The sequence below is a fragment of the Streptomyces sp. NPDC027663 genome, assembly GCF_055566415.1.
In genome coordinates, this window is record NZ_JBVHSK010000004.1 from 1 (window position 1) to 230,686 (window position 230,686).

Sequence of the window (230,686 nt, forward strand, 5' to 3'; positions counted from 1 at the left end):
CCGCATCAGCGTCCTGTTCGCCATGCTCCGCGACGGCACCTTCTACGAACCCAAAACCCCACGCCTCGCTTGACGAAAGACATAGAGGCACCCCCCTCCCGCATGTGCGCGGGGCGGCGGCCAGCGGGTTTTCTGCGACCTGGCTGTCCGCGCCGCAGCGCAACACCGGCGAACGATGCATCAACCGCCTCGAGCAGTGGCGCGGCCTGGCCACGCGAACCGACGAACTCACCATCGCCTACCAGGCCGCACTGCGCCTCGCCGCCATCCTCGTCTGGACACGGCGCTGACCAAAGAGACAGAACCAGCCGGTCGGCCAACGGGCGCGCTCAGTGCTGTACTGCGAGTCCGGGGCGGTGACGCCGCATCGCGTCCAGGACCGCCTCAGGCGGCACCGGCAAGGTGTTTGTGGCCATGTCGGCCGGACCGAAGCCGAGTCGTGCGTTCATGGACGCGGTGCTGCGGACGAGTTTGGGTGCTCGAGCCAGATAGGCGTCCGGGTCGTGCAGCACCAGCTCGATGAACCGCTGCGAGGTGTTGCGTACCCGCTGTTCACGGATCCGCACGGCGGCTATCTCGTCCCAGCCGAACCGGCCCAGCCTCACGTGGTCCACTCCCCCGTCGTCCAGCACCAGCTCCGGTCGGTCGCGGAGCAGGCGCTGGATGATGAGCACCGAGCAGAACCCGAAGAAGGGCACGGCCAGCACCCCCGCGACAGTCATCTTCACAGTGCTGTGGGCGACCAGGAAGACAATGCCCAGAGCGACGAAGACCAGAGCGCCGGCCAGCATGGCCCACACACGTCCCTTGGCGAGGGGGTAGACCGTCGGAGGCAGTGGGACACCGTTTCTGATCACGGGCTCAGACGATAGGACCCGAGCCTCGTCAGCGGAAGCCTTTCGCAGACCGCCCGGTGCCGTGGCCGCCCTGTCTGCCGCCGTCCCACACGATGGCGGAACGGGTCTGCTCGGCTGCGCCTTGCACGTCGGCGGGCGCGACGGCAGATCCTGATGGGGACCCTTGGGAACGGCTTTGGCCGCAGTTCCGTGAACCACAGCATCTGGTGCAGTACGACGGCGCTGCTCGGTCTCGAACCCTCCCTCTGGTGCGCGGCGAGGCATGCACGAGCGGTGGGCGGCCGCCGTCCTGGGCACTCGGAAGTGCATCGCGGTGAGGGCGCAGAACATGGCATGGGTCGTCCGGAGGGGAACCCCGAAGCCCGAATGGACACTTTCAGTCAATTTCTGTCACTGCCATTGATCGTGTTCGTATGCCGGACGCCTGATGGCTGCATTGATCGTCGCGCCAATCGAAGCTGCCTCTCCTTCAATTCGAAGATCCACCTGCTACGGTCGGTAAGGGTAGACGGCTGGCCTGCGGGGGCATGCAGTGACAGGGGGGCGTCATGACTGACATTCGCGAGTTCTTCAACGGGTTAGCCGGCTCACCGAAACGCAATGAGAACCGCAGGAAAGTACTGCTTGCCATCGCGATCAAGGCCGACACCCAAGTCGGTATCGCCCGCCGCACCCTGCTTTCTCAGGCAACAGTGTCCACCGCGGTCCGGGAACTCGAGAAGGAAGGCATGGTGACCAGCGCCCGAGCGGACAGCGGGCGCGCCGGCAAAGTGTGCCTCATACCCACGGAGCTGGTCGGCGTGGGCGTACACCTCGGGTTCAACCACGTCACGGTAGTCACGCGCCGGCTCGACAAGGATTTCGACGCAGTGTCTGTCCGCGTCAACTCGGAAGGGGTGGCGCGGGGCTGGGACCGTGCCAGGCCCGCCGTGCAGGACCTGATCCGGGACGCGGTCAGGGACACCGGCTGCACGCTGCGTGATGTCTTCTCGCTGGGCATTGCCGTGCCTCGTATGATCGATCCTCGCACGAACGAGTTCACGCTGCCCATCCTCCACCCCTGGCGCCCCCGCGACAGTCCTGCGCGAGATCTGGGGAGTTGGCTGGGCGTCCCCGCATCCATCGACAACGACGCCAACCTCGGTGCGCTTGCCGAGCAGACCTACAGCCAGCGGGAGCACGCCGAGACTGTGGTCTACGTGAAGGTGTCCACCGGCGTCGGAGCCGGAATCATCATCCATAACAGCCTGCTTCGCGGGCGCGGCGGGATGGCCGGGGAGATCGGCCACCTCACTCTGGAACCGGATGGTGCGATGTGCCAGTGCGGCGGGCGCGGCTGTCTGGAGACCGTGATCGGCGCTGAAGCGCTGGTGCAGCGGGTACGGCAGGCTCGGCCCAGGGCGGGCGCCGTGGACTTCGAGCATCTGGAGGATGTCATCCGCGCCGCCAGGGAGCACGATCCCGTCTGCATGCGGGTGATCAGGGATGCGGGGCGGACACTCGGCTCCTTCATCGCCCAGCTGTGCAATCTATTCAACCCCGATGTAGTGGTCCTCGGTGGCCAGCTGACGGAATGCGACCTTCTCCTGGAAGGCTGTAGGGAGTCGTTGCACCGCTTCGCGCTCCCTGGTGCAGTGGCCGAGAGTTCCGGCTTCGTCCTGGAACTGAGCGAGCTGAAGACGAGGGCCGAAGCGCAGGGAGCCCTCGTCCTTGGACTGCGCGGTCAGGAGAGCCCGAGGACTACCGGTGACCCGGCCCAGGCGGGCCGCACGGGCGCGAGCTTCGGTACGCCGTAGGAGCGCCGACTGCACCTCTTGCGGCGGGTGAGGCGCGGCAATCGAACCCGGTGGGGTACCTTCCGAGGCTCTCTCCTTCAATTTCAAAGACCGACGGTTCGTGCGCCGTAATACCTGCTTCAAATGTGTGAGCCGAAGTCATCGAACTGCACAACGAGCACGACGCGGACTGGGGAACTGAGGCGCACGTACGCCGCTCGCCAGCCTGGCTGGTGAGGGAAAAGTGCCTGCTCAGCCAATGTGGCGACCGGTTTCCGGATCTCGGCTGCATCACACGGACGCACGGCTACACTGCAGGGCGTACTGCAGTGGCCGAAAAGGCCGCTTCCGATGTTCCGTTCCTCTTGACCAGGCAGCCGTGCCCTTGACCCGAGGCGGCCCGATGACCCATGACGCGTTTTCCGCGGATCTGTACGACTGTACGGCCGATGAAGGAAAGGGAACGCTTCCGGACGGGCCACCCCTGAGCGAGGACATGCCTTATGTGTCCCCGGTTCTCATTGATCTTGGACACGTCCGCGAGGTTACGTTGGGCAGTTCCCCCAACGGCAATGCCGATGCCAATTCCCAGTATTACTGGTAGGAGTCGTCGTGGTCGTCAATCATGGCGCGGCCAACTCGACACCGGACACCGGCGAGCTCACGATCCGCCTCCCGTCCGGCCCAACCATTGCCGGAATCCTGCCGCCGGGCCCCCGGCTACCGCTCCCGGCGACACAGGTATGGCCCACCGACCCTCGGCTGTGGTTGTGGGGACCGTGGCACGCCGGTGAGGTGCGCACCGCGGCTCATGCGCAGACCCGGATTGTTGCGGTCGGCCAGTGCCTCGCCGGCTCCGCGCGGATGCGGGACGACCTGGCGCGCTCGGCACGCGACGGCGACTGGGAAAGGCTGACCCGATGGCCGGGGGCCTATCTGCTGCTGGTGCTGGAACAGGGCGGGTCCTTCACCGCCTATGCCGACCCGGCCGGTCAGTTTCCGCTCTACTACGCGCGATATGACGACCGGACAGTGGTCTCCACACATGCCACAACCGTGGCCGTCATGACGGAGCGGGAAGAGACCCCGGACACCCTGGCGCTCGCAGCGCACATCGTCTGTCCCGGAGTGCCCGAACTTGTCGGGCCACGGACGAGCTTCGCGGGCGTGCACCAGCTTGGCCCCGGGGAATCGCTGCGCGTCGACCGTGCCACGAACACCCTCACCCGGTCGGCCTATGTGTCACCCACACCCGACAGTGACGCCTCCATGAAGGACATCGCTGCCCGCCTGCGCAGCTCCCTGAAGCAAGCCGTCGCCCTGCGCGCCCACAACGCCACGCGGATCACCTGCGACTTCAGCGGGGGTATGGACTCCACCTCGCTGGCCTTCCTCGCTGCGGACGTGATGGAGCAGTTGGATGCCTTCGTCTATCACCATCCCGCAGCCCCGGCGGGCGACCTGGGACACGCTCAGCGCTACGCACGCGAAACGACCGCCATCCGGCTCCGCCTCACCCAGGGCGGTCACGCATCACTGCCGTACGCCAACCTGAGCGCGCGCGGTCCGGCCGACCAGCCCGATCCATCCACCGCGGTCATCGCCCGGCTCCGGTTGCGTCTCGGCCACATCGCGAGGCGCGGTGGAAGGGTCCACCTGACAGGCGAGGGCGGCGACGCCCTGCTGACCGCGCCGCCCGCGTACCTCGGCGAAGTGGCGTCGTGCCGGACAGCCGGCCGGCTCACCCAGGACGCCCTCGCCTTGGGCAGACTGCGCCGTGTGTCTCCCGCCAGGGTCGCTCAGCGGGCCCTGCGTTTGGCCCATACCCCACTCGACCGGGCGCTGCAGGATCTGGCGACCCGTCTGGAACGACCGCTCCCGCATCCTCCACAGTGGCTGGACGCCATCGCCTGGTGGCCGCCCCCCGGTCCCGAGGCCTCGTGGCTGACCCCAGGGGTCCGACGCGACCTCGCCGAACTGGCTGCCGAGCGCGCCCGGCAAGTACGCTCCGACGAGCCGGGACCTGGTCCTGGTACGCGCGCAGCCCTGTGCGAGCTGCGTAGCTCAGCGACGCTGCACAATCAACTCGTCGCTGTGGCAAGACCCTTCGGGGTCTGGCCGCAAGCACCTTTCCTGGACGGCGACGTCGTCCGGGCCTGTATGAGCCTGCCGACGCCCTCAAAGGCCAATCCCTTCACGGCCAAGCCGCTGCTCAAGGCCGCACTCGCCGGTGCGGTGCCCGACGCCGTTCTGAGCCGACGAACCAAGGGCACCTACGCGGCTGAGGACTACCTGGGCGTCCGCCGAGCCGCAGCAGACATCCGTCAACGCCTCGCCCAGTCGCCACTCGCCGACCTGGGCATCGTGGAGCCTGCGCGAGTCGTCGCCGCTCTCGACGGTGCTGTGCACGGCCTCGCCGCTCCCTTCCCCGCGCTCAACCGCCTGTTGGGGGTGGATGTGTGGCTGGGTGAACATTGCGCGTCCGGGGAGGCACGATGACCCGGGTCCAGGTGCCCGACTACGTCCACGAGAGTCCGGGTGCCCACGGCGGCACAGTGTTGCTGGACGCCCGCTCGGGTCGCTGTTTCGCCATGAACCCTGTGGCAGGCCTGCTGTGGCAGGAGTGGCGTCGCAGCCGGGATCTCGAGACCGGAGTACGCGTGACGGCACGTCGCTTCCCCGATCCTTACCAAGACCGGATCCGGCGAGACGCGCGGCAGCTCGCCGACCTCCTCCTCGACCGCGGCCTCCTCGCCACCGCTCCCCCGGGCACGCCGCCGGGCCCGGCTGCCGGTGACGGGTCCGCCGCTGCCCCGGGGCACGGGCCGGCCTTCGACCGGGGCACGGCCGTGACAGCGTGCGGCCCTGTGGACGGCAGGCGCACTCCTGTCGGTGACAGGCGTAGTGCGGGCGGCGCGGAGGTGACCATGGCGGCCGATCCCGCGGTGGACGCTTTCCGGGCGAGCCGTTTGCCCACGCGACGCGCCCTGCCCGTGGGGCTGCTCGGCCTCCTGATCGCCCTGGTACTCATCCGGCTGCCCTTCCGCACCCTCCTGCGGATCGTGCACTGGACCTCGCACCGCTGGTGTCGGCAGGAGGCCACCGCGACACAGGGGACGGCGGCGCTGAACGCGGTCCGGCATGCCGCCGCCCGCTACCCCGGACGCGCCGCCTGCCTTGAGATCTCCCTGGCCTCGCTGATGTTGCTGGCCCTGAGCAGACGCCGGGTGAGGTGGTGCATCGGCACGGCCGTCGACCCATGTCGATTTCACGCCTGGATCGAGGTCCAGGGAATCCCGATCACGCCAGCCGACGAGCACGGCATCGAGGCTTTCCGCTGCATTATGAGTGTCTGACTTCTTCGAATCTCGACTTCTCCAACCACAGTGGCGGGCTTTACCGGCCAGTTTCAAGGGCGATTGCCAAGCTGCTGCGGGTGAAGCTTCACCTGCCGTCGATCCTGCGCTGGCTCGGCACGGCCCAAGGGCGGCCGCCTGCTTCGGCAACCGCCCTCCGGGAGGGATCGTCACATCCCTCAGACGCGCCCCAACAGCGCGTCTACCGGTGTCGTACCCCCATGCACCTGCGCCAGCACGCTCCAGAGCACGAGGACGACGACGATGATGACCATCCGCACCTGCTCCTGCTGCAGGGAGACCGAGCAGCGGGTGGTCATCGTCATCTTGGCACCCATGATTCACCTCCTTTCCGCTGACTTCGGCACTTGCGCAATCCAGTGTTCTCGGCAAGCTGTATGAAATCAATCGCCACTCTCTGAGGGGCATGACTGATTTACAGACGCCTGCCATCACCACATTGTTGAGACTGAGAATTCAATTTGCAGGGTCCGTATGGCGCTGCCACTCGCGAAGTATCGAACTGACCCGAGCAGACGGCTTGCAGGTGAGCGCCGTCCCTGACGGTCCCGTAGACGGCCGGAGGAACACCGGCAGGGCACACCCGCGGCGGCGTGCCGTCGTCACCGGCGGAGCCTGGGCGCGCCGCGGGCGCCAAATCGAAGGCGGGGCGCTGCCCGACGCCCCTCCTGGAGCCCGAACAGACCGCCATGCGGTCCCGTTGAGATGGATACGATCACTTTTGCCCACCACCCATAAGCAAATGTGAGTCTGGTCACATTTCACGGATCGGCTTACCAGTGACGTAGGGGAGATGCGACCTCGGCTCAACGACTGCTTCGACGGCCCGTTCTTCAGGTGGACGAGGCCGTACTAGATCCGAATGCCCCTTTGGCCCACTTTGCGAGTGATTGATGGTGGCGTACATGTGACTTGGCGTCGAGTGGACAAGGCGAAGTGCTGATCTCTGGCCTTCGCGGCACCACGCTGTCCCCCCATGAGACACGTGAACAACAGGTGGCGCCCCGGGGTCCACCTCCCTCTGTCGCGGCATGCAGCAGCGACGGCCGCCCTCGTGGCGCTCCTGGCCGGTCTGACGGCCATCCCCGGTGCCGCTCAGGACCTCGGCTCGGACGCCGGGCGGACGGTCGCCGCCGCGCGCGCCGGGACGGCCCGCGCCGCGATGATCTCCCGGCACCAGGTCACCCTGATCACGGGCGACCGCGTCACGCTGGAGACGGACACCTCGGGCAAGCAGAGTGTCTCGGTCAAGGCTGCCGAAGGCCGGGAGCGGCTCACTTTCATCAAGCGACAGGACGGCGGGGACTGGACGGTCATACCCGTCGACGCTCTCCCCCTCCTCTCGACGGGCCGTCTCGACAAGGCGCTGTTCAATGTCTCCGCCCTGGTCCGAGGGAAGTACGCCGGGCGGTCGAGTCTGCCGCTGATCGTCCAGTACGCGGGTGACGCGGGCACGGCCGAGCGTCGGCTCACCGCCGCCGGGGCCGACAAGGTCCGCCCCATCTCCGGGACCCCCTTCGCGGCCGTTGACGAACACCGCGAGGACGCCGCGGGATTCTGGCAGGGCATCGCCCCCGGCCGGGCGGGTGCCACGTCCTTCGGCGCGGGTGTGCGCCGGGTCTGGCTGGACGGCCGCGCCAAGGTCAAGCTCGACAAGACGGTGCCGCGCATCGGAGCCCCCCACGCCTGGGAGAAGGGCTACACCGGTGCCGGCGTCAAGGTGGCTGTGCTCGACACCGGTTACGACCCGAACCACCCGGACCTGAAGGGTCTCGTCGCCGAATCCGCGAACTTCACCACCGAGCCGAACACCGACGACCTGAACGGCCACGGCACGCATGTGACCTCGACCGTCGCCGGTTCCGGCGCTGCCTCCGGCGGCCGGTACAAGGGCGTCGCGCCCGGTGCGCGGATCCTGTCCGGAAAGGTCTGCACCGCGGACGGCAACTGCGACGACTCCGACATCATCGAGGGCATGGGGTGGGCCGCCCAGCACGGCGCCAAGGTGATCAACCTCAGCCTGGGCGACACCGACACGCCGGAGACGGACGCCGTCGAGGCCATGGTCGACACCGTCACCCGCGACTACGGCGCCCTGGTCGTGGCCGCGGCCGGCAACAGCGGCCCGGGCAAGGTCTCCTCGCCCGCCTCCGCCGACCGGGCGCTGGCTGTCGGCGCTGCCGAAGCCGACGACGACCTGGCCGTCTTCAGCTCGGTCGGCCCCCGGGTGGGCGACTCCGGCCTCAAGCCGGACCTCATCGCCCCCGGAGTGAACGTCGTCGCCGCCATGGCGGGCGGCACCACCGCCGACGACGGCTATGTCGGGATGAGCGGCACGTCCATGGCCACGCCGCACGTGGCCGGAGCCGCCGCCATCCTGTTCCAGGAGCACCCCGACTGGACCGCCGATCAGGTCAAGCGCCAGCTGATGCAGTCGGCGACCGGCGCCAAGGAGCACGGCGCGTACTACCAGGGCTCCGGGCGCGTCGACGTCGCCCGGGCGGTCGACCAGGAGGTCACCGCCGAGCCCGCCGGACTGGACTTCGGGCTCGCCCGCTGGACGGACGGCGAGCGGCCGCCGGTGAGCAAGACGATCACGTACCGCAACTCGGGCCGTGAGCCTGTCACCCTTCACCTGACGCACCACGCGAGCAGCGGCAAGAAGGATGTGCCCGCCCCCGAGGGCCTGTTCCGTCTCAGCGCCGACACGGTCACCGTGCCCGCGCACGGAACAGCGGACGTCACCCTCACTGCGGCCCCGGCAGCCGCCACGACCTACGCCGCGTACAGCGGCGTGGTGACCGCGGCCACCGGGGACGACCGGGTGTCGGTGCGCGTGCCGTTCGGCATGGACGTCGAGCAGCCGTCGTACGACCTGCGCATCGACATGAAGAGCCGCACGGGTACGGCTCCCGACAACGCCTACCTGCTGGTCGAATCGGCCGACGGCAAGGCCTACGAGGTGGAAGCGCTCGGCAAGAGCAGCACCGTGGTGCGGGTGGCCAAGGACACCTACTCGGTGAGCGGCTTCTTCTTCGACGCGTCGTTCACCGAGGGTGTCATCGTCGGCGTGCCGAAGGTCGTGATGAGCGCCGACCGGCAGGTCACCATCGACGCCCGGAAGGCGAAGCCCGTCACGGTCTCGGCGCCGAGCCGCTCGGCGCGCATCATCTCGGCCGAGATCGGCACCGTCAGCCTGGCCGACGAGCTGCTCTCCGTGACCATGAACAACGCGGTCGGCGACGACCACATCGAGGGCGTGTACGCGACGCCGACGGCGCAGTACGAGGACTCGAAGTTCACCTACCTCGTCAGCACCGTCTGGGGTGACCCCGCCGGCACGGACGGGAATCCCTCGTCGGTCTACTATCTGACGCGGCCCGTGCACGGCGCCATCCCGGCCGATCCCGCCTACAACCCCCACAAGTCGGAGCTGGCCCAGGTGACCACCACCTTCGCCGCCACCACACCGGGGACCACCGCTACCCGCATCGTCTGGACGTATGTCGACAACATCCGCTTCGGCGGAGTGTCGATGGCAGGGCTTCCGGTCCCGACCCGGCGCGTCGACTACTTCTCGGCGGCCGAGGGCCTGCGCCGGCAGACGGCCTTCGACCAGAACAACTTCTTCGACCCGGAAAGCCGCGGACAGAGCTACCTCAGTACCCTCCACGGCTACAAGGCCGGGACGAAGGTCGAGGAGCGGTGGAACGGCGGGATCCAGGCCATTGGCCTCTCGCCCGAAATGGCTGCCTTCCGCGAGGGCGACACCATGTACCGCCCGTTCCAGTCGGCCGCGAACGGAAACGTCGACCTGGTGGCCGACACGACGGCCGGCCTGCCCGAGGTGGAGCTGCGGCGCAACGGCGAACTGGTCTCCAGGGACTGGAGCATGAGCGACGTACCGGCCGACGCCACCGCCGCCGACTACCGTCTGACGGTCGAGCACGACCGCGACCTCGCCCCCAGCGCCGTCAGCACGCATCTGCAGGCCGAATGGCGGTTCCGGTCGCAGACCACGGCGACACGCCAGGCCCTGCCGCTGTACGCGGTGCGCATGTCGCCGGAACTGGACGAGTGGAACCGTGCCGAGGCCGGACGCGCCCTCGACATCCCGGTGCTGGTCCAGCGCACGGTCGGCGCCGTCGAGTCGCCGATCAGCACCCTCACCGTCGAGGTCTCCTACGACGAGGGAAGGACGTGGCAGTCGGCCGAGGTCACGGGGTCCGGCCTGCACCGCACCGTGACCGTGGACAGCCCGCGACGTGCCGCGGGCGGCTCGGTCAGCCTGCGTACCTACGTCAAGGACGCGGCGGGCAACTCCTTCGAGCAGACAGTGATCAAGGCCTACCTCCTCAAGTAGGCGAGGCCGGCAGACGGGCTCGTCGGATCCGTCCGGCGGGCCCGTCCGCGTCGCCGCCCATCGGCAGCCGTACTCAGAGCCAGGTGAGCAGGTCCAGGGAGGGGACGAGCATCAGCACGCGGCCCGAGCGGAGCGGGTGGGGGGCCGCCCGTGGACAGCGCGCCGCCGTCGTGCGAGGGGGCGTCGGTACCTGTTGCCCCGACCCGGCCCGGGCGCAATGTGGCGTTCGCCGGCCAGGTCAGTGAATGCCTCCTGGCCCAGCGGATCACGTGGAGAGCCGGGTGCTCGGCCGCGGGGCCCGGCCGGGTCGGCGGGCGGGGACGGAAAACCGGCACCGGAAACGGTGCACGGCGTCCGTCCCCCGCCCCACCTGCCTGGGGGCGCGGCCCCCCTTGCCCCCCGCCTCCCATGTAGTACGGTATTCAACCGTCGAAGCGCAGAATCCGGGGAGGACGCCCGTGGTGCTGGAGGTCGCCGGTGTCTCGCAGGAGGAGGAGACCGTCTACCGGCTGCTCGTCACGTCCGGCCGGGCCACCACGACGGACATGGCCCAGCGCGCCCGTCTGCCCGTCACGGACGCCACGCGGATCCTCGACTCGCTGGTCGCCAAGGGCCTCGCAAGTCACACCGACGGCACGCCCCGGGTGTTCCGCGCCGCTCCCCCGGACGTGGCTCTGCTGCCCCGGCTCAAGCGCAGCACGGACGCGCTGGAGCTGGCCCGTCTCGAGGCCGCCCGCCTGATCGAGTCCTACCGGGACACGATGCGCCGGCACGACGCCGGCCAGTTGCTCGAGGTCATCACCGGGGCGGAGGCCCTGCGTCAGCAGCTGAGGCAGATCCAGGCCGGCGCACAGGACGAGATGCTCTGGTTCTGCAAGGCCCAGTACGTGGCCATGCCGTCGGGCAGCAACGCCGAGGAGTTCCAGGCGCTGGCCCGGGGAGTGCGCTACCGGGTGCTGTACGAGAAGGCGTTCTTCGACGACGAAGGAGCCGTGGACAACGTGGTTGCGGGCGTGCGAGCCGGGGAGGTCGCCCGGGCCGTGCCGCACCTGCCGCTGCGCCTCGCGGTCGCCGACCGATGCGTCGCCGTCTTCCCCCTCGTGGCGGGCGGGCCGCACGGCAGCCCGGAAGAGCCCACCACCGCACTGGTCAGGGACAGCAATCTGCTCGCGGCCCTGATCGCCCTGTTCGAACGTTACTGGGAGGACGCCGTACCCCTGGACGTCGACGGCTCCGGCGCCTTCTCGGGGGCGGACGGAGCCGGGCCGTCCGACGCGCTCTCCCCCACCGACCGCAAGCTGTTGTCCCTGCTGGTGGCGGGAGTCGCCGACAAGGCGATCGCCTCGCAGATGGAGCTGAGCCGACGGACCGTCCAGCGCCGCATCCAGGCCATGATGGAGCGCGCCGGCGCGGCGACCCGCATGCAACTCGCCTGGCAGGCCGCGCGTCGTGGATGGCTGTGAGGCTGCCCGTTGCCTGGCGCGTGTCACTGCTCGGCACCGGCGGGGCTTGCCGGCCATAGCGCGAGGGGTGCCGGTGGTGCGTCCCCGCCCGCCGTCGGACAGGTACTGAAGTCCTTCTCCCCCGTGTCTTCCATGTGGCCGTGACGGGCCGCGGTCACCGCCGTCTGCCGGCCCGGCGCGCCCTGTCGGCCGGCCACACCCGCACCCCGGTCTCCCGTCGTTGCCCCGGCCCGCCGGCTGCGCAGTTGTGCCATGGCGCAGGTGCGCCACGGCACACCCCTTTGCCGGAGGCGGTGGGTGGCTCCAAGATCCGAGCCATCTCCCGTACTTCTTTCAATTCAGGGGTTCTCCTTGCCCAAAAGGCGTTTTCCCAGACCGGGTTTGCCGGCCGTCGGCGTGATCGCCGCCCTGTGGCTCGGGGCCGTACCGGCCACAGCCGCTGCGCCCGCAGAGCCGAGCGTGTCCGTGCCGGCCGAAGCCGCACCGCGGTCGTCCGGCGGCGACATGCACACCGTCACCCTGATCACCGGTGACAAGGTCGTCATCGGTACCGGCGCCGACGGCACCGTCGTCCGGTCCTTCCAGGCCGCGGGCGGCGCCACCGCGGGCTTCCACCGCGCCGTCATCGACGGTGCGACGTACGTGTATCCGGACGCCGTCCTGCCTTACGTCGGCGCCGGAAAGCTGGACAAGCAGTTGTTCAACGTGACCCGGCTGATCGCCGACGGCTACGACGACGCGCACGCCCCCCGGCTGCCGCTCATCGTGAGCTACACCGACGCCGCCGCCAGGTCCCGGACCCGGCCGAAGGTGGCCGGTTCGAACGTCGTCCGCCGGCTGGACAGCATCCAGGGTGCCGCCCTCGCGCAGAACCGCAAGCAGGCCCCGGCGTTCTGGTCCGCGCTCACCCGTGGTTCCGGGGCGGCGGCCCGGTCGCCGAAGCCGGCCTTCGCGGGCGGCATCGGCAGGATCTGGCTCGATGCCAAGGTGAAGACCGAGCTGGCCGACTCGACCGCCCAGATCGGCGCGCAGCAGGTCTGGGCCGAGGGAAACTCCGGCAAGGGCGTGAAGGTCGCGGTGCTCGACAGCGGCGCGGACGGCGAACACCCGGACCTGGCCGGGCAGATCGACACCAGTGCCAGCTTCGTCCCGTCCGAGACGGATGCCACCGCCGACTTCAACGGTCACGGCACACACGTCGCCTCGACCATCGCCGGCACCGGCAGCGCCTCCGACGGCAAGGAGCGGGGCGTGGCCCCCGGCGCCCGTCTGGCCGTCGGCAAGGTGTTGGACGCCGACGGCCGAGGGCAGGAGTCCTGGATCATCGCGGGCATGGAGTGGGCCGCCCAGGACCAGAAGGCCAGGATCATCAGCATGAGCCTCGGCGGTGGCGGTGACGCCACGGACCCGATGAGCCAGACCGTCGACCGGCTCAGCCGCGAGACCGGCGCCCTGTTCGTCGTCGCGGCGGGCAACGGCGGCCCGCACGCCATCAGCAGCCCCGGTGCTGCGGACGCCGCGCTCACGGTCGGCGCCGTCGACTCCGCGGACCGTCTCGCCGACTTCTCCAGCCAGGGCCCGCGGGACGGCGACGCCGGGCTGAAGCCGGAGATCACCGCACCCGGCGTCGACGTCCTCGCCGCCCGCTCCCACTACCGGCGGGGCGCCGGCTACTACACCACGATGAGCGGCACGTCGATGGCGACGCCGCACGTCGCGGGCGCCGCCGCGCTGCTCGCCGCCGAGCACCCCGACTGGACCGGCTCGCAGCTGAAGGAAGCACTCGTCAGCAGCGCCCGGGCGACCCCGTCGTACACGCCGTACCAGGCCGGCGCAGGCCGGCTCGACGCACTGGCGGCGGTGCACGCGTCGGTCTTCGCGACCGCCGGCACCTACTCCGGCTTCCACACGTGGCCGCCGAAGCCGGGCGAGACCGAAGTCCGGAAGGTGACGTACACCAATGCCGGCGACACCCCGGTCGGCCTCGGCCTGGCGGTAGACGGCGTCGTCCCGGCGGGGCTGTTCACCCTCTCCGAGGACCGGATCACCGTCCCCGCGCACGGCACCGCCTCGGTCGACCTGACCACGCGCCTGGACCGGCTGACGCCCGACCATCCGATCAGCGCCATGATCACCGGTACCGATGACGCCGGAACGGTACGGGCCCGGACCCTGATCGGCGGCGCCCGCGAGGGTCAGCGCCAGAACCTGACCGTCGTGGCGAAGGACCGGTCGGGCGATCCGCTCGCGGGCAGGGTCGTCCTCACCGCTGATCACCTCTTCACGGTGATCGACCTCGACGAGTCCGGCACCGGTACGGCGCGGCTACCCGTCGGCAGCTACAGCGGCTGGCTCACCGCCGACGTGCGCGGGGCGGGCGGACCGCACTCGCGGGGCATGGCCCTGCTCGCCTTCAACGACGTGCAGCTGGACCAGGACCGCACCGTCACCCTGGACGGCCGCAGGACCCGGCAGATCCTGGCCCGCGTACCGAAGCAGACCACCGCTGTCGCACCGCGCCTGGACGTCCACCGGTCGTTCACCGACAGCCTGGTCGAGTCCTCCATGCTGCCCGACGAGTCCTACGACAGCATCTGGGCGCTGCCGACCGGCAAAAAGGTCACCACGGGCGAGTTCGAGTTCGGTGCCCGCTTCCGCCTCGAGCAGCCGGCGCTGACCCTGGGCACGACGTCGAAGACCTACGCCGACCCGCTCGTCAAGCGCGCTGCCGAGCCGCTGCCGGCCGGCACCCGGACGCTCACGGCGGTCTACGCCGGCGCAGGCGCGGCGAAGGAGTCGGCCCGCCGGGACATGCACGACAAGGCCGTGGTGGTCCGGGGCAGCACCCCGTCCGGGATCAAGGCTCAGGCGGAGGCCGCCGCGGCCTCGGGCGCCCAGCTGCTCGTGGTCGTCAACGACGGCGTCGGCCGGCTGAAGCCCTGGGACGAGAATCCCTGGAGCCCCGAGAGCCCGGCCCCGCTGACCGTGGCAACCCTCGACGCCGACCAGGGCGCCGACCTGATCGGCGCCCTCGAGCACCGAGTGGTCAAGCTCAAGGTGACCTCTCACCCCACCACCGACTATCTCTACGACGTGGTGCACCACTGGTCCGGCGCCGTCCCGGCGGACCCGACCTGGCGGGAAGAGCCCAAGGACCTCGGCAAGGTGGACGTCTCGTTCCGCAACTACCGGCAGGGCAAGGCGATGGAGTTCCGTCCCGACGTCTGGCGGGGCTGGGCCGTCGGCAACCAGCTCACCGCTCCCGCCCAGGGCAGGCGGACCGACTGGGTCACCTCCGGCGCCACCTGGCTGGACGACGCCTTCATCCAGGGCGAGACCGGGCAGCACTCCATCGGCGTACTCCACTACCCGGCGCACAAGACCGGCGAGGTCAGCTGGTTCGGTCCGGTCCAACGGCCGCGGATGGGGCCGATGGGCTACCAGCCGGTGCGCTACCTCGACACCATGTACATCACCGCACCCGGCTGGGGCGACTCCGGAGCCGGACACGTCGGTGAAGCCCGCGCCAACTTCGACGTCAAGGACTGGATGGCGCTCTACCAGGGCGACCAGCAGCTCGACTGGGGCAACGCCGAATGGCTGCAGGTCCCCGCGCTCGCCCCGGAGCGGCTGCCCTACCGGCTGGTGCTGGACAACGACCGGGGTTCCTGGACCAACCCGTACTCGACGCACACCCTGACCGAGTGGAACTTCACGTCCGCGGCAACAGGGGCCGAATCGACCCAGTCCCTGCCGCTGATCCAACTCGACTACGGTGTGGACACCGACACAGCCGGCCGAGCCGACCGGCGCGCCGCGCTGACGGTCACCGCCTCGCACCTGCCCGGCACCACCGCCGCCATCGGCAAGCCCTCCCTGGAGGTCTCCTACGACGACGGCAGGACCTGGCACCCGAGCGACCTGACCCGCACCGGTGAGGGATGGCGGACCGAGCTGAGCGCGCCGAAGTCGGCGGACTTCGCCACCCTCCGGGTCACCGCCCGGGACAACGCCCGGAACACCGTCTCCCAGACGATCACGCGAGCCTTCGGACTGCGCTGACCTCACCGACGGCATGATCGACCGGGCGGGGCCGTCGACCGACGGCCCCGCCCGGCAGCGCCGGCAGGTCCTGTGCGCGGCGATCGTCCACCGTGCGGCCGGTGTCAGCAACGGGACGGGTGGTCGACGGTTTTGCTGCCCGTCTGACCGTGACGGGGCAAGCTGGAAATCCGCGCGCAGGCCCGCGCGAGTGGTGCCGCCGTCACGGAAATGGGGCTCGGTCAGGGGCAGGCCGACGCGCCGCTGTACCTGGCCTGGCTGGTCGAAGTCGCCTTACAGGAGCGGGCGCCGCTGCGCGGTGGCCGCCGGTGGTGCTGCTGCCGTCGGCAGTCGTGGTGTTCTGCGTCGCAGCCGGCTGGACCTCATGGGCACGCGTGGTGGCGCGCTCCGGCTTTCCCCACCAGGAACTCGGACAGCCGGCCTCGCCTGAGGACGATGCGACGACGCATCAGCCGTAGCTCGCGGCGCTCTCGTCGTGTGCACTTCTGCTGGAACCACAGCGCGGGGATCGCCATCGTCTCGCGACGGGCGGGGCGTTCCGGGAACAAGCGCCGCCCGTGAAGGGGACACGCGCCTGCGGTCTTCATCGCTGAGCCCGTGAGAATCCCCCGCTTGTTCACTTAGTGGAAGAAATACCGTTTCTGCAGCAATTCTACTCACCCGTCAGCCAGGAACTGTTGGTCCAAAGGCGGCTTACCCTCCCCGGTCACGGGCCCTAGGGTCCCCGGTGACCAGTCGGCGGCGCTCAACAACGTCATCGTTCACCCCTTCCATGCTGAAGGAGTAGCTGTGGAACGTCGCAACTTCCTGCGTGGTGCCGTGCTCGGTACCTCGGCCGCCGTATTCGGCGGCACCCTCATGCGAGGCGCCGCCTACGCGGCGCCCGCCCAGAACGGCACCAGCCCGTACGGTGGCCTGCTGCCCGCCGACGCCAACGGCATCATGCTGCCCAGTGGCTTCAGCAGCAGAGTCATCGCCCGCTCCAGCCAGACCGTCACCGGCACTTCGTACACCTGGCACAGTGCCCCCGACGGCGGCGCCTGCTTCGCCGACGGCACCGGCTGGATCTACGTCTCCAACTCCGAGGTGTCCACCGGTGGCGGCGCGGGCGCCGTCAAGTTCAACTCCTCGGGTTCCATCACGGGCGCCTACCGCATCCTGTCGAACACCCGGAACAACTGTGCGGGCGGCGCGACCCCGTGGAACACGTGGCTGTCCTGTGAGGAAGTGAGCCGCGGCTACGTCTATGAAACCGATCCGTGGGGCACGAACGCCGCCGTCCGCCGCGCCGCGATGGGCCAGTTCAAGCACGAAGCGGCCGCCGCCGACCCGGTGCGCAAGGTCGTCTACCTGACGGAGGACGAGCCGGACGGCTGCTTCTACCGGTTCGTTCCCACCAGCTGGGGCAACCTGTCCTCCGGCACCCTCCAGGTGCTGGTCGCCGGCACCGGGACCTCCGGCTCCTTCACGTGGACGAACGTGCCCGACCCGGACGGCTCCCCCACGGCCACCCGCGACCAGGTCTCCGGTGCCAAGCTCTTCAACGGCGGTGAGGGCTGCCACTACGCCAACGACACCGTGTGGTTCACCACCAAGGGTGACAACCGCGTCTGGCAGCTCAACCTGCTCAACAGCACCTACGAACTGGCCTACGACGACAGCCTGGTCACCAACGGCACCGCACCACTGACCGGCGTCGACAACGTCACCGGCAGCTCCTCGGGGGACCTCTTCGTTGCCGAGGACGGCGGCAACATGGAGATCTGCATCATCACCCCCGACGACATCGTCGCTCCCTTCCTTCGGATCACCGGCCAGTCCAGCTCGGAGATCACCGGCCCGGCGTTCTCCCCCAACGGCCGGCGGCTGTACTTCTCCAGCCAGCGCGGCACGTCCGGCAGCTCCTCCGGCGGCATCACCTACGAGGTGACCGGCCCGTTCCGCGCCACCGCCTGACGGCAGTCCGCCGACGGTTGGGTCGGGGCGGCAACGCACCGGCCCAACCGTCAACCGGCCCGTCATAGCGACATTCGTCCCCAGCGAACCCTCGGCCACCCTCTGCATCCCCCTGCGGGCTGCAAGGTAGGACCGTGCCCTGCCGGTGGCCCGCTGGTCGCGACGACGGTGGAGTCCCTCGTCAGCCGCAGGCCCGTGATCCTGCTGATCGTCTTCTGGTGTGGGACCACTGGGCGGGTGCACGCCACCGCCTGACGAACGCGAGGGCGCCATCGGCAGTAAGCGGTCCGCTCCCCGCCGGTGACCGTCACCCGGCGATCTTCGTCACTGCCATGCCCTGTGCCGACAGCAGCACCGTCTGGGACCGCCGCCACGTCACGACCGAGCCGGTGCCTCTGCCGATGATCCGCAGCAACCTCCGGCCTTCATCGTCATCGGCCTTACGAACCCGCACACGTTCTGCCACCCGGACGGACTCATGGTGAGGCACCGCCTGCGCCAGCACCCGAGCGGCGCGTCACCCCACAACAGGGCAGGCGTTGCCGGATACGGCACCGAATGCCCGGCGGTGAGATGGTGCGATGCGGTCTCGATGCCGCTGGCTTCCGGATTGTGGCGGCCGCCTACGGGAGGCAGGGTGGTCTCGAGACCGTTCGGGCGAGGCAGAAGGCACACGGCCTGTCACGGATGCGGGCTGTGGCTCGCCTCATCGCCTAGCGAGCTGTGTGGGCTGGGAACCGGCGAACTTGGTCACCGCCGAACGAGTGGGTCGGTACACCGGTCCGGAATGCGGTGGCCAACGCAGATCGTCCACCCCGGGACAGGCTTACGGAGGTGTAGTACATGCCCGACAAGAACCCTGAGCACGGGACCGCCCACGAGGTCTCCTTGCCATCCGAAGTCAAGTTGCTGCAGGAAGTCACTCCGCCTTTCTTTCCCGAAGGTGGTTCGGGAATGACCATCCTCGTGGAGTGGCCTCCCGGTCACCCCGGGCTCCCTCCGCATCGCCACTCGGGCCCGTCGTTCGGCTACGTGATGGAGGGCGCGCTCCGGTTCGAGCTCGAGGGTGAGCCAGAGCGTGTGGTCGAGGCCGGTGGGACGTTCTGGGAGCCAGGCGGTGATGTGATCCACTACCAGGACGGCAACGCCCTGTCGGACGCACCGACCAAGTTCGTGGTGACCATGTTGTGCGCGCCGGGGCAGCCGATGCTCACGGTGGTCGACACGGAGGAACTGAAGGAACGGGCGCACCTGCGCGCCCCGCGTCCCTCCGAAGGCTGACCCGCGGGATCGACACGGGTGCGGAGCCCGGAACACCGATCCCAGTGCCTGGCTTTGCAACAGCCTCCGGCCTTAGTCGTCCAGCGATCTCACGGACCCGAACACGTTGTGCCACCCGGTCGGACTCATGGTGCCGCACCGCCTGCGCCGGCGCAGCGGCCACGTGCCGATCCCCATCCGCGACGCGTACGCCCATGCCACCGGTAGGCGCTCGAGCTGAGGCCGGAACGGATCACTGAGCCCTTCCATCCTCAGTGCGCTTGCCAGGTGCCGGGCGAGGACGGCTTGGACGAGGCCGGGGGACGTCTGCCCCAGCAAGCGCGTGGAGGACGCCGTGTTCGCGGGCCGCGCGGACGTCGTGGACGCGGGCCGCGCGGACGTCGTGGGCGGCGCCGGGCAGGGCCGGCGACGCCCGCAGCAGACGGCCGAGCGGATCAGCGACGGCTTGCACATTCATGCCGCGCTTCTTGGGCTTTCCGTGATGGTCGGGGTTCCTCTGCTCAGCCCTCTTCGAAGACGAGGTCCTCGGGCGGGTGGGTCATCTTCACCTTGGTGCCGTTCACCTCGACCACGGTGTCGAGGCCGGTCGGGGACTGACCGGTGGACAAGATCCAGTACTTGTCCGCGGCCGCGTCGAGGAAGGCAGCGAAGCCGGCCATGTCCGGATTGCCAAGGTTGAGGTACTCGACGAGTCTGCGGAACAGCTTGGGCAGGATCACGGCCCCGTGCTCGGGGTGGGTGAGCGACTCCATGCCGGTCACGGTCGCCCCCGACATGGTGACGTCCTCGGCCCACAGGCCCTTCTTCACGGGCGTCTGTGCCGCATGCGAGGCGGCGGTCAGCTCGTCCCGCAGGTCCGCGAAGAGGTTGCGGTAGAAGGTGGGGTAGACGAGGCCGGCCGCGATCATGTGGTGGTTGAGGGTGGTCTGCAGCAGCGGCACGTCGACAACGATCATGGTGCCGCTCGTGCCGGGCGGCGTGCCCTTGCCGGCCAGGGCGATGCAGCGCTTGTCCTGGGTCGCGCCGCTGGTGAGGATCCAGCCGGGCACGCTCTCGGGGGTCGCCGCGGTGACCGTGTCGTCCTCGGCCCGCTCCACGCTGGTGAATCCGATCCACGCCACCAGTTCGTCCCGGGCCTGGCGCGCGAACTTCAGCGGCTGGCTCACCTCGGGGCCGCCGCGCTGGAAATGCGTCTCCAGGGCGTCGATCGCGTCCAGCCGCAGCTTGGCCCGCCCGGCACTGTTGTGCTTTACCTTGTGCGGCCCGGGGACGAGCTCCCACTCGGAGGGCGTGTCGGGGGTGAAGTGCACGGTATCCCCGTCCGAACGGCCCCCGATGATCTGGTACTTGCCCTTGATCAGCAGCATTGGCATGGCGACTCCCTGCTAGGGGATCCGGGCAGGACGAGGCCGGCGAAGCAGCCACGACCCAGTGGGATCGGCATGGCGGTGGGCACCGCCATCCCTACAACCCGCCCCCGGCCCGCCGCACGGCACCGCGCCCGAATCACTTCGAACGCGGCACGAATCCCGCCATGTGCCGTAAGCCATCGCCGCCCAGCTCACCCATCCGGCGCCGACGCCTGAGGGCGCACATCTGCTCGTTTTCCGTGGGTCTGACCGCTGCTCCCATGGCGGCCGGCGCCGGGCGGATGGCCGCGCCACGGCAAGGGTCCTGCGGGCTGGTCACGAGCTGTGCACCGTAGTTTCGCATGCGTGGCATGCTCCAGGTGCCGGCGTCTGGTCAGAGCCCTTTGCAGCGCTCCATCCGTCGGGCACAGCGGAAGCCGGGGGCCCTGCATCAGCCCAGTCCGACCAATTCGGCGATCGTCCCGCCGAGCACCCGGTCACGCACCTCGCCCGAGCTGGTGACCCGCTCCACCATCGCCCGAGCGAGGACCGGGTCACCGTACGGCGCGTCCGATCCGAACAGGGTCCGGTCCGGGATCTCCTTGATGGCCAGCCGGACCGCGAAGACGATGTTGGCCGTGGACAGCTCCAGGTACATGTTCGGGGTGTCCCTCACCAGCTCGACGGCCTGCATCCAGTTCAGCCCGCCCAGCTGGCTGACCACAAGCGGAACCGTCGGATACCGGCCGGCGAGCACCGACATCCTCGTCAGATCGTCCGCCGTGGTCGGGGCGGATCCGTGCACGACCACGGGCATCCCCCCGTGGTCGGCCGCAGCCTGGAGCACTGGTTCGATCACCTCTGCCCGTCCCGGCGGCGGTGTCAGCTCGCCGATTCCGTGCAGCCCACGCCCGACGACCTCGCGTTCCACCATTGCGGCGGTCTGCCCCGGCTCGAGTCCCAGCGGCACGGACAGGAAGCCGATGAACCGCCGCGGCTGCGCGGCGAGCGCGGCGTCCAACTCCTTCCACGCTCCGCGATACCCGTCGACGGTGCCGGCACGGCCGCCGATGGCTTCGTCCAGGATCGCCATCTCCCGGCGCAGCGAGGCAAGGTCACCGGCCCGCTCCGGGTGTGGGCGGGTGGCGAACAGTACAGCGCGGTCCACCCCGGCCTCGTCCAGCAGCTCGACGTGTGCCGCGACGGGGTCATGGACGTGGCTGTGCGCATCGATGATCAAAGGCTCACTCCCTCCTTGGCTGCCGGCCCGGAATGCGGCCGGCCAGTGCACTGTTGCTCCCTGACACCATGGGAAGGTCAAGTCGGAGGGAACTGGTCGGTGCTGATCGGGGAGCTGTCGCGTCGTACGGGAGTCAGCGAGCGCCTGCTGCGCTACTACGAGCGGATGGAGCTGATCAGCTCAGAGCGCCGCGCCAACGGCTATCGCGAGTACGACGACCGGACAGTGGAGACAGTGCGGCGCATTCGCGCTCTGCTGGCCGCCGGCTTGCCCACCCGCATCATCCGCCAGGTTCTGCCCTGCACCTTCGACGAGGCGTCACTGCATCCCTGTCCGGGCGTCCTCACCAGTCTCCGCACCCAGCTGAACGCCCTCGACCAGCGTGCCGCCGACCTGGACACCGCGCGCCGCCTTCTGCGCCAGACGATCGCCGCCACCGAGAACGCGGCAGGCTGAGCCTGGCGTCGGGCGTCGAAGTCCCGCACCGCGCAGTTCGATCACCCTCCGTCCGGACTCCGTTGTTGCCTACGTGAGTATCAACACGGACGGTCCGACCGCAGCCGATCCCAAGGTCCTGAACTCTGTCACCCGCATGTTCGCCCAGCGCATCCGGCAGGCACACATGGGCAGCCGCCATCGGCACGAGCAACATGAAGCGGGCAAGCGCCTGGCTCTTCGCATTCGCTGCACGGAAGCTGCGCCAGAACCCGAGTCCCCGACAGCGCGGTCCGGTCCTAGAGTGATCCGCGTGCCGATACCCGTACATGCCCTCGCCCACCGCCCATTGACCGCTTCGGCAGTCGCCGAGCTCGTCGCACTGCCAACCTCGCCTTATGTCCCTGAAGATGTCGACGCTGTCGACGCGGAGGTACAGCGACGCGGGTGGAGCTGGGAACACGAACTGGTCTGCGACTCGTTCCGCACCGGATACGGACATGTGCTGTGCACCGACGGCATCAGCCCGTTCGGGCGCTCAGACGCCCGGCACTTCCTGGTCTTCGGCCAGCTCTACCCCGTCGACCCCGAAGACGACGATATGACCAACGGCCCATGGCTGTACGGCCTCATGGACGACTGGCAGCAGCAGTCCGGCTGGAGTGGCCGGCGACCGGGTACCGACCAGGACTGCGAGACCGTGCTCGCACAGGCGGCGCAGGCAGTGACGGAGCACCTCGGCACAGCCCCTGAGCGGACGACTCTGTCATCCGAAGTGCTGGTCACAGGCCCCGCGCTGACGCACCGCATCTGGCGCACACCCACCCATGCCCTGGTCCTCGGACCAGCGGCCGACAACGGCCCCTACGGCTACCTCAACCACCTGCAGTTGTCCTATACGCCACTCGCGTGCGGTCCCGACCTGCCGCCCGCGGACGACGAAGACAGCCTGACGAGATGGATCGCCGCGCACGTCGACTGGTGACCCGGCCCCCACACAGACGTCCGGCAGGTACGCCGCATACCGCGTGCTGTCCGTTCTCGCGAGCATCGAGCACGGCAGAGACTGAGTCCCACTCCCAGCGCGAAAAAAGCAGCCGCTACCGGAAGTCGTGAACAAGCTACTGGCCTTATGGCCTGTTAGTCCGTCCGGCGCCTCGTAGGCCTGGATGGTCAGGGCGCCGCCAGGTTTCCAGCAGGGCGTGGGACATCAGCGGCAGGGCACGACCTCGGTCCTCCCACCCCGCGGCCGGCCTGCGCAGAGCCGCCATCCCGGCCATGACTCCCCACCATGGTCCGGAGGAGCAGGAGGTGAGCTGCGACAATCAGAAGATGACCAGCCAGGAGATCCGACAATGGTGCGGTGCATGCACGTCCTGAGTGAAGCGATCAGCGCTGACGGCACGTGATTCATCCCATCAGCGCAGCACGGGAAGGAAGGGCCATGTTTGACCACGTCATCGGACTGCGCCCGGAAGAGGCCGCACGCTGGGTCGCGCTGGTCGAGCAGTCCCGACCAATCCTCGAAAGTGACGGAATGGAAGCTGTCCAGGGCTTCCTGGCCGAGCGCGGTGTGAGCATCATCCCGGCGATCGCAATCACCCGGGCGCTGCTTGGGAATGCGGAGACACCGCTTCAAGTGGCCATCGACATCGTGGGTACGAGTACGGCTCGGCAGTAAGTTCAGAGAAGCCTGCATCGGCATGACCTTGCCCATTGTCCGCGACGAACGCGCGACAGTGGTGCCCGCTTCCTGGCCGAAGATTCTGATGCTCGCCGGACTGCCGACTCCCCCGTCGCCTCTAGTTGTTGCGGGTCAGGACGTTGTCGACAGGCGAGCCGTTCTCTTCGCGATCTGCATCTGCGCGCTCGCGGGCGTCGATGAGTTCGTCCCAGTGTTCGGCGGTCCAGGCGTAGACGTTCAAGAGGACGGCGAGGAGGCTGTGGCCGAGGGGGGTGAGGCTGTAGCCCGGGGAGTCCGAGTCGGCGTCACGGGTGATGAATCCGTCGCGTTCGAGGGAGCGCAGTGCTCGGGTCAGCTCTTTGGGGCTCGTTCTCGGCAGTGCCTTGCGCAACTCGCCGAACGGCTGGCCCCCTCGCCGAGCAGCACGCCGCGGCCAAACTCGCCGAGGTCGATGCGAAGATCGCCGATCTGACCGCCATCCGCGCCACCCTGGTCACCGCCGTCGACGCCGGGTGTGACGATCTGACCGAGTGTGCATCGAGCCCCCGCTGCCCCCTGCCGTTCACCGACCTCGCCCAGGAGAACCGCCATGCCGCCCCCTGCTGCTGACCCGACCGCGCGCCGCACCCCCACAGGCGGCTTCCGCCCCGACAGCTGGGACGGCACCGGCGTCCTGTTCTGCCTCGCGCATCGGCTGCACGAGGCGGAGCCCGCCGCAGGGGGAGGAGGATGACCGGCATGCGCATCCGCATCGAAGCCGACCAGTTGCCCGGCCTCAGCTGCGCCCCCGACCAGGGCAACGACCAGCCGTACCGCAACATCCACGTCGCCGTGCAACGCCGCGGCCGTCCCGCCGAACTCCTCGGTCGCCAGCCGGGCAACGCCTCCTCGGCGAGCTGGACCCTGGAGTGCACCACGACCACGTCATCGACCGGCACCGACGTGAAAGGTCCACACGTGCAGGGCCGCCCGGGCGAACGGTTCATCTATCTGTCATGGGGCACCGTCGACGATGCGGGTACCTTCACGATGTTCCGCCGCGCCAAGCTCATGCTCGACGCCATCCCCGCTGAAACGCTTGCTGCGGCCAGCCGCACGGGCCTGCTCGTCGCACGCCTCGGCCTGACCGACGCATGCGGCAACCCCTTGTGCGCACGGGTCGTGCCCCCGGCCATCACTTGGATCGCCGTGGCCGACGACTAGAAGCGCGTGCTGTCACGGCCGCCTGCGAGGCCGGCGTCATACGATCTGTTGCTCTTTGGTCATCCGGCCGGGCATGAAGATGAGGGCTACCAGGGCCAGCCCGACCCCGGCGCCGACGAGCTGCATGCCGATGAAGCCGGCGAGCGAGCCGGGGGCGATGCCCGCGAAGGTGTCGGTGAAGGCTCGGCCGATCGTCACCGCAGGGTTGGCGAAGGACGTGGACGAGGTGAACCAGTAGGCGGCGCCGATGTAGGAGGCGACTGCGACGGGGGCGAAGCGCAGCCGGTCGGTGCGGGCGAGTCCGAAGATCAGCAGGATCAGGCCGGCCGTGGCGACGACCTCGCCGAGCAGCAGGTGTCCGGCGGAGCGGTCGTGGGTGGACCACTTCACCAGGGGCTCGCCGAACATCGCATCGGCCAGGACCGAGCCCGCGATCGCGCCGGCGATCTGCGCGGGGACGTAGACGCCCATCTCACGCAGGCTCACACCGGCGCCGCCCCGCCGCGCGGTCCACCACTCGGCCAGCGTGACGGCCGGGTTGAAGTGCGCACCGGAGACCGGGCCGAACAGGGCGATCAGGACGCCGAGACCGAAGACGGTGGCCGTGGAGTTGGCCAGCAGCTGCAGGCCCACGTCCTTCGTCAGTCCGGTGGCCTGGATGCCGGAGCCGACCACGACCGCGACGAGCGCCGCCGTGCCGACCAGCTCAGCGGCGGCCTTGGCGATCAGCGGAGGGGCTTGCGGCGGGGGCCCCGGGGCGGGCTGCGGCTCGGCGTCCACCGCTATGGCGGATTCCTCGGCTCTGTCGTGCTCGGTGGCCTCGGTGGCGCTCAACGGGGGCTCCTCGGTGCGTTCGAAAAGGCGACAGGACGCGGCGACGGACGGGCGCCGGAAGATCAGGGACAGGACCGCTTGACGTTGCCCTCTGCGGTGGCGCGCGCGGTCTCCGCGAGGTCGGCGAACTGTCCGGCAAGCAAGGCGATGACGTCAGCCTTGAGCCGGTAGTAGGTGAACCGGCCGCAGGGCTCCGTCTCCACGATCCCCGCCTCGCGCAGCACCTTCAGATGGTTGGAGAGGTTGGTCTGCTTGGCCCCCGTCTCCTCGATCAGGTGCGTGCTGCAGAGCGTCTCCTTGGCCAGCAAGGTGACGATCCGGAGGCGGAGCGGGTCGGCCAGAACCCGCAACAGATCAGTGTCGACTGATGTCAGCATGGACTGATACTCTCACATCACTCATGGCTGATACCAGCCTGGGCTGATCCTCGGGGCCCCCGCGTCCCAGCATGAGTGGGGACCCATGCGCCGAAGGGATTCCCATGACCGCGTCCCCGCCCCCGTCCTGCCCGACGCACGCCTCGCGACCGGTGTCGCCGGACTCTGGGTGCGCTACTGCGGCGCTTCGCCCCGGAGACCATCCAGCGCCTGATCATCGACCCCTACGCGCGCCTCGCCGAGCACGCCCGCGTCTGCGTCCGCACACACCTCGTCGCGCTGAACCCGACCCCCGTACCCCTGTTGATTCACTCACGAAGGAAGAACCGATGTCCTCCAGCCCGCTCGCCTCCGTGCTGTTCGTCTGTGTCCACAACGCCGGGCGTTCGCAGATGGCCGCCGGCTTCCTCTCCCACCTCGCGGGAGACCGGATCGAGGTCCGCTCCGCCGGCTCCGTGCCGGGCGACCAGGTCAACCCCGCCGCTGTCGAGGCCATGGAGGAGATCGGCGTCGACATCTCCGAGGCCAAGCCGAAGATCCTGACCACCGAGGCCGTCCAGGCGTCCGACTACGTCATCACCATGGGCTGCGGCGACGCCTGCCCGATCTTCCCCGGCAAGAAGTACCTCGACTGGGCCCTGGAAGACCCCGCCGGCAAGGGCGTCGATGCCGTCCGCCCCATCCGCGACGAGATCAAGACCCGCGTCGAGGCCCTGATCGCCGAGATCGACGCCCAGCAGAAGCCGTGACACAGGACAGGGTTCCGTCCCGGGTCTCGAGTCCCCTGCAGGCGCCTCGCGCGCGCCTCCTGCCCCGCCCGTGTCCGGGTAAGCCCCGCCCAGAACATGACGTAAGCTGGGCTCACCGACGCGGGGTGGAGCAGCTCGGTAGCTCGCTGGGCTCATAACCCAGAGGTCGCAGGTTCAAATCCTGTCCCCGCTACCAACGCACCGGCCCCCTCGACACAAACGTCGAGGGGGCCGGAAGCATCTGAGGCCACGTGGGACGGCTTGACGTCAGGAGAGCGGTGGGGGACCACCCTTGCCTGGAATGCGGCGGTACGACTTCCGAGAGTGATCGCCTGCGGGTTGTGCCGTAACCGATCTCCGTGCCTTCCGTGCCGGTAGCCCTGCCTGCTGGTCCTGATGTGCCGCAGGCTGGACACAGCAACTGCCGGATGCCGGGTTCGAACCCAACGACGTGGCGATGACGGTCTGGGCCGAGTTCGGCGGGCTGACGATTGCTGGTTCCTCGGCCCGCGTCCCCGGCTCTTCACTGCACTTGGACCCCGTTGACGCCTGTATCGACGCCGCCGAGGATGCATCCACGCTGAGGCGACGGTGCAGAGAGAACTACAGCCCTCTGGGCATGTGGTCGGTCCAGTTCAGGTCGTACATCGCGGCCAGCGGTCGCGTCGTCGCCGTAGGGCCGAACTGGCTGTGGCCGCTGGGTTCGACCTTCGTAGCGGCGTTGGCGCATGTGGTGGATGGCGATGGCGGCGTCAATCGTCAGGAACAGGCAGACTGGCTCGCCAACTGCCTCCCACCTCGCTGTTAGCCTTTGCGGGTTCAAACGACTAGGGGGAAGTCCATGCTCACGTCGGTTGCCACAGAGTGGCCGTGGCTGCTGGCCATCACAGCCCTTGTGATCCACTGCTCCGCCATGGCGAAATGGATTCCGATCCAGAGAGTCTGGACGGTGTACCCCTTCATCTGGGTGGTATGCGGCACCGGCGCGGTGGCGTACGGATCGTGGCGCGGCTTCGCTCTGGAAGACATGCTCGCCGTGTGCTCGTTCGCGCTCATCGGGCTGACGATCGGCGTATATCCGACGCGCAAGCTGTTCACGGAGTGGGCCCACGAGATCAACCGCGGCGTGACACGCGAGCAGTACGACTATCCGCGCTCACACCTCGCATTCTGCGGCGCCTCCGTACTCGTCATGGTGGCCGTCGCGATCCTGCTGGCGCGCTGACAAGCCACAAGCGGCGGACCAGTCGTTTCCTGGCCCTCGCCAGGGGCGACGCCCTGGACAGCGGCCGAGTTGCCTGCCGGCCACCACGGACTGGGTACGGCCACTCATGACGAACTCACGGCAAGGTCTGAGCGAGCACGACGAAGGTGTTCGCGGATGCGCGCGACGTCAGAATGCTGTCGCGGTGCCCTGGATCCTCCTGATACGACATGGGGATGGTGACTGAAGCACTGGATCCCACAGACCGGCTGTTCGCCGAGCGGGCTTGCGAACGCCTCATCATCGAGTTCGTCCACAAGCTCGACCTCGGTGACCCGGGCGACGTGGCCGATCTGTTCACGGAGGGCGGGCTTTGGGAGTGGGCGGAAGGCGACCGTCGGATCCAGGGCCGTGACGCACTTCGGTCGTATTTCAGCGGCCGGCCCACGGACCGGCTCTCACGCCGGATATGTACGAACATTCTGGTCACCGTCACATCCGAGGCAACAGCCACCGCGACCACCTACTTCACGACGTACCGTGTCGACGGACATACCGGTGGTTTCGTGCCTCCGCGGGCTCCTACGCAGGTCGGTCACTACGAGGACACGTTCCTCAAGGCCGAAGGCCGTTGGCTTCTCAGATCTCGTTCCTTGCATCTGGCCTTTGCCGGCCCGACCGAGCGGCTCGAAGGAGCAGCCGAGGAGTGAGCCCGCTCGGGCCTCAGACACGGGTGAGCGACGTAGTCGGGGACTGTCCTGTCGGTGCCGCGGCCGGGAGGTGGTGCCGGCCGGCCGCGGCTACGGCCAGGACCAGTACCGTCGGCTGGTGTGGGATCTTGGCGTGAAGCCGCCGATCGCCTGCCGCGGCACCGAGCACGGCTCCGGCCCGGGCGCCCGGCGTCGGGGCGCGGGGCGCGCGTTCGCTCACCTGCGCTCGTTCCGCCGCCTTCGGATCCGCAGGGAGATGCGCGACGACATCCAGGAAGCGTTCCTCGGTCCGGGCTGCGCACTGATCTGCCGGCGACGCCTGGGCTCAGCTCTGGCCCGCTAGTTCTTCTGCAGGGTGCGGGTGACACCCGCGATGACGGCGGTCGTCAGCACCCAGCCGAAGGCGATCAGCAGGTAGGCCAGCCACTGGAGACTGTCGTTCGACCAGTACCAGGTCGTGCGCTGCCCCAGACCCCCGATGGGGATCAGGAGGTCGAGTGTGTAGACGAGGGGCCGGAACGGGGCGCCTTCGCCTGGTTTGACCGGGTGGGGGGAGTCAGTGCCGAAGGACACTGTGCCCAGCAGGATCAGCGCAAGGAGCCAGACGCCGGCCAGCCAGGGGCGGTAGCCGTAGCCGACGGTCACGTCGAGGAGATGGCCCCATGCGCGGGCTGCCGGGGACAGTGCGCGGCGCCGGTGGCGCTGCTTGGCGAGGAGGACGCGGCGGGCGTCGTCGTCGTGCCCGGCCTTGCGGTACCAGGCCGCCAACTGCTCGTACGGTTGTGGGTTGTAGCCCGGGCTGCTGCGTATCCATGCCACGCGTCGGGCCACCGACTCCCGGTCGCCCACGGCCTCGTGGCGCTCGTCGTTCGCGTCCGCCGACTTGATGGAGCCGTAGACGAAGCCGTCCAGCTCCACCCTCTCCGGCCAGCTGTGCTCGTTCTCGTGGAGGTACGACACCTGGACGCCCCGCAGGTCGAGGGTGCCGGACGGGCGTCGGGCGAGGGTGAGATCGAGGTCGACGGCGTGCAGGTGCATGGCGATCAGGGCTGGGCTGTTTCCGTCGTCGGTGGGCGGGCCGTTCAGGACGGCTCCGTCGAAGGTCACGTTGTCCCCGACCTGGGTGCCGCGCAGCCGTACCGTGCCGTTAGCGGTGAATCCCTCGGAAAACTTGAGCGACGAGGCCACGGCGTTGTCGAGGGTGAGGGCCACACCGCGTGGGCCGGGTCCTTCCAGGCGGGCGCCCTGCATGGCCAGGCTGCCCGGCAACCGCGCCCCCATCAGCCGGACTTCCCCGTGTGCGACGAATCCGTTTCGGCAGAAGACGCCCCCTTCCATGGCCAGGCCGCCGGCCGACAGGGCCCACCCGTCGGGTGCGATCAGCTCGGCCCCGTTGAGGAGCAGGGCGCCGCTCACACGAGCGTCGGTGAGCGACAGGGCGGTGCTCACACGGTTGAAGGGTGTGGGGGCGCCGCCTTCCACCACGGAGCGCCGCAGGGAGAAGTTGCCTTCGACACGGGCCGAATCGGCCTCGATGCCGGGTATCCGGCTGTCGGTGAACACAAGGGTCTGCGTCGACGCGCCGAGGAGACTTACCGCCTCCTCGAACCAGCATGCCTCCAGCCAGAGGGCATGGACGAGCTGCGCGCCGGCCAGGTCCAGGCGTCCGGAGATCCGTGCCCCGGTGAGCCTGAGACGCGCCACCGCCCCCGGTTGCCCGGCGTTCGCGCCCAGCAACAACGCCGCGATCACCGTCGCCCGCACCGTCCGCTCGGGTCCCCACCGTCCGCCGTCGGCGACCCGGTCCCCCTCCGGCGTACCCGTACGCAGGTCCACCCTGCGCCCCTCGGGGAACGCGTCCCACAGCTCACGCTCAGGTGAAGTCAACTCGTCGTAGGAAAGCACTCGTGCAGAGTAGTGATCCTCTCGGCCCGCACCGAGCGCCGGACCATCGGTCTGCGCCGGCCGGTCAACTCGTAGTCATGGGTGTGTGTTGCCGGCATCTGATCGTCGGTGTGCTCGTCGGTGCCTGCGCCGGGGCACCGACAAGTGCCTCAGCGGCCGGCTTCCCCTTTGCCGCTCGGTGAGCCACTGCTGGTAGGAGTGGCGCTGACGCTGCCAGAAGGACTGGCAGAGGGCCGCGTGGAGGGGGTTGCCGTCCGCGAGGGCGCGCTCGGGCGGCTGCTGCCGGAGGGTCGAGGGGTCGGCCTCTCCTTCACCGGTGGCGGCGCACTGGTGGTGACGGCGGAGGGCCGTGAGGCCGCCGGTGACTTGCTGCGAGGTGCCGTCGGCCGAGGGCGCCGGTTCCCGTCGCTGTTCCGGTCCCGGACGCCGTTGCGCGCTGGGTGCGTGGGCACTCGCTTTGCCGAAGCCGCTGGACCGGGCGAATCGGTGACGCTGGTCTCGGGCTCTACGAGGGACGGCTCCGGGGCCGAAACTGCTCGTGGAGCTGTCGACTGGAGCAGCACCGATGCGGTGGCCAGGCCTCCGATGGCGGCGAAAGCGGCTGCGGCGAGAGATCCGACGGCATACTTCTTCAGCCGCGACGGACGGTCGTACCGGTCTGCCGGCAGGTCTTGTGAAGGAGTCGGCGGCCCGGGGAGGGAGGGCTCGGAGGAGCCCGGTCCCCCGTCGAAGCGGGCCTCCGGCATCGCCGCGTCGACGGCTGGGGCACCGTCTCTGCGTTCGCTCAGCTGTGTCATGCCGGAGTCGTACGCCCCGCACTCGGGGCAGGTCACGGCGCCGTTGAGCGTGCGGTTGCACGGAGTGCAGTAGTCCATGAAGCGGCCGTTCTCAATCCTTGAGTCGACGGGGTGAGGCTGAATGTGTGCGAACCTCACCTACCGGTCTGCGGTGCGTGACCGGTTATCGGGGTCAACGGAACGGATCGGACGAGTACTCAATCGCCGGCCGGCATGTGGGGTATGTAACCCGGCGCCGGCGAGCGCGGTGCGGAGACCGAAGGCGTTGCCCGGGGCGCGGGACAGTCCCGGAGGCACGACGGGCAGCCGCGGCCCCGCCGGCAACGGCGGCGCGCTGGTGCTCCTGGCCTGGCACGATGCCTGACACGACGGCGGCTTCGTTCGCGTTGTGCGGGTGATGGCCGGGACGGCGTGTTGACCGCCTTTGCGGGGCTCTGCGGGACGGGATGCGTCCTGAACCGTGGACGTGGCTTCGCATGAGGCGTGGGTTACATACCGGCCGCGGGATGAAGACAAAGCCGCGGGCCTGCGTATTGCCTTCCGGAGAAGGAAGAAGGGGAATCCGAACCCGTCGCCGGGCGCCCTGCGCAGCAGCCTCGCGGTGATCAGAACTTGACACCCGGAACTGGCCGCCGCGGAGGAGGAAGTGGCCCGTCGGAAACCAGACAAGCCGAGGAGGAACCGGTGGGTCGCGACGACGCCAGCCCGGAGCGGAATCCCGCCTCAGGCCCTGACATCGTGCAAGAGACCAGGGACCGCTTCCAAGCAGTGCTGAATGCTCTGGATGCCGCACGCGCCGACCTTCTGCGCGACGCGCAACAGGAATTCGTGGAGGACCCGTCTCGGTCCCATGGCCGGCACGGTCGCCCGACCGGGAATGACCGCCTTCACCAGCCGGCCCCGAATTCCTCCCCAGCCCCGCCTCCCTCCCCGGCCCCGCCTCCCTCCAGGGTCCCGTCTCCCTCCCCAGCCCCGGATTCCGCCCGATCCGGCGGGGCACTGCCGGTAAGGCGAGTGCCCTCAACTCCGCAACCAGAGCGTCCCGGGCCCCACCGGCCAATTGCCGCTGAGTCACTGCAGACCGGCGGCCCGCGCCAAGCCGATGCCCCGGAGACCTTCGTGGCGGAGCCACCGGGGTTGCCCGGAGAGCTGCAGGCCGTCCCGCCCCCGTCGGTGGGAAAGCCGCCGACAGTGAGCGGAACAGGTCCGGAGGCTGTGGCGCCGACCGTGGCTTTTGCCACTCCGGCTCCTCGGCGGGAGAGCGGGCGGAGCAGCAGCCCCCGGCCGGGCACCGCTCGGTCGGACATCCCCCACCATCCGGCCGTCCCGTTCGAGCAGTTCGCCCCTGCGACCTCAGAGGGATCTGCTCCGTCCGTCCACGCTCACAGGAGGAAGAGCAGTCGCCGACAGCGGCGACTGACCAGCCGCAGGGACCTGCGGATCGCCGGAATCTTCGGGCTGGGCGCAGCGAGCGGATTGGTACTCGCCACGTGGCTGCTGATCCACCACGACGCCGATCCGGCGGCCTCCTCTCCGCCTTCCGGGCACGTGGAAGCCCCACTGCCGGCGAGTCCCGCGCCGAACAACCCCTCTCCCCCGATTCCAGGGCAGCCGAACCGGCCTCAGCCCGGCGCATCGGATCCGCCGCTCCCCGAAATCCCGGGCACCGGCGATCTGCGCCAGGGCGACAGCGGCCATGGAGTCTACGAGCTGCAAGTGCGTCTCCAGCAGATACCGGACATCTACGACGGCGGCGCGATAGACGGCCGCTACGACGCGGAAGTCCGAGCGGCCGTGACCCGCTTCCAGAAGCGGTACGGGGTCCGCGGCGACGAAAGCGGGGTATACGGCGCCAAGACACGTCTTGCCCTCATGCTGCGGACAAAGTAACCGGCGGCAGTGGCCAGGTAGCCCGGAATCCACGGCGGCGCCAGGCGTGGCATGACGACCCGCACCGACGACACGCTCACGAAGGACAACCTCTGGCGCGGTGCCGACGTCAACCGGGCCACCATCGAGGGCTGTGTCTCGGTGAGCGGGAGGGCTGCCCTCCCCTCTCGCGAATGGTTGGCGATGTACTGCGGGCGGGGCCGGATCTCGGCCCAACGGGTCGGCGTGAGGCCGGGACCGTCGTCGTGGCACGACGGCGGCCGTTGCCGCCGCATCGCCGGGACGAGCCGGGATATCGGCACCCGTCGAGCGACGTTCTGGACGGTTGGTATCCGGCCAGTACGCGGGTGGTATCGCTCCCCGACAAGCTCTTGGTCAGCACCGCACGAGGCGCTGCGCCACAGGGATCCCGAGGTGTCGGACGGCACCTCAGGCAGCGGACACAGTCCGTTCGGCGCGGAGTCTTTGTCCACGTAGTCGCGACGTCGAATCTTTCAGCGTCATACCAGCACAAGGAACAGAACCAGATGACCACCGCTCAGATATCCGTGCCCGAGACCATCGCCGCTGTAGGCCCCGACCTGCGCGAGGAGCTGCGCGACAAGCGCTACGCCCTAGTGCCGGCCTCCGACCTGACGCTGAGCCCCGAGCTCGCCGCCGCCTTCGACGACCTCCAGGCGTCCTGGGGCCGGCTCACCCCGGACGAGCACTTCGGAGGTGAGGACCGTGCGGTGCGCACGCGCCGGTACAGCGACTTCACCTATGTGCCCGCCACCGGCGAGCTGTCGCCGCTCGGCCATGTCGCGTACCTCCAGAGCAAGGAGATGAACTCCTTCGTCGGCGGGATCGAGCGCCACTTCGGCGACGTGGAGGAGCAGACGTTCCTCAATCCGCTCTTCCGGGCCCTCGTGCGCTACGACTTCGACAACCTCCCCATCGAGGACGAGTACCGCGACCGCCCCTGGCAGTGCCAGGTCCACCAGATCCGCATCGAGATCAACCCGGGCAAGTACAACGAGCTGGTGCCCGAGGGCATCCACTCCGACGGCTACCCGTGGGCCGGACTGCACCTGATCTCCCGCGTGAACGTCGAAGGCGGCCACAGCACCGTCTTCACCTGGGAGGAGGAGCCGCTGGCCAAGGCCACGTTCCTGAACCCGCTGGACTCGCTCCTCTTCGAGGACCGCCGGATGAAGCACCACGTGACCGGGCTCAGCGCCGCCGAGGACCGCGGCGGCTACCGGGACGTCCTGGCGATCTCCTTCTCGCTGCCCGGCTCCCCGTACGAGACGCTCGTCTGATGGGTGCCGCCGCTCCCGCGCTCATCACGCGAGCCCAGTCCGAGGCCGCCTGGCGGCCCGTGTCTTCGGCCCCCATGACGACGGCAGACGTGGGGCAGGTGATCGAGCTGCTCAGGGCCGCCCCGCAGACGGCCTACTGCGAATGGGAGGACGCGGCTCTGCTGCGCGGCCACCTCTCGCACTCTGCCGACCTGTGCCGAGTGGTCCATGACGGTTCGGGCCGCGTGGTGGCCGCGCTGATCGCCGGCTCCTTCGGTGTGCGCGGCAGCATCAGCCACGCTGTGGTCGCGCCGGGCTACCGGCGCAGCGGCCTGGCCCGTGTCATGGCAACCGACGCACTTGCGGCCTTCCGCCGCAGGGGGGTGCGGCGCGTCGCCCTGGCCGTCCTCGACGGCAACACCGCTGCTGCCGCCCTGTGGGCGAGCGCGGGCTTCAGCCCTGCCCACGGTGAGAGGTCCTACGAATGCGATCTGTAGCAGCTGCCTCCCAAGAGCGGTCGGCTTGTTCAGCCGACCTGCCGGCGCCGCAGAAGTCGACCGCACAGGCGCCTTGGGCGGTCGGTATCGGTCTCGCACTGCCGGTGATGCTGGGATATGTGCCGGTCGCCTTCGCGTTCGGCGTACTCGGGCACACCGCGGGGCTGCCGGGGTGGGCCACGGCGGCCATGTCCCTGTTCGTTTACGGAGGTTCGTCTCAGTTCGCAGCTCTCCAGCTCATCACCGTGGGCGCGGCGCCCTACGCCGTGATCCTCACCACCTTCGTCGTCAATCTCCGTCATCTGCTGTTCTCAGCCTCTGTCGCACCGCGTCTGGGGGGTTGGAGCCGCGTCGAACAGGCGGCGTTCGCTTATGAGTTGACGGACGAGGCGTTCGCCGTGCACTCCGCGCAGTACGCCGAGCGCGCGAACCGCCCCAGGACCGAGGTCTTCGCCTTCAACACCGTTGTGCACGCGTCCTGGGTGGCAGGGACCGTGCTCGGCACGCTGGCCGGCGACCTGGTGCACAACGTGGAGGCGCTTGGCCTCGACTACGCTCTGCCCGCCATGTTCATGGCTCTGCTGGCCACCAGCATCGTCGCAGACCTGCGAGGCCTCGCAGTCGCCGTGGTCGCCGGCGCCGGCGCCGTGCTCCTGACCCTGCTCGGCTTCGAGTACTGGTCGGTCGTGCTGGCCGCCGCAGCGGCAGCAACCTTCGGCCTGGCCATCGCGCCACGCGGCACGCAGGACGCCGATGAACCTGCAGTCGCCCTGAACGCTCCGGCCCTCCCGGCCGAGACCCCCTTGGAAGGACACAACGGACGATGAGCGATCCGGCCCTCGCCCTGACCATCGTCGGCATGGCCGCCGTGACCTTCGGGCCACGGCTGCTGCCCACACTCTTCCTCGCGGCGGCTGAACTGCCCCGGCCCGTCGTGACCTGGCTTCGGCAGGTCCCGCCCGCAGTGATCGCTGCGCTGCTCACCCCGCCTCTCCTGGTCCCTTCTGGTCACTTGGACCTCAGCCCCGACAACTATGCGCTCTGGCTGGCCGTGCCGACCCTCTTCCTGGCCTGGCGCACCCGGAGCTTCTACCTCACGATCGCGTTCGGTATCGGATCACTCGCCCTGCTCCGTCTGCTCATGGGCTGACAACCGCGTCCAGGACCGGACCTACACCACGACCTGACGGCAACCCCGCCCACTGACACATCCACCACCCTGCCGCCCGTCTCGACCGTCGGGGTGTCAGAGCCAGCCGTTGCGGCGGAAGGCCCGGTACAGCAGTCCCGCCCCGAGGGCCATCGCGGCCATCGCGCACGGATAGCCGTAGCGCCAGTCCAGCTCGGGCATGTGGGCGAAGTTCATGCCGTAGATGCCGGCGACCATGGTGGGGATGGCCAGGATGGCAGCCCAGGCGCTGATGCGGCGCATGTCGTCGTTCTGCCACGTGCCCACCTTCGCCAGATGGGCGTCGAGGACGGAGCCGAGCAGGTCGTCCAGAGCGCGCACTTCGGTGTCGGTGCGGGTGAGGTGGTCGGCGACGTCGCGGAAGTACGGCACCACCTGCCGCGGCCAGTCGTCATGGGGCGCGGTGAAGTGCTGTACGACCGGGACCAGAGGCTGGACGGCGTCGCGGAACTCCACGACCTCCCGCTTGAGGGAGTAGATCTGCTCTGTCAGGTCGTCGCGGGCGGGTGAGAACACGCACCGTTCCAGATCGGTGAGGTCCGCGCGGACCTGGGCCGCGGCCTGTGCGTAGTCGTCGACGATCACGTCAGTGACGGCGTGCAGGACACTCACCGGTCCGAGTCGTGCCATCTGCGGGGCGCGTTCCAGCCGACGGGCCGCCTCCGCTGCCGGGTCGGCGGCACCGTGCCGGACGGTCAGCGCGAACGACGGACCGAGGAAGACCATGACTTCGCCGGTTTCCACGTCCCCGGTCTGCTCGACGAACCACAGCGTCTTCACGGCGACCGCCAACACGTCTCCGTAGCGTTCTTGCTTCGGCCGCTGGTGTGCCTGGACGGCGTCCTCGATCGCCAGAGGATGCAGCTTCAGGTACTCGCCCAGCCGCTGCACTTCGTCCTCGTGGGGGTCGTCCATCCGGATCCAGGCGAACTCGTCCGGCTTGAGCACCGCCAAGCGGTCGAGGGTGCCTCGGCATCCTCCGTCTTCCTGCCGGACTTCGATCGTCTCGCACTCGCCTGTCTGTTCTCGATAGATCGCACACTCCATGCCTTCTCGGATGCTTCCGCCACCGCGTTCCATGCGCGGGCAGCCGACAGACCCGCCGACCGAACGTCGTCTTCACCCTGTGGCCACCGGACCTTCACATGGTTCGGTTGGGGCCGAGCTCGGCCGGAACCCGGCCGGTGTCGCCCACCAGGAGGGAACTGGGCTGTGATCGCTGTTGCTGTCTTGCTGCCCGCCCAGGGTGCGCAGCTGTACGCCTGTGCCCCGGACCGCTTCGAAGACCGGTTGTCGGCCGGGCCTCCGGCGGCCCGCCACGGCTGGTGACGTCACCTGCGACTGGTCCACGACGCCGGCTCGTCCGCCACCGAGCGCGGTCCGGCCGGGCAGACCGCGTGGCACATCGAGGCAGCGGGACGCTGCCGCATGGCAGGTCCCATCTGGGTTACCCGCCTCAGCGTGGGGTTCGGAAGCCAGCCCCTGTCGAGCTCTCCGGCACCCGCTGCGGGGAGCTCGGCCCTATTCCAGGCATTCAGCGCGTCGCTTCTGAGGTGAAGGGATACCGGTAGGGGGCCGGGCAGGCACGACGGACTGATCCTGGACAGTCGAACTGCCTACAAAGCAGGAGTTGGGGATATCCGCAGTTCATGAGGTTGCTGACGGGTTTGCAAGAGGCTGATCGGGTTCTGACGCAGCGGGCGGCTTCCCGCATCCCGCCGGGAGTGGCCAAGGTGCTGTCGGCGGTGGAGGAGTCCGCGGAGAGTACGAAGCTGTGGTGCGGGGCCGCGGCCGCCATGGCGTGGCTGGGCGGGTGGCGGGGCCGCAGGGCGGCGGCCGCCGGGCTGGGGGCCCTGGTCGTGGCGCAGCTGGCGTCGAACGGCTTGTGCAAGCAGCTCGCCGGCCGGCCCAGGCCGCCCGAGGAATGGATTCCGCACGACGAGGTCGCAGACCGCCCCGACTCGTCCTCGTTCCCCTCCGGGCACACCGCGGCCGCGATCGCCTTCACCGCAGCCGTCGCCCCCGCCTGGCCGGCCGCGGGCGCGCTGTGCGCGGTGCCGGCGGCGATGGTGGCCCTCGAGCGGGTGCAGTCGGGCGCCCACTATCCCAGCGATGTCGCTGCCGGCGCCGCCATCGGCCTGGCCAGCGCCTGGCTCACCCGCCATGCCCCGGCCCTCATCCTGCGCCACTGGCCATGACCCGAGACCGAGCAGTCCGACGCGAGCGTGCTTGGCCTCGCCGGTCTTGTTGCCGTCGGCGTCGTGGACCGGGTGATCGAGCACGGTCGGGGCTGCTCACAGCTGCGGCTGCGGCTGCGGCTGCGGCTGCGGCTGCGGTTGCCGGAGCATGCCCCGCGCCTTGCAGTAATCGGGGCGTGGAGAACGCATACGCACGCCAGGGCGAGGACCCCGTCCGACGGTGGTTGCCGACGCGCCGTGCGCCCCCATCGTGCTGCCCCCTGACAGACAAGTCCCGCTCCTACTGCGCCACCTGCCTGCCCTGAACTGGGGGGTTCGGGGTACTCGCGCGCCGTGAAGGGGTCGGACTGTCCGGCCCGCAGGAACGAGATGGACGGGAGGTGACCGCCGTGTCGAGCACGCAGCCGTACTCGCCCGGGCCCGACCACAGCCCGCACCCCTCCGGCCAGGAGCCGGTGAGCGAGCTGGTGCAGAGGGCTTCGCAGCAGCTCACAGAGCTGGTGCGCGGTGAAATGCATCTGGCGCAGGCTGAGATGAGGGAGAAGGGCAAGCGCTACGGCAAGGGGGGTGGCCTGTTCGGCGGAGCCGGGTTGGTCGGCTTCCTCATGCTGCAGGCTCTGGTGGCGACTGTGATCGCCGCGCTGTCGCTTCTGCTGCCGGTGTGGGCCGCGGCACTGATCATCACAGCGGTGCTGGGCATGATCGCCGCGGTGTTGGCCATGAGCGGTAAGAAGCAGGTTGACCAAGCCGCACCGCCCACACCGCAACAGACGGTCGAAAACGTGAAGGCCGATGTGGCCGAGATCAAGGAGAGTGCGCACCGATGACCCAGCCGCCCCACGACGAGCCCACCGCCGACAGCCCCGAGGAGCTGCGCGAGCAGGTCGAGCAGACCCGCGAGGAGCTCGGCCGGACGGTCGAGGCCCTCGCGGCCAAGACCGACGTCAAGGCCCGCGCCCAGGAGAAGGCGACAGAGGTCAAGGAACAAGTCGCCGCCAGGGCAGGTGAGCTGAAGGAGCAGGCAGCGGCCAAGGCCGGAGAGCTGAAGGACAAGGCAGCGCAGGCTGCCCATCAACTTGAGGACAAGCTGCCCGATCCGGTCAAGGACAAGGCCGTCCAGGCCACCGGGCAGGCCCGTGCGAAGGCCGCCCAGGCCGGCCGGCTGTGGCAGGACAAGGCACCCGAACCGGTACAGGAGAAGACCGCCCAGGGTGCACGGATGGCGCGGGACAACCGCAACCTGCTGCTGGCGGCCGCTGGTGTGGCCGGCGTGGCGTGGATGGTCTACCGCCGTCGCAAGGGGTGAGCTTCAGAATCCTCGAAGATTGCGGCTCACAAGCCGGTCGGGTTGCCCTTGGGCGCCGTCAGCGGCGTGATCGCCGGAGCGGGGTTCAAGCAGGCGTGGATGGTGCTCGGCCAGGATGACGTCGCGCCGGACGCCACCGACAGGGACCGTACCTGGGGCGAGGTCCTGCTCGTCGCCGCCCAGCGGGGCGCCGTCTTCGTCGGGGTCAAGGCCGCCGTATCAAGGACGTCGCATCAGGGGCGCCGTACAGGGGCGCCGTAGACCGCGGCGGGGCCGCAGCCACCGGGCTTCTGACCGGCACCGGTCCGGCTGACGCAACCATGCGGGGGTGCCGGTACGCGCATACCGGCACCCCCGCGTGCACCGCCGCCACGAGCAGGTCACGAGCCGCGACGCTCGGCCACGACATCGGTGGGGTCGGACAGCTTGCTGCCCGCGCACCGGACGACGGCCGCACTGACCAAGAACAACACCAGCAGCGCCGGCGAACGCAAAGATCCCATGCGGCGGCATGTACACATGCCAGCCCGCTGTCCGGCCCCCGCCGACCAGCCCTCATCGCCTCGGCGTCACAGTGCGGACGACCCGCTACCGCCCTCGGCACACCACGTGTCCTCTGTCGGCTTCCCCACGTCAGGGCATCACCCGTACCGGGCGGGGAGCCCTCCCGGGCGAAGGTCTCGGTGTGCCACTATCACCGACATGACTGAGGGACGCATGTCGGACATCGAAAGAGCTGAGCTTGGTCAGCAGCCCGGCGAGTTGTCGATCCTTTCCGGCACCACGGACGGTATCCGTGTGCTGACTCTGGGCGGAGAGATCGACCATCACACCGGTGACCCACTCCGGCAAGCCCTGGACGTCCCCGGAACCGCCCGCCCTCGCATCGTGGTCGACCTCTCGCGGGTTACCTTTCTGGACTCCAGCGGCATCAACATCTTCATCGGCGCCCACCGCGCCGCCACCGAGGCAGGCGGCTGGCTGCGTCTGGCCGCACCGACCGAATCCGTGCTGCGTACCTTGCAGATCGTCGGCGTCGACGCCGTGATCGACTGCCGCGAAACGCTTCGCGAAGCCCTGAGGAACTGATCTGTGGCAGATCCTCGCGTCCGGCATCGGCGATCCCACGCCGTGCCCGGGCGCTGACGCACGTTCGCAGCCTGACACCCGCTTGGGCCGCGGAACGGGGCCGAAGCCCTCGCAGGTGGTGCGGTGCGCGGGGACGCCCGCTCAGCGCATGCCGGCCCAGCGCACGGTGAGCGTGAAGCGAATGACGCCACCCAGGTGATCGTCGATGTCTGCCGGCAGAACCACCTCACCACACTCGTACAAATGTTTGCCCACAGAGGTGAGGGCTACTCGCCATGAAGGTTTGCGCCGCGGTGAGGGACAGCGCCGACCGGACCGCGCAGGAACAGATGACAAGGGGTTGGTCGCGATGACCGTGGCTACGCAGCAGGGCGGCGGGGGCGGTTCCAGTGGCCTCTACGACGTTCTGGAACTCATTCTCGACCGCGGACTGGTGATCGACGCGTTCGTGCGGGTCTCCCTCGTCGGTATCGAGATACTCAAGATCGACATACGGATCGTGGTCGCCAGCGTCGACACCTACCTTCGCTTCGCCGAGGCGTGCAACCGCCTCGACCTGGAAGCGGGGCCGCGCAAGCCGGCCGGGCTCACGGAGCTCACGGGACACCTCACGGAGTCCGGCGCCCGTGGCAAGACCAAGGGAGCTCTGTCCGGCGCGGCGGAGACGATCTCCGATGCCTTCCAGCAGGCACGTGACGAGGGCCGCGAGCGGCAGGGCGACCGGGCCGTGCGCAGAAGAGGGGAATGAGAGAGGAGTACCTGACGTCTCCCCTCGTTGTTCATGGTCCGGGGGGCTCGGGGAAATCAGGCGGTGGCAGGCATGTTGGCTGCCCGTCAGAGACGACCCGCCTCATCTGCTGGAGGCCGGCGGGACCAGTCCGGGCGGCGCACGGGCGAGGATGGCGACGGAGGTGTGCGCCGACCCGGTCCGTGTTTCACGAAATCCTGCCGACGCCCGATGACGTCCTGCAAGCCCTGATCAGGAAGTGAAGCACCATGCTCGCAGCTCTCCGACGCATCTTCTCGTTCACCCCCGCCTGGAACTGGTCCAGCTCGGAGGGTGACTGGGAGTGACTCCGGCTGCCCCGGGGGGCCTGCACAACGAGAACGCGTGCAGGCCCCCTTTGGCGCTTGTCGGAAAGACCGGCCCTCTCCATAAGGCGTACCCCCATCCTGACGAGCGAGGAGACCCGGTCCACGCGGGAAGGCCGGCCTCGAACGTCAGGGCTGGTAACCGTTGGCCTGGACGGTGAAGAGCCGGGCGTACGTACCGTCCTCGTCGAGCAGTTCGGCGTGGGTGCCTTCCTCGGTGATCCGGCCGTCGCACAGGACGACGATCCGGTCCGCATCCCTGACCGCCCCGAGCCGGTGCGAGATCAGCAGACTGGTGCGGTCCGCCCGGTATCGCCGGAGCCGCAGGTGGATGTCGTACTCGGCCTCCGCGTCCAGACCCGAACTCGGCTCGTCCAGGATGAGCAAGTCCGGGTTCGTCCGCAGAAAGGCCCGGGCAAGGGCGAGGCGTTGCCACTGGCCCCCGGAGAGCAGTGCCCCGGTGTCGTCATCGGTGTCGTCAGCGGCGAACACGCGGCTCAGCATGGTGTCGTAGCCGTGTGGCAGCTTCGCCACCACCTCATGCACACCGGCCTCCCGCGCGGCGGTGGTCAGCTTCGCCGGATCTCCGAGCGTCCGGACGTCGCCGACGGCGATGTTCTCGCCGGCGGTGAGGTCGTAGTTCATGTAGTCCTGGAACACCGCCCCGAGACGACGACGCAGTTCGTGGACCGGCACCCGGCGGATGTCGACCCCGTCCCACATGATCTGACCCCGGGTCGGGTCGTAGAACCGGCACAGCAGCTTGACCAGCGTGCTCTTGCCGGCACCGTTGTGACCAACGAGGGCGACGGCCGTGCCGCGCGGGAGGAACAGGTTCACTCCGCGAAGGACCCACGGATGGTCGTCGCCGTACCGGAACCAGACGTCGCGCAGCTCGATGCCCCTGCGCAGTGCGGGGAGCGTGCCAAGGCGGACGAGATCTGCCGGTGGTCGGAGATCCGGTCCAGCCTGCAGAACCGATGTGTAGTGGTTCATCAGCAGGAGCTGGTGGTGCCCGTCGGCGAGGGAGCCGACAAGACCGGACATCGCGCCCTGCACGCCCACGACCGCGGCCACGAACATGGAGACGTCACCGACCGTCAGCCGTCCCTGCCGCGCAGCGAGCACCGCCCAGAGCAGTCCGCCTCCGGAGACGAACGCGCTGAGCAGGGCGAGGCCGGACTGGGTGACGAATTCCCTGCGCTCCACCCGTCGGCTCTCGGCGTCTGCGGCGCGCCGTTCGTCGAGCATTCGGTCCTTGAAGAAGTCACCGGCCGCGAACAGCCGGATCTCCTTGGCCGCGTCCAGACCCGACAGCAGGGACTGGTAGAAGAACTCCCTCCGCTGCGCCGAGCTGATGCGCCAGGCGCTCTTGGCCCGCAGTCGGGACAGCCGGAGCTCGGCCACCAGCGCGGGTGCGGCTGCCGAGACGACGAGCCCGGTCATCACCGGGCTGATGACGAAGAGCGCGACGACGAAACCGACGACGCTCAGGACGCCTCCGGCAATGCGCAGCCCGGTCTCCACTATGCGGCCGACGGTCTGGCTGCCCGCGGACTGAGCCATACGCAGACGGTCCTGGAAGCGGGGGTCTTCGAATCTGGCGAGCCCGCCGAAGGAGTTGACAGCTGTGAAGAGCCGGTTCACCGCCCGCGTCCCCGCCGCCCGGTTGAGCCGTGCGCTCAGGTACTGGCTGAGGTGTGGCAGCAGTGCCGCCACCAGCCCAAGTGCTCCGACTCCCAGAGTCAGCCCCAGCAGAGCCGCATTACTCACGCCGGTCAGCCGGTCCAGGACGAGCCGGGTGAGCCAGGCCACTCCCACGGGTACCCCGGCGGTGGCGACGGCGACGGCCACCAGGCCCGTCAGATGTGCCGGCGCCGACCGCCGGGCGAGCGAGACGGCACTGCAGGCCGCCGCGAACGCGTCGCGCGGCGCGAGCTGCTCGTTCCTGCCGCCCGAACGGCGGCCCGGATCCTTGCTCGTGTTCCCGCTCATGCACCGGCCTTGGTGGGGTGCGGGACGCGTAGCAGGGCGCGGCCGCTGGCCGCGATCCGGCCCTGGGGGCCCATGCGGACACCGGTCGGCATGCCCTGAATCCGGAAGGCCCCGATCAGCTCGCCCTTGAGGCGTGTTACGGCGACCGTGGCGAATGGGGAGAGCGCGGCGACGAAGGCAGCGGGGTCCGCTCCTTTGTCCTCGTCCACCACCACGACGGCCAGGACCTCGCCGGGTCCTGCCGCACGGGCCAATTCCCTCACGCCGGGGAGGAGTTCCTCGCAGGGGAGGCAGCCCGGGGAGAGGAAGGCCACCAGCATTCCCTCGCGCAGGCTGTCACGGGTCAACGGCCTGTCCTCGGTGTCGCGCACGGAGAAGCTGCCGACGGATTCTCCGACGGAGAGCGCCGAGCCCAGGAACGGGTCACCCTTGGCGGCGGGCGAGGACCCGTGCCCCTGGGTGCGCAGCCGTCGGACGACCCCGAACGTCAGTGTCACGTTGACGATGCTCAGTAGGCCGAACAGCGTCACGACGGCGATCAGGTACGCCATGATGAGTTGCTCCTTCCTGGGACGGCCTGGCCGTCGTGGCCGGGTGACGGAGGGAAACGACGATCAACGGCCGTCGGGCGTGGGAGCCGGCGGACGACGACGCCCAGAAGTTGGCCGGAGGTGAAGTAGCCGCAATGGCGCGAGTCCAGGCTCCGCCGCGGGTTGTCCCCGAGCAGCACGAACCGCCCGTCCGGCACGCGCTCCTCGGCCAGCGCCCGCAGTGCGGGTCCCGCATCCTTCGGAACGCGGTCCCCCGGAACGGCGACGGCGCGCTTGATCAGCCACGCGGGCAGCGGGAGCCGGTCCCAGCGCTCACCGGCAGGCGGCCCGGACACCACGAGCTGGCCACTGCGCACCGCGGCGAGCCCGGTGCGGCGGACCACGACCCGGTCACCCTCGACGAGGGTAGGAGTCATGCTCTCGCCCTCCACGGTGACGACGACGTACCGGCAGCGGAGCAGGGCCACCGCGGTGGCCAGGGCACAGACTGTGCCGAGTGCGGTGAGAGCGGCGGTGTCCCGCGTCATGCCCCGGCCTCCTCGCTGTTCACCGGGCCGAACAGGTGAGCCAGCTCGTCGAGGGTCACCGTGAACAGTGCGAGGAGCGCCCCGACGCCGACGGCCACGAGCAGTCCCGGCGGTGAGCCGGCCGCATCGGCCGCGGTGGGCCGTCCCAGCAGTCCGGTGAGGGCCACGCCGATCAGCAGCACATTGCGCACGACATGCCGCGGAGCAACGGGTTCCGAGCCGCCGAAGCAGTGGCAGGCGGCGTTCTCCTTGCGGCGCAAGGCCCCGGTCAGGGCCAGGGCGAACCCTATGAGCAGGAGCGCGGCCGCCGCGAAGCCCACGGTCACGGACGCGGGGACGACGAGCGCCATGAGCACGGCCGCCTCTGCAGTGATCACCAAGGGCGCCACGGCCTTCGTCCTGCGCCGTAGCGGCGGGACGAGTTGCGCCACCGAGAGCCGGAAGGCCCGGTACGCGTCCCCGGAGCGGATCTTCCCGGCGACCGAGCACAGGAAGACGAGGCCGAGCAGCACCCGGCCGCTGACGAGCACGTAGTTCATCGAAGCGAAAACCCTCCCGCCGGCGAAGCGCCCGGCGCTGGAGACCGGTCATCGAAGAACCGGCTCCGCCTGGCAGGGCCGGGGCGGAGCCGGTGCCTTGCAGATGAGATGAGGTGGTCGCAGGGGCGACGCCCGTTACATGCTGCAGCCGCAGTAGCCGGGCTTCTGCAAGTCCTTGCACATCTCGTACCACATCAGCTGGGTGGTGCGTCCCAGGCAGGAGCGGTAGATGCACTCGCTCTGCCAGCAGCCGGTCGCCGACGCGCTCGTCTTCGCGGCCACCTTCTCGAGCAGACGGTCCGGGATCGTACGCAGTCCTACACGCATGCGCTTCCTCCAGTTTCTTCGTGTGCTGTGGGATCACCCGGCTCGGTTCCGGTCCGCGTACGGCGCGGCCCCGGTCGGTGTGCGGACCCTGTTCGGTCTCGCCCAGCGGGCTGATCCGAGACTGGGGGCACGCAGTGGGCCGCGGCAACAGCAAGTTCTGTCTCGGACAAGCCGCTCCTTGTCCGGACTGGTCAGACGCCTGTCCGGATCCTGTCCGGACAGGCACCGGAGGCCTCAAGGGAGCGTCGACGGCGAGCGGCGGGGCGTCGGCGGTGCATGCCGGCGGACCAGGACGTCGGTGGGGTGGCCGGCGCGGTCGAGGAGTCGGGTCGCGCCGGTGGGCAGGACGCCGAGTGTCGTGTTGGCAGATGACCAGCAGTTATGCAAAATCACAGTCTCGTGCCGACCGAGCCCCCCGCCGCAACCCGTCGCACTCGCCGGACGTTGACCTCCGTGTGCATGACGAAACCAGTACCACCGGCGCCGCCCGCCTCCTGGGCTCCTACTGGCTGGACCCCCCGCACGGGCAGCCCGAGAAGCCCTGCTGCTGTTTCAGCCCGACCCCGCCACGGCGTGTGCGCGGCGCGCGGATCGCCCGGGCCGTCCTGACCTTGGCTGCCTACGCCCTCATCCTCACCGCACTCGCCCTCACCGCCACCGGCTAGGTGTATGAGCAGCAGCGTTGCTTGCACGACTGATGGGTGGGTGAACGCGCTCGGTGCAGCAGGACCTGCCGCCCTTTCCTTCTTACGCGCCCCGGGCAGGTGCCGGAAACAAGAGTTCCTCAGATGTTTGTTCGATTTACCGGGCGAGCCGGGGACACGGCGACCGAAGCGGTCCGGGAGGCTTCGCCAGAGCGCTATGCCCTCATTACGTAGATATCCTGTGGAATGTGATCGAGTCTGGAGGGCCGCGGCTCCGTCGCCACCACGGCCTGGCGCGGTTTGTGCGGCTGTCGCCGGTCATCCTGACCGTCGTCATCGCCAGCCTGGCCTACGCCACTCCCCCGGACGTGGCCTTCAGCCGCCTCCTGCCGGCGGCGCCCGCCCTCGCTGCCTCGATGTGGCCGGTACTCCCCACCATCCTGCTGGGGACGGTCTGTCTCCTTCTGATGATCGGCCTCAGCATCGTGTTCCCCGGCCTGGGCACGTGGTGGACGGCTGCAGGGATCGTCGCGGTCACCGTGGCGGCCGCGTACGGAAGTCATGTCCGGCTCCAGCGGGAGCGGACCCTCTTTCAGGTGCGCCTGGTCGCCGAAGCGGCGCAGCAGGTGGTGCTGAGTCCCATGCCGCGCCGCTTCGGGAGCGTCGAGATCGAGTCGCTGTATCTCGCGGCTGCGGCGGAGGCCAGTATCGGCGGGGACTTCTACGAGGTCGTCGAGACGCGATACGGGGTCAGGCTGCTCATCGGTGACGTGCGGGGAAAGGGCCTGCCGGCGGTAGGGGCGGCCGCGGCGATCGTCAACGCCTTCCGGGAGGCGGCCTACGGCGAGGCCAACATGGTCGGCGTGGCGCGCCGGCTGGACGCCAGCAGCACGCGTTACAACGCCGCGTTTCCCCCGGAGGGTCCGATGGAGCGCTTCGCCACCGCCCTTCTCGTGGAGATCCCGCAGGGGGGCAGGCGTATCGAGATCCTCAACTGCGGACATCCCTCGCCGCTGCTCCTGCACCGGGGGGAGCTCCGTTCACTGGAACCCACCAGCCCCTCGCCACTGCTCAACCTCGCGGAACTGATAGGCGATCACTACAGCGTCGACACCTTCGACTTCGCCCCCGGCGACCTCCTGCTTCTCTATACCGACGGGGTCGCCGAGGCCCGCGCCGGCGACGGTGAGTTCTTCCCGCTGATGGACTGGATGCGCCAACAGCCTTCGACGCCGCCCCACGAGCTGCTCACGGCTCTTCACCGCGACCTCCTCCGCTACAGCAGAGGACGCCTCGACGACGACATCGCCGCACTCGCGGTGCGCCTGTGTGAACCCTCGGGGTAGGCCTGGCCCGGATCACCGGAGGGCGAGCCCGGGCCTACCGCAGCCGGAGGCCCGGGCGACGAGGTGTCAGGTGCTGAGCAGCCGGTTGAAGAAGGACCTGTAGCGGCGCAGGGCCCCGCGCAGTTCCTCCGTGTCCACCGCCTCACCCTCGCCCCACTGGCCTTCGAGGTCCTTCTTGTGCTGGGCGAAGGTGGTGGCCAGGGTCTGCATGACTTCCGCCACCAGGGTGTCGGCGTCGTGCACGGCCTCACGGGGGTCGTCCACGAACTTGTTCTGGATCGTCTGCCAGCGGTCGCGGAAGCCGTGCTCGTCGTCGTCCGTCAGCAGTTGCGGCAGCTCCTCGTCCGATGGGCCTGCGGCCCCCGGGGCCCTCGACCCGTTGGTGGACGCGGCGTCGGACACACCTGCGGTGGACGCCGCTTCGGACACGTCCGTGGTGGACGCCGCTTCGGACACGTCCGTGGTGGACTCGCTGGTGCCGCTCTCGGTTCCGGTCGCAGAGGTGGCCGTGGCCTCTCCTGGATAGGTCGGGGCCTGCGTGGACTCCGTTCCCGCGGCGCTGCCCGCTCCGCCACCAGTCGGCTGTGCGAGATCGTCGGTGGAAAGGTCGCCCGTGCTGCGGCCCATGTCGTCGTTGCGGTGCATGGTTCTCCTCCACGCGGGATCGTCGTTGGGTCAGGACCGGGCGGGCTGGGCCCGGCCACCACCGTCGGCAAGCAGCTCGTCGAACAGGGCGCGGTAGTGCACCATGGCGCCCCGCAACTGCTCGGTGGTCGCCTGATGCTGCGTACTGAGGGACTCCACCTCGTGAGCGGCGCGGTAGTGCTCCAGGGTGCGGCCATGCTCCACCGACAGGTCCTTCATCTGCTGCTCGAACCCCTCGGTCGGGTAACCACGTTCGTGCATCAGGGAAGTCACGAGCCGGTCCGCGTCGTGCACCGCGTCCTCCGGCCGATCCACGAACTCCTGCTGAACGCTGGTCCAATCACGCGAGTAGCGGTCCCGCGAGACGGACGGCAGCGGTTTGATGTCCAGCGAGTCGTGCCGCCTCTCGCGCTGCCTCAGCTCCCGCTCAGCAGCCATCCGGCTGTCGGCGTCCTGGACCGTCCGCTCATATTCCGGGCCGAAACGCTCACGGAGACGACGGCGCCGCATGATCGCCGAGACCGCCACGGCAGCCAGCGCGACCACCACCACGATCGGGATGATGATCGCCAGAAGCGTTCCTGTGGACATGGCCACACGCTCCTCGGGGAGTAGTGATGTGCGCCCCACGAGTTCCCATTCGCACCTTTTTCACCCCTATGCAGCGTCCACTTCTCGACGGCAAGGCAGGTCATGTGGCGTTCGTTCGGCGGAGACGGTACCCGGCGTACAGGAAGGCAGCGTGGCGTGCCACCTTGCCGAGCCCCGATCACGTGACGGCAGCCGGCAGGCACAGTGACAAGATCGTCGCTGCGGAGCACAGGATGTCATGTACATGCAGGCCACACCCACAGCGTGAGGGCCATGCCGCTTGGAGCCCCCTGCACCCCGAACACGGCCTATGAGGGGTGTGACACTGGAAGCGGAGGGCTGAGCCCCTCGACGCGAGAAGGGAGTTCGACATGAGGCAGATCAGGTCGAGTCCGTCGGATCTTCCTCAGCTGTTGCGGGCCGCCGGGTCTGGGCTCCGCCGCTTGCCCGGGGCCGAGCAGGTGAGCAAAGTCGCCGATGGCGCACTGGACTGGATCGGAATCGTTTCTCCGCGTGACCGCCGGATGGCGATCTACGCCGGAGCCGGAGTCCTCGGCGTGGCAGGGGTGGTGGAATGGCCAGTTGCTCTTACGGGTGCGGCCATCGCCTGGGTCACTCAGCCGCGTCCTGAACAAAGAGGGCCGCAGGAGACAGCGCAAGGCGGCAGGCACCATGACGGACAGGCCGACGCACCGCACACCGACATGCGGCCCGCTGAGACCGCCCCCGGCCCTGCCCCCCCGTCGGCCTCCGATGCCGTGTCGCAACCCTACGGTGCCGGCGGAAAACTAGCGCCCGCACACTTCCACCACGAACACCGCGCACACGAACAGCCCGCCAAAGTGGGTGACCCTGCCACCGCGTCGGCGCTCAAGAAGGTCGCAGAAGCCTCCGCACACCACCACACACCCGGTTGAGCGCACCGCCGGCGATGCGGTCGCGCTTCACCGCTGGCCACCTCCCGCAGCTGATGCACCCGCCTGCCGCACCCGATACGAAAGTGCACGTCAGACGCCTCGACCGCATCGTTCGTGATCACGAATTCGGAACCCACCGGCACGCCGTGACAGCCGTCTTTCCATAAGAACGGACACAACGGGTAGGCGAAAGCAGTCCGATCAAGACAACGGGTAGTCGAAGACACAGCCAACCGCAGGAAAAGATCATGGTCATCCCGCTTAGGAATCAGGCGACGGATGAGCGGCACCAGACGGAAGCCTGGCGCTACGGCGCCGTCTGGGACGCTCGCGGCCCATCCATCGCCGGCGCACGGCGCGCAGTACGCACCCTGCTCGCACAGGCGGGACACCCGCCGCACCGCCAGGCCAGCCAGGATGCCCAGATCGTCGTCAGCGAACTGGTCACCAACGCACTGCGCCACGCCCCCGGCCCCGGCGGACTCCTGCTGGAGCTGAGTCGGGATCCCGCCGCTCTGCTGCAGATCACCGTGCGGGACAGCTCACCCGCACCACCGGAGCCCCTGCCCCGCGATCCGCACCGCATCGGTGGACACGGCCTGCACCTGATCACACGGCTCTGCGACCGGTTCCACACCGTCCTGGTGGACCGCGGCAAGAACGTCGTCGCCGAACTCAGCCTGCACGGGGCCACCCCCTGACCCGCCGGTCCGCGTGCCCCCGGTTTCCACGCCGAGTGGGCCACCGCGCTCTGACCTCGGCACACTGTTTGTATGTACGGGCCGACCGCAGGCGCGGGCACGGAGCGTGAGGACCTGCTCGCGGCCACCATCGTGGGGGCCGTCCAGACGACGACGGCGTATGCGGGGAGCATCTTCCTGCGCTCCCACGACCGCCGGTCGATCGTGCTCGCCGCGACCTGCGGGGTGCCGCCCTCTCAGCTGGGTGGCTGGCATCTCGTCGCGGCGAGCAGTCCCATCCCGGTCGCCGTGGCGTACAGATCCGGGCGCACGATCCATCTGGCGAACGCCGAGGAGACGATGCGACGGTATCCGCAGCTGGCGATGGCGTTGCCGTATGCCTTCGGATCCTGCTCGGTACCTGTGCGCTCCAGCGGGGAGTCGTTCGGATCCTTGGCGGTCGTGTGGCCGGCTCCACCGGGGAGCGAGGGGCTGTCCAAGGCAGAGCGTCGCCATCTGCGTGTCATCGCCGGCCGGCTCGGTGATTGCCTGGTCGAACTACGTGCCCGTACCGGTAACGCTGTGGAATGCGAACCGGGGACAGCCCCGGTCGAGACTCCCGCATACTCGGCAGGGGGCGTGCGGGTGGGCATGTTCGACCTGGACCTCGGCTCCGGTACGTTCCGCGTGGACGACGCGCTCTTCGGAATCCTCGGTCTTGACTCCGGTGCTTTCGACGGACGAGCCGAGACGCTTGCGTCGTGCCTGCACCCGGGTGATCGTGTCGCCTTCCGGGCCTGTATGCGCGAGGCAGCCGGCGAGGGCCGCATCACGGCGCAGCGCCTGCGTGTACGGGATCGTGGCGACGACGGCGAGCAATACCGCGCCGTCGAACTGTGGGGTCGCGCGCCGGTGGCCGACGGGGCGCGCGCGGCGACGCATCTGGTCGGTGCCGTCGTGGACGCCCAGACAGCCGATGCGGCTGTCGCAGCGGCTGAGCGTCTGCCGGACGGACTGCTCTCCCTCGCCGCCGACGGACGAGTCACCTACGCCAACCGCGGCGCCCTGCATCTGCTGGACGTTTCCGCCGATGAGCTGTTGGGCCGGTGCCTCTGGGATGTACTGCCCTGGCTGTCCGACCCCGGCATCGAGTACCGGCACCGATCCGCGATGATCTCCCAGACGTCGTCCTCTTTCCTCGTCAGCCGGCCGCCCGACCAGTGGCTCGCCCTCTCCCTCCACCCACGGCCTGACGGTGTCACCGGCCGAGTCGTCCCCACCACCCGTCCGTCCTCGGACGTCACAGCCGCCGCGCCCCCGCCTGCGGCGCCACCCGCCGCCGCACCGGCACGGCTGGGCGTCATGTACCACGTCCTGCAGCTCAGCAGCGCGCTGACCGAGGCGGTCACCACACGCCAGGTCTGCGACATCGTCTCCGACCAGCTCCTGCCCGCGTTTGCCGGCCAGCAAATTGCGATCTACCGGGTCCGCAACGGGAAGATGCATCTGCTCCATCACACCGGCCACCACGAGACATTCCTCGACTGGCTGCAGGGCGCCCCCGTGCATGCCCGCCTGCCCGGGACGGAAACCCTCACCTCCGGCACCCCGCTCTTCATCGAGTCACAGCAGGACCTCGCCCGGGGCTACCCGGGCATCCCGACGCAACAGGTCAGCTCCTGGGTGTATTTGCCGCTGATCGCCTCCGGCCGCCCGATCGGCACCTGCATCCTCGGTTACGACAAGAGGCATCACTTCACCGAGAAGGACCGGGGTGTGCTGACCGCGCTGGCCGGACTGATCGCCCAGGCGCTGGAGCGAGCGCGGCTGTACGACTCGGAGTTCGCCATCGCGCACGGTCTGCAACAGGCGCTCCTGCCACACCGTCTGCCGAGGATCCCGGGCATCCGGAGCGTTGCACGGTATCTGCCCGCCACCAGCGGTATGGACATCGGAGGCGACTGGTACGACGTCATCCCCACCGACGACGGTGCCCATCTCGTCATCGGTGACGTGGAGGGGCACAGCATTGCCGCGGCAGCCACCATGGCCCAGTTGCGCAGTGCGGTGCGCGCCTTCACGGCGGTCGGCCATGAACCCGGCGACGTGATGGCCGGCGTGAACCGCACTCTGATCGACCTGGACTGCAATCTGCTGGCCAGTTGCTGCTGCATCCATGTCGAAGCCCGCGGCGGACAGGCCGACGTGGTGACCGCCGGCCATCCCCCACCTCTGCTCCGTCTCCCCGACGGCACGACGGACGTGCTGGACTTGGAGGTCGGAACACTCCTCGGTGTCGACCACGCGAGCACGTACACCCAGACCCGTATCGCCGTGCCACCGGGATCCGTCCTCGCCCTCTACACCGACGGCCTGGTGGAAAGACCCGGAACCGACATCGGTATCGGTATCGACCACCTGCGAGCATCACTGGCCCACCCCCGCGCGGGTTCGCTGGACGAACTCGCCGACCGGCTGCTGAACCACGCCAGCGACTCGTCCCACCGTGCCGACGACATCGCCCTGCTCCTCGTCGAACACGATTAGGCAGTTTGGTTCGGACGAGCCGGTCGGTGGTCCAGGTGTGCCCTTGACCGCCGCCGAGTGGGCACGGGTCGATCCATCGCCGCGCTGCCGCCCTCGGTTGCCTGCGAGGGTGAGGGCGGGTCGGGTCGTTCGCAGACCCGCCCCCGGAAACCTCTCAGACGCCGACGGGCTTGGCCGGGCCGGGGACGTTGCGGAAGCGGAACGGCTCCGGTTCGCGGCCGGCCTGGACGAACCAGCACTCCCCGCTGCCATCGCCGGTGACGATCCGCAGCACGGTGTCCGCGACGGCCTCGGCCGGGATGACCGGCAGTCCCTGCTCGGAGAGCATGCCGCGCAGGTGGTCGATGATCCGCGACTCGGCGAACCCGGGACAGACCGCGTTGAAGCGCACGTTCTCCGGCGCGAGAGCCGGCCCCAGGGAACGTGCGAGTCCCACCACCGCGTGCTTGTTGGCCGCGTACAGCGGGTCGAGCGGCACTGCCGCCAGGCCTGCCAGGGAAGCGGTCGCCACGATCGATCCGCCGCCGCGAGCCCGCAGCGCGGGCAGTACCGCGTGGGTGCCGAAGACCACGCCGTCGAGGTTCGCGCCCATCGCCCGGCGGTAGCGCGCCGGGTCGAAGTCCTCGCCGACGCCGCATCCGGTCGCCACCCCCGCGTTGAGCAGGGCGATGTCCACACCGCCGTACCGTTCCTGGGTGAACTCCACCAGGCCCCGGTTGGCGTCGAGGTCGGAGACGTCACAGGCGCGGAAGTGACCGTCGATCATGTCGGCCACCTCTCGGCCGCCCTGTGCGTCGAGATCGGCGACGACCACGCGCGCGCCCGCCCTCGCCAGCGCCAGCGCCGAGGCCCGGCCCAGTCCGCTGGCGGCGCCGGTGACGATCGCCACCTTCCCCTGGAGCGAGACGGTGTCCCTGTGCTCTTCCTGCGGCGCCGCGGTCCCGCTCTCACCGGCGGTCATGCCAGCTCCAGCACGAGCTTGCCGACGTTCTCGCCGCGGAAGAGCATCTGCAGGGTCTCGGGGAAGTCGTCGACGGTGCCCCTCACCACATGTTCCTTGACCTTGATGCGGCCGGCGCCGATCCAGGCGGAGATATCCTGCGCGGCCTCCGCGTAGCGCTTGGCGTAGTCGAAGACGACGAAGCCCTCCATACGGGCGCGGCGCACGAGCAGCGAGAGGTAGTTGGAGGGGCCCTTGACCGGCGTGGTGTTGTTGTACTGGCTGATCGCGCCGCAGATCACGACGCGCGCGTGCATCGCCAGCCGGGTCAGGGCGGTGTCGAGAATGTCCCCTCCGACGTTGTCGAAGTAGACGTCGATGCCGTCAGGGGCATGCTCACGCAGCGCCTTCTTGACGTCTTCGGCCCGGTAGTCGATCGCCGCGTCGAATCCCAGTTCACCGGTGAGCAGGGCGCACTTCTCCGGCCCTCCGGCGATGCCCACGACGCGGCAGCCTTTGGCCTTCGCGATCTGCCCCGCGATGGTGCCGACCGCGCCGGCCGCTCCGGACACCACGACGGTCTCGCCGTCCCGCAGCGCCCCGACGTCCAACAGGCCGAAGTAGGCGGTCATGCCGGGCATGCCCAGCGCTCCCAGATACGTGGACGGCGGAGCGAGAGAGGTGTCGATCTTCATGGCGCCCCGGCCGTCGGAGACCACGTACTCCTGGACTCCGAATGTGCCGACCACGTGGTCGCCGGGCTGGAAGTCGGGGTGGTTCGATGCGGTGACCTCGACGACCGATCCGGCGCGCATCACCTCTCCGATGCCCACGGGCGGCAGGTAGGAGGGACGGTCGTCCAGCCAGCCCCGCATGGCCGGGTCCAGCGAGATGGCGCGCGTCCGGCCCGCGAACCGGCCCGGACCCGGTTCCTCGAGCGCTGCGGAACGGTGCTCCCAGTCCCCGGGTTTCACGTCGCCCACGGGGCGGGCTGCCAGACGGATCTGGCGGTTGGTCGTGGACATCATGTCTCCTGTCGTTCGGCTCCCCCAGACCATACCGACCAGTAGGTACGTCGGTGGGCGTGATATTCCCCACAGATCATGCATGCGTCCGGGGACCTAGGGTCCGGGCGTCGGCCATCGGCGGATCGCCGTCGACCGGATGCCGCATCGAGCCGAAAACGTGACTCTCGGCAGGCTTATCACGCATTCCAACCAGTCGGTATCGTGCGCCGTCGCACCGATGCCTCACCGCCACCTCCCACGGATCCGAGCCGCACCGGAAGGCCATGCGATGACACACCCTTACGACAACCGGTACCCGCCGCCGACATCACCGGGATGGACGCAGCCGCGGACCGAGCCCCACGGCAACGGCCCTCGCCGCGAGTCGTACGGACGGGATCCATGGCAGGAGTCGTACGGCCACGACGTCCCGCAGGACACCTCGTACGGCTCCTCCAGATCCGACACCCCTTCGTACGACTCCTTCCGGCAGGCCCCGCAGCGCCCACCGCACGCGCACGAGCCCACTGCGCACGGCGCCGATCTCGCCGACCTCCGCTCGGCCTACCGGGTGCTCCGCCGGGTCTCCACGCTCACCGCACTCGGCTCCTTCGTGGTGTACGTGGTGCTGTCCTGCTGTGCGCCGGACCTGATGGGCTCCGAGATCGCCGGTGAGCTGAGCCTGGGAATGGGGCTGGGGATCCTCCAGCTCCTCGTCACCTTCGCGGCCGTCTTCTGGTACGGACGCAGCGCACAGCGCTCCGTGGACCCGCTGGCGCGGGCCGTCAGGGAGAGAAGGGCCGGGCAGGGCCGGGACGTCGGGGTGGCGGGATGAACGACTACGGCTCAGGGACGCACGCGGTCGTCCTGGTCCTTTTCAGCACCCTGGTGACCCTCACGCTCCTGATGTGTGTGATGGCGGGGCCGGACCGCGACGACCTGACGAACTTCTACACCGGCTACCGCTCGCTCACGCCCCTCAAGAACGGCCTGGCGATCGCGGGCGACTACATCTCCGCGGCCACGGTGCTGAGCACCACCGGCATCATCGCGCTGGCCGGATACGACGGTTACGTCCTCGCGGTCAGCACCGCCCTGTCGCTGGTGCTGCTGATGTTCCTGCTGGCCGAGCCTCTGCGCAACGCCGGCAGCTTCACCATGGGCGACGTCCTGGCCCGTAACATGCCAGGACGGGCCGTCCGCATCGCCTCCTGCGTGGTGACGCTCTCGGCAACCCTCCCCTTCCTGGTCGTCCAGCTCTCGGGGGCCGGGTCGCTGCTCACCTTCATCCTGGGCATGTCGCACGAAGCCGGCGCCAAGACGGCATGCATCGTCCTCGTCGGCAGCCTGATGATCATCTATGCGGCGATCGGCGGCATGCGGGGCACCGCACTCGTCCAGATGATCAAGATCGTGCTCCTGCTCGGGACCAGCATCACCGTCGCCGCCCTGGTACTCAACCGCTTCGACTGGAGCCCCGGCGAGATGCTCCGGGCCGCCGAGCGCGGTAGCGGAACGGGCCCGGCCTTCCTCCAGCAGGGCCTCCAGCTGGGCACCTCGGCGGCTCAACGCCTGGACTTCGCCAGTCTTCAGATCACCGTGATCCTCGGCGCGGCCTGCCTGCCGCACATCACGATGCGCCTGTACTCCGCGCGGGACGTGCCCGCCGTGCGCCGCTCCATGTCGTGGGCGGTCGGTACGGTCACCACCTTCTGCCTGACAGTGATCATCATGGGTACGGGCGCGGCGGCCCTGGTGGGGTCGCAGTACATCACCGCGGCCGACCCGCACGGCAGAACGTCGGTGCTCATGCTGTCCCGGGCGCTCAGCGGCGATGCGAGCTCCGTGGGCACGACGGTTCTCTACGCAGCCATGGCGGGCACGGTGTTCATCACCCTGCTGTCCTCGGTCGCCGGGATGACCCTGGCCGCGGCCTCCTCGCTCGCCCACGACCTGTTCGCCCACGCGCTGCGGCGGGAACGGGCGGCGGCGCGTACGGAGATGACGGTGGCGGCGTGGACGAGCGTGGCCGTAGGGAGCGTCGCCATCCTGCTCTCGGCCCTGGTGCAGAACTGGGACGTCGGCGTCCTGACCACGCTGGCGATCTGCATCGGGGCATCGGCCGTCGCCCCCGCGTTGACCTACTCCCTCTTCTGGCGAGGATTCACGCGCACCGGCCTGCTCGCCAGCCTCTACGGGGGCACGGCCTGCGCGCTGGTGCTGATGGTCTTCTCCAAGGCGGTCTCGGGCACGCCGTCCGCCGTTTTCCCGGACGCGGACTTCGACTGGTTCCCCATGCAGTCCACCGGCATGGTCTCCATCCCGTTCGGCTATCTCGCGGGTTGGCTGGGCAGCCGTCTGGACCACCGGCGCCGCGCCGCCGAGAGCCGCGAGAACCGGCGGCTGTACGAAGAGAGCGAGGCACGGCTGCTCGCCGCGGCCGAATGAACACGGCAACTGGGCGGGCTACGCGAGCGGCCATGGCGCCGCGGCCGTGGTCCGCCCAGGGTCCCGGGGGTGACATCGGTGAACTGAGCCCGGAGCGCCAACTCATTTGCCTCACCTGCACCGAAACCCTCTTCGGCGACCCCATCCGGGCCGACGTCTCCTGACCAACCGGCACATCAGCCGAGTCCGTTCGAGACGTCCACCGAATCACGCAGGTCTCCCGTGCAACGAAGGCCCGCACACGAGGGAAGTCCCGGTTCGCCGCCCGAAGGGGGACCGGGACGGTCTCTCGGTTCGGGGCCGGGCCCGGTCACCGCGGCCGGTCCGGAAGCCCCGCACAGTCACCGGACCCCAACGGCCTCGGCGCGTCGACCGTGCCGATCACGGGACACCTCCTTCCGACCCCGGTACCTGTACCGGCTGGGAGGGGATCCGATGGGGCATCGGGTCCCCTCCTCGAGGGACAGGGCGTGCGCGAGGACGTTGTGCGTCTCCGCGTCCGACTGTCCGGCAAAAAAGGCTTGTGCCGCGATGCAACCTGCCTGCGGGGCCGTGCGTATATGAGGCGATGCTGCACCTCACTCGGGGATGACATGGATGTGGATTCTTCGGCCGGTTGGACCGCCGGCCGTTACGGCGCTGTTGGCGTGGCCTGTGCGGCCTTGGCCCCGGCCCTCGGTCGTTCGGCGGACGCGGGGACCGGCGTCAGGGTGGCCGTTGGCACACCGCGTGCACGGGCCTCCGCCACGGCGGCCGCGAGGGCGAAGAGCACGACAAGGTGACCGAGGACGAGTTCGACCTCTTCTACACGGCTGCCTGCCCACGTCTGGTCGGCCAGCTCTACGCCCTGACGGGCGACTACGCCGAGGCCCAGGACGTGGTTCAGGAGGCGTTCGCACGCGCCTGGGAGCGGCGCTCGTCCGTCCTGACCGGCGACCGGGATCCCGAGGCGTGGATACGCACGGTGGCACACCGTTTGGCGATGAGCCGCTGGCGACGGGCGCGCCACTGGTGGGAGCTGGTCCGAGGTGCGTCCGCGCCGCGGCCGGTGCCCGAACCGAGCCCGGACCACGTGGCGTTGGTCTCCGCCTTGCGGCGACTGCCGGAGGCCCAGCGGATCGCGATCGTGCTGCATCACCTGTGTGATCTGAGCCTGGAGCAGATAGCCACCGAGACCGGGGCGGCCGTCGGCACCGTCAAGGCACGCCTGTCACGCGGCCGTACGGCACTCGCCGCTCACCTGGTGAGCGAGGAAAACCACTCCACGGAGGAAGCCTGTGTCTGACCAGCCGCCCCCGCATCCCCTGTCCGAGGCGGAGCTGTCGGCCCGTCTCCATGGCCTGGCCGCGCGGTCCGCGGCACCGGCCACGGGGGCACAGGCGAGGACTCGGGCGCGACGTCGAAGCCGCGGCCGACGCGTTCTGCTCTCCACCACCGCGCTCGGAGCGGCGGCCCTCACCGCCGTCGTCTCCGGCACTCTCGGCTCCACCACCGAGGCGGCCGTACCACCTGCGGCGTCCGTGTCCCACACCCCCACGTCCACCCCGTCCCCGGTGTCCGTCCAGCGGCTGACGATCGACCTGGACGCCTACACACTGACCGTGGAGGGCAGGAAGTTCCCCATCAGCGGACTGCAGGACAACTGCCCGATCGGCGAAACGGCGGTCACGGTCACCGCGAAGTACCCCACCCTGACGATGCCCCCCAACCAGTACAGCGCGATGAGCAAGTCCGTGGACGTCAGGCAGTGGGCCGTCACCTTCACCGACCGCAGTCACCACCAGCGGCTGCTGATGAACGCGCTGGACCCCGCCGCCGGTCTCAACAGCATCGGCCATGACGCGGGCCCCGGCTCCATCGCCCTCTCACCCCGCGACGGGAAGTGGGTCTACGACGCCATCAAGCCCGGTGCGCGCGTGGAGATCAAGGGCCGGCAGGGAGCGAGCGCGGACCCGGACTCCGTGTGCTACGACCGCCGGCCCGTCACCGGCGACCGGTGAAAGCCGAGCAAGTTCCCTGTGTCAAGCGTCGGTTCATCCCCTTTCCTGTCCCTGCCCGGCTGTCCGCTCAACCGTCACATCCGCCCTTTGCCCAGCCGACGACCGGCCGAAGGTCCAGGTCGGTTGCCCGTACAGGCAGACGTGATGATCTCCGAGTCGGTAGGTGCGTGATGGCTGACGCAGCCCGTTTGCATTGCTTCTGTCCAAGTCCCCACTCCTGAAGGCTGCGCACTCCGATGACCGAAAAAGCTGCCGAGACACCCGAGAACACGTTCCTCCCGGGTGGCCGGCGCCGGCACCGCAAGCCCAGACAGAACGACACGGGAACCGGCCTGCGCCGGACCCTTGTCCTCGCCGTGGCCGTGCCCGTGGCGTCCGCCGCCCTGGCCGGTCCGTCCGCCTTCGCCGCCCAGAAGGGTGTCGGCACGACGGCCGGGACCCACGGCCTGAAGAGCGACGACCAGCAGGTGGCCAAGAGGCTGGAGACCCGGGTACTCGATCAGCGGCTGGGCTCGAACGTGAGCGGCGTGGTCCTCGACGCGGGCTCGAACACCACCGTCTGGGGTCACAACGCCTCCACCGCGCTGATGCCGGCGTCCAACGTCAAGCTCGCCACATCGACCGCTGCCCTGACCGTGCTCGGCCCGCAGCACCGGTTCACCACGAGGGTCGTCTACGGCCATGGCACCCTGACCCTCGTCGGGGGCGGCGACCGCACCCTGACCACCTCCGACCTCGCGCAGTTGGCGAAGACCGCGATCGCCGGGCTCAAGGCAGCGGGCCGGACCACCGTGAAGGTCACCGTCGATGACAGCCTGTTCCCGGAGCCGACCCTGGCCAAGGGCTGGAACGACGGCTACTACCCCGACACCGTCGCGCCGGTCCGTGCGTTGGTCGTCGACGGGCACGGCGTCCAGGACACCTCCATCAACGCCGGTCAGGTCTTCGCCGAGCAACTTGCCGCGGGCGGCGTCACTGTCACCGGTGACGTCACCCGTGCCACCGCACGCCCGACGGACGTTCCGGTGGCCCAGCACACGTCGGCGCCGTTGTCGGACATCGTCCGCACGATGCTCAAGCGCAGCGACAACGACATCGCCGAGACCCTGTTGCGGATGACCGCCCTCGGCGCCGGCCGCCCGGCCACCTTCGAGGGCGGCACCGAGGTCGTGCGTCAGGTGCTGCGGCGGGTGTACGGCGTCTCGCTCGAACACGTCGAACTGTACGACGGCAGCGGTCTGTCCCGGGCCGACCGCATTCCGGCCGCCACCCTCGCGCAGATCCTCGAACTGCTGACGCAGCCCCGCTACGCGCCCACCCTCGGTTCCGTCCGCGACGGTCTGCCCGTCTCCGGCGAGGCCGGCAGCACGCTCGGCCCGGAGTACGGCCGGTTCGACGACGTCCACTCCAAGTGCGCGGTGGGCAAGGTGCACGCGAAGACCGGCACCCTCACCGGCGCCATCGCGCTGAGCGGTCTGACTCAGGGCAAGGACGGCAAGTGGAAGGTGTTCTCCTTCGTCGAGAACGGCGCCACGGCCGACCCGAACGCCGTCAAGGACGCCATGGACGGCCTCGCCGCGACCGTCAACGGCTGTTACACGTAAGGCATTCGGTCTCGGCACCGGTGGGCCCGGGTGTTCATCCGTCGCCGGATCGACGTGAACCAAGCCCGCCGGTGACCGTTTGCGAACCGCGGCGGCGCAACGGTACGGCCTTCCCGGCCGGATGCCGGGCGGATTCGCGGCCGGCATCACCGTCCACGTCGTCGCCGTCGTCATGGGTGCGGTTGTTGCCGACCGGGCACGACACCGAGCGCAGACAGCCGGGCGCAGGAGCGGACGGTGCGAGTCGCTCCAGGGCGAGGTGTGCTCGGGATCCGGGTGGCCGGGAGGAGGCGACAGGTGATGTCCCGGCCCACGGCCGACTCGGCAGCGGAGAGCTGCGGTGCGAAGCTGGAGCTGATCACGAGCGCCCCGCTCCTGCGCAGTCGCCCGGAGAACGGTGAGTACAGATGACTTCGAAGTCCGCCGGTGTCCCCGATCCCGGTTCAGCCGCTGCCGGCAACGGGCCCGCCGTCTCCCGCCGGGGGTTCGACGCGCTCTTCGAGGCGGTCCGCACCTGGGGGCGCTGGAGCCCGGCCGACCGCGGTGCCTGGAACCGTGTGACCGCGGACCATGTGCGGCGGGCCACGGCCACGGTGCGGTCCGGGGTGGTCGTTCCATTGGCGCTGCCCTGGAACACCCGGCCCGGCCCTGACAACCGCAGGCCCGCGCTGCACCACATGACGGATCTCGGTGACGTGGAGGGCCCGGAACCCTCCACCCACAAGGACTTCCTCGCCGCCGACTACCACGGCAAGGGCGTCACGCACCTCGACGCCCTGTGCCACATCGCCTACCAAGGACAGCTCTACGACGGCCGGACGGCCGGCGACGTCGTCGGCTCCGCAGGCGCCCGTTTCGGAGCGGTGTCGGCACTCGGGCCCCTCGTCACCAGAGGTGTGCTCCTCGACCTTCCCGCCGTCCTCGGGATCCCCTGGCTGGAGCCGGGACGAGCGGTGCATGCGGAGGACATCACCGCCGCGGAGAGGGTGCTCGATGTGACGGTCGGCGAGGGTGACGCGGTGCTCCTGCGGTCCGGGCACGTGCGCCGCCGCACACAGCTGGGCGCCTGGGACCCCGACACGGCGAGCGCGGGCTTCCACGTGGACGCCGTACCGCTGCTGGCCGAGCGTGGCATTGCGCTGCTCGGCGGTGACGGCGACAGTGATGTGCGGCCCTCGCCCGTGGCGGGCGTGCACTCGCCGGTCCATGCCCTGGCCGTGGCCGCGATGGGGGTCCCGCTCCTGGACAACCTCGATCTGGAGGCTCTCTCCGCCGCAGCCGCGGAGGCCGGTCGGTATGAGTTCCTGCTGGTCGTGGCGCCGCTGAACGTACCGGGCGGGACGGGATCGCCCGTCAACCCGGTGGCGGTCCTGTGACAGCGCCCGGCCGGTCATGCGCATGAGAAGCATTCGACCGAGACCGATGCCCCTTATGTACGTATTCTCATCTGTATCGGAATGTTTTCGAGCGGCGGACTCTCGCGAGTGAGGCGTGGCGTGGTTCGGTTCGGCGCGGCATCGACGCCGGCGGGGCGTGCGACGGACGGCACGGAACCCGTCCGTTCGCGTGAGCGTTTTCTGCAGGGCGGGCCGGTCGAGGCGGGAGTGCGACCGCCCATCTCCGGTTCGTGGCAGCGCTGCCGGTCCCTGGGGCTCTCGCCGGACGGGGCCGACCTCCCCTTCCGGGAGGATTTCGATACGGAAGCACGGATCATCCGCGCGGCCATACCTGTGCTCGACCGGCTGCAGGACAGGTTCGCCGGCAGTGAGATGAACATCAGTGTCGCCGATGCGAGTGGAACGGTCCTCCTGCGCCGTTTCGGAGAGGCGTCCCTGGCCAGCGGCCTCCCGGCGATCCAGCGCGTGCCGGGATTCGTGTTCGCCGAGCAGTTCGCGGGGACGAACGGCATCGGTCTCGCGCTGGCGGAGCGGCATCTCATCCGGGTCTACGGTGCCGAGCACTTCGCCGAGCGGGCCCAGGGAAGCGCCTGCCGCGCACTACCGGTCCGCGACCCGCTCAGCGGCCGTATCGAGGGCGTCCTGTGCTTCGGCTATCCGCGCAGCTTCGACCACCCCGCGCTGGCCACCGTGATACGCAAGGCGGCGCGAGCCATCGAGCAGAGGCTGCTCAGGCACAGTTCCGCACGCGAGCGCGCCCTGCTGCAGGCGTACCTGGACACCGAAGCCGAAGCCGCCGTCGACCGGCACCACACCGTCGGACTGGACGAGCTGGCTCTCGGACTGCGCCCCCGTGACCGTGCGGTCCTCATGGAGAGAGCCACCGAGCTGATCTCCGGCGCGCAGCGGGCCGCCCTCCGCGTCCCTCTCTCCGACGGCCGGTGCGTCACGCTGCTGAGCCGTCCGATGACGAGTGCCACCGGGGTCCAGGGCCTCGCCATCGAGGCAGTTCTGCCCGGCCCCGCACCGCGACGTCTCCTCGTCGCCCCGCGGCAGGTCGACGAGTTGCCGTTCCTCCCTGCCGAACCTGCCGTCTCCCGTGCCGTGGTGCCGGCGGCGGCGGTTGCCGTCACCGCACCCGGCCAGGTCGCCGGGGGCGGCGAGGGTGTCGGGTTCGCCGGAGCGGAGGACGATCATCCAGCCTCCGCGCTCCCGTCGAGGGGGCTGCTGCTGGTGGGGGAGCCGGAGGTGGCGCGGCACGCCCTCGCCGCACGACGCCGTCTGGAGCTGGTGTCCGAGGCCAGTACGCGGATAGGCACCACCCTGGACGTGCGCCGCACCGCCCAGGAGCTGGCGCAGACGGCGGTACCGCGAGTCGCCGACTACGTCACGATCGACCTGCCCGAGGCCGTGCTGCGCGGAGAGGAGTCCGCCGACCCGCACGGCGACCTGCACCGTACGGTGGTCCACGGCATCCGCGACGACTGCCCCTTCGTTCCGGTCGGCAAGCGGGTCGGCTACGGCCCGACGGCACCGCACCTGCGCTGTCTGACCAGTGGAGAGGCGGTGCTGGAACCGGACCTCAAGGTCGCCGCGGGCTGGCTCGCCCACGATCCCGAGCACACCGAGGAACTGCTGACCCACGTTCACTCGCTCATCGCGGTCCCTCTGGTGGCCCGCGGTGTCGTCCTGGGCGTCGCCGCCTTCTACCGGGGGCGGGACTCCGCCCCCTTCGGTGACGACGACCGTTCCCTGGCTCAGGAACTGGCCGCCCGGGCCGCCCTGTCCATCGACAACGCCCGGCGCTACACGCGAGAGCGCTCCATGGTCCTGGCCCTGCAGCGCAGCCTGCTCCCGCACGGGCTGCCCGACCAGGACGCCGTCGAGGTCGCCCATCGCTACCTGCCCGCCGAGTCGGACGTGGGCGGCGACTGGTACGACGTCATCCCTCTCTCCGGCATGCGTATCGGCCTGATGGTCGGGGACGTCGTCGGCCACGGCATGCTCTCCGCCGCCACCATGGGCCGGCTGCGCACCGCCGCACGCAGCTTCGCCGAACTCGACTTCCCGCCGGACGAAGTCCTCACCCACCTCGACAACCTGGTGGGACGGCTGGACCGGGAGGACTTCGTCGACGGCGCAGCGGACATCATCGGCGCGACCTGCCTGTACGCCATCTACGACCCGACCACCCAGCAGTGCACCATGGCCCGCGCCGGGCACCCTCCCCCCGCGCTGGTCCGCCCCGACGGCACGGTGTCCTTCCCGGAGCTGCCCGCCGGGCCTCCGCTCGGTCTGGGAGGCCTGCCCTTCGAAGCAGTCGAGACCGACCTCCCCGAGGGCAGCCAGCTGGTCCTCTACACCGACGGACTGATCGAGGACCGGTACCGCGACGTCGACGCGGTCCTCGACCAGTTGCGCGAGGTCCTGCCCCACCCGGAGCGCATGCCCGACGAGACCTGTCAGGTGGTCCTGAACAGCGTGGCGCCCACCCACCCCTGCGACGACATCGCCCTGCTCGTCGCCCGCACCCACGCCCTGGACCCCGACCGGATCGCCGCCTGGGACCTCCAGCCCGACCCGGCCCTCGTCGGCGAAGTGCGCGCCAGCGCCATACGCCGGCTGGCCGACTGGGGACTCGACGAAGCCGCGTTCGCCGCGGAGCTGATACTCAGCGAGCTGGTCACCAACGCCATCCGGCACGCTTCCGGACCCGTCCACGTACGGCTGCTCCACGACCGCACCCTGATCTGCGAGGTCTCCGACTCCAGCAACACCGCCCCGCACCTGCGCCGGGCGGCCAGCACCGACGAGGGCGGCCGCGGCCTGTTCCTCGTCGCTCAGCTGGCACGCAGCTGGGGCACGCGCTATCTGCCTCGGGGCAAGGTCATCTGGGCCGAATGCGGCCTCGACGGCATCTGAGGCCGGCGGCACCGCTGAACCGTTGGCGGCACAGTGGCATGAATAGCCAAGATGTCCCGGTTCATCCCACTAGGATCACTGGAGACAGTCGGGAAGAACTCGCCAGGCCGACCTCCGGAGATGTCCGTGCACGACCCTCCCGACACCGCCGCGGAACCCCTCCTCCGCATCCGCGGGCTCGCCAAGCGGTTCGGCGGCACCCTCGCGCTGGACGCAGTCGACCTCGACGTACACGCGGGCAGCATCCTGGCCCTCCTCGGTCCCAACGGAGCCGGGAAGTCCACCCTCATCAAGGTGCTCGCCGGCGTGCACCACGCCGACGCGGGTCAGATCGCGGTGAACGGGCACCCTCTCGGAAGTCATGCCGCCTCCCGAGCCATGTCCTTCATCCACCAGGACCTCGGTCTCGTGGAATGGATGACGGTCGCCGAGAACATCGCCCTGAGCATCGGATACGACCGCCGCGCCGGACTGATCTCCTGGCGCCGCACCCGGGAGCGCTGCACCGAAGCCCTGCGGATCGTCGCCGGTCACCTCGACCCCGCCGCGCCGATCGCCCGCCTCTCCCCCGCCGAACGCTCGCTGGTCGCCATCGCCCGAGCCCTTGCCTCCCGGGCGAAGCTCATCGTCCTCGACGAGCCGACCGCCCGCCTGCCCGCCACGGACTGCGTCCGGCTCTTCCGCGCCCTGCACGTCCTGCGCGGCCAGGGGCACGGCCTCCTGTACGTCAGCCACCGTCTGGACGAGGTGTACGAGGTCGCCGACGCATTCGCCGTCCTGCGCGACGGCCGCCTCGTCAGCCAGGGCACCCTGGCGGGCCACAGCCCCACCCGCCTGGTGCATGACATCGTCGGCAGGGATCCGGCCCGCCACCGCCCCGCCACCGGCCCGGCGGGCGGCCCGGCCGTCCTGATCCTCGACGGCGCACGGACCGCCGGCGCGGGACCGGTCGGTCTGGAACTCAGGGCCGGCGAGGTCCTGGGCATGGTCGGCCTCTCGGGCGCCGGGCACATGGAACTGGGCCGCGCCCTGGCAGGTTCCCGGCCTCTTCTCCACGGCCGGGTACTCCTCGGCGGCCGGCCGTACCGGCCCCGCACCGTCACCGACGCCGTCCGCCTCGGTGTCGGCTTCGTGCCCGGCGACAGACAGCGGGAGGGCTGCGCCGCCGAGCTGACCGTACGGGAGAACCTCCTGGCCAACCCGCGCGCCGGAGGTCTGCCTGCCCTGCGGTGGATCTCCCCTCGCCGCGAACGCGCCGAGGCCGCCGGACTGCTCGAACGGTTCACGGTGCGACCCCGGGACAGCGAGGCGCCCATCGGCACCCTGTCCGGCGGAAACCAGCAGAAGATCATGATCGGCCGGTGGCTCCGGCTGGGCCTGCGCCTGCTGATCCTGGAGGAACCGACCGCGAGCGTGGACATCGGTGCCAAGGCCGCCGTCTACCGCCTGCTCGACGAGGCACTGGCCACCGGCCTCGCGGTGCTGCTCGTCTCCACGGACTTCGAGGAGGTCGCGGGCGTGTGCCGGCGCACTCTGGTGTTCGTCCGCGGGTCCGTGACGGCCGAGCTGAGTGGTCCGGCCCTCACGGTCGCGGGGCTCACCCGGGCGGCCTCGGCCATGCCCCCCTCCCCCGGAGCCGCGACGGACTCATGACCGCCCCGCCCACTTCCACGACCCCGTCCCGGCCCCACCGACAGCGGCCCGCCGGACACCTCGTCAGTGCCTACGGCCTGCTCGCCCTCACCGCTCTGCTCTTCCTGGTCTTCTCTCTCATCCTGCCGCGTACGTTTCCCACGCTGGACACGATCAACTCGATCCTGTCCAACCAGTCGATTCCCGCCCTCCTCGCGCTCGCCGCCACGGTCCCCATCGTGACCGGCTCGTTCGACCTCTCCATCGGCTATGGCCTCGGTCTGGCGCACGTCATGGTGATGCAGCTCGTCACCCACGAGCGGTGGCCCTGGCCATGGGCCTGCCTCGTGGTGGTCGCCGGAGGGGTGGTCGTGGGCGCCCTCAACGGTGTCGTCGTCGAGTTCGGCCGCATCGATTCCTTCATCGCCACCCTCGGGACCGGCAGCATGATGTACGCCGTGACCGGCTGGGTGACGGACGGCGGCCGGATCGTCCCCGTCCCGCAAGGTCTCCCCGCCGCTTTCACCGATCTCTACGACTCCAGGTTCCTCGGCCTTCCGGTGCCCGCCTTCTACGTGGCCGCCCTCGCAGGCGCGCTCTGGCTGGTGCTGGAGAGGCTGCCGCTCGGCCGGTACCTCTACGTCGTGGGCTCGAACCCGCTCGCCGCCGGCCTCGTCGGCATCCCCACCCGCAGGTACACCGTCTACGGGTTCACCGCATCGGGACTGATCGTCGGTGTCGCCGGTGCGCTGCTCGCGGCCCAGCAGCAGATCGGCAACCCCAGCGTCGGCCTCGACTATCTGCTGCCCGCCTTCGTCGGCGCACTCCTCGGCTCCACCGCGATCAAGCCCGGCCGCCCCAACGCCCTGGGCACACTCGTAGCCGTCGCCGTGCTCGCCGTCGGCCTCACCGGCATCGGCCAGATGGGTGCCGCCTTCTGGACGATCCCCCTGTTCTACGGCGGCACCCTCCTGCTCGCCGTCGGCCTGGCCGGCTACGACGCCCGCCGTCTGCGCACCGGGGCCGACGCGCCCCGTGACACGGCCGCCCCGCCCTCGGAACCGGCGTCCTCGGGCCGGGACGGTGGCACGACGGACACCACTGCATGACCCGCAACACGGACCCCCCGCGGCCGCGCCCCCTCATCCCTGCGCGAGGAACCCCCATGCACGGCCATCGCGGGACCGTCCCCCGCGTCGTCAAGTCGCGATCGGTCCCCCTGGCCCTGCTGCTGGCGGCAACCCTCCTGACAGGCTGCGAACGCGGCTCGTCGGACGGCCCCGGCCCCTCCGCCACGGGCCCGAGCGGCTGCCCCGCGGCCGAGGCCAGGGCCCGGGCCGCCGTCACCCAGGCGGAGAAGACCGACGTCCCCTGGAACGGGCCGACCGACGGGCCCACGGCCGTTCCCGGCAAGACGCTCGTCTACGTCGCGCAGACCATGACCAACCCCGGCGTCGCAGGCGTCGCCAAGGGAGTGCGGGAGGCCGCGAGCGTCATCGGCTGGAACGTCCGGGTGATCGACGGCGAGGGCACCCCCGCCGGAATCCAGGCGGCGCTGAGCGAGGCGGTGGCTCTGCGGCCCTCGGGCATCGTCATCGGCGGTTTCGACCCCAACTCGACCTCTCAGCAGGTCGCGCGGGCCACCGCGGCCCGCATCCCGCTCATCGGCTGGCACGCGGTCGCGTCCCCCGGCCCCAGCGCGAACCCCAGGCTCTTCACCAACGTCACCACCGACATCGACGGTGTCGCCGCGATCAGCGCGCAGTGGGTCATCGCACGCTCCCACGGCAACGCCGGGGTCGTCCTTTTCACAGACGCCTCGATCCCCTTCGCCAAACACAAGTCCGAGCTGATCAGGAAGGGGCTGGCCGCATGTCCGGGCGTGCGGCTGCTGTCGTACGAGAACATCCCGATCCCGGACGCGAGCAGCCGCACCCCCAGGGAGGTCTCCTTCCTTCTCTCCCGCCTGGGGAGCCGGTGGACCTACTCCATTGCGATCAACGATCTGTACTTCGCCGACGCCGCCCCCGCCTTCCGCGCGGCCGGAGGCAGGGGATCCGGCCCGCCCTTCAACGTCGGCGCCGGCGACGGTGATCCGTCCGCGTTCCAGCGCATCAACAGCAAGCAGTACCAAGCGGCCACCGTCCCCGAACCGCTGTCACTGCAGGGCTGGCAGATCCTCGACGAGTTCAACCGGGCTTTCTCCGGCCGTCGGGCCAGCGGGTACGTCCCGGCCGTCCATGTCTCCACGGCGGACAACAGCGAAGGGACCACGACCTGGGACCCCTCGGGTTACCGAGAGGCGTACCGCAGGATCTGGGGCAAGTGACCCCGGCGGCACGCTCGAGGGACGCCGGGTACCGCCGTCCGGGTACCGCCGTTCCGCCCGCAGGCCGCAGGCCGCCGGCCGCCGAAAGAACGCCCGCGAGGTGGCCGCGTTGCGGCTCGCGTCCCGGGTGCACCCGCCCGTCGTACCAGGGCTCCTCGCCGCCGACCGGGTCGAACGGGCGCTGATGCTGGAGCATTTGGACGCGCGACCGCCGGCTGGCGACTGGGTGGTCGGCTGTGCCGAGACGCCGGCCCGACTCCACGCAGCCACCACTGCCGCCGACGCCGGTCCACTCCCGGGTTGTGTCCGCCACATAACGGGCAGACGGGAGAAGCGGGGAGCGGCGGAAGGAGAGACAGTGGCACAGAACTCATCACTGAGGGCTGTGGGGTGGGCGCGTTCGCTGCCGGTCAGCAGCGGGGTGAAGGCGGCCAGGGACTGGACGCGTGCGCATCTGGCCACGCTCGGCTGGGAACGGACGGCACCGGATCTGGTGGACTCGGTCGTGCTGGCCGTCTCCGAACTGGTCACCAACGCCCACGTCCACGCCGGCAGCACGGCGAACCTCATCCTCACCTGGGACCAGGAGTGCCTGCATGTCACCGTGCACGACGCCTCGACTCGGCTGCCCGAGCAGCGCCACGCGAACGACGGCGCCCTCGGGGGACGCGGACTGCTCCTGGTCGACGCCCTCGCCGACGACTGGCAGGCCTACCGCTGTCCGCGCGGCAAGGACGTCACCGCCTGTTTCCAGCCGCCCACGGCTCCCGGGCCGGCATGAGCGGCTGTGTCCCCACCCCGCGGCGGACTTTCGGTTCCGTCCTCGCGCATGCGTACAGGCAATCGGCCACACCGTCCGCCGAGTGAGTGGGCGATGCCGATGCGGGCACAGCGCGTTATGAGGGCATAGGGATGACGTCCCTGCCCGGCTTCTGCGAAAGAGGTGTTCTGGCCATGGCCGACGAGGCCCTGCTGTTCGTTCTCCCCGAGCGCCACCCGCGCCTGGGTGCGGCCCTGTCCGCGGTGGGCGAGTTGGAGTGTTCCCAGAGCCCTGCGGTGCTGGGCTGGCTCCATGCTCACGGAATCCCCGCTTCTTCCGAGCACGTCAGGATCGTCCCGGCAGGAGCGGAGGTCCTCCTCCCCGAGGACGCGGAGCGGCTGCCGGTTCCCCTCAGCGAGGAGGAGACGCTGCGGGTCGAGCACGCGTGCGCGCCCCGGTCCGTGACGGACATGGAGTCGGAGCTGCTCAGCTTCCGGGACACCACCCAGGACTGGCGTTCGCTGGTCCACCGCGCCCTCACCGCCGGGATTCCCGCGCCGCGCATCGCTCAGCTCACCGGCCTGGATCCGCAGGACATCGTCCAGGCCGTCGGCGACTGACCCCACTGAGCCGCCCTCGCCGAACGGGACGCCGCTCTCGCCGCTCCGGCCGGTCATCCGAGGTCCGTGCAGCCGAACAGGCCGGCGTGCCCGGGTGGCAGCTGGGTGAGCAGACGGCGCAGCAGCGCGTTGTCCGCGATCTCGGCGAGGGTGGGCAGTACGGCGTCGATCTCGCGCCTGGCCTCGGCGACGTCTTCGTTGCTGCGGTCGGCCACGGCCTCGACGAAGGACGCGGGGGTCAGGGGTTCGCTGGCCGGCGCGCTTGCGGTCAGCAGCGATCCGCACCCGCCGGGCAGTACGGCGGCCAGGTCCGTGCGGTCGTCACCCACCAGGTGGGCGCCGAGGACCTCCAGCACGTTCCGTACGGCCCTGGCTCCTTGTTGCGGCCGGTCGTAGCCCGCGCGTTCGCTGACCTGCGTGAGAAAGGTGTCCAGGCTGCGGTCCATGGCGGCTCCTGTCGTGGATCTCTGCTCCGCGGCGGCCCCGATCGCTCCGCCGCCGGGTCTTCGCGATGCAGATGTGGACGTCACGCGGGGGCGGCGGCGTGAACCATGCGGTGCACGTTGGCGATGCTGCCGCAGCGCGCCGCCAGCAGGTCGGTGACGGTTCTGGCGAAACCGGCGCCGAGTTCCTCACGGCAACGCCGGCTGAGGCTCTCCCGCAGCCGGTTGACGAGGGTGCGCTCCTCCTCGTCCGTGTGACGGGCGGTGACCCAGGCCAACTGCTGCAGCCTCCAGTCCCATTCGGCGGAACCGATCTCCCTTACCTGCAGTAGCGCGAAGAGGACCTTGACGGCTTCCTGGTGGGCGGTCTCAGTGTGCTCGACGGTGCCGGCGTCCTCGAAGGAGATCAGGACGGGGTGCACCGAGGCTCTCTCGGCCTCACCGTGCGCGATCATCAGGTGTGCGAAGTCATGCAGTGCCGTCTGGCGGTCGGCCTCGGTGCTGCGCATCAGGCGGAGCAGGTCTTCCATCGTCCGGTGATCCTCGAGGATCATCTCGACCACATCCTGGGTCGGTGTCATGGATGCGCCTCCTTGCTGGAGTGGCTTTCGCCTCCCGTTACCCGCACCATTGCCACGAATTCCACTCTTTGCCCCATTTGCTCAAGTTTCCCAGGTCGCAGTTCCCGTTACTTCGGCCGGCCGCAGCTGCGGACCAGCACCCGTTCGGCTCCGTATGCGCGCGCCGCGGCAGGGAACTCGGGGCGGGTGGTAGTGAGTGTGCGCGGAGGGTGGTGCCGCGGCCGGTACCCGAGTGCGACCGCGGCACCCCCTTGCGCCCACAGCCCCGGCACCGGGCCCGCAGTCTGGTCAGGTGCCGCAGTCGGCGGCAGACGCGTGACGTGCCGGTCCCTGCCCGGGCGGGCTCATTGGGCGCTTGCGGCGGGACGGACGACGATCTCGTTGACGTCAACCTGCGATGGCTGGGAAACGGCGTAGGCAATGGCCTCGGCGATGGCGGAAGCGGGCAGTGCCACGGCGCGGTAGGTCTTCATCGCCTGCCTGGCAGCAGAGTCGGTGATGCCATCGGCCAGTTCGGACTCGGTGACGCCCGGGGAGACGAGGGTGACCCGGATGTTTCCGCCGGACTCCTGGCGCAGCCCTTCGGAGATCGCGCGCACGGCGAATTTCGTGGCGCAGTAGACGGCGGCGGTGGGAGAGACCTCGTATGCGCCGACCGAGGCGACGTTCACGAAGTGCCCGCCGCCCTGAGCGCACATCGCGGGCAGCGCGGCGGCGATACCGTGCAGGACTCCCCGCACGTTCACGTCGATCATGCGGTCCCACTCGTCGGTCTTCAGCGCTTCCAGCGGCGAGAGCGGCATCACGCCGGCGTTGTTGACCACCACGTCCACTCGCCCATAGCGCTCGCGGGCGCTGTGCACGAAGGCCCGGACATCGCCGCCGTCCGTGACGTCCAGCCGCTGGAACGCCGCAGTGCCGCCTGCGTTGATGATCTGCCTGGTCAGAACGTCAAGACGATCGGTGCGCCGCGCGCCGAGGAGCAAACGGTGGCCGTCGGTGGCAAGCCGGCGGGCGGTCGCCTCCCCGATCCCGCTGCTCGCACCGGTGATTGCCACGACCTTGGCTTCGTCCGTCATGCCCGTTTCCCTTCTCGGTAGAGCACGAGGTGCTCGCTCGATGTTCCGTGTCAGGACGGACTCCCTCGTCCATGGGTGCGGATCTGTCCTGCCCGACTGAGTCTGGAGAGGTCACGGACCGCCGGCCAGGAGATGTGCTGCCTGGGTGCGGTGCACCCAGGCAGCACACCGCCCCCGGGGCCTAGCCTGAGCGCATGACCGACAATCACCTGGGAGAGTTCCTGCGCGCACGCAGGGCGAGCCTGAGTCCGCAGGACGTGGGCATCGCGACCTACGGCGTGCGCAGGGTCACCGGACTGCGCCGTGAAGAGGTCGCGGTCCTGGCCGGGGTGAACGTGGATTACTACACCCGCCTGGAACAGGGGCGCGAACGCCACCCCTCGGCCCAGCTACTTGAGGCGCTGGGCCGCGCCCTGCGGCTGGGCCCTGATGCCCAGGCACACCTGCACCAGCTTGCCGGGACCGTGGCGAGCAACCAGTCCACCCACACCACGGACCGCGTCAGTCCCGCTCTTCGCCAACTGATGGACGGCTACTCGGGTGCCGCGGCCTTCGTCGTCAACCGGACCCTGGACGTCCTGGCGGCCAACGCCTTGGCCGAAGCCCTGCATTCGCCCTTCGATCCGGCGGACAATCTGGCCCGCATGATCTTTCTCGACCCGGCAGGCCGGCAGTTCTACACCCGGTGGAGTCGCACGGCGCAGGCCACCGTGGGCCACCTGCGTCAGGCGGCCGGCCTCGACCCGGACGACCCGAAGCTCCGGGAACTCGTCGGTGCCCTCACCGACAACAGCGCCGACTTCAACCGCCTCTGGAACACCCACGCCGTGCATGGCAAGACCCAGGACGCCAAGCACATGCTCCACCCGGACGTCGGCCCCCTGACGCTCACCTACCAGGCGTTCGACGTACGCGATGCTCCGGGCCAGCAACTGGTCGTCTACCGGGCCGAACCCGGCAGCCCGAGCGCCCAGGCCCTCAGTCTGCTCGGCTCCATCCACGCCACCTCGAATCAGCCCTCCATGTAGCAGCGAAGGAGTGGACGTCTTCCTGCCGAGCCTTCGGTCGGAGCGAGCCTGTCCGGATCGCGTCTCGGCGACGATCCGACGGCCTGTTTCGCCGGCTTCGGGAAGTTCAACCAAAGCCTGACCCCACGGCAGTCACGTCAGAGATCGAGGAAGGTGAGGATAAGCCTTGCCAGTCTGCGTGCCTCCTCTACCAGGTATCCGCTCATCTCTGTGTCGCCTGGCAGCCGCGCGAACCTTCGAATTTCACTCCGAACCGTGTTCGGGACCTCCAGCTCGCCCGAGAGGTGAAACAGGGCGTCCTGATGGTCACTGAGACCTCTGTCGCCACCTGGAGTCGTTCCCGCGTACGTTCCCTGGTAGGCGATCTGGAACAGTAGTTTCCCGAAGGTGAACCACTTGAACTGGTTGGTTCCGCAGCGCTCACGAACCATGGCCTCAACGTTCGCCATAGCCGAGTTGTACGGCGCCAGCAGCCCCTCTGCCTGATCCCGGGACGTGGACCGAGAAAACTTGTCGGCCACTGACTTGAACGGTTCTACGTCGTTGTCGCCCAGCCCGACAGCAAGCAGGGATTCGACGAACTCTGTGAGCAGGTAGGCGGGATCGAAAGGAGAACCGAACAGCGGAGCCATGATGATCTTCGAGCCGACGCCGGAGCCTGCCGCAAAGAGGTCCCGTCGTGCGGGACCAGCCAAGGGACGTTCCTGCTGCACGTCCTGCGAAGGGTCCTGGGCGGGCCCCTGGGCCGGGCCACCGATGGAGATCGAGAGTCCAGCAAATCCTACGGGGCTGTCACCCACGAGCGTCAGCGCGCTGTAGGTCTCGACGTGGTCGATCCGGGTGATGTCCCGTCCGGCGGCAAGACCGCCGCCGGACGCCGTGGCCTGTACCGAGTTCGTTCTTTCCTCGGCCTCGCTGGTGCCCGGCTCGTCGGGTCCGTCGGAGCGAGGGGTCGCGGCCGGTTTCTTGTTCCACGGCAAGGGAGGGGTCACGACCGGGGTCCGTTCAGATTGATGCCGATGATCTCGTCTCCGGCTGCGATCGAGCCGGGTCCTTCAGCCGAGACGGCACGCCGGTCCACCTCTGGCCGGGCCGCCTCGCCACCCGTGGCGGCCGCAGTATCGGCACCAGCAGCGGTGATGCGCCTGCCGGCGGCGATACCGCCGTTCATGGCGTTCACTCGCACCTCACGGCCGCTGGTGTCCTGCCTGTCCGTGCTGCTCTGCAGCAGACCGCGGATGGTGATTGCCAGGCCCACCAGAGCGACGAGCGCGCCACTCAAGCCGGCGAGCTTCTCGGCCGTCTCCAGAGTGGTGGCGAACGCGGCCGCAATCAGACCGACCCCTGCGGCTGCACACAACGCAGCTGACGTGATCCATGCCCATCGACGCATCCGCATCGCCCCCCGACTACCCGGCGCCACAACGCCCGCGGCGGAATTCTTGCACTCCTTTGTTCCGTCGTGGGGCCTTTCACGTGATCCCGCAGGGTCGCCGGATGCGCGACCTGCCTGAAAGATCCCCGTCACAGCAGCCCACACGCTCCGGCGCACCCTCAATGCGGCGTTGCCAACTCGACCGAAACACATGCGTTCGAAATTCCGGCGGATTCGTTGAGCCGGAGGAACCAGCCGCGCAGCCGTCAAGGGGGACCACGTTGATCTCGGCCGATACACCACCAGAAACGACTTCTGACAACCTCGCACAGGACGACAAGTGCCCGTACCGCGAGGAGTCCGGCCGCGTGGCCCTCCTGCGGAGGAGCACGACGGCCATGGCGCGGCGGCTGGTCACGCCGGCTCTCCGGGCGCCGAGCTGGTCCGGACCGGGAGGCGCCCTGTGAAGAGGTTCTTCGGACGCGTGCGCATGGCCGAGCCGGAGGTCTCCGACGCCGAGCAGGAGTTGTTCGGCGGTCCCTTGCGCTACGACTTCGGCTGGTCGGAACACGAGCGTGCCCGGCTCGACTTGACGATGATGTCGGCTCTGCGCTCCATGCCCAGGCTGGTCGGGGCAACTTTGAGGATGGCCTGGCAGGCGGACCGCCGCGCTCTGCTCACGGTCGCGATCAGCGAGGTCGGGCAGGGTGTCGCCGCGGCCGTCGGGTTGCTCGCGGTCAACTCCGTCATGCACGCGCTGCTCGGCTCGGGCACCCCGGGGCAGCGGTTGCCGGCCGTACTGCCGGGCTTGCTCGCCGCCGCCGGCGCTGCCGTGGTCAACTCCGGCCTCGCCGGATGGTCCACCTCGCGGGCGGGCCGACTGGAGCCGTTGGTCGAGCGGATCGCCACGACCCAGTACCTGGCCGCCGCCGCGTCAGTGGAGCTGGAGGCCATCGAGGACCCGGAGTTCCGGAGGCTGATCGACGTCGCCCAGTTCGGCGCCGGATCCGCCCGCCGCATGATCGGTGCCTGCGTGGCGGCCCTGAACGGGACCATCTCCCTGATCTCCACGGCCGGCGTCCTCACCATCCTCCACCCGGCCCTCCTGCCGATGCTGATCCTGATCGCGGCGCCGCGCGGCTGGGGCGCAATGCGGGTGGCGCAGGAACGGTACGTGTCGGTGATGAGCTGGATCGAGCACGTACGGGCCAGCCGCCTCATCGGCAACCTCCTCACGGAGCGGACCGCCGCACAGGAAGTGCGCATCCACGCCGTCGGACCGTTCCTGCTCAGCCGCTACGAGCGGATGGCCGAGAACGCCGAGGCCGAGCAGGAACGGCTGGCCGCCGGCAAGGCCGTCACCGAGTTGGTGGCAGCCGCGCTGTCCGGCCTCGCCATGGCGGCGACGCACGCGGCCATGTTCTTGCTGATCACGAGCGGGCACATGAGCCTGGCCGTGGCCGGGACGGCCGTCATCGCCGTGCGGTCCGGCTCGGCGAGCCTGGGCGCGCTGGTGATGAACGTGAACCAGCTGCACGAGGAGTCCCTCTACGTCCGCGACCACGCCCGGTTCCTGGACGAGGCGGCACGACGCACCATTCCCAGCGGGGGCGATCCCGTTCCGCCACAGGTGGGGCAGGTCGTCCTCGACCAGGTCGGTTACCGCTACCCGGACCGGGAAACGCCCGCCCTGGACGGGGTCTCACTCACGCTGCCCATGGGCTCGGTCACCGCCGTGGTCGGTGAGAACGGTTCCGGCAAGAGCACTCTCATGAAAGTGCTGTCGGGCCTGCTGCTGCCGCAGAGCGGGAGCGTGTTGTGGGGTGATGCCGATGTCGCTTCGCTCGACCGCTCCGAAGTCTTCGACCGCGTCGCGCTGCTCACCCAGGACTTCCAACGCTGGCCGGTGACAGCGGCGTTGAACATCCGGATCGGCCGGCCGGCCCGGAAGGCCGGCCCCGAGGACCTGCAGCCGTCCGTCGAGTACGCAGGTGCCGGGCCGGTCATCGCGAAACTTCCCGACGGCCTTCGAAGCCTGCTCGCCAGGATGTTCCGCGGTGCCAGCGAACTCTCCGGCGGCGAGTGGCAGAAGATCGGGCTCGCCCGAACCCACTGGCGCAGCCGCACCTCGGATGCCGACAGCGTCCTCATCGTGGACGAGCCCACCTCCGCCCTCGACCCGGAAGCCGAGATTGCCGCGTTCGACCGCATCCGCCGGCTCGCCGCGCCGAACCGAGCCGTCGTCCTGGTCACCCACCGCATGTCCGGTGTCCGCCACGCCGACCACATCTACGTCCTGCACGACGGACGGCTCGTCGAGCACGGCAGCCACGATGAACTCATGGCCCTCCAAGGGCGCTACGCCTCGATGTTCGACGCGCAAGCCGCCCAGTACGCCCCCGCCCGCACCATCCCCCGCCCCGGCTCCCCCGCCGGCACCATTCCCCGCCCCGACTCCCCCAGCGTCGCCGACTCCGCATGACCCGACCGTGGAGCACATCCTTGTCACACTGGAAGCCGAGAGCGTCGGCGGCGTCCTCGGCTGGTACGGCAGGAGGATCGCAGGGGCCCGCGCTGAGCAAGGGCCGGGCCCGGGCACCGCAATCCGCTCCCGGGGGATGAACACAATCGCTGACCTGCGGCCGTGTTGTGGGCACGACGGGCCGTCCGAGCAGCAGGCAGTCAGGCGGTACGGGGCCCGGCAGTGCGGTTGTCCGTGCCCGAGCCTGGTGGTGACCCCGAGCCTGGTGGTGACCACACCAGGCTCGGCACACACTCCGGTCTCCGGGCCGGGCGCTGGCAGAGTGGCAGCCATGACCCGACGCACCACTTTGATCACCGGCGCCACCCAGGGCATGGGCCGCGCTCTCGCACTCGATCTGGCGCCGCGCGGTGGCACCGTCCTGTTGCACGGCCGGGACCCCGATCGACTGGAGGCCGTGGCCGCCGAAGCGCGCGCCGCCGCCCCCGGCACCTCTGTCCGTACGTACCTCGCCGACCTGTCCGACCTGGACCAGGTGCACGCCATGGCCAACCGCATCCTTACGGTGGAGCCGCACCTCGACGGCCTGATCAACAACGCGGTGGCGGGCGGCGGCGCCGAACCGCTCCGACGCGAGCTGAGCCGTCAGGGTTATGAACTGCGCTTCGCCGTGAACCACCTCGCCCCCTACGCCCTCACCCGCGATCTGCTGCCCCTGCTCACCGCTTCGGCTCCCACGCGAGTGATCAACGTCGCCTCGATCGGCCAGGAGGCCATCGACTTCGACAACGTCATGCTGGAGCGGGGCTATGAGGGCCTGCGTGCCTACTGCAGAAGCAAGGTGGCCATGATCATGGCGACCTTCGAGCTGGCCGCGGAACTGGAAGGCAGCGGAGTCACGGTCAACGCCCTCCACCCAGCCCACCTGATGGACACGAACGGGGTCCGCGCGTATGGCCTCACGCCCGTCACCGGCACGGACGAAGGCGTCCGGCCGACAGTACGTCTGCTCCTCGACCCCGAACTCGTCACCACCACGGGCCGGTACTTCGACCAGTTCAGGGATGCGCGTGCGCATGAACAGGCGTACGACGCCGAGGCTCGTGAGCGCCTGATGACGCTGACGCACAACCTGATCGGATGACACCCACGGCTGAGCGACCGGCTCCGGAAGACTGAGCCCGGTACGGGCAGCACGCCGCGGCCCGTGCGGTCCGCCGGACCACCGCCACTTGACCACTGCGAACCGAGACCGGCATGGAACTTGCCGGACCGTCGCGTAGTCGGCCGGTGCGGAGTGCGACACTCCGAGGGAGCGGCCGGCCGCAGGGATCAGGCATCAGGCCGATGGCCGTGCAAGGTGCGGAAGGCGCCTCGGCCGGGCGAAAGAGGTGTGGCCCCCGGTGAAAGCGGTGGGGGCCACAGGGACGGCATCGCTCAGGCGACGACCGTGATGTTCTCTGCCTGCGGACCCTTCTGGCCCTGCGTGACGTCGAAGGTCACGGCCTGACCTTCCTGCAGCTCACGGAAGCCGGAAGAGTTGATGTTGGAGTAATGCGCGAAGACGTCCGGGCCCCCGCCGTCCTGCTGGATGAAACCGAAGCCCTTCTCGGCGTTGAACCACTTCACGGTCCCGCTGGCCATGCATCTACCTCTCGGTCGAACCGGGTCCACACCGTGCAGACCCGAAGTGATCGCCCTGGTCACATGCCACGCAACAAAACGCCCGCACCTGGCGGTACGGGCAGCGACGACGACCACGACAACCACCTCGACGCTACACCGCGCATTCGGTCGACGCCACAGAGAAACCCGCCTGAAGGCGAATCGGTGGCGCCGCGACGGCACGACCCCGGCCAAAAGAGGCTGGACCCTCGGTCACCGGGTAGTCGAACTCCGCGGGGCCCGACGAGAGCAGGGCACCGGTGACGAAGGGAGTGTCATGTCCGGAGTTCTCCAACGACTCAAGCAGTTCGCGAGGAGTCCGCAGGGCCGTCGCACGATCGAACAAGTACGCCGTACCGCGGCCGATCCACGCCGCCGAGCCCAGGCCCAGCGGCTGTTCGGCAAGCTGCGCGCCCGCCGGTCGGCGTCAGGAACGTGACGCACGCCTGCGTACGCGGGCGTAGCCGGCTGGAATCACCGGCGGTGACGGTCGAAGGAGGGGCCCGGCGGCCGGGGGCGGTCCGGGCCCCTCGTTCTGCGTACGCGTCCGTAGGGGTGATGTCGGCACACCTGCCGTGCCCGGCGCCTGGCCCGCAGGAAGGTCACGGAGCCGGCGGCACGGCCGCCTGAGGCAGAGCGCGCTGTGCAGGACCGCCCGTTCACCGGTATGGGGACGAGGTGGCGGGTGATTCATATCGGTGATCTTCGCGTCGGTGACCTGCGTAAACGATCAAGCGGGAACCCGATGGCACCTGGCCGGCGAGACATTTGGCATCTCGTCAGGTTGCGGACCTGACGGACTGTCGGTTGCCTCGTATGCGGAACACAGGAGAGGCGCCGCGCAGACAGGCCGGACACTGTTCCGTTGGAGGATTCGCATGCGTTACACACAGATGGGTGTAGGTGTCGGCCTGGCTCTCGCTGCCCTCGGACTGCAGATCCCGGCCGCCGCCGCCAGTGATGACTCGGATATTCATATCGACCCCTGGAATGCCTACCCGGGGTCCACGGTCACGGTCAGTACGAGGGCCTGCGACCCCGACGCGGACTACGGCAAGGGCTGGTCGGAGGTGGGAGGACAGTTCCACCTCTTCGAAGGCGACGAGGAGGGGGTACTCACCGGCCAGTTCGAGATCCCGGAAGGAACCCGGCCGGGCAGCGACACGATCACCCTGAAGTGTCCGCCACTGACCCAGGTCACGGAAACGTATCGCGTCTCGGGGCGCCCTCCGAGCGGCTCGGTCAGTGCCGGCTTCGGACCGGCCGAAGACCCGGGTACGGGGCTCGCCGTGGGCGGTGGACTGCTCACCACGGCTGCCGCCGGGGGTGCGGTCCTGATGTACCGCCGCCGCCCGAACGGCAACCGAACCTGACCTTCCGACTCTGCCGGGCGACCCGTCCGACTCTGCCGGCCGACCCGTCCGGCTCTGCCGCGCGGCTCGACCGCGCGACTCCGGCGTGGCGGAACCATCCACTCCGGCCTGAACCGGCCTCCGAGACGGAATCGACCCGGTGGCCCCCAGGGCCGCCCACGTGAGGCCCACACCCCTCGCCGCACGGCGCCCACCGTGTGAAGCAAAGGCTCAACCGCGATGGTCCCCAGACACCACACCAGCGCTTCCCGAGTTCCGTTCGTCCTCGCATCGCTCCTTCTGGCCTGTGCCATGACGGCAGGTGTGGTGCTGCTGATCTGCGGGATTCACCATCAGGAGCCACCGCAGCCGTCGGCGGCGCAGGCCTTCTCAACCTCCGCAAACCTCACCCGTCACACGGTCCATCCGCTGCCCCCCGCGGATCCGGTTCGGCTCCGGATCGCCGCCATCGGTGTGAACGCCCCGATGACACGCGTCGGTCTCGATGCGGCAGGGGCGCTACAACCCCCTCCAGCCGGCGAACATGGCCTCGCCGGCTGGTACGGCGACGGCACGGCTCCCGGCTCGCCAGGAACCGCCATCGCCACCGGGCATGTGGACACACCCAGCGGCGACCCCGGTGTGTTCTACGACCTCGGCGCCCTGACCAAGGGCGCCACCATCGAGATCAGACGGGCGGACCGGCGGACAGCTGTCTTCGCCGTCCGCGCCGTCGAGCTGTACGACAGGGAGGAGTTCCCCAGCAAGAAGGTCTACGGCGGTTCCGGCCGGCCCGAACTCCGGTTGATCACCTGCGGTGGCAGCTACTCGAAGCGCACCGGCTACCAGAGCAACGTCGTGGTCTACGCGACGCTGACCGCGGTGACATAGCCGGCCGAACGGACACTGACCGCTGGACACGGACGCCGACTACTGCGCAGGCACGACTACTGCGTAGGCACAACGCCGCCGAGAAGTGCCCTGCCGATCCATCACACGTCGAAAGGGTCGTGCTGCCGAGCCTGTCGAGTATGTGCGGCCGCACAGCCTCACCCAGGAGCGCGTCTGCTTCGGGCGTGCCTCCAAATGGGGCTGCCCTCGCCATAGGCGCCATGCCGGGCTCGGTCATGCTCAGCGTTCTCGGATTCGCCACCACCACCAACGACCTGCCGTCCACTCACTGGCCGGGGCAGGATCCGGCAGCGTGCGTCGTTCGAACGCGTCGTCGATACGAGTGATCAGCCGACCCAGGTCCCGCTGGGCTCCGCGAGGCAGGTGCAACATGGCCTCCTCCAGGTCATCGCGGGCGTCTTCCACCTCCAGTCCGGGCTGGAAGACCTGGGATGCATTCAGATAGCGGCCAGGCTGCTCGAAAGCCCTCTCGAACCGGGACAGCGCGTCAGCGACCGCGTTGGGCCACATCCTCTGCTCCTCGACACGGCGGATCGCTGCACGAGTCCGCGCGGAGACGCCACGGACCTTTCGGACCGGGCCATGCCATCGTGGCCGCCACCGCTCTGCACGGACGGCCTCGGGACGCCTACGCGGCATCATCCTTTCGGATCAACATGGCGCCATGATGCCACGGCATGGCGCCCTGCCACACGGGACTTCCGACACGCACGGCAACCGGTGTTGCTGATTCCCACCGGCATTCTTCCGTCTGCCGTCGGCCTGGTGATCTCGGAGGCCACCGACAAGCGTTCTCGTCTGGACCCATGCAGGCAGCCCTGGCGTTTCCGGTCAGCGGTCCAGTGCGGGCAGGTGGGCCAGGCCAGTGTCGAACATGATGCGGTCGACGGTCCGAAAGGGTGCTGTCGGCACCGATGACGGTCTCGAGCCCGTCGGGCAGGTCTCGCCGACGAACCGGTCGCGGTCGTTGCGCAGGGTCGTGGTGTGGGATCGGTTGTCCCGCGTGTACGCCCGGCCGGTCCTGGTACCGGCCGGGGTGTCGAGCGGCTGGCCCGTATGCGCTGCGATCTTCGTCGTCGCCTTGGAACTTCGATGGAGACGTTTGTTCGGCGGCGAACGGTATACACGATGAGCTAACACAGTCTTTATACGATGGGACGGAGATGCACTATGGGCATCATCGCGTGGATCATCATCGGCCTGCTCGCCGGCGCCATCGCCAAGGCCATCATGCCGGGCAAGGACCCCGGCGGCCTGATCATCACCATGCTCATCGGCATCGCCGGCGGCCTGCTCGGCGGCTGGCTCGGCAAGGTGATCTTCGGCGTTGACTCCGTCGACGGGTTCTTCGAACTCTCCACCTGGATCGCCGCGATCGTCGGCTCCCTCATCCTGCTCGCCCTCTACCGCCTCATCGCCGGCAACCGGCACTCACACCGTCACGCGTGAACCGCTGAATGCCCTGGCACGTCCGGGCACCTCCGAACGGCTCCCACCCTGGTCCGCAGGGCGGGAGCCGTCGGCGTGTACGGGCCGAGGCACCGAAGGGGCTCCTCCAGGCTCGCGGGGTTCGCCCTGACCACCGAGAAGACAGCGGCGGCGCGTGTACGCCGACAGGGGCTACGACTTCGAGCCGGAGCTTCGACAGCTGGCCGCGGACAGGGGAGCGTCAGCTGCACTGCCAGGTGAACATCGCACGGTCGAAACGGCGTTCCGCCAGGTCTTCCGGCCGCATGAGCCAGTAGAGAGTGCCGCAGTCGCCCCACATCATGCCTGCGTCGTCGTCCGAACCGAACTGGGCGAGCAGCACCCAGCGCAGTGCTTCCTCCTTGATACAGGGGTCGTCCCACGGCGGGCAGCCCAGTGCGCCGTGGGCGACCTCGGTCTCCACGTCGTCCTGGTCCGGGTCCGCATGGCCACCGATCTGGTGAACACTTGCCCCTACCTCCCACAGGGCTTCCCGGAAGTCCTCCTCCCACAGTGGATGGTCATCAGATGCCGAAGCGAACTCGCGGTAGACCAAGGGGTGCCAGAGGTACGGCGCTGTCATCCGCAGGTGCGCTGTCAGGGCCACCTCCGAGTATGGCCGGATACCCGCCGGCGCTTCCCGTTCGGTGACGGCGACGCCCGCCGGTATGTACAGCACCCGCGCTCCCGCCAAGCTCTCCGGCACACGGGGATCGACCCTCGACCGCCCGTCGTCCAACTGCCCGTCGAAGTAGAAGAAGGCCAGCGTGCCGTCCGTCGGCAGCGCGATGTCCAAGGAGGCGGAGGGGATCGCGGCGCAGTTCACCGACGCTATGAACGACAGTGGTCCATGGCCCTCCCACTCAGGCCACTCCACGTCATCCGGCAGCGCCGGCAAGCCGCCCAGCCGGCCGACGACCGGCTCGGCAGGCGCTTGCGCATGCGCGGCATGCTCCAGGCTCAAACCCGGCCGGAACAGGCCGGTCCAGCGCTCAGCGATATCAGCGGGGAGATGCGCGCGAGCGAGCGAATACAGATCATCCGTGGTGTCCCTGGTCATGGAAACAATCGTGCACGACACCACTGACACTGGTGGCGCCAGCCACGGACGGCTCAGCCTGGAGATCAGCGGGTTCAGCCCACGGTGGCCTGGGAGCAGGCGGTCCAAGCAGCGAGTGCACCGGCCGCATCACCATCCTCGCCCAGGCGGCCCTGCGCGGTGGGCCGGCCTCGTCCGCACGGCCTTCGTGCTGAAGCCCTGCTGGACGGGTGCGCCGTGGTCTAGACGAACCAGTTCGCGAGGGCTGCTTGGCCGGCGGTGCGGGCCAGGTCGGCTATGAGATCGGGGTCGGCCGAGGCGGGGGACGACGCGGGGAAGGGCTGGGGGGAGGCGATCCAGAAGGGGCCGCCGCCCGGCTTGGCGATCACCACTAGGAAGCGCAGGTCGCCACACACCCACAGCGCGCCTATGCCGTCGGTCATCCCGTACCAGACCGAGCCGGGCACACGTCCTACGTAGCTGCGGGCGACGGTGCCGTCGGGGGCCAGCAGTAGTATGCGGTGCCGCTCCTTGTCCGCGGTGGCTTCAAGCCGGCACGGCCACACCTGCCAGGGGTGTTCGCTCAGGAGTCTCACCCCCACCTCGAAGGCCTGCCTCACATTGCCTGCATGGGAGGAGACGCCGACTCCGAGGAGGAAGGCGGCGGCTCCGGCACCGAAGAGCCACAACGTAGGGCCGGCGGCCACCCAGACGAGCGCGGTCACCACGATGCCCACACACCAGACACCTATGGACCACACGGACGCCTCGAGCAACAGCGGGTCCGTGCGTCGGACCTGCGCAATGTGGTCGGTCATCCCCCTGCTGTGTATGGCGTTACGGGTCGAGACCTCATAGCCGAACTGTCGTGCCTGCACGTTGTCCGCCCCCCGGAGCTGCGATTCCCCACGGAAAAGGAGTGCAGCACGGCATGAGTGCGGGTGCAAGCGGCCCGGCTCGCCCTCAGCCCTTTGCCGCAACGACATCGCCACCCCGTGACAACTGCCGAGTTCTGGCCGGTTCGGACTGTGCGAGTCGTGTGCGGGCGGGTATCAGCTGCCTTGAACGAGACGACGCGCTGATGGCTTTCCCTCGGGAAAGGAGAGAGGGCACATGGGTACCGACGCGACCTCAGCCAGGATCACGGCAAAGGTTCAGGGCAGGGACATCACCCTGGAAGGACCCCTGTCGAAGGACGAGATCCGGGACAGAGTGTGGTGGTGGCAGGTCTCCGACCCCAAGACCTCCAAGGAGCGGGAAGACCGTCTCCACGAGTACGACGACTCGGAAAAGGACGTGATCGCCACTCTGGGTGGGTACTACGAGGTATCCCATGACTCCCGGACACCCGAGGCTGAGGAGTTGGTGGACCTGGTGTACTCGGAGCTCAACCCGGACGAGTGATGCGAGCCTCTCGGTTGCGCCGGCGCCTGCTCGCGGTGAGGGGCAGCGGACGGCACCGGCTGGGCCGACTGCACCTCGCGCATGTCCCGGACGGCTGACTCGGCCTGCGGCATGCATCCCTTTGTCAGTGCCGCCTGCGACCGTAGGCACATGACGCCCACCACCGTGGAAGTCGCTCCCGACGCTCTGGTCGCGGCGCTGCGCCTGCCGGTGCGCAACACCCTGGCAGCGCGGGCCGACGGCATCCGCCGCGCGCTCCCCCCGCGCCCGGAGACGGCCGGGGAACGCTTCGCCTGGCTGCGGTCACTGACTCCCGACCAGGCTCGCCGTGCCGCCCTCATGGACCGCTTGGACGCCCTTTGTGCACACATCACCGGGCAGGCCGCGCTCGGGTACGCCGCCGACGACCCGCTGCCGGACGCGGCCCTGCAGGAGGCCGAGGGATTCAATCGGCAGCTCACAGCACTCATCGCCGCCTACCGTGCGGCTCGAGCGAAGGCATGATGGCCGGTGAACCCCGGCGTCAGAGGCGTGCAGCCTCTCACACGTCCGCCGTTCGAGCGGCACGACATCTGCGTCGCGCATCGGTGCAACCGCACCGCTGCGACTCCACCAGGCACCAGCTCCATGGCGGACGAACGACGCCGGCACAGTCACGTTGCCGGGCTTGTCGGCGGCCACGTCCAGGCGGATGGCCGGCCGGGCATTGTTCGCACACGCTGCTGAAGGGCTCAAGGCACAGGAGGAAACGGTCCGAGCCGCTGCCCCGACCAGCGCCGGTGGTGACAACCCTGGTGGCGCAGCGGCCCTACGGCAAACGCGGAATCACGGCGCCGCCTCCGCGCGGCTGGCGTATGGGCACGGTATGACCACATACATGACCGCCTCCCAGCCACAGCGGCGCGCACGCCGCATCACCGCCATCGCCGTATGCGCCATGACGGCCGCGCTCGCGACCATCACCCCGACCGCCTCCGCTGCCCCGGTTGTGACGGCCGCGCCGGCCGCAGCCGCCGCCACGACCGCACAGGGGTACTACCCCAACGTGGACTGGATCGTGTGCGAGGTGAACAAGGCACGGAAGGAGATGGACCTTCCCGACCTGCTGGTCACCGACCGGGCCGCCACTGTGGCGCGCCGCCACGCCCAGGACATGTCCCGGATGAAGAAGCTCACCTCTGTCGGCAGCGACGGCCGCGACCTGCGCACCCGGCTCTCGGACGCCGGCATCTTCTCCGCTCACATCGCCGAGTACATGTTCTACGGCTACGAACACGACGGGTACTTCGCCGACATGGCCACCGACCCGGATCCGCACAACGGCTTCTACGAAGGGCTGATGAGTTCCGAGATCGCGGCCATCGGCCTCGGCTACGACAACGGTTACTGGGACGTGGACCTCCTCAGCCCTCACCGCAAACTCACCGCCCGCCCCGCAGCCTGCACCAGCGAGTAGCGCCAAGCCTCCCGCCGCACACCTCGCACTCCCCCGCCCGCCCGGCGCGGATGCCAAGCACGGCCAGGGCGAGCTGTCCCGGATTCTCCGGCTCGCCGGCGTTCGTGGTCGAACGTCCAGGACATCGATCGTCTTGTGAAGCCGGCCCCTCCGCTCGGGGGTGGAGGGGCCGATCGGCAGGTGACTGGACTGGAACGTGGATCTCGCTCGGTGGAGGAGTTGGAGGAGACTGAAGGCCCGCACCGGCCCGGCCCGCCCGCGGACGCCACTCGTCTCGTAGCCACGGCGCATGCCTCGTCCACGGCTGAGGTGACCAGCTGGCCCAGCCCGTGCGTGACCGGGACGGACTCGCCATCGGACGACCGGCTGAACGGGCACCTCCGGCTTCGAAGCTGCCGGAGGTGCTCCGGTGGCCTGTTGCCGCGGCCGAGTTACACGGCGAGCCAGGCCGCGTGGTCGGGTGCCAGCAGGTCGCCCTCGACGGATCCGCTCGACAGCAGGATCGATGTGTGGGCGGGCAGCCGGCAGGCCTCGGCCGAAAGGTTGACCACGCAGACGAAGCCGGGGTCACGGTAGAAGACGAGGACTCCCTCGGGGGCGTCCAGCCAGGTGAGGGTGCCGTCGCCGAGCGCGGGGTGCTCGCGGCGCAGGCGCAGGGCGCTGCGGTACAGCTCCAGCATCGACGTCTCGTCACCGGTCTGCGTCTCGACGCTCAGCTCGCCCCATCCTGACGGCTGCGGGAGCCAGGGCGCGGCGGTGGCGTCATCGGGGCTGAAGCCGTACGAAGCCGTCTTAGCGGACCAGGGGATGGGCACGCGGCAGCCGTCGCGGCCTCGGTCGGTGTGTCCGGAGCGTTCCCACACCGGGTCCTGGAGCGCGTCCTCGGGCAGGTCCTCGACCTCCGGCAGGCCCAGTTCCTCGCCCTGGTAGACGTAGGCTCCGCCCGGCAGGGAGAGCATGAGCAGGGCGGCCGCACGGGCGCGGCGTGTGCCCAGCTCCAGGTCCGCGGAGCCCTCGGGACGGTACGGCTCGTTGGCGGTCCACCGCTTCACCGCCCTGCGGCCGTAGCGGCTCGGGTGGCGCATGACGTCGTGGTTGGACAGCACCCAGGTGGCGGGCGCGCCCACCGCGCCGAGCATGGCGAGGGAGTCGTCGATGACCGAGCGCAGGTCCTTCGGATCCCAGCTGGACATGAGGAAGTCGAAGTTGAACGCGGTGTGCAGGCCGTCCTCGCGGACGTACGCGGCGAGCCGTTCGGGGGTGTCGGCCCAGGCCTCGGCGACGAAGGACCGGTCGCCGGGGAACTCGTCGGCCACCCTGCGCCAGCCGCGGTAGATGTCGTGGACCTCGTCACGGTCCCAGTGAGGGTGATCGACGTGCTGCCGGGGCCGCTCGTCCGGGGTGTCCCGGGTGACGAGGGGGCCCAGCACCGCCGGCTCCTGGCGGGGCGGCAGGTCGGGGAGTTCGGGGTGCTTGACGAGTCCGTGGGCGACGTCGATGCGGAACCCGTCGACCCCCCGGCTGAACCAGAAGCGCAGAATCGACTCGAACTCGGCTTGCACGTCGGGGTGTTCCCAGTTCAGGTCGGGCTGCTGCGGGGCGAACAGGTGCAGGTACCACTGCCCGTCGGGCAGCCGGGTCCAGGCCGGGCCGCCGAAGCAGGAGACCCAGTCGTTGGGCGGTTCGGCGCCGTCAGGACCGCGGCCGGGCCGGAAGACGTACCGCTCGCGCTCCGGGCTGCCGGGGCCGGCCGCCAGGGCTGCCTGGAACCAGGCGTGCTGGTCGGAGGTGTGGTTGGGCACGATGTCGGGGATGACCCGGAGCCCGTGCCGGTGCGCTTCCTCGATGAGCTGTTCGGCCTCGGCCACGGTGCCGAACAGCGGGTCGATCGCCCGGTAGTCCGCCACGTCGTAACCGTGGTCGGCCATGGGCGACTTGTACCACGGGTTGATCCAGATGGCGTCGACACCGAGGGACTTCAGGTAGGGCAGGCGGGAACGGATGCCGGCGATGTCGCCGACGCCGTCGCCGTTCGCGTCGGCGAAACTGCGGATGTAGACCTGGTAGATGACGGCGCTGCGCCACCACGGAGCTGTGCGGGACATGATGTGGAGTGGGCCCTTCGCAAGTCTGGGACGAACAGGGTCTACTTGGCCGCGCCGGCGGTGAGTCCGGCGACGATACGGCGCTGGAAGACCAGCACCATGACCACCAGGGGGACGGTGACCAGGACGCCCGCCGCCATCTGGCTGCCGAACGGGGTCTCGAACTGGGTGGCGCCGGAGAACTTGGAGATGGCGACCGGTGCGGTCTGCATGGCGGACTTGTTCGTCATCGACAGGGCGATGAGGAACTCGTTCCAGGCGGCGATGAACGTGATGATCGCGGTGGTGAAGATGCCCGGTGCCGCGAGCGGGACGACGACCTTGCGGAACGCCTGGCCGCGCGTGCAGCCGTCGATCATGGCCGCGTGTTCCAGTTCGTCCGGCATCTGCCGGAAGAAGGTGGTGAGGTTCCACACCGCCAGCGGCAGCGCGAACGACATGCTCGGCACGATCATGGCCTGGTAGGTGTTGATCCAGCCGATGTCCGTGAACAGCTTCAGCAGCGGCACCACGATCGAGACCACCGGGAACATCGAGGTGGCGATGATCAGCGTGAGGATCAGCCGCTTGAACCGGAACTCCAGCCGGGCCATCGCATAGGCGGTGAACGTAGCCAGCAGCAGCGCCAGCACGGTGGTGACGCCCGCCACGATCAGGCTGTTGAGCAGCGCACGTGTGAACCCCTGGGACGGGTCGAACACGGCTCGGTAGTTCTCGAACGACAGCGGGGTGGGAAGCAGCGAGGTGTCGAAGATGTCGGAGGTGCGGCGCAGGCTGGAGACCAGCATCCAGTAGAACGGGGCCAGGCAGTAGGCCACCACCGCGGCGACCCCCGCGTACAGCAGCCCGTTGCGCCGTTTCGCCGTGCGGGTCATGCCGCCACCTCCGCACGGCGGGGCGCGAGCAGGCTGCGGAGCCTGCCCCTGCCGGCTCTCCTGCCGTCGCGGTCTCCGACGAGGTCCGTGCCGAGCAGCCGGACGAAGGCGAGGGCGATGAGGAGGACGTAGAGGAAGAGGATCACGGCGTAGGCGGAGGCGGGTCCGAAGCGGACGTTGGCGGCCTCGTTCTGCGCCAGCATGGACAGGGTTTCCACCGAGTTCTTCTGTGCGCCGACGAGGATGTAGGGCAGGTCGAACATCCGCAGCGCGTCCAGGCAGCGGAAGAGCACCGCCACCAGCAGCGCCGGCCTCACCAGGGGCAGGGTGATGTGCCAGAACCGGCGCAGAGCACTGGCTCCGTCGATGCGGGCGGCCTCGTAGACCTCCTTCGGGATCACCTGAAGGCCGGCCAGGACCAGCAGTCCGATGAAGGGGGCGGTCTTCCACACCTCGGCGACGACGACCGCGACCTTGGCATGGAAACCCTCTGTGGTCCACAGGACCTGGTGCCCGAGCATGGCGTTCGCGATGCCGTTGCTGTTGAAGATCCACCGCCACAGCAGGCCGGAGATGGCGGTGGGCACCGCCCAGGGCACGAGGATGCCGGCTCGGACCAGCGCCCGGCCCCGGAACGCCTTGTGCATGATCAGCGCCATCGCGATGCCGATGATCGTCTCCAGGCCCACGGTGACGACCGTGAAGGTCGTGGTGTTCCAGAAGGCGTTCCAGAAGCGCCCCCCGGCGGCACCGAAGGCATCGGCGTAGTTCCGCAGCCCGACGAAGGGTTCGGTGGTGCTGATGAAGCCGGTCTTCGGGTCCAGCCCCTTCGGCCCGTACAGCGACTGCTGCAGTGCCATGAGCGTCGGGTAGAGCACCACGATCGTCAGCACCAGGAGCGTCGGGGAGACCAGCAGCGCCGCCATCCGGCCCGAGCCGGCGGTCGCCCGGGTCCGGCGGTGCGGACTCACGGACGGGGAGCGCCGCCCGGCAGCAGTGCCGTGTTCGCGCAGTGCGGTGTCGGGCGGGATCGTCGTGTCGGTCATGACCCGCTCCTCACTGCGCCGTGGACTTCTGCAGGGAACGCTGCAGGTCCTCGAGTGCCTGCGCGCTGCTCTTGCTGCCGTTCAGGACGGCGTACGCCTCCTGCTGGATCGCGGAGGTGACATCGCCGTACTGCACGACTCGCGGACGCGGTACGGCGCGCAGGATGGACTCCTTGAGGACGGGCAGGTACGGGTACTGCTTCACCAGCGACGCCTCGTCGTACAGTGCCGCGTACGGCGGGGCGAGGGAGGCGTCCTTCAGGAAGGTGCTCGTGCTCTCCTCGCTGCTGAAGAACTGCATGAAGTCCAACGCCGTCGCCTTGTTCTTGGCGAACGACGACAGGGCGAGGTTGTGACCGCCCAGGCTGGAGGAGCCGGGTCCGTTCAGGCCGGGCAGCGGAGCGACCGCGAACTTCCCCGCGAGCGCGCTCTTCTCGGCCAGCGCGTACACGTACGGCCAGTTGCGCAGGAAGATCAGTTTGCCGGACTGGAACGCCTGGCGACTGTCCTCCTCCTGGTAGGTGACGGCTTCCTTGGGGATCGTGCCGTCCTTCACGGAACCGGCGAGGAAGTCCAGGCCCTTCCTGGCCGCGGGTGTGTCGACGTCCGGCTTGCCGCCGGCGTCGGTGACCACCCCGCCCGCGGAGTTCACGGCCTCGGCAAAGTTGACCGTCAGGCCCTCGTACTTCTGGAACTGACCGGCGTAACACGACATGTGCTTGGCCTCGGGCAGCTTCTTCACCTTGGCGCAGTCGGCCGTCATCTGGGACCAGGTGGCCGGGGGCCCGGTCACGCCGGCCTTCTTCAGCAGGTCGGTGCGGTAGTACAGCATGCCGCCGTCCGAACTGGCCGGTGCCGCATACAGTGCGCCACGGTACTTCGCCGTCTCCACCACGGGCTTGAGCATCTTCCGCAACGGGAACTGCTTCTCGGGCAGCCGGTCGATCCACTGGTGGGCGGCGAACTCCGAGGTCCACACCACGTCGAGGGAGAGCACGGTGTAGGCGTCGGACTTCGTCTCCGCGTTCTGGATCATCTGCTGCCGCTGCGAGTCGGCGTCCGTCGGCAGTTGGACGAACGTGACCTTCTCCTTGGGGTGTGCCTCGTTCCAGCGGTCGATGACCTTCTGGACGACGCCGGAGGTGTCCTTTCCGGCCACGTAGGTGATGGGGCCACGGCCCTCGAACGACATGCTCCCGGCCTGCTCCCCGGATCCGCTGCTCCCGGACGAGCCGCAGGCGGTGAGGAGGAGCCCGGCGGCGACGAGCGTCGCCGGGCACTGGAGGGCTCTGGTGGTCCTGGTCTTCACTGTTCTCTCCTGGTCGTGCGGAACCGAAAGCGCGGCTGATCGCCGGTGAGACCTCGCTGTCACGATGCAACGCCGATCAATTACGCAGGCCAGAGCCGTAGTTGAAGGATCTGTGACGACTGCTGCGATCTCGTCGTGACAACGCTTGCACGCTAGGAGTGCACCTGGAGTAAGTCAATCCGTAACTTGCCGGTAGCTCGAACGGAAGTACATGAACCGTGCAGTCGAATAGGGATGAAATGCGGACTTTTCAGCCAGGAATACCCACTCAGGGCTCCATGACAGCGCTGTCACAGCACGACAGACAAGGCTCCAGCGGCTGTGCTAGCTTCCGCTCATGTCACCCGCTCAACGGCACCCCACGATGGCCGACGTCGCCGAACGGGCCGGCGTCTCCCCGTCCACCGTCTCCCGCACCCTGCGCGGCATGCAGACCGTCTCGCCGGAGGTCCGCGCCCGGGTGGAACAGGCGGCTCGCGAGCTGAACTTCGCGGTCTCGCGTCAGGCCGCGAGCCTCGTCACGGGCAGGACCGGGGTCGTGGCGGTGCTCGTACCGACGCTCAACTCGTGGTTCATGGGGTCGGCGCTGTCCAGCCTGGGTCCCCTGCTGCGCGCGGCCGGCAGGGAACTGAACGTCTACGTCATCCCCGACATGAACGAGCGCACGTCGTTCTTCGACCGTCTTCCGGCCCGCCGGAACGCCGACGCGCTGCTCGTCTTCGGCTTCGACCTCACCGAAGAGGAGACCGCACGACTGGACGACCTCGGCATGCCGGTCATCTACGTCAGCCAGCACGCCGAGGGCCGGCCGAGCGTGTACGTCGACGACGTGGCCGGAGCCCTGAAGGCCACCCGGCATCTGCTCAACCTCGGGCACCGGCGGATCGCGTTCGCGCCGACCACGGGAGCGAGTGGCTTCAGCTTCAGCTCGCGCGAACGGCTGCTCGGGTACCGGCAGGCACTGACCGAGGCGGGTATCCCGGTCGACGACGAGCTGGTGGTCACGATGGCGGCCGACGACAGGCGCGGACTGGTCGCGGGAATCGGGCAGCTGCTGAGTCTGCGGGAGCCGCCCACCGCCCTCTTCGCCGAGCAGGACGAGTTGGCCGTGGCCGTGATCCACACTCTGCGCCAGGCCAGGATCGAGGTGCCGGAGCGGATGTCCGTCATCGGCTTCGACGACCATCAGGTGGCCCAGTGGTTCGATCTGTCCACGGTGTCCCAGTCACCGTGGGATATGGGCCGGCTGGCGGGCGAACTGGCTCTGCAGCTCATCGACGAGACCGATGCGGATCACAGCCGGCACGTCGTCCTGCCCACCCAGCTGATCCCTCGGGCCACCACGGCCCCGCGAGCGGCGTCCACGGAAGACGACGAGACCTCGGCACCGTGACTGCCGGCCCGCCCGGGCGCCTCATCGTCAGGGCTTGAGGAGGGCCTTGATGGCGCGGCGTTCGTCCATGGCCCTGTAGCCGTCGGCGACCTGCTCCAGGGGCAGGGTGAGGTCGAAGACCTTGCCCGGGTTGATGCGCCCCGACAGGACGCGGTCGATCAGGTCGGGCAGGTAGCGGCGCACCGGGGCGGGGCCGCCGCGCAGGCCGACGTGGGAGAAGAACAGCTCCTGGCCGTCGACGGCGACCTCGTGCGGGACGCCGACGAAGCCGACGCTGCCGCCGGGACGCGCGGAGTGCAGGGCCTGCCGCATGGCCTGCGCGGTGCCGACGCACTCCAGGACCGACTCGGCGCCGATGCCGCCGGTCATCTCCTTGATCCGGGCGACGCCCTCGTCGCCGCGCTCGGTGACGATATCGGTGGCACCGAACTCCAGTGCCAGCTTCTGGCGGGACTCATGGCGGCTCATCGCGATGATCCGCTCCGCGCCCCTCTCCTTCGCGGCGATCACCGCGCACAGGCCGACCGCTCCGTCGCCCACCACCACGGCGGTGGAGCCGGGCTCCACCGCGGCGGCCTCGGCGGCGTACCAGCCGGTTCCCATCACGTCGGAGACGGCCAGCAGGCCGGGCCAGAACTCCTCGCCCGGCACGTCGTCGGTCGCGACCAGCGTGCCCTGCGCATTGGGGATGCGCACGTAGTCGGCCTGGCAGGTGCTCATGAACTCGCGGTCCAGACAGTTGGACTGCCAGCCGTTGCGGCAGTTCGCACATGTGTTGTCCGAGGTGGCGAACGAGCCGACGACGAACTGGCCCGGCTCGACCGCGGTGACCTCGGCTCCGACCTCCTCGACGAAGCCGACGTACTCGTGCCCCATCGGGTGCGCCTCGTCGGTGGCGTCCAGGCCGCGCCAGGGCCACAGGTCGGAGCCGCACACACAGGTGACGGCCGTGCGGATGATCGCATCGGTGGGCTGGAGGATCTTCGGGTCGCCCAGGGTCTCGAAGCGCACATCGCCGGGGGCGTGGATCACTGCTCCGCGCATCAGAAGAATCCTTACGTTGGTCGACGGGCGAGGCCTGGGGGCGGGCCGCGGGCCGCCGTGACCCGTGTGCAGGTACGAGCGGGGCGCTGGAGGGCGCCGTCGTCCTCGCGCTGCCCGGCCGGGTACCCCTCCGGGGCGGCCGGTCCGCACGGGAAATGCCTCTGCTCCAGGTAACCGCGCTTCCCGGCGGCGAGCGAGTTACCAGCGAAAGGTGCACTGCCAGTACATCCCTCCCATGCGGTACGGGCCTACGGTCGGGGGATGTGGACAACCGTGCGGAGGTCCGCGAGTTCCTGACCTCGCGGCGAGCGAAGATCACCCCGGAGCGGGCCGGCCTGCCCTCCGGTTCCCGGCGGCGTGTGCCGGGGCTGCGCAGGAGTGCGGACGCCGCTGCGGGCACAGCACTGGTCGAACGCCCACGAGTGGATCACTCGTCGCACGACCACGAGTAGAAGGAGACGAGCCGCGGACCGGGCGCGCCGGACGATCTCGAACTCGGGCATCGGACGCAGGAATGGTTGGCCACCAGCGACGAACCCGAGGCCCTGACCACCGGCGGCTACTGGTACCACCGCGAGCGCAGACAGCCTCACCACGCCGTTCACGACGAGGCGTTCCAGGACCGCCTCCTCCAGGCGCTGGCCGAGGAGACCGGCACCGCTCTGTGAGCGGTCGCCGAGGGGCATCCGGGCGCGTAAGGCGGTCACGCCGGTACGCCGCCGTCACCGGGCGCCGCGATCACCTGCGCCGCGAGCGCTTGATTCTCGAACCCGCCGGTGTGTGCTGTCGGCGGTTGCCCCTTCGTGGGGTCAAGCTGAAGGCGTGAGCATCAGTGACGAGCGTCCGGTGACTGCTGAACATGTCCATGCCGCGCTGGTCGCGCTCGGGGTCGAGCCCGCTGCTGATCTCGAGGTGCGGCCCGAGGGGGTGCGGGAAGAGGACCGTCTGCACCTGCTGGGGAGCTTGCTGGCGAAGACGGAGCTGGAAATCACCGCTGCGACGCGTTTGACCGAGGAAGAGGAGATCGAGGACGTCCTCGACACCATGCTCGGCTGGTCGGAGCAGATGGGCCCCGATCCCGGCCTTGCCATCAACGTCCTGACGAACAGGCTGCACCGCACTGCCATGCAGGTCGCGCCGGACGCGGAGGATCTGCCCCCGGGCCGGGAGGCTTCCTTCGCCGCCGCGATGACGGCGGTGTACACGCTCAGCGCCCAGCTTCATGCGGAGCGCGGTGATGTCGAGGGAACCCGACGGGCACTGGGCGGGGCGGAGGAGGCCCTCATCGACATCCTGCAGGGCATGCACGACCTGCGTGTCTCCATCGGGGACGTGGTCGGCGCGGAGAACGAAGAGGACTGACCGAAGAGGTCTGACCGAGAGGCCTGACCGAAGAGGATCGACCGCCCACCGCGTCTCCGGCGTTCGGCCATCGGAACGGATCAGTCTTCACCCGTCAGGTCCCAGGGGCGGGGCCCCGTTCCTGAGTGCCACGCCCGTAGGCCATCGGCGTCCACGCACACTATTCCGCACTGTCGCGCGTACTCGAGGCCCGGTGCCGTGAAGTCGCCGGTGGTGACGAGGACCGCGACGTCAGCCTGGTGGACGGTGAAACAGGTGCCGCCGAAGCGCTGCAACTCCTCCGAACCGACCTTGTGGCCGTCGCCGTACCGCTTGCACTGGACGATGAGGCGGTGTCCGTTGGGCGTCACCGCCGTGACATCGGCACCCAGGTCGCCGGCGCCTCCCACCACCTCGACATCCGCACAGCCGTCGCGGGCGCACAGGTCGGCTATCGCGTGCTCGAACTCGTCGGGATCCAGGTCCGCGTAGTCCGGGACGCAAGCCGTTTCGAGGACGAAGGTCTGCTCCGCGGAGGCGACGCCGTACGTCCGAGGCGGGACGGCACCCCCTGCCGGGACGACGACCGGTGTCTCGTCGAGTGCGTCGGCCGCTGTCTCGGCCGCCTTCTCCAGGGCCTCGGTGGCGCGTCGTGCGAGTTTGCGTGCCGTCCAGCGGCGCCGGCCGCGGGAGCAGGCGAGTGCGCCGGCGGCAGCGAGGAACAGGAGGGTCACCGCCCAGGCGGGACGGTGCTCCGCCACGGCCGCGGCGGTGCGGGCGACCAGCCCTCCGAGTATCAGGAGAAGGGCGAGAAGGACGAAGAAGAAAGCCGTCGCGCGCAGGTCGAAGCGACGACGGCGCCGCACGGGGCGCAGCGGGCGGGTGGGCACGGTCACGGTGGTGGTTCCTCCCAGGCAGCCTTGGAACGTAGATCAATTGGCATGTGCCCCGGGCGGGTCGGTTCATCGTGGCGCGGGCGTTGTCGGTCGCATCTCGCGGCCGTGAGGTGGCCGGCAGGCCCTCTCACGGGCTCCGCGCGGCCGGCTCGCCATGACCCGGGCCCACCGGGCCGCCGCGCGTGCGGTGCGTCGTCACCACGGTCACGCTCGGAGTGCCGGATCGTGGACGGCGCGCGTATCCGCGACGCGGCCTGCCCCGTCACGGCAACACGGCATGCCGACAACACCGCATCCGGCATCACGGCATCACCCCGTCCCGGCACCGCACCCCGGCGTCACGGCATCGCCGCATCCTGGCGTCACGGCATCACCGCATCACCGCATCACGGCATCACGGCATCACGGCATCACGGCATCACGGCATCACGGCATCACGGCAACGATCAGCGTCCCTGCTGTGCCCGGGCGGCGGCGCGGACGATGTTGCGGGCCATTCCACCGAAGACGACCGCGTGAAAGGGCGAGACACTCCACCAGTACACGTGCCCGAGCAGTCCGTGAGGATGGAACAGCGCCCGCTGCCGGTACCGCACTGCTCCGGTGTCGGTGTCGTCCACGTACATCTCCAGCCAGGCCAGGCCCGGCAACCGCATCTCGGCGCGCAACCGCAGCAGCCGGCCGCGCTGGATCTCCTCCACCCGCCAGAAGTCCAGCGAGTCGCCCACCCGCAGCCGCCGGGCGTCTCTCCGGCCACGGCGGAGGCCGACACCCCCGACGAGTCGGTCAAGCCAGCCCCGCACCGCCCAGGCCAGCGGGAAGGAGTACCAGCCGTTTTCGCCTCCGATGCCCTCGATCACGTCCCACAGCGCCCCGGGCGCCACGTCCGCCTCGCGCTGTCGCAGGTCGGTGTAGAGGCTGCCGCCGGCCCAGTGCGGATCGGTGGGCAGGGGATCGCTGGGGGCGCCCACCACGGACGCCGAGGACCAGCGGGTGGCGACCTGGGCTTCCCGGACCCGTCGCAGTGCCAGGTCGACGGCCCGGTCGAACCCGAGGGGGTGACCAGGCGGGCTGGGCACGTACCGCTCGATGTCGTGCTCCGAGCAGACCACTTCGTGGCGCAGGGACTCGGTGAGCGGGCGGGCGATCGAGGCCGGGACCGGGGTCACCAGGCCGACCCAGTGGCTGGACAGCCCGGGCGTGAGCACCGGAACGGGCACGATGAGCCGTCGGGGCAGGCCGGCGACGGCCGCGTACCGCTGCATCATCTCCAGGTAGGTGAGTACCTCCGGGCCGCCGATGTCGAAGGCGCGGCTGACGTCGGCCGGCAGCACGGCGCAGCCCACCAGGATGCGCAGCACGTCCCGGACGGCGACCGGCTGGATGCGGGTGTGCACCCAGCGGGGTGTGACCATCACCGGCAGCCGCTCGGTCAGGTAGCGCAGCATCTCGAAACTGGCCGATCCGGAGCCGATGATGACGGCGGCACGCAGGACCGCGGTCGGCACTCCCGAATCCAGCAGAACCCGGCCCACCTCGGCGCGGGAGCGCAAGTGCGGGGAGAGCCGCGACTCGGGCATTCCTTCGGGAGTCAGACCGCCGAGGTAGACGATGCGGCGGACGCCGGCCCGGCGGGCCTGCTCGCCGAAGACGCAGGCGGCCTCGCGGTCGGTCCGCTCGAAGTCGCGGCCGGTGCCGAGGGCGTGCACCAGGTAGTAGGCGACGTCCACGCCGTCCATCGCCCGCGCCACCGACTCCGCGTGGGTGACATCGCCCTGGACGATCTCCACTCGGTTCGCCCAGGGGTGGTCGCGCAGTTTGCGCGGTGTGCGCACCAGGCACCGCACCCGGTGGCCCTCCTCCAGCAGCTCGGGCACCAGCCGACCGCCGATGTAACCACTCGCGCCGGTCACCAGGCAGGTCAGCGCCTCGCGCGCCGTCGTCCCAGCCTCGGTCGCCCTGCCCGCCTCGCGCGCCGTCGCCCCGGCCTCGGTCGTACCGGCCTCGGTCGCCCTGTCCGCCTCGTCCGCCACGGGTACCGTCCTCGTCCTCGCTCGCGCGCCGGTGCGCCGCACCACCCTTCCGATACCTCTACCGTGCCGACCGCACGGCCGGATGCGCCGCGTGAGGGGCGATCGGGTGATCTGCGCCTTCCGTCGCGTGCCGACCACGTGCCCGCCGCTCGCACACTGCCGCTCACCGGCGAGCGCGGCGTTCACGGCATGCCCGGCCGACGTGTTCCGGCGGTGCGTCAGGCGGGAATGCGTACCGTCTCCACCCAGCTCGGCGGCTGGGGTGCGGCGGAGCCGATCAGCGCCGCGACGATGCGGCAGGGTGGGCTCTCGTCCGGCCAGGGCGTGAATCCGTCGGTGAGGACGACGACGATGCTCGGACGTTCCGGCGTCGCGAGCGCTGATTCGATACCGACGCGCATGTCCGTGCCACCGCCCCCGCCCAGCGTGATCTGCTCGGTGGCGGTCACCCTGGACACGGCGTGCACGTCGGCGTCGCACGCGAGCACGGTCACGCGATTGCCCCGTACGCCCACCTCGCGCAGGACGCCCGTCACCTCCGCCAGGGCCGCGGCCAGTTCGGCGTCGCCCATCGAACCGGAGGTGTCGATGACGACGGCCACCCGCGGCAGCGGGCGGCGCAGGCTCGGCAGGACGACGCCGCGCAGCGCCGGAGTACGGCGCGAAGGGCGGCGATAGGTGTAGTCGACGGCTCCCCCGGCCCATGCGGCGGCTTCCCGGACGGCGCCGGACAGCGCCCGCCGCCAGTCCACCGTGGGTTCCAGGACCTCCTCGGCCCAGCGCTGCCAGCCCACGGGCAGGGTCCCACGGCTGCGCTGATGGGCGCGCATCGCCTCGGCGGTCTGCCGCCGCAGTGCCTGCGCCTCGACCTCGCCGAGCTGTGCGGGGCCGGCGGACCCGGGGAGTTCCCAGGGGACGGGCCGGGCGTGGGCGCCCGATCCGCAGTCCGGTGTGCGTACGTGTGGCGGCAGCTGATCGACGTACACCTCGAACAACTGGCCCTCGGGGAGGCCGAAGTGACGGGGTTCCATGCGGCCGTCGGGCAGGCGCAGACCGTCGGCCAGCAGGTCGTCGTTGATCTCGCAGTCCTGCGCGACGTTGACACGGTGCCAGTCGCGCTGGACGGCGGCGGGGAGCCGGTCCGCCCGGCCGTGGTGGTCGCGCAGCAGGTGCGCCGCCTCGTGCACCCAGACACCCGCGAGCTCGGCCACCGGCGTCGCGTCGACGAAGGCGGGGGACACATAGCAGCGCCAGTGCCGGTCCACGCCCATCGTCGGCACCTCTGCGCTCGGAACGACGGTCAGTGCGTACAGGGCCGACGCCAGATACGGCCGGTCGCTCGCCGCCCGGTACCGGGCGGCGAGCAGTTTGGTCATGTCCAGGGCGCGGCGGGCATCCTCCGTCATCCCCGCACGCCTCACCGGCCGGCGCCGGGCAGCGCCCCGGACATCTGCAGCAGGCCCAGGAACCCGTCGATGCCGGGCGGTACGGGCCAGTCGAGGTGCCGCATCGCCGCGAGGTCGGTGGCGGCCCGGGCGGCCACGTCCGGTACGCCCGCGTCCACGGCTTTGGCCAGCACCGCCCAGCCGGCCTCCCACCGGGGGCGGGTGAGGTCGCTCTGGATGGCGCTGACCACGGCGATGAGGAACGCCAGCTGACGGTCGCCGCGGTCGGGCAGGGCGAAGGCGTCGGGGTCGGCGAGGACGCGGTCGGGGTCGGGCAGATCGAGGTGTTCGAGGTAGGACAGCAGCTCGATGCCCGCGCCGTCCCCGACGGCGCCGGTCAGCGCGGCGGCCAGCGCCTCGCGGCCCACGCCGGCCGCGTACCCGGTGGCGAGCAGCCTGAGTGCCATCTCCCAGGTCCGCGGGGACGGCCAGGAGCGGCCCCGGCTCTCGGCGTCGCCGGGGATGTGGTGGACCAGGCCGGGGCGGGCCGTGAGGAAGCCGGAGATCGCGCCACGGGCCCGTGCGACGGCGCCGGCCACCTTGGTGGCGCCGACGACGGGCACGGTCAGCTCAGGCCAGGTGCCGGCCATGCCGCGGGCGACCGTGCGGGGGTCGTGGGTCCATTCGAGGTGGACGAACCGGTTGGCGAGCGGCGGGCTGAGATGCCAGCCGTCCGCCGCGCTGGACGGCGGGTTGGCGGCGGCGACGATACGCACCGCCTCCGGCAGGACCAGGCTGCCGACGCGTCGTTCGAGCACCACCCGCAGCAGCGCTGCCTGCACGGCCGGGGGCGCGGAGGACAGTTCGTCGAAGAAGAGCAGGCCCTGTCCGGCCCGGGTGAGGCGTACCGCCCAGTCCGGCGGAGCCATCGGCACGCCGGTCACGGCCGGGTCGTCACCGACGATGGGCAGCCCGGCGAAGTCGGAGGGCTCGTGCACGCTGGCGATGACGGTCTCCAGCGGCAGGCCGAGCCCGGCGGCGAGCTGCTCCAGGGCGGCCGACTTGCCGATGCCCGGCTCGCCCCACAGCAGCACGGGCTGGTTGGCCGTCACGGCGAGGGCGAGCGCCTCCAGCTGGGGGTTCGTGGCGGGCTCGGTGCGCCGCGCACGCAGCCTGCGGTTGAGGTCGTCCGCGGCCGCCAGCGGGCCGGCCGGCGCGCCGGACGAGGTGCCGTCTGTGCTGACGGTGCTGTCGGTGCTCAAGAGGGCAGCTCTTCCTCGTCGTCGGGGTCGTCCGCGTCGTACAGCTCCTGCTCGGCCATCCGTTCGTCCCACCACTCGGCGCCGACACCCGGGTGTTCCTTCTCCACGCGTTCGCGGAGGAAGGCCAGCTCGGACCGCTTGTACCGGCGGACGAGCTGGGCGAGTGACATCTCGAACTCGTCGACCACGTCGAGCCGCGCCCCGGCTGCGACGAGCGCTTCCACCAGGGCCTTCGAACCGAGGTCGTTGACCGCGACGAACAGCGGCGTGCGTTCCCGGCGGTCGCGGGCCTCGAGGTCCAGCCCCTCCGCGAGCAGCCGCGGCAGCAGCGTCTCGTGGTCGAGGAGGTGCAGTACGTGCAGCAGGGTGCGCTCGTTCCCGTCCCGCACCCGGGGATCGACGCCGGCGTCCAGGAGCTCCAGCACGCCAGGGGTGTCCCCGTGCTGGGCGCGCAGGAACAGTTCGTTGCGCTGCGCCCGCAGCGCCTTGGGCAGGCGGCCTTCTCCGGAGGTCCAGGTCTGCTCCACGGCGAAGCATCCGGCCACGGCGCCGCCGAAGGCGCGCATGGCGCGTTCGCGCTGCTGCTCCTCGTCGCTGTGGGGCATGCGCAGCAGGCCGCCGGGCCGGAAGCCGACCTCGTGCCAGTCTCCGCGGCATCGGACGCGCACGGGTGCGGGAGCCGTCGGCCCGGGCGGGCCGGCCGGGCCCTCCGCCACCTGCAGGGCGGGGAACAGCGACTCGCGGACGAGTGGATGCAGGTGCTCCGCCGCGACCCCTCCGGCGCGCATCAGGTCGAGGTCGGGGAGTCTGCGCCACAGGGCCTCGGCGAGGAACGGCACGTCCTTGGCGTCGTCCCGGTCGACGACGCGGACCAGCAGCCCGCCGGCGTCAGCGGGCTCCAGCAGGACGTAGGTACGCCAGTGCGCGGCGATGAGGAAGCGGTCGCCGACGCCCTCGGCCGCGAGCCGGCGGATTTCCGGCTCCAGGCGGGTGTGGTTGAGCGCGATCCCGCCCAGGAGCGGCTCCGGGTCCGTGCGGTAGTAGCCCGATGTCTGCGGGGGTGTGAGGTCCAGCTCGACACCGGCGGCGGCGAAGGCGGCCGATGTGCCTCCGCTCTGGTGCAGCAGCGTGGCCCACTCGGCCAGCGCCGCCGGGTCGCCGCCGGGTTCGGCCGTCGGCAGTTCGTCCGTGCCGCGCGGGGTGGCGTCGGCGTGGAAGAACGGCGGCCTGTCCGCGCCACCTCCGCACCGCTCGCGCAGTTCGGCGGCGTGCCGCGCGTCCCAGAGGTGCCGCGCGGACCGCCAGTCCTCCGTGGTACGTCCGAAGACGCCCGCGGCCCGCTCTTGCGTGACCGTCCTGAACCGCAGGGCGAGCCGCTGCGGTCCGTCGCTCATCGCGGGTGTGGTGATGTGCAGGTAGGGCGTGGTCCGGGGGCGTTCGTCCGCGGACCTGGGCCGGTAGCGCGCCAGGACGACCGTGGTGTCCTTGGCGAGTGTGGTCCGCCCGCCGAGCGTGCGCGGCAGGTGCCAGTGCAGCAGGTCGGGGGCGAAGTGGCGCAGGTCGTTCTCCAGGGCCGTGGCGACGTCGTCGCCGCAGTGGCCGGCGACATCGGCCAGGTCGAAGGTGACGTCGACGTTCGCCGCCGCGCAGGCACCCCGCCAGTCACCGGCCAGGCGGCGTTCGGTCGCGCGCTCGATCATCCAGCCGGGCACCGCGTAGCGCCGGACCCGGCGCCGGCTCGCCGCCTCGTCCGGGGGGAAGCAACGGAGTTCGCCTCGAGCGCTCAACGGTAGACACTCCCTATCGCGCGCAGGTCGGGGTGCGACCTGCCGACGGGCCGCAGGCGCGTGGTGAAGGACCGCTTCACCTTGCGCGGCAGACCGGGACCCAGACCGACATACTCCAGCGGCGAGTCGTCGGACACCGCCGCCAGCAGTGTTTTCGCGCCGCGGCCGGTCAGACCGGTGTGGCACAGCTCCAGCCGGCGCAACGGGCTGCCCGGCAGGGCGGCGGCGAGGGCGTGTGCGCCTGCGTCGCCGGTGGTGTTGGCGGGGGCGCCGAGGCTGCGTTCCGACATCGGCCGGCCCAGGTCGAGCGCCTCGATCCCGCCGAGGGAGTCGGCGAGGGCCTGGACACCGACGGGACCGATCCCGTTTCCGCCCAGGCCGAGACGCACCGGGCGGGCGGGGTCGGCCGCGGCGGCGAGGATCGCGGCGCCTTCGTCTCCGAGGTGGTTGGCGGGGAGGTACAGCTCGCGCATGCCCGCCTCGCGGATCAGCGCGGCCAGCAGGGGGGCGGAGTCGGCGGTCAGGCCGTTGCCGCCGAGGAAGAGGCGTTCCACCGTGGCGGGCCGGCTGGTGAGGGCGTCGAGCAGGGCCCGCAGGCCGTCGCCGGTCAGGCCGGTGTTGACCAGGTCGAGGGTGCGCAGTGTGGTGTTGCGGCGGAGCATCGTGGCGAGCGCACGGGCGCCTTCGTCGCCCACCGGGTTGCGCTTGAGCCACAGGGCGCGGACCGTGCCGTCCGTGGTCAGCGCGTCGGCGAGGGCGGTCGCGCCCCCGGGGCCGATGCGGTTGCAGCCGAGGTAGAGCGTGTGCAGGCCGTGGCCGTCGGCCAGCGCGCCGGCGACCGTGCGTGCTCCCTCGTCCCCGATGGCGTTGGTGCCGAGCAGGACGTGCGTGGCGTGCGCAGAGGCGGCGGCGACGGGCATGAGCCGGCTGGCGCCGACCGCTCCGAGGCCCTGCTTGCACAGGTCGATGCGCCCGTCCGCGCGTACGGTGCCGAGCGGGAAGGTCTCGTCGGCGGCCACCGGCTGCGCGGACCGCAGTCGGTCGAGCAACGGCTCCAGCGCGGCGGGATCACTGACCGGGATGTCCGGGTGCTCGATCGCGGGGCAGCGTACGGGTGTCGGCTGCGTCATCACCACTCCACCGGTTCATCGCCGGTGCCCGGCTCGCCGAGGGCGGCATCGCCCTCCGCCCGCCCAGGACGGACCGACGCCAATCGACTTTCCTCCACGACAAGGGGTGGCGAGACCGGTCGGATTCGAACCGACGTCCTCCAGCTTGATGCTTGGGCGCGACGACCTCTGCGCTACAGCCTCGCCGCGAAGATCATAGCGGCTTTCGCCTTTGCGTTCGAACCAGTTGGTCTCGCCCGGAGGGCGGACGGTCCGCCGTGCCGCGCGGACGACCGCTGATCGGCGACTCGGCGAACCGCTGCCCTTGCCACGTGAGGCGCGGGCCTTGCCGTACAGGGCGGCGCCGGTTCCCCCGGCGAGGGTGTTCAGGAAGGCGACGGCGCCGGAGGCGAGCAGGCCTCGGAGGGCAACAGGCCGCCGTAGGCAGCGGGCTGCCGCTGCCCGCGACCCCACCCCGACGACCTCACCGGGCGGACCACGACGGCGGCCGGGCCCACGCGGCCCGGCCACCGGTGTTGCGCACGGCGCGGCTACGGGGCCATCTCGTACGCGCCGGACAGCGCCTCGACCCGCTGCCAGACCCGCTCCGTGCGCGCTTCGTCGACGACCGGCCGCCGGACCGCCGCCAGCGCCCAGTCCTGCTGCTGTTCGGTCGCCGAGTCCTTGCCGTGCAGTTCGACGGCGTGCGCGGAGAAGTCCCGCACGAGGACGGCGAAGAGTTCGTCGAGCACGTCCTCGTCGAGCCCGGCCAGGCCGGCCTGCTCCAGGACGAGCTGCCCGTGCACGACGAGGGCGAAGAGCTGACCGACCGCGAGGACGAGGTCGAGGTCGCGGCTCTGCTCCGCGTCGGGGGCGGCCGTGGCGACGAACGTGCAGAGTGCATCGGCCTGTTCGCGGAAGCGGGCCACGTTGGGCAGGTGTGTGTACGCGTCGTAGGCGGGCCGCCAGTCGTGGAAGCGCACCGAGCCGAGGCCACGGGCCGGACCCTGCCGGAACAGGAAGTCGTCGTCCGCCGCGTCGAGGCGGGTCGGCACGGCGGGATACCCGGCCGGGTCGAGGAGATGGCTGCGCATGAACTTCAGGATCAGCGCCAGGTTGACGTGGACCGTGCCCTCGAGCTTCGGCAGACCGCGGATCTCGACGGCCGCCTGGCCGAAGTAGTTGTCCTTCTCGAAGCCCTTGGCCGCGATGACGTCCCACATCAGGTCGATGACCTTCTCGCCCTCGGTGGTGACCTTCATCTTCGTCATCGGATTGAAGAGCAGGTAGCGGCGGTCGTCCGGACCGGCGGAGCGGAAGTAGTCGACAGCGCGGTCGCTGAAGAACTTCATGCCGACGAGCCGGACGTACGCGTCGGTCAGCTCGCGCCGCACGTGCGGGAAGGCGGTGACGGGGCGGCCGTAGAGGACGCGGTTGTGGGCGTGGGTGACGGCCTCGTACATCGCGTGCTCGCAGATGCCGATCGAGGCGGTGCACAGGTTGAACTTGCCGACGTTGACGGTGTTGAGGGCGGCGTCGAAGGCGGCCCGGCCGGTGTGCAGGACGTCCTCGGCCGCTACGGGATAGTCCTCGAGGCGGAACTCGCTGACGAACTTCGAGGAGTCGACGACGTTCTTGACCACGTGATAGGCCGGGTGACGGCTGTCGGCGGCGAAGAACACGTAGCCGTCGGGGCCCTCGACGTCGGTACGGCGGCCGAAGACGGAGACGAGTCCGGCGGCGTTGCCGTTGCCTATGTAGTACTTGGAGCCGGTGGCCCGGAAGCCGCCGTCACCGTCGGGCTCGAGCAGCATGTCGGTGGAGTAGATGTCGGCGCCGTGGGCCTTCTCGGACAGGCCGAACGCGAACACCTCACCCTGGGTGAGGAGTTCCGCGGCGCGGGCGCGGGCGGCGGCGTTGCCGCTCTGCCAGACCGGGCCGAGGCCGAGGATCGTGACCTGCCAGGCGTACCAGTAGTCGAGGCCGTAGAAGCCCAGGATCTCGTTGAGGGCTGCGATCCGGGCGGTGTCCCAGCGCTTGTCCCCTTCCCCCTCCCCTGCGGCGGACGACGGCGTCAGGAAGGTGGCGAACAGGTTCTCCTTCGCCGCGAACGCGAGGAAGTCGCCGAGCCAGGCCCGGGTCCGGTAGTCCTCGATCAGCCGCCCCTTGCCGCGCTCCTCGAACCAGTCGACGGTGGCACGCAGCAGGCGGCGCGTCTCGGGGTCGAAGTGCGCGGGGTCGTAGGTGCGCGGGTTGAACAGCAGCTGGTCGGCCATGGAGATGACGCCTTTCGGCTGGTGGACGGGTGGGATTCGGTGAGGTCTGGTGGCGGCTGGACGGGCCGGATCGGGTGGAGCGGCGGAGGGTGCGGTGGAGGGGGTGGATCCGCAGGACCGGCGGCGGGTGCGGTGGCGGTCAGCGGCCCGGATCGAACCGGGTCAGCGTGGCGAGCACGTCGTCCAGCCAGTCGATCATCATCCGCTCGTACGCGATGCCGCCGCGCAGGACGACGTGCTGGAGCTCTCGCTCGGCGTCGGGCGGCGTCTGCGGACCGGCCGTACTCGCCTCGGGACCCGTGAAGTCCCTCGTCTCACCTGCGAGATAGTGCGCCAGCCGGTCCCGGTGGGCCTGCCGGTGCCGCTCCACCTCGCCGATCAGGGCGGTCGGGTCGTCGAAGGCGGCGCCCCGGATCTTCACGGCCAGGTCGTGGCGGACGCTCTCCGGCTCGATGGGATCGTGCAGCCAGGAGGACAGCGCGGCCCGCCCGAGGTCGGCGACGGAGTACTCCTTCTTGTCCGGCCGGCCCTGCTGGGGGACGTCCCGGACGTCGACCCAGCCGTCGACCTCCATGCGCTTGAGCACGCGGTAGATCTGCTGGTGTGTCGCGGTCCAGAAGTAGCCGATGGACCGCTCGAAGCGCCGGGCTAGCTCATAGCCGGACCCCGGCTTCTCCAGCAGCGACACCAGAATCGCGTGTTCGAGCGCCATGGCACCGATCCTGCTATGCAACTCGTTGCATAGCAAGCGGCGGCCGCTCCGATGCGACGCGGCTCACCCCGCCGACGGCCGCCGGCGCCTTCAAGGCCTCGGACCGCACCTGGCCCTTCAAGGCCTCGGACCGCACCCGGCAGCGAGCCCCCTACCGCCCCGCCGTGCGCTCGGGCCGGTGGCACCGCCCGTGCGGTTGTCGTCCGTCGTGCGGCACGGGATGCTGAAAAAGCACGAAGGGAAGCGGTGTCATGGATCGTTTTCCGAATGCCGCCAACGTCGATTTCCACAGTCCCCTGGACCTTTGCAATGCCGCTGCCGCGGTACTGGACGCCGAAGGCCGCGTTTCCGGGTGGGGAGGCTCGGCCCAGCGCCTTCTCGGGCATTCACCGGAGGAAGTGCTCGGAGAACCGGCCGGCCGGCTGCTGGCACCGGCTCCCGGACAGCGGTTGTCCGCCCTCTGCAAGACGCGCAAGCCCCGCAGCGCCGTCCTGGACCTCTGCTGCCGGGACGGACGTACCCTGCGCGCGGCCGTGACGTTCAGCCCGCTCGACCACCTGGGCGTCGCCGCGACCGTCGTGCTCGCGGCCGAGCTGGAGACACTGCGTGGCTGGGAGGCCCAGCTGGCGATGCTGCAGGGTCTGGCGACCGAGTCGACCGTGGGCCTGACGATCTTCGACACCGACATGCGCGTCGTCTGGGGGAACGTCTCCACCGATCTGGAGCTCGCGGGGATCGCCCAGTACATCGGCCGGCCGGCCGCGGATCTCTTCCCCGAGGGCGAATTCATCTCCCGGCACCACCCCCCGGACGAGGACCAGATCATGGAGCACGTCATGACGACGGGCGAACCGATCATGGGCATGCACTATCGCGGGCGCGCCCCCGCCGACCCGGTGCGCGAGCATGTCTGGTCCTGCTCCTACCACCGGCTGGTGGACGCCCGGGGCGAGCTGCTGGGCCTGTTCGAGGAGTCCCTGGACATCACCGAGCGCTACCGCGCCCAGGAACGCCTGTCGCTGCTCGTCCGGGCGGGAAAGCGCATCGGTGCCTCGCTGGACGTACGCCGTACCGCCGCGGAACTCGCCGACGTGGCGGTACCGCAGCTGGCCGACGAGGTGCTGGTGGACCTGCCGCCGGCGGTCATCGAGGGACGGCAGCCGCCGACGGGGTCGGCGCCGGGGCACAGTCTGCTGCGGATGCACGGCCGGACCCCGGAAGAGTTCCGCACCAGTCCCGTCTCCTACCCGCCCTCGTCATCGCAGGCGCTGAGCCTGGCCACCGGCCGCCCCGTCGTCGACGCCGTCCCGCCCGGGGCAGTGGGCGAGGGAGGACCGGCCGCAGCCCACTCCTGCCTCTTCGTGCCGCTGCTCACCCGCGATGCCGTCCTGGGTCTCGCCACCTTCCGGCGCAGCTCCAACCCCGACCCCTTCGGGCCCGAGGAGCAGACGCTCGCCGCGGAACTGGCCGAGCGCGCCGCCGTCGGCATCGACAACGCGCGCCGCTACACCAGCCAGCATGCGGCGGCCCTCGTACTGCAGCGAAGCCTGCTGCCGCAGCACCTGCCCGAGCAGAGCGCGGTCGACGTGGCATACCGCTATCTGCCGGCCGACAGCCGCGTGGGCGTGGGCGGGGACTGGTTCGACCTGATCCCGCTGTCCGGCGCCAGGGTGGGCCTGACCGTCGGCGACGTGGTGGGCCACGGCGTGCACGCGGCCGCGACCATGGGCCGGCTGCGCGCCACCGTACGGACCCTCGCCCTGCTGGACCTGGACCCGGCCGAACTGCTCACCCGGCTGGACGGCCTGGTCGCACAGGATGCGGAACCCCACGCGGATGACGGGCTGAACGACGAGACGCTCGGGGTGACCTGCCTGTACGCGATCTACAACCCGGTCAACGGCCGGTGCTCGTGGGCGAGCGCGGGGCATCCACCGCCGATCGTGGCCGATGCGAGCGGCTCGGTGGCTCTGTCCGCGCTGGCGCCGGGACCCCCTCTGGGGCTGGACGGCCTGCCGTACGAGAACGTCGATCTGAACTTGTCCAGCGGCAGCGTGGTGGCGTTCTTCACCGACGGCGTGGTGGAGGACCGGCGCACCGACATCGACAGCGGCATCGACCGTCTTGCCCATGTGCTCACCTGGCAACGATGCCCGCTGGAGGAACTGTGCGACCGGGCGCTGTCGACCCTGCCGCCCGGACCTCAGGCGGACGATGCCACGCTGCTGCTGGTCCGCACCCGGCGTCTCGACGCCGACCACGTGGCGGACCTGGAGCTGCCGCCCGATCCGGCCATGGTGGCTCGCGCACGCACGCTCACCGAGCGCCAATTGGAGTCGTGGGACCTGTCCGAACTGGCGTTCAGTGCCGAACTCGTGGTGAGCGAGCTGATCACCAACGGCATCCGGTACGCCACCGGGCCCGTCATGCTGCGGCTGATCAGGGACCGTTGCCTGTTGTGCGAGGTCTCCGACAACGCGCACACCGCACCCCACCTGCGGCGCGCCCGCCGGGACGACGAGGGGGGCCGCGGCCTGTTCCTCGTCGCCCAGATGTCCCAGCGCTGGGGCACGCGGTACACCTCGTCCGGTAAGACCATCTGGGCCGAGCTGGCCATCCCGTAGGAGCCCCCGGCAGCCGGTGGAACGGATTGCGGCGAACAGGATTGCGGGCACCGGAAGCGAGAAGGCCTGGAAGGAGCCGACGCGCCCCAGGCCAGTCACCCCGTGCTCCCGTACCGACTGAGGGCGGACGGCGCCCGAGCCGTGACCACCGTCCCGGTCCGACGGGCCGGGACGGTGCCCGTGCACGCGTCAGAGGATGCGCCAGGCGACGGCGTACGGCTGGGCGAACCGGGTGATCCGGTGGGCCCTGACGACGACCTCGGCCTCCCCGGCGGGGACGTCCCGCCAATGGACCTGCTCGACGTTGTTGACCCGGTCGAAACCAGGGTCCGTTCCCATGTTCCCGTGCCGCTCCTGACCGCCCGCGCGGACCACGAGGTCGAGGTCGTTCTGCAGGGCCGCCCCGGCGGGGTCCGTCCAGACGAGGGTGACCTTCAGGGTGCGGGCCGCTCCCTCCGGAACCGTGATGGAGAAGGCGCGCTCCTCCCCCTGGTCCAGTTCCTTGGCGTCCTTGAAACCCGCCCGGCCGGCGTCGGTCGGCAGCACCACGGCGCGCTGGAGGTTGACGATGCCGAAGCCGGAGTTGTTGTTCGGGGACGGGCCGGCCTCGCTGGGGACGTACTGGCCGGGCAGTTCGTCAGCTCCGTTGATCAGCATGGCCTTGATGAGGGCGGCACTGGGCTTCGGGGTGCCGTTCTTCACGAGCGTCTCGCGCAGCACCGCCACGCAGCCGGCCACCAAGGGGGTGGCCATGCTGGTACCGCTTTCGAACATGAAGGCGGGGTCCGAGGAGACACCGAAGTTCTTGAGGTCCTGGGCCACCCGCGAGCGCGTGGACAGGATCGACGTGCCGGGGGCGACGACATCGGGCTTGAAGCGTCCCTCCTGACTCGGGCCGCGGCTGCTGAAGGCCGCCATCCCCGCGGGGTTGTCCGCCATCCTGTCGCCGTGGATCGGCGGGACCGGGAACCGGACCTGTCCGCCCTTCAGCTGACCGTAGGTCTTGCCGATCTCGGGCCGGTTGCCCTCGCTGGCTCCCACGGTGATGACGTTCTTGGCCGCGGTCTCCCCGCTGACGGACCTCAGATTGATGCGTCCGTCCCCGTCCCGGTCCGTGCCGTCGTTGCCCGCGGCGAAGAGGATGACGAAGTCCTTGTTGTCCCAGACCATCTGATCGGCCTCTTGCGCGGCCGGGTTGTAGGCCAGCCCCGGGGTGACCGGACCCCACGAATTGGTGTGGATCCGCGCCCCGTCCTCCAGGAAGGGCGGTTCGAACAGGTCACGGAGGTGGCGCGGGATGCCGGTGAGGAAGCCGTCCTCGTCCATCACGGACTGCAGGACCAGTCTCGCCTCGGGAGCCGTGCCGGTGACGGGTCCGCCCATCGACTCCGACGTGCCGTCGCCGAGGACCGAACCCGCCACGTGGGTGCCGTGCCCGTCGGGGTCGTCAGCCCGCGGGGGGCTCGTACGGCCCAGGGCGACCAGCCGCTTGACCCGGCCCGTGAAGGCGGGGTGCACATTGGTGGTCGAGCCCTTGTCGAAGCCGGTGTCCGCGACGCACACGATCTGGCCCTCGCCCCGGAACTTCGTGCCGTCGAGGGACACGTGGGCATGCATCAGGGTGCCCGCGACGGTGTTGTAGAGAACCCGCTCCGGGACCTCCTCGATCTCCTTCACCTCGTCGAGCGAGGCCAGGGCGGGCAGGTCCTCCTCACGGATCGTGATGCGGACCTTGTCGCGGTCGGGTTGTACCTCGCCAGGGCTGACTCCGGCCGCCGCCGCGATCCGGTCCCGCAGGCCGTCCGCGCTCGCGTCGACGTCCTCGTGCAGGACGACGTCGACGACCCGGGGCCGGGGGCCCACTCCGTCCAGGGGCTCGGCCAGTTCGGCGACTCCCGTGCGCAGCCGGGTGGACCGGAGAGACTGGCCGATCTTGAAGCCATCGAGGTACACGTCCGCCCACGCCACGAAAGGCAGTGCGCGCACGGCTTCCAGATCGCTCGGCCGGTAGCCGCACAGATAGGTGTCCTCGGGAACGTACTCGTGGATCACTGCGCCGAGCGCCGCGAGTTGCTCCTTCTCTTCCGGTGTGGGTGGGTGTGTCGTCTGGACGAGCAGATAGTCGGACGCCGAGGCGTCCACGGACACCAGCGACGCGGTGGCCATCTCGTCAGCTTGGACCAACGGGTCCACGGTGACGCCGTTGATGGTGATACGGGCCATGCCGAACTCCTGGAGAGGGCGGGGAAGAAGGCGGGGAAGACGCGCACCGGGCAGCCGTGGCGCCCGGCATTTCCCGTGCCGCCGCCCACGTGGCCGAAAGCCTGTCCGAACCGGTGGCACGCCAGGCTGCGTGATTACTGCCGTTCGACCAACACGCTAATCGGACACCTGTCCACCTGCATGTCGAGCCTGCACCAAGGCCCCCATCCGGGCTCGCTGGTCGTGTGCCGACGCCACGCGCCGCGACACGGCCCGGGCCGTCAGGTGGACGCCGAACGCCACGACGCGGCCTGGGCGGTCAGGTGAGTGTGCCGGTCAGCGGTTGCTCGGTCCACACGGTCTTGCCCTCGCGGGTGTAGCGGGTGCCCCAGCGTTCGGCCATCTGGGCCACCAGGAACAGCCCGCGCCCGCCCTCGTCGGTGGTACGGGCACGACGCAGGTGCGGTGAGGTGTGGCTGGTGTCACTCACCTCGCACACCAGACTCCGTTCGCGGATCAGCCGCAGAGTCGCGGGGCCACTGGCGTACCGGTAGACATTGGTGATCAGTTCGCTGGCGATCAGCTCGGTCGCGAACGCCAGGTGCTCCAGACCCCATTCGGTCAGCTTGGCCGTGGTCAGAGCCCGAGCCAGGGCTGCGCTGGCAGGCTCCAGCGGCAGACTCCAGGAAGCCACGTCCTGCGGTGGCAGCATGCGGGTGCGGGCGATCAGCAGGGCGACGTCGTCACTGGGGCGCGACGGCACCAGCGAGTCGACCACTGCCTGGCACGTCAGTTCCAGGGCGTCCGCCGGGCGGGTGAGCGCTGCACACAGCTTGGCCAGGGCTGCGTCGGTATCGATGTGGCGTTCGCCGATGACTCCGTTGGTGTACAAGCACAGCAGGCTTCCCTCGGCCAGTTCGATCTCCCGGGCCTCGAACGGCAGGCCGCCCAGGCCGAGCGGTGGGCCGGCGGGCAGGTCGAGCGGAGCCACCTGCCCGTCCGGAGCAGTCACCACCGGCGGCGGGTGTCCGGCGCCGGCCACGGAGCAGCGCCCGGCGACCGGGTCGTACACGACGTACAGGCAAGTGGCGCCTACGACTTGCTCGCCCACGGGCTGTTCGCCGGCTGCTTCCTGCTCGGCCGCGAGCAGGTTGACCAGATCGTCCAGGCGGGAGAGGACCTCGTCCGGTTCCAGGTCGAGACTGGCGAGCGTGTGTACGGCGGTCCGCATCCGGCCCATGGTGGCGGCAGCGTGGATGCCGCGTCCCACCACGTCCCCGACGACGAGGGCGACGCGGGCCCCGGACAGGGGAATGACGTCGAACCAGTCGCCGCCCAGGCCCGGGGCCCCGCTGGCCGGCAGGTACCGCAAGGCCACCTCGACGGCCGACTGATCCGGAACGGCCCGGGGCAGAAGGCTGCTTTGCAGCGCGAACGCGGTCTGCTGCTGCTGGGTGAAGCGCCGGGCGTTGTCGATGGCGACGGCGGCGCGCGAGGCGAGCTCCTGGGCGAGGGTGAGGTCGTCCGCCTCGAAGGGATCGGGGCGGCTCGAACGCCACAGGGTCATCACGCCCAGCACCAGGCCCCGTGCGGCAAGAGGTACCACGATCAGCGAGTGAACGCCCAGGTCCGGAGCATGGGCCCCGTGGCGGCCCCGCACCGAGAACCAGTCGGGCGGGAGAACCGCTTCCACAAGGGGCCGCCCTTCGGCCAGGCATCTGGCCTGGGGCGTCTCGGGCCCGAACTCCACCGGCTCGCCCTCGGGGTGGGGCGGGGCGGGTTGCCGGGCACCGGCGCTGCAGGCCCCCAGCCGGACCAGAGGCACTGCCAGAGTGCGCGTCGGTTCCTCACCGCGCGTCACCGGCTGCAGCAGGTCCACCGACGCATGGTCGGCGAGGTGAGGCACCATCACCTCGGCGAGTTCCCGGGCCGTCTCCGCCACGTCGAGGGTGGTTCCGATACGGCTGCCGGCCTGGTCGAGCAGCGCGAGCCGGCACTGGGCCCGATGGCGTTCGGTGATGTCCTCGATCATTTCGGCCACGCCCAGGATGCGGCCGGAGGGGTCCTCCATCCGGAAGGACGAGACCGTCACGACCCGCTCCCGTGCCGGGTCCCACTCCAGGCGGGCCAACTGCTCGGAATAGACCAGCGGTCTGCCGGTCTCCATCACCTGGCGCACCCGGTCCACGGCCTTGCTCGCGTCATCGGGGAGGAGGAAATGGCCGGTGGGCAGCCCTTCGAATGCCGCTGCAGGGACGCCGCTGAAGCGTTCGATGGCCCGGTTGACCCGCAGAACCCTCAGGTCGGGGCCGTGGACGACCAGGCCGATCGGGCACCGGCGGTACAAGCCGTCGAGAACCGCGCGGTCTCTTTGCCACTTCAGGACGTCAGCCGCGGGTGCGCCCGCGAGGATCCACTCCCGGACCTGGTCACCGCGTGAGAGGGAGTGGGCCCGGATCCCCATCTTCACCAGTTGCCCGTCGCGGTGCAGCACGTTCAGCACCCCGAACCAGCCCCCGGTTCTCCGGCACTTCACCGCCGCTTCCCTGACAGCAGGCAGGTCGCGGGGATCGACGAGGACCTCGCATGCCGGACGACCGAGCACGGCTGCGTCCGGATGGCCGAGCAGCTCCTCGGCCCGCTGATTCCAGCCGACCACGACGCCCCGGTCGTCGAGCACCGCCGAGGCGGCGAGGTGCAGGGCGAACGGATCGTCGTGGCCTTCGCTGAGTTCCGTCATCCGCTTCTCCACCGCTGGACACCACCTTGTAGAAGGCCACCGATCGCCTATTGAAACCCGCTGGGACCCGGGCCTGGTGGACGTGTCCTCAGCTCGCGTGCCGCCAAGGCCCAGTTGAGTTCCACCGCGGTGTCCGTGGCGTCCAGGCTGGTGCCGGTCAGCTCCTCGAAACGGCGCAGACGGTAGCGGACGGTGTTGACATGGACGTGTGCGGCGCGGGCGACTTCGCGGATGCGCCGGCCCCTCTTCAGGTATTCCCGCACCGACTCCTCGACGAGCGCGCCGAACTCCCCCTCCGCCTCCAGGGGGCGCAGACAGCGGTCGAGCAGCAGCTCGGAGAGTTCCGGTTCGGAGACGACCGCCACTCGCCAGGACAGGTCGCTCAGGTCGTACGCGCCGCGCAGACCGTACGCACGGGCGGCCTCCAGCATCCGGCCGGCGGCACGGAAGGAGCCGTGCGCCTCGGCCAGGTACGTCGGCGGGCCGAGTCCCGCCGTCACCTCGAGGTCCCCGGTGTCCGGCTTGGCTCCCATGACTCCGACGACAGCCCCGTCCAGCACGGTGAGCAACACGCCACGACCGTTCCTGCGGCCGTGGGACTCCAGGGAGCGTTCCAGGGCCTCCGGCCCGGTCTCGCCGCTCGGCACGGCTCTGACGGCCCGGTACGGCCGCGACGGGTCCAGCCCGTAGATCGCCGCACCGCTGTGGATCTCCGCGGCGCTCAGCGTCCCGTGGAGCAGTCCGCGCAGGAAGTCGGCGCGGCGGCGGGCGTCGAGCAGGGCGGAGGCGACCTCCGCCTGCCGGTGGACGACAGCGATCTGCAGGCTCGCGACGTCCGCCAGCTCCCACAGGCACTTGGTGCGGTCGACGATCAGGCCGGGCTCCAACCCGCATTCGGTCGCTTCGGCGATGAACAGGTCCCGTATCGCGCTCAGCGCCCGGCGGAAGGCCCGCAGCCCGTCACCGAGCGGCACTCCGCGGGCAACCCGGTCGCGGGCCACATCGGCTTCACCGAAGTCCTCCGGCGGGGGCACCGTCCCCTCTCGCACCACCGCGAGCGCCCGCTGTAAGTGCCGGTGCCAGATCCGGTCCAGGAGGTCCCGCGGGACCGCGCGGTAGGACGGGATGTGGTCCATCAGATCCGCGTGCAACCGTCCGCCCAGGTGCCCCTGCTGCGCGGCCATGGCGGCGATGACCCGTTCGAGGGGCGCCGTCGTGCCCGAAGGTCCGGGCACGGACCTCACCTCCCTTCGCGTACCGGCCTTGTGCAACCGAACAACATGCCGCCCTCCGGCCTTGGCCGGGGAGCCGTCGACAGCCCACCGTCGCCGAAAGCACAGTGGCACGGCGGCGGAAGGAACTCATCGGCGCGTACGCGGCAAGGCGCCGAAGGACCCTGCTCAGATCCGCCCGCGTGCCCGCCCACCCCGTCGACCAGTGCGGAGACCACCATGACCGACGACCGTCACCGACCCCACCGCCCCGCCGCCGACGCCGGCCCGCGGCTCGCGCCACTGCCCGAGCACAGCTGGAACCGGTCCACCCGGGAACTGCTCGCCCCGCTTCCCCGGGACGCCGACGGCCGGCTCGCAAACGTCTTCACCACCCTGGTGCGCCACCCCGGCCTCTTCCGGCACTTCCTGCCGTTCGGCAGCCATCTGCTGCGCGACGGCCGGCTGCCGGACCGGACCCGGGAACTGCTGATCCTGCGCACCGCCTGCAACACCCGGGCAGGTTACGAATGGGCTCGGCATGTACCGCTGGCCAGGGCCGCCGGGGTCACCGACGAGGAGATCCGGCGGATCGGCGCGGGCCCGCACGCCCAGGGGTGGACGCCGGCCGACGACCGTCTGCTGCGTGCCGCCGACGAACTGCACCGGGACGCACGCCTGTCCGCGGCCACCTGGTCCGCACTCGCCGCCGTCCACGACGAGGCACAGCTGATCGAAATCACCATGCTCGTCGGTCAGTACCACATGGTCGCGTACTTCCTGAACTCCGCCGGTACCCCGCTCGAGCCCGGCTTCGCAACGGAAACCCTGCCCGAACCCACCGGGCCTCTCGGCGCGAAGGCGGCGGAAGGGGCGCACGGCGATGCCTGAGTCCCGGCAGCCCGCGACCCAGCCGGCCGGCCTCCTCGCCGGCCGCAACGTACTGGTCATCGGCGCGGGCACCCGCCCCAGCGACGATCCGGAGGCACCGGTGGGCAACGGACGGGCGGTGGCCGTGCTCGCCGGCCGCGAGGGAGCCTCCGTGGCCTGCGCCGACGTCTCCCCCTCCGCGGCGGCGGCCACCGCCGCCCTGGTCGGTGCGGAGGGCGCCCGAGGCCTGGCCGTGGCCGGTGACGCCACGGATCCCGACCAGTCGTCGGCCATGGTGTCCGAGACCCTGCGCGAACTCGGGTCGCTCAACGCGATCGTGGTCAACGTCGGTGTCGGTCTCGGCGCGGGCCTGGCGGGCACCTCACCCGAGCAGTGGGAACGCGTGCTCGCGCTCAACCTGAGCGCCCCCTTCCTCGCCGCCAAGTACGGACTGCCCGCGATCGCCGACGGAGGATCGATCGTCTTCGTCAGTTCCCTGGCCGGACTACGCGCGGCCACCGGCTCGCCCGCCTACGACAGTTCCAAAGCGGGCCTGTTCGGTCTCACCCGCCATGTCGCCAAGGAGGGTGCGGCCCGCGGGATCCGCGCCAACCTGGTCGTCCCCGGCCTGATCGACACCCCGATGGGCCGCGAGGCCTCGGCCCGGCGGTCGACGCGTGCCGCCTCGTTCACCGGGATACCGCTCGGGCGCCAGGGCACCGCCTGGGAGGTGGCCGAGGCCGTCGCCTTCCTGCTCTCCGGCCGTTCCTCCTACATCACCGGGCAGAGCCTGGTGGTGGACGGAGGGTTGAGCGCCGTGTGAGCGGGTGGCGCCGGTCTGCCCGGAGAAGCGGGGGCGGTTCCCGAGGGTCGGCATCGACCGGGGGCCGCCCCCGCCGGCTCACTTCGTGAGCGGGCCGAACTCCTTGCGGGTGTCGACCGGCTTGCCGAACAGCTGCCACCGCTCGCCCTTGAACCGCATCAGCTGCATCGTCTCGATCGGGAAGGCGTCACCGTGGCCCGTGGACAAGGTGACACCGGGCAGCAGCAGCCCCACCTTCACGTCCTTCAGGTTGCGCACCGCGTCCCGCAGTCCTTCCCTGGTCGGGCACTTCATCGTGTCCAGGGCCTCGTGCAGGCTGGAGGCGACGGCCCAGCCGTAGGCGTTGAACTGGTTGGCCGGGTCGGTGTCGGGGGCGTACTTGTGCAAAGCGTTCCTGTAGGTCTTCATGTCGGGGTCGTTCGCCCACTGGGGGTCGGCGGGGTCCTTGAAGTAGGTCGCCGAGACCACGCCCTGCACGTTCTTGAACCCGACGGGCTGGAGCACGGCGGCGGACGAGGCCACGTTGTTCACGATGTGCAGTGGGTTCCACTTGGTGTTCTTGGCGTCGGCGGCGAGCGCCTGGCTGCCGAACTTCGGGGTGGTGACGTCCAGCAGCACGTCCGCCTTCGAGCGGGCGAGGCTCGCCATCTGTGCCGACACGGACGGGTCCGTGACCTCGTAGCTCTCCTGGGCGACCACCTTGATCCCGCTGCCGGCGACGGCCTTCCTGAACCCGCCGAGCAGGTCCTTGCCGAAGTCGTCGTTCTGGTAGAGGACCGCCACGTTGGCCTTCGGCTTCTTGTCCATGAGGTACTTGGCGTACACCCGGGCCTCGGCCACGTAGTTGGGCTGCCAGCCGATGGTCCAGGGGTGCCGGGCATCCGTGCCCCAGACGGAGGCACCCGTGGCCACGAAGGGCTGCGGCACCTTCTGCTTGTCGAGGTAGTCCCAGACCGCCGCCGTGGACGGGGTGCCCAGGGTCTGGAAGACGGCGAAGACCTTCTCCTGCTCGACGAGTCTGCGGGCCTCCTCGACCGCCTTGGGCGGCTGGTAGCCGTCGTCACGGACGAGGAACTGGACCTTGCGGCCGTCTATGCCGCCCTTGTCGTTGACGTACTCGAAATAGGCGGCCACGCCCTTGCTGATCGTGCCGTACGCGGAGGCCGGTCCTGACAGCGGGTAGATCCCGCCCAGCTTGACGGTCGTGTCGGTGATGCCGGTGGTCTGCTGGCCCTTGCAGGCACCGCCCGCGGCGGTGTCCTCGGCGTCCTGCCCTCGCCGGCTGCTGCAGGCGGTCGCGGTGAGCAGGACGGCGGAAGCGGCTGCAACAGCCCGCAGGGCGGTGGTCTTGCGCATGTGCTTCATTCCTTTTCGGTGCGGGGCGGTGCGCCCACGGGTTCGGCGTCGACAACTGCGGGAGCCGCAGCGGGGAGGGCGGCGGAGGGGCCGGATTCGACCTGGGGCTCCGGGTCCGCAGCAGGTGCGGATTCCCCCCGGGGCTCCGGGTCCGCATCGGGTGCGGATTCACCCCGGGACTGCGGGTCCGCATCGGGTGCGGATCCGGCCTCCGGCGTCCGGTCGGGAGCGGCGGTGGCGGGAGGCAGGCGACGGGCGACAGCGCCCAGGACACGGCCCGGCAGACCGGCCAGGCCCGTCGGGGCCACGAACATCACCGTGATGATCAGCAGGCCGAACACCACTCCCGGTGCGGCCTCGCTCAGGTCCTGGGACACGCTCGGCACGTACATCACGAACGCCGCGCCCAGCAGGGGCCCGTACAGCGAGCCGAGTCCCCCGACCACCAGGCCGGCCAGCAGGGTGATGGACAGAACGAAGCTGAAGGAGTCGGGCGAGACGAAGCCGATCACCCAGGTGTACAGACATCCGGCGACCCCTGCGAACATCGCGCTCCAGGCGAAGGCGAGGGTCTTGTGCAGCGACAGCCGTACGCCCATGACCTCGGCGGCGCTCTCGTTGTCCCGCACCGCGAGCAGTGCCCGGCCGACCCGGGACCGCAGCAGGTTGCGGGCGAGCAGCAGGGCTGCCGCGGCGACGGCGAGGACGACGAAGTACATCCACTGGTCCTCGGCCAGCCCGCTCCACGCGGGCGGCTGCAGCTTGTCCACGGTCAGGCCCATGGAGCCGCCCGTGACCGGTTCGAGCCGCTTGAGCAGGGGCGGCAGGAACACCGCGAACGAGAGGGTGACCAGGGCCAGGTAGAGGCCGCGCAGCCGCAGGGCGGGTACTCCGAAACCGAGGCCCAGCAGGAAGCATCCGGCGGCCGCGACCGGCAGGGTGGCCAGGTGGCCGGTGTCGTACCGGTCGAGCATGACCGCCGCCGTGTAGGCCCCCGCCGCGAAGAACGCGCCGTGCCCGAGCGAGATCTGCCCGCCGAAGCCGACCAGCAGGTTCAGTCCGGCCAGGGCGACGGCGTACAGGAGCACCATGGTCAGCTGGAAGACCTGGAAGGGGGCGAAGTAGAAGGGCGCGCCGACGGCGGCTGCCGCCGCGAGCAGTACCGTGACCGCGGCCCGCAGGCGCCGAGCGCGGTCCGTGCCGAGTGTTGCGGTGATCGTGCTCATGCGCGCTCCACCGCCGCCCGTCCGAACAGGCCCTGGGGTCGCATCAGAAGCACCGCCAGGATGATGACCAGGGGGACGCCCACCTTGAGGTCGGCCCCGATCACGTCCACGTACGCCCCGGTGAGCGTCTCGGCGACGCCCACGACCAGGCCGCCGACGACTGCGCCGACCGGGCTGTCGAAGCCTCCTAGGGTGGCCGCGGCGAACGCGTAGATCAGCACTCCGCCCATCATGTTGGGCTCCAGGAACAGCACCGGGGCGACGAGCACGCCCGACACCGCGCCGACCGTCGCGGCCAGCCCCCAGCCGAGCATCAGCACCCGGCCCACCCGGATGCCCGACAGCCGGGCGGAGGCCGGGTTGCAGGCGACCGCCCGCATCACCAGGCCGGTGGAGGTGTGCCGGAACAGCAGGTACAGCAGGCCCATCACGACGGCCACCACGCCGAGGATCCCGAGCGTCGACCAGTCCACCCGTACTCCGGCCAGGTCGAGCCCGCCGTCGGGGAACGGCTGCGGGAAGTCCTTCACGGTGAAGGACCAGATCAGGCCGGCCAGCGCGTTGACGAAGACGAAGAGGCCGACCGTGACGATGACGACCGTCAGTTCGGGCGCGCCCTGCACGGGGCGGATGACGATGCGCTCGACCAGCATGCCGCCGGCGAAGGACACCGCGAGGGTGACCGGCAGCGCCAGCCAGAACGGCATCCCGGACGCCACCAGCTGCCAGGCGACGTACGTCGAGAGCATGGCCAGCTCGCCCTGCGCGAAGTTGACGATCCCGGTGAACCGGTGGATCAGCACCAGGGCCAGCGCCAGGCTGGCGTACACCGCCCCGGAACCCAGGCCTTCCACCACTTGCTGGAGCAGATCGGTCACGGCGCTCACCCGCCCTTGCGGGAGAGGACGGAGACACCGAGGTACACCTCGGCGACCTGCCCGTCCGCCCGGATCTGTGCGGCCGGTCCGGACAGCACCAGGCGGCCGGCCTCCAGTACGTGCGCCTGGTGCGCGATGTCCAGCGCCAGCTGGGCGTTCTGCTCGACGACGACCACGGTGGTGTGTTCCTCCTCGTTGACAGCACGGACGATCTCGAACAGCTCACGGGTGACCAGCGGGGCGAGCCCGAGGGACGGCTCGTCCAGGAGCAGGAGGGCGGGGCGCAGCATCAGCGCCCTGCCGATGGCGAGCATCTGCTGCTCCCCGCCGCTGAGGCTGCCTGCGGCCTGCCCGGACCGCTGGCGCAGTCTGGGGAAGTGGCCGTAGATCCGTTCCAGGTCGGCCGCCACGGCCGCGCGCTCGCCGCGGCCCCGCCACCGGCGGCCGGTGCGCAGGTGGGCGCCGATGCGCAGGTTCTCCTCGACGGTCAGGTCGTTGAAGGTGCCCCGGCCCTCGGGGACGTGCGCCACGCCGAGCCGGGCGGCCTGCTCGGGCGAGCGGCCGAGCAGCTCGGTGCCGTTCAGGGTGACCGATCCGCGGCCGCGGATCATGCCGCTCAGCGCCCGCAGGGTCGTGGTCTTGCCCGCGCCGTTGGGCCCGAGGATCGCGCAGACCTCGCCGCGGGCGACGGAGAAGTCGAGGCCCTGCAGCACGCGGGCCTGGCCGTATCCGGCGTGCAGGCCGCAGACCTTCAGGAAGTCCGGCTCGGCACTCGCCCGGGGCTCGGTTCGGTCGGTGGTGGGCTCGCTCATGCGGCCACCCCCAGGTAGGCCTCGACGACCGCCGGGGCGCGCTGGATCTCCTCCGGTGCGCCCTCGGCGATCTTGCGGCCGAAGTCCAGGCAGACCACCTTGTCGCACAGGCTCATCACGAACCCCATGTGGTGTTCGACCACCACGAGCGTGAGGTCGAAGTCCTGGCGCACCGAGCGGACCAGATCCGCGAATTGGCCGACCTCGCCGTGGCTGAGCCCGTTGACGGGCTCGTCGAGCAACAGCAGCCGGGGCCGTACGGCGAGCGCCCGCGCGAGTTCGACGCGTTTGAGCGTGCCGAACGGCAGACCGGAGGCGGGGTGGTCGGCGACGTCCGCCAGGCCGAGCCGTTGCAGCAAATCGTCCGCTTGGTCATGTAGTTCCCTTTCCTCCCGCCGGACACGGGGCAGCCGGAGCGCCGCGGCGAGGTGTCCGCTGCGCCCCCGGCTGTGGGCGCCGACCATGACGTTCGCCCGGACCGTGAGCCGCGGGAACAGACCCAGGTTCTGGAAGGTGCGGGCGATGCCGCGCCGTGCCACGGCGTGCGGAGGGAGGGCCAGCAGGTCCTCGCCCTCGAACCGCACGTCTCCCCCGTCGGGAGTGCAGCGCCTGGTGAGGCAGTTGAACAAGGTGGTCTTGCCGGCTCCGTTGGGCCCGATGAGCCCCACGGCGGTGCCCGGCTCGACGGTGAAAGCGACACCGTCCAGTGCCGTGATCCCGCCGAAGCGCACGGTGATACCGTCGACCGCGAGCATGAGTGACGCCCCTTCCGACGTGCTGGGGGGTGGGCGAGCGTCACAGTAGGTGGGGGCGTTCCCGGCGCACATTGGGTGTGAGCACCCAACTTGCCGGCCCCCGAAGTGTGCGCCGCGCACAAGTGCCGGGAGATGTCTCACGCCGGGCCTGTTGACGGAGCACGAGGCGGACGGCGACGATCGGGACCATGCCTCGCGGTCCTGCCCTGGGCACCCCCCGACTCTCCGAACCGCTCCGCCGCGAGCGGTGGCGGATCCTGCATGCCGTCCACGACCGGGTCGAGGAGGTGGCGGAGACCGCCGTCGAGGTGATGCGCGCGGAGATCCCGTCGTACGCGCTGCAGGACGAACGATTCTTCGACGACGTACGGGAGCAGGTGCTCGAGCACTACCGGATGCAGCTGGCGGCGCTGGCCGGTGACCGCGACATCGCTGCCGAGGACCTGGTCTTCAGCCGGGCGGCAGCCATGCGCCGCGCCCGCGCGGGGTTCGCCCTGGAGGACTGGATCAGTGCCTTCCGGGTCGGCCGGCAAGTGATGTGGGACGCGATGCTGGAGTGCGCGGGCACGTCCGCCGAGGCCCAGCAGGCCGCGTTGTCCCTCGTCACCCCGCTGATGCGGTACGTCGACTACGCCAGCACCCATGCCGCGCAGGCCTACGTCGAGTACCAGCAGCACGTGGTGGCGGATGCGGACCGGGAGCGCCGGGACCTCCTGGACCAGCTCCTGGCGGGCGTGGCACCGGCGCACGGTCCGCTGTTCGCCGCGGCGCAGGCGTACGGCATCGGACCGCGGTCGCGGATGATGGCGGTCGTGGCGGTCTGCGTCGGGGACACGCGCACGGGGGACCACGCCTCGGCCGAGCACGGGTATGCCACCAGCGCGTCGATCAGCGTCGCCGGTCCCTGGGCCGGCAGGACCTTGGTCGTCGTGCGTCACGGCGAGGTGGTGGCCGTGCCCGTCCTCCGGGCCGGCATGGACGCGGACGACATATGCGCCCACTTCGAGGCTGTGCAGGAGCGGCTCGCGCGGAAAGGCACCATGCTCTGCATGGGCATCAGCACGGTCGCCCGGGGCGCCTGCGAGCTGCCGCGCGCGTACGAGGAGGCGCGGGCCGCTGTGGACCTGGTGCCGAGCGGGGGCGGGGTGGCGGCGCTGCCGCGGCTGTCCCCGTTCGACTACCTGGCGCTGCGCGCCGACGACCTCGCCCGCCAGCTGGTCGATCCCCGGGTGCGTGCGCTGCTGCAGGAGGACCGCAGACGTGGCGACACGCTGGCCGCCACCATACGGGCCTTCGCCGAGGCGGACCTCAATCTGCGGCTGGCCGCCGACCGGCTGCGGATACACCACAACACAGCGCACTACCGCTTGCGCCGGATCGAGGAACGCACCGGCCGCAATCCGCGCCGGATCGCCGACCTCCTGGAACTACTGGTCGCCCTCGCCATCCGCGACGGCGCCGCGGAAGGTGAGGATTGCCAGTGAGCGGCATCGTGGAGTCCGCCGGGACAGAGGCGGGAGGTCCGCTGCCGGGCGGGCGGACAGGCGCGGGCCTGCCGGCGGGGCATGCCGGGCCGGGGCCGACGACCCGGCGTACGCTGCTGGACGCCGCGCTGGAGGTGTTCACCGAGCGCGGTTACACCGACGCCGGTCTCACCGAGATCGCGGCGCGCTCCGGGCTCCCGGTGGGCAGCCTCTTCCAGCACTACGGCGGAAAGCGAGGGCTCTACCTCGCCCTCTGGGAGGAGTTCCGGGAGGAGCAGGAGCGCCGGACCGCGGCCACGCTGACCACCGAGCGCAGCCGTGGTGTGGACGACCCCACCGCCCTGTTCGTGGCGGGGGCCAGGGCTTACCTGGAGGGCGTCTGGGACAACCGGAAGCTCGGCAGACTTCTGGCGGACGACGACGGTCCCTCGGGCTTCGACGCACTGCGCCGCCAGTGGGACCGCGCATGGGTACGGCGCAACGCCCGGCTGCTGCGGGTGGACGAACGGCGACGCGCCGGCCGGGTCCGGGTGAGCGTGCTGACCACCGTCATCGGAGGGGCGGCGCGCGAACTGGGCGACTGCGGGGACGAGACGGAGGCCGGGGAGATCGTGGACGAGGTGTGCGGCATCCTGATCCATCTGTCGGCGGCACCCGGCTGAGACACCCGCCGCGCAGGTCGTGGCACCGGTGCCGATGCGGTGTCTACGACGGCGCCGGGATCAGCGGTGGCCGGGGAACCGCAGGGCGTTCGCCCAGAGCCGGGTGACCGTGGACACCAGCTCTTCGAAGTCCGGCACAGGACCTTGTTCCTGGCGTTCGCCGAGCACGAAGGTGTTGTAGGCCATGACGCTGACCATGCCCGACAGCGCGCGGGAGGCCGTCATCGGTTCGACCTCACGGTCGGCGACACCTCGCGCCTGCAGGTCGGCGATGCCGCGGGCGTTGCGGCGGATGAAGGCGTCGGCGCGCCGGCTGCGGAACTCACGGAACTCCGGCTCGACCTGTGCGACCTGCTCGAGCAGTGCCATCAGCTTCGCGTTCCGCTTGTATGCCTCGAGATACGCGCGATTGCTCGCCTCGAGGACCGCGTAGGGATCGTCGGTACCCTGCACCCGCCCCATGCCGGGGTGCATCATGTCCTCCTGCGCCTCCAGGAGGACGGCGGCAAGGACCTCTTCCTTGTTGGCGAAGTAGGTGTAGAAGGAGCCCGCCGCGCACCGGGCCTCTTTGGTGATGTCCGTCAGGCGGGTGTCCAGGTAGCCGTCCCGTTCGAACACCGTGCGCGCGGCCTTCACCAGAGCGGCCCGGGTCCGCGCTCCTCGCTGCGTCGTGGGTGGCTCACGAAGGCGCGAGAGAGGTGCCATGGGAGGTGCCTTCTCGCCGTCGGTCTCCTCGGGCGACGTGCTGTCCATCCCGGAGACTGTACTTGAATCCGACCGCATGATCAGAAACCCGAATGGCCGGGTCAGGCCGTGATCCCGAAGCGTTCGGCGAGTTGGCGGCGGGTGTCGGCGGCACTGGTGTGCAGGACTCCCCCGATCCCGATCCGGGCCGCACCGTCGAGGTTCTGCTGCAGATCGTCGATCATGACCGCCTCCCCAGGATCGATGCCGAGGCGTTCACAGGCGAGCGCATAGATACGCCGGGAGGGCTTGCGGACCCCGACCTCGGCGGAGATGACGACGACATCGGCAACGGCGGCGAGGTCGACGCCGTCGTAGGTTCCGGTACCGAACGAGTTGGACACCAGCGCAACGGGACGGCCGGCCGCCCGGAGATCGGCGAGCAGGGTGAGCGTGTCCTGGTCGATCGACACTCCTGCCTGCATCCGGGTCGTGAGACCTTCGGCCGGTACCTCGGCGCCGTGGACGCGGAGCCGTTCGGCGAACCCTCGCTCGAAGGCTTCCGTGTCGATACGGCCGCACTCGTGGTCGGCCAGGAGGGTGCGTGATGGCTGGTCCCTGCCGAGAAGGTTCAGCGGCAGACGCGGGTCGCCGCCGAGCGAGGCGCCGAAGTCGGTGAAAGCACGCAACACGGAGGAGGTGATGACCCCGCCGAAGTCCACCAGGACCGCGGTTCGGGTCTTTTCCGCCACGTTCGACACGGTATCGATGCCTCTCTCGTAGGTGACTTGCATCCGGCGGTGCTGCCGAGTTCAGGCGACCTCGAACAGTCCGGCCGCGCCCATTCCGCCGCCGACGCACATCGAGATCACCACGTACCTCACCCCTCGGCGCCTGCCCTCGACGAGGGCATGGCCCACCAGGCGGGCGCCGGTCATGCCGTACGGATGGCCGACGGAGATCGCGCCTCCGTCGACGTTGAACCGCTCCGGATCGATGTGCAGTTCGTCGCGGCAGTACAGCGCCTGGGAGGCGAACGCCTCGTTGAGTTCCCACAGGCCGATGTCGTCGATGGTGAGGTTGTGCTGCTTCAGCAGCTTCGGGATGGCGAACACCGGACCGATGCCCATCTCGTCCGGGCCGCAGCCGGCGACCGCCATGCCCCGGTAGACGCCCAGAGGTTCCAGTCCGCGGCGCTCGGCCTCGTCCGCCTCCATCAACACCGACGCCGAAGCCCCGTCCGACAGCTGTGAGGCGTTGCCCGCCGTCACGCTGGAGTGCGCGCTCACCTGACCGTCGGGCAGCACCGGCGCCAGCGCGGCCAGGCCCTCGAGCGTCGTCGACGCACGATTGCCCTCGTCCCGGGTCAGGGTGACCTCCTCGTCCCGCACTTCCCCCGACTGCTTGTCGCGGACCTTCTTGACGCTGCTGAACGCGACGATCTCCTGGTCGAACCGGCCGGCCTCCTGCGCCGCCGCGGTGCGCTGCTGCGACACCAGCGCGAACTCGTCCTGTCGTTCCCGGCTCACGCCGTAGCGTTCGGCGACGATCTCCGCCGTCTGCAGCATCGGCATGTAGATGGCCGGCTTGTGCTCGACCAGCCAGGGATCCGCCATGCGGTGGGTGTTCATGTGGTCGTTCTGCACCAAGGAGATCGACTCGACGCCGCCGCCGACGGCGACCTGCATGCCGTCCGCGACGATCTGCTTGGCGGCGGTCGCGATGGCCATCAGGCCCGACGAGCACTGCCGGTCGATGGTCATTCCCGGCACGGTGTCCGGAAGTCCTGCCCGCAGGGCGGCCTGGCGCGCGACATTGAAACCGGAAGAGCCCTGCTGCGCGGCGCAGCCGAAGATCACATCCTCGACCTCGCCTCCTTCGAGCCCGGCGCGCCGCACGGCGTGAGAGAGGGCATGGGCGGCGAGTTCCTGCGCCTGGGTGTCGTTGAACGCGCCGCGGTAGGCCTTTCCGATCGGCGTCCGTGCCGTCGAAACGATGACTGCTTCCCTCATGTCGCCTCACTGCTTCCTGTTGGTCGGGTTCGCCCGGGAGTGTGGGGCGGTGATTGCCGACGAGCCCTCGCCGCCCGGCAGTTGGCGCCCGAGGCGACGAGAGTCGGCCTCCGGACCGGTTATAGTTGAATCCGACGTCAGGTTCAATTAGATCCACGCCACGTACTCGCACCCTTGACAGTCCGCCCTCCCGACTGAAGGCTACCGACCAGTCGGTATGAGGAGGCGGAGCGTGACCGAGCTGAGCATCTCCACCGTCGCGGGCGTGTTCGACGCGATCGTGGCGGGTCCGCCCGAGGGCCGACCGGTGCTGCTGCTGCACGGCTTCCCGCAGACGGGGCTGGTGTGGCGACGGCAGATCGCGGCGCTGGCCGCGCACGGCTGCCGGGTGGTGGCGCCCGACCAGCGTGGATACTCCCCTGGCGTCCGCCCCCAGCGGCCCGAGGACTACTCCATGGACCTCCTCGTCGACGACGTGGTCGCGATCACCGGGGAACTCGGTTGGGCGGCGTTCGACCTGGTCGGCCACGACTGGGGAGGCGCGGTGGCCTGGTGGACCGCTCACGCCCACCCCGGCCGAGTACGCACTCTGACCGTGGTCTCGACCCCTCACCCCGGCGCTCTGGCCACCGCCCTGCGCACCGACCCGGATCAGCGCGAACGCTCCCGCTACATGCTCGACTGGCGCGAGACACCCGCGACCGAGGAGCGCATGCTCGCCCACGACGCCCACGAACTCCGCGCGCTCTACGCCTCAAAGGTCCCCCCGGACAGTGCCGAGACCTATGTACGGCACCTGTCCCGGCCGGGCGCTCTCACGGCGGCCCTGAACTGGTACCGGGCCGGCCGCCCCGACGGCGCGATCGGCGTCATCGACGTGCCCACGCTGTACGTCTGGAGCACGCAGGACAGCGCGTTCGGACCGGCGGCCGCGCAGGAGACCGGCCTGTGGGTCAGCGGGCCGTACCGGTACGAGACCCTTCAGGGCGTCAGCCACTGGGTCCCCGAGGAGGCGCCCGAGACGCTGAGCCGCCTGCTGCTCGAACACCTGCGGGCGCATGACCGGTCCGGACCCGCTCCGCACACCCCGCTCGTCGACTCCCCCAAGAGGTGACCCATGAAGTCAGCGCATGCGGCCTGGCGCCGTCTCGAGCCGGTACACGGCATGATCTACTTCGCTCCCGAGGCAAGGCGACGGTACGCCGACCTCGGACTCGGTGGACGCGCCGGCTACTTCGCCTCCCGCAGCGCCGCGTTCGGCCGGGCGCCCGCCGAGTTGGTCATCTCGACCTTCTACAACTTCAACCCCGATGCCGTACGCCACGCGGTCGACGGGGTCTGGGAAGCAACGACGCCGCAGCAGGTGCTGGACGCCCGGTACGCAGCGGCAGGCGAAGCCCTCAGGCGGGCGGGAATCCACGAGCTGCCCGAACTGGCGGAGGTCCTGACGCTGGCCCGCCGGGCGGCCGAAGCGGCCTGCGCACACGCTCAGGGCCGCCCGCTGTTCGCCGCGCACGCCGCACTGCCGTGGCCGAAGGAGCCGGTACTGCAGTTGTGGCACGCCCAGACACTGCTCCGGGAATTCCGTGGAGACGGCCACGTCGCGTGTCTGCTGAGCGAGGGCGTCGGAGGCTTGGAGGCCCTGATTCTGCACGCCGCCACAGGCGAGGTACCCGTCGACTTCCTCAAGGCGAGCCGCGCCTGGCCCGCGGACGCGTGGGCCGGCACCCAGGAGCACCTGCGCGAGCGGGGCCTGCTCGACGGCGACGCCCTCAGCCCGGAAGGCGCACGTCTGCGCCGGCACATCGAGGACCGCACCGATCGTCTGGCCCTCCCCGCCTATGCCGCCCTGGGTGACGCCGGCTGTGAGCGTCTCGCCGAACTCGGGAGCCTCTTCGGCCGCGCCGTCGTCGAAGCCGGCCTTCTCAAGCTCGGCTGACCGCGGGTCCCTGCCAGTCGCAGCCGGCCTTCTTTCAGGCTCGGCTGACCCCCGGCCCCTGCCAGTCGAAACCGGCCTTCTCAGGCTCGGCTGGCCGCCGGCCCCTGCCAGTCGCAGCCGGCCTTCTTTCAGGCTCGGCTGACCGCCGGCCCCCAGGCGTCCACCGTCGGAGGTCCACCGAGGTTCTTCAGGCAGGAGCGCGATGAGAGCCCGCCCGCCGGGCGGCTGACGCTCTCCGTGGCGCTCAAACGGCTTCCGTCTCCCACAGGGTGCAGTCTCCATCCGGCCATTCCCCAGCCGGTCGGTAGACACGGAACTCCGTGAATGGAACGCTCCCTACAGAACGCGGCCGTGCACGCGCCGTTCACAGCTCGCCGGCCCCTGCTCCGGCCCGCCTCGCCGTCCGGGCGCCACATCGGAAGGCGCCCTGCCGCGTTTCTCGCACGAGCCTCATCTGCACCAGCACGAAGTGATCACATCAGCCGAGTCCTCCCTCCCTCGCCGAGAGGAGTTCATCTGATGAACGTCCGCATCAGCGCGGCGGCACTCACTGTCGTCATCGTCGCGGCCACAGCACTCGCCTCACCCGCAGCCGGGGCCGTCTCGCCCGCGGCCGCCGGACCGACGGAGTTCACCGTGGACACCACGTCCGACGCGGTCGATGCCGACCCGTCGGACGGCCTGTGCCGCACCGCGTCGGGCGCCTGCAGCCTGCGCGCCGCGGTGATGGCCGCAGGCGCCCGCCAGGGCAGCACCGTCACGCTGCCTCCGGGCCACTACCGGCTGACCATCCCACCCGATCCCGACAAGATCATCGGAGACCATCCCGACCCGGCCACGGGCGACCTGAACATCACGGCCTCCACCACGATCCGCGGCTCCGGCGCACGGACCACCGTCATCGACGCCAACCACCTCGACCGTGCCTTCCGCATGCAGGCGGACAGCCGGCTGTCCGACCTGACGATCACCGGCGCAGTGGCCAAAGAGCGCGAACTGCCCATCACCGACACCGGTGGCGGCGGGATCGCCAACGGACACCACATGACGCTGCGACGGGTCGCCGTGACCGGGAACTCGGCCGGCTACGGCGGCGGCATCTTCAACATCCCCGGCTCGCACCTGGACCTGATCGACAGCACCGTCAGCGGGAACGTCGCGGGAGAGGCCGGGGGTATCAGGTTCGACGACACGGGCACCGTGACCAACTCGACGGTCGCCGACAATCGTGTGACGAACCCGGGCGACCGCCCCGGCAGCCTCGCCGGTTACGGCGGCGGGATCGACATCCGCGGCCGAGGCCCTGTGGAGATCCTCAACTCGACTGTTTCCGGGAACAGTTCGAGTGACGGCGGAGGCGGGATCAACATCGCCCCCGCCTACCTCGACAGCCTGCCCCATCCGATCCCCGACGTCGTCGATCTGCCGTTGGGGCGCATGACGTTGCGCAACTCAGTCGTCGCCGGCAACACCGTCGACGGCAAGGCCGCCGACTGCAAGAAGGCCTTCGCCACCATCGCATCGCAGGGCCACAACGTCGACGGTGACGGCAGTTGCCGGCTCACCGCCGCGGGCGACCTGCCCAGCCGTGCGCCGCTGATCGGCCCGCTCGCCGACAACGGCGGCCCTACGGACACCGCCGCGCTGCTGCCGGGAAGCCCCGCCCTGGACGCGGCGACCGACTGCCCGGCCACCGATCAGCGCGGTGTCGCCCGCCCCCAGGGCACCGCCTGCGACATCGGCGCCTACGAGCACACGCCATGACCACACCGCTCGTACCGGCACCAGGAGATGCGATGAAATCGCCACGCCCTGGCAACACACTGGCCCGCGGCGTGATCGCGGTGCTGGCCCTGCTGCTGTCCACCCTCGCCGTTCCCCCGCCCACGGTCCGGGCCGATGCCGCTCACGACTCCCTGGTCGTGCGGACCGACCGCGGCTGGGTGCGCGGCGCGGCACACCGCGACGGCGGGCGGCTCTTCCAGGGCATCCCCTTCGCCGCCCAGCCGACGGGCAGGCTGCGCTGGCGTCCCCCACGGCACCCCGCCCCATGGACCGGCGTGCGGGACGCCACCGCACCGGCCCGGCCCTGCCCCCAGCCGCCGCTGACGCTGCTCCCCGACGGCGGCCCCGTCCTGCCCGGCGAGTCCAACCGCACCGGCAGCACGACGGAGGACTGCCTGTACCTCAATGTGTGGACGCCCGCCCGGACCCACGGCCGGCCCCTTCCCGTGCTGGTGTGGCTGCACGGCGGCGGCAACGCCTACGGCGCGGGCAGCGACTACGACGGCTCGTCGCTGACCGCGCGCGGCGTGATCGTGGTGACCGTCAACTACCGCCTGGGAGCACTGGGTTTCCTCGCCCATCCTGCCCTGTCCTCGGAGAGCGGGGACCATGCTTCCGGCGACTACGGTTTGATGGATCAGCAGGCCGCGCTGCGCTGGGTTCGGCGCAACATCGGCGCCTTCGGCGGCGATCACGACCGAGTGACCCTCGGCGGCCAGTCCGCCGGATCGGTGGACACCTGCGCCCACACCGCCTCCCCGACCGCCGAAGGCCTGTTTCAGCGGGTGATCCAGCAGAGCGGGAGCTGTGCCTCGCCGGGCGGTCTGTCGCCGCTCACCCTCGGCGCGGCCGAACAGAGAGGCAGCGACTTCGCGGCCTCGGTCGGCTGCGCGGAGCCGACGACCGCGGCGACCTGTCTGCGCGCCCTGCCCACCACCGAACTCCTTCGCGGCGCCGGGACCGGGACAACCTCCCTGTGGGGCCCGAACACCGGGACACGTATTCTCCCGCACGCCCCCGCCAAGGCGTGGGCCGAGGGACTCGTGAACACCGTCCCGACACTGAACGGCAACACCCATGACGAGTACCGGTACTTCACCGCGCTGTACATGGATCTGCTCGGCGGCGGCCCCCTGACCGCCGCCTCGTACGCCGCCCTGATCGGGCTCGAGCACGGTGGCCGCGCAGCGGCAGTCCTGCACACCTATCCGGCCTCGGCTTTTCCCTCCCCGAACCTGGCCTATTCCGCCGTCAACACCGACCAGCGGTTCGCCTGCCCGGCACGGGCCGGCAGCCGGCTGTACGCCACCCGGGCACCCGTCTACGCCTACGAGTTCCACGACGCCGAGGCACCACCGTTCATCCCGGCACCACACACGCCGCAGGGCGCGTTCCACGCCTCCGAACTGGCCTACCTCTTTCCCATGGCATCCCTGCGCCTGACGCCCGCACAGCGACGGCTGTCCGCCACGATGACCGCCTACTGGGCACGGTTCGCGGCCACGGGCGACCCCAACGACTCGGATTCGCCCGCCTGGCCTCGCTACACGGCCGAAGGTGACCGGATCCAGGTGCTGTCACCGGACCGGGTCGCCCCCACCACCGGCTTCGCGACCGACCACCACTGCGCGTTCTGGCTCCCCGCCCCGACTGCCCGAGGAGCCGTGCGATGAGGTCGGCACACCTGCGGCTGCAACGGTCTCTGCCCGCGGACCTCCGGATCCGAGGCGACGCACCCTCAGTTCTCATCCTCCGTGCGTGACATCACACGACAGTGCGCCCTCGCCCGAGGGTCCGCGCACCAGAACGCCGTGGTGAGCCGCGAGCGCCAGCAAGGCGACGTGCAGCGGCTCGGTCTCCAGGACGGCGCCCGGCTCGAACCAGCGGGCGACGGCGGTGCCGCTCGCCATCCTGAGTGTGAAGCGCGCCAGTTCGTCCGCGACCTCCGGGCGGTCGTTCAGCCCGAATACGGCGCTCAGCGCATCCTGGGCCCAGGCCACCAGCGCATCGCGGTAGTGGTGCACTTCGGCCACGGCCGCAGCGCTGGCGTCCTGCTGCACCATGCCCAGACCCAACAGCAGCTTCAGACCGTGCGGGTGGCGCTGGAAGGCGTCCTCGACCTCCGCCAGGAAAGCGCCCAGGCGTTGCGGGACGTCGGCGCCCGGCACCTCGACCGGGGGCAGGGCTGCCAGCAGCACGGTCCTGGCCCGCTCCAGCACCGCCACATAGATCCCGTCCTTGCTGCCGAAGTGCCAGTAGATGGAGCTGGCCGGCAGACCACACTCGGAAGAGATCATGGAAATGGACGTGGCGGCGTAGCCGTACCGCGACATCAGTTCGCCGGCGGTGTCGAGAATCGCGTCACGGGACCGCGCGCCGCGATCCTGGGCCGGTGCCTCCGTCATACGCCGACTCTAGGCGAGAAGCAGGTGTCCCCTCATGCTCGCACCGCTTCTCGCCACGGCATCCGGCCTCGTCCGGTCGGCGACGGAGACGGAGCCGGTGAGCGAGGGACCGGCGGGGACGGAAGCGGTGAGCGAGGGACCGGCGGGGACGGAAGCGGTGAGCGAGGGACCGGCGGGGACGGAGGCGGTGGGCGAGGAGCGCCCGTCGTGGCCGGGCGGCGTGCCCTTCTCGCCGGTGCGGCCGGGACGCCTCCGATCGGCTGTGCCATCGCTCACACCGCCGAAGGCCGCATTTCGCTAACCCAACTCGTGGGTAATGTAGCCGCGTTGTGGACCACAACTTCTACCCACGGAGGACATCGTGTCCGGATCCGTCATCCTTGCCGGGGCCCGCACTCCCACCGGTCGGCTGCTCGGGGCTCTGAAGGATTTCTCCGGAGTCCAGCTCGGGGGCATCGCGATCAGGGCGGCCCTGGAGAAAGCGGGGGTGGCGCCCGAGCAGGTGGAGTACACGATCATGGGGCAGGTGCTGACCGCCGGCGCCGGCCAGATCCCGGCCCGGCAGGCCGCGGTCGCCGCAGGCATCCCGATGAGCGTCCCGGCGCTGACCGTCAACAAGGTGTGCCTCTCCGGAATCGACGCGATCGCGCTGGCCGACCAGCTGATCAGGGCCGGTGAGTTCGACCTGGTCGTGGCGGGCGGCCAGGAGTCCATGTCGCAGGCACCGCACGTGCTTCCCAACTCGCGTGCCGGCTTCAAGTCCGGTGACGTACCGCTGATCGACCACATGGTCCACGACGGCCTGTTCTGCCCCTTCGACCAGCTGGGCATGGGTGTCTCGACCGAGAAGTACAACAGCCGCTACGCCGGACTGACCCGGGAGAAGCAGGACGCCTTCGCCGCGACCTCACACCAGCGGGCCGCCGCCGCGGCGCAGGCCGGGCGGTTCGCCGAGGAGATGGCGCCGGTGACGGTTCCGCAGCGCAAGGGCGACCCGGTGGTGTGCGACACCGACGAGGGCGTACGTCCCGACACCACGGCCGAGGTCCTCGCGAAGCTGCGTCCCGTGTACAGCTCCGACGGCACCATCACGGCGGGGACGGCGTCGCAGATCTCCGACGGCGCCGCGGCCGTGGTGGTGGCGAGCAAGGCCAAGGCCGAGGAGCTGGGCCTGCCCTGGATCGCCGAGATCGGCGCCCACGGCGTGGTGGCAGGGCCGGACGGAAGCCTGCACGAGCAGCCGTCGAACGCGATCAGGGCGGCGCTGGCCAAGGCCAAGCTGGAGCCGTCCGACCTGGACCTGGTCGAGATCAACGAGGCGTTCTCCGCCGTCGGCATCGTCTCCACCGAGCAGCTGGGCATCAGCCCGGACATCGTGAACGTCGACGGCGGAGCCATCGCGCTCGGCCACCCGATCGGTGCCTCCGGCGCCCGGCTCGTCGTCCACCTTGCCTATGAGCTGCGCCGCCGCGGCGGCGGTCTCGGCGCGGCGGCGCTGTGCGGCGGCGGCGGTCAGGGCGACGCCCTGCTGATCCGCGTACCGTCCGCCTGACAGCCGGTCACCGTCCGTCCGGCCCACCCAGCATCGGCCTCAGACAGCCGGTCACCATCCGCCCGTCGGCCCACCCACCATCGGCCTCAGACAGCCGGTCACCATCCGCCCGTGGGGCCCGGTCGTCCTCCGCCTGACGGCCAGTCACCGTCCGGCTGACGGCCGGGTAGAGCAACGCGGCCGTCAGCCGGAAGACCGGCGTGGTCTGCCGGCCGTCGGTGGCTCGGAGCCGGAAGAACGGCGTAGTCTGCCGGCCGTCGGTGGCTCGGGCCGGAAGAACGACACGGTCCCCCCGGCCCGGCACATGGCGGCCGCACCGGGGGGACCGTCCGACCGTCCGCGGCCCGTGACCCGGCAGCCCGGGCTCCGCCTGGAGCCGGGCTCACTGGGTGGGCGTGACCCGGTCCTGCGGCGCCTGCGCGGTCGTCGGCTCAGGCTTCGGCCGCAGCACGGTGAGCATCGTGCACACCACGGCCGCGCACAGGATGTTGACGGCCATCGCGGCGACGTATACGTGGTGGAAGGACGGGATGCCGCCGGGGGCCGAGCCCGACGCCATGATCGAGGCGAATCCGGCGACACCGACCGCACCGCCGACCTGGCGCACCGTCAGGGTCATGCCAAGGCCACCCGCGAACTTGAGCGGGGGCACCGTCCCGGCCGCCAGCGACGACAGGCACGTGATGGCGAGGCCGAGGCCGCCGCCGCCGAGGATCGCGGCGGGCAGCCAGCCGCCCAGGAAGTTGGGCGTGGCTCCGAAGAGGTCGGACGCCCAGATGGCGTTGCTGCCCGTGAAGGACAGCGCGCCCAGGACCGTCACCTTCACCTGGGTCGCCGGCCGGGTGAGCCGTCCGGCGACCAGCGAGCCGGCCATCGAGGAGACGGCTCCGACACTCAGGGCACCGGCCGTCTTCAGGACCGACCAGTGCCAGATGTCGGCGGCGAACAGCGGGGCGGCCAGCATCCACGCGAACATCGTCATGTTGAGCATGCCCAGGCCCAGGTTGGCGGTCCGGAAGACCGGGCTGCGCCACACCGTCATCTCCAGGGCCGGCGCCGGGTGCGTGCGTGAACGCAGCACGGTCACGGCGACGAGCGCCAGCCCGGCCAGCCCGAGTCCGATGGTGCGGACATCCGCCCAGCCCCAGGTGTCCGCCTCGGTGAGCGCGCTCACCACTGCGCCGATGCCCAGCGCGAGCGCGATGCTGCCCACCGCGTCCGGCAACCGGTCCCCCGTGCCGCGCAACCGCTGCCGTGGCAGCGTCACCACGGCGGCGACCAGCATCGCGCCGCACAGCGGGAGGTTGATGTAGAACACCGAGCGCCAGCCGAAGGCGCGCAGCAGCAGGCCGCCCGCGGCCGGTCCGATGACGGCGGAGAAGCCGGCCACCGCGGACCAGGTGCCGACCGCCCTGGCGATGCGCTCCCTCGGTGTCGTGGCGAGGATCAGGCCGAGCGCGGCGGGGATCATGCCACCGGCCGCCGCGCCCTGGACGATCCGCGCCGCGATGAGCCACCAGATGGACGGTGCCACGGCGCAGACGAGCGACGCGGCGGTGAACGCGGCCAGGGACCAGACGAAGACGGTGCGCCGGCCGACACTGTCGGCGATCCGGCCGGCGGGCGTCAGCACGGCCGCCAGCAGGATCGTGTAGCCGCTGAGGACCCACGTCATGGTGCTGAGTGACGTGCCCGGGAAGTCGTCCAGGATGTCCGGAAAGGCAATGCTGATGATCGAGAGGTCGAGGAAGGCCATGAAGCTCGCACCGCTGCACAGCGCCAGGACGCGGGCCGGATCGACCTCCCCCGTCGTGCGTGTGCGCTCGGCCGACTCGTCGGACATGCCGGTCCCCCTCAGCTCGTGTGCGTCGTCGCACTCACTACGGTCCAACTCGGTACAGCCAATAGGTGGTTGAAGCAATACAACCGAAGCAAGTGTGCCCGTCCACGGTCGGCGGCGGGCCGAAGTCCATGATCACTACTTGTGATGACAATCACTCGAGGTTCGCTCGAAGATCTTTGCCGTCATGCCTTGCGGCGGCTCTCGCGGCAGGCCAATGATGGGTCGGGGCATTCGCCCGGGGGAGGAACCGGCGTACCAGCGGGGGCCGTTGCGGCCCGTAGCACGTCAACACACCGTTGCAGTCCGGTACTTCTGCACGTCCGCACGACAGCGTTTCTGCACGACAGCGTTTCTGCACGACAGCACTTCCGCACGTCGGTGGTGCAGCACTTCGGCAGTTCAGCACTTCGGCACTTCGGCGTACTTGCACTTCATTCCTGCACAGCGCGGACGACTCACGGCGCAGCGGCTCACCCGACTGCTCGTGAGACGGACGCCGCTCGATCTCGGGGGGATCGGCTCGGGTGCACGGGGGAACCAGCCCTGTGCGCGCGCTTGGATCCGGCACCTGCAGACCCTCACAGGGCTGCCCGGGTGCCGTTGCCCCTGCCCGGGACGGACGGCGCTCATCTGACGCGCCGCGGGTCATCACGGGGGAGGCAGAGCGATGACTTCTTTGAGTTGCGTCCTGATCGGCGGCGGGAGCGTACTCGCCCGCTGCGGCGAGGTACTCGCGGCGAAAGGGCACCGGGTCACAGCCGTGGTGACCGGTGACGCCACCGCCCGGTCCTGGGCGGTCAAGGCGGGCATTCCGCACCACGAACTCGGCGAGGCCGTGGCGCTCGCACCACGGTTGTCCTGCGACCTCCTGCTGAGCGCCGGCAACTACGCGGTGGTGCCCGAAGCGCTGCTGGGCTGCGCGACGCGGGCCGCCGTCAACTACCACTACGGCCCGCTCCCCGAGTACTCGGGCCTGCACACACCGTCCTGGGCCATCGCGGAGGGCGCGCGGGAGTACGGCATCACCTGGCACCGCATGGCCGAGGTGGTCGACGGCGGTGAGGTGCTGCGGCGGGTACCGGTGGCGATCGGCCCCGAGGACACCGCGCTGTCCCTCGGCCTGAAGTGCGACGACGCGGCAGTCGCCGGCCTGGCCGAACTGATCGACGAGATCGCGGAGGGCCGGGAGACCGCGACGGCCCAGGACTCCGCGACGCGCCGCTATTTCTCGCGCCACACCCAGTTCGCCGCCGAGGGACTGATCGACTGGAGCCTTCCGGCCGAACGCGTCGCCGCCATGGTCCGGGCCACCGACTACGGCCCGTTCGCGAGCCCGTTGGTGTGGCCCAAGGTCAACCTCGACGGGCACTTCTACGCCGTGCGGGAAGCCCGCGCCCAGGCCGCCGCTTCCGCCGACGCCCCCGCTTCGACCAACGCCGCCGCTTCCGCCGGCGCCCCCGCTTCCACCGACGCCGTCGCCTCCGCCGCAGATGACGCCGCCGCCGCGCCCGGTACGGTCCTCGCCTGCGACGACGCCTCGGGCCTGCGGGTGGCCACGGGTGCCGGAAGCGTCACGCTGACCCGGGTGTGCACCCTGGAGGGCGAGGAACGGCCCGTGGGCGCCATCGCGGCGGCCCATGGGATCCGGCCCGGCACGATCCTGGACGTCCCCGGCGAGGACGCGGGCGCGCGCCTCACCGAGGCGGGCGTCAAAGCCTCCAAAGCCGCCAACCGCTGGCGGGAGCGCCTGATAGGCAGCGGCGACCACCCCTACCGCCTTCCCTACCCGCAACCCCGCTCGGGGGCCGACGCCGCAGGCGCCGAGAACGCACAGCAGGCGGATCCCGTCCTGGTGCGGTGCCACGTCCCGCTCCAGGACGGCGTCGACGGTGCCGGCGGTCACGGCGTTGACAGCGGCGACGGCGGCGACGGCGGCGACGGCGGCGACGGCGACATGCAAGCGTCTGCGGCGGCCGCCGCCTATCTGGCCGGTGCGCTGGGCGTCTTCCTGAGCCGGGCGAGCGGCCGGCGCGAGGTCCACCTCGCGATGACGGCCCCCCGCCAGGGCGTCGACGCCTCTCACCGGGACCTGTTCGCCGCCTGGCTGCCCCTGCCGTGCCGTGTCGACGCCGACGCGACGATCTCGGACAACCTGCGGTCGGTGCGGCGGGAGTTCACCCTCGGCCAGGAACGCGGATGGTTCCGCCGCGACGCCGTCGGCCGGGACGAAGCGCTTCGGAAACGATGGAACAGCGGCGCCCTGACACCGGACGTGCTGATCTCCTGGGGCACCCGCGACGCCGCCGGCCACGGCTCCGCCGGCCAGGGCACCGCCGGCCAGGGCGACCAGCGTCCGAAACTGGAACTCCACATCCAGCAGGACGGCGCCGAGGACGGTGCGCTCGTCACCTTCCACTACGACGCCACGCGCCTGCGGCCCGGGGACGTCGCCCGGCTGGCCGGCCAGTTCACCGAGTGGTGCCGCCGTCTCCCCGCCGCCGCGGAGCAGCTTCCGGCCGCCGCCGAACTCCTCACCGCGGACGAACGCGCCAGCCTCGTCGAGGAGTTCAACGACACGGCCGGCGCCACCGCAGACCTCCCCGAGCAGGGCCTGCACCGGCTCTTCGAGCAGACCGCGCGCGGCCACGCCGACCACACCGCACTGGTCTGTGCGGACGCCAGCCTGACCTACGCCGAGCTCAACGCCCGCGCCAATCGGCTCGCCCACACGCTGACCGACCGGGGCGTGAGCCGTGGAGACCTGGTCGGCGTGGCCCTGGACCGCTCGATCGACCTGGTCGTGGCCCTGCTCGCGGTCATGAAGACGGGCGCCGCCTACGTGCCCGTCGACCCCAGGTTCCCGGCGGAACGCATCCGCCAGATGATCGACGACGCCGATCCCAGGCTCATCGTCACCCCCGCAGCCGTGCCGGCCGGCCTCGCCGCCTGGGACACCCGCTGCGTGAGCGTCCATCCGGGTGCGGAGTCGAGCGCCGACGAGGACCTCGGGGTCGAGGTGGGCCCCGACGACCTGGCCTACGTCATCTACACCTCGGGTTCGACAGGCCGCCCCAAGGGAGTCGAGATCACCCACGGGGCACTGTGCAACTTCCTGGGCGCCATGCGCGAGCGTCCCGGCTGCACCGCCGCCGACCGGCTGCTGGCGGTCACCACCGTGTCCTTCGACATCTCCGTGCTGGAACTGTTCCTGCCGCTGCTCTGCGGCGCGACCACGGTCATCGCCCAGGCCCAGGAGACCATGGACGCCAAGGCCCTGAGCGGGCTGATGGAGCGACATGCGATCACTCTGATGCAGGGCACCCCCGCCACCTGGCAGCTGCTTCTGGAAGGGGGCTGGCAGGGCACCCCCACCTTGAGGAATCTCCTCTGCGGCGGTGAGGCGCTCCCCCGCGACCTGGCGGACCGGCTGCTCGCCGTCGGAGCCCCGGCCACGGTGTGGAACATGTACGGCCCCACCGAGACCACCGTGTGGTCCACGGTCTGGGAGGTGACGGCCCGGGCCGTGGAGGACGGCATCCTCATCGGCGGTCCCATCGACCGCACCCAGGTCTACGTCCTCGACGAGAACCTGTCGCCGGTACCGCCCGGCTTCCCCGGAGAACTCTGTATCGGCGGCGCGGGAGTGGCTCGCGGTTACCGCAACGACCCGGAGCAGACCCGGCTCCGCTTCGCCGAGAACCCCTTCCACCCCGGTGCCCTCTACCGCACCGGCGACCTGGCCCGCTTCGACGGACCCGGCAGGCTGACACTGCTCGGACGCAACGACCGCCAGGTCAAACTGCGCGGCCACCGCATCGAGTTGGCCGACGTCGAGGCGGCCGTCAGCCGCCATGAGTCGGTCCGCCGCGCCGTGGTGGTAGGCCGTGACGAACAACTGGTCGCCTACTGCGTCCGCGACGCGGCCGCGGCCGGTGATCCCGTCCGTACGCCGGCGGACCAGAGCACCGCGCTGGCCGAGTGGGCCGCCGCCTGGGACCGGGCCTACGAAGCCGGTACCGACACCGCTCCCTCCGGCACGGGCACGGATCCCGCCCCCGCCGACGCCACGTTCAACCTGGCGGGCTGGCGCAACAGCTACGACGGTCTCCCCTTCTCCGACGCGGAGATGCGCGACTGGCAGCGCGGCTCCGTCCGGCGCATCCTCTCCCACGCACCGGAGAACGTCTTCGAGATCGGCTCCGGCAGCGGACTGATGCTGTTCAGCCTGGCGCCGCACTGCCGCACCTACCACGCCGTGGACGCCTCCGCCGCGGCCGTCGGGACGACCCGGCGACACCTGGCGTCCCTGCCGCACGTGACCTGTGAACAGCGCGCCGCCCACGAGCTCCCCGAAGTGGCCGCGGGCGCCTTCGACACCGTGGTCATCAACTCGGTGGCCCAGTACTTCCCCGGCGTCGACTACCTGACCTCGGTGCTGGAGTGGGCGACCGGCGCGGTCACCAGGGGACGGGTGTTCCTCGGTGACGTACGCGACCTGTCGCTGCTGGAGGTCTTCCACGCCGACGTGGCGCACTTCCGCGCGGACGGTGAGCCCGGCCGGATCTCCGCCGAGGAACTGGCCCGCCGCACCGAGCGCGCGATGCGCGAGGAACGCGAACTGGTGCTCAGCCGCGACTACTTCGCCAACCTGCCGCACCTGTTCCCGCAGATCACCCGCGTCGACATCACCCTGCGCGACGGCCGCTACGTCAACGAGATGACGCGCTACCGCTACGACGTCACCCTGCACATCGGCGAGAGCGCCCAGCCCGCCACACCGGCGGCGGAGAAGGACTGGCAGGCCGACGGCCTCGACCTGACCGCGCTCCGCGCCGAGCTGGGTCGTGCCGCCGACCGCCCGCTCCGCCTGAACGGCATCCCGAACGGCCGGCTGGGCGAGGTGGCCGGCCGGGTCGCCGCCGCCCTGGAGAGCACGGGCGCGAGCACCTCGGCGGTGCCCACGTCCTGGATCGACCCCGCCGACCTCGCCGGCCTCGCCCGTGAGGCGGGCCTGGAACTGGCTCTGCTGCCCAGCCGCTCGGGCGGCACCTGGCGGTGCGACGCCTTGTTCTGGCGCCCCGGCCAGACCCCCGACCTCAGCCCGCGCCCGGCCGAAGCCCGGGACCGCGACGCCCTGGCCGGGTACGCCAACACGCCCGCGGTCGGCGAACCGCCCAGGACCCCGCTGCACCGCGTGCTGCGCCCCTGGCTGGCCGAGCGGCTGCCGGAGTACATGGTTCCGGCGTTCTTCGTGGAGCTGGACGAGCTGCCGCTGACCCCGAACGGCAAGATCGACGAGAAGGCGCTGCCGGACCCCGTGGTGGAGGTCGACGTCACCGCCAAGCCCGCCACCGAGCTGGAGCGGGACATCATGGCCATCTGGTCGGAGGTGCTGGGCCACGACCGGATCGGCGTCAACGAGAACTTCTTCGAGATCGGCGGCAACTCGCTGCGGGTCGTCCGGGTACAGACGCGGCTCGAGGAACTGCTGGGGCGCCCGCTCTTCGGGGCCAAGCTCTTCGAGCACTTCACCGTCAAGTCCCTGGCCGCCTACCTGGCCGGCGGGACGACCACCAGCCGGGAGGTCGTACCCGACCGACGCCGGGCCGTCCACGACGAGCCCATCGCCATCATCGGCATGGCCTGCCGCCTCCCCGGCGACGCCAACACCCCGGAGGAGTACTGGGAGCTGCTGGAGCGCGGCGGGGACGGGATCGTCGAGGTCCCGAAGGACCGCTGGGACGCCGAGGCCCTGTACAACCCCGACCCGGAGGTGCCCGGCACCTCGTACTGCAGCCGAGGCGGGTTCGTCACCCCGATCGACCTCTTCGACGCCCCCTTCTTCGGCATCTCACCGCGCGAGGCCCGCTCCCTCGACCCCATGCAGCGCATGGTGCTGGAGACCACCTGGGAGGCGTTCGAACGCGCCGGCTACACCCTGGACCAGCTGCGTGGCAGCCAGACCGGCACGTTCATCGGCGTCGGCAAGAGCTCGGCGTACCACGAGTACGGCCTCACCATGGCCGGCGGGCTGACCGACCTCGACGGCTACGTGGGCCCCGGTTCCGCGGGCGGCACCATGTCCGGCCGGGTGTCGTACGTGTTCGGTCTGGAGGGGCCGACCCTCACCCTGGACACGGCGTGCTCCTCCTCGCTGGTCACCACCCACCTGGCCTGCAACGCGCTGCGCAACGGCGAATGCGATCTCGCGGTGTCGGCCGGTGTGAGCCTGATGCTCACGCCCGAACTGCACGTCGAGTTCAGCCGTCTGCGCGGCATGTCGGCGGACGGCCGCTGCCGGTCGTTCTCCTCCGACACCGACGGCACCGGCTGGAGCGAGGGCTCCGCAGCGGTCGTCCTCAAGCGGCTGTCCGACGCCCAGCGCGACGGCGACCCCGTCCTGGCCGTGCTGCGCGGCACCGCCGTCAACCACGACGGCCACGCCGCCAGCCTGACCACGCCCAGCGGCCCCGCCCAGCAGCGGGTCATCCGCGCCGCCCTGGCCGCGTCCGGACTCCAGCCGGACGACATCGACTACCTGGAGGCGCACGGCACCGGCACCAAGCTGGGCGACCCCATCGAGGGCACCGCGCTCGCGGAGGTCTTCGGCGGCAGCCACTCGGGCGACGTTCCGCTGTGGGTCGGTTCGGCCAAGTCCAACCTCGGCCACACCCAGGCCGCCGCCGGCCTGGCCGGCGTGATGAAGGTCGTGCTGGCCATGCGCCACGACACGCTCCCCCGGACCCTGCACGTCGCCGAGCCCACCCCCGCCGTGGACTGGAAGGGCGCCGGCATGGCGCTGGTCCGGGAGCAGCGCCCGTGGCCCGCGAACGACGTGCCGCGCCGCGCGGGCGTCAGCTCGTTCGGCATCGGCGGCACCAACGCCCATGTGATCGTCGAGGAGCCGCCGCGGACCGTCGCGAAGGGCGCCGAGGAGGGCGCGCCCGCGCCGCTGCCGCCCACGGTGCCGTTCGTGGTGTCCGGCTACACCGACGCCGCCCTGCGCCGGCAGGTGGAGAACCTGCACCTGCACATGGGCATGAACATCCAGGACCGCCTGGGTGACGTGGCCCGCTCCCTGGCGACCACCCGCAGCCACTTCCGCCGCCGGCTGGTGCTCCTGGCCAAGGACAAGGCCGAACTCCTCGACAAGCTGGCCTCTTTCTCCCGTACCGGGGAACTGCCCGCCGAGTCGGTGCGCACGGGGAACCACACCGAAGAGCCCCGGCTGGCCCTGCTCTTCACCGGCCAGGGCAGCCAGCTGCCGGGCATGGGCAAGGACGTCTACGACGTCTACCCCGTCTTCCGCGAGGCGCTGGACGAGATCGCCGCCCGCTTCACCGGGCTGGAGAAGCCTCTCCTGGAGGTGATGTGGGCCGAGCCGGACAGCGAGGACGCGGCCCTGCTGCACCGCACCGACTTCACGCAGCCCGCCCTGTTCGCCCTGGAGGTGGCGCTGTGGCGGCTGTGGGAGAGCTGGGGCGTGCGGCCGGAGCTGCTGCTCGGCCACAGCATCGGCGAACTCGCCGCCGCCCATGTGGCGGGAATGTTCGACCTGGACGACGCCTGCCGGCTGGTCGCCGCCCGCGGCCGGCTGATGCAGGCCCTCCCCGCCCGCGGCGCCATGGTGTCGCTGGAAGCCGGCGGCGACGAGGCGGAAGCCGCCGTCGACACCCTCGGGCTGCGCGGCAAGCTGGACGTCGCCGGATTCAACACGCCCACGCAGACCGTGCTGTCCGGCGACACCGACGCCGTCGAGGTGATCGCCGCCCACTTCACGGAGCAGGGCCGCAAGGCCAAGCGGCTGACGGTGTCCCACGCCTTCCACTCGCACCACATGGACGGCATGCTCGACGAGTTCCGGGCCGTGGCCGAGACCGTCCGCTTCCGCCCCGCGGCGATCCCCCTGGTCAGCAGCCTCACCGGCGAGCTGGCCACGGCGGGCGAACTGGAGCAGGCCGGCTACTGGGTCCGCCAGGTGCGCCATGCGGTCCGCTTCAGCGACGGCATGGCCGTCCTGCGCCGCGAGGGTGCGAACACGTTCCTGGAGCTGGGCCCGCAGCCCGTGCTGTCCGGCCTGGGGGCGTCCTGCCTGGCCGACGAGGGACCGGTGTCCTGGGTGCCGTCCGGCGCCAAGGGCAAGAACGGCGCCTCGGTCGTCCAGCGGAGCCTGGCCGAGCTGCACGTACGGGGCGTCCCGGTCGACTGGGACGGCTGGTTCGCGCCGTTCGGCGGCGGCCGGGTGGCCCTGCCGACGTACGCCTTCCAGCGAGAGCGGTTCTGGTTCGAGCCGCCGATGTCCCGCGAGGTCGGCGCCGGTCTGAACCCCACCGGCCACGCGCTCCTCGGCGGCGGTGTGGAGATCGCCGGCACCGAGCTGTCGCTGTTCACCAACGTGGTGGCGGCGGACCAGCCGGTGTGGGTGCAGGAGCACCGCGTGATGGACGCCGTGCTGATGCCGGGTACGGCGTTCTTCGAGGCCATGCGGGCGGCGGGCGACGCGGCCCACGAGGGCGAGTGGGACCTGTCGGACGTGGTCATCGCCTCGCCGATGGTGCTCGCCTCCGGGGTGCCGGTGCGGATGCAGGTCACGGTGGGCCCGGCGATCGGTGAGGCCCGTCCCGTCCAGGTCTACAGCGCGCCCGAGGGCGAGGACGGCGCCTGGCAGCTGCACGCCGAGGGCCGGATCACCCCCGCCGACGCAGCCGGTGCGGGCACCGCGGTGACGGTGCCGCCCCGGGGTGCCGAGCCCCTCGACGCGTCCGCCCTCTACCGCGACCTGGACGCCCTCGGCTACGGCTACGGGCCGACCTTCCAGGGCATCAAGGAGGCCTGGCACGTGGGCGGGGAGGTGTGGGCCAGGGCCGCGCTGCCGGAGAGCGCGGAGCAGTCCGCCGCCGGCTACGTCCTGCACCCGGCCCTGCTGGACTCGGCCATGCACTCGCTGCTGCTGACCCAGCGGCTGCAGAACCGGACCGGCGACGACCTCTTCGTGCCCTTCGAGGCCGAACGCCTGTCGCTGCGGGCGCAGGGACTGGCGGAGATCTGGGTCCGGGTCGCCGACTTCGAGCTGGGTGACGGCGAGTTCTGGGCATCGCTCGACATCCACGACAGTGACGGCACCCATGTCGGCCGGCTGCACCGCCTGCACGCACGGCGGGTGGACCGGGCGGTGCTGCGCCGCCTGGCCGCGGCCGGTGTGGACCGCTTCCAGTTCGACGTCAACTGGCGCCAGGTCGACACCGAGAACGTCGAACTGGGCGGCTCCTGGGGCATGATGACCCCGGCCGGTGACGTGCCGTGGGCGCGGGAGGTGAAGACTCTCCTGGCCCGGGCCGGTATCCAGGTGATCAAGGTGCGGGAGCTGGAGGACGCCGAGGACCTGGACGGTCTGGTCTGCCTGTGGGACTCCGACGCGGAGGTGCCGGCTCAGGCGCACGCGTTCGCCGCCACGGCACTGGAGCAGCTCCAGGAGACGGTCGGCACGGAGTTCCGTACCCCGCTGGTCTGGGTCACCCGCCACGCGGTGGGCACCGGCGCCGACGACATGGTCTCCGGGCTGGGCGCCGGCCCGCTGTGGGGCCTGATGCGGACGGCCCGCAACGAGCATCCCGAGCTGAAGCTGCGCCTGATCGACCTCGGCTCGGAGGAGGCGGACCGCAAGGCCCTGCCCGCCGCGTTGATGCTGGAGACCGAGCCGGAGTGCGCCCTGCGCCACGGCGAGGTGCTGGTGCCGCAGCTGCTGCGGGTGGGTTCGGCCCAGGATCTGGAGCTGCCGGCCGAGGGCCGCTGGCAGCTGGAGATCGCTGCCAAGGGCCGCCTGGACGAGCCGCTGACGGTCAAGTCACTGCCGGAGCGGGCCCTCGCACCGGGCGAGATCCGCGCCGAGGTGCGGGCCGCCGGGGTGAACTTCCTCGACGTGCTCAACGCCCTGGGCATGGTGGAGATCCCCGCGTTCGGCCTGGAGTTCGCCGGTGTGGTCACCGAGGTCGGCGGCAGCGTCGACCAGGTGAAGGTGGGCGACGCCGTGCTGGGCCTGGCCCGCGGCTCCTTCGCCTCCGAGGTCGTCACGGACGCGCGCCAGGTGGTGCGCATGCCGGAACACCTCACCTTCGAGGAGGCCGCCACCGTCCCGATGACCTTCCTCACCGCCTGGTACGGCCTGCACGAACTGGGTGCCCTGCAAGCGGGCGAGCGGGTGCTGATCCACGCTGCGGCAGGTGGCGTGGGCATGGCGGCGGTGCAGCTGGCGCGGCTCCACGGCGCCGAGGTCTACGGCACCGCCAGCAAGCCCAAGTGGCCCGCGTTGCGGGAGCTCGGCCTGGACGACGCCCATCTCGCGTCCTCACGTGATCTCGGCTTCGTCGAGCACTTCGGCAAGGACGCTTCCGGCGGTGAGTCGGGCGGAAGCTTCGACGTGGTGCTGAACTCCCTGGCCACCGAGTTCATCGACGCAAGCCTGGGCATGCTGGGCAGCGGCGGACGGTTCCTGGAGATGGGCAAGATCGACGTCCGCGAGCAGGCCGCCATCGACCAGAGCCATCCGGGCGTGAAGTACACCGTCTACAACCTGCCCGAGGCGGGCCCTGACCTCATCCAGCGGATGCTGGTCTCCATCGCCGAGCTGTTCACGCAGGGCAAGCTGGCGCCGCTGCCGCTGCGGGCCTTCCCCATGACCCACACCTCCGACGGCCTGCGCTTCATCGCCCAGGCGCGGCACGTGGGCAAGGTGGTGCTGGTCCCGGCCCAGCAGCGCGAGTTCGTCCGGCCGGACGGCGCGGTGCTCGTCACGGGTGGCGCCGGCGACCTCGGCCGGCGCGTGGCAAGGTGGCTGGCCGGCACCCACGGCGTACGCGACCTGGTGCTGGCATCCCGGCGCGGGATGGAGACCCCTGGCGCCCAGTCCCTGGTGGACGAGCTGTCCGAGTTGGGCGCCACGGCCACCGTGGTGGCCTGTGACACGGCCGACCGCGACGACGTCGCCGCGGTACTGGCCCTGTTCGATGAGAAGCGCCCGCTGCGCGGAGTGGTCCACGCGGCAGGTGTGCTGGACGACGGCGCCCTGACGGCCCTGACGCCGGAGCGGTTCGACGCGGTCTTCCTGCCCAAGGTGGACGGCCTGTGGCATCTCCACGAGCTGACGCAGGACATGGAGCTGGACCTCTTCATGATGTTCTCCTCCATCGCGAGCGTCATGGGAGCACCCGGCCAGGGCAACTACGCCGCCGCCAACGCCTTCCTGGACGCGCTCGCCCACCTGCGCCGGGCCAAGGGCCTGCCGGCCACCTCGGTGGCGTTCGGCCCCTGGGAGGGCGACGGCATGGCCGCCGGGCTCAGCGAGTTCGACCGAGCCCGCTTCGCCCAGCTCGGCCTGGACCGGCTGGCACCGGACGAGGGCCTGGAGCTGTTCGAGCTGGCCGTCAGGAGCGGCCGTGCGCTGACGATGGCCGCCGCGCTGGACCTGAACCGCGTGCAGCACTATTTCGAGAACCGGGGTGGCATACCGCCGCTGTTCCGGGCGCTGCTCAGCGGCAACGCCGGCGGACGCTCCCGGTCCGGCGGCGGAACGGACCTGCGCAAGCTGCTGGGCGAGGCCACGCCGGAGGAGTACCCGGCCGTGGTGCTGGGCGTGGTCCGCGAGGAGGTGGCCAAGACCCTTGGCTTCGCCTCGCCGGAGGCCGTGAACGTCGACGTTCCGCTCCAGGACATCGGCATCGACTCGCTGACCGCTGTGCTGATGCGCAACCAGCTCGCGGACCTGACCGGACTCGCTCTGCCCGCGAAGATCGCCTTCGATCACCCCAACCTCACCTCGCTGGCCGACTATCTGCTGGCGAAGCTGCTGGAGGCGGGGCTGGACGCGGCGCCCGGGGGCGCCACCGTCACGGCGGCCACCGAGGTGGCCGGTGCCGCGGGCGTGGACCTGTCCACGGCCCGGAAGGGCTGCCTGCACCCCGACCTCCGCTTCGGCAACACCACCGCGGCGCCGGTACGCCCGGAGGCGGTCTTCGTCACCGGCGCCACCGGATTCGTCGGCGCCTACCTGCTGCACGAACTGCTCGCCTCCGAGGTGGTCGCCTACTGCCTGGTGCGGGCGGACGACGCCCGCCAGGCCATGGAGCGCCTGGTCGGCGCCCTCGACGGCTACGGCCTGTGGAAGGAGGAGTTCGCGCCGCTGCTGAACCCGGTGGTGGGCGACCTCACCCAGCCGCTGTTCGGCCTGGACGAGGAAGCCTTCGACGAACTGGCCGACCAGGTGGACGCCATCTGCCACTCCGGTGCCCTGGTGGACTGGATGCGGCCGCTGGAGGACTACATCGGCCCCAACGTGGTCGGTACGCACGAGGCGCTGCGGCTGGCCTCGCGCGGTCGCGGCAAGGCGTTCCACTTCGTCTCCACCTTCGCCACGCTGCCCAAGTACCTGGGGTACGAGGTCACCGAGGACGACCGGGAGTACGGCTACCTGACCTCCAAGTGGCAGGCGGAGCAGATGGTGGCCGCCGCCCGCTGGCGCGGCGCACAGGCGTCGACGTACCGGCTGCCGTTCGTGGGCGCCTCGACCCGCACCGGGCACTTCCGCCTGGACCGCGGCGACTTCCTGCACAACCTGATCACCGGCAGCCTCGAGATGGGCAGCTTCCCGTCGCTGGCCGCCGACCTCACGGCGGTCCTGCCGGTCGACTACCTGTGCCGGACGATCGCCGAGGCGATGACCAGCGACCTGGCGCGCATCGGCAGGGACTACGACTTCGTCAACTCCGGCGCCCCGGCCTTCGACCGCTTCTTCGAGATGGTCGGAGCCGCCGGCGGCGGGGCGGAGGTCGTGCCCTTCGACGAATGGCGGCAGCGGGCGCTGTCGTTCGCCGCGGGGCACCCGGCGAGCCCCCTGGCCCGGATCGCCGCCCTGGTGGACGGCCTGACGGCGGAGGGCCTTGCGGACATGTTCGCCGCTCTCCCCGTGGGAGGCGCGGTCTTCGGCGCGGCGGACTACCCGTCCCCGCCCATCGACGAGGACTTCGTCCGCATCTATGTGGACCGCATCAACACTTCGGACCGAGCGGAGAACACGACGTCATGAGCGACGCGACCCAGGCGGCAGACGCGACGGTGGACGAAGACGCCACGGTCACCGGCACCTACCAGAAGACCGGCACCTTCCTGCACTCCTCGGCGGCGGTGCACGCCGAGCAGCTGTCCCCGGTGCTGGACAAGTACCAGGTGGACAGGGGGGAGATGGAGTCCCGGCTGCCTCCGCACCGGGCTCTGAACACCAGCTGCTTCGAACCCGAGTCGCACCCCACCCACGTCGTCCGGATGAACCTGGACGACGACCTCGCGGAAAACCTGGCACGCCAGCTGCGCTGCCAGGCGGTGATCCAGGAGAGCTTCGCCGCAGCCTCGATCGGCAGCTACTTCCCGGTCTCCACCATGTTCGAGAACTGCGTGCTGTTCGTGCCCTCGGCGAAGCGCTTCTACGACCTGAACCAGGACATCGTCCAGGAGCACTTCCCCGAGGTCGAGACCGCGGTGGTGAACGCCTTCATCGTGCCGGCCGAGAAGCGGCCGTACGGCACCCACGCGGCCAGCTCGATCGCCCTGCAGATCCCGTCGCTGGTGAAGAAGCAGCTCGGTTTCCCGACCGAGTACCGCAGCTTCCACACCGCGCTGACCCCGACGCCGCTGAGCCGGCAGCCCTTCGTGATCTTCGAGGAGGCGGAGCTGGAGGCCCCGAACCTCCCCTACGTCTACGAGAAGATGCTGGAGCACGGACTGGAGGGCGAGGAGAAGGAAGCCGTCGACAAGGCGCTGTACCTCTTCCTCGAAGGAAAGCTGTCCGAGATCGACCTGCCGTCGGTGCGGGACTTCCTCATGGCGATGTACTGGGCGAAGACGTACGCCGACAGGCCGTCTCCCGGCTACTACTGCGACAGCCGGGTGGGCGACGCGCTGGTCTTCGACAACTACCGGGCGCACGCCGACAGCACCCTGCCCCGAACCACCAAGGACCGCCTCACCATCGACCTGCGCTGCTTCAACAAGGTGCACTACCCCAAGGGCATGTCCAGCGGCCTGGACTTCATCGTCGATCCGGCCGAGCGCGCCTACCAGGTCAAGCGCAAGTGGGCGTCGATCGAGTTCCTCCTCGCCACGCTCGGCTACGAGAGCGTCGAGGAGTTCCTGCGCCTGGTGTTCGGCGGGAACCGGCAGGCGGCTGACCTCGATCCGTTCGGCCTGATGACCGACCTCCAGTTCGGCATCTACAACAAGTCCGAGTACCACCTGCTGGACCAGAACCTCGACGACCACTACGAGCGGGTCGAGGCCCTGTACGACCGCATCGCGAAGGAAGGGGAGTACGTGCTGCCGGAGCGGGCCAGGCAGTGCCTCGCGGCGCTGAGCGAGCAGCCCGGCAACTGAGGTCCGGACAGGACACGGGCGAAGTGAGTCACCGACACCGACCGAGGAACGCACTGTGAGCCGAACCGAATCCGTGGACGACCTCGTGGAGCGCTTCTACACGGTCGTGAGACTGCCGCACGATCCGTTCGCGAAGGCGTTCCTCAGTCGGTGCCGTTCGCACACCGTCAGGGTGAACGGCCGCTTCTACAAGTACTTCCAGAGCGGCAGCGGCCCGACCGTCCTCCTCGTCCACGGCCTGAACACCAACCTGGGCAGCATGGTGGCCATCGCCGAAGACCTCGTCGCGCAGGGCTACCGGGTGGTGCTGTTCGATGTGCCGCCGCACGGGGAGGCCCTCGGCACCACGGGCGATCCCGCCGAGATCCGCGCCCTGCTGCGCGCCCTGTACGACAGGCTCCCCGGCCTCCACGCGGTGGTCTGCCACTCCATGGGCGGCCTGTGGGCCCTCACCGCGTGGCACGCGGGGGTGAGGGCCCGGACCGTGGTCTCCATCTCCTCCCCGCCCGCCAAGATGTTCCTGGTCGAAAGGTTCGCCGAGATGTACGCGCTCGACGACGACCGGCTCCGGGGGCTGGTCGCGGAGATCGAGAGAAGGTCCGGCGGAACGGTGTGGGACGAGTACTCGGCGCTGCAGGCCGCCCGGGCGATCGACGTACCCGGGCTGGTCGTCCACGGCACTGCCGACGACTACGTGCCGCCGGTGCACGCCGGGGAACTGCACGCGAGCTGGCGGAACTCCACCCTGGAACTCGTCGAGGGCGCGGGCCACTTCGACATCGTGGAATCACCCGAGGTCCGGAAGATCGTCTCCGCGCATCTGCGGAGCGTGGAAGAAGCAAGGTAAGGGGCTATCAATTGGACACCGTCACCACGGAAAAGCTGCGGCAGCTGGCCTTCACTCCGATGCGGACGCAGCCTCCGAACGCCGTCCGGCCGATCCTGGAACAGGCTGCCAAGGAGGTCGAGGTCGTCGACGGCGGCAAGGTGGTCCACTACCTCTGGGGCGAGGGGGAGCGAAAGATCCTGCTGGTCCACGGCTGGGCCGGCAACGCGGGGCACCTGACCGTCCTGGCGGACGCGCTCGCCCGGGCGGGCTGCGCGGTGGTCGTCGTGGATCTGCCCGGTCACGGCGAGTCGGAGGGAGCGGAGTCCTCCGTCATCCACTTCGCGAAGGCGGTCAAGGCGGCCGACGAGCGGTTCGGTCCCTTCCACGCCGTCGTCGCCCATTCGCTGGGCGCCGCGGCCGCGACCTGTGCCATGTCCCGCGGCGTCACGCTGGAGCGGGCCGTGTTCGTCAACCCCGTCAGCAGCTACGTCAGCCTCTGGCGCCGCTCCGGCGAGGTGATGCAGGTGTCACCGGAGGCCATCGCCCTGGTCCGCGCGCGTGCGGAGGACTGGCTCGGCATCTCCTTCGACGCCATCGAACCGGCGCTCGCCGCACGGGACTTCACCAGCCGGCTGCTCGTCGTCCACGACGAGAACGACACGGAGTCGCCGATCGCCGACAGCGAGGCGCTGGTGGCGGCCTGGGGGCGGGGCGAGCTGATGCGGGTGCGGGACCTCGGCCACACCAAGGTGCTGCGCGACGAGGCCGTGGTCCGCCGCACCGTCGACTTCCTGACTGCGGACGGCACGACGGGCAACGGGGCGGGCGGCACGACGGGCGATGGGGCTGCGGGCCGATGACGCTCCCCGTGGCCGCGCACGCCACCGCAGCACTCGGCGCCTTTCTGGTCGTCGGGTTCCTGGGACGCCGGCTCGCCCGCCGGATCGGGCAGCCCGGCGTCGTCGGCGAGATCGCGTTCGGCATGCTGCTCGGGCCGGCGGTGCTCGGCTGGGCCTGGCCGAAGGCGCAGTCCGTCCTGTTGCCGGCCTCCGTGCTGGGGCCGCTGCGCGATCTCGGGCACGCCGGACTGGTGCTGTTCCTCGTGGGCGTCGCCCATGAACTGCGGTTGGACGGCTCCCGGCTGCGGGACAGGGCCATCGGCTGGACGGCGCTGGGCACGCTCGGGCCCTCCCTGATGGCCGGCGCGGCGTTCGGCGGCTGGCTCGTCTGGTACGACCGGCCCTCCTTGCGGGGGACGGCGCCCACCGTGGCCTTCGTGCTGCTGCTGGCGACCACCATGGCGGTCTCGGCGGTGCCCGTGCTCGCCAGGATTCTTGCCGACCGCGGCCTGACCGCCACCCGCGCCGGGCGGCTCTCGCTGACCTCGGCGGCGCTCATCGACGCCATCGCCTGGCTGCTGCTGGCCGTGGTGATCGGCATCGCCAAGCCCGGCTCGGGCGGGATCTCGACCGCGGCCGTCGTGCTGGTCGTCGGCGTACTGGCGGCCACCCTGGGCCGTCGCCTGCTGAAGACCCCTCAGGCCGAGCGCCTCTGCGCCCGGTGGCCCTGGCTCATGGCCGTCGTCCTGGGCGTCTGCGTGCTCCAGGCGGCGGACGTGGCGGAGTCCCGGGGGCTCACCGCGATCTTCGGCGCGTTCACCGTGGGGCTGATGATCCCGCCCGACTCGCCGCACTGGGACGCACCGGTCCGCCGGGTGTCCACGTTGGGCCTGTGGCTGGTGCCGGTCTTCTTCATCGCGACCGGGCTGAAGATATGGACGGGCACGGGCGGCATCCCCTGGCTGGTGGCGCTCCTGGCGACGGTCCTGGCCGTGCTTTCCAAGATCGGCGGCGGTTACGCGTTCTCCCGCCTGGGTGGGGAGGGGCGGGTCGAGGCGCTTCGCGTGGGCGTCATGCTCAACACCCGGGGGCTCACCGAGATCGTCCTGCTCCAGGCCGGGTACAGCGCCGGGGTGCTCACTTCCGGCCTGTATCTGGCGCTGCTGGTGATGGCGGTGGTCACCACCTCGATGACCGGCCCGCTCCTGTCGCTGATCGACCGCCGCGAGGGGCCGGACGCGCCGCCAGCGCCGCGGGAGGGCGAGCAGGTCGCGGTGGGGTGAGTCTCTCTGCAGGGGCGGCGGAGCAGACCCGCAGCGTCATGAAGACCATGTGCAGCCATTGCCCGGGTCCTCCGCAGCGCGGTCGGCTCGCCCCCCGGAGCCGAGCGGGCCCGTGGCGCGCAACGGCCGTCCTGCGTCGAGGCGGGGCAGCTCCCGGCGGGACACTCGCAGCACAACGGGCGGCAGCGCTGCCCGGACCGCCTGAAGGCAACGCAGCCACGCCGGTACGTAGACAGCGGTGCGGCGCCGTTCCACCGCGCGTACCAGCCGGGCGGCGACCGCGTCGGCCGAGTGGACGGTGCGCGCGGGCGATGGCATGTGGACGCGCAACTCGTGCATCGCCGTGAACCGTTCCGCGTCGCGGATCATGTCGGTGTCGATCCACGCGGGGTAGGCGATGCCGACGGCGACCCCTTGGTGTGCCACCTCCGCCCGCAGGGCGTGCGCGAATGCTTCCGCACCCGCTTTTGCAGCGCAGTACGCGCTCATCATCGGCGTGGCACCGAGCGACGCCAGCGATGCGACCTGCAGGAAGTAACCCGCCGTCTCGATCAGGTCGGGCAGGAAGACACGTGCTGTCTGGGCGCTGCCGGTCAGGTTCACGTCGATGACCCGGCGCCATGAGGCAGGGTCGGAGGTCGCGAAGGGGCCACCCTGGGCGATTCCCGCGTTCGCCACCACCACGGACGGCCGGCCCAGGCGCCCGCGGATCTCGTCCGCCGCATCGTGCAGGGCCGTGGTGTCGGTGACGTCGGCTGCGACGGCCAGTGCCCGGGTGGGCAGAGATGCCGCCAGCGCATTCAGTTCGGCTTCCTCATGGCCCAGTAGCGCCAGGCGTGCCCGGCGTCCGGCCAAGTGGCGCGCCAGTGCCTCCCCCAGCCCGCGGGCGGCTCCGGTGACCACGATGGTGCGGCCTTCGAGCGGGCTGTCACTCGCTGGTCGTCTCTGCACCCGCCAGGGTTGGCGTGTGCCACCGGCGCCGGGCCTCGTCCGGCTCACGGAGCGTTCCCGCCGGGCGGTGAGTCCGCACATCTCAGCGCCGGCTCCATGGGCTTCTGGTCGGTCCACGCCGTCAGTCCCCTGCCTGGCGGATCGAGCCAGCGGGTGGAGATGTGCACCCCGTCCTCGAGCCGACCGCCCGAGACCCTGACGGCGGACAGGCAGAAGCGGACCCACATGTTGAGCTGGACCTCCTTGGCCAGACGCAGATGTGCGTACAACAGGTGCACCAAGCGACTGCTGGCCCGCGCCCACAGCTCGATCTCGAACACGAGCAGGTCATCGTCCCGGCGCGCACGGAACTGCACCTGACCGGCCTCCAGGTGGCCGCGCAGGGTCACCAGGTGCAGGGACCGGGCGTCGCGGTGGACGACCCTGACGGGTCCATTCCAGGGGCCCGGCATCTCGACCAGCAGCTCGTCCCCGACGTCCAGGCCGTCTCCGCAGAGTTTGTCCGCGCGGATGTCTACCACCTCGGTGGGAACAAAGCGCTTGAAATCCTGACATACCTGCTCGATGAGCCGACCGGCGTCGATGCCGGCCTCGGCGATGCGTACACGGAAGACGCGGTGGAACAGGGGTCCGCAGCCGTCCTCGGCCCGCTGGATCCGGTCGCCGACCGCTTCCGGGGGAAGTTGCGGCGGACGGTCCTGATCGTCGCCCCGGCACTCGCCACCCCGGTACAGAGGAGTCGTTTCCCATAGATAGCGCCAGGTGACCAGCACCGTCCCCAGGAGCCAGCGCGCGAGCACGGCAAACCACCGCGGGCAGTGCGGTCGCAGCATCCGTGCCCCTTTGGATTGGCAAATCGCAATAAATAGGGATGAAAACCTGAATACCCTGGTACAGCAGTGGTCACACAGGTGACATGACCGACATGACACAAGCGGACGAATCCGGAGACGCCATGGTGCTCCAGCTCCTGCGCCGGGCAGGCACGCGCAGCACTCACCTGCATCTCGCCTCGCTCGGCGCGATCGGCCTGTGCCTGACGCTGTGGGTGCGCGCGAAAACCGTCGACCAGGAGCAGCGGGGCAATGCCGAGCGGCGGGCCCTTTTCGTAGGCCTGTGGCCGCCGATGCTGTGGCTGATCGGCGAGGCGTTGCGGGAGCCGAAGTGATCTCCCTTGGGTGACTGGGCTTTCGGACGACTCGATGCCGTACGCGTGTGGCGGGGTCTCGCGGACGCGCCCCTCAACTACTCGGTCGACGAGGTACGCCGTCCGGCCTGGAACATCGACACGTACCGCACCGTGCTGCCGAAGGAGCGACCTGGCCCGCCGGAACCCCGCGGCTGCTGGGAGCACGCCTGCCGCCTCGTCCGCGACTACGAGTTCTCGCCGCCTGAGATCGTCCGAGCGCTGTACGACCCCACCGCACCGCTGCTCGGCCGCGACATGCTGCTCGAAGCCCGCTTCCACGGCATGCACTTCTACTGCGGTGTTCGCGTCACCGAGGTGGTGGACGAGACCCGCGCCCGGACGGACCGTGTCTGGGGATGGGCCTACGAGACCCTGGCGGGCCATCTCGAGCGGGGAAAGGTCACCTACGAGGTGGTGAAGAAACAGGACACGGGCGAGGTGCAATTCGTGGTCTCATGCCATTCGCAGGGCGCCCCCACCCTGGATCGGGTCACGTCCCTCGGCTGGCGGCTGTTCGGCCGGCGCACCCAGCTGCGGTTCTACCGCAGGTGCAGCGAACGTCTCCAGCACTTCGTCCAGGCGGCATTGCTCGGTGGGCATCCCCCGCCCGGCCCTCCGCCCACGATCGAGCACCTCGTGTGCGCGCCGTCGGACGCGAAGACGCACCGGCTGGACAAGCTGGCGCTCCACCGGGTGGCCCCCGGCTCCGTCACCAGACGCTCCCGAGGCGGTCACGGGATCCGGTACTGAGCGAGGGCTCCTTCCTGGTACGGCGGCCACCGGCTTCGCGTTCACCGACGAGTCGGCCCGGGTGGCCGGTGAAGTCCCGGCCCCCCTCCGTCTCGCGGGCCACGCACGCGGGGGCCCAAGGGGATCCGTCACCGTGCGTCGCGTGCGCGGGGGCCCGGAAGGAACTCGTCACCGTGCGTCGCGTAGCTGAAGAAGGTACGTGGCAGTCAGCGCGACGGCCCGGTCCGCGTCCTGCGACAGCTCCACGAGGGCGCGCGATGCCCGCGTCCCGGGAATACCCGCCAGCGCCTGGGTCAGCCGTCCGCGTGCAGGGGCTTCAGTGGTGTCGGCGGCGAGGCGGTCGACGATCCTCGTCGCGATCTGATCCGCTCTCACGGTGTCGCTCGCCAGCACGCTCAGTGCATCGGCTGCGTCGGTGTCGTTCCTCCCCGCCACGATCATGTCGACGAGCGTCGGCACCGCATCGGCCACACCACGTGTCCCGAGCGCCGCCGCCGCACACCCGCGGACCACGACATCGGGGTTCGCGAGAGCGTCCTGCAGGTACGCGGTGGCCTCGTCACCGGGCACCTCGACGAGGGATCGAACGGCACGCTCCCGCACCGCGGCCACCGGTGACGCGAGACCCTCGGCCAACAGCGCCGCAACCCCGTCGCCCGATCGCGCCAGCGCCCATCGAAGGGCCCCGGCGACGTTCGGCTCCGTCTCGCTCAGTGCAGCCTCGACCAGGGCCTCCATCGGCACCGGACCCTCATCGACCAGGGAGAGGGCCGCCCGCTGACGGGCGCCGGCGTTTTTCGACCCCAGTGCCTGCAGGAGATCAACGACCTGGAGGACGTCCTCCCAGCCCGCGGGGTCCGCGGCATCGATCCGGCCCAGCCGCGTCAGCAGCTCGGTCTCCGCCGCGATGCGTTCGCGCGTCTGACGGATGAGCTCGCGCACGAGCACCGACGGTGTGAAGCCGGGGTCATCGAGCGCGCGTCCGATCTCACGCAGCGACATCCCCAGCGAGCGCAGGCTCTCGATGTGGAAGATCCGTTGGATGTCCTGCCCGGAGTACTCCCGGTAACCGGAGCCGGTGCGGCCCGAAGGCCGCACCAGACCGAGCGACTCGTAATGCCGGAGCATGCGGGCACTGACTCCGGACCGTCGCGCCACCTCACCGATCAACACGCTCCATCATCCCTCCGGGCCGAACCCGTCGAGGGCCAGGACGCGCTTCGCCTCCTCGATCGCGAACCCGGATCCGGCGTCCGGGTCGCGCAGCAGCTGCTGCGTGGCCAGCGCATGGGCCCGCACGCCGGGGTCAGGGGCCGTCCTCGCGGCAAGCAGAGCCGGCTCGATCGCCTCGCCCAGCGCGACCAGCGCCCGGCTGAGACTCAGCTGGGTCTCCCGCCCACCGCGCCCGAGCTGCGTCGCCAGCACCGTGGCCAACGCGGATTCCTCTCCTTCCGGGACGAGCACGACCGCGGCCCGCCATGCGCTGCGCGCCACCTCGTCGTCGGAGTCGGACAGAAGCGCCCGAGTGATCGCCGGCCACGCCCGCCGGTCCGCTGTCTTGGACAGAGTGTGCAGCGCCTGGCTCCGTGCCTGTGCACGCTCCGAGCGGACTTCGCGGAGCAGCTCGGGAAGTGCCATGGACACCGGGTGCCGGGTGAGCGCCCAGGTCAGCATGTCGCGGACGAAGAACTCGGGTTCGATCGCGCATCGCTCGACGAGCTTGCCGACGAAGCGCGGGTCAGGCGTCGTGCCGACCGCCAGAGCAGTCCGCAGCCGCACGGACGCATCGTCGTCGTCCAGCCCTCGGAGCGCTCGCATCACATCCGTGTCCTGTCTCGTGACCGTCATCGAGACCACCTCCCTGGCGGACAGTGAAGGCCTTGTCACCGTGTCAAGGTCAAACAGAACTCGCCGAGCGAGCACCGGTCCCCTGCGGATCCGGCTGCCGGCCGTCGGGGCATCTCCACGGACCGCAGCTCCACCCGCCGCCGCATCTCGGTGGACGCGTCATGCCGTGAGGCTCGCCCGTCCGCACAGGTCAGGGCGTCACCTATAGTCATGGCTGCACGTGACAGGGCACAAAGGGCAGAGTTGTGGAAACAGGCAAGTCAAGATGGCCGGCGGTGCTCGGCGCGGCGGGAGCGGCACTGGCGCTGACTGCTTGCGCGGGTGGGGCGAGCGGCGCGGGCGAGGACGCGCCGAGCACGGACGGTGAACTGCTGTCGCAGTCCTTTCAGCTGCTCAGGGACGCACCGTCGGTACGGGTCACCGCGAAGGCCGCGGTTGCCATGGGCTCCAGCGTCGAGGTCACTGTCGACCGGCGGAAGAACTGCCTCGCCGACGCCCAGAACGGGTTCTTCCATGTCGCCGTCGAGCGCGGTGGTCGCACCTGGATGCGGTGGGACGACAGCGTTCTGGATCCGGACCGTGCGATCAGCGCGCGGCAGACGGAGTTGTCCAAGGGGTTGCGTGGGAAATGGCTCGAACTGAGCCGGGACGGCAGAATCCGCAAGAGCATGGCCGAGCTGTGTGCCCTGACCGCCGTGCGGACGATCGCCGACCAATTGTCGGAACCCGGACAGCGCGCCTCCCGGAAGTCCGAGGTCGGCCAGAACGGCGAACGCCTGGTCGCTCTCCGCCGAGGCGAGAAGGGCAACTCGGTGACCACGTACGTCAAGGCCGACGGCAAGCCCTATCCGCGCAAGATCGTGGTGGACATGCCCACCTTCGCGCCCGAGCCGGTCGACGTCCAGCTCGACGCCTACGGTGATGCGGTCCCGGTACACCCGCCGAAAACCTCCCGGACCGTACGCTCGGCGCGCCTCGAAGCCCTGGCAGAAGAAGAGCTGGCGGCCGGTTTGCCCAACCGCTGAGCCTCTCTGGCGTGCCCATTCCTCGACGGCACCCGCACCATGTACAGACCGCCGGCCTCGTGGGCACAGGAATGGCACATCCCAGGAACAGGGGTATTCGGGTGCAGGGCTGAAGTGTGGTTCGAGCGCGTCCATGCGGGTGGCATCTGCGGCGGAGACAAACCGAAACCGCGACCGTCGCCGTTGTCCAGGACATCCGTGACGACGCGAGAAAGGCCCCTCCCGATGCGCCGCAACACGCTTCTCCTCGCCCTGTGTTCCCTCCTCACCGCTGCGGCGACAGGATTTCTCGCCACCACCGCCATCCGCAGTCACCACGCCTCGCACTGAAAAGGCAATGCACGGGCTGAACGGGGCTTGCGATCAGAGCAGCGGTCACCGCGACCCCCGCCTGTCAGGTCACTGCCGGACCGGCGTCTTTCGTGCCGGACAGCTCGGCCAGAAACTTGTGACAGCGGGCCGCACGCTCCGAGTCCTGTTCCATGACGGTTCGGAAGAACTCGGCGATCTCTTTCTTGTTCGCGTTCTCCGCATCGCGCACGTACTGCCCGTAGTCGTGTCCGGCCTTCAGGGAGTGGTACTGCACGGAAATGAGGTCGTACACGACATCGCTGAATCCGGTCTCACCAGTCGCCATCGGTCCTCCCGGGCGAGTAAGAGCAATGGGCTACGTGCTGGGTATCACCTTTGGGGCAAATGAAACGACATCCCGGCCCGTCCTCCAGGCTGCTGCGTGCACGGCGTCCATGGAGCTGGCCGGCCACCGGAGCAGTGATCATGGACTTCGAGCAGGCCCTGCAGGGCCCCATGCAGAGGGTGGCCAGGCCATCAGGCCGACCCCGCTCGCCGGTGCGCCGCATCCGGTCGTAACCTGCGGTCATGAGTGACGCCGCCCCTGCCACCCCGCGTGAAGCCTTCGACCTGCTCCTGGCGGGTAATCACCGCTTCGCCGCCGGCACACCCCGACACCCCAACCAGGATGCCGCCCGCCGCGCCGACCTCGCCGCCGTGCAGCGCCCGTTCGCGGTGCTGCTCGGATGCTCCGACTCTCGCCTGGCCGCCGAAATCATCTTCGACCAGGGTCTGGGCGACCTCTTCGTCGTACGCACCGCAGGGCACGTGGCGGGAGCGGAGGTCCTGGGCAGCATCGAGTACGGAGTGAGTGTGCTGGGCTGTCCGCTGGTCGTGGTCCTCGGTCACGACTCCTGCGGTGCGGTCGCCGCGACCCGCGCCGCTGTGGCGGACGGTACGACCGCCCGCGGCTACCTGCGGGACGTGATAGAGCGGGTGACGCCCAGTGTGCTGGCCGCGCACGCCGGCGGTGTGCGCAACGACGATGACTTCATCGCCACGCACGTCCGGCACACCGTCGACTTCCTCATGGACCGCTCCCGGGAACTCGCCGACCGTGTCGCCTCCGGCAGTACGGCGGTCGTCGGCCTGTCCTATCGTCTGGCCGAGGGCAACGCCCGCGTGGTCACCTCCCGCGGCCTGGACCTGCCCTCGGAACAGGCCTGCCGACCCGACAGCGCGCCGACCCCGAGCAGCCGCTGAACGGTACCGGCTGCGTCCGCGTGGCGAGGTTCAGGATGGGTCGGTGAGGGCGATGCGGGCGGTGACGCGTTTGCCGACCGCCTCACGCTGTGCTTCGAAGCCCTGGGCGACGGCCATCACGATCTCCAGGCCGTGCTGGCCGACCCGGCCGGCATCCGTGGACCTCGCCACCGGCAGCACCGGGTCGGAGTCCCAGACCGTCACCTCGACCACGTCGCCGTCGATACGCAAGTCCATCAGCACCGGACCCGGCGCATACTTGCAGGCGTTGGTCACCAGCTCGCTGACCACCAACTGCGTGAGATCCAGGCCGCGCCGCGAGACCTTCAACCCGTGCTCGCGCTGCCCTTGTGTGAGGAAGGCGGCGGCCAGGTGTCGGGCCTGAGCGATGTCCGTACCGTCTCCCACCAGAGCCAGCGTGGTCTGCCAGGCTGACCCGGCCGGGCCGGTCCCGCCCAGCGGCTCTGGTTCCCTCATCGCTGCCTTCGCTCCCCGCTCACACGCCCGCGCCTACCCACGCTGACGCGAGTGACGCCCGGTGCACCTGCCTTGGTTCCGCCGCCCGGCCGATCCTCCGTACGATGCGGTGCAGTACCCGTGGCCGGCGTCCTGGTGTGTCTGTATCACGTACAGGGCCGAGGAAATATACCGGACGCCGAACACGGTGGGCAGCCGGGCCAGTTGTCGGTCGCCTTCACGGCCGCCGACGGCATCCGCCTCCGCAGGGGAGCGGGCTGGTGCGAGCCGGCCTTCCTGTGCAACGCTGCAGGGACAACCAGCCTGGTCTGGTGGGAGGCCCCGCGCCGCCCTCGGAGGTCATCTCGGTGACCGGGGCGCGGTACGGGTTGTCTCGCTCGGCTGTACGCGGTCCCACGCCGCGTGCTTGACGCCCGCTTGTCGGACAACGGGCGTGATGGGCTCGACCCCGGGAATCGAGGGGCGAACCATGAACGACTTCACCGTGGTGACACGGCAGCACCCCGACCGCACCGTGATCACTGTGACCGGCGTGATGGACCTTCAGTCATGCAATGAACTGGCCCAGGCCGGATCCATCATCCCGCTGAGCGGAAAGCCGCTGCACCTGGACCTGTCGGGAGTGCCCTTCATGGATTCCAGCGGCCTGAACCTACTGGTACTGCTGCGTCGTCGCCTTCACCTCGAAGGTGGCCACCTTGCCGTCACCGGGCTGCAATCCCAGCCCACGCGTCTGCTGCAGATGACGGAGACCTACGAACTGTTCGCGGCCGACACCACCGCCGCAGTCGGCTCGGACGACGCTCTGACGGCTTGACGGGCGGAACCTGCACAGGGCTCCGCCCGCCACTGCCCCCGCGGCGGCGCGTACTCACCTCGTGGTGAGCATGCCCTCGCGCAGCCGGGCCAGGCAGCGCGACAGCAGCCGGGACACGTGCATCTGGGAGACGCCCAGGCGTTCGCCGATCTGGGCCTGGGTGAGTTCCTCCACGAACCGCATGTGGATGATCTGCCGGTTCCGCTCGTCGAGTTCGGCGATCAACGGGGCCAGGCTGTGGAAGTCCTCGACCAGTTCCAGCGCGGTGTCCTCGGTGCCGATGAAGTCCTGCAGCGCCGCTTCGCCGTCCTCGCTGCCGCTGATCGTCGCGTCCAAGGAGGAGGAGTTGTAGCCGTTGGCGGCCAGGCGGGCCTCACGGACCTCCTCCTCGGGCAGGCTCATCAGCTCCGACAGTTCCTTGACCGTCGGCGTGCGGCCCAGCCGGCTGCGCAGCTCCTCCGTGGCGCGGGCGAGCTGGACGCGGGCCTCCTGCAGGCGGCGCGGCACGTGCACCGCCCAGGTCGTGTCGCGGAAGAACCGCTTGATCTCGCCGACGATGTAGGGGATGGCGAACGAGGTGAACTCCGCCTCCCGCGACAGCTCGAACCGGTCGATCGCTTTGATCAGCCCGATCATGCCGACCTGGACGATGTCCTCCATCTCCTCCGGGCCCCGGCTGCGGAACCGGCCGGCCGCGAAGCGGACCAAGGACATGTTCATCTCGATCAGCGTGTTACGGGCGTAGCTGTACTCCGGCGTGCCCTCCTCCAGCACCGCCAGCTGCTCGAAGAACAACCGCGAAAGCTCCCGGGCGTCCTTCGGCGCAACCTGGGAGGGGTCGCCGATCTCCGGCAGCCGGTCGGTCTCGGTGTCCGTCACCAGCTTGCTCATGAGCGCCATGGAGTTCCCCTCCCACGATCGAGTCGATGCCGCGTGCCCGCCTGAAACGGCCGGGCACGCGGCGGTTACCCCGTCCATCATCCACCCATGCCCGTCCGAGCACGAACCACACGAACCAGGTGCCGTGACCCTGCGCCGGGGCAGGGCCACGGTCGGCGGTGAGGCTCAGCCCTTCGTCATGCCCGGCGTCCACCCCGGCGGTCCCAGGAGGTACCCGGCGCGGTCGCGCCAGCACCGGGCCACGCGGACGTCGTGCCAGGCGGCGGCGTATTCGTGGAAGGCCACGCGCAGCGGGTTGTAGGTGTCGATGTTCTTCGTCAGCCCGTACACCACGCGCTCGCCCTCCGGTTCGAAGGTTCGGAAGAGCCGGTCCCAGAGGATGAGAATGCCGCCGTAGTTGCGGTCCAGGTACGCGTTGTTCGAGCCGTGGTGGACGCGGTGATGGGAGGGCGTGTTGAAGACCCACTCCACCGGCCGCCACAGCCTGTCCACCCGCTCGGTGTGCAGGAAGAACTGGTAGACGAGGCTGAAGGCCTGCTGGAGCAGGATCATCCAGGGCGGGATGCCGAGCAGCGCCAGGGGCAGCCAGAACGGCAGCCCTGTCATCGGCGTCCAGCTCTGGCGCAGGGCGGTGGAGAGATTGAAGCGGACGCTGGAGTGGTGGACCACATGACTCGCCCACAGCACCCGCACCCGGTGATGTGCGCGGTGGAAGGCGTAGTACGCCAGGTCGTCGGCGAAGAACAGCAGCACCCAGGTCCATCCCGAGGACGCGGAGAGGTGCCAGGGGGCGAGGGTGAAAAGGGCCGCGTACAGCACGAGTGTCGCGGCCTTCCACGGCATTGCGACGACCTGGCTGCCGGCACCCATGGACATGCTGGTGACGGTGTCCCGCAGTTCGTACCCGCGTTCGTCGTCCTGCGGCAGGAAGCGATAGGAGAGCGCCTCCACGACGACCAGGAGCACGAACGCCGGTATGGCGTACACCACGGTCGGGATCATCTCAGAGCACCGCCTTCCGGGGCGTCGAGGGCACGCTGCGGGACAGCAGCTCGCGCGCGAGCCGTTCGGCCTCCTCGGACTCACGTGCCGCGATGTGGGCGGCGAGACGCAGGTGCGTCTCGACGTCGAGCAGTTCGGCGGTCCGCAGGTCGTCCGGCACGTCGGCGACCGGAAGCGCGCCGTCCACCAGGCTGTTGAAGGCCAGCAGGTAGGCGACGTTCGCGGAACCCTCCACGATCAGCCGCCACCAGGCGACATCCGCCGCGCCCAGTTCGTCCAGATCGGGCCCGCAGCGGGCGTACCGGCCCGCCGCCTCGACGATCTCCCCGGCGGCCGGATCCGAGCATCGGATCGCGCACAAGCGGGCAGCGTCGGCACCGATGCACGCCCGCATCTCCAGGGCATCACGTGCCAGGTCCTCCACCGAGGGCCCGCTGTCGGACGCGGCGATCCCCACGGCGAGGTCGAGCCCGGCACTGCGCCGCCAGTCCAGCACGACCGTGCGGCCGCCGTGGCTGACCTCGACCAGCCGGGCCTGCTGCAGCCGTTTGACGGCCTCGCGAACGGCGTGCCGGTTCACACCGAACTCCACGGCCAGATCCCGTTCGGCCGTGAGGGCGGACCCGGGGAGCAGGACACCGCCGAGGATCCTGTCACGCAGCAGCGCGAAGAGCTGGTCCGAGACCGCCTCGCGCCGGATGTGTCGCTGGGTCATGACGCACAGGGTGAACGGCGCCGGCCGACTGGTCAACTGGTTGGACCAGATTCCTCGTTGGGTGTCGCGACACCGTGAACGGCACCGAGGTCACGCGCCGCGGGGCGTCCTGGGCGACGGGAGGGGAACTCTCGGCGCCGAAGGTGTCACGACTCGCAGGAAGACGCGCTGCCCAGCACGGTGTCGGCATGGCAGAGAAGCGCTACCGGGCCCTCCAGAAGGGAGGGGCCCTCGCTCGTGCTCTCGCTCGGGCTCTCATTCGTACTCTCGCTGGGGCTCGAGTCGGGGCCACTGAGAGCTGCTGCGGCGGTCGCGCCTCCCAGTGCCGCCGTAGCGGCAAGGACGAAGGCGGCGAGAACGGCACGCACTCGCATGACACTCCTCTGCGTCAAAGGGGATCGATCACACCAGGAGATGTCCACCTCGCCGCCCGCCGAACCGGTCCGGGCCGAAGATCACTCATGGGGACGCACGCATGCCACATCCCCACGGGCTGCTCAGCCGGGGGTACCCGGTCGAACCCTCGAACCGCGCATCAGGAACCGCGGTGTGCGGCAGGCCGAGCCGGCCGCCGGGAAAGGCGACGGCCGGCAGTGCGCGACAACGGTGGAGGCGGCGCGGAGTTCGGCGGCTCCGTACGTGGTCCGCACCGGCGGCCGTCAAGGCGCTCAGCGGTTCGTCTCGCCGCCATGCCCCGAGGGGCGCGCCGCGTCCGCCGGCCGGCTCGCCGCCCGCTCCTGTCTCGGTCAGCCCATGAATATGCTGTGTGTACCAGGCACCTGCACTGCCTCTCCCGGCGGGATGATGTCGATGAACCCGCCCGCGCAGCCAGGAACGTTGTGGACCAGGGCGGGTACGTCCGCGAGGTTGTAGACGGTCGAGAGGTAGGGGATCTCGAAGCAGCCGCTCGGGTCGCTGTGACGGACTCCGTTGATCACGAGGAACCCGTTCGCGGCGGAGGCCGAGTTGGGGACGGCGAGCGTGAGCACCCCGGCGGCGAGTGCGGCGAGTGTCGAGCTGATGGGACGCATGGCGAACCTCCTGACGTGCAGGCCGGGGCACGTCCCGGCCCTGCAACCGACCGTACGCAAGCCGCCACGCACTGCATCCCGGCATCCCCCAGATGGGCGCCCACGGGAGCGACCCCGCCGGCGCCGCAAGCCTTCGCTGCTGCGAGCGGTCGTTCCTGACGGCGCGGACCGCGCGGGCGGCGGTCGCTGTCAGGTGCGAGCCGGTCGGTCCGGGGCGGGGCCGCCCCGCGGGCGGTAGCCTGCTCGTGAGGGCAGTCATGGCCGCTCAGGTGCACATCCGGCTCCTCGGCGGGTTCACCGTGACGGTCGACGACCGCGCGGTCACCGCCGGGGCGTGGCGGCTGCGCAAGGCCCGTAGCGTGCTCAAACTGCTCTCTCTGACGCCGGGCCACCGGATGCACCGGGAACGGCTCTACGAGCTTTTGTGGCCGGACCTGGACCGGACGGCCGCAGCCAACAACCTGCACCAAGTGCTGCACGCGGTGCGGCGGGCGCTGGGTGCCGCGGGGGCGCCGGGCGATGTCGTCCTGCTCCGGGACGACATGGTGCTGCTCGGCCCGGACGGCGGCGTACGGGTCGACCTCGACGCGTTCGACGAGGCGGCCCGGCGGGCCTCGGCCGGCGGCGCGAGCGCGGACTACCGGGCCGCGCTCGCCCTGGCCGGTCCGGGTCTGCTGCCGGAGGACCGGTACGAGCCGTGGGTGAGCGGGGTGGCCGAGGCCCTGGAAAGACGGTGTGCGGAGCTGCGGCTGGGACTGGGTGAGGCGCTGGAACTCGAACACCGCCCGGCCGAGGCCGTCGAGGCGCTGCGGACGCTGGTCGAGGAGGACCCCCTGCACGAGCCCGGCTGCCGGGCGCTGATGCGGGTGCTGGCCGCCGCCGGCCGGCGGCGGGAGGCACTCGCGGCGTACGAGCGTCTGCGCGAGGCAGTCCGTGAGGACACCGGTGCCGACCCCGACCCGCAGACCCGCCATCTCTACCGCATGCTGCTGGCCGATTCGGTCGAGGCCCGGGAAGCGCCGGCACGGACCTCCCGACAGCGTCTGCCGACGCCGGCCACGCAGCTCGTCGGCAGGGAGCGCGAGATGGCCGAGGTGGAGGGGCTGCTCCGGCCGAGGGGGCTGCTCACGCTGACCGGAGCGGGCGGCTGCGGCAAGACCCGGCTCGCGCTCGCCGTGGCAGCCCGCAGGAGCGACGACTTCCGGGACGGGGCGTGGTTCGTGGACCTCGCGGGGCTGGCGGAACCGGACCTCGTGCCCGAGGCGGTCGCGGCGGCCCTGGAGCTGCACCTGCCGCCGTCCGGCCGCGGTCGCGAAGCGTTGATCGCCCGGCTCGGCGAACGGGAGATGCTGCTGGTGCTGGACAACTGCGAGCATCTGATCGACGCGTGCGCCGTCCTGGCCTCCGAGATCATCGCTCGCTGCCCGGGCGTCTTCGTCCTGGCGACCAGCCGGGAGGCCTTGCGCTCGTACGGGGAACGTACTTTCCGGGTGCCCTCGCTGAGCCTGCCGGATCCGCGCCGGCTGCCGTCGTTGGCCGAGCTGGGCCGCTTCGCATCCGTCCGGCTGTTCGTGGAGCGGGCCGCCGACGCGGCGCCGGGGTTCCGGCTCTCTGCCGGGAACGCGGCCGCCGTGGCACAGATCTGCTTCCGGCTCGACGGCATGCCGCTGGCCCTGGAGCTGGCGGCGGCCCGGATGCGCCTGCTGGCACCACAGCAGATCGCCGAACGCCTCGACGACGCCTTGGCCCTGCTCGGCCGGGGCAGCCGGCGCGGTGTGACACGTCAGGAGACATTGCTGGCCACGCTGGAGTGGAGCCACCGGCTGCTCGACGAGGAGGAACGGCGCCTGTTCCGCCGGCTCGCGGTCTTCGCGGGCGGATTCTCGCTGACCGCGGCCGAGAAGGTGTGCGCGGACGAGGGAGATGACGCCCCGGTGCTGGAGACGCTCGGCCGGCTGGCCGACAAGTCCCTGGTATGGGCGGAGCCCGGGCCGGACGAGGTCCGCTACCGGCTGCTCGAGACGATCCGGCAGTACGCGACGGACCGGCTGCGGGCCGCCGGAGAACTCGCGGCCGTCGAAGCCAGGCACCGGCGTTTCTACCTGGCACTCGCCGAGGCCCTCGACCGGGAACCGCCCCGCGGTGTCTCCGGTGCGGTGTCGCTGGAGCTGGAGGCCGACTACGGCAATCTCCGGGCCGCCCTGCGCTCCCTGCTGCGCCATGAACCGGACAGGGCGCTGCGGCTGGCCGTCGCCCTGCGGTCGTTCTGGCCCGAGCGGGGCAGGCTCGCGGAGGGCCGGCGATGGCTGGAGGACGCCCTGGCCGCCGCGCCGGAACCCTCCCCGGAGCGGGCGCGGGCCTTGATGGGGCGTGCCGTGCTGGCGATCCGCCTGGGAGACGGCTCTCCCCTGGAAGACATCGCGGGGCAGATCGTGAGGATCCAGCAGCGGAGGCCCGACCGGGCAGCGCACGCGTACGCGTACTGCCAGCAGGCACTTCTGCTGTGGATGCGCGGTAACTGGGACGGCGCACGCGTCGCTCTGGGCCTCGCTCGCACCCTGGCCCGGGAGGCCGGTGCGCCCTCGGTCCTCGCCGTCGCGGCGCATCTGGAGGGCGTGTGGGCCGTCTGCCGCGGCGAGGGCACGCAGGCCCGGGAGGCGTGCGAGGAGAGTCTGCGGCTGCTGGAGGACGTCGGAGCGGAAAGCGGTCCGTTCTTCCCGGTCCTGACACCGGGCTACACGCCGGCGGCCGCCAGGACGGGTCCGGTGTCACTGTTCTTCGAGGAGACGGTGCTCGCCGGCCGTACGGTCGGCCCGTCCCGGGCCCGCGGCTACGCGCTGGCGAACCTCGCGTGGGCGAGCCGCCTGGAGGGCGACACGGCTACCGCCATGGCGGCGGCCGAGAGCAGTGCCGACCGTTTCCGCTCGCTCGAGGACCCGCACGGTGAATCCCTCGCCCTCAACGTTCTCGGCAACATCCACCGCGGCCGCGGTGATCCGGATGCGGCAAGGAAGTGCCTCGAAGCGGCGCTGTCGACCAGGCGCCGGCTCGGGGACCGCCGGGAAGAGGGCATCACCCTCGGTTGTCTGGGCCTGCTGCACCTGGCCGTGGGCGACACCGGCAGCGCCGAGGAGGTCATCGCGCGTGTCCTCGCCGGCTTCGAGGAGACGGACGACATCCCGGGCGTCACCAACAGCCTGCTCCATCTGGGTCTCGTCGCACGGGCGGCCGGCGACTCGGCGCGGGCGTGCACCCTGCTGGCCCGGGCCCGGCGCCTGGAGGAGGTCGCGGGATCACTTCCCGCCGCCGGATGGGTCGCCCTCATGCTGGCGCAGCTGCTGTGGCAAACCGGCGAACGGGAAGCCGCGAGGGTGACGGCGGCCCGGGCCGGTGAGCTCTTCGCCCGCCTCGGCGAGGTCCGCGGGCCGGCCGTTCTGCGGCGCGCGTTGCCCGGCGACGCCGCCGGCAAAGCCGCTGCTGAGTGAGTGCTAAGTCGCGCTGTCTAGCGTCGCAGGCGTCGGTGCACGCACGCACATCAAGGAGGCGGCCATGTCGATCGACACCGCGAGGGGCGTTCTGGGGGATGCCACCGTCGCCGAGCTGGAGGCGGGTCTGCGCGGCACCGTCGTCCGCCCCGGCGACCCCGATTACGACCAGGCCCGCGCCGTCTGGAACGCCGCTCACGACAAGAGGCCGGCGCTCGTGGTGCGCTGCGCCGGCACCGCGGATGTCGTCCGCGCGGTCGAGTTCGCCCGCAGCCAGGACCTGCTCGTCGCCGTGCGCGGTGGCTCCCACAGCATCGCCGGGTTCTCGACCTGCGACGGCGGCATCGTCATCGACCTGTCGGCCATGAAGGACGCCGTCGTCGATCCGGTGCGGCGCCGGGTGGTCGCCCAGGCCGGCCTGACGTGGGGGGACCTCGATCACGAGACACAGGTCTTCGGGCTCGCCGTGACCGGCGGCCTGGTGTCCACGACCGGGATCTCCGGGTTCACGCTCGGCGGCGGAGTGGGATGGCTGCTGCGCCGTCACGGCCTGGCCTCCGACAACGTGACGGCCGCCGAGGTCGTCACCGCGGACGGACGTGTGGTGCACACGGATCCGCATGAGCACTCCGAGCTGTTCTGGGCGCTGCGGGGCGGCGGGGGCAACTTCGGCGTCGTGACCTCGTTCGAGTACCAGTTGCACCCGGTCGGGCCGCAGGTTCTCGGCGGGCTGATCGTCTTCCCCCTCGAACAGGCCGAGCAGGTGATCAGAGGCTGGCGCGAGCTGATCGCGGACGCTCCCGACGAGCTGACGACGCTGGTCGACCTGACGACGGCGCCTCCCCTGCCGTTCTTGCCCGAGGAGGTGCACGGCACCCGCGTCGCGGTCGTGCTCGGCATGTACGCGGGCGACCTCGCGGCCGGCGAGAGGAGCGTCGCTCCGCTGCGGACGCTGGGCACACCCGTCGCCGACCTCATGGGCCCGATGCCGTACACGGGGATGCAGTCACTGATCGACCCACTGTGGGCGTCCGGTGCCCACAACTACTTCACATCGGCGTTCATCGAGCCGACCGACGCCGCCCTCGGTGCCGTGCTGCGCCGTCACCTGACCACGCCCACGCCCTCCAGCGAGCTGCATCTGCATCAACTGGGTGGTGCGTTCTCCCGTGTCCCCGCGGAGGCTTCCGCCTTCAGTCAGCGGGATCCGAGTGTGCTGTGCAACGTGATCGTGCGGTCCCCCGGCCCCGCGGGCTTCGACGCCCATGTCGCCTGGGCGCGCGACACGCGTGAGGAGATCGCACGGCACGGCCGTGGCACCATGTACGTCAACTTCACCGGTGACGCCGCCGAGGACAGGGTGCGCGCCTCGTACCCCGACGCGGTGTACGAACGGCTCGTCAGGGTCAAGGACACCTACGATCCGACGAACCTGTTCCGCCTCAACCAGAACATCCGCCCGTCGACAGCGGGTTGAACGGCCCCGGGGGTGCCGGCAGGCAGCGGCGGCCGTTGCGGGAACGCCGGCTCCGAAAGGGCTCCTTTGAGGCTCCTCACCGCGGCGGGACGCGGAGAGACCGGGCATCCGGGCACCGGCACGGACACTCCGGCCGCCCCGTCATTGCCGCCCGTTGCGACAGTTCTCTGGGCATCGCTGCCACCGCCCTCTACCCTCGGTGCGCCACATCGGCCTCCTCCCCCAAGGAAGGCGTACGACGATGAGACGTAGAACGGACGGCACTCGGTTACGGCGTTCAGCGCCCGGTCTGCTCGCCCTGGTCCTCACTGCCGCGATCCTGGTGACGGGCGGCGGACAGGTGCAGGCGGCCCCGGCTGCGCCGGCCGCCCGGGCCACCGCCGCAACGGTGGACCTGTCGCGGTGGATGGGCGAGATGCGCGGCTATCTCGGCCACCAGCCGCTGAACCGTGTCGCGATGCCCGGCAGTCACGACTCCGGCAGCTGGAGCATCCCGGCCGACCCCGCCCTGTGCACCAGCGGCTGGTCCTACAAGGTCGCCTCGCTCGACCCGCGGCTGGCCGCGAGTATCTCGCGAGCCCAGAGCGGCAGTCTGACCGACCAGCTCGACCAGGGCGCCCGCTATCTCGACCTGCGGCTGTGCCTGGAGGGCGGGCAGTGGCGGACCTTCCACGGCGCACCCATGGGAGCACCGTTCTTCGACGATGCCGCGGGTGAGGCGGTCTCGGTCAAGCGCTGGATCGACGAGCACCCCTCGGAAGTCGTCATCATCAGTGTGTCGGCCGCTGTCCCAGCCGGCGCGGACGCCAAGGAGCCGCTGACCCGGTTGCGGGACTTGTTGGGCTCCCGCGTCGCCGACCGGACGGTTCTGTCGCCGGCCTCCGCCTACGACGACTTCGTGAACGCCGGGAAGAACGCCGTACTCGTCGATGCGTCGGGGGCAGTCGACCAGCCCTGGGCCTGGCACGCCGACAGCGTCTCGGACCGCGGCAGTTACCCGGCCGGCAACCCGAGCTGGTGGGACATCCTCAAGTCCTTCTTCAACGGAAGCCCGCCGCAGCAGGTCTACGACCGGACGCTGTCCCTCAACCAGGCGGCGCTGGCCCGCGACCCCGGAGCGGACGCCGGCCGGTTCTTCGTGCTGTCGAGCATCGTCCAGCCGGATGTGCAGATACCGCAGCTCTTCCTGATCCGGCTGCTGGCGCCCTTCTTTCCGGCCTTCGTCCGGGACAACTACCTCATGCATCTCGCGAACGGTCTGAACCCCCAACTGGTCACCAAGCTGAGGACGGACTGGCGGGCGCCCGATCTGGCCGGTCACATGAACATCGTGACGATCGACGACCTGGGCCACCGGCCGGACGGTGACCTTCAACGCGCCGTCATCGACATCAACACGCTCCCGGGTCGTGCGCGGTGATCTGACCGGGGTCTGCCGGGCGCAGCCTGCCTGGGGCAGGAGCGCGGAAGCGGGCCGGGTGCGGAAGCGGGCCGGGTGCGGAAGCGGGCCGGGTGCGGAAGCGGGCGGGTCGAGCCGTCCGCCGCAGCACCCGGCCTCCCGGGCGGTGTGGACGATGTCGGCAGTCACCAGACGCCGGTGCGCCTGTCTTCGTCCTACTGGTTCGACTCTGCAGCGCTGATGTCGCCGAGCGCCGATTCCGGGTCACGCTCGATCGCCAGGTCGCCGAGCGACAGGATCCCGATGGCGTGCCCTTCTTCTACGACCGGCAGGCGACGGACCGAGTGCTCGCGCATGAGCTCCACCGCATGGTCGATATCCTCGTCGGGGGTGATGGTGACAAGGTCATCGCTGCACGCGGAGACGACGGTCTTGTGCTCCAGGTCTCCGCCGTCGGCGAGCGCACGCACCACGAGGTCGCGGTCGCTGACAAGACCACGCAGATCGTCGCCCTCTGTGATCAGTACGGCCCCGATGTTCTCGTCACGCATCCTCTGGGCCACCGCCGTCACCGACGTCTGCGGTTCCACCGTGACCAGCCTGCTGGTCATGATGTCACGCACGTGCTGTGACATGGCGCCTCCCTTCAGTGGGTTCTTCACGCTCTCGTGTCCCGGGTACCCGACGCACGCCCTGTCCCACGTGCGATGACCCACGGAACCTGGCCGGGCGCCTCGCGCCGCTTCCAGGGCGTGCGTCCGGGCGACCGGGCAGGCGGTGCCCCGCCTGCGGATCATGGGTGAGGACGCCGGAAGGCAGCCTGTTCCGTACCCTGGCGGCATGCGCATGCGCCCCACCTTGAGCTGGACCCCTACCGAGGAGCTGCCACCGGGCACCACGGATCTCGCACCGGTCGCCGATGCGCTGCGGGCCGGCGGTGTGCTGGTGCTCAGCGGGGCGGGCATCTCCACGGAGTCGGGCATCCCCGACTACCGGGGCGAGGGCGGCAGCCTGAGCCGGCACACTCCCATGACCTATCAGGACTTCACCGCCGGCGCCCAGGCCCGGCGCCGCTACTGGGCGCGCAGCCATCTCGGCTGGCGCACTTTCGGCCGCGCCCGCCCCAACGCCGGGCACCGGGCCGTGGCCGCGTTCGGACGGCACGGCCTGCTCTCGGCTGTGATCACCCAGAACGTCGACGGCCTGCATCAGGCCGCCGGCAGCGAGAGCGTGGTGGAGCTGCACGGCAGCCTGGACCGGGTCGTGTGCCTGTCCTGCGGCGCCTTCAGTCCGCGCCGCGAGCTCGCCGGGCGGCTGGAGGACGCCAATCCGGGTTTCGATCCGGTGGCCGCAGGAATCAACCCGGACGGGGACGCCGACCTCACCGACGAACAGGTCGGGGACTTCCGCGTGGTGCCCTGCACGGTCTGCGGCGGCATCCTCAAACCGGACGTGGTGTTCTTCGGCGAAGCCGTTCCGCCACAGCGGGTCGAGCACTGCCGTGAGCTGGTGCGTGAGGCGGCCTCGCTGCTGGTCCTGGGCTCCTCACTGACGGTGATGTCAGGTCTTCGGTTCGTCCGCCAGGCGGCCCAGGCCGGGAAACCCGTACTGATCGTCAACCGGGACCCGACCCGGGGCGACCGGCACGCCCTCGCCCGGGTCGCACTCTCGCTGGGACCGGCTCTCACCACCGTGGCCGGGCGGCTGGGCATCCCCCTCGACGGCCGGAAGACGGCCGAGGCACCGGCGCGGACGCCGGGCACTCATCCGGTGTGATTCCGGCAGCGCCATCCACGAGTTCGCCGACTGGCCGGCTGCCACGGGCCGGTGGCCGCCGTAACCCGCCGTCCGCCAGGGGGCGATGGCTGCCGTGACCGGCCGTCTGCCAGGGGGCGATGGCCGCCGTGACCGGCCGTCTGCCAGGGGGCGATGGCCGTCGTACACGGTCGGCGTGACCGTGACCGACGCCATGCACCGGGGGCATGCGTCTGATCTGCCTCGCCACCAGCATCCAGGGCGCTGCGATCGCCGAGCTGGAACTGCGGCTCCATCAGCAGGCCCGCGCCGGGAACCGCATAGCCCTGACCTGCCGGCCCCTCGTGGGGAAGCCCCGCCGGCTCCGCCCGCACCGTTCCCGGACTCACCTGCCCAAGTGGCGCCCAACCCGCCGGAAAACCCGCGTAGTTGGCGTGACGAGCCGTCATGCGACGCTGAGGCCGGCCGAGCGATGTGCCGCGTATCGCGGTCTGCCGGGGCAGGCGTGCCCCTGGAAGGGAACTCCGATCCGGCTCTGCGAGGGTGGCTCACCCGCTCGGATGCGCTCGGCGAGCAACTGATCGCGAGGGTATGCATGGTGAGTGCATGAACACTACACCTCGCCCCAAGAAGGCAGTTTCCCGGATTCCGCGAGCATTCGCGGTGTGTGCAGCAGTAGGCATCGCCTGTGCGGCGGGCATGGCAACCGCCACGTCCGCTGTGGCCGCGACGCCCGCCACGAAGGCCGCCCCAGCCTACGGCCACGGCGGAGGAGGGGGGGAGGACTTCCAGTGCGGGAACGGCCTCCTGCCCATCCTCAACTTCTGCAACTGACCCACGACTGAGGGCAGTTCCGGCCCTCGCACCGCACGACCGCACGTCCGCACATGCAAGAAGTCCACCCCCCAGGGCGGTCAGGAGCAGGGACAGGATCCCTTCCCTGACCGCCCTGCCGACCACACCCCTGTGCCTGCGCCTACCGCGCCCACCGGGCCGGCGACCTGCTCGGTGAACGAAGAACGCACTGCCCGACGCCCCCGCGGACCGCCCGCCTCCCCTCTCAACCGGAGCCGCTCGAAGCCGACATGCCGGGACGGTCGGACCACGTCACAGCCGGTCCGGAACAACGACGGCGCTCTACGCCTCGGCGCCGGCGAACAGTTCGAGATGACCGCACTTGGGGCAGCGAAACGCCTCTATCTGCCGCCGGAGCCGGCCCATACGCTTGGCACCGCCGAAAATCCCCCGCTCCAGCGCACCCTCGATCCAGCGCGCGTAGCCGCGCGAGTGCTCGCCTGCATCCTCGATGAAGCCCTCTTCCAGACCGACGGTGCCACAGTGGGTGCACGTGTAGTTGCTCATCCCGTGAGTGTAGGAAACAGCGCGCCGAGGGCGGTCGTCCGGTGGCCGTCACCTCCTGCCCGGCCGGGACGGCGCTGCGGCCCACGGTCGGTACGCCTGTGCCGCCCCTCTGACGATCAACCGGCTTCCGGGCGAGCTCGGTGCGCTCAGCACCATCCCCGCGGCTCGTCACAGGGGCGCCGTTGTCGTGTGCGCTGATCCCGCAGAGGGCTGCCGGGGTCGAGAGGGGTCAGCCGGTTCCCTCCGCGTCTCCCGCTGACCGGTCGCAGAAGCGTACGGCGAGGGCTGCGATGTCGTCGTCGAGTCCCCCGCCACTGTGCTGGAGGAGCTCGCGGTGAAGCCCGTCGAGCAGCGCCCTGGGCCCAGCGGGATCCTGCTGGTCCATCCAGTCGTGCAAGGGGAAGAACTCACCCCGGTGGTTGCGGCTTTCAATGACCCCGTCGGTGTAGAAGAGCAGATGGTCACCGGGGGCACAGGCGATGGTGTCGGTGATGTAGGGGGTGTCGATGAGAGCCGCGAGGTTGAGAATCGGCGAGGCGGCGGTGGGGTCCAGGACCTGGAGCTTGCCCTGATGCAGGAGCAATGGGGGAGGATGCCCGCAGTTGAGGATCTTGATGTGGCTGCCCTCTTCCGGGAACTCGGCGAGTACCACGGTGGTGAACTGTTCCAGCAGATCCCCGGTGGGGAAGGTGCAGCTGTGCCGGGTGCTGCTGACGTCCAGCCGGCGGACGATGTCCTCCAGGGTGGGTTCGTCGTACGCGGCTTCCCGGAAACAGTTGACCACGGCCGCCGCGGAGCCGACCGCGGGCAAGCCCTTGCCCCGCACGTCCCCGATGATCAGTCTCACCCCGTAGCGGGTGATGACGGCTTCATAGAAGTCCCCGCCGATACGGGCCTGGGCGGCCGCTGCGAGGTACATCGACGCGACCTCGAGACAGCCGACCTTGCGAGGCAGGGGCCGTAGGAGCACTTTCTGTGCCGCGTCGGCCACGAGGCGGAGCTGGACGAACTCCTGCTCCCGTCTGATACGGACACGACAGGCGTACGCGGCAGCCACGGTGACTGCGGCAATGGCACCGACGGTGAACCAGGTGCCGAGGTCGGGGTACACCAGGCTCAACGCGATCATGATGATGACGCAGACCGCCCCGAGCAGAATGGTCGGCAGCACGGGCCAGATGGAGGCCGCAAGGGCAGGTGCAGCGGTCAGGAGGCGACTGAAAGCGATCTTTCTCGGCGTGGAGAACGCCAGGCCCGTGACGACTACGGTCAAGATCACCGGTGAGAGCAGGGCGAGACTCCACTGTCGGCGGAGAGGATGACGGATTCGCATCCACCCAGTCCAGAGCATGAAACACAGCATATCGGCACATACTGTGCGCGATCCTCTCAGAGGGAGCGTGGCCTCCTCCTCGGCGCGGCCATCAGGTCGGACGCCGGAGCCGGCCGCTCGGCCTCGTGCACCGCCGGCAACGGCTTCGCCTCCCGCTCGACCCCGATGACCTCCCGCGTTCGCCCCACTGCCCGCCCGTGTTCGGGGAGTGAAAGGGCCGCCCGGAGCCCGGCAGCCACCTTCGGACGCCGGCTGCCCCATGGGTCCGGACGCCGCTCGTCGCCCGCCCGCCCCACCCCTCCCGTCCGGTCATGGAATAAGCCGGAGACCCGACCCGGTTGCTGCAAACATGACAACGAATGCCACGCGGCCCGAGGTACTGCGATACACCGCCTTCTCCGGCGACCCCGAGGGCGGAAACCCAGCCGGCGTCGTTCTGGACGCCTCCGACCTCCAGGACAGTGACATGCTGGCCATCGCCGCGGACCTGGGATACTCGGAGTCCGCGTTCCTGACCGCGCCCCCGGAGGGTTTCGACAGCCAGGAGGGGAGGGCGTACGGCATCCGTTACTTCAGCCCCAAGGCCGAGGTGCCGTTCTGCGGACACGCCACCGTGGCCACCGCCATCGCGCTCGCCGAGCGGACCGGCCCCGGCGAACTGCTGTTCGCGACACGCGCGGGCACCATACCGGTGGAGGTGGCCGAACAGGGCGGGACGTTCCGGGTCACGCTCACCAGCGTCGAACCGCACATCGAGGAGATCGCCGACGCCGATCTCACAGAGGCGCTCGCAGCCCTCGACTGGCCGGCCTCCGATCTCGACCGGGACTTTCCGCCCCGCATCGCATTCGCCGGTGCCCGCCATCTCGTACTCGCAGCGGCGACACGGGCGCGTCTCGCGGATCTTGACTACGACTTCGCGCGCCTCGAAGCCCTGATGCACCGATGCGACCTCACCACGGTCCAGTTGGTGTGGCGGGAGTCGCCCACCGTCTTCCACGTCCGCGACCCGTTCCCCGTCGGCGGTGTCGTCGAGGACCCCGCGACCGGCGCCGCGGCGGCCGCCTTCGGTGCGTATGCCCGTGAGCTCGGCCTGGTTCCCGAGGATGCCACCCTCACCCTCCATCAAGGCGCGGACCTGGGCCGCCCTGGCGAGCTCACGGTGACGCTGCGCGCGGGTGACCGGCGCGTCCGGGTGAGCGGCACGGGAGCCCGCATCGGCTGAGGCACGACTCTGACCCAGTGCAGGCAGTGCAGCCGCAAGCGCACGGATCCGTCGGCGGGGCCCAATTCCGGCGCCCTGCCCATGACGGGCGGCAGCAGACGCCGCAGCCGGGGCTGCAAGGCGTGCCGCCCGGGCAGCGAGGTCCCGCGGGCAGTCATACCGGTCCTTGCCCGACGGGACGCGCCCGTCTTCACGTGACTGCGGTCGGTTTCCGGGGCCGGCTTCCCCTCACAGCAGCCGCCATACGCCGTGCCGGACCCGCGAGTGCGGCGGTGTCAGCTGCGGTGCGGGGCGGCCAGCAGGGCCTCGGCGGCCTCGGTGCGGCTGTAGAGCACGAAGCGACCGGTGCGGTGGCCGACGACCAGGCCGGCCGAGCGGAGGACGGTCAGGTGCTGGGAGACTCCGCCGGGAGTGATGCCCGTACGACGGGCCAGGTCGGTGGTGGAGGCGGGCGTGTCGAGTTCGGCCAGCAGCCGGGCTCTGCCGCGGCCGATGACGGCGGCGAGCGGCTCGGCGACCTCGGTCCGCCGCTCCCACAGCGTGGCCACACCGCGCGGCGGGTAGCGGAGCGTCGGCTGCCTGCCGGGGGCGGTGATCGAGAAGACCCGCGGCCAGGCGAACACGGACGGCACGAGCAGCAGGCCCCGCCCGTCGAGCCGTCGGGTGCCCCGCGCGTACAGGTGCCGGACGCGCAGGGTGTCGGTGTCCCAGCCGACCGCGGGGTCCAGGTCCGCGAGCAGCCGGTCGGCGCCGCCATCGGCCAGCAGGCGCGCCCGGTGCAGCACGTCGCCTTCCAGCAGTGAGCGCATCCGCGGCCAGTACGGCGCGAGCACCAGTTCCCAGTAGGCCTCCACCAGGTCGGCCAGTTCCCCGAGGCCGCGTCGCGGATCCGCCAGCAGCGCCTCCAGCCTTTCGGAGTGGGGCGCCGCCTTCCCGCTGAGACCGGCCCGGACCTCCTCCGCGGGGGTGGCACGCAGCATGGCCAGCTCGATTCCGAGATCAGCCGGCGCAGTGGTGGGCGGTGGAGCGACGAACAGCGGTATCGCCCGGGGTGGGGTGGGTACGAGATCGGCCAGCAGCCCCCAGTCCAGCCCGTCGGCCGCCAGCCGTTGCGCCGCCTGTTCGGCCCAGGGCCGGAAGAGGCCGTGTTCCTGCGGGTTCTTCACCATACGGATGCTGGCCACGGCCTCCCACAGCGGGGACAGGGCGAGCCTGGTACGCGCCACGTCGCGGGCCGTGAACCGCAGCTCGAGCACGGTGCCCCCTCCGTTTCCCTTCCCTCGGCCGTTGCGAGGATTCAGTACAGCCTAAATTCATGGCCGCGGCCCCGGGACGGCGGACAGGCTCCCGACATGACCACGACCGAACTCGGCGCACGCCCGACCCCGACCGCCCCTCCCCTGATCCACGACCACGGCTACCGTCTGCTCGTCACCGCGACGGCGGTGAGCAAACTCGGCAGCTCCGTCAGCTATGTGGCGATCCCCCTGGTCGCCGTGGCGGCTCTGCACAGCACCGCCGCCCAGGTGAGCCTGCTGACGACGCTGAGCACCCTGGCGTTCCTGCTGATCGGTCTGCCCTCCGGGGCCTGGGTCGACCGGATGCGCCGGCGCCCCGTCATGATCGCCGCCGACCTGCTCCGAGCGACTCTCCTGCTCTCGGTTCCGGTCGCCTGGCTGCTGGATGCTCTGACGATCGGTCAGCTGTACGTGGTCGTCCTGCTGTCGGGCGCGGCCACGGTCTTCTACGACGTCGCCGCGCAGAGCCACCTGCCCCAGCTGGTCGGCCGGGAACACCTCGCCCAGGCCAACTCCGTGCTGGTCACCGTCGACGCCGCGGCCCAGATCGGCGGCCGCAGCGCGGGCGGACTCCTCGTCACGCTGCTGTCCGCCCCCATGGCCGTCCTCATCGACGCAGCCAGCTATGTCTGGTCGGCGGTCTGCCTCGTACGGATACGCCGGCCGGAACCCGCGCCCCGGGCCACCGGGCGCGGCAAGCTGCTCGACGAGATCCGTGAGGGCGTGCGCTTCGTCTTCGCCCACCCGGGGCTGCGGGCGGTGGCCTGCGCGGGTGCCTGCACCAACCTGTCGATCCAGCTGTGCCAGACGGTGCTTCCGCTCCTGCTCGCCCGGGAACTCGCCCTTCCCGGCTTCGCCATCGGTCTCTTCTTCGCCGCCGGCGGCGGCGGGGTCCTGCTCGGCTCGCTCTCGGCCCGGCGGCTGGCCCGCCTGTTCGGCGCCGGGCGGACACTCTGGCTGCTGGGTCTGGCCATCGCGCCCTTCGGCGTCACCGTGGCTCTGGTCGACCGGGGCCCGGCGCTCTGGGTGGCCGCCGCGGGATGGCTCGTCACCACGTTCAAGGTCGGCGTGGACAACGTCCTGAAGGTCAGCTTCCGGCAGAGCGTCACTCCCGACCGGCTGCTCGGCCGGATGAACGCCACCATGCGGCTGGTCCTGACCGGGTCCCTCGCCGCCGGCGCCGCTCTGGCCGGCCTCCTCGGGGAACTCCTCTCGGTCCGCGCCGCGCTCTGGGCGGGCGCGCTCGGCCTGGCACTCGCCTGGCTGCCGATCGCCTGCTCCCCGCTGCGCCGACTGCGTCAGATCCCCGGCCTGTGAACCGTCTGCGTCAGATCCCCGGCCTCTGGACCGTTCGGCGGGCGCCGGCCGCCCGGTGTGCTGCTCGGCGCGCGCGACGCGGGTCCGCGTCGCTGCTCCGCTCCGGCACCGGTCAGCTGCCGCTTCCGGCGTCGCCGGTCCTGCGGACCGGTCCGGTCGTCGAGCGGGCCTGTCCGTGCCGCCGAGACAGGCGATCGCAACTCCCCCTCCCGGGCCGGGACCGGCAATGGGCTGTGTCCGGCCGCGGGGCCGGCCCTAATTCGCTTGACCCGGCCACGGGTCAGGGCCGCATGGTGACCGGACGCCACGCGTCGTGGTGCCAGTATCCCGGGGAGGCAGCAGCATGGAGATTCGTTCCACGACCGACCAGGACCTCGACGTCTTCGTCGACACACTCCATGCCGCGTTCGGCCGCTTCCCCGAGACCCCGGCCGAGGAGGGCGGCGGGGTCTGGTGGGCGGCGCTGGAAATGGACCGCGGCCTGTTCGCCCTGACGGCGGACGGGCGGCCGGTCGGCACTGCCGGTGCGTACACCTTCGAGCTGACCCTGCCCGGTGAGGTCCTGGTACCGGCCGCCGGGGTGACGGCCGTCGGTGTCCTGCCCTCGCACCGGCGCCAGGGCGTGCTCAGCGCGATGATGCGGCATCAGCTGACCGAGCTGCGGTGCCGAGGCGAGTTCCTCTCCGTACTGCTGGCTTCCGAAGCCCTGATATACCGCAGGTTCGGCTACGGACCGGCGACCTACACGCAGCGGCTGACCGTGCCGCGCCACCAGGCCGCTCTCGCCCTCCCCCGGGCGCGAGCAACGGCCGGCGCCCCGGCGACGGGCCCGGGCACCGGCACGGTCGAGCTGCTCCGGCGTGCCGAGTGCGGGGAGATCCTGGAAGAGGTCTACGACCGGTACCGCCGTGCACAGCCCGGCGCGCTGTCCCGGCCTCACCGCTGGTGGGCGTCGGGCGCGGGGCAGCCCCCGGTTGCTGCGGCGTCGCGCTACGTCGCCGTCCACCGGGACCCCGACGGCGTCCCGGACGGGTACGCCAGCTATTCGGTCGGCGAGCCCGACACCTTGACGGTCGACGAGACCATCGCCACCGACGACGCCGTCTTCACGGCCCTGGCCCGGTTCGTACTCGGACACGACCTGGTCAAGCAGGTCGTGTTCAAGCACTTCCCGCCCGGGCACCCGCTGCGCTGGCAGCTCGTGGACTTCCGCGCCGGCCAGGTGAGCGGCGACACCGACTGGCTCTGGGTGCGGCTGCTGGACGTCCCGCGTGCGCTGACCGCGCGCGGCTGGTTCACGGACGGCGAACTCGTCCTCGACGTCGACGATCCGTGCCTCGGCGAGCACGGCCGCTACCTCCTGACCGTGCGGGACAACAAGGCCGAATGCGTCCCGACGGACCGGGAGCCCGACCTCTCCCTGGACGTGAGCGACCTGGGCTCGGTCTACCTCGGCGGCACCGCCCCGAGCACGCTCGTGCGTGCCGGACACATCCGGGCCCACCGCCCCGGCGCGGCCGCCCTCGCTGACGCCCTCTTCCGTGCCGAGCGCTCCCCGCACTGCCTGCACTGGTTCTGACCGCGCTCACCACCCTGCAGTGTGCACGCCCACGGCCCGCACGCGCGGCCTCGGCAAGCCTGCGCCACGAGCGGACGATCCACCGGCCGGCGAAGGAGAACGGCCGGGGGGTGTCGTTCGGATCAGGTCGGATCGGGCCGCGGCGTCCGGTGCGGTGCATCGCAAGGCGGAGGATCTCCCGCGTACCGGGCGTGCCCGGGTGATCCGACAACGCGGCGTGGGGGCACCCCCGGCCGGAGGCTGGGAAGGTGCCGTGCCGGGCGTCGCGGGCCCGGGCTGATCCGAACGACACTCCTAAGCGGCACTGATGCCCAGGACCTGTGCGGTGCCGTCGGCCAAGGCGGTGATGCGGACCTGGCCGGCGGGGAACGGGTCGATCCCGCTCGGACCGGCGATCTGGGCGAAGCCGGTCCAGGAGACGTTGTCCTTCCTGATGTTGTGCCAGACGTTGCCGTCGTGGCCGACGACGACGACCTGCGCCGACCCGTCGGGCATGCCCGCGATGCCGACGCTGCTGGCACCCATTCGGTTCGCGTCGACGCCCGCGGGAGGAGCGAAGCCGTCCCACCGTCCGTCGGGGTGGCGCACCTGGTGGTAGACGCATCCGTCGAGGCCGACGGCGACGACCTGAGAGGAACCGTCGGGCAGACCCGTGATGGCGAGTGCCGGGCCGGAGAAGGCCGGAGCGCCGCCGAAGCCGGCCGGCCGGGTCCAGGCGGTCCATGACCCGTCCCTGCGGCGGATGCACAGGTACATGGCGCCGTCGGTGTTGTAGGCGAGGACCTGGGCCGAGCCGTCGGGCATGCCGGCGAGGGCGATCTTCGTGGCACCCCAGGGGCTGTTCGGCGTGAAGCCGGGAACCGGTCGGAAGCCGGTCAGTGTGCCGTCGGTGCGGCGCTGCTGGTGGTACAGCGTGCCGTCCATGCCGGTGGCCAGGAGTTGGCTGGTTCCGTCGGGCAGAGCCGTGATGGCCGCCTCGCGCGCGGTGAAGTCCTTCTGCCGGCCGGGACCGTCCAGACGCTGCCACGGCCTCGTCGGGGTGGAACCGTCCAGAGTTGCGGCCCAGAGGCTGTTGTCGGGTTTCAGCCCCAGGATCTGCACGGTCCCGTCGGGCATGCCGGCGGCGGAGACCTGGATGCCGGCGAAGGCGGGGTCGCTCTCCGAGCCGTGCAGCGGCCTCATGCTGGTCCAGGTTCCGTCCGCCCTGCGGGCGCTCTGGAAGAGGACGCGTTTTTCGATGGCGTACGGCGGACGGTCGGCGCTGTAGAACCAGACGGGGTTGGTGAGGGCCACCATCTGGTCGAGCGTGCTGGAGCCGGGTTGCAGGCGGCGTACTTCGGCGCGGGCGAACAGTGACGCCTTGCCCCAGCCGCGCCAGTGCAGTTGGCCGGATCCGCCGGCGCCTATGGCCGTCGATGCCATGATCCCCCACTCCGTGCAGAGGGTGACGACGGTGTCGGGGGCGCCGGACACGGAGACTGTGACGTCGACTGAGTCGAAGAGGCCCAGCGGGAGTTCTTCGCCCGGCCCGGCGGTGCGGCCGGCCCCGCCGGCCGTGAAGTCCACTGTGACGGCGGTGGATTCCGCGGCGTAGGACCTGACCTGCCGCAGTGCGGCCAGGATCGCCGTGGTGGACAGGGCGGAGGCGTGGACGACGTTGTGCGGGAGGCCGACGGTGTCCGTCGTGGCGTGCGCGTCGCTGTTGCCCAGGCCCGGGATGCGTTTCCCCAGACTCAGCGCGCCGTGCCAGACAGCGACGTCGGCCGCGTCGTCCAGTGTCCAGGGGCCGTTCCAGACTTCCATGGCGTCGACGTGGTCGAGGCCGAATTCCCAGAACGAACCGGGACCCGGGGTCATGGGATGCGCGGCGACCACGAGCCCGCCCAGGCTGTGGACCCGCTGGACGTGTCCGTCCAGTGCGCCCTGGTCGCCGGGGGCGTAGCGCCAGTCCACCCACTCGCCCTGCGGCAGTCCCACGGCCAGCCAGTGGCCGTGGCGGGTGGTGACCTCCTCGGCGTTGATCACGAGCAGGTCCGTGGGGATGTTGTCCTGCCAGGTCACCCCGGTGGAACTGGTGTTGTGGTCGGAGGTGGCGATGAAGTCCAGCTTGTTCCTGCGGGCGTCCGTGATCATCTGGTCCACGGTCCGCGCGCCGTCGGAGTGGACGCTGTGCAGGTGCAGGTCACCCCGGTACCAGCCGGCGCCTCGGCCGCGGACCGAGCCGGGCAGGATGGTGTACGGGACCGGCTCGAGCGCAGGGCCGTGGTCCAGGGTGACACTGACCTGCCAGCCCATGCCGGACGCCTGGTAGACGATGGGGCCGAGGGCGACGGACCACTTGCCCGCTTCGATCGGTCCGGGGACGTAGCCGGGAGTTGCGTCCGCCGCGGAGAGCGTGAAGTCGCGTCTGGCTCCGCCCGACCATCCGCGGAATCCCGAGGGGTCGAAGATCCCTATGTCGAGGACGTTGGACATGACGCCCAGGACGAGGACGAACGGCTCGAAGCTGGAGGTGACGGAGATCCGGTTCACCCCGGCAGGGACATCGAAGTCGATGTAGGCCCACTGGTCGAACCCCAGCGGAGAACGGCCCTCATAGGTCCTGGTCACCCGGCTGCCGTCGGTCTGCGTGGCCGCGCCGGCGACACCGGCGGGCATCATGGCCGCCAGGCCGCCGGTGGCGAGCAGCGTGCCCAGACGCAGCACGTCACGGCGGCGCACCGGTGTGGCCGTCGGCTGTTCCTCGTGTCTGTCGGATCCGCGATCACTCGGCACGGGACCCTCCGAAAGTCATGCACCTGTCAATTACAGGAGCAGGCCGTCGCGCCCGCCCGTCGGCGACCAGGGTCTCGAGGCTTCTCGTTCGTTCGAACGACCAGCAGGGTACCGGCACCCGGCCGAACAAGCGCCTCCCTTGTGGGCCGTCGGACCACACCGCGGATGCCGGCGGCGCGCAGCAGGGAGACGGCCACACCCGTACTGTGCGGTGGGGTGGTGCGGGGGCATGTCAGGGCCGTCGGTGAGGGTTGAGAGACTGTGGCCGTGGACGTTGCCCGCAGGAACAATGTGACCGTCACCGGCAATCCTCAGGGGCCGACCGTGGTGCTGGCTCACGGCTTCGGCTGTGATCAGAACATGTGGCGGCTCACGGTGCCTTCTCTGGTCGAGCACTACCGGGTGGTCCTCTTCGACTACGTGGGTTCCGGCCGCTCGGACGCGTCCGCTTTCACGGAGGACCGGTATTCCTCTCTGGACGGTTACGCCCGGGACGTGGTGGAGGTGTGCGAAGCGCTCGATCTGCGCGACGCGGTGTTCGTGGGGCACTCGGTCAGCGCGATGATCGGGGTCGTGGCCCTCGGCATGGCTCCGGAGCGGATCGGCGCGCTGGTGATGATCACCCCCTCTCCGCGGTACGTCGACGACGGCTACCGGGGCGGGTTCAGCACCGAGGACATCCACGAGCTGCTGGCGTCGCTGGAATCGAACTATCTCGGCTGGTCGGCGGTGATGGCTCCGGTGATCATGGGTAACCCCGACCGCCCGGAGCTGGGTCAGGAACTGAAGAACAGTTTCTGCGCCACGGATCCGGACATGGCGCGCGTCTTCGCCCGGACCACGTTCCTGTCGGATTCGAGGGACGACCTCAAGAGCGTGCGGGTGCCGACGCTGGTACTGGAATGCGCCCAGGACGTCATCGCCCCTCGCGAGGTCGGCGCCTTCGTCCATCGGGCGATCCCCGGCTCCACGCTGGTCACGCTCGACGCCACCGGGCACTGCCCGCACCTGTCCGCGCCCGAAGCCACGAACGAGGCGATCACCGACTTCCTCGCGGACCTGCGATGATGTGCCGCTCCGGCCAGCAGCCCGAACCCCAGGACGCCGACGGCGACGCGACGGACGCGTTGTTCGCCGCCCTGCTGGAGGACAGTGCCGAGGAACTGTACGAGAGCGCTCCGTGCGGATACCTGTCCGCGCTGATGGACGGCACCATAGCGAAGATCAACACCACGCTGCTCGACTGGCTCGGCCTGGACCGGGAGGCAGTGGTGGGCCGGATGCGGTTCACCGACCTGCTGACCGTCGGGGGGAAGCTGTATCACGAGACGCACTTCGCGCCGCTGCTGCGGATGCAGGGCGAGGTCAGCGGTATCGCCCTGGAGATCGAGCAAGCCGGCGGTGGCCGGATTCCCGTGCTCGTCTCCTCCGTCGTCAAACGCGGCAGCACCGGGCAGCCACTGCTGATCCGCACCACTGTGTTCGACGCCCGGGACCGCCGCGCCTACGAAGAGGAACTCCTGCGCCGCCGAGACGCGGCCGAAGAAGCACGGAAGCGGGCGGAAGCCGACCGTGCACGGCTGCAGGAGGCCCTCGCCGTACTCCAGCAGTCGCTGCTGCCCAACACCCTGCCGCCGATACCGGGCGTCGAGACGGCAGCCCACTACCACACCGCCTCGTCCGACCGGCTCGGTGGCGACTTCTACGACGTCTTCCCCCTCGACGGCAAACGCTTCGCCTTCTTCCTCGGCGACGTGTGCGGCAAGGGCCCCCAGGCAGCGGCGGTCACCTCTCTGACCCGCTACACCCTGCGCGCCGCCGCCCTGCACGACCCCGGCCCCGTCTCCGCCCTGTCGACCCTGAACAAGGTCCTCCACGAGCGTTATGCCGGCAGCGGCGATCCGCGCTACTGCACCGCCGTCTTCGGCACGCTCGAAGCCGATCCCGCGTCCGGTCAGGTCGCCGTCCACCTCGCCTCGGGCGGCCACCCTCCGGTTCTGGTGCTGCGCGCCGACGGCACGGCCGACTTCCTGCCCACCCCCGGAGGCCTGCTCATCGGTGTACTGCCCGAGGCGCATTTCACCCCCGCCACGACCGTCCTCACCCCGGGCGACACCCTCCTGCTCTACACCGACGGTCTCACCGAAGCCCGCACCGGCGACAACCACACCGACCGGTACGGGGACGACGCCCTGCGTGCCTTCGCCGTCCACCACGCCGGCCAACCCCCGCACGCCGTCGTCCAGTCCCTGACCGGCCTGCTGAACAGCTTCGGCGACGGTCTGGACGACGACACAGCCCTGGTCGCCATCGGCGTCCCCGCCCCCGACCCTTCGACACCTGACACACGATGAGCCCCCTGAAGATCACCACCCGAGACGCCGCCGTCGGTCCCGTTCTGCACGTCTGCGGCGACCTCGACCACACCACCGCCGACGAGCTGCGTGAACTGACAGCCACAATCACCCTGCAACCGGCCCAGCGCCTCGTCCTGGACCTGCAGGGGATGGAGTTCTGCGATTCCAGCGGCATCACCGCCCTGCTCGCCGCCCGTAGCCACGCGCATGCCGCCGGGGCGGACATCGTTCTCGCCGCCGTCCCCGCCCACACGATGCGCATCCTGCGCGTCGTCGGCCTAGACGAGATCTTCACCATCCGTCCCGACTGCGAGACCGCCATCGGTTCCTGACCCACGACGGGCCGCTCACTCCGGCGGCCGGCCCGGCCTGCTTCCGCGCGCTGCATCCGGCCCGGCCGAGGGAACCGGCCGGGCCGAGGGAATGTCAGAGTGCTTCGGAGTCCTCACTTTCCGGCACGCTCGTCCAGCTGTGCCGGACGTTCCCCCGTTCCCGGCGGTCGACGCGAGTGACCTCCGGGCCTCCGTTGCTGCGCGCGAGCATTGCGCTGACCAGCGTCCGGTACCCGAAGAAGAGGGTGGCGCCCACGGTCAGAGCGAAGGCGATCCCGGGCCCGTACCCGGTGTCCCTGGAGGTGCGGGCCACGTGCACGAAGCCGTAGCCGCTGACCAGCGTCGCCAGAGCGCACACCTTCCACAGCACACCGTGCAGTCGCCGCTCACGGCGGACGTCGGCGAACGACGGCAGTTCCACGCGGAGTCGAGCTTCGCAGTGGTCGCACATCTCCTGGGTGGTGTTCCCGCGCTCGTCGTGACGCGGCAGCCGGCCGACGGTGGCGTTGGTCAGGGCGATCGTCCGCGTCGCCTTGTCGTTGACCTGCTGGGTGACGAGGTGCACGATCAAGTACTCGAAGCTCTCGCTCACTTCGGCCACGGCTTCCGTCCCCTCTCCCCCGCCACCGGACGGTCTCGATTCTCCCGCATGCACGGCGAGTTGCTACCGCCGCCCTGCGACCAGGTACCGGGCTCGCCACTGGGGAAGGCAGTCGTGGAGGTACAGCGCGAAGGGGATCCACCAGATCAGATCGTTGGTCACGAGGATGACGCCGGAGGCCAGGGGCCACTCGCCGGTGAGCGCGAGCCACAGCCAGCCGAGCGGTCCGAGGATCTTGCCGGCCAGGCCGACCGCGGCGATGGTCCACGAGATGGCCGACCTGGACGTCCTGGCCGAACTGTGCGGCGCCCGTACGATCGCCTTCAAGGCGGGCACCGAATTCACCGCCGTCAACCGGGCGTTGGGGCTCTTCGCGGCCCTGCGGGCCCGCACCGGACGGCCCCGCACCACGCGGCGCCTGATTCCGCTGGTGCGTGCGCTGTCGTGGCTCGCCGGCCGGGTCGGCGACGAGGCCGGTGGCTTCGCCGTGAGCGGGCAGTCGGGCGGCCGCCCGGTCACCCGCCGGCTTGGCATGACCGCCCGCACGCACGGCGGCCGCATTCCCTCACTGCTTGCCGGTATCGCCGTCGACCACCTGCTGGCAGGCCGGCTCCGCACCGCCGGCCTGGTGCCGCTCCACTCCTGGCTGGCACCGGACGAACTGCGCACGGCGCTGCGCGACCGGGACATCAGCCTGTGGCGCAGGGACGAGGAGGACGACTGGCGGCCGTGGCCGGAGTGAGGCACACGACCGCTGTGATCCGGTCAGCCGTTCAGATGCCGTTGCAGCCAGTCGGCGGCGGCACGGCGGAACAGCCGGCGGTTGTCGGCGCGGAGGAACTCGTGGCCCTCCTCGCGCAGTGTGAGCATTTCGGCGCTCAGGCCCCGTTCACGAGCGGCCCGTACGAACTGCTCCGACTCCCCCGGCGGCACGTTCGTGTCGTGCTCCCCGTGCACGGCGAGGACGGGCACGCGCAGCGCGTCGATACGGCTCATCGGCGAGAGGGCGTGCAGCAGTTCACGGTCGCGTTCGGGGTGGCCGTACTTGTGGGCCGCCGACTGGGCGATCCAGGGTTCCGTGCCCTCGAAGAACGTCGCGAAGTCCGACATGCCGCAGACCGCCACCCCGGTGCGGAAGAGATCCGGGTGCCAGACCAGGGAGGCGAACGTGAGATAGCCACCGTAGGAGCGGCCCATGACGGCCAGCCGGGCCGCATCGGCGGGGCCCGCCAGTACCGCGTGGGCGACACAGTCGGCCACGTCGTCGAGCGCGGCGAACCGGCCCCTGCCCAGGTCCGCGTCGACGAACGACTTGCCGTAGCCGGACGATCCGCGTACGTCGGGGGCGAAGATGTCCAGACCTCGGCCCAGGATCTCGTGGTACAGCGGGTTGAGAACGGGCCGTTCCTGTTCCTCCGGTCCGCCGTGGAGATGGATGACGCAGGGCGCCGGTTCGCCGGGACCGCGCCCCGGGGCACGGTAGTACCAGCCGTGCAGCGGCAGTCCGTCCCGTGCGGTCGGACTCAGCTGAACCGGCCGCACGGGCGGGCGGCCCGGCGGGACGGAGTCCTCGTCGCGGGACGACCACGGAGTGCGCACCGGCGCCACGCTCTCGGGGAGCCACCACAGGCCGGGCCGGCGCTGGGAGCCGGAGAGTGCCAGCACCAGCCGTCGCGGACCCGCGTCCACGATGCGGGTGACCACCTCGTGGGGCAGGGACACCTGCCGGGGCGGGCCGATGAGGGGCTCGGCCGCATCGGCCGGGCCCGTGCCGGACGAGTCCGTGTCGCGGACCTCCACCTCGCTCACGCCCCGGGCGTTCCAGGCCAGGACGGCGGCACCGCCGTCGTGGGTCATGTGGAGCAGCTCCAGGTCGGTGTCCACGCGCTCGGCTGTGACCGACCAGCTGCGCGGCCGCCCTTCCGGGTCGAGTCCGGCGGCGAGCAGGGCCGCGAACTCCCGGTGGGCGTCGCTGCGCAGCCAGAGGGAGTCCGCGCGGGGCGAGAACCTGCCGATCCAGGGGTCGCCGTCGGCGACGGGCACCACACAGGTCGTCGTGCGGTCGGTGGTGCGCAGCACCACCGCCTCACGTCGTCCGCGGGGTCCCCGGCGCAGCAGCGCCAGCTGTCCGTCCCGGCTGAGATCGCATACGCGCAGGGTCGCCGTGTCCTTCTCGGCGGCGAGGAGAACGGGGGCGGCCGCACCGTCGGGGTCGATCAGATAGGCAGACAGGCCGTCGCCGAAGCCGGCCGTCTGGGCCGCCTGCCGGTCCGGCGGGCTTCCGGTACCCGTCAGGCCCTCGGCCACGGTGGGTGGCGATGACGGCAGTCCGCTGTCCGTGCGGGGCGCCGCGCCGAGGAGTACTGCATCGCGGTTCCGGTGCGGCCAGCCGGCCAGGGAGGGCTCTGCCTCGGCGCGCTGGGGCACGAGTGCGGCGGTGGGTACCGCGACGGTGACCGCGACGGCCGAGCCGTCGTGCGACCAGCAGCCGAGGTAGGCCGAGCTGTCCGGCTCGGCTCCGGCGAGGATGTGGCGGTCGGTGCCGTCAGGGCGTACGCACAGCACCCGCGTGAGTTCACCGCCCCCGGGGGCGGTGGTGTAGGCGATCCAACGGCCGTCGGGTGACCAGGACACCTCCTGCACGGGGTCCGGATCGGCGTCGAGCAGGTGCACTTCGTCGCCGTCGGGGGGCCCGACCCACAGCTGGGGGACGCCGCCGCGGTCGCAGATGAAGGCCACCTGGACACCTGCGGGGTCGGCGGAGGGGTACCAGCAGCCGTGCGCGATGAGCCGCGTCGTCGCGTCGCGTGGCCCGGTGGCGTCCGGCAGCGGGATGCGTGCGGGGGCTGCGAAGGCCCCTTCACCGTCCGTCGCGGGCGGAACCCGGCCGGCATCGCGCGCGGAGTGTGCGGCCACGGGCTGCCCGGCCGTGGCCGTGACCGGGTCGGCCACGGCCACCGCGGTGCGCTTCTCGGTCAGATTCCGTGCGTCTGCAGCCATATCTCCAGCAAAGCCACTTGCCACAGCGCGTTGGCTCCGCGCCTGGTGCGGTGTCGGTCGGGGGCCGCCAGGAGTCCGTCGAGGTAGGAGGCCTTGAACAGGCCGCGCCGCTTGGCCTCGGGTGCGTTGAGCGCCTCACGCACGCGTTCCAGGACGGGCCCGGCCATGTGGGTGATCGCGGGGACCGGGAAGTAGCCCTTGGGACGGTCGACCACCTCGTGGGGCAGCAGCTTGCGGCCGGCCTCCTTCAGGACGCCCTTGCCGCCGTCGGCCAGCTTCAGCTCGGGCGGACACGCGGCTGCCAGTTCCACCAGCTCATGGTCCAGGAAGGGCACCCGGGCCTCAAGGCCCCAGTCCATGGTCATGTTGTCGACGCGCTTCACGGGATCGTCGACGAGCATGACGTGGGTGTCGAGGCGCAGGGCCGCGTCGAGTGCGGTCTCGGCGCCGGGCACCGCCATGTGCTCCTCGACGAACCGGCCGGAGACGTCGTCCGGCGGCAGCATGTCCGGCTGGAGCATCGCGGCGAGGTCGGCGTGCGACCGGTCGAAGTAGATGTCGGCGTACCTGCCGGGTTCGTCCTCGCGTGCGACGGAGGCCAGTCGCGGGTACCAGTGGTAGCCGGCGAAGACCTCGTCCGCGCCCTGCCCGCTCTGGACGACCTTCACGTGCCTGGACACCTGCTCGGACAGCAGATGGAAGGCGACCACGTCGTGGCTCATCATCGGCTCGCTCATCGCCGCGACCGCCGCGTCCAAGGCCGTCGACACCCGCTCCGAGGGAACCACGAGTTGGTGGTGGTCGGTGCCGAACTGTCCTGCGATCAGGTCGGAGTAGGCGAACTCGTCTCCGTCGTCACCGCCCTCGGACTCGAAGCCCACGCTGAACGTCGCCAGGTCCCGCTGCCCCTCGTCGGCGAGGAGCGCCACGATCAGACTGGAGTCCAGGCCGCCCGAGAGCAGGACGCCGACGGGCACGTCCGCGACCATCCGCCGGCGTACGGCGGTGCGCAGCGCGTCGAGCACCGCGTCCCGCCACTCGGTCGGTCTCATGCCCTCGTGCTCGGGGCGGCGCGTGTACGAGGGCTGCCAGTAGCAGTGGTCCTGGTGGGTGCCGTCCGGCTCGACGATCCGCACGGTGGCCGGCGGGAGCTTGCTCACCCCGGCCAGGACGGTGCGGGGTGCGGCCACGGTCGCGTGCCAGGTGAGGTACTGGTGGACGGCGACCGGATCCAGTGAGGTGTCGACGCCCCCGCCCGCGAGGAGAGCCGGCAGGGACGAGGCGAAACGCAGCCGTCCGGGGCTCTGCGCCAGATACAGGGGCTTGATGCCGAGCCGGTCGCGTACCAGGACCAGGCGGCCGGTGCGGTGCTCGGCGAGGGCGAAGGCGAACATGCCGAGGAAGCGGTCGACACAGGCGGTGCCCCACTGCTGGTACGCCTTCAGGACGACCTCGGTGTCGGAGGTGGAGTGGAACCGGTGGCCGAGGGCCTGCAGTTCGCTGCGCAGCTCCTTGTAGTTGTAGATGCACCCGTTGAAGACGCCGGTGATCTCCTGCCCGGCGTCGGTCATCGGCTGGGCCCCGCGCTCGGAGAGGTCGATGATCTTCAAGCGACGGTGCCCCAGGGCCACGGCGCCCTGCGACCAGATCCCGTGACCGTCGGGGCCGCGGGCGGCGAGCCGGTCGCTCATGCGGGCCACGGCTCCCAGGTCGGGCGGCCCGCCGTCGAAGCGCATCTCTCCGCTCAGGCCGCACATCAGGCACCACCTCCCCGGTGTGCGTCCGGGCGGCACGGCGGTGAGGTGTGCTCCGGTCCGTCCGCCGGGTTGAGGTCCGGGTTGGTGGGCATGGTGGTGCTTCTCCTTCGGAACGGGTGCGGGTATGGGCGTTCGGCGGGGGTCTGTTCCGCGTCAGGGGCCCGCGATCCTGGCCGGGCTGGAACCGGAGGCGTCGTCGGCGGGCAGCGCCACGGACGTGACCCGCCCGGTGCGGCCGGCAACGGACCTGCGCCGCCGGCCGTCGTCGCCCCGGGTTTCCGCGATGGCCAGATCCGTGCAGGCCAGCAGGTCCTCCTCGGCCGCGGTGCGGCGCATACGGTGCGCGGCGCTGCCGTCCGCGAGCGCCTGCTCCGCGAGATCGCAAACCGTCTGCCAGTCCCCGGCGGCTTCCAGAGCCGGGCGGACGTGCCCCAGCAGGGTTCGGACGACCTGGGCCGCGGACGCCTCACGACGGGTGCGGGGATCGATCAGGCCTCCTTCCAGGCCGGAGCGCGCGGCCCGCCAGGAAGCGGCTCTCAGCCACTCGTGCCGGCCACTGCAGGCGGGGCCCTCCGTCCCTTCCAGCCGCTCCCATGCCTCGGTCACCAGGGCGCGGAAGAGTCCGGCGACCAGCACGACCGTGGTCGCGCGCGGGCAGGCGTCGCAGATGCGCAGCTCGAGTGTCCGCTGATGGGCCGAGGGCCGTATGTCGTTGTAGATCATCCCCGCGTCACTGATGACGCCCGAGTCGATCAGGCCTTGCACGGCGGCGTCGTACTCGGCGGCGTTCGCGAAGCATCCGGCCGGCCCGGCGGTGGGCCAGCGCTGCCACACCATCGTCCGCCAGCTGGCATAGCCGGTGTCGGAGCCGAACCAGAAGGGCGAACTGGCGGACAGGGCCAGCAGGATGTGCAGCCACGGGGACACGTCGCACATGACGCGTACGGCCAGGTCGCGGTCGGCGGCGTCGACGTGGACGTGGGTTCCGCAGATGAGCTGCTCGTCGGCGACCATGCGGTACTCGTCGATCATGCGGCGGTAGCGGCGTCCGGCCGTGGGGTGCATGTCCGCGGTGCGGGCCAGCGGCACCGTTCCGGCGGACACCACGGCCAGGCCGTTGCCGGTCGCGGCGGCATCGAGCCGGCGCCGAGTGCCGAGCACATCGCCGTACAGGCCGTCCAGCGACGTGTGCACGCCGCTGTTCGACTCCACGGTGGCCTGCTGCAACTCGGTCGTGAAGGTGGGTTCGGGCAGCTTCTCCAGCACCGTGTCGGCTCGGGGTACGAGCAGGCCCGTCTCCACCTCGACGATATGGAACTCCTCTTCCACTCCGATGCGAATTGTCACGGCGCTCCTAAAGGTCAAGGAGGGACGCTGGCGGCCGGCGGGCTGTGCACCTCCGACTTCCCAGCTTGCCCGTTGCTAATCAAGAACGCTCAGCGGAGGCACTGGCAGCACCGATGAGCAATCGGGGAACCCGTCTCCTGCGCACCGCCGGACGCGCGCTCCCTGCGGGTGCGGCATCCTTCCCCTCCCGGCAAGGTGGAAGGGCCGCACACACGACCCTCGGCAGGAGGTCGGCCATGGCGAAGGCGAAGGACACATCGGGGAAGAACGAGCCGTCCAAGGGTGACAAGGTGGCGTGGCGAAGTCACGGAAGCGAGACCACGGGCACCGTCGAGAAGAAGATCACCAAGCGCACCGAGGCGGCGGGACGCACCGTGGCCGCCTCCCCCGACGATCCGCAGTACGAGGTGCGCAGTGACAGATCCGGCCGTACGGCCGTGCACAAGCCGTCGGCCCTCAAGAAGAAGAAGTAGACCGGCGTGGCGGACACCGACGAGCACCGCGAGACCTGGGACGCCTTCCGCGAACTGGTGAACATGACACCCTCCGCGCTGGAGAAATGGCTGGCGACGGAGGAGTCCCGGGCCGCCGGACAGCACGACGACGGGGGCGAGTCCACCGGTCATGCCTCCGGCCGCACGATCGTGAAGATCCTCCGCAAGAAGAAGGGCGACCTCACGGACGCGGACTACGCGCACATGCGCAAGGTGACCGGCTACATCCGCCGCCACCTCGCACAGCGCCCCTCCAAAGACCCCCGGGACACCAGGTGGCGCCACTCCTTGATGAACTGGGGCCACGACCCGCTCGACGACGGTTGACGCCCGTCTCGCGGGGGTCCGAGTGCCCTCGGGCACGGCGCCCTTCGGGGGGCACCCGCGGCGGACGCCTACAGTGAACTGAGGCCCCCAGCCCTGACGTGCCGAGCGGAGCACACATGAGGTACCCCTCCGCCGGACCGGCCGGCGACGCCGAAGCCCTGTTCGGTCTGGACGCCCTCGACACCGGCGCGACGCCGCAGGAGAGGGACAGGACCGAGCGCGGCGGCACCCGCGGCCGCGGAGCCGAGAACCGCTCCCCCTTCCGCGACTCGCCCACGGCCCGCCGCCTCCTGCCCGTGCGGGCCGTCTACGCGGAACCCGGCTCCGCCGCCTCCACGCGCGGCCGTGAGATCCTCGCCCGCTTCCCGGACGCCGAAGTGACCGAGGTGGACTCCCACTGGCGTATCCCGGGACTGCACGGGAACGAGGGGAACGTCGAGCGGTGGGTGCGCGTGAAGGGGGAGACCCTGGTCCTGGGTGAGCGGAAGACCCTGACCACACGGCCCAACGGGCGCTCCGCCGACTGGATCGCCCCCGGCGCCTCCAACGGATGCGCCATGGCCTGCGCGTACTGCTACGTGCCGCGCCGCAAGGGATACGCCAACCCCGTCACCGTCTTCACCGACATCGACGGCATCCTCGCCCACCTGGCCCGGCACATCGCCCGCCAGGGCCGCAAACCGGAACCGAACCAGTGCGACGAGTCGGCCTGGGTCTACGACATCGGCGAGAACGGCGACTGCTCGGTGGACGCGCTGATCAGTGACAACACCGCCGACCTCGTGCGGTTCTTCCGCCAGTGGCCCTCGGCGAAGGCGTCGTTCGCCACGAAGTTCGTCAATCCCGATCTGCTGACGCTGGAACCGCGGGGCCGGACCCGGATCCGTTTCTCTCTGATGCCCGCGGCGGACTCGCGGCTGCTGGACATCCGGACATCACGGGTGAGCGAGCGGATCGCCGCCGCGGCGGACTTCCTGGACGCGGGCTACGAGGTTCACTTCAACCTCTATCCCGTGGTGCTGCGCCCAGGCTGGCAGGAAGCCTGGACCGAGGTCCTCCGGCATCTCGACGACGTCCTGCCCGACCGGGTCAAGCGGCAGGCCGCCGCTGAGGTGATCATGCTCACCCACAACCGGGAACTGCACGAGGTCAATCTCGGCTGGCAGCCCCGTGCCGAGGAGGTGCTGTGGCAGCCCGGCCTCCAGCAGGGCAAACGCTCCGAGAACGGGGCGCTGAACGTCCGCTACACCAACCGGGTCAAGGCGGAGGCGGTGCAGGCCCTGCGCGGACTCGTGGCGGCCCACGCTCCCTGGCTGCGCATCCGCTACGCCTTCTGAGGGCATTCGGGCTCCCGCCGCCACATCACCGGCGTGCACGTGGGTACCTCCCCCGCAGAGGAGGTTGCCATGTTCGAGGCATCCGATATCCGCGAATGGCGAGGGCACGACGTCGTCGACAAGGACGGGCACAAGATCGGCACACTGGAGTCGGTCTACGTGGACACGGCCACCGACCAGCCCTTCTTCGCCACGGTGACCGTCGGCCTGCCCATCCGGCGTCGCCTGGTGTTCGTGCCCCTCGTCGGTGCGACCGTCGGTCCGGGGTACTTGAAGGTCACCCACAGCAAGGACCGGGTCAAGAAGGCTCCGGCGATCGACACCGACGGGGAGTTGCCCGCCGCCGAGGAGCCGGGGGTCTTCGCCCACTACGAGCTGACCTACACACCGGGCGCCGGCGGCGAGCGGCGCCTGGGCCGCCGTTGACGTACCGAAGCCGGCAGGAGATCCGATGAGCGTGTTCCTGTTCCTGGTACTCGTGGCCGTCGTCCTGGGCATCATCGGCTTCGTCGTCCACGGCCTGTTCTGGGTGCTGATCATCGGTGCCGTCGTTCTCGTCCTGGCCCTCGTCTACGGCGCCCTGCGGTTCCGGCGAGGGGGCAGGAAGCACCGCATCGTCCGCTGAGGGCCCCGCAGCGGTGCGAGTCGGTCCGTACGGTGCCCGGAGCCTGCCCGACGGCACCGGCGGGCGGTGATCCGGCCTGCCCTGACGCCTGCCCGTAGACCTGCCCTGACGCCTGCCCGGACACGCTCGCAGGCGCCCACCGCTGCCGTCCGTCGGCGACCCGCGAGGACGACGGCTGTCTGCTCACCGTCGTCTCGGACCTCAAGCAGGACGCCTCGCAGCTGCTGGTCCCCGACGCCTCGGGGCTCGACCGGGTCGCCACCGTGCACAATGGTCACCGAATTTCTGAAACATCACGGTAGGGAGCACGACTCATGGTAGGATCCGCCGCCCAGCAGGATCCCGGGCAGACATCAGTCCCCCGGACGGCACCCCCGGGGACCGAAGGGCTCGGACAGCTGCGTGAGACGTTCCTGCCCAAGCGTGTCGGCCCTGTGCGCTTGGCCGCCCTTCTGCTCATGGGGACCGTTTCCCTGATCCTTCCTCCCCTGGGCGCATACTTCCTCTGGCTCGCTGCCCAGACGCCCAATCTCTCGCGCAAGCAGGCAGCCCGCCGACTGCACCTCTTCGAGCATGGCCTGGCCGAGGTGGGGAAGGGCGGCGAGGTCTCCGTTTTCCGCTGGGACACGATGACGGTGCTTCAGGAGATCACCGAGCGGTACGCAAACGGCGTATATGTCGGCACCACCTACGTCTACACGCTCTATCGCGAGGACGGTACGACGCTCAAGGTGACCGGCTTCTACGCCCAGCCCGAGCGCTGGGGCCCGGCGTTGCAGCAGGAGATCACCCGGGCCCAGCTCCCCGGACTGCTCGCCGGGCTGGAGCAGGGCGGGACCCTGACCTACGGGGAGCTCTCGGTGAACCTGGGCGGTGTGGCCACCTCGAAGGACAGCCTGACGTGGCCGCAGATCGAGAAGGCCGAGCTCTCCCAGGGAGTGCTGGTGCTGCGCAAGGCCGGCAAGAAGCTGCCCTGGGCAAGGACGCCGGTCAAGAAGATCCCGAATCTCTTCCTTTTCCTCGCCCTGGTGGAGCAGCTCCGATACGGCGGGCCGCGCCAGGACGCCTGACCGCCGGAGCACGTCCGAGGGCAAGGCGTGGAGGGGCAGTCGCAGCTGTGGAGCGCTCCTCATCCGGCGTACGGCTGTTTCGCGCCATTGATCATCCCGGATGAACGAGCCCGCCCCGCCTGGCAAGAGCCGGACGGGGCGTGTTCATTATGGGGCGTCGGTCCAGGCGCGAAACCAAGGGCCGCCGCCGCTCGCTCGCCCGCTGCGCCTGCGCCGTCGAGAGCGTTCGCGACCCTGAACTGCGCGAGCGAGATCCTCGTCCCTCGCCACAACGCCGGCCGCGAGGCCGTCCGGCTGTTCCTCGTCGCACACGGTGCGACGGACGTCGAGAATCGCACTCACACCCTGCTGACCTGCATCGACGGGCTGGTCTTCGATCGGCTGGTGAGCGGCGGCGAAGTACCACGCGAGGCCCTCGAAGGCCTGATCACGGCCGCCCTCCGCCAGGACCGACGCTCCATGGCCCTCCTCGAACCGGCCTCGTCCACGCGCCGGGCCGAAAGGCCGCTCCCCGCCGGCAACCGGCTCTCTGCCGCATCCGGAGCCGGGTGTGGGCGGGAAGAGTGGCGTGAGCCTTCCGCCGCCGTGCGCGAGGCCAGAAGGAGGACCGGCGTGAGCAGCAGACAGGGTACCGAGGAGTGTGACGTCGTCGTCGTGGGCGCCGGGCCGGCGGGACTGGCCTGCGCCCGGGACCTGCGGGCGAAGGGGCTGCGGGTGAGGGTTCTGGAGGCCGGGGACCGGGTCGGCGGCCGGATGCGGACCGACCTGGTGGAGGGCTGCGTGGTGGACCGGGGCTTCCAGGTGTTCAACACCGCGTATCCGCAGGTGCGACGGCGTCTGCCGCTTCGCGGACTGAGGCTGCGTCCCTTCACACCCGGCTTCCTCGTGCACACCGGTCAGCGGCGGCTGCGCTTCGCCGATCCGACGCGCACGCCCGGCCGGGCGCTGCGCGGGCCGGCCGGCGGTGTGGCCGGTCCGCGCGACCTGGCGGTGCTGGCCGCGATCACCGGCTGGGACATGTTCGCGCCGGTGTCGCTGGTGCGGCGGGCGCGGGACACGTCCACGCGGCGCGCCCTGTCCGCGGCCGGCTTCAGCGACGGCTTCGTCGAGCGGTTCTTCCGGCCGTTCCTGTCCGGGGTGTTCCTGGAGGAGGACCTGGCGACCTCCAGCCGGTTCTTCCATCTGGTGTGGCGGAGCATGGCGCGCGGCACGATCTGCCTGCCCGCCGCGGGTGCGGCGGCCGTGCCCGAGCTGCTGGCGTCCCGGCTGCCGCCCGGGACGGTCTCGCTGGAGTCGCCGGTGACGGCCCTCACCGATGACGGTGTTGTCGTCGGCGGCGAGCGCGAGACGACGGCCCGTGCCGTGGTCGTGGCGGCCGGCCCCACCGCGGCGGCGGCGCTGCTGCCCGGGCTGGCCCTGCCGCCGTACCGCAGCGTGACCACCTACTACCATCTCGCCCCCCGCTCGCCGCTGCGGGAGCCGACCCTGGTGACGGACGTGCGGCGCCGCTTCGCGAACAGCTGCGTGCTGACCGAGGTGCAGCCCGGGTACGCGCCGCGGGGGTACGCGCTGGTGGCGACCTCCGTACTGGGCGGGGGCGTCGAGCGGGAGCGGATGGTGCTGGACGCTCTCGCCGAGTGCTACGACACCGACACCGCGGGCTGGCAGCTGCTGACCGTGCGCACAGTGGCCGAGGCGCTGCCCGCGATGGAGCCGGGCCTGCCGCTCAGCCGCCGCACCCGTCTGGGACCGGGCCGGTACGTGTGCGGCGACCACCGGGCCACGGGGTCGGTGCAGGGCGCCATGGCGTCAGGGGCGCGGGCGGCTCGCGAAGTGGCGGCGGAATTCGCGGGAGCATGACGCCCGGCAGGACCCGCGTGCCACCTCAGGCCGGCTGGTCGGACCGCCGTGTCACGAGCCGACAACGACACCTGGCCGGCGCAACCGATGACTGGCCGGAAGTCGTCCGTCCCTGCGGCAGACACAGCCCGCTCACACTCACCTGACAGGATTCGCCATGAAGACCTCCCGGAAGACCGACCGTCTCAGACCCGGCACCGTTCTCCGTACGACCGTGACGAGCGCGTCCATCGCCGTCCTCGCGTCGATGCTGACGGCCTGCAACGGAGACGGAGCCAGCGCTGCGGCTCCCACCGGCGGGGCCACGGCGACGGCGCGGCCGAGCGGCGGCGGTGCGGCGGGAACCGGTACGCCGACGGCCGGGTCCAAGCCGGCCGGCAAGCCGGGAACGGGTACCTCGCCGTCCGCCGCGGCCACTCCGTCCGCGCCCGCGGCACCGCCACCGGGCGCATCGGCCACATCCAGCGGCGCGGGCGGCGGCACCGGCTGCGACCACAAGATGCCCATCTCGCCCGATGAGATCGCGGTCTACCGCTACAGCCCCGAAGGGGGCTCGCTGAGTCTCATCGTCAAGCACGGCAACTGGGGCTGTGCTCCCGCGGACTCCGACGGCGCGCCGTTCGAGACCGTGGGCAAGGAAACGTTCATTCCCATGGACCAGGCCGCGTACGTCACCGTCACCAATCCCATCGTGGAAAGCACCGAGAACCAGCGCATAGGCGTCCAGGAGTTCCTCGACTGGCTCGACGCGCATCCGGACAGCGGGCTGGTCTTCACGTACCACCTCGGCGCCGACGGAGCGATCGACCGCCTGGAGGAGGAGTTCACGCCCTGAGCGGTCAGGCGGGTGCTTCTTCCCGGTCGGAAGCCGGCCACTCGTAGGGCAGATCGTCAGGGACGCCCGGGAACGCGTGCGCGTACGTCTCCCGGTCCTTGCGGACGAGCGCGGACTGGTGGCTGCGGTGGAAGGCCTCGTCACCGAGCCACGGCGGCAGTTCCCGGGCGGCGGCGAGAGCGGGCTGGTCGCGGACGTGAGCGCCGGGACGGCTCCCGGCGTATCCGGCGATCAGTGACGCGGCGCAGCTGTCCTGGTGGCCCTGTTCCCGCCACACCCGGCAGATCTCGAGCCCGTAGCGGACCAGGGCCTCCTCGTATCCGCGCCACATCCGCACGGCCGGGTGCCTGCGCCAACCGTATCCGGGGACGGTGAGGCCGCGCAGGACCTGGAGCGCCTCGACCCGCTGCTTGCCCAGGCGGCGACGGTCCAGGAGCAGGGCGGAGCGCCGGAAGTCGGGATCGGGCAGGAACGTCTGCATGGGCGCGGTCCTGGAACTGGGTGCCGGGGCGGCCTGTCGGGACGGGAGGCCGGGGGCGGCTCGCACCGGCTGCTTGCGCCTCAGGGGATGAGGTGCCGGTCGGGGTCACCGGGTGCCCGTGAACCGCCGGCTCAACCTCGGTCCGGCTCAGCCTCGATCCGCACGCCGGGATCCTCCACCGGCTCCGTGAGGCCGCGGCGCAGCGGCGTCCACGGCTCGTCGCCCTTCCAGCCGTTCTCGGACAGCAGATCGTGGACCAGCGCGCCCATCGGCGCCTCGACGTACGCCTGCCCCCGGACCAGTACGCCGCGCTCCGGCGCGGTCACGTCCTCGACCAGCTGCTGTGCCAGTTCCTCGTCCTGCTGAGCGTCTGGTGCGATCGCCAGCCGCAACAGCTCGGGACCGTCCAGCAACCCGACGGCGAGGATCTGTCCGTCCGTGCTCCAGGTCCGGACCGCCGCGGCCGTCGCGTCCGCGCCGAACCGCCAGAACCAGCCCAGGTCCCCCGGATGTAGTTGCATCGGCGCTCCCTCGTACTGCCACTCCCGCAGCACGCCCACAGCCCGGCCCAAACCGTCGGCTCCCGGCCCGTCCAACACCATTGTCATGCGTCCGATCACACACTCCCGCGCCGACGGCCCGCACCCGGTTCTCGGCCGGCAGGCATGGTGCAGGGATGACGAGAGCCGGGTGTGGTGGAGGGACGACGGCATCGGACCCGGCACCCGCATCCCGTGGCTCCGTGCGCGAGTTCCGGTGGCGCTCCGATGGCAGGTGGGTGTCGGGGTGTCATCCGTGGCGGGTGAGGAAGTCCTGCAGCTCGCGGTGACGGAACTGGTAGGCGACGCCTACTTTCCGCACCAGTCCGGCTTGCGAGGACCAGTCCAGGAATCGGCTCAGCCGCCACGGCAGCCACCGGCTCGATCCCTTTCTCGTGCACAGCAGGAGAGCGAGATACCACAGGCCGGTCTCCCCGGCGACGACCCCCCACACGAGCCCGATGAGGAGCCCGAACGCGAGCCCCGGCAGGACCATCCCCCTGAGCCCCGTCACCAGCCCGTCCACGAATCCGGTGACATGCAGCTGGTCGAACTCCAGGAAGCTGCCGAGCCAGGCCCAGGATCCCAATGACAGTCCGACAGCAAGGCCGACTGCGAGCCCGGCCTCGAACCGGCCCGCTTGTGCCACGATGCCTCCGGCCAGGGCCCCCGACAAGAGGCCCACCACGAGCCCGTGGGCCGGCTCGCTCTCGCTCGAGAGCCCGGCCATGAACCCGAACACGAGCCCCAGTGCAAGCGCGTGCGTGAGCACGTACGCAACGACGTAGGCGAACTCGGCCGCGACACCGGCAGCGAAGCGATGCCGGGCGGGTCCGAGCGACATGGGGCCCAGTACCGGGGACAGCCTTGTCGTGCGGGCCGGCCGCACAAGGGCCCTCGACAAGAGCACTCCTGCCCCGAACACCACGGGAAGGACCTCGTCGTACCGCGGGGCCAGGAGCCAGAGCCCGGTGCCGGCCAGCATGACGGCCGCGGCGATGGCGGCGACGACGCGGCGCACCCGGCGCGAGCCGGCCAGGGGCCACAGTTCGGCGAGCACGATGTCGGTGCCCGGCGGCGTCCGCTGCCCGGGTGTGCGGCGGGTGGCGGCATTGCGCTGGAGATGGCGGGCGAGGACGGTGAGCCAGACGCGGACATGGTCCGGGCTGTGGGGTGCATGGCCGTGGTGCGTGGTCGCCAGGGCGGTGGCTGCGGGGATGACGAGGTCCAGCAGATGTTCGCCCACGGCGGCGGGAGTGCTCAGCGACGGGGCGAGCAGGGCATCGGGGTGGCGCAGACAGGCTCCGGTGCCTGGGTCACGCTGTTCGTAGACGGTGGCGGCGAGGGCCAGACGCCACGGAGTCGACAGGCCTGCGGCGAGGGGCCCGTCCGGGTCGGCGGCCAGAGTGTCCAGGACATTGCGCCAGCGGTCGAAGTCGTCCACGCGGTCGGTCAGGAAGTCCCATGCCGTCGCGGCGTCGAAGGGGGTGAGTTCGATGCGGGCGGCATCGTGCGCCCACTCGCGCCGGCCCTGGAGGGCCAGATAGGGGCCGCTGCGGCAGGTCAGTACCAACTGGCCTTTTACCACGCCCTGTTGGTAGGCATTCAGCGCGCGCAGTGCCTGGGCGGCGCGGGATGTGGGGCCCGGACGCGGATCAGTGTCCATCTCGTCCAAGCCGTCGAGCACGGGCAGTACGCGCCGGTCCTTCACCAGTGCGTGGGCGGCCTTTCCGGGCACGCCGTACGTGGTCTTCAGGTAGCGGGCGATCCAGTCCTCCAGTGAGCCGTCGGTGTCGAAGGAGGACAGCGGGAGACGGACCGGAACCGCATCCCCCGGCGAGCGGTGCTGCAGCAGGAGGAGCATGAGCCGGAGAGCCAGGACGGTCTTGCCGGAGCCCGGTGCGCCGGTGATGACCAGCCGGCCGGGGTGCAGCCGCCGGTAGTAGTCGGCGACATCCTCCACTGTTCCGTGCGGGGCGGCGCCTGCCGCCTGGTGTGCGGGCGCGGGGTGGTGGACGAACGGGACGTTGATGGTGCGGTCGATGGCGCCCAGCAGTTGCCGCCACGCAGCGCGTTCGGTGTCCATGACGTCGATGGCCAGGCGATCGGCGTTGCCGGCGGTGTCGGTCTCCTGCCAGTTCGTTGCCCGCACCGCCATCCAGCCCGACCACAGTGCGGCGGCCAGGGACACCAGGCCCAGCGTCAGCCCGGCCGGATCGATGTCCCCGCTGCCTGCCCCGGGAAGGAACCACACGGCGACGACGAAGGCCACGATCAGCAGCAGTACCGCGAGCGCGCCGAGCATGCTCGCCTGCCCCCGCCTGTGTGCCATCGCCCTCCCCGCCGGTGCTGATCCAGCACTGGTCCTGTCCGGCAGCCGGAACTCGAAGCATAGGCGAGCCGAGCCGTCGTACGCCGCGGAAGGACGGACCTCGGCCGACCGGCCGGGCTCAGGACGCCGACTCCGGCCTGCGGTCCGTTCCCGCCGCGGCCTGTCACAGACCGAACAGCCGGGCCGCGTTGTCGTGGCACACCGCCCGCAGCCATTGCGGTCCGAGGTCCAGTCGTTCGAGGGCCGCGAGCTGGTGTGCGTAGGGGTAGGGGATGTTGGGGAAGTCGGAGCCGAGCAGGATCCGGTCGCCGAGGCCTGCGAGCCGGGGCAGGGACCGGCGCGGGAACGGCATGAGCTTCTCGGTGAAGTCGGTCAGCGCCATCGTCGTGTCCAGCCGCACCTCGCCGTACTGCTCGGCGAGGCCGAGGAATTCCTCGTACTCGGGCATGCCCAGATGGGCGACGATCAGCCGTAGCTTCGGGTGCCGCGCCAGCACCTGCGCGATCGGCCCGGGACCGGTGTGCTCGCCCGGCGCCGGACCGGAACCGCAGTGGATCACCACGGGTACTCCGGTCTCGGCCAGCAGCCCCCAAGCCCGCTGCAGCGACTCGTCGGCCGGATCGTACGCCCCCACCTGGACATGCGCCTTGAACACGCGCGCGCCCGCTTCCACCGCCTCGCGGACGTACGTCTCGACGCCGGGCTCGGGGAAGAGCGTGGCGGTGTGCAGGCAGCCGGGGGTGCGGCGGGCGAAGTCGGCCGCCCATCCGTTCAGCCACCGGGCCATGCCCGGCTTGTGCGGGTAGAGCATCGCGGTGAACGCCCGGACACCGAACTCCCCCAGCAGGCGTACCCGTTGCGCTTCCTCCTGGCGATAGGCGATGGGCCATTCCAGTCCGCCGGTCAGCGGTCCTTGCGTATCGAAGTAGTTCCAGACCTTGTGCAGGACGCGCTCGGGCATGAAGTGCGTGTGGACGTCGACCAGACCGGGAAGACCGAGCCGCCGCCAGAAGCGGCGAACCTCGCCGGCCTCCTCAGCCGGCGTGGCTTCACTCGTGGCGCGGCCGGATCCCGTGGCTGCGTTCGGCCCGGGCGGCCTGGCAGTGCAGCAGGCGCGGGTGGGGGCCGGTACTGAGGAACCGGCAGGATCCACGGGTGCCGCGCGGTGATCGTTCATGTCGCCCACGATCGTCCTGAGCGGCGGGGTGAGTCCACCCCTTCACTCAAGGGCTGGATGAGGAATCCGTCACGACAGCCGGGTCGGCAGGGGGAACGGTTCGGGTCCCATCACGGCTGCTCGTGGCCGCGCCGTCAAGCGCCTCGCGGCCAGGCTTGTCTCGGCCGGCAGCCGGTGCGGTGGCGACCACCGCGTCACGGCGGCGAACGGCCGGCCGTTGCCGGCTCACTCGTCCGGCCCGTCGAGCGGCCGGTCGGACGGGGTGATGATCCGGGCTGTGAGGTCCGGATCGGGCATCCTCCGGTCGAAGGGGAACATCGGACGCCGGATGCGGCGATGGCCGAGTCGGGCCAGATCCTGGTCGACGCCGCCCGGGGTGAGTGCCATCTTCCAGGCGGCGGCCATGGCGAACAGCTCCGGTTCGAGGTAGCCGATCTTGACGATGACGACGTCGGCCGTACGCGGATTCAACTCGAGGCCGGTGAAGTCGTGTTCGTGGTGGTACGGCTTGCGCAGCCGGGTCAGGATCACGTACACGCTGCCGACCCGGAGCACGACCTCCGGCCCCGCGTCCCGGTCACCATGCCGTACCGCGTGCACCACACCCGTCATGGTCAGCGGCCCGGCGTGCCGGTGGTCGACCTCCGCGCCCGCGGTGACGGTGACCGTGGCACCGACGCCCGCGCGCACCGCCGTGTCGATCGCGGCCGGCCCGGGCAGCGAGGCGTACAGCACCGTCGGGCCGGAGGGGTCGCGGAACTCCGGGCGGGCCAGCACCCGTCGAAGGCCCCAGGTCACGTCTCCCGCGCCACCCGCCGTCGGATTGTCGCCGGTGTCGCTGACGAAGTAGGGCCGGGCGGTGGAAGCGAGCGCCTCGTCGAGGCAGTCGTCGAGTGAGCCGGTGGGGGCGACGAAGTCCATGTCGTGCCGCGCGTCCCACAGAAGGCGGGCCAGACGCTCGGCGCCGGCGGTGACGGCGGACCCGTCGGGGCCGGTGACCACGACGGCGGCCCGGTTGCGCGGCTCGTCCGCCCACGCGTAGCCGACTCAGATCGCCGCGTCCGTCACCCCGTCCGCGGCCTCCACCTCGTAGACGGCGGCGTACACGCTCTTCGCGGGCTCGATCCGGGTCGAGGTCTGTTCGCCGGCCAGCAGGACCGGCACCGGGATCCACGCCTTCACCGGGCGGGGTCCGCCGCGCGCCAACTGGTGGACGAGGTTGCGGACGGCACGCTCCTTGGTCTCTGTGGCGTCCTCGTGCGGGGCCGTGCGGTAGCAGGTGATCAGGTCGGTCAGGTGGACGAGTGCGCGGGAGACGTTGCCGTGCAGGTCCATGGAGGTCGAGACGATCACGTCCGGGCCGACGGTCTCCCGGATGCGGGCCAGCAGTTCCGCCTCCGCGTCGTCCATGCCCTCGACCGTCATCGCGCCGTGGATGTCGTACCAGAGACCGTCGATCGGCCCCGACTCCGCCAGCCTCGCGATCAGTTCGGCGGAGAGTTCCGTGTACGCGGATTCCGTCACCGTGCCGCCGGGCAGGGCCTTGCCGACCAGGGCGCCGCGCCAGTCGGCGGCTGCGCGCAGCGGCTTCCCGGGCGCCAGGAACGGGTAGCGGGTGAGGACGTCGGCACCGCGCTGCGGGTGAAACGCCGGGGTCTCGGTACGAGCCGGGGAGAACGTGGACGACTCGACGCCGAGACCGGCGACGGCGATCACAGGACGGGGTGCGGGCATGGCTCCCTCCACGGAACAGCACGACGCTGCGCACTGCACTCACTCGCCCGGCGAGCGTTCTCCGTCACCCGCCGGCAAGGTCGGCAGCTCGGTCCCGGTGACCGTAGTGTCGCCTTACGCGCCCTGGCAATGCGGCCTCGGATTCCCCCCGGCGACCGGGAAACGGAAGTGCCTGACGATGCGGGACGCGTGGCGTGAGCGACTACGACTTCGTCGTAACGGGTGGCGGTGCCTCCGGCTGCGTCCTTGTGGCCCGGATGTCGGAGCACCCGGCCACCCGGGTCCCCCGCCTTCCGGCCGGGGCCGCTTCCTGCTGCATCGCATGGCCGGCATGGTCCTGCTCGGTATTGCGCGGAGGGCGGCGGCGGACGGCGCCTGTCGGGACGGTGAGGACGGCGAGGCACGCGATGACGAGCGCGACCCCGCTCCAGCCCGCGGCGGGGAGGCGTTCGCCGACGACCAGGACGGCGAGGACGGCAGCGACGGCCGGTTCCAGCAGGGACAGGGTGGTGGCCGTGCTGGCCGGCACGTGCGCGAGGCCCCGGCCGAACAGGGCGTAGCCGGCGAACATCGGGATCAGCGCCATGTATATGCCGACGGCCGCGTTGGACCAGGAAGCGACGAGCGGGGCGCCGGTCGCCAGCAGGACAGGGACGAGGAGCAGGCCGCCGAGCCCGAAGACGGCGCCCATCGCCGTGCGTGAGGGGATATGGCGGGTGATCAACCGATGTGCGGCCCAGGAGTAGAGGGCGTATGCCGTGGCTGCGACGAGTCCCAGGCCGACGCCTGCAAGCGTGTCGGCCACGGACGACGGTCCCGCGCCGTGTGCGGCGTGGGCGGCTTCCGCGACGCACAGCAAGACCGTTCCGAGCAGGCCGAGCGAGGCCGCAAGCAGCCAGCGACGCGTGAGCCGGCGCCCGTCGGCGACCCGTTCGATCACGGCCGAGGCCAGTGGAGCGGCGCCGATCGAGACCACGGTGCCCACGGCGACGCCGGCCAGGTGCATGGAGCTGTAGAACGCCAGGGGATAGACCGCGACGGAGAATGCGCCGAGGAGTACCGTCCCGCGCTGGGCGCGCAGGCGCGGCGCATCACGGGTGATCGACCCCGCCGCGGCGAGAGCCTGGAGGAGGCCGCCCAGGCCCATGGCGACGGCGCCGATGGCCAGGGGGCCCACCTCCGGGGCGAGGGTGGCGGCCGTCCCCGTCGTGCCCCACAGCACGGATGCCGCCAGCACGCACAGCGCTCCCGTTGCCGCGGACCGGCCGCGGTCGACGCTGTTCACAGGCGGTCCAGCAGGGCGGCTGCGAGCGAGCGGGCACGCCGGAGACGATCGCCGTCGCCCTCCAGCCCTGCACGGGCCATCGCGCCTTCCAGGAGGAAGGCCAGGTGCTCGGCCATCGTGCGCGCCTCGTCGGGGCGGCCGGGCAGCAGTTCCCGCAGGTGTCCGGCGATCAGACGCTCGACCTCCTCCTTGTGGGCGCGGACCACGTCCCGGCCCGCGTCCCCGGCCGGGAGCTCGGCGGCGGCGTTGAGGAGTCCGCAGCCGCGGAAGCCGTGCTCGTAGGCGGAGGCGGCGTGGTCCGCGTAGGCGTCGAAGACCGCCAGTACGCCCTCGCGCGACCCCCGGGCGTGCTCCAGCCGCGCCCGGTACAGGCCGAGCCACTCCTCGTGCCGAGCGTCGAGATAGGCCCTGACCAGGTCGGACTTGGAGGAGAAGTTGTTGTAGAGGCTCATCTTTGCCACGCCGGCCTCGGCGGTGATCGTGTCGATGCCGGTCGCCGCCACGCCCTCGGCGTAGAAGCGCCGGGCCGCCGCCTGCAGCAACCGCTCTCGGGCCGGACGCCGCCTTCCACCGGCCGTCGCACTCACATCGGTCTCCCTCATCACAGCCATAACTAGGTAGGTCGGTCTACCTAGCATAGCGGGTGGACGGACGAGAAGCGCCAGCGGATCACCAACGCCGGCTCCGAAGGCGCCAACCGGGTCATCAAGACCATCGCCCGTGACGCTACGGCTTCCGCGATCCCGGCAACCAGCGCTTACGCACCCGCTGCGCGACCACCCGTCGAGCCCGTGGACACCTCGAGGCCCGCTAATTTCGTTGAGCCCGCACCCTGCGATCGTGTTGGCTGGCGGCACCGAACTGTCAGTGCCGCAGGTGTCCGCTTGGCTGCAGCAGGGAGTTAAACGTGCAGGACATTGCTGTCGACCCCGTTGCCCACAATCGGGCAGCCTGGGACAAGTGTGTCCAAGAGGGCAACGAGTGGTCGAGGCCGGTGAGTGCCGAGGATGTCGAGCGCGCCCGCATGGGTGACTGGTCGATTGTTCTCATCGGGCGTGAGCCAGTCGACCGCTCGTGGCTGCCGACGGACCTGACCGGCAAGGACGTGTTGTGCCTGGCCTCCGGCGGTGGCCAGCAGGGTCCGATCCTCGCCGCCGCAGGGGCGCGGGTCACCGTATTCGACAACTCACCCCGCCAGCTCGGCCAGGACCAGATGGTGGCGGCGCGCGACGGACTCGAGCTGCGCACCGTCCTGGGCGACATGCGCGACCTCAGCGCCTTCGGCGACGCGACATTCGACGTCGTATTCCATCCGGTCTCTAACCTGTTCGTACCAGACTTGGCACCGGTGTGGCGTGAGTGCTTCCGCGTCCTGCGACCGGGCGGAACTCTGCTCGTGGGCTTCCTCAACCCTGATGTGTACTTGTTCGACCACGAGGCGCTCGACGAGCGCGGCGAGCTGATCGTCGTGCACAAGCTGCCTTACAGCGATGTCACGCAGTACTCCGCCGAGGAACGCGCCACGAAGTTCGGCGCGGATGCCCCTCTTGAATACAGCCACACCCTCACCGACCAGATCGGCGGGCAACTCGCCGCGGGGTTCGTCCTCACCGGCTTCGCGGAAGCGCCGCACCAGTCCAACGCATCCGCTCAATACATGTCGAACTATTTTGCGACGCTGGCGGTCAAGCCGGGCTGACCCAGCCGTGGGGCCGGCCGAGACGGCCGTGTCTCCGAATGGCCAGGTGGAGCGCTGTGCCAGCCCGACCCCCACTGACTTCGCTGAGCCGGAGTTCCTGGCCCGGCTTGGCGCAGCCCCCGACCGGGACCGGTGGGAGGCCGGGCCGGGACTGACGGGAGGACGGGGAAGGGCAGCGGCGAGCCGGTCGCTGCCGGCCCGGCCCCAAGACGCCGCGAGAGCGTGCCGCCCGGTCCGGGGCGGCACGCTCTCGCGTGGGTGCTGGGGGCGCGGACGGTGGCGGCCGATCCGTCGCTCGCTCTCGCGGGATCAGCGCAGGCGCAGGGCCTGGCGGATCGTGGTGAACAGGTCGGTCTGGTTGGTGACACCGAGGACGCGGTACGCCTCCGGTCCCTGGGCGGCGATGCGCACCTGGGTGCCGGTGTGCTCCTGGGACTGACCCGGGGTGTTGGTCGAGTAGTTGACCTTCAGCTGCTGGCCCTCGTCGGTGACGAGGGTCGAGGACAGGCCGGGCGGGGTGGCCTCCAGCGGGACGATCTGGCTGGTGTGGCCGTGGTCCGCGGTGGTCACGACGAGGGTGTCGGGGTGCTTCGCCGCGTAGGCACGGGCGACCTTCACCGCGCGGTCGAACGCCGCGGTCTCACCGATCTGGCCGCAGGGGTCGGCGGCGTGGTCCTGCTTGTCGATCGAGGCGCCCTCGATCTGCAGGAAGAAGCCCTGCTTGGAGTGCTTCCGCTGCTGCTTGGCCTCGAGCAGCTGGATCGCCTTGGTGGCGGAGTCCGCGAGGCTCGGGGTCGTCGACGAGCGGTTCGGGTTGGAGGTCACGCACCGCTGCGGGTCCGTGCCGCCGACGGCCGCCGCCTTGCCGGTCCACTCCACCGGCACGTTGCCGCCGGCGAACAGACCGAGCACCGGCTTGCCGGACTTCACGCCCTTCAGGCCCGCCTTGTCGGTGACGACCTGGTAGCCGAGCTTCTTCGCCTGCTCGGTGACCGTGAGGCCCTTGTACTTGCCGTCGGTGACCTTCTGGTCGAAGCGCTGCTTGCCGCCGCCGATGAGGACGTCGACCTTGTGGTTGACCTCCTGCTCGGCGATGGAGCCGGGGCCGCCCGCAGCGATCGTGTCGGTCGGGCACTTGGCCATGTCCGCCGGGCCCTGGCACGAGCGGTCGGTGGCGTGGGAGGCGAGGACGGCCGGGGTGGCGTCGGTGAGCTCGGCGGTGGTGACGTTGCCGGTCGCGTAACCGTTCTTCTGCGCCAGTTCCAGGAGGGTCTTCACCGGCTTGTCGGTGCCGGGGGTCTTGGAGATGCGGCCGTTGACCGTCTTCACGCCGGTGGCCCAGCCGGTGCCGCTGGCGGCGGAGTCGGTGACGTAGTCGGGGGTGCCGTCGGCGTGCACCGCGTAGGTCGTGTAGGCGCCGGTGAGCGGGAACTTGTCCATGTTCAGGCGGCCGTTGGCGCCGACGGTGTAGTCGCGGGCGAGGGTGATCTCCGAGTCGCCCATGCCGTCACCGATGAGCAGGATGACGTTCTTCGCCTTCCCGCCCTTGATCGCGTCCTTTGCCTGCTGCGCGTTGTCGAAGGCACCGGCGGCGGAGGTGACGGCCACGGCGGCCGTGGTCGCGGCGACCAGCGCGGTCGCGACCGTGAGGTGACGACGGGTGGGTCTGTGCATGAAATGACTCCTTGAGGCGTCCCGCGGGACGGTACGAGCAGCAACGGGAGCCAGGTCACCAGGCGTTGGCAAAGCAGAGATGAACGGATGATCTTCTGAACGTATCCACGACATGACACACGTCTGCCATACCGGGAACGGACCGGCGAGGGCCACGGCAGCGGTCGCGGCCGCAGGCGTGCCCGGCCGCGTGTGCCGGTGGTGCCCGGCACACGCGGCCTGTCGGTCAGAAGGTCAGTTTCCAGCTGTCGATGTACCCGGTGTCCTGCGCGGCGACGTCCTGCACCCGCAGCCGCCAGGTTCCGTTCGCCGTCTCGCTGGACGCGTCGACGGTGTAGGTGGCGATGACGTTGTCCGCGGAGTCCGAGCCGCTGGAGTTCTTCAGCCGGTAGGACGTACCGTCGGGGGCCAGCAGGTCGACGACCAGGTCACCGCGCCAGGTGTGCTTGATGTCCACCCCGACCCGGAGCGTGGCCGGCGCGTTCCCTGCCCGGCCGGACACGGTGACGGCCGACGTGACCGCGGCCGCGTTGTCCGGGATGGCGACGTCGGTGGCGTTCTCGTACGAGTCGCCGGGCGGCGACGGCTCCGCCGTTCCCAGCGTCCATATCGCGTGTGCGAGAGCGTCGCTGTTGCGGTCCAGCGCGGTGTCGTCGATGTTGGCCGACGTGTCGCAGGAGGAGTGGTAGCACCGGTCGAAGGCCTGGCCGGAGGTGCCGCCCCACTTGGTGGCCTGCGCGGCCGTCTTCGTCCGGCTCGCGCCGGTGAACAGGCCGCCGACCGGTATGCCGGCGTTCTTGAAGGACGCGTGATCGGAGCGGCCGTCGCCCTCCGTCTCCGGCTCGGTGGGCACGCCGATGCCCGCGTACCAGTCCTTGAAGACCTTTTCGAGCGCGGGGTCGTCGTCGTAGACGAAGTAGCCCGGGTTCGGGGAGCCGACCATGTCGAGGTTGAGGTACCCGGAGATCTTGGCGCGATCGGTGGCCGACAGACTGTTCACGTAGTACTTGCTGCCGACCATTCCCAGTTCCTCGGCGCCCCACCAGGCGAACCGCAGGTGTTTCGTGGGCTGGAGCTGGGCGCGGGAGACGGCGAGGGCCGTCTCGAGCACGGCCGCGGAGCCGGAGCCGTTGTCGTTGATCCCGGGGCCTGCGGACACCGAGTCCAGGTGTGCGCCGGCCATGAGGACCTGGTTCGCATCGCCGCCGGGCCAGTCGGCGACGAGGTTGTAGCCGGTGCTGCCGGAGCTGGTGAACTGCTGGACGGTCGTGGTGAATCCGGCTGCGTCGAGCTTGGCCTTCACATAGTCGAGCGAGGCCTTGTAACCGGTACGGCCGTGCGCCCGGTTCCCGCCGTTGGCGGTGGCGATCGACTGCAACTGCGCGAGGTGCGCCTTGACGTTGCCGATCGGGATGTCGGGTGCTGCCAGAGGCTCGGTGCTTGCCGCGGCCGGCCCGGTCCGGCCGGGCGTTGCAGAAGCAGCGGGCGAGGCGGCCAGCAGACCCGCTGCGGCCATCAGAGCCACGGCGGCCAGTGCCCTGGAATTGGCGCGGGGCAGGCTGGATCTCGGATGCGTCATGTGGGGAGCCGCACTTTCTCGTCGATGTGGGGAGTCGAACGGTGTCTGGATCGGTGGTGCCAGAGCTGTGCGGGTGCTGTCTGCGCCTGATGTTCAGTCAGCCGTCGATTCCCGTCAAGACCCATATCCGGGCGGGAAATTCCCCTCTTCCGCCGGGACTGCGGAGATAGCCTCGGCACTGCCGTCGTCCAAGGGGGAGAGGTAGGGGCATGCAGGGACAGGACTGGATCGCACATGCGGGAGAGTTGTTCGAAGCGGCGATGTTCGGCGGGGACGCCTCCGCGCTGGACCGGTCGGATGATGTGCTGGACGCGGTCGAGGCGCCGCTTTCCATGGCAAGGGGCAAGGTCCTGCACGTCCGTTTCCTGAACCACCGCGAGGAGAACAGCCAGGAACTGGCGCTGTTCGAGCGCGCGGCCGAGTTGTACCGGCGTCTGGGAGACGCCTCAGGTGAGGCGGACGCCTTGTTCTGGGTCGGCTGCTGGCACCAGGTGGTCAAGGGCGACGGCGCCACCGCCAGGGCGTACTTCGAGCGGTCGTACGCTCTGGCGAAATCCGTCGGCGACAGGATGACGATGTCCTACGCGATTCGCCATCTCGGCTTCGCGGACAGGGACGCAGGCCAGTTCGGTCGGGCCCGCGAGCGGTTGACCGAATCGGTCGAGTTGCGCAGGGAGATCGGGTTCCGGTCCGGGGAAGCGGCCGGGCTGGTGGCGCTGGCCTATCTCTCGGCCGAAACCGGCGACGCATCGGCGGCCTTTCACCACCTCGACGAGGCTCAGTCGGTCGCCGAGAGCTGCGGTGCGCAGGCCGTGTGTGGATGGATCGAGCAAGCCCGCACGCTCATCCGCTCCTAGCGAGTGCCGGGAGACTGCCGGTCACAGCCACTTCCTGGGGAGTGTCAGGAAACTGCCGGTCACAGCCACTCGCCGAGCGCACCGAGCGGCTGTCTACCCGGCGAGGAAGGCGGCCAGCGCCTCGGCGGTCTTCTCGGGTGCTTCGACCTGTGGGTAGTGGCCCGCGCCGTCCAGGACGGTGAATGCGGCGTGGGGGCGTCTGAGGCGCAGTCGGTCAAGGACGTGGGCTCCGCTGACGGGGTCTTCGGGACCCCACACGAACAGCAGCGGGCCCTCGTACCGTTCCAGCGCGCCGGTCCAGCGGTGGAAGTGGACGCGGCGATCGTCGATGTACCGGAGCAGGCGCGGGGCAAGGTGATGGCCGTTCCCTCGGGCCATCGAGGTCCACATGTCGTGCAGCAGCTCGTCCGGGACGGGTCGGGCCAGGACGCTGCGCAGACCCGCGGTGAACCTCTTCTCGTCGGTGAGGCGGGCCAGAAGCGGGCCGACGGGGCTGTGCAGCAGGCGCTGGAGCGGGATCGGGCGGTGCAGGTCGGCGTAGAGGCCGCCGTTCAGGAAGGCTGCGCGCGTGATACGGCGTGGGTCGCGAGCCAGCAGCTCCTGCGCCACGGAGACGCCGTAGTCGTGAGCGACCAGCGCGGTCTCGCCGACGTCCAGCCGCTGCCAGACGGCTTCGACCAGGTCTGCCTGTTCATGGATGGAGTAGCGGTGGCGGGGCGGCTTGTCGCTCGCCCCGAACCCGAGCAGGTCGAGGGTGGTCACCTTGCATCCGGCCGCCACGAGGTGCGGGACGGTCATCGCCCAGTCGTGGGAGGAGGTGGGGAAGCCGTGCACGAGCGTGACCGGTACGCCTTCGCCGTCCTGGCGCAGGAAGAGGCGGTGCCCGTCCAGCTCCACTCTGTCGCCGCCTGCGATCCAGTCGGCAAGGTTCATCAGGGGTCTCCGATTCCGTCGAGGAGGGCGGTCAGGCCGAAGCGGAACTCCTGGTCGCCGTCGGGGAGGTTGAGCGGCACGGCCAGTTCCCGCACCAGCGGGTACTGCGGCAGTCCGGCGAACAGGTCCGTCATCGCGGTCCGTTCCTCGGCGCTGCGTGCCGCGCCGCCGGTGCCGAGCAGCGCGGTGCCGATGACGAAGTGCGTGACGGTCAGATAGATCTGGACGGCCTGTGACTGTTTCCATCCGGCCTTGATCAGCAGACCCAGTCCGGCCTCCCGTGCCCGCAGGGCGTTGGGGCCGAGCAGCTGGCCCGTCGTCAGCAGCGGCACGATCGCGGGGTGTCCGAGGAGTACGCGCCTGAACTCCCCGGCGGACTCTTCCACGTCGGCCCGCCACCCCCTGCCGCTGGTCGCCGGCGTCACCTCCCCCAGCACATGGTCGACGAGTTCCACCAGCAGCTCGTCCCTGCTGGCCACGTGCCGGTACAGCGAGGTGTGCCGTACCCCCATCTCCTCCGCCACCCTGCGCATGGTGAGGGCGACAAGCCCTTCGGCGTCCACGATCCCCAGCGCCGCCTGGGTGATGCGCCGCAGCTCGAGCCCACCGGTCCGGGGCCGCTGCCGTGCGAGCGCCGCGTACCGCGCCTTCCACCACGCCGCTGATCCTGCCGTCACCCCGCTACTATGCGTCCAGTGGACGCATATCTCAACCCACTGAGGCGGCGCGCCTGCCTCGGCGTCCTCCCGGGCCCGCGGGAGCGCCTCCATTCCTCACGGGAGCGCCTCCATTCCTCGGACGGTGCCCGCTCCGCGCGCGCTCGCCGTCGCTGTGCGGGCCGGGGTGAACCGATGCCTGCGCACAGGGGCAGAGGAGAGGCCGGTCCCCTCCCCCGCCGCGCGGGACGAGGGGCGGCGGTCGCTTCCCGTCCGCGGTCACCGGCTTCCTAGCCGTCCTCCTGGTGCAGCTCCAGGCTCGTCGTCAGGTGGATCTGGGCCGTCACCCAGGGCGGGACGGCCGCGGGGGCGCCCTGGTCGTGCAGGGTGCGGGTCAGGTCGTCAAGGAGGCGGGCCGCGGAGTGCAGGCCCGTACGGCGCAGGCGGGCCGCGCAGGCGGTGAGGGCGGTGCGGGTCGCCGGGGTCGTGTGGCGCAGGCCCTGGTGAGCTGCGTCCGCCAGGGTCGTGAGGGCCGACTCCAGAGCTGTGGTGATCGGGTCGGCCGGGCGGTGCGCGGTCGTTGCGAACGTGGCGTCGCCGGTGCCCGGCGCCAGATCGGGGACGGTCACGCCCGCGCTGGTCAGTACGGCGAGCGGGTCCAGCACGGTACGGCCCCGAGCCCGGGCCGGCATGCCGCTGACGGCGCGGATCCCGTCGTCGGCGAGAGCGGCGGCCAGAGCGTCGAGGCCACCGGGGCACAGGGGGTTGTACTCGGCTTGGAGGTGGACGGCGTTGCCCGCCGGGTCGCGGAGCAGGGCTTCGAGGCGTTGCGCGGCGGGGTCGTAGCCGATCTCCTCGACGGCGTCCACCATGACCACCCGTACGGCGTCCGCCTCGACCCGTGGGCGGACCAGCCGCGGGGGGCGCTCGCCGTATGACCGCAGGTGTGCGGCGGTGTCCCTCAGGAGCAGGCTTTCCGGGAGCTGCGTCCAGGCCGATCCGACCGGGGTGATGCTCGTCGCGGCGATCCGGCCGCGGGAGAGGGTGACCGTGCGGTCGGCTGCGCGTGTGGCGTGCTCGCTGACGACGTTCGCGGTGGCCAGGGCGTGCAGCGGGGAACCGAGCAGGCGGCGCGCGGACAGGTCGTGGCCCGTGAGGGGCTGGTCCTTCGGCAGGTTCCAGCGTGTGCGCAGGACCAGGGCGATACCGGCGTCGGCGTGTGCGAAGTAGGTCTCGGCGGTGCGGTCGTGCGTGGTGCCGCTGATCCGGCAGCCGAGCGCCACCAGCCGTACCCGGCGCAGCGGTGTCACCGGTGCTTCCCCGGTGCCCAGCACTCCGACCGGGTCGTGGCCGGCGGCGCGGTGCCGGGCATGGAGTTCGGCGAGGAGCAGGGCCAGGCGTCCGGGGGTGTAGCGCGTGGTGCGGGCCGCGTACGCGTCGAGTTGTTCCTGGAGGTCGGAGACCGCGCCGGCGGGCCAGTGCTGGGAGGTGGCGGTCAGGGCCCGTACGGCGCGGCGGAGCGAGCCGGTGAACACCGGGCCGGCCTGCTGCACGCCGTCCAGGAGCAGTTCGTCGGCGAGTGCCACGGCCGCGCGCAGCGCCTTGTCGGCGGCGGGCGTGTGCCTGGTCGTACCGCCGCCCACCGACACTTCTGTCGCCTGCTCGGCGTCGGCGGCGCGGAAGGCCCACACTGCCAGGGTGATGACCTCGCCGCGCAGGGCGGCGGCGTCGGTGAGGGCGTAGCCCAGTTCGCGCGGGACGGGGAAGCGGACGGTGCAGGTGGGCAGCTCGACGCGGGGCACCGGGTGGTCGGCGGTGGGGCGGTGCACGCGGGCCGTGTAGCCGCGGGCACGGGTGCGGTGGGCGGCGGTCAGGGCGGTACGGCCCAGCGCCGCGGCCAGCGCGTCGTCGTCGAAATCACCGGGCGACCAGTCGGCCGAGGGCTCCTCGACGGCGAACGCTCCGGCCACCAGCGACTTGGCAGTGGACGCTTCGCCCAGCAGCGCCTCAGTAACGGACGCTTTCGCCACCAGCGACTTGGCAGCCGACGAATCGGCCACCAGCGCCTCGGTAAGGGACACTTCAGCCACCAGCGACTTGGCAGCCGACGCTTCGCCCAGCAGCGCCTGGGTAACGGACGCTTCAGCCGTCAGCACGTCGACCGACGGTGCCTCGGTCGACGGCGCGCCTGTCGCCGGTGCCTCGGTCGACGGCGCGTCTGACGACGGCACATCGGTCGACGGTGCCTCGGTCGACGGTGCCTCGGTCGAAGCGTCGCGTTGGTATGCCAGCACCACGGCGATCCGGTGCCGGCACAGCCCCGTCGCGGCGCAGGTGCAGTCGGCCGCATCCAGGCCACGGCCCGGGTGCAGGGCGGTCTCGGTGGCGTCGGGGAACGTGCCGCGTACGGTGCCGTCGTCGCCGGTGGTCACCACCGGGCCGGAGCCCGCCGCCAGGTCCTTCTCGGCGCGCTTGACCAGGCCCCGGTTGGCGAGCGAGGCGAGCGTGTCGGGTGTCAGCGCCAGCAGGTCGGCGCGGGTCACCGGGCCTGCCCTCCCCGGCCGATCTGTTCCGCGACGAACTCCGCGAGCCGGCCGGGCGTCATCGCCCCCACCGGGGCGCCGACCGCGGCCAGACGCCCGGCCAGGTCCCGGTCGTAGACCGGGTCGGCGGCCTCGTCGAGAGCGGCCAGGCACAGCACGGTGGTGCCCTGCTCGACCATTTGCCGCACGGTGCGCACCAGGCGGAACGGGTCGCCGCCCTCGTAGAAGTCGGAGACGAGGGCGACAATGGTGCGCCGCGGGTTCTCCACGAGTGAGGCGCCGTAGTCGACGGCACGGGCGATGTCGGTGCCACCGCCGAGCTGGACCCGCATGAGCAGTTCGACCGGGTCGGTCACGTCCGAGGTGAGGTCCACCACCGCGGTGTCGAACGCGAGGAGATGGGTCTTCAGGCCCGGCAGGCTCCACAAGCAGGCCGCCGTGACCGCCGAGTGGATCACCGAGCCGGCCATGGAGCCCGACTGGTCGACCAGCAGCACGAGTTGCCACTGTTCCAGGTGGCGGCGGGTGCGGGAGTGGAAGTGCGGGCGCTGGATGAGGAGGCGGCGTTCCTCCGGCTGGTAGTGGGCGAGGTTGGCGCGGATGGTGGTGCGGAAGTCGAAGTCGCGGGCGAGCGGCAGCCGGCTGGGGCGGCGGGAGCGGGAGCCGGTGAAGGCCCGGCGCACCTCCGGCTGCAGCCGTTCCATCAGCTCCCGTACGACCGTTGCGACGATCCGCCGGGCCGCCGCCAGCACCTGGGGGTTCATCAGGTGCTTGGTGCGCAGGACGGCCCGCAACAGGGTCTGGCTGGGCTCGACGCGGGCGAGGACGTCCGGGTCGGTGACGATCTCGTGGATCTCGTACTGCTCCACCGCGTCGCGTTCCAGCCGCTCCACGGTCTCCTTCGGGAACAGCCGGTGGACGTCGTCGAGCCAGTCCACGGCCGTCAGCCGGGACGGTCCGCTGCCGCCCTGGCGGGAGTCGGCCGCGCCCCGGCGCACCCCGCGTCGGCGCAGGTCCTCGTCGCGGCCGTACAGCCACTCCAGCGCGGCGTCCCGGCCCGCGGCCGCGCCGCGCAGCGGGCCGGTGCAGCGTTCCGCGGCGGCGCCGAGCACGAGCCGTCAGCGCTCCAGACCCGGGTCGGGGACGGACGGGGTGCCGGACGGTTCCGGAGCCGGGTCAAGAGCCGGAGGGGTAGCGGCTGGAACCTGAACCAACTCAGCGAACGGCGACGGGCCGGCCGGCGCCGAAGCCACGTCGAGAGCCGGAGGGGCAGCGGGTGGAGCCGTAGCCGGGTCCCGGGGCGGCGGGGGGTCGGGCAGGGCCGGAGGCGGGTCCAGGGGTGCTGGGGTCATCGGCTCGCCTCCGGACGCGGGGCGGGCACTGTCCGGTCCACGGGTGCGGACCCCAGTCCGTGGCGGTCGAGCAGGCGGGTCACGTTGTCCTCCAGGGCTCTGGCTCGGGCCAGCAGCAGGGGGTCGGCGGGGGTGCGCAGCAGGGAGCGGGCCGAGCCGCGCAGTCGCCGGCGCTGCAGCAGGCGCTCGGCGATGCGCTCGCGTTCGCGGGGCGGGAAGAAGGCGAAGGCCTGGCGGAGCGCGGGCAGTCCGATGAGGAAGTCGGGCTCGGACAGGGCCGATACAACGCCGTCGACGACGTCGATCAGGGACCCCTCGGCCGCTGTGCCGTGCGTGACCTCCTCGCGGGCCACCGCGAACAGGCCGGTCAGCCAGTCGCCGAGGGCGTCCGCCGCAGTCGCGGCGAGCGCCTGGACCACCGGCCCGGGGTCGTCCGGTACGCCCAGTGCCCGGCGCAGGCCGAAGGCGGCGCCGCGCAGACCGGCCGGGGCGCGCGGGTCGCGGCTGATCCGGGCGGCGGCTTCGGCGACGGTCTCGGGGGTGACCGACAGCAGGCCGGGCGCGTGCCGCACGGCATCACGTGCGGCCGCGAGCGCGCGCAGCGCGGCCAGGTCCACCCCGGGACCTCCGTGGAGGCCTTCCGCCAGCCAGAACACCCGGTCGACGGCGCTACGCACCACGCCGCCCAGCAGCCGGTCCCGGGCCACGCCGAACACCCGGTCGTGGCGCCACAGGCCCAGCGTCGCCACGAGCATCTCGCCGAGCGGGCCGAGGGCACCGACCTGCCCGACCCGGGCCGCCAGCACCGTCAGGAGATCGGCGCAGAGCGGACCGGCCCCGCATTGAACGGCGTCGAACAGCAGCCCGGCCAGCGCCTGGACGTCCGGGCCCGCCGCGTGCATGCGTGCGCCGAGCTGCGCCGCTGCCGCCTCGTCCAGGCGTGCCCCGTAGGCGCCGGCCTCGATCAGGGCGGCCTCCCGCCCGCCTGCCGCCGGCCGGGGCTCCCACACCTCGGTGAAGACCGGATCGGCCCCGTCGGCCGGGCCCGAGATGCGGGTGAAGCCGGGGACGCCGAGGACGCGCAGCCGGTGCAGGGCACGGCTGCGGGCCAGGTCCTCTTCCTTCGTCAGGTCCAGGGTGACCGGTGCGTCGGCGCCGGCAAGGCCCAGGTGGGCGAGGTGGGCTGCCACGTCGTGCACCAGTGGGGGCAGCGGTGTGTCCGGGTGCAGCCGGCCCACGGCGTCGCCGGTGCAGGCGGTGACCATCTCCACCACCACCGGATGGGTGCCCGTGCCGAGGGTGCCCCCGGTCGTCCACGGCAGCGGCCGGTCCAGGTCGTCGGCGATCAGCGCGCCGGCCAGGCCGTCGAGGACGTCCACCCTTGTCTCGTACGGGTGGCCCCGTAGCCGGGCCAGGCCCTGGGACAGTGCGCGGGCGGCGATCAGGCCGGCCGTGGACAGCGGGATCCCGCGGGCGCGCAGCCGCTCGGTGACCGCGCGCAGCAGGTCCTGTCCGGCCGCCGCCGGGCCGGTCTCCCACAGCCGCTGGTAGTAGCCGGGTGAGGGCATGCCTGACAGGTAGCCGGCGAAGGCGTCCAACTGCCGGAAGGAGTACGGCACGAGGAAGCTGCCGCCGAGCGCGCCGCCGGGTGGCTCGGGCACCGCCGGCCAGTCGGCCGGAGCTGCGGCGTCCGCCCGCCCTGCGGACAGTGCCCGCAGGGCGGGCTGGTGGAAGCCGCCGGTGACCACGAGCACCGGACGGCCGCCCGCGCGGGCCAGCGCCGCGCGGACCCAGGAGGCCATGTACTCCTCGCGCGCCCGGTCCGCGGCATCCGCCTCCGCATCGCCGCGCACCAGGTCGAAGTAGGTGTCGAGGCGGGCGCGCAGTTCCTCCGGGTCGGCATCCGGTTCCGTGACCTCGAACAGCCCGTCCCACAAGGCGTCCGCGGAGTCGACGGCGAAGTGCTCGCGCAGCCTGCGCGTGGCCTCGGCGTACCGCGCCTCCGCGTCCGCGTAGCGGTTGGCGTACCGCTCGGTGTGGCCGGCGACGGCCGGGTGCCAGGCGGGCAGGTCGACGAACCGTACCTCGGCGCCGGCGGCGCGGCCCACCCGCAGCGCGATCCACTCCGGGGAGTAGTCGCACAGCGGCGCCCAGGACGTGGCGACGCGCTCGTCGTCGCGGTAGTGACTGAACACGGCGACGGGCAGCGTGTGTCCGAGCAGCAGCTCGTCCAACCGGTCGTTCATGTCCGCCGGTCCTTCCACCAGCACGTACGCCGGCCGAAGTGTCCGGATCGTGTGGGCGACCAGACGTGCGCAGGCGGGTGAGTGGTGGCGCACGCCGAGGAAGACGGCGGGCGCAGGCGGGACCGGCGGCGCCGGGCACGCCTCCCCCGCCGGGCGCTTCGACACGGAGGCCGGCATCAGTCCGCCAGCAGGTGACGGGCCTCGTGCAAGGCCTGCCATTGCGGGCCGGGGCGGCGCCGTGCCTCCTGTTCGAGGAAGCGGCGCAGCCGGGCGAGGTCCTCGGGGCTGTCCTTCGCGGCCGTGCCCGCCAGGCAGGCCACGACGTCGGCCGCTGCGCCCGGCTCGCCGCGCAGGAACCAGGCCCGCACGCCCACCGCGTGCGCCACCGACACGGCCTCCGCGGTGCTCATCACCGTCGACATCCGTTCGCCCTGTGCCGCGGTGCCCCGCAGTTCACGGAAGGTGCCGACCAGCACCTCCAGCACGTCCCGGCGGGGCGGCGGCTCCACCCCGGACTGCCGCAGCAGCGCCGCGGCCTCGGCCTCCACGAGGTCCAGTTCGGTCTCGAAGTCGGCGATGGGGAAGACCGTCTCGAAGTTGAAGCGCCGTTTCAGGGCGGCGCTCATCTCGTTGACGCCACGGTCGCGCGTGTTGGCGGTGGCGATCACGTTGAAGCCCTGCCGGGCGAAGACCAGGCCCTGCTGCCCGTCGAGTTCGGGGATGGTGATGACCCGGTCGGAGAGCAGGGAGAGCAGGCAGTCCTGCACTTCCAGCGGGCAGCGGGTGATCTCCTCGAACCGTACGATCCGCCCCTCGGCCATGCCACGCAGCATCGGCGCGGGCACCAGGGAGCGCTCGGAGGGGCCTTCGGAGACCAGCAGCGCGTAGTTCCAGGAGTACTTGATCTGGTCCTCGGTGGTGGCCGCGCCGCCTTGCACGGTGAGGGCGCTGCTGCCGCTGACGGCCGCCGCGATCAGCTCCGACAGCAGCGACTTGGCGGTGCCGGGCTCGCCCACGAGCATCAGGCCACGGTTGGTGGCCAGCGTCACCAGGGCGCGCTCCACCAGGGAGACGTTGCCGACGAACTTGCGGCTGATGCCGGCCTGTTCGTCGCCGACGATGAAACGGCGGGCCGCTCGCAGGCTCAGCCGCCAGCCCGGTGGACGGGGATCGTCGTCCGCGGCGCGCAGGGCGGCCAGTTCGCCGGCGTGGCGGACCTCGGCGGGCGGGCGCTGGAGCAGCGCCTCGCCGGCCTCTTCGACTTCGGCGGTGGCGCTCACCTGGCGGTCACCTCGGTGAGGTCGGCGAGGATCTCGGAGGCGATGACCGGGTCGAGGTCGCCGAAGCGCAGTACGTGCTCCCGGCGGGGCCAGTAGTCGCCGGGAGCGGAGGCAAGCCAGACGTTCTCGAAGATCTGGTCGGGGAACACGTCCAGCGCGCCGACGGCGATGCCCTCGTCGAGCCCGATGACCACGTGGTGGTCGTCGTCGATCCGCCGGTGGAACCAGCGCTCCACGCCCGCGTCCTGCGGTACGCCGCGCTCCCAGCCCCGCTTGGTGAGGCCGAGGAGCTTGCCGACCGGCACCTTCGCGCCCTCGAACCGCTCCAGCCGGTGCCCGGCGGCCTCCTGTGCGGTCAGCGCGTGCACGGCCCGGCCCAGCTGCGGGAACGGCTGGAGGATCTCGTAGTCGGCGAACAGCTCCGACCACGCGTCGAGATCGTCCGTCAGGTGCAGCGGGTGTGCCACGCGGACCGTGGCCTCTTCGGACAGCGTCAGCTCGTCGTCGTGGACGTCGGCGAAGGTGCGGTCCTCCGCTACCCGGAAGGCCGTCACCGCGGCGCCGGTGTCGCCGATCCAGACCAGGCGGCGGACCATGTGCCACACCAGCGGGTGGGCGACGAACAGCTCCCGGAACTCCGTGACCGTCCAGGTGCGGCGGTTCACCATCGCCGCCTCCAGGCGCCGTACCTGGTCGCCGGCGACGGTGCGGACGTCCTTCTTCAGCGCGGCGAAGCGCTTGCGCTCGGCCGGGGCCAGCTCCGGGTCGTCCTTGGCCCCCGGTGCGGGCAGCGCCTTGCGCTGCTTGCCGTCGGTGTCGCGGACGTAGGGGCGCAGCTGCTCGTCGAAGCCCACGGTGAACTGACGGGGGCCGTAGTCGATGACGGTGCTGCCGTCGGCGTCGAGACCGAAGTCGGGCACGAGCCGGTCGCCCAGCTGCTCGGCGCTCAGGCCCAGGCCCTCGGCGACCTCCGCGATCTTCTCCTGGGCGCGCTGCTTGAGCGCCTTGAAGGGCACCCGCTGGGCGATGCCGTGCAGATGCATCAGGGCCACGTCGGTCCCGATCGTCGCGAGCACGGTCAGGCCCTCCACGGCGCGGTGGTGGCCGCCTTCGCCCGGCCAGGCCCGCACGACGGGCGTGAGCCGGCGCACGGTGTCGTCGTCGCCGAGCCAGCCGAGCGCGTGCAGCGCCCAGTTGTCCCTGGGGGGCATGCCGGCCAGCCGCCACTGCTCGAACAGACCCCAGGCGAAGCCGGCGAGGGACTCTGCGGAGCAGTGCGCGGTCAGCACGTCCAGGCCGGGGTAGACCTCGCCGGGCTTGGAAAGCGCCAGCAGCATCAGGGCGTTGCGCGCCGCGTCGGCGGGCAGCGCGCCGCCCTCGGTGAGCAGGAGCTGCGGCAGCAGGGCGGGATCGGCCCAGGCACTGACCGCCGGCAGCCGCGCGGGCAGCGCACTGACCAGGGGGTCGACGGCCAGCGACTCCTCGACGATGCTCGCGGCTTCCTCCCCGCACTCGGCGACGGCCGCCGGGAGCGCCGTGCCGTGGGCGTCCGCCAGCAGCCGCAGCGCCTTCTCCGCGCCGCGCCGCACCGTACCGACCGGCCCCACCGCATGGGGGACGAGGAACGGCACCGCCTGCAGACCGTGCCGGGTCACCCAGGCGCGGGCGGTGGCGTCGGCGGACTTCAACCGTGCCAGCCAGTCGCACACCATCGCGGCGACCTCGGAATCCCGGTAGGGCAGGAGCAGGTCACCCAGGGTGCTCGGATGGCGGGCCGCGGCACGCCGCAGCAGCGGCAGGGCGGCCAGACCGTGCCTGGCGGCGACCGGCTTCAGCGCCGCCTCGCCGTCCCAGTAGTCCTCGGGCGCACAGTCGGCGAGCAGCGGTCGTACGACGTCCTCGGGGCCGTCGACGAACAGGCGCACATGACCGAAGCTTGCGAGCTGCCCGGTCTGCCTGAGGTACTCGATCTCGCGGGACCAGTCGTGAGCGCCGCGCCAGTTGTACCAGGTGTCGGCCTTGGCCCAGGCCTCCTGCTCGCCCGGCTGCCAAGCCACCTGCGGCTCGGGGGCCTCGGGTGTCTCGGCGGCCACGCGGGCCTTGCGGGCCTTGCGCTTCCCCGCCCACGGCGGGCTGACGAGCAGCGCGGGCAACGCCTCCGCCGGGGCTTCGGGGGCCCGGTCGCTCCGGGTGAGGTGAGGCGCCACGAGGTCGGCGACCTCGGCGGGCAGGCCGGGCAGGACGGCCGCGGTCAGGCCGGTGTGCGCGACGACGTGCCCGACGAGCAGCTGCCCGGCCATCGACGCGTTCTTGCCGGTGCCGGTCGCCGCCGCGCCCAGCAGGCGCAGGGCGCGCACCGGATAGCGGCGCATCGCCTCCAGCAGGTGCGGGCGGACGTGCTTGTCGTCGACGCGGTGGAGGAGCAGGCCGAACGCCTCGTCCGTCGGCACTTCGACCAGGGCATGGGCGTAGGCCTTGGTCTGGTCGGAGCCGTAGGCCCGGTCGAGGGCCTCGTCGAGGAGTGGGGCGAACGCGGTGCCGGTGCCTTCGGCGAGGGTGGCGATGAGCGCCGTCGTCCAGCCGTTCCAGACGAGGCCTGCCCGGCGGCCGAAGGTCCGCAGTTGCTCCGGGGAGTTCAGCGAGCACAGCAGCATCGCCCGCAGCTGTTCGTCGGCCTGCGGAACGTCGGCGCACGCCTCGTCCACCCACTCCTGCTCGGTGGGCAGCAGGTAGGACACGACGATGCGGCGGCGTATGCCGGTCCGGCAGCCGGCCAGTGCGGCGACCGTCTCCTGGTAGGTGTCCTCGTCCGCCACGGACAGCAGGGCACGCGCGCGGTCGGCGAATTTCGACCGCGCCCAGTAGGTGCCGGTGGTCGCGTCGGCGCGGAAGCCGAGCCAGGGATTCTCGCGGCGGACACCGTTCTGGTGGTAGTGCGGCTCGACGTCGAAGTGCTCGACCACCGCCTGTGCGGCGAAGGCCAGGCCGTGCGCGCGGACCCAGGCGTCGACGAAGATGCCGTCCGGGTCCTGCCAGTGGAAGGTCAGCGACGCCAGCACCGCGGCGCCCAGCGGGTTGTGACGGCCGCTCATGTGGGCCCGCGTGACTTCGACCAGGCCCGGGTCGCTCTTCGGGGCGGTGAGCATCGATTCGATCCAGTCCGCCTGTTCGTGCAGCCGGAGTGCCGTCCGCTGCTCGGTTTCGGGGTGCGGCCCGGCAACGCTCCGCGCGGTCCCGCCCCGCCGGGGATACACCAGGCGCCGCCAGGAGGCCGGCATCCGGAACGTCTCCTCGTCGGGCAGCACGACCGGCTCCTCCACCGCGGCCGCCGGTTCGACGGCACCGGGAGCCTCCCCCTCGGGCTCCCCCTTCACCGAGCGCCCCCCGGCCAACTCCGTACGCGGCACAGCCCCTCCTCCGCCGACCCCGGGCGGGGTCGATCGCTTGATCAGATGGCTGTCACGTTATCCGGGCCCACTGACAACGCCCCCGGTGCCGCGAACGCAGCCGTCCCGGGCGCTTCTCGGAGCAGTTGGCCGGCTGCGAAGGCGCCGCGCTCCTCCGCGGCACCCACGCATCTGCCGGGTGGGCCTTCGCACCGTGGGCCGAGTGCCGTGGCCGACGTCAGCGACCCGGGCGCCCGGCGCCCGGGTCCGCGGAAGCGCCGAGACAGGTGAGCATGAGGCGCCGGGCGCGGGTGGCCGCGCCTTCGTCGCCGAGGAGTTGGATCTCTTGGTTGGCGGCCATGGCGATACCCGTCAGGGTGGACACGAGGTCGTCGGCGTCGAGATCCGCGTCGAGGTCGCCGGCGGCCTGCGCGGTCGCGATCTGTTCACCCAGGTGCCGCCGCCAGCGGGTCACCACGTCACGCAGTGCGGCCTGCAGCTCGCCGGGCTGTCCGTCGAGTTCGAAGGAGGCCGCCGTCATGAAGCAGCCGTTGGGGAACGGGCTGTCGAGCAGGTAGGCGCACCAGGAGTCGATGAGGGCGCGCAGGCGTGGCAGCCCTGGTCCGGCGGCCTGGCCGGGGGCTACCACCGCCTCCGTGAACATGTCCGCCGCCCGTGTCAGAGCGGCGAGTTGGAGACAGGCACGGGAGCCGAACGGGCCGGCGACCCCGGCCTTGCTCATGCCGAGCGCCTCCGCCAGTGAGCCGATGGTCAGTCCGGACAGCCCCACACTCGACGCCTGCGTCACCGCGACGTCGACGATGCGGTCACGGGTGCGCCGGGCTTCCTCGGCGGATTTTCTCATACCCCTCACTTTAACAGTCGATCGTCTGCTAATTTTAGCGAACGTTCGTAAGGTAATTGACCTGAAGAGGGAGCGTCCGCATGCGTGTCCGATGGCTGGGATGGGCCGGAGTAGAACTCGAAGCACAGGGTGAGAGCTTGGTCATCGACCTGCTCGGCCGGCCGGAAGGCGTCTTGGAAGGGACCGAGCTGTCGCCTCCTTTGCCGAAGGTCGTCCCGCCGCGCACGGCAGGGAACGTGGCCGCCGGTCTGTGCACGCACCTCCACCGCGACCACACCGACGCCGGGGCCCTGGCGCGCGCGCTGCGCCCCGGCGGAACGGTCCTGCATCCGGAGTCCTTCGGCGGCGACGACCAAGAGAACCTGTGGACTCTCAAGGCGGAGGCGGAACTGACCGCCCACGACCTCCCCCGTCGGGCCATGGGCCTGTGGGAGACCACGAAGATCGGTCCGTTCACCATCGCGGCCGTCCCCGCCGTGGACACCCTCGGCGATCCCCAGGTGTCCTGGGCCGTCGAAGCCGACGGCACACGCGTGATCCATCTCGGCGACACCATGTTCCACGGCTACTGGTGGCGCGCCGTCCGCCGCTACGGTCCTTTCGACGCGGTCCTCACGCCCATCAACGGACCCACTGTCTGTTTCCCGCACTGCCGGCCGCCGAGCCCCTTCCCCGCCGCGCTCGACGCCCGTCACGCCGCCGTGGCCGCTCGCCTCCTCCAGGCGAGGACCGCGATACCGATCCACTACGACGGCTTCCACCTCGACGGCTTCTACGCCACCGAGCCCGACGAACTCGCCCGCTTCCTCGAAGCGGCCGCCGAGGAGCCGTACGAGGTCATCACTCCCCGGCTGGGCACCGTTCTCGACATCTGACGCCCGCCCCACCGCACTCCGGCTCGACGCGCAGCCGTGCCGGCCCGATCCTCATCGCGGAGGTGACGAAACGGAGTCGACCCGACGCGGGTGCCGTCGAGTGAACCAGGGGGGGCCGCGGGCAACCGTTGGCCAGGGCACCCGGGGTGCGGCTGATGCATCGGCGCAGGCCGGCGTGGACGCCCGCGAGGGCGGGGCGGGGCCCGCGGCTCGGCGGCGGTCCCTTCTTGAGCGTATGCGGCACCGCCCGTTCGTGCGGGCGATGCTCGTACCTCCAGGCGAGGCATCCTGTGCGCCGAGGCCGGGCGGCGGGGCCGGCCGGAATGCCGGAACAATCGGCTCCGTCGCGCTCAGCAGCGGTTCTCGCCACCAGCGTCACCGAGGCACCGCTCTTTCGTGAGCGGGCCCGGGTGGGGAGCGGTGCCCGCGGGCGCCCCGGCCGGCCGACCCGGAGCGCGCGCGGTTCGCGCCGGCGGCCGTGCGAGGACGGACACGGCCACTACGCTTCCCGCGGCTCCGGTTGACCGGTTTTCAGTGCCATTGGGGATATGCCGGAGCTGTCCGGGACGCATCCACGTCCACGAAACCTTGGGGGATTCCTTTGATCATGCGTTCGACCCCGCGTCGCGGCCAACGGAGACGGCAGCGCGTCCCGTGGCGCCGGTGGGCCGCCGCGCTTGCGGTGGCCGTCGTCACCGTCACCGCAGGGACCGCGTCCGCCGATGTACGTCCGGGCGCCGAGCCTGGGACCGTCACCCTGGCCACCCGT

Annotated in this window: 188 protein-coding genes, 1 tRNA gene and 10 pseudogenes (1 of these 199 cut by a window edge); 107 read left to right on the forward strand and 92 right to left on the reverse strand. The window is 70.7% G+C overall.

The window, feature by feature from the left end:
• Positions 1-155 precede the first annotated feature (155 nt).
• A pseudogene (locus ACZ4SF_RS13240) lies at positions 156-290 on the forward strand (IS5/IS1182 family transposase); the annotation flags it as partial.
• 39 nt (positions 291-329) lie between these two features.
• Here ACZ4SF_RS13240 and ACZ4SF_RS13245 read toward each other — a convergent pair.
• A complete protein-coding gene (locus ACZ4SF_RS13245; RefSeq protein ID WP_468382565.1) occupies positions 330-857 on the reverse strand; it encodes an STM3941 family protein in 528 nt (175 codons plus the stop codon).
• A 548-nt stretch (positions 858-1,405) separates the two neighbouring features.
• Between ACZ4SF_RS13245 and ACZ4SF_RS13250 the strand changes: the two genes are divergently transcribed.
• From ACZ4SF_RS13250 to ACZ4SF_RS13270, 5 genes and pseudogenes are all read left to right on the forward strand, one after another.
• The gene (locus tag ACZ4SF_RS13250; RefSeq protein ID WP_468382567.1) at positions 1,406-2,653 is read left to right on the forward strand and encodes an ROK family transcriptional regulator; all 1,248 of its coding nucleotides are present in this window, start codon (positions 1,406-1,408) and stop codon (positions 2,651-2,653) included.
• A 475-nt stretch (positions 2,654-3,128) separates the two neighbouring features.
• On the forward strand, positions 3,129-3,236 hold the full coding sequence (locus tag ACZ4SF_RS13255; protein ID WP_468383664.1) for a lasso RiPP family leader peptide-containing protein: 108 nt from the start codon (positions 3,129-3,131) through the stop codon (positions 3,234-3,236).
• A gap of 8 nt (positions 3,237-3,244) precedes the next feature.
• Positions 3,245-5,131, forward strand: coding sequence for an albusnodin/ikarugamycin family macrolactam cyclase (locus ACZ4SF_RS13260; protein WP_468382570.1), 1,887 nt, complete (start codon positions 3,245-3,247; stop codon positions 5,129-5,131).
• A pseudogene (locus tag ACZ4SF_RS13265) lies at positions 5,128-5,373 on the forward strand (PqqD family protein); the annotation flags it as partial. The gene ACZ4SF_RS13260 and the pseudogene ACZ4SF_RS13265, both read left to right, overlap by 4 nt.
• Before the next feature lie 186 nt (positions 5,374-5,559).
• A complete protein-coding gene (locus tag ACZ4SF_RS13270; protein WP_468383666.1) occupies positions 5,560-5,988 on the forward strand; it encodes a lasso peptide biosynthesis B2 protein in 429 nt (142 codons plus the stop codon).
• A 179-nt stretch (positions 5,989-6,167) separates the two neighbouring features.
• Here ACZ4SF_RS13270 and ACZ4SF_RS13275 read toward each other — a convergent pair whose 3' ends face one another.
• Positions 6,168-6,326, reverse strand: coding sequence for a hypothetical protein (locus ACZ4SF_RS13275; protein WP_468382573.1), 159 nt, complete (start codon positions 6,324-6,326; stop codon positions 6,168-6,170).
• 659 nt (positions 6,327-6,985) lie between these two features.
• On the opposite strand from ACZ4SF_RS13275, the gene ACZ4SF_RS13280 reads away from it, so the two are divergent.
• The 4 genes from ACZ4SF_RS13280 (at position 6,986) to ACZ4SF_RS13295 (ending at position 17,853) form a co-directional block, all read left to right on the forward strand.
• A complete protein-coding gene (locus ACZ4SF_RS13280; protein WP_468382576.1) occupies positions 6,986-10,372 on the forward strand; it encodes a S8 family peptidase in 3,387 nt (1,128 codons plus the stop codon).
• Between the two features lie 458 nt (positions 10,373-10,830).
• A complete protein-coding gene (locus ACZ4SF_RS13285; protein WP_468382579.1) occupies positions 10,831-11,835 on the forward strand; it encodes a helix-turn-helix transcriptional regulator in 1,005 nt (334 codons plus the stop codon).
• 459 nt (positions 11,836-12,294) lie between these two features.
• On the forward strand, positions 12,295-15,897 hold the full coding sequence (locus tag ACZ4SF_RS13290) for a S8 family serine peptidase (protein WP_468382582.1): 3,603 nt from the start codon (positions 12,295-12,297) through the stop codon (positions 15,895-15,897).
• Positions 15,898-16,686: 789 nt separating this feature from the next.
• Entirely contained in the window at positions 16,687-17,853 is a 1,167-nt protein-coding gene (locus ACZ4SF_RS13295; protein WP_468382585.1) for an alkaline phosphatase PhoX, read from the forward strand.
• A 313-nt stretch (positions 17,854-18,166) separates the two neighbouring features.
• On the opposite strand, the pseudogene ACZ4SF_RS13300 reads toward ACZ4SF_RS13295, so the two are convergent.
• Positions 18,167-18,319 (reverse strand): annotated as a pseudogene (locus tag ACZ4SF_RS13300) (IS630 family transposase); the annotation flags it as partial.
• A gap of 377 nt (positions 18,320-18,696) precedes the next feature.
• Between ACZ4SF_RS13300 and ACZ4SF_RS13305 the strand changes: the two are divergent.
• Entirely contained in the window at positions 18,697-19,134 is a 438-nt protein-coding gene (locus ACZ4SF_RS13305; RefSeq protein ID WP_468382588.1) for a cupin domain-containing protein, read from the forward strand.
• 301 nt (positions 19,135-19,435) lie between these two features.
• Here the strand turns inward: ACZ4SF_RS13305 and ACZ4SF_RS13310 are convergent.
• The 3 genes and pseudogenes from ACZ4SF_RS13310 to ACZ4SF_RS13320 form a co-directional block, all read right to left on the reverse strand.
• Positions 19,436-19,624 (reverse strand): annotated as a pseudogene (locus ACZ4SF_RS13310) (hypothetical protein); the annotation flags it as partial.
• 10 nt (positions 19,625-19,634) lie between these two features.
• Entirely contained in the window at positions 19,635-20,507 is an 873-nt protein-coding gene (locus ACZ4SF_RS13315; protein ID WP_468382590.1) for a nuclease, read from the reverse strand.
• 427 nt (positions 20,508-20,934) lie between these two features.
• Positions 20,935-21,723 (reverse strand): amidohydrolase family protein, encoded by a 789-nt coding sequence (locus ACZ4SF_RS13320; protein ID WP_468382593.1) that lies wholly within the window; start codon positions 21,721-21,723, stop codon positions 20,935-20,937.
• Positions 21,724-21,822: 99 nt separating this feature from the next.
• Between ACZ4SF_RS13320 and ACZ4SF_RS13325 the strand changes: the two genes are divergently transcribed.
• The 3 genes from ACZ4SF_RS13325 (at position 21,823) to ACZ4SF_RS13335 (ending at position 23,839) form a co-directional block, all read left to right on the forward strand.
• A complete protein-coding gene (locus tag ACZ4SF_RS13325; protein WP_468382596.1) occupies positions 21,823-22,179 on the forward strand; it encodes a MerR family transcriptional regulator in 357 nt (118 codons plus the stop codon).
• A gap of 73 nt (positions 22,180-22,252) precedes the next feature.
• Positions 22,253-23,143 carry a hypothetical protein gene (locus ACZ4SF_RS13330; protein ID WP_468382599.1) on the forward strand — a complete coding sequence of 297 codons (891 nt, stop codon included), beginning with the start codon at positions 22,253-22,255 and terminating at the stop codon, positions 23,141-23,143.
• A gap of 459 nt (positions 23,144-23,602) precedes the next feature.
• Positions 23,603-23,839, forward strand: a complete 237-nt coding sequence (locus ACZ4SF_RS13335; protein WP_468382602.1) for a hypothetical protein — start codon at positions 23,603-23,605, stop codon at positions 23,837-23,839.
• 121 nt (positions 23,840-23,960) lie between these two features.
• Here ACZ4SF_RS13335 and ACZ4SF_RS13340 read toward each other — a convergent pair whose 3' ends face one another.
• Positions 23,961-24,233 carry a winged helix-turn-helix transcriptional regulator gene (locus ACZ4SF_RS13340; protein WP_468382605.1) on the reverse strand — a complete coding sequence of 91 codons (273 nt, stop codon included), beginning with the start codon at positions 24,231-24,233 and terminating at the stop codon, positions 23,961-23,963.
• Between ACZ4SF_RS13340 and ACZ4SF_RS13345 the strand changes: the two genes are divergently transcribed.
• Positions 24,221-24,451: a hypothetical protein gene (locus ACZ4SF_RS13345; RefSeq protein WP_468382607.1), complete on the forward strand. Its 231-nt coding sequence runs from the start codon at positions 24,221-24,223 to the stop codon at positions 24,449-24,451. The genes ACZ4SF_RS13340 and ACZ4SF_RS13345 overlap by 13 nt on opposite strands.
• 129 nt (positions 24,452-24,580) lie before the next feature.
• The gene (locus tag ACZ4SF_RS13350) at positions 24,581-25,045 is read left to right on the forward strand and encodes a DUF5990 family protein (protein ID WP_468382610.1); all 465 of its coding nucleotides are present in this window, start codon (positions 24,581-24,583) and stop codon (positions 25,043-25,045) included.
• A gap of 36 nt (positions 25,046-25,081) precedes the next feature.
• Here ACZ4SF_RS13350 and ACZ4SF_RS13355 read toward each other — a convergent pair whose 3' ends face one another.
• Together ACZ4SF_RS13355 and ACZ4SF_RS13360 are read right to left on the reverse strand one after the other, a co-directional pair.
• Positions 25,082-25,879, reverse strand: a complete 798-nt coding sequence (locus ACZ4SF_RS13355; protein ID WP_468382613.1) for an aquaporin — start codon at positions 25,877-25,879, stop codon at positions 25,082-25,084.
• A gap of 62 nt (positions 25,880-25,941) precedes the next feature.
• On the reverse strand, positions 25,942-26,256 hold the full coding sequence (locus ACZ4SF_RS13360) for an ArsR/SmtB family transcription factor (protein ID WP_468382616.1): 315 nt from the start codon (positions 26,254-26,256) through the stop codon (positions 25,942-25,944).
• Positions 26,257-26,585: 329 nt separating this feature from the next.
• Here ACZ4SF_RS13360 and ACZ4SF_RS13365 point away from each other — a divergent pair, with 329 nt between their 5' ends.
• The 6 genes from ACZ4SF_RS13365 to ACZ4SF_RS13390 all read left to right on the forward strand — a co-directional run bounded on the left by ACZ4SF_RS13365 (position 26,586) and on the right by ACZ4SF_RS13390 (position 29,262).
• Positions 26,586-27,005 carry an arsenate reductase ArsC gene (locus ACZ4SF_RS13365; protein WP_468382620.1) on the forward strand — a complete coding sequence of 140 codons (420 nt, stop codon included), beginning with the start codon at positions 26,586-26,588 and terminating at the stop codon, positions 27,003-27,005.
• A gap of 119 nt (positions 27,006-27,124) precedes the next feature.
• A tRNA-Met gene (locus ACZ4SF_RS13370) sits at positions 27,125-27,201 on the forward strand.
• Positions 27,202-27,426: 225 nt separating this feature from the next.
• Positions 27,427-27,813, forward strand: coding sequence for an SUKH-3 domain-containing protein (locus ACZ4SF_RS13375; RefSeq protein ID WP_468383669.1), 387 nt, complete (start codon positions 27,427-27,429; stop codon positions 27,811-27,813).
• Between the two features lie 33 nt (positions 27,814-27,846).
• On the forward strand, positions 27,847-28,230 hold the full coding sequence (locus ACZ4SF_RS13380) for a hypothetical protein (protein ID WP_468382623.1): 384 nt from the start codon (positions 27,847-27,849) through the stop codon (positions 28,228-28,230).
• 215 nt (positions 28,231-28,445) lie between these two features.
• On the forward strand, positions 28,446-28,919 hold the full coding sequence (locus ACZ4SF_RS13385; protein WP_468382626.1) for a nuclear transport factor 2 family protein: 474 nt from the start codon (positions 28,446-28,448) through the stop codon (positions 28,917-28,919).
• A gap of 118 nt (positions 28,920-29,037) precedes the next feature.
• Positions 29,038-29,262 carry a hypothetical protein gene (locus tag ACZ4SF_RS13390; RefSeq protein ID WP_468382629.1) on the forward strand — a complete coding sequence of 75 codons (225 nt, stop codon included), beginning with the start codon at positions 29,038-29,040 and terminating at the stop codon, positions 29,260-29,262.
• On the opposite strand, the gene ACZ4SF_RS13395 is transcribed toward ACZ4SF_RS13390, so the two are convergent.
• Positions 29,259-30,824 carry an oxidoreductase gene (locus tag ACZ4SF_RS13395; protein WP_468382631.1) on the reverse strand — a complete coding sequence of 522 codons (1,566 nt, stop codon included), beginning with the start codon at positions 30,822-30,824 and terminating at the stop codon, positions 29,259-29,261. The two genes, ACZ4SF_RS13390 and ACZ4SF_RS13395, sit on opposite strands and share 4 nt — an antisense overlap.
• Before the next feature lie 2,345 nt (positions 30,825-33,169).
• On the opposite strand from ACZ4SF_RS13395, the gene ACZ4SF_RS13400 reads away from it, so the two are divergent.
• The 5 genes from ACZ4SF_RS13400 to ACZ4SF_RS13420 all read left to right on the forward strand — a co-directional run bounded on the left by ACZ4SF_RS13400 (position 33,170) and on the right by ACZ4SF_RS13420 (position 36,438).
• A complete protein-coding gene (locus ACZ4SF_RS13400; protein WP_468383673.1) occupies positions 33,170-33,511 on the forward strand; it encodes a peptidoglycan-binding domain-containing protein in 342 nt (113 codons plus the stop codon).
• Between the two features lie 527 nt (positions 33,512-34,038).
• Positions 34,039-34,812 carry a 2OG-Fe dioxygenase family protein gene (locus ACZ4SF_RS13405; protein ID WP_468382634.1) on the forward strand — a complete coding sequence of 258 codons (774 nt, stop codon included), beginning with the start codon at positions 34,039-34,041 and terminating at the stop codon, positions 34,810-34,812.
• 74 nt (positions 34,813-34,886) lie between these two features.
• Positions 34,887-35,288, forward strand: a complete 402-nt coding sequence (locus ACZ4SF_RS13410; protein ID WP_468382637.1) for a GNAT family N-acetyltransferase — start codon at positions 34,887-34,889, stop codon at positions 35,286-35,288.
• Between the two features lie 107 nt (positions 35,289-35,395).
• The gene (locus ACZ4SF_RS13415; RefSeq protein WP_468382640.1) at positions 35,396-36,115 is read left to right on the forward strand and encodes an AzlC family ABC transporter permease; all 720 of its coding nucleotides are present in this window, start codon (positions 35,396-35,398) and stop codon (positions 36,113-36,115) included.
• Positions 36,112-36,438 (forward strand): AzlD domain-containing protein, encoded by a 327-nt coding sequence (locus ACZ4SF_RS13420; RefSeq protein ID WP_468382643.1) that lies wholly within the window; start codon positions 36,112-36,114, stop codon positions 36,436-36,438. Before ACZ4SF_RS13415 ends, ACZ4SF_RS13420 begins: the two co-directional genes overlap by 4 nt.
• Before the next feature lie 96 nt (positions 36,439-36,534).
• Here ACZ4SF_RS13420 and ACZ4SF_RS13425 read toward each other — a convergent pair whose 3' ends face one another.
• A complete protein-coding gene (locus ACZ4SF_RS13425; RefSeq protein WP_468383676.1) occupies positions 36,535-37,425 on the reverse strand; it encodes a magnesium and cobalt transport protein CorA in 891 nt (296 codons plus the stop codon).
• A 701-nt stretch (positions 37,426-38,126) separates the two neighbouring features.
• Between ACZ4SF_RS13425 and ACZ4SF_RS13430 the strand changes: the two genes are divergently transcribed.
• The 4 genes and pseudogenes from ACZ4SF_RS13430 to ACZ4SF_RS13445 all read left to right on the forward strand — a co-directional run.
• A complete protein-coding gene (locus ACZ4SF_RS13430) occupies positions 38,127-38,675 on the forward strand; it encodes a phosphatase PAP2 family protein (RefSeq protein WP_468382646.1) in 549 nt (182 codons plus the stop codon).
• Positions 38,676-39,130: 455 nt separating this feature from the next.
• Positions 39,131-39,502 (forward strand): phage holin family protein, encoded by a 372-nt coding sequence (locus tag ACZ4SF_RS13435; RefSeq protein WP_468382649.1) that lies wholly within the window; start codon positions 39,131-39,133, stop codon positions 39,500-39,502.
• Entirely contained in the window at positions 39,499-39,981 is a 483-nt protein-coding gene (locus tag ACZ4SF_RS13440) for a DUF3618 domain-containing protein (RefSeq protein ID WP_468382652.1), read from the forward strand. Before ACZ4SF_RS13435 ends, ACZ4SF_RS13440 begins: the two co-directional genes overlap by 4 nt.
• 18 nt (positions 39,982-39,999) lie before the next feature.
• Positions 40,000-40,227: pseudogene (locus tag ACZ4SF_RS13445) on the forward strand (DUF4235 domain-containing protein); the annotation flags it as partial.
• A gap of 134 nt (positions 40,228-40,361) precedes the next feature.
• On the opposite strand, the gene ACZ4SF_RS13450 reads toward ACZ4SF_RS13445, so the two are convergent.
• Complete coding sequence (locus ACZ4SF_RS13450; protein WP_468382655.1) at positions 40,362-40,484, reverse strand: hypothetical protein; 123 nt, start codon at positions 40,482-40,484, stop codon at positions 40,362-40,364.
• A gap of 199 nt (positions 40,485-40,683) precedes the next feature.
• Here ACZ4SF_RS13450 and ACZ4SF_RS13455 point away from each other — a divergent pair, with 199 nt between their 5' ends.
• Both ACZ4SF_RS13455 and ACZ4SF_RS13460 read left to right on the forward strand, forming a co-directional pair.
• Positions 40,684-41,070, forward strand: a complete 387-nt coding sequence (locus ACZ4SF_RS13455; RefSeq protein ID WP_468382658.1) for an STAS domain-containing protein — start codon at positions 40,684-40,686, stop codon at positions 41,068-41,070.
• Between the two features lie 349 nt (positions 41,071-41,419).
• The gene (locus tag ACZ4SF_RS13460; RefSeq protein ID WP_468382661.1) at positions 41,420-41,818 is read left to right on the forward strand and encodes a gas vesicle structural protein GvpA; all 399 of its coding nucleotides are present in this window, start codon (positions 41,420-41,422) and stop codon (positions 41,816-41,818) included.
• Between the two features lie 473 nt (positions 41,819-42,291).
• Here ACZ4SF_RS13460 and ACZ4SF_RS13465 read toward each other — a convergent pair whose 3' ends face one another.
• The 5 genes from ACZ4SF_RS13465 to ACZ4SF_RS13485 form a co-directional block, all read right to left on the reverse strand.
• On the reverse strand, positions 42,292-44,157 hold the full coding sequence (locus ACZ4SF_RS13465) for an ABC transporter ATP-binding protein (protein WP_468382664.1): 1,866 nt from the start codon (positions 44,155-44,157) through the stop codon (positions 42,292-42,294).
• Entirely contained in the window at positions 44,154-44,708 is a 555-nt protein-coding gene (locus ACZ4SF_RS13470; RefSeq protein WP_468382667.1) for a TlpA disulfide reductase family protein, read from the reverse strand. The genes ACZ4SF_RS13465 and ACZ4SF_RS13470 overlap by 4 nt, the downstream gene beginning before the upstream one ends.
• Positions 44,696-45,235: a S26 family signal peptidase gene (locus tag ACZ4SF_RS13475; RefSeq protein ID WP_468382670.1), complete on the reverse strand. Its 540-nt coding sequence runs from the start codon at positions 45,233-45,235 to the stop codon at positions 44,696-44,698. The genes ACZ4SF_RS13470 and ACZ4SF_RS13475 overlap by 13 nt, the downstream gene beginning before the upstream one ends.
• Positions 45,232-45,774, reverse strand: coding sequence for a MauE/DoxX family redox-associated membrane protein (locus tag ACZ4SF_RS13480; RefSeq protein ID WP_468382673.1), 543 nt, complete (start codon positions 45,772-45,774; stop codon positions 45,232-45,234). Before ACZ4SF_RS13480 ends, ACZ4SF_RS13475 begins: the two co-directional genes overlap by 4 nt.
• 135 nt (positions 45,775-45,909) lie before the next feature.
• On the reverse strand, positions 45,910-46,101 hold the full coding sequence (locus tag ACZ4SF_RS13485) for a hypothetical protein (protein ID WP_468382676.1): 192 nt from the start codon (positions 46,099-46,101) through the stop codon (positions 45,910-45,912).
• A 455-nt stretch (positions 46,102-46,556) separates the two neighbouring features.
• Between ACZ4SF_RS13485 and ACZ4SF_RS13490 the strand changes: the two genes are divergently transcribed.
• Both ACZ4SF_RS13490 and ACZ4SF_RS13495 read left to right on the forward strand, forming a co-directional pair.
• Positions 46,557-46,766, forward strand: a complete 210-nt coding sequence (locus ACZ4SF_RS13490) for a hypothetical protein (protein ID WP_468382679.1) — start codon at positions 46,557-46,559, stop codon at positions 46,764-46,766.
• Positions 46,767-46,993: 227 nt separating this feature from the next.
• Positions 46,994-48,091, forward strand: coding sequence for a PP2C family protein-serine/threonine phosphatase (locus tag ACZ4SF_RS13495; protein ID WP_468382682.1), 1,098 nt, complete (start codon positions 46,994-46,996; stop codon positions 48,089-48,091).
• A 66-nt stretch (positions 48,092-48,157) separates the two neighbouring features.
• Here ACZ4SF_RS13495 and ACZ4SF_RS13500 read toward each other — a convergent pair whose 3' ends face one another.
• Positions 48,158-48,736, reverse strand: coding sequence for a hypothetical protein (locus ACZ4SF_RS13500; RefSeq protein ID WP_468382685.1), 579 nt, complete (start codon positions 48,734-48,736; stop codon positions 48,158-48,160).
• 30 nt (positions 48,737-48,766) lie between these two features.
• Positions 48,767-49,327 carry a hypothetical protein gene (locus tag ACZ4SF_RS13505; protein ID WP_468382688.1) on the reverse strand — a complete coding sequence of 187 codons (561 nt, stop codon included), beginning with the start codon at positions 49,325-49,327 and terminating at the stop codon, positions 48,767-48,769.
• A 1,165-nt stretch (positions 49,328-50,492) separates the two neighbouring features.
• On the opposite strand from ACZ4SF_RS13505, the gene ACZ4SF_RS13510 reads away from it, so the two are divergent.
• A complete protein-coding gene (locus ACZ4SF_RS13510) occupies positions 50,493-50,945 on the forward strand; it encodes an ATP-binding protein (protein ID WP_468382691.1) in 453 nt (150 codons plus the stop codon).
• Between the two features lie 72 nt (positions 50,946-51,017).
• On the forward strand, positions 51,018-53,471 hold the full coding sequence (locus ACZ4SF_RS13515; RefSeq protein WP_468382694.1) for a SpoIIE family protein phosphatase: 2,454 nt from the start codon (positions 51,018-51,020) through the stop codon (positions 53,469-53,471).
• A gap of 154 nt (positions 53,472-53,625) precedes the next feature.
• Here ACZ4SF_RS13515 and ACZ4SF_RS13520 read toward each other — a convergent pair whose 3' ends face one another.
• Positions 53,626-54,432, reverse strand: coding sequence for an SDR family oxidoreductase (locus tag ACZ4SF_RS13520; protein WP_468382697.1), 807 nt, complete (start codon positions 54,430-54,432; stop codon positions 53,626-53,628).
• A complete protein-coding gene (locus ACZ4SF_RS13525; protein ID WP_468382700.1) occupies positions 54,429-55,436 on the reverse strand; it encodes an NADP-dependent oxidoreductase in 1,008 nt (335 codons plus the stop codon). Before ACZ4SF_RS13525 ends, ACZ4SF_RS13520 begins: the two co-directional genes overlap by 4 nt.
• A 271-nt stretch (positions 55,437-55,707) precedes the next feature.
• Here ACZ4SF_RS13525 and ACZ4SF_RS13530 point away from each other — a divergent pair, with 271 nt between their 5' ends.
• From ACZ4SF_RS13530 to ACZ4SF_RS13585, 12 genes are all read left to right on the forward strand, one after another.
• On the forward strand, positions 55,708-56,253 hold the full coding sequence (locus ACZ4SF_RS13530) for a DUF485 domain-containing protein (protein WP_468382702.1): 546 nt from the start codon (positions 55,708-55,710) through the stop codon (positions 56,251-56,253).
• Entirely contained in the window at positions 56,250-57,866 is a 1,617-nt protein-coding gene (locus ACZ4SF_RS13535) for a sodium/solute symporter (RefSeq protein ID WP_468382705.1), read from the forward strand. The genes ACZ4SF_RS13530 and ACZ4SF_RS13535 overlap by 4 nt, the downstream gene beginning before the upstream one ends.
• A 778-nt stretch (positions 57,867-58,644) precedes the next feature.
• The gene (locus tag ACZ4SF_RS13540; protein WP_468382708.1) at positions 58,645-59,151 is read left to right on the forward strand and encodes a SigE family RNA polymerase sigma factor; all 507 of its coding nucleotides are present in this window, start codon (positions 58,645-58,647) and stop codon (positions 59,149-59,151) included.
• Complete coding sequence (locus ACZ4SF_RS13545) at positions 59,144-59,866, forward strand: L,D-transpeptidase (RefSeq protein ID WP_468382711.1); 723 nt, start codon at positions 59,144-59,146, stop codon at positions 59,864-59,866. The genes ACZ4SF_RS13540 and ACZ4SF_RS13545 overlap by 8 nt, the downstream gene beginning before the upstream one ends.
• Positions 59,867-60,102: 236 nt before the next feature.
• On the forward strand, positions 60,103-61,470 hold the full coding sequence (gene dacB / locus ACZ4SF_RS13550; protein WP_468382714.1) for a D-alanyl-D-alanine carboxypeptidase/D-alanyl-D-alanine endopeptidase: 1,368 nt from the start codon (positions 60,103-60,105) through the stop codon (positions 61,468-61,470).
• A gap of 407 nt (positions 61,471-61,877) precedes the next feature.
• Positions 61,878-62,846: a cyclase family protein gene (locus ACZ4SF_RS13555; protein ID WP_468382717.1), complete on the forward strand. Its 969-nt coding sequence runs from the start codon at positions 61,878-61,880 to the stop codon at positions 62,844-62,846.
• A 120-nt stretch (positions 62,847-62,966) separates the two neighbouring features.
• The gene (locus tag ACZ4SF_RS13560) at positions 62,967-65,789 is read left to right on the forward strand and encodes a SpoIIE family protein phosphatase (RefSeq protein WP_468382720.1); all 2,823 of its coding nucleotides are present in this window, start codon (positions 62,967-62,969) and stop codon (positions 65,787-65,789) included.
• A gap of 120 nt (positions 65,790-65,909) precedes the next feature.
• Complete coding sequence (locus ACZ4SF_RS13565; RefSeq protein WP_468382723.1) at positions 65,910-67,442, forward strand: sugar ABC transporter ATP-binding protein; 1,533 nt, start codon at positions 65,910-65,912, stop codon at positions 67,440-67,442.
• Positions 67,439-68,530, forward strand: coding sequence for an ABC transporter permease (locus ACZ4SF_RS13570; protein WP_468382726.1), 1,092 nt, complete (start codon positions 67,439-67,441; stop codon positions 68,528-68,530). The genes ACZ4SF_RS13565 and ACZ4SF_RS13570 overlap by 4 nt, the downstream gene beginning before the upstream one ends.
• 56 nt (positions 68,531-68,586) lie before the next feature.
• Complete coding sequence (locus tag ACZ4SF_RS13575; protein WP_468382729.1) at positions 68,587-69,750, forward strand: substrate-binding domain-containing protein; 1,164 nt, start codon at positions 68,587-68,589, stop codon at positions 69,748-69,750.
• 358 nt (positions 69,751-70,108) lie between these two features.
• Entirely contained in the window at positions 70,109-70,531 is a 423-nt protein-coding gene (locus tag ACZ4SF_RS13580; RefSeq protein WP_468382732.1) for an ATP-binding protein, read from the forward strand.
• A gap of 173 nt (positions 70,532-70,704) precedes the next feature.
• A complete protein-coding gene (locus tag ACZ4SF_RS13585) occupies positions 70,705-71,130 on the forward strand; it encodes a DUF6003 family protein (protein ID WP_468382734.1) in 426 nt (141 codons plus the stop codon).
• A gap of 53 nt (positions 71,131-71,183) precedes the next feature.
• On the opposite strand, the gene ACZ4SF_RS13590 is transcribed toward ACZ4SF_RS13585, so the two are convergent.
• From ACZ4SF_RS13590 to ACZ4SF_RS13600, 3 genes are all read right to left on the reverse strand, one after another.
• Positions 71,184-71,576, reverse strand: coding sequence for a DUF2267 domain-containing protein (locus ACZ4SF_RS13590; RefSeq protein WP_468382736.1), 393 nt, complete (start codon positions 71,574-71,576; stop codon positions 71,184-71,186).
• Positions 71,577-71,656: 80 nt separating this feature from the next.
• Positions 71,657-72,154, reverse strand: coding sequence for a hemerythrin domain-containing protein (locus tag ACZ4SF_RS13595; RefSeq protein ID WP_468382738.1), 498 nt, complete (start codon positions 72,152-72,154; stop codon positions 71,657-71,659).
• Positions 72,155-72,498: 344 nt separating this feature from the next.
• A complete protein-coding gene (locus ACZ4SF_RS13600) occupies positions 72,499-73,233 on the reverse strand; it encodes an SDR family oxidoreductase (RefSeq protein ID WP_468382739.1) in 735 nt (244 codons plus the stop codon).
• Positions 73,234-73,427: 194 nt separating this feature from the next.
• Here ACZ4SF_RS13600 and ACZ4SF_RS13605 point away from each other — a divergent pair, with 194 nt between their 5' ends.
• Positions 73,428-74,261 carry a helix-turn-helix transcriptional regulator gene (locus ACZ4SF_RS13605; RefSeq protein WP_468382743.1) on the forward strand — a complete coding sequence of 278 codons (834 nt, stop codon included), beginning with the start codon at positions 73,428-73,430 and terminating at the stop codon, positions 74,259-74,261.
• A 137-nt stretch (positions 74,262-74,398) separates the two neighbouring features.
• Here the strand turns inward: ACZ4SF_RS13605 and ACZ4SF_RS13610 are convergent, their stop codons facing one another.
• A complete protein-coding gene (locus tag ACZ4SF_RS13610; RefSeq protein ID WP_468382746.1) occupies positions 74,399-75,253 on the reverse strand; it encodes a hypothetical protein in 855 nt (284 codons plus the stop codon).
• Entirely contained in the window at positions 75,250-75,660 is a 411-nt protein-coding gene (locus tag ACZ4SF_RS13615) for a hypothetical protein (protein ID WP_468382749.1), read from the reverse strand. The genes ACZ4SF_RS13610 and ACZ4SF_RS13615 overlap by 4 nt, the downstream gene beginning before the upstream one ends.
• Positions 75,661-76,126: 466 nt before the next feature.
• Here ACZ4SF_RS13615 and ACZ4SF_RS13620 point away from each other — a divergent pair, with 466 nt between their 5' ends.
• Positions 76,127-78,118 carry an ABC transporter ATP-binding protein gene (locus ACZ4SF_RS13620; RefSeq protein ID WP_468383678.1) on the forward strand — a complete coding sequence of 664 codons (1,992 nt, stop codon included), beginning with the start codon at positions 76,127-76,129 and terminating at the stop codon, positions 78,116-78,118.
• Between the two features lie 331 nt (positions 78,119-78,449).
• The gene (locus ACZ4SF_RS13625) at positions 78,450-79,262 is read left to right on the forward strand and encodes an SDR family NAD(P)-dependent oxidoreductase (RefSeq protein ID WP_468382751.1); all 813 of its coding nucleotides are present in this window, start codon (positions 78,450-78,452) and stop codon (positions 79,260-79,262) included.
• Positions 79,263-79,555: 293 nt separating this feature from the next.
• Here ACZ4SF_RS13625 and ACZ4SF_RS13630 read toward each other — a convergent pair whose 3' ends face one another.
• Positions 79,556-79,762 (reverse strand): cold-shock protein, encoded by a 207-nt coding sequence (locus ACZ4SF_RS13630; protein ID WP_031174240.1) that lies wholly within the window; start codon positions 79,760-79,762, stop codon positions 79,556-79,558.
• 899 nt (positions 79,763-80,661) lie between these two features.
• On the opposite strand from ACZ4SF_RS13630, the gene ACZ4SF_RS13635 reads away from it, so the two are divergent.
• Positions 80,662-81,156, forward strand: coding sequence for a sortase (locus tag ACZ4SF_RS13635; RefSeq protein WP_468382754.1), 495 nt, complete (start codon positions 80,662-80,664; stop codon positions 81,154-81,156).
• Between the two features lie 291 nt (positions 81,157-81,447).
• Positions 81,448-82,026: a class F sortase gene (locus ACZ4SF_RS13640; protein WP_468382757.1), complete on the forward strand. Its 579-nt coding sequence runs from the start codon at positions 81,448-81,450 to the stop codon at positions 82,024-82,026.
• A 240-nt stretch (positions 82,027-82,266) separates the two neighbouring features.
• Here ACZ4SF_RS13640 and ACZ4SF_RS13645 read toward each other — a convergent pair whose 3' ends face one another.
• Positions 82,267-82,557 carry a hypothetical protein gene (locus ACZ4SF_RS13645; protein WP_468382759.1) on the reverse strand — a complete coding sequence of 97 codons (291 nt, stop codon included), beginning with the start codon at positions 82,555-82,557 and terminating at the stop codon, positions 82,267-82,269.
• 660 nt (positions 82,558-83,217) lie between these two features.
• Here ACZ4SF_RS13645 and ACZ4SF_RS13650 point away from each other — a divergent pair.
• Positions 83,218-83,496, forward strand: a complete 279-nt coding sequence (locus tag ACZ4SF_RS13650) for a GlsB/YeaQ/YmgE family stress response membrane protein (RefSeq protein ID WP_468382760.1) — start codon at positions 83,218-83,220, stop codon at positions 83,494-83,496.
• A gap of 220 nt (positions 83,497-83,716) precedes the next feature.
• Here the strand turns inward: ACZ4SF_RS13650 and ACZ4SF_RS13655 are convergent, their stop codons facing one another.
• Complete coding sequence (locus ACZ4SF_RS13655) at positions 83,717-84,574, reverse strand: YwqG family protein (RefSeq protein ID WP_468382763.1); 858 nt, start codon at positions 84,572-84,574, stop codon at positions 83,717-83,719.
• A gap of 221 nt (positions 84,575-84,795) precedes the next feature.
• Positions 84,796-85,371: a hypothetical protein gene (locus tag ACZ4SF_RS13660; protein WP_468382765.1), complete on the reverse strand. Its 576-nt coding sequence runs from the start codon at positions 85,369-85,371 to the stop codon at positions 84,796-84,798.
• A 295-nt stretch (positions 85,372-85,666) separates the two neighbouring features.
• Here ACZ4SF_RS13660 and ACZ4SF_RS13665 point away from each other — a divergent pair, with 295 nt between their 5' ends.
• The 3 genes from ACZ4SF_RS13665 to ACZ4SF_RS13675 all read left to right on the forward strand — a co-directional run bounded on the left by ACZ4SF_RS13665 (position 85,667) and on the right by ACZ4SF_RS13675 (position 87,413).
• Complete coding sequence (locus ACZ4SF_RS13665) at positions 85,667-85,957, forward strand: hypothetical protein (RefSeq protein WP_468382768.1); 291 nt, start codon at positions 85,667-85,669, stop codon at positions 85,955-85,957.
• A 150-nt stretch (positions 85,958-86,107) separates the two neighbouring features.
• Complete coding sequence (locus tag ACZ4SF_RS13670; protein ID WP_468382770.1) at positions 86,108-86,461, forward strand: hypothetical protein; 354 nt, start codon at positions 86,108-86,110, stop codon at positions 86,459-86,461.
• Positions 86,462-86,822: 361 nt separating this feature from the next.
• Entirely contained in the window at positions 86,823-87,413 is a 591-nt protein-coding gene (locus ACZ4SF_RS13675; RefSeq protein ID WP_468382773.1) for a CAP domain-containing protein, read from the forward strand.
• Positions 87,414-87,844: 431 nt separating this feature from the next.
• Here ACZ4SF_RS13675 and ACZ4SF_RS13680 read toward each other — a convergent pair whose 3' ends face one another.
• From ACZ4SF_RS13680 to ACZ4SF_RS13695, 4 genes are read right to left on the reverse strand one after another with little or no spacing between them, the layout of a single operon-like run.
• Complete coding sequence (locus ACZ4SF_RS13680) at positions 87,845-89,518, reverse strand: glycoside hydrolase family 13 protein (RefSeq protein ID WP_468382777.1); 1,674 nt, start codon at positions 89,516-89,518, stop codon at positions 87,845-87,847.
• Between the two features lie 41 nt (positions 89,519-89,559).
• Complete coding sequence (locus tag ACZ4SF_RS13685; protein ID WP_468382780.1) at positions 89,560-90,393, reverse strand: carbohydrate ABC transporter permease; 834 nt, start codon at positions 90,391-90,393, stop codon at positions 89,560-89,562.
• Positions 90,390-91,439, reverse strand: a complete 1,050-nt coding sequence (locus ACZ4SF_RS13690; protein WP_468382783.1) for a carbohydrate ABC transporter permease — start codon at positions 91,437-91,439, stop codon at positions 90,390-90,392. Before ACZ4SF_RS13690 ends, ACZ4SF_RS13685 begins: the two co-directional genes overlap by 4 nt.
• Before the next feature lie 10 nt (positions 91,440-91,449).
• Complete coding sequence (locus ACZ4SF_RS13695; protein ID WP_468382786.1) at positions 91,450-92,748, reverse strand: ABC transporter substrate-binding protein; 1,299 nt, start codon at positions 92,746-92,748, stop codon at positions 91,450-91,452.
• A gap of 337 nt (positions 92,749-93,085) precedes the next feature.
• Between ACZ4SF_RS13695 and ACZ4SF_RS13700 the strand changes: the two genes are divergently transcribed.
• Complete coding sequence (locus ACZ4SF_RS13700) at positions 93,086-94,141, forward strand: LacI family DNA-binding transcriptional regulator (protein WP_468382789.1); 1,056 nt, start codon at positions 93,086-93,088, stop codon at positions 94,139-94,141.
• A 27-nt stretch (positions 94,142-94,168) separates the two neighbouring features.
• On the opposite strand, the gene ACZ4SF_RS13705 is transcribed toward ACZ4SF_RS13700, so the two are convergent.
• Positions 94,169-95,185: a zinc-dependent alcohol dehydrogenase family protein gene (locus ACZ4SF_RS13705; RefSeq protein WP_468382792.1), complete on the reverse strand. Its 1,017-nt coding sequence runs from the start codon at positions 95,183-95,185 to the stop codon at positions 94,169-94,171.
• A gap of 263 nt (positions 95,186-95,448) precedes the next feature.
• On the opposite strand from ACZ4SF_RS13705, the pseudogene ACZ4SF_RS13710 reads away from it, so the two are divergent.
• The 3 genes and pseudogenes from ACZ4SF_RS13710 to ACZ4SF_RS13720 all read left to right on the forward strand — a co-directional run.
• Positions 95,449-95,598 (forward strand): annotated as a pseudogene (locus ACZ4SF_RS13710) (transcriptional regulator); the annotation flags it as partial.
• A 105-nt stretch (positions 95,599-95,703) separates the two neighbouring features.
• Positions 95,704-95,853: a hypothetical protein gene (locus ACZ4SF_RS13715; RefSeq protein WP_468382795.1), complete on the forward strand. Its 150-nt coding sequence runs from the start codon at positions 95,704-95,706 to the stop codon at positions 95,851-95,853.
• Positions 95,854-96,007: 154 nt separating this feature from the next.
• Positions 96,008-96,547 carry a hypothetical protein gene (locus ACZ4SF_RS13720; protein WP_468382798.1) on the forward strand — a complete coding sequence of 180 codons (540 nt, stop codon included), beginning with the start codon at positions 96,008-96,010 and terminating at the stop codon, positions 96,545-96,547.
• Positions 96,548-96,627: 80 nt separating this feature from the next.
• Here the strand turns inward: ACZ4SF_RS13720 and ACZ4SF_RS13725 are convergent, their stop codons facing one another.
• From ACZ4SF_RS13725 to ACZ4SF_RS13760, 8 genes are all read right to left on the reverse strand, one after another.
• A complete protein-coding gene (locus ACZ4SF_RS13725) occupies positions 96,628-97,422 on the reverse strand; it encodes a restriction endonuclease (RefSeq protein WP_468382801.1) in 795 nt (264 codons plus the stop codon).
• A 446-nt stretch (positions 97,423-97,868) separates the two neighbouring features.
• Entirely contained in the window at positions 97,869-99,347 is a 1,479-nt protein-coding gene (locus ACZ4SF_RS13730; RefSeq protein ID WP_468383681.1) for an SDR family oxidoreductase, read from the reverse strand.
• Between the two features lie 326 nt (positions 99,348-99,673).
• Positions 99,674-100,861 carry a vWA domain-containing protein gene (locus tag ACZ4SF_RS13735; RefSeq protein ID WP_468382804.1) on the reverse strand — a complete coding sequence of 396 codons (1,188 nt, stop codon included), beginning with the start codon at positions 100,859-100,861 and terminating at the stop codon, positions 99,674-99,676.
• Positions 100,862-100,872: 11 nt separating this feature from the next.
• Entirely contained in the window at positions 100,873-102,102 is a 1,230-nt protein-coding gene (locus ACZ4SF_RS13740) for an AAA family ATPase (RefSeq protein ID WP_468382807.1), read from the reverse strand.
• A complete protein-coding gene (locus ACZ4SF_RS13745) occupies positions 102,099-103,889 on the reverse strand; it encodes an ankyrin repeat domain-containing protein (protein ID WP_468382810.1) in 1,791 nt (596 codons plus the stop codon). The genes ACZ4SF_RS13740 and ACZ4SF_RS13745 overlap by 4 nt, the downstream gene beginning before the upstream one ends.
• Positions 103,886-105,019 (reverse strand): leucine-rich repeat domain-containing protein, encoded by a 1,134-nt coding sequence (locus ACZ4SF_RS13750; RefSeq protein WP_468382812.1) that lies wholly within the window; start codon positions 105,017-105,019, stop codon positions 103,886-103,888. The genes ACZ4SF_RS13745 and ACZ4SF_RS13750 overlap by 4 nt, the downstream gene beginning before the upstream one ends.
• Positions 105,020-105,549: 530 nt before the next feature.
• Entirely contained in the window at positions 105,550-107,274 is a 1,725-nt protein-coding gene (locus tag ACZ4SF_RS13755; RefSeq protein ID WP_468382815.1) for an acyl-CoA dehydrogenase family protein, read from the reverse strand.
• A gap of 139 nt (positions 107,275-107,413) precedes the next feature.
• A complete protein-coding gene (locus ACZ4SF_RS13760) occupies positions 107,414-107,986 on the reverse strand; it encodes a PadR family transcriptional regulator (protein WP_468382818.1) in 573 nt (190 codons plus the stop codon).
• A 251-nt stretch (positions 107,987-108,237) separates the two neighbouring features.
• On the opposite strand from ACZ4SF_RS13760, the gene ACZ4SF_RS13765 reads away from it, so the two are divergent.
• Positions 108,238-110,610 carry a SpoIIE family protein phosphatase gene (locus ACZ4SF_RS13765; RefSeq protein WP_468382819.1) on the forward strand — a complete coding sequence of 791 codons (2,373 nt, stop codon included), beginning with the start codon at positions 108,238-108,240 and terminating at the stop codon, positions 110,608-110,610.
• Between the two features lie 189 nt (positions 110,611-110,799).
• On the opposite strand, the gene ACZ4SF_RS13770 is transcribed toward ACZ4SF_RS13765, so the two are convergent.
• The 3 genes from ACZ4SF_RS13770 to ACZ4SF_RS13780 all read right to left on the reverse strand — a co-directional run bounded on the left by ACZ4SF_RS13770 (position 110,800) and on the right by ACZ4SF_RS13780 (position 116,787).
• Positions 110,800-112,833: a S8 family serine peptidase gene (locus ACZ4SF_RS13770; protein ID WP_468382822.1), complete on the reverse strand. Its 2,034-nt coding sequence runs from the start codon at positions 112,831-112,833 to the stop codon at positions 110,800-110,802.
• A gap of 298 nt (positions 112,834-113,131) precedes the next feature.
• Entirely contained in the window at positions 113,132-115,552 is a 2,421-nt protein-coding gene (locus tag ACZ4SF_RS13775) for a SpoIIE family protein phosphatase (RefSeq protein WP_468382825.1), read from the reverse strand.
• Positions 115,553-115,599: 47 nt separating this feature from the next.
• A complete protein-coding gene (locus ACZ4SF_RS13780) occupies positions 115,600-116,787 on the reverse strand; it encodes a PucR family transcriptional regulator (RefSeq protein ID WP_468382827.1) in 1,188 nt (395 codons plus the stop codon).
• A 216-nt stretch (positions 116,788-117,003) separates the two neighbouring features.
• Between ACZ4SF_RS13780 and ACZ4SF_RS13785 the strand changes: the two genes are divergently transcribed.
• Both ACZ4SF_RS13785 and ACZ4SF_RS13790 read left to right on the forward strand, forming a co-directional pair.
• Positions 117,004-117,654 (forward strand): carboxymuconolactone decarboxylase family protein, encoded by a 651-nt coding sequence (locus ACZ4SF_RS13785; RefSeq protein WP_468382830.1) that lies wholly within the window; start codon positions 117,004-117,006, stop codon positions 117,652-117,654.
• Positions 117,647-118,456 (forward strand): SDR family NAD(P)-dependent oxidoreductase, encoded by an 810-nt coding sequence (locus ACZ4SF_RS13790; protein WP_468382833.1) that lies wholly within the window; start codon positions 117,647-117,649, stop codon positions 118,454-118,456. Before ACZ4SF_RS13785 ends, ACZ4SF_RS13790 begins: the two co-directional genes overlap by 8 nt.
• A 78-nt stretch (positions 118,457-118,534) precedes the next feature.
• Here the strand turns inward: ACZ4SF_RS13790 and ACZ4SF_RS13795 are convergent, their stop codons facing one another.
• The 5 genes from ACZ4SF_RS13795 to ACZ4SF_RS13815 are packed head-to-tail and all read right to left on the reverse strand — an operon-like array spanning position 118,535 to position 123,483.
• Entirely contained in the window at positions 118,535-119,812 is a 1,278-nt protein-coding gene (locus ACZ4SF_RS13795; RefSeq protein ID WP_468382836.1) for an ABC transporter substrate-binding protein, read from the reverse strand.
• A 5-nt stretch (positions 119,813-119,817) separates the two neighbouring features.
• Positions 119,818-121,038 (reverse strand): ABC transporter permease subunit, encoded by a 1,221-nt coding sequence (locus tag ACZ4SF_RS13800; protein WP_468382839.1) that lies wholly within the window; start codon positions 121,036-121,038, stop codon positions 119,818-119,820.
• Complete coding sequence (locus ACZ4SF_RS13805; protein ID WP_468382842.1) at positions 121,035-121,916, reverse strand: branched-chain amino acid ABC transporter permease; 882 nt, start codon at positions 121,914-121,916, stop codon at positions 121,035-121,037. Before ACZ4SF_RS13805 ends, ACZ4SF_RS13800 begins: the two co-directional genes overlap by 4 nt.
• A gap of 5 nt (positions 121,917-121,921) precedes the next feature.
• On the reverse strand, positions 121,922-122,728 hold the full coding sequence (locus ACZ4SF_RS13810) for an ABC transporter ATP-binding protein (protein WP_468382845.1): 807 nt from the start codon (positions 122,726-122,728) through the stop codon (positions 121,922-121,924).
• Positions 122,725-123,483: an ABC transporter ATP-binding protein gene (locus ACZ4SF_RS13815; protein ID WP_468382847.1), complete on the reverse strand. Its 759-nt coding sequence runs from the start codon at positions 123,481-123,483 to the stop codon at positions 122,725-122,727. The genes ACZ4SF_RS13810 and ACZ4SF_RS13815 overlap by 4 nt, the downstream gene beginning before the upstream one ends.
• A 188-nt stretch (positions 123,484-123,671) precedes the next feature.
• Here ACZ4SF_RS13815 and ACZ4SF_RS13820 point away from each other — a divergent pair, with 188 nt between their 5' ends.
• On the forward strand, positions 123,672-124,967 hold the full coding sequence (locus ACZ4SF_RS13820; protein ID WP_468382850.1) for a PucR family transcriptional regulator: 1,296 nt from the start codon (positions 123,672-123,674) through the stop codon (positions 124,965-124,967).
• On the forward strand, positions 124,964-125,629 hold the full coding sequence (locus ACZ4SF_RS13825; protein ID WP_468382853.1) for a TetR/AcrR family transcriptional regulator: 666 nt from the start codon (positions 124,964-124,966) through the stop codon (positions 125,627-125,629). Before ACZ4SF_RS13820 ends, ACZ4SF_RS13825 begins: the two co-directional genes overlap by 4 nt.
• Positions 125,630-125,689: 60 nt before the next feature.
• Here the strand turns inward: ACZ4SF_RS13825 and ACZ4SF_RS13830 are convergent, their stop codons facing one another.
• The 3 genes from ACZ4SF_RS13830 to ACZ4SF_RS13840 are packed head-to-tail and all read right to left on the reverse strand — an operon-like array spanning position 125,690 to position 128,325.
• The gene (locus ACZ4SF_RS13830) at positions 125,690-126,382 is read right to left on the reverse strand and encodes a TetR/AcrR family transcriptional regulator (RefSeq protein WP_468382855.1); all 693 of its coding nucleotides are present in this window, start codon (positions 126,380-126,382) and stop codon (positions 125,690-125,692) included.
• Between the two features lie 53 nt (positions 126,383-126,435).
• A complete protein-coding gene (locus ACZ4SF_RS13835; RefSeq protein WP_468382858.1) occupies positions 126,436-127,065 on the reverse strand; it encodes an HAD family hydrolase in 630 nt (209 codons plus the stop codon).
• Positions 127,066-127,125: 60 nt separating this feature from the next.
• Complete coding sequence (locus ACZ4SF_RS13840) at positions 127,126-128,325, reverse strand: acetyl-CoA C-acyltransferase (protein WP_468382861.1); 1,200 nt, start codon at positions 128,323-128,325, stop codon at positions 127,126-127,128.
• A 232-nt stretch (positions 128,326-128,557) separates the two neighbouring features.
• Between ACZ4SF_RS13840 and ACZ4SF_RS13845 the strand changes: the two genes are divergently transcribed.
• The 4 genes from ACZ4SF_RS13845 to ACZ4SF_RS13860 all read left to right on the forward strand — a co-directional run bounded on the left by ACZ4SF_RS13845 (position 128,558) and on the right by ACZ4SF_RS13860 (position 133,722).
• Positions 128,558-129,439 (forward strand): alpha/beta fold hydrolase, encoded by an 882-nt coding sequence (locus ACZ4SF_RS13845; RefSeq protein WP_468382863.1) that lies wholly within the window; start codon positions 128,558-128,560, stop codon positions 129,437-129,439.
• A gap of 3 nt (positions 129,440-129,442) precedes the next feature.
• Positions 129,443-130,264 (forward strand): SCO6745 family protein, encoded by an 822-nt coding sequence (locus ACZ4SF_RS13850; RefSeq protein ID WP_468382867.1) that lies wholly within the window; start codon positions 129,443-129,445, stop codon positions 130,262-130,264.
• Positions 130,265-130,783: 519 nt separating this feature from the next.
• Positions 130,784-132,028 (forward strand): choice-of-anchor Q domain-containing protein, encoded by a 1,245-nt coding sequence (locus tag ACZ4SF_RS13855; RefSeq protein WP_468382870.1) that lies wholly within the window; start codon positions 130,784-130,786, stop codon positions 132,026-132,028.
• Positions 132,029-132,060: 32 nt separating this feature from the next.
• Positions 132,061-133,722, forward strand: a complete 1,662-nt coding sequence (locus tag ACZ4SF_RS13860) for a carboxylesterase/lipase family protein (RefSeq protein ID WP_468382872.1) — start codon at positions 132,061-132,063, stop codon at positions 133,720-133,722.
• Between the two features lie 72 nt (positions 133,723-133,794).
• Here the strand turns inward: ACZ4SF_RS13860 and ACZ4SF_RS13865 are convergent, their stop codons facing one another.
• Positions 133,795-134,454 (reverse strand): TetR/AcrR family transcriptional regulator, encoded by a 660-nt coding sequence (locus ACZ4SF_RS13865; RefSeq protein ID WP_468382876.1) that lies wholly within the window; start codon positions 134,452-134,454, stop codon positions 133,795-133,797.
• A gap of 361 nt (positions 134,455-134,815) precedes the next feature.
• On the opposite strand from ACZ4SF_RS13865, the gene ACZ4SF_RS13870 reads away from it, so the two are divergent.
• Entirely contained in the window at positions 134,816-136,006 is a 1,191-nt protein-coding gene (locus ACZ4SF_RS13870; RefSeq protein ID WP_468382879.1) for an acetyl-CoA C-acetyltransferase, read from the forward strand.
• Between the two features lie 382 nt (positions 136,007-136,388).
• Here ACZ4SF_RS13870 and ACZ4SF_RS13875 read toward each other — a convergent pair whose 3' ends face one another.
• Entirely contained in the window at positions 136,389-137,849 is a 1,461-nt protein-coding gene (locus ACZ4SF_RS13875) for an MFS transporter (protein ID WP_468382881.1), read from the reverse strand.
• 667 nt (positions 137,850-138,516) lie between these two features.
• Between ACZ4SF_RS13875 and ACZ4SF_RS13880 the strand changes: the two genes are divergently transcribed.
• The 5 genes from ACZ4SF_RS13880 to ACZ4SF_RS13900 are packed head-to-tail and all read left to right on the forward strand — an operon-like array spanning position 138,517 to position 155,218.
• Positions 138,517-150,927: an amino acid adenylation domain-containing protein gene (locus ACZ4SF_RS13880; RefSeq protein WP_468382884.1), complete on the forward strand. Its 12,411-nt coding sequence runs from the start codon at positions 138,517-138,519 to the stop codon at positions 150,925-150,927.
• Entirely contained in the window at positions 150,924-152,267 is a 1,344-nt protein-coding gene (locus ACZ4SF_RS13885; protein WP_468382887.1) for a hypothetical protein, read from the forward strand. Before ACZ4SF_RS13880 ends, ACZ4SF_RS13885 begins: the two co-directional genes overlap by 4 nt.
• A gap of 55 nt (positions 152,268-152,322) precedes the next feature.
• A complete protein-coding gene (locus ACZ4SF_RS13890; RefSeq protein ID WP_468382889.1) occupies positions 152,323-153,114 on the forward strand; it encodes an alpha/beta fold hydrolase in 792 nt (263 codons plus the stop codon).
• 11 nt (positions 153,115-153,125) lie between these two features.
• Positions 153,126-153,956 (forward strand): alpha/beta hydrolase, encoded by an 831-nt coding sequence (locus ACZ4SF_RS13895; RefSeq protein ID WP_468382892.1) that lies wholly within the window; start codon positions 153,126-153,128, stop codon positions 153,954-153,956.
• Positions 153,953-155,218, forward strand: coding sequence for a cation:proton antiporter (locus tag ACZ4SF_RS13900; RefSeq protein WP_468382895.1), 1,266 nt, complete (start codon positions 153,953-153,955; stop codon positions 155,216-155,218). Before ACZ4SF_RS13895 ends, ACZ4SF_RS13900 begins: the two co-directional genes overlap by 4 nt.
• A 36-nt stretch (positions 155,219-155,254) precedes the next feature.
• Here the strand turns inward: ACZ4SF_RS13900 and ACZ4SF_RS13905 are convergent, their stop codons facing one another.
• Entirely contained in the window at positions 155,255-156,250 is a 996-nt protein-coding gene (locus tag ACZ4SF_RS13905) for an SDR family oxidoreductase (protein WP_468382898.1), read from the reverse strand.
• The gene (locus tag ACZ4SF_RS13910; protein WP_468382901.1) at positions 156,214-157,002 is read right to left on the reverse strand and encodes a DUF1990 family protein; all 789 of its coding nucleotides are present in this window, start codon (positions 157,000-157,002) and stop codon (positions 156,214-156,216) included. Before ACZ4SF_RS13910 ends, ACZ4SF_RS13905 begins: the two co-directional genes overlap by 37 nt.
• An 83-nt stretch (positions 157,003-157,085) precedes the next feature.
• Here ACZ4SF_RS13910 and ACZ4SF_RS13915 point away from each other — a divergent pair, with 83 nt between their 5' ends.
• Together ACZ4SF_RS13915 and ACZ4SF_RS13920 are read left to right on the forward strand one after the other, a co-directional pair.
• On the forward strand, positions 157,086-157,337 hold the full coding sequence (locus ACZ4SF_RS13915; protein WP_468382902.1) for a hypothetical protein: 252 nt from the start codon (positions 157,086-157,088) through the stop codon (positions 157,335-157,337).
• Between the two features lie 6 nt (positions 157,338-157,343).
• Positions 157,344-158,108 (forward strand): DUF1990 family protein, encoded by a 765-nt coding sequence (locus ACZ4SF_RS13920; protein WP_468382904.1) that lies wholly within the window; start codon positions 157,344-157,346, stop codon positions 158,106-158,108.
• Positions 158,109-158,276: 168 nt separating this feature from the next.
• On the opposite strand, the gene ACZ4SF_RS13925 is transcribed toward ACZ4SF_RS13920, so the two are convergent.
• Positions 158,277-159,281 (reverse strand): MerR family transcriptional regulator, encoded by a 1,005-nt coding sequence (locus tag ACZ4SF_RS13925; RefSeq protein ID WP_468382907.1) that lies wholly within the window; start codon positions 159,279-159,281, stop codon positions 158,277-158,279.
• 6 nt (positions 159,282-159,287) lie between these two features.
• Entirely contained in the window at positions 159,288-159,956 is a 669-nt protein-coding gene (locus ACZ4SF_RS13930; RefSeq protein WP_468382909.1) for a HEAT repeat domain-containing protein, read from the reverse strand.
• Between the two features lie 245 nt (positions 159,957-160,201).
• Between ACZ4SF_RS13930 and ACZ4SF_RS13935 the strand changes: the two genes are divergently transcribed.
• On the forward strand, positions 160,202-160,981 hold the full coding sequence (locus tag ACZ4SF_RS13935; RefSeq protein WP_468382912.1) for a hypothetical protein: 780 nt from the start codon (positions 160,202-160,204) through the stop codon (positions 160,979-160,981).
• A 394-nt stretch (positions 160,982-161,375) separates the two neighbouring features.
• Here ACZ4SF_RS13935 and ACZ4SF_RS13940 read toward each other — a convergent pair whose 3' ends face one another.
• Positions 161,376-161,618 carry an acyl carrier protein gene (locus ACZ4SF_RS13940; RefSeq protein WP_468382914.1) on the reverse strand — a complete coding sequence of 81 codons (243 nt, stop codon included), beginning with the start codon at positions 161,616-161,618 and terminating at the stop codon, positions 161,376-161,378.
• A 242-nt stretch (positions 161,619-161,860) separates the two neighbouring features.
• On the opposite strand from ACZ4SF_RS13940, the gene ACZ4SF_RS13945 reads away from it, so the two are divergent.
• The gene (locus ACZ4SF_RS13945; protein ID WP_468382917.1) at positions 161,861-162,535 is read left to right on the forward strand and encodes a carbonic anhydrase; all 675 of its coding nucleotides are present in this window, start codon (positions 161,861-161,863) and stop codon (positions 162,533-162,535) included.
• Positions 162,536-162,565: 30 nt separating this feature from the next.
• On the opposite strand, the gene ACZ4SF_RS13950 is transcribed toward ACZ4SF_RS13945, so the two are convergent.
• A complete protein-coding gene (locus tag ACZ4SF_RS13950; RefSeq protein ID WP_468382919.1) occupies positions 162,566-163,012 on the reverse strand; it encodes an ATP-binding protein in 447 nt (148 codons plus the stop codon).
• 469 nt (positions 163,013-163,481) lie between these two features.
• Between ACZ4SF_RS13950 and ACZ4SF_RS13955 the strand changes: the two genes are divergently transcribed.
• Complete coding sequence (locus ACZ4SF_RS13955; RefSeq protein WP_468382921.1) at positions 163,482-163,829, forward strand: STAS domain-containing protein; 348 nt, start codon at positions 163,482-163,484, stop codon at positions 163,827-163,829.
• Between the two features lie 54 nt (positions 163,830-163,883).
• On the opposite strand, the gene ACZ4SF_RS13960 is transcribed toward ACZ4SF_RS13955, so the two are convergent.
• From ACZ4SF_RS13960 to ACZ4SF_RS13975, 4 genes are all read right to left on the reverse strand, one after another.
• Complete coding sequence (locus ACZ4SF_RS13960) at positions 163,884-164,729, reverse strand: RNA polymerase sigma factor SigF (RefSeq protein ID WP_468382924.1); 846 nt, start codon at positions 164,727-164,729, stop codon at positions 163,884-163,886.
• 165 nt (positions 164,730-164,894) lie between these two features.
• Positions 164,895-165,731, reverse strand: coding sequence for a sterol desaturase family protein (locus ACZ4SF_RS13965; protein WP_468382927.1), 837 nt, complete (start codon positions 165,729-165,731; stop codon positions 164,895-164,897).
• Position 165,732: 1 nt separating this feature from the next.
• Complete coding sequence (locus ACZ4SF_RS13970; protein WP_468382929.1) at positions 165,733-166,446, reverse strand: FadR/GntR family transcriptional regulator; 714 nt, start codon at positions 166,444-166,446, stop codon at positions 165,733-165,735.
• 746 nt (positions 166,447-167,192) lie between these two features.
• Positions 167,193-167,477, reverse strand: coding sequence for a hypothetical protein (locus ACZ4SF_RS13975; protein WP_468382932.1), 285 nt, complete (start codon positions 167,475-167,477; stop codon positions 167,193-167,195).
• A 257-nt stretch (positions 167,478-167,734) separates the two neighbouring features.
• On the opposite strand from ACZ4SF_RS13975, the gene ACZ4SF_RS13980 reads away from it, so the two are divergent.
• From ACZ4SF_RS13980 to ACZ4SF_RS13990, 3 genes are all read left to right on the forward strand, one after another.
• Positions 167,735-170,962: an AfsR/SARP family transcriptional regulator gene (locus ACZ4SF_RS13980; RefSeq protein WP_468382934.1), complete on the forward strand. Its 3,228-nt coding sequence runs from the start codon at positions 167,735-167,737 to the stop codon at positions 170,960-170,962.
• Positions 170,963-171,026: 64 nt separating this feature from the next.
• Positions 171,027-172,439, forward strand: coding sequence for an FAD-binding oxidoreductase (locus tag ACZ4SF_RS13985; protein WP_468382936.1), 1,413 nt, complete (start codon positions 171,027-171,029; stop codon positions 172,437-172,439).
• Positions 172,440-172,680: 241 nt separating this feature from the next.
• The gene (locus tag ACZ4SF_RS13990) at positions 172,681-173,859 is read left to right on the forward strand and encodes a PI-PLC domain-containing protein (RefSeq protein ID WP_468382938.1); all 1,179 of its coding nucleotides are present in this window, start codon (positions 172,681-172,683) and stop codon (positions 173,857-173,859) included.
• Between the two features lie 194 nt (positions 173,860-174,053).
• Here ACZ4SF_RS13990 and ACZ4SF_RS13995 read toward each other — a convergent pair whose 3' ends face one another.
• A complete protein-coding gene (locus ACZ4SF_RS13995; protein WP_468382941.1) occupies positions 174,054-174,473 on the reverse strand; it encodes a CBS domain-containing protein in 420 nt (139 codons plus the stop codon).
• Between the two features lie 205 nt (positions 174,474-174,678).
• Between ACZ4SF_RS13995 and ACZ4SF_RS14000 the strand changes: the two genes are divergently transcribed.
• Positions 174,679-175,614, forward strand: a complete 936-nt coding sequence (locus tag ACZ4SF_RS14000; protein WP_468382944.1) for an NAD-dependent protein deacetylase — start codon at positions 174,679-174,681, stop codon at positions 175,612-175,614.
• A gap of 1,116 nt (positions 175,615-176,730) precedes the next feature.
• Here ACZ4SF_RS14000 and ACZ4SF_RS14005 read toward each other — a convergent pair.
• Entirely contained in the window at positions 176,731-176,955 is a 225-nt protein-coding gene (locus ACZ4SF_RS14005; RefSeq protein ID WP_468382946.1) for a hypothetical protein, read from the reverse strand.
• 229 nt (positions 176,956-177,184) lie between these two features.
• The gene (locus ACZ4SF_RS14010; RefSeq protein WP_468382949.1) at positions 177,185-178,234 is read right to left on the reverse strand and encodes a PP2C family protein-serine/threonine phosphatase; all 1,050 of its coding nucleotides are present in this window, start codon (positions 178,232-178,234) and stop codon (positions 177,185-177,187) included.
• Positions 178,235-178,637: 403 nt separating this feature from the next.
• Here ACZ4SF_RS14010 and ACZ4SF_RS14015 point away from each other — a divergent pair, with 403 nt between their 5' ends.
• Entirely contained in the window at positions 178,638-179,513 is an 876-nt protein-coding gene (locus tag ACZ4SF_RS14015; protein ID WP_468382951.1) for a PhzF family phenazine biosynthesis protein, read from the forward strand.
• A gap of 275 nt (positions 179,514-179,788) precedes the next feature.
• Here ACZ4SF_RS14015 and ACZ4SF_RS14020 read toward each other — a convergent pair whose 3' ends face one another.
• On the reverse strand, positions 179,789-180,769 hold the full coding sequence (locus ACZ4SF_RS14020; protein WP_468382954.1) for an ArsR/SmtB family transcription factor: 981 nt from the start codon (positions 180,767-180,769) through the stop codon (positions 179,789-179,791).
• A gap of 96 nt (positions 180,770-180,865) precedes the next feature.
• Here ACZ4SF_RS14020 and ACZ4SF_RS14025 point away from each other — a divergent pair, with 96 nt between their 5' ends.
• Both ACZ4SF_RS14025 and ACZ4SF_RS14030 read left to right on the forward strand, forming a co-directional pair.
• The gene (locus ACZ4SF_RS14025) at positions 180,866-182,128 is read left to right on the forward strand and encodes an MFS transporter (RefSeq protein WP_468382956.1); all 1,263 of its coding nucleotides are present in this window, start codon (positions 180,866-180,868) and stop codon (positions 182,126-182,128) included.
• A 343-nt stretch (positions 182,129-182,471) separates the two neighbouring features.
• Positions 182,472-183,707: a GNAT family N-acetyltransferase gene (locus ACZ4SF_RS14030; RefSeq protein ID WP_468382959.1), complete on the forward strand. Its 1,236-nt coding sequence runs from the start codon at positions 182,472-182,474 to the stop codon at positions 183,705-183,707.
• 294 nt (positions 183,708-184,001) lie between these two features.
• Here ACZ4SF_RS14030 and ACZ4SF_RS14035 read toward each other — a convergent pair whose 3' ends face one another.
• Positions 184,002-186,482, reverse strand: a complete 2,481-nt coding sequence (locus tag ACZ4SF_RS14035; protein WP_468382963.1) for a CehA/McbA family metallohydrolase — start codon at positions 186,480-186,482, stop codon at positions 184,002-184,004.
• Between the two features lie 267 nt (positions 186,483-186,749).
• On the opposite strand from ACZ4SF_RS14035, the gene ACZ4SF_RS14040 reads away from it, so the two are divergent.
• From ACZ4SF_RS14040 to ACZ4SF_RS14050, 3 genes are read left to right on the forward strand one after another with little or no spacing between them, the layout of a single operon-like run.
• Positions 186,750-187,550, forward strand: a complete 801-nt coding sequence (locus ACZ4SF_RS14040; protein ID WP_468382966.1) for an alpha/beta fold hydrolase — start codon at positions 186,750-186,752, stop codon at positions 187,548-187,550.
• The gene (locus tag ACZ4SF_RS14045; RefSeq protein WP_468383683.1) at positions 187,550-188,836 is read left to right on the forward strand and encodes a PP2C family protein-serine/threonine phosphatase; all 1,287 of its coding nucleotides are present in this window, start codon (positions 187,550-187,552) and stop codon (positions 188,834-188,836) included. Before ACZ4SF_RS14040 ends, ACZ4SF_RS14045 begins: the two co-directional genes overlap by 1 nt.
• Entirely contained in the window at positions 188,833-189,171 is a 339-nt protein-coding gene (locus ACZ4SF_RS14050; RefSeq protein WP_468382969.1) for an STAS domain-containing protein, read from the forward strand. The genes ACZ4SF_RS14045 and ACZ4SF_RS14050 overlap by 4 nt, the downstream gene beginning before the upstream one ends.
• A gap of 94 nt (positions 189,172-189,265) precedes the next feature.
• On the opposite strand, the gene ACZ4SF_RS14055 is transcribed toward ACZ4SF_RS14050, so the two are convergent.
• Entirely contained in the window at positions 189,266-189,772 is a 507-nt protein-coding gene (locus ACZ4SF_RS14055; RefSeq protein ID WP_468382972.1) for a hypothetical protein, read from the reverse strand.
• A gap of 271 nt (positions 189,773-190,043) precedes the next feature.
• Between ACZ4SF_RS14055 and ACZ4SF_RS14060 the strand changes: the two genes are divergently transcribed.
• On the forward strand, positions 190,044-190,514 hold the full coding sequence (locus tag ACZ4SF_RS14060) for a hypothetical protein (RefSeq protein WP_468382975.1): 471 nt from the start codon (positions 190,044-190,046) through the stop codon (positions 190,512-190,514).
• A gap of 23 nt (positions 190,515-190,537) precedes the next feature.
• On the opposite strand, the gene ACZ4SF_RS14065 is transcribed toward ACZ4SF_RS14060, so the two are convergent.
• The 3 genes from ACZ4SF_RS14065 to ACZ4SF_RS14075 form a co-directional block, all read right to left on the reverse strand.
• Entirely contained in the window at positions 190,538-192,772 is a 2,235-nt protein-coding gene (locus ACZ4SF_RS14065; protein ID WP_468382977.1) for a prolyl oligopeptidase family serine peptidase, read from the reverse strand.
• A complete protein-coding gene (locus ACZ4SF_RS14070) occupies positions 192,748-194,529 on the reverse strand; it encodes an N-acetylglutaminylglutamine amidotransferase (RefSeq protein ID WP_468382979.1) in 1,782 nt (593 codons plus the stop codon). The genes ACZ4SF_RS14065 and ACZ4SF_RS14070 overlap by 25 nt, the downstream gene beginning before the upstream one ends.
• A gap of 153 nt (positions 194,530-194,682) precedes the next feature.
• The gene (locus ACZ4SF_RS14075) at positions 194,683-195,876 is read right to left on the reverse strand and encodes a carboxylate-amine ligase (protein WP_468382982.1); all 1,194 of its coding nucleotides are present in this window, start codon (positions 195,874-195,876) and stop codon (positions 194,683-194,685) included.
• A 236-nt stretch (positions 195,877-196,112) separates the two neighbouring features.
• Between ACZ4SF_RS14075 and ACZ4SF_RS14080 the strand changes: the two genes are divergently transcribed.
• The 10 genes and pseudogenes from ACZ4SF_RS14080 (at position 196,113) to ACZ4SF_RS14125 (ending at position 202,424) form a co-directional block, all read left to right on the forward strand.
• Positions 196,113-196,349: a hypervirulence associated TUDOR domain-containing protein gene (locus tag ACZ4SF_RS14080; RefSeq protein ID WP_468382984.1), complete on the forward strand. Its 237-nt coding sequence runs from the start codon at positions 196,113-196,115 to the stop codon at positions 196,347-196,349.
• Between the two features lie 6 nt (positions 196,350-196,355).
• Positions 196,356-196,697 carry a DUF3140 domain-containing protein gene (locus ACZ4SF_RS14085; protein ID WP_468382986.1) on the forward strand — a complete coding sequence of 114 codons (342 nt, stop codon included), beginning with the start codon at positions 196,356-196,358 and terminating at the stop codon, positions 196,695-196,697.
• Positions 196,698-196,813: 116 nt separating this feature from the next.
• Complete coding sequence (locus ACZ4SF_RS14090; RefSeq protein ID WP_468382989.1) at positions 196,814-198,034, forward strand: spore photoproduct lyase family protein; 1,221 nt, start codon at positions 196,814-196,816, stop codon at positions 198,032-198,034.
• Positions 198,035-198,103: 69 nt separating this feature from the next.
• Positions 198,104-198,460, forward strand: a complete 357-nt coding sequence (locus ACZ4SF_RS14095; RefSeq protein WP_468382991.1) for a PRC-barrel domain-containing protein — start codon at positions 198,104-198,106, stop codon at positions 198,458-198,460.
• A 25-nt stretch (positions 198,461-198,485) separates the two neighbouring features.
• On the forward strand, positions 198,486-198,659 hold the full coding sequence (locus tag ACZ4SF_RS14100) for a hypothetical protein (protein WP_468382993.1): 174 nt from the start codon (positions 198,486-198,488) through the stop codon (positions 198,657-198,659).
• A 158-nt stretch (positions 198,660-198,817) separates the two neighbouring features.
• Positions 198,818-198,961: pseudogene (locus ACZ4SF_RS14105) on the forward strand (carotenoid oxygenase family protein); the annotation flags it as partial.
• Between the two features lie 156 nt (positions 198,962-199,117).
• The gene (locus ACZ4SF_RS14110; RefSeq protein WP_468382996.1) at positions 199,118-199,729 is read left to right on the forward strand and encodes a DUF6585 family protein; all 612 of its coding nucleotides are present in this window, start codon (positions 199,118-199,120) and stop codon (positions 199,727-199,729) included.
• 173 nt (positions 199,730-199,902) lie between these two features.
• Positions 199,903-200,173: pseudogene (locus tag ACZ4SF_RS14115) on the forward strand (TetR family transcriptional regulator); the annotation flags it as partial.
• 168 nt (positions 200,174-200,341) lie between these two features.
• Positions 200,342-201,589 carry an FAD-dependent oxidoreductase gene (locus ACZ4SF_RS14120; protein WP_468383686.1) on the forward strand — a complete coding sequence of 416 codons (1,248 nt, stop codon included), beginning with the start codon at positions 200,342-200,344 and terminating at the stop codon, positions 201,587-201,589.
• Positions 201,590-201,746: 157 nt separating this feature from the next.
• Positions 201,747-202,424 (forward strand): hypothetical protein, encoded by a 678-nt coding sequence (locus ACZ4SF_RS14125; RefSeq protein WP_468382999.1) that lies wholly within the window; start codon positions 201,747-201,749, stop codon positions 202,422-202,424.
• Between the two features lie 4 nt (positions 202,425-202,428).
• Here ACZ4SF_RS14125 and ACZ4SF_RS14130 read toward each other — a convergent pair whose 3' ends face one another.
• The 7 genes and pseudogenes from ACZ4SF_RS14130 to ACZ4SF_RS14160 all read right to left on the reverse strand — a co-directional run bounded on the left by ACZ4SF_RS14130 (position 202,429) and on the right by ACZ4SF_RS14160 (position 210,574).
• On the reverse strand, positions 202,429-202,905 hold the full coding sequence (locus ACZ4SF_RS14130; RefSeq protein ID WP_468383002.1) for an MSMEG_6728 family protein: 477 nt from the start codon (positions 202,903-202,905) through the stop codon (positions 202,429-202,431).
• Between the two features lie 152 nt (positions 202,906-203,057).
• A pseudogene (locus ACZ4SF_RS14135) lies at positions 203,058-203,513 on the reverse strand (GNAT family N-acetyltransferase); the annotation flags it as partial.
• Positions 203,514-203,694: 181 nt separating this feature from the next.
• The gene (locus ACZ4SF_RS14140) at positions 203,695-205,776 is read right to left on the reverse strand and encodes an NACHT domain-containing protein (RefSeq protein ID WP_468383005.1); all 2,082 of its coding nucleotides are present in this window, start codon (positions 205,774-205,776) and stop codon (positions 203,695-203,697) included.
• 163 nt (positions 205,777-205,939) lie between these two features.
• On the reverse strand, positions 205,940-206,953 hold the full coding sequence (locus ACZ4SF_RS14145) for an amidohydrolase family protein (RefSeq protein WP_468383008.1): 1,014 nt from the start codon (positions 206,951-206,953) through the stop codon (positions 205,940-205,942).
• A gap of 225 nt (positions 206,954-207,178) precedes the next feature.
• Positions 207,179-208,687 (reverse strand): annotated as a pseudogene (locus ACZ4SF_RS14150) (M81 family metallopeptidase).
• A 202-nt stretch (positions 208,688-208,889) separates the two neighbouring features.
• On the reverse strand, positions 208,890-209,972 hold the full coding sequence (locus tag ACZ4SF_RS14155) for a DMT family transporter (RefSeq protein ID WP_468383011.1): 1,083 nt from the start codon (positions 209,970-209,972) through the stop codon (positions 208,890-208,892).
• The gene (locus ACZ4SF_RS14160; RefSeq protein ID WP_468383013.1) at positions 209,969-210,574 is read right to left on the reverse strand and encodes a TetR/AcrR family transcriptional regulator; all 606 of its coding nucleotides are present in this window, start codon (positions 210,572-210,574) and stop codon (positions 209,969-209,971) included. Before ACZ4SF_RS14160 ends, ACZ4SF_RS14155 begins: the two co-directional genes overlap by 4 nt.
• A gap of 305 nt (positions 210,575-210,879) precedes the next feature.
• Between ACZ4SF_RS14160 and ACZ4SF_RS14165 the strand changes: the two genes are divergently transcribed.
• The gene (locus ACZ4SF_RS14165; RefSeq protein WP_385283261.1) at positions 210,880-211,671 is read left to right on the forward strand and encodes a class I SAM-dependent methyltransferase; all 792 of its coding nucleotides are present in this window, start codon (positions 210,880-210,882) and stop codon (positions 211,669-211,671) included.
• Between the two features lie 309 nt (positions 211,672-211,980).
• Here ACZ4SF_RS14165 and ACZ4SF_RS14170 read toward each other — a convergent pair whose 3' ends face one another.
• Both ACZ4SF_RS14170 and ACZ4SF_RS14175 read right to left on the reverse strand, forming a co-directional pair.
• Complete coding sequence (locus tag ACZ4SF_RS14170) at positions 211,981-213,345, reverse strand: alkaline phosphatase (protein WP_468383017.1); 1,365 nt, start codon at positions 213,343-213,345, stop codon at positions 211,981-211,983.
• Positions 213,346-213,571: 226 nt separating this feature from the next.
• Entirely contained in the window at positions 213,572-214,924 is a 1,353-nt protein-coding gene (locus ACZ4SF_RS14175) for a M28 family metallopeptidase (protein ID WP_468383020.1), read from the reverse strand.
• Between the two features lie 209 nt (positions 214,925-215,133).
• On the opposite strand from ACZ4SF_RS14175, the gene ACZ4SF_RS14180 reads away from it, so the two are divergent.
• Positions 215,134-215,781 (forward strand): tetratricopeptide repeat protein, encoded by a 648-nt coding sequence (locus ACZ4SF_RS14180; RefSeq protein WP_468383023.1) that lies wholly within the window; start codon positions 215,134-215,136, stop codon positions 215,779-215,781.
• A 93-nt stretch (positions 215,782-215,874) separates the two neighbouring features.
• Here the strand turns inward: ACZ4SF_RS14180 and ACZ4SF_RS14185 are convergent, their stop codons facing one another.
• The 8 genes from ACZ4SF_RS14185 to ACZ4SF_RS14220 form a co-directional block, all read right to left on the reverse strand.
• Positions 215,875-216,714, reverse strand: a complete 840-nt coding sequence (locus ACZ4SF_RS14185) for an alpha/beta fold hydrolase (protein ID WP_468383026.1) — start codon at positions 216,712-216,714, stop codon at positions 215,875-215,877.
• Entirely contained in the window at positions 216,714-217,391 is a 678-nt protein-coding gene (locus tag ACZ4SF_RS14190; protein ID WP_468383029.1) for a TetR/AcrR family transcriptional regulator C-terminal domain-containing protein, read from the reverse strand. Before ACZ4SF_RS14190 ends, ACZ4SF_RS14185 begins: the two co-directional genes overlap by 1 nt.
• Positions 217,392-217,660: 269 nt before the next feature.
• Positions 217,661-219,913 carry a hypothetical protein gene (locus ACZ4SF_RS14195; protein ID WP_468383032.1) on the reverse strand — a complete coding sequence of 751 codons (2,253 nt, stop codon included), beginning with the start codon at positions 219,911-219,913 and terminating at the stop codon, positions 217,661-217,663.
• Positions 219,910-221,025, reverse strand: a complete 1,116-nt coding sequence (locus ACZ4SF_RS14200; RefSeq protein WP_468383035.1) for a VWA domain-containing protein — start codon at positions 221,023-221,025, stop codon at positions 219,910-219,912. Before ACZ4SF_RS14200 ends, ACZ4SF_RS14195 begins: the two co-directional genes overlap by 4 nt.
• Positions 221,026-221,261: 236 nt before the next feature.
• Entirely contained in the window at positions 221,262-223,676 is a 2,415-nt protein-coding gene (locus ACZ4SF_RS14205; RefSeq protein ID WP_468383038.1) for a DUF5682 family protein, read from the reverse strand.
• An 11-nt stretch (positions 223,677-223,687) separates the two neighbouring features.
• Positions 223,688-224,791, reverse strand: a complete 1,104-nt coding sequence (locus ACZ4SF_RS14210; RefSeq protein ID WP_468383040.1) for an AAA family ATPase — start codon at positions 224,789-224,791, stop codon at positions 223,688-223,690.
• On the reverse strand, positions 224,788-228,198 hold the full coding sequence (locus ACZ4SF_RS14215) for a DUF4132 domain-containing protein (protein WP_468383043.1): 3,411 nt from the start codon (positions 228,196-228,198) through the stop codon (positions 224,788-224,790). The genes ACZ4SF_RS14210 and ACZ4SF_RS14215 overlap by 4 nt, the downstream gene beginning before the upstream one ends.
• A gap of 217 nt (positions 228,199-228,415) precedes the next feature.
• Positions 228,416-229,042: a TetR/AcrR family transcriptional regulator gene (locus ACZ4SF_RS14220; RefSeq protein ID WP_468383046.1), complete on the reverse strand. Its 627-nt coding sequence runs from the start codon at positions 229,040-229,042 to the stop codon at positions 228,416-228,418.
• An 80-nt stretch (positions 229,043-229,122) separates the two neighbouring features.
• On the opposite strand from ACZ4SF_RS14220, the gene ACZ4SF_RS14225 reads away from it, so the two are divergent.
• Entirely contained in the window at positions 229,123-229,917 is a 795-nt protein-coding gene (locus ACZ4SF_RS14225; protein ID WP_468383049.1) for an MBL fold metallo-hydrolase, read from the forward strand.
• Positions 229,918-230,524: 607 nt separating this feature from the next.
• A protein-coding gene (locus tag ACZ4SF_RS14230) for a hypothetical protein (RefSeq protein ID WP_468383052.1) crosses the window boundary here: on the forward strand, positions 230,525-230,686 show its beginning. Its footprint extends 945 nt past the window's final position; only the first 162 of its 1,107 coding nucleotides appear in the window; it begins with the start codon at positions 230,525-230,527; its stop codon lies off the right edge, out of view.

Coding starts and splice junctions, on each gene's coding strand:
- ACZ4SF_RS13770 (WP_468382822.1), bottom strand. CDS start 112,833: ATGGCCCGTATCACCATCAACGGCGTCACCGTGGACCCGTTGGTCCAA.
- ACZ4SF_RS13670 (WP_468382770.1), top strand. CDS start 86,108: ATGACGCCCACCACCGTGGAAGTCGCTCCCGACGCTCTGGTCGCGGCG.
- ACZ4SF_RS14145 (WP_468383008.1), bottom strand. CDS start 206,953: ATGAACGATCACCGCGCGGCACCCGTGGATCCTGCCGGTTCCTCAGTA.
- ACZ4SF_RS13785 (WP_468382830.1), top strand. CDS start 117,004: ATGACCGACGACCGTCACCGACCCCACCGCCCCGCCGCCGACGCCGGC.
- ACZ4SF_RS14185 (WP_468383026.1), bottom strand. CDS start 216,714: ATGAACCTTGCCGACTGGATCGCAGGCGGCGACAGAGTGGAGCTGGAC.
- ACZ4SF_RS13765 (WP_468382819.1), top strand. CDS start 108,238: ATGGATCGTTTTCCGAATGCCGCCAACGTCGATTTCCACAGTCCCCTG.
- ACZ4SF_RS13460 (WP_468382661.1), top strand. CDS start 41,420: ATGACCGTGGCTACGCAGCAGGGCGGCGGGGGCGGTTCCAGTGGCCTC.
- ACZ4SF_RS13690 (WP_468382783.1), bottom strand. CDS start 91,439: ATGACCGACACGACGATCCCGCCCGACACCGCACTGCGCGAACACGGC.
- ACZ4SF_RS13930 (WP_468382909.1), bottom strand. CDS start 159,956: ATGACGGTCACGAGACAGGACACGGATGTGATGCGAGCGCTCCGAGGG.
- ACZ4SF_RS13830 (WP_468382855.1), bottom strand. CDS start 126,382: ATGGACAGCACGTCGCCCGAGGAGACCGACGGCGAGAAGGCACCTCCC.
- ACZ4SF_RS13855 (WP_468382870.1), top strand. CDS start 130,784: ATGAACGTCCGCATCAGCGCGGCGGCACTCACTGTCGTCATCGTCGCG.
- ACZ4SF_RS13280 (WP_468382576.1), top strand. CDS start 6,986: ATGAGACACGTGAACAACAGGTGGCGCCCCGGGGTCCACCTCCCTCTG.
- ACZ4SF_RS13625 (WP_468382751.1), top strand. CDS start 78,450: ATGACCCGACGCACCACTTTGATCACCGGCGCCACCCAGGGCATGGGC.
- ACZ4SF_RS13885 (WP_468382887.1), top strand. CDS start 150,924: ATGAGCGACGCGACCCAGGCGGCAGACGCGACGGTGGACGAAGACGCC.
- ACZ4SF_RS13510 (WP_468382691.1), top strand. CDS start 50,493: ATGGTCATCCCGCTTAGGAATCAGGCGACGGATGAGCGGCACCAGACG.
- ACZ4SF_RS13735 (WP_468382804.1), bottom strand. CDS start 100,861: ATGACGGAGGATGCCCGCCGCGCCCTGGACATGACCAAACTGCTCGCC.
- ACZ4SF_RS13570 (WP_468382726.1), top strand. CDS start 67,439: ATGACCGCCCCGCCCACTTCCACGACCCCGTCCCGGCCCCACCGACAG.
- ACZ4SF_RS14070 (WP_468382979.1), bottom strand. CDS start 194,529: ATGTGCGGCCTGAGCGGAGAGATGCGCTTCGACGGCGGGCCGCCCGAC.
- ACZ4SF_RS13520 (WP_468382697.1), bottom strand. CDS start 54,432: ATGACCGCCGGTGAGAGCGGGACCGCGGCGCCGCAGGAAGAGCACAGG.
- ACZ4SF_RS13760 (WP_468382818.1), bottom strand. CDS start 107,986: ATGGCGCTCGAACACGCGATTCTGGTGTCGCTGCTGGAGAAGCCGGGG.
- ACZ4SF_RS13800 (WP_468382839.1), bottom strand. CDS start 121,038: ATGAGCACGATCACCGCAACACTCGGCACGGACCGCGCTCGGCGCCTG.
- ACZ4SF_RS13815 (WP_468382847.1), bottom strand. CDS start 123,483: ATGCTCGCGGTCGACGGTATCACCGTGCGCTTCGGCGGGATCACGGCA.
- ACZ4SF_RS13350 (WP_468382610.1), top strand. CDS start 24,581: ATGCGCATCCGCATCGAAGCCGACCAGTTGCCCGGCCTCAGCTGCGCC.
- ACZ4SF_RS13505 (WP_468382688.1), bottom strand. CDS start 49,327: ATGTCCACAGGAACGCTTCTGGCGATCATCATCCCGATCGTGGTGGTG.
- ACZ4SF_RS14000 (WP_468382944.1), top strand. CDS start 174,679: ATGCGCATGCGCCCCACCTTGAGCTGGACCCCTACCGAGGAGCTGCCA.
- ACZ4SF_RS13680 (WP_468382777.1), bottom strand. CDS start 89,518: ATGTCCCGCACAGCTCCGTGGTGGCGCAGCGCCGTCATCTACCAGGTC.
- ACZ4SF_RS13640 (WP_468382757.1), top strand. CDS start 81,448: ATGACGGCAGGTGTGGTGCTGCTGATCTGCGGGATTCACCATCAGGAG.
- ACZ4SF_RS13905 (WP_468382898.1), bottom strand. CDS start 156,250: ATGTGCGGACTCACCGCCCGGCGGGAACGCTCCGTGAGCCGGACGAGG.
- ACZ4SF_RS14125 (WP_468382999.1), top strand. CDS start 201,747: ATGAAGACCTCCCGGAAGACCGACCGTCTCAGACCCGGCACCGTTCTC.
- ACZ4SF_RS13405 (WP_468382634.1), top strand. CDS start 34,039: ATGACCACCGCTCAGATATCCGTGCCCGAGACCATCGCCGCTGTAGGC.
- ACZ4SF_RS14045 (WP_468383683.1), top strand. CDS start 187,550: ATGTGCCGCTCCGGCCAGCAGCCCGAACCCCAGGACGCCGACGGCGAC.
- ACZ4SF_RS14030 (WP_468382959.1), top strand. CDS start 182,472: ATGGAGATTCGTTCCACGACCGACCAGGACCTCGACGTCTTCGTCGAC.
- ACZ4SF_RS13410 (WP_468382637.1), top strand. CDS start 34,887: ATGACGACGGCAGACGTGGGGCAGGTGATCGAGCTGCTCAGGGCCGCC.
- ACZ4SF_RS13995 (WP_468382941.1), bottom strand. CDS start 174,473: ATGTCACAGCACGTGCGTGACATCATGACCAGCAGGCTGGTCACGGTG.
- ACZ4SF_RS14225 (WP_468383049.1), top strand. CDS start 229,123: ATGCGTGTCCGATGGCTGGGATGGGCCGGAGTAGAACTCGAAGCACAG.
- ACZ4SF_RS14140 (WP_468383005.1), bottom strand. CDS start 205,776: ATGGCACACAGGCGGGGGCAGGCGAGCATGCTCGGCGCGCTCGCGGTA.
- ACZ4SF_RS13480 (WP_468382673.1), bottom strand. CDS start 45,774: ATGAACTACGTGCTCGTCAGCGGCCGGGTGCTGCTCGGCCTCGTCTTC.
- ACZ4SF_RS13650 (WP_468382760.1), top strand. CDS start 83,218: ATGGGCATCATCGCGTGGATCATCATCGGCCTGCTCGCCGGCGCCATC.
- ACZ4SF_RS13620 (WP_468383678.1), top strand. CDS start 76,127: ATGGCCGAGCCGGAGGTCTCCGACGCCGAGCAGGAGTTGTTCGGCGGT.
- ACZ4SF_RS13820 (WP_468382850.1), top strand. CDS start 123,672: ATGCCTCGCGGTCCTGCCCTGGGCACCCCCCGACTCTCCGAACCGCTC.
- ACZ4SF_RS14220 (WP_468383046.1), bottom strand. CDS start 229,042: ATGAGAAAATCCGCCGAGGAAGCCCGGCGCACCCGTGACCGCATCGTC.
- ACZ4SF_RS13840 (WP_468382861.1), bottom strand. CDS start 128,325: ATGAGGGAAGCAGTCATCGTTTCGACGGCACGGACGCCGATCGGAAAG.
- ACZ4SF_RS13990 (WP_468382938.1), top strand. CDS start 172,681: ATGAGACGTAGAACGGACGGCACTCGGTTACGGCGTTCAGCGCCCGGT.
- ACZ4SF_RS14170 (WP_468383017.1), bottom strand. CDS start 213,345: ATGCACAGACCCACCCGTCGTCACCTCACGGTCGCGACCGCGCTGGTC.
- ACZ4SF_RS13795 (WP_468382836.1), bottom strand. CDS start 119,812: ATGCGCAAGACCACCGCCCTGCGGGCTGTTGCAGCCGCTTCCGCCGTC.
- ACZ4SF_RS13750 (WP_468382812.1), bottom strand. CDS start 105,019: ATGACGCAGCCGACACCCGTACGCTGCCCCGCGATCGAGCACCCGGAC.
- ACZ4SF_RS13810 (WP_468382845.1), bottom strand. CDS start 122,728: ATGAGCGAGCCCACCACCGACCGAACCGAGCCCCGGGCGAGTGCCGAG.
- ACZ4SF_RS13900 (WP_468382895.1), top strand. CDS start 153,953: ATGACGCTCCCCGTGGCCGCGCACGCCACCGCAGCACTCGGCGCCTTT.
- ACZ4SF_RS14060 (WP_468382975.1), top strand. CDS start 190,044: ATGGCCGACCTGGACGTCCTGGCCGAACTGTGCGGCGCCCGTACGATC.
- ACZ4SF_RS14005 (WP_468382946.1), bottom strand. CDS start 176,955: ATGAGCAACTACACGTGCACCCACTGTGGCACCGTCGGTCTGGAAGAG.
- ACZ4SF_RS13705 (WP_468382792.1), bottom strand. CDS start 95,185: ATGCGCGGAGCAGTGATCCACGCCCCCGGCGATGTGCGCTTCGAGACC.
- ACZ4SF_RS13655 (WP_468382763.1), bottom strand. CDS start 84,574: ATGACCAGGGACACCACGGATGATCTGTATTCGCTCGCTCGCGCGCAT.
- ACZ4SF_RS13600 (WP_468382739.1), bottom strand. CDS start 73,233: ATGACGGACGAAGCCAAGGTCGTGGCAATCACCGGTGCGAGCAGCGGG.
- ACZ4SF_RS13945 (WP_468382917.1), top strand. CDS start 161,861: ATGAGTGACGCCGCCCCTGCCACCCCGCGTGAAGCCTTCGACCTGCTC.
- ACZ4SF_RS13555 (WP_468382717.1), top strand. CDS start 61,878: ATGACTTCGAAGTCCGCCGGTGTCCCCGATCCCGGTTCAGCCGCTGCC.
- ACZ4SF_RS13430 (WP_468382646.1), top strand. CDS start 38,127: ATGAGGTTGCTGACGGGTTTGCAAGAGGCTGATCGGGTTCTGACGCAG.
- ACZ4SF_RS13940 (WP_468382914.1), bottom strand. CDS start 161,618: ATGGCGACTGGTGAGACCGGATTCAGCGATGTCGTGTACGACCTCATT.
- ACZ4SF_RS13875 (WP_468382881.1), bottom strand. CDS start 137,849: ATGTCCGACGAGTCGGCCGAGCGCACACGCACGACGGGGGAGGTCGAT.
- ACZ4SF_RS13605 (WP_468382743.1), top strand. CDS start 73,428: ATGACCGACAATCACCTGGGAGAGTTCCTGCGCGCACGCAGGGCGAGC.
- ACZ4SF_RS13775 (WP_468382825.1), bottom strand. CDS start 115,552: ATGACGGAACTCAGCGAAGGCCACGACGATCCGTTCGCCCTGCACCTC.
- ACZ4SF_RS13575 (WP_468382729.1), top strand. CDS start 68,587: ATGCACGGCCATCGCGGGACCGTCCCCCGCGTCGTCAAGTCGCGATCG.
- ACZ4SF_RS13955 (WP_468382921.1), top strand. CDS start 163,482: ATGAACGACTTCACCGTGGTGACACGGCAGCACCCCGACCGCACCGTG.
- ACZ4SF_RS13565 (WP_468382723.1), top strand. CDS start 65,910: ATGTCCGTGCACGACCCTCCCGACACCGCCGCGGAACCCCTCCTCCGC.
- ACZ4SF_RS13685 (WP_468382780.1), bottom strand. CDS start 90,393: ATGACCCGCACGGCGAAACGGCGCAACGGGCTGCTGTACGCGGGGGTC.
- ACZ4SF_RS13455 (WP_468382658.1), top strand. CDS start 40,684: ATGACTGAGGGACGCATGTCGGACATCGAAAGAGCTGAGCTTGGTCAG.
- ACZ4SF_RS13335 (WP_468382602.1), top strand. CDS start 23,603: ATGTTTGACCACGTCATCGGACTGCGCCCGGAAGAGGCCGCACGCTGG.
- ACZ4SF_RS14175 (WP_468383020.1), bottom strand. CDS start 214,924: ATGACGCATCCGAGATCCAGCCTGCCCCGCGCCAATTCCAGGGCACTG.
- ACZ4SF_RS13755 (WP_468382815.1), bottom strand. CDS start 107,274: ATGGCCGACCAGCTGCTGTTCAACCCGCGCACCTACGACCCCGCGCAC.
- ACZ4SF_RS13950 (WP_468382919.1), bottom strand. CDS start 163,012: ATGAGGGAACCAGAGCCGCTGGGCGGGACCGGCCCGGCCGGGTCAGCC.
- ACZ4SF_RS13635 (WP_468382754.1), top strand. CDS start 80,662: ATGCGTTACACACAGATGGGTGTAGGTGTCGGCCTGGCTCTCGCTGCC.
- ACZ4SF_RS14090 (WP_468382989.1), top strand. CDS start 196,814: ATGAGGTACCCCTCCGCCGGACCGGCCGGCGACGCCGAAGCCCTGTTC.
- ACZ4SF_RS13270 (WP_468383666.1), top strand. CDS start 5,560: ATGGCGGCCGATCCCGCGGTGGACGCTTTCCGGGCGAGCCGTTTGCCC.
- ACZ4SF_RS13595 (WP_468382738.1), bottom strand. CDS start 72,154: ATGACACCGACCCAGGATGTGGTCGAGATGATCCTCGAGGATCACCGG.
- ACZ4SF_RS14065 (WP_468382977.1), bottom strand. CDS start 192,772: ATGGCTGCAGACGCACGGAATCTGACCGAGAAGCGCACCGCGGTGGCC.
- ACZ4SF_RS13675 (WP_468382773.1), top strand. CDS start 86,823: ATGACCACATACATGACCGCCTCCCAGCCACAGCGGCGCGCACGCCGC.
- ACZ4SF_RS13420 (WP_468382643.1), top strand. CDS start 36,112: ATGAGCGATCCGGCCCTCGCCCTGACCATCGTCGGCATGGCCGCCGTG.
- ACZ4SF_RS13515 (WP_468382694.1), top strand. CDS start 51,018: ATGTACGGGCCGACCGCAGGCGCGGGCACGGAGCGTGAGGACCTGCTC.
- ACZ4SF_RS13790 (WP_468382833.1), top strand. CDS start 117,647: ATGCCTGAGTCCCGGCAGCCCGCGACCCAGCCGGCCGGCCTCCTCGCC.
- ACZ4SF_RS14160 (WP_468383013.1), bottom strand. CDS start 210,574: ATGAGGGAGACCGATGTGAGTGCGACGGCCGGTGGAAGGCGGCGTCCG.
- ACZ4SF_RS13385 (WP_468382626.1), top strand. CDS start 28,446: ATGGTGACTGAAGCACTGGATCCCACAGACCGGCTGTTCGCCGAGCGG.
- ACZ4SF_RS13380 (WP_468382623.1), top strand. CDS start 27,847: ATGCTCACGTCGGTTGCCACAGAGTGGCCGTGGCTGCTGGCCATCACA.
- ACZ4SF_RS14080 (WP_468382984.1), top strand. CDS start 196,113: ATGGCGAAGGCGAAGGACACATCGGGGAAGAACGAGCCGTCCAAGGGT.
- ACZ4SF_RS13960 (WP_468382924.1), bottom strand. CDS start 164,729: ATGGCGCTCATGAGCAAGCTGGTGACGGACACCGAGACCGACCGGCTG.
- ACZ4SF_RS13450 (WP_468382655.1), bottom strand. CDS start 40,484: ATGGGATCTTTGCGTTCGCCGGCGCTGCTGGTGTTGTTCTTGGTCAGT.
- ACZ4SF_RS13415 (WP_468382640.1), top strand. CDS start 35,396: ATGCTGGGATATGTGCCGGTCGCCTTCGCGTTCGGCGTACTCGGGCAC.
- ACZ4SF_RS13475 (WP_468382670.1), bottom strand. CDS start 45,235: ATGACGCGGGACACCGCCGCTCTCACCGCACTCGGCACAGTCTGTGCC.
- ACZ4SF_RS14180 (WP_468383023.1), top strand. CDS start 215,134: ATGCAGGGACAGGACTGGATCGCACATGCGGGAGAGTTGTTCGAAGCG.
- ACZ4SF_RS13700 (WP_468382789.1), top strand. CDS start 93,086: ATGTCACCCGCTCAACGGCACCCCACGATGGCCGACGTCGCCGAACGG.
- ACZ4SF_RS13850 (WP_468382867.1), top strand. CDS start 129,443: ATGAAGTCAGCGCATGCGGCCTGGCGCCGTCTCGAGCCGGTACACGGC.
- ACZ4SF_RS13275 (WP_468382573.1), bottom strand. CDS start 6,326: ATGGGTGCCAAGATGACGATGACCACCCGCTGCTCGGTCTCCCTGCAG.
- ACZ4SF_RS13535 (WP_468382705.1), top strand. CDS start 56,250: ATGAACGACTACGGCTCAGGGACGCACGCGGTCGTCCTGGTCCTTTTC.
- ACZ4SF_RS13500 (WP_468382685.1), bottom strand. CDS start 48,736: ATGCACCGCAACGACGACATGGGCCGCAGCACGGGCGACCTTTCCACC.
- ACZ4SF_RS13530 (WP_468382702.1), top strand. CDS start 55,708: ATGACACACCCTTACGACAACCGGTACCCGCCGCCGACATCACCGGGA.
- ACZ4SF_RS14050 (WP_468382969.1), top strand. CDS start 188,833: ATGAGCCCCCTGAAGATCACCACCCGAGACGCCGCCGTCGGTCCCGTT.
- ACZ4SF_RS13365 (WP_468382620.1), top strand. CDS start 26,586: ATGTCCTCCAGCCCGCTCGCCTCCGTGCTGTTCGTCTGTGTCCACAAC.
- ACZ4SF_RS13985 (WP_468382936.1), top strand. CDS start 171,027: ATGTCGATCGACACCGCGAGGGGCGTTCTGGGGGATGCCACCGTCGCC.
- ACZ4SF_RS13915 (WP_468382902.1), top strand. CDS start 157,086: ATGACCGACATGACACAAGCGGACGAATCCGGAGACGCCATGGTGCTC.
- ACZ4SF_RS13980 (WP_468382934.1), top strand. CDS start 167,735: ATGGCCGCTCAGGTGCACATCCGGCTCCTCGGCGGGTTCACCGTGACG.
- ACZ4SF_RS13360 (WP_468382616.1), bottom strand. CDS start 26,256: ATGCTGACATCAGTCGACACTGATCTGTTGCGGGTTCTGGCCGACCCG.
- ACZ4SF_RS13865 (WP_468382876.1), bottom strand. CDS start 134,454: ATGACGGAGGCACCGGCCCAGGATCGCGGCGCGCGGTCCCGTGACGCG.
- ACZ4SF_RS13970 (WP_468382929.1), bottom strand. CDS start 166,446: ATGACCCAGCGACACATCCGGCGCGAGGCGGTCTCGGACCAGCTCTTC.
- ACZ4SF_RS13255 (WP_468383664.1), top strand. CDS start 3,129: ATGCCTTATGTGTCCCCGGTTCTCATTGATCTTGGACACGTCCGCGAG.
- ACZ4SF_RS14015 (WP_468382951.1), top strand. CDS start 178,638: ATGACAACGAATGCCACGCGGCCCGAGGTACTGCGATACACCGCCTTC.
- ACZ4SF_RS13965 (WP_468382927.1), bottom strand. CDS start 165,731: ATGATCCCGACCGTGGTGTACGCCATACCGGCGTTCGTGCTCCTGGTC.
- ACZ4SF_RS13910 (WP_468382901.1), bottom strand. CDS start 157,002: ATGCTGCGACCGCACTGCCCGCGGTGGTTTGCCGTGCTCGCGCGCTGG.
- ACZ4SF_RS14100 (WP_468382993.1), top strand. CDS start 198,486: ATGAGCGTGTTCCTGTTCCTGGTACTCGTGGCCGTCGTCCTGGGCATC.
- ACZ4SF_RS14025 (WP_468382956.1), top strand. CDS start 180,866: ATGACCACGACCGAACTCGGCGCACGCCCGACCCCGACCGCCCCTCCC.
- ACZ4SF_RS14095 (WP_468382991.1), top strand. CDS start 198,104: ATGTTCGAGGCATCCGATATCCGCGAATGGCGAGGGCACGACGTCGTC.
- ACZ4SF_RS14130 (WP_468383002.1), bottom strand. CDS start 202,905: ATGCAGACGTTCCTGCCCGATCCCGACTTCCGGCGCTCCGCCCTGCTC.
- ACZ4SF_RS13660 (WP_468382765.1), bottom strand. CDS start 85,371: ATGACCGACCACATTGCGCAGGTCCGACGCACGGACCCGCTGTTGCTC.
- ACZ4SF_RS13860 (WP_468382872.1), top strand. CDS start 132,061: ATGAAATCGCCACGCCCTGGCAACACACTGGCCCGCGGCGTGATCGCG.
- ACZ4SF_RS13880 (WP_468382884.1), top strand. CDS start 138,517: ATGACTTCTTTGAGTTGCGTCCTGATCGGCGGCGGGAGCGTACTCGCC.
- ACZ4SF_RS13645 (WP_468382759.1), bottom strand. CDS start 82,557: ATGTGGCCCAACGCGGTCGCTGACGCGCTGTCCCGGTTCGAGAGGGCT.
- dacB (WP_468382714.1), top strand. CDS start 60,103: ATGACCGAAAAAGCTGCCGAGACACCCGAGAACACGTTCCTCCCGGGT.
- ACZ4SF_RS13630 (WP_031174240.1), bottom strand. CDS start 79,762: ATGGCCAGCGGGACCGTGAAGTGGTTCAACGCCGAGAAGGGCTTCGGT.
- ACZ4SF_RS13525 (WP_468382700.1), bottom strand. CDS start 55,436: ATGTCCACGACCAACCGCCAGATCCGTCTGGCAGCCCGCCCCGTGGGC.
- ACZ4SF_RS13305 (WP_468382588.1), top strand. CDS start 18,697: ATGCCCGACAAGAACCCTGAGCACGGGACCGCCCACGAGGTCTCCTTG.
- ACZ4SF_RS13975 (WP_468382932.1), bottom strand. CDS start 167,477: ATGCGTCCCATCAGCTCGACACTCGCCGCACTCGCCGCCGGGGTGCTC.
- ACZ4SF_RS13315 (WP_468382590.1), bottom strand. CDS start 20,507: ATGCCAATGCTGCTGATCAAGGGCAAGTACCAGATCATCGGGGGCCGT.
- ACZ4SF_RS13485 (WP_468382676.1), bottom strand. CDS start 46,101: ATGCGTGTAGGACTGCGTACGATCCCGGACCGTCTGCTCGAGAAGGTG.
- ACZ4SF_RS13665 (WP_468382768.1), top strand. CDS start 85,667: ATGGGTACCGACGCGACCTCAGCCAGGATCACGGCAAAGGTTCAGGGC.
- ACZ4SF_RS13250 (WP_468382567.1), top strand. CDS start 1,406: ATGACTGACATTCGCGAGTTCTTCAACGGGTTAGCCGGCTCACCGAAA.
- ACZ4SF_RS13590 (WP_468382736.1), bottom strand. CDS start 71,576: ATGGACCGCAGCCTGGACACCTTTCTCACGCAGGTCAGCGAACGCGCG.
- ACZ4SF_RS13470 (WP_468382667.1), bottom strand. CDS start 44,708: ATGGCGTACCTGATCGCCGTCGTGACGCTGTTCGGCCTACTGAGCATC.
- ACZ4SF_RS13585 (WP_468382734.1), top strand. CDS start 70,705: ATGGCCGACGAGGCCCTGCTGTTCGTTCTCCCCGAGCGCCACCCGCGC.
- ACZ4SF_RS14110 (WP_468382996.1), top strand. CDS start 199,118: ATGGGGACCGTTTCCCTGATCCTTCCTCCCCTGGGCGCATACTTCCTC.
- ACZ4SF_RS13440 (WP_468382652.1), top strand. CDS start 39,499: ATGACCCAGCCGCCCCACGACGAGCCCACCGCCGACAGCCCCGAGGAG.
- ACZ4SF_RS13465 (WP_468382664.1), bottom strand. CDS start 44,157: ATGAGCGGGAACACGAGCAAGGATCCGGGCCGCCGTTCGGGCGGCAGG.
- ACZ4SF_RS13615 (WP_468382749.1), bottom strand. CDS start 75,660: ATGCGGATGCGTCGATGGGCATGGATCACGTCAGCTGCGTTGTGTGCA.